Origin of the sequence: Clostridioides sp. ZZV14-6387 (assembly GCF_020657835.1) — a bacterium.
Lineage (GTDB): Bacteria > Bacillota > Clostridia > Peptostreptococcales > Peptostreptococcaceae > Clostridioides > Clostridioides difficile_A.
Genome location: NZ_JAGWCW010000004.1, coordinates 1 through 208,123, shown reverse-complemented (window position 1 = coordinate 208,123; position 208,123 = coordinate 1). Strand labels below are relative to the sequence as shown.

Here is a 208,123-nt window from a genome sequence, read left to right as displayed (position 1 = left end):
GTCGAAGGTGTAAGTGCAGCAATGTATTTAGCTTATCGATACTAATAGGTCGAGGACTTGACCAAATTATTTGATGTCCATTCAATAAAATATATGTGTAGTTTTTAGAGTGTTAACTCTAAAGAAACTAGTATTACTAGATTCTAAAAACTTAATAGAAATATTAAGCATAAAGATTATGTGGTTACAATAGCAGAGAGGATACACCTGTTCCCATTCCGAACACAGAAGTTAAGCTCTCTAGCGCTGATGGTACTTGGTGGGAAACTGCCTGGGAGAGTAGGACGTAGCCACGTAATCTTTTTTGAGTAAATTTATTAAAATTAAAAAAAGTTTTGTTTTTTATGTTTAGACCCTACAAATTTGGGACATAATATAATTGTAAAACTTAATATAGCAAAAATAAATTACTCAATCTCCCCCACTTAAAGGCCTCTATCCCCCATAGAGGTCTTTTTTATTTTCTTTTATTTTCAACTCTAATCTTATAAAAATAAAGAGTCTTATATATCATTCTGTAAATTAAAATTCTCTTGTTATACTAAATATTAAATATAGAAACTATAGAAAGTTATAAATAATATAAATAGCATATTCATTTAAGTTTAGTATATTTAACAAAAAATGTTTACAATTTAACCTTCATTTTAATAAGTTTACTATATATTCACTTTGTCTTAATATATCCTTTACAAATTAAGAGTATTATTAATCTATAAGCAAATCATAAAATGAAATCAAATATTTTAGGAGGATAAAAAATGGCAGATATAAGACTAGAAAATGTCACAAAATCTTATAATAAAAAAAATACCGTTATAGAAAACTTAAATCTTACTATAGAAGATGGTTCTTTTACAGTGTTGGTAGGCCCAAGTGGATGTGGTAAATCTACTACACTAAGAATGATTGCAGGTCTTGAAGATATAACTTCAGGTAAATTAAAAATTGAAGAAAATGATGTAACAAAAACGGATGCTAGTAAAAGAGATATAGCTATGGTATTTCAGAACTATGCATTATATCCACACATGACTGTCAAAGAAAATATAGAATTTGGTCTTAAGAATAAGAAAGTACCTAAAGAGGAGAGAGAACAACTTATAACAGAAGTTATTGATGTGGTAGGATTACAAGAATATTTAAATGTGAAACCAGGTAATTTATCTGGAGGTCAAAGACAAAGAGTAGCACTTGCTAGAGCTATGGTTAAAAATCCAAAGGTATTTTTAATGGATGAGCCATTATCAAATTTAGATGCTAAATTAAGAAACCAAATGAGAACAGAATTAATACAATTACATCAAAAACTAAAATCTACATTTGTTTATGTAACTCATGACCAAGTTGAGGCAATGTCGATGGCAGATAAGATAGTGATAATGAACAAAGGTAAGATAATGCAAATAGGTTCCCCAAAAAAAATATATCAAAATCCTAAAAACTTATTTGTAGCCCAGTTTATTGGAAATCCTTGCATGAATATACTAAATATCAAAAATGATGTTAAGCTTGGATTTAGACCAGAAAAAGCAACACTAGAGAGTATAAATATAGATGGAAAAAATGATGGTGTATTTAGCTTATTTGGAAAAGTAGTTACTAAAGAAGTCTTGGGAAATGAAACTATATATTGTCTATCTGTTCTTGATAGTGAGATAAGAGTTAAAACAGAAAATGATATATTTGATATTGGAAGAACCTTAAGAATAAGCGTGTTAGAAAAAGATTTATATTATTTTGATAAGTATGGAGAAAGAGTAGAAGATTTAAAAAAATGTAAAAATATGTATTCTAAAATCAAAGGAGATATTTATGAAAAAGCAATTTAACAAAGCATATTTATATATAACACCTGCTATTATAGGAACTCTTTTGTTTATAGTATATCCAATAATCAAGACAATATCTTTAAGTTTTAAATCAGGAAGTCTTCTTAGTTCGACTTTTGAAAATGTAGGTTTAAATAACTATACAGAACTCTTAAAGAATCCAGAATTCATACAAACTATAACTAATACAGCAATTTATACTTTCTTTATGGTAGTTATATCTATTTCATTAGCTATAGTACTTGCTGTTTGGTTAAATAAAAACTCTATAATACACAATTTAACGCAAAGTATAATCTTTACACCACATGTAATTTCACTAGTATCTGTAGCTGTATTGTGGCTTTGGATTATGGAGCCACAATATGGCTTTTTAAACTGGATACTGTCAACACTACATTTACCAACATCAAAATGGCTTTCAAGTGAAAGCTCAGCTTTAATGTCACTGATTCTAATAGGAATATGGAAAACTCTTGGATATAATATTTTAATAGTGTTGTCAGGTCTTAAATCCATACCAAACTATATATATGAGGCATCTAAATTAGATAACGCGAACAAGATAACTAATTTCTTTAAAGTGACATTGCCATTATTGTCACCAACAATATTTTTTCTTATGATAACAACAACAACTGCATCATTTCAAGTGTTTGATGAGATAAGTATAATGACACAAGGTGGGCCATTAGGTTCAACCAATATGTTGTCTTATTATATATATGAGTCTGGATTTATATATTATGATATAGGACAAGCAAGTGCAGCGAGTATGTTTTTACTAGCTATAGTTATGATTGCTACATATGCTAATTTCAGATTACTGTCAAAGAAAGTTCACTATCAATAAAAAAATAGACATAAGGCCTATCAAGAAGGAGGAGAAAATGGATATTATACAACCTATCAAAAAAGACAAAATTAATATAAAGAAAATAGCATCAAAATCAATAGAAGTATTAGTTTTATTACTTTTATCTGCAATATTTATATTTCCTTTTATATGGATGTTATCGACATCTTTTAAAAATCCACAAGAAATGATGCAATTACCACCTACTATAATACCAAATGATATAGTGTTAGAAAATTATAGCACAGCATGGAATTCAGGACCATTTTTTAGATATTTACTAAACAGTGTATTTGTAACAGGAAGTGTTTTAATCATACAGTTTTTAGTGATGGTTCCAGCAGCTTATGCATTTTCTAAAATTAGATTTAAAGGCGAAAAGGTATTATTTGGACTTTTACTTATAGGGCTTATGATTCCACCACAAGTAACTTTTTTACCAGTATATATGATGATGAGTAAGTTTGGATTTATAAATACATATGTTCCACTTATAATTCCATTTATGACATCTTCATTTGGTATATTTCTACTTAGACAAAATTTCATGCAGATTTCAGATGAGATTATTGAAGCAGCTAAACTAGATAATGCTTCTGATTTAAAGATAATGTTTAAAGTAATGGTTCCTATGGCAAAACCAGCAGTAATAACATTTATATTATTCAATTTTATATATCATTGGAACAATTACTTCTGGCCTCTAGTAATGACAAATACAGATGCCATAAGAACTTTACCAATAGGGGTGGCACTTCTTAAATCTTCAGAAGGTATTACTGCATGGAATGTAATAATGGCAGGAAATATAATTCTAATTTTACCAATAATTCTTGTATATATATTTGCAAATAAAAAGGTAAAAGAAGCTTTTATGTATTCAGGAATAAAATAAAAAATTAAAGACTAAATTTGGAGGATGAAAATGAAGCTTAAAAGAAAATTAGCAACAGGATTAGCAATAACATTATTATTAGGTTCTTTAGTTGGGTGTTCAAATTCTAATGATTCAAATACATCTAAAGGGGAAAAAACTGATAGCAATATTACAAAGATAGATTTCTGGGCTCCTTTGGGTGGAACTAATGGAGAAACTGCACAAAAAATGGTTGACCAGTTTAATAGTGAGCATAAAGATGTACAAGTAAATATGCTAAAACAGAAAGATTACTATGAAAATGCAACAAAATTACAGGCAGCCTTAACTTCTAAAGACCAACCAGATGTAACATTACTAGAAATAACTCAAACAGGTACATTTGCATCAGCAGGAGCTTTAGTAGATATGAGCAAGTATTTTGATAAAACATACCAAGAAAGATTTTTTTCTGGTCTTTTAACAAATTCATATTACGAAAACAAGTTTGTTGGGATGCCATTTAATAGAAGTACTCCAATATTATACATAAATAAAGATATGGCAACTAAAGCAGGTCTTGACCCTTCAGGTCCAAAGTCATGGGAAGAACTTAAAAATTATGCTAGTAAGATGACGAATAAATCAGAAGATACTTATGGTTTTGAAACACCAATAGATATTTGGTTCTATGAAGCTATGGTAATGCAAAGTGGTGGAGAAATAACTAATGGTAAAAAAGTAGCGTTTAATAATGAAGCAGGGCAAGCACCAGTTAAATTCTGGCAAGATATGATGAAAGATGGAATAATGAAAATGCCTCCTGGAGAAGATTATAATGCTTGGGATGTGGCAAAACAAGATTTTGTAAATGGTAAAGTAGGCATGATATTTACATCAACAGCTGATTTAGCAGGACTTATGCAACAAACAGAAGGTAAATTTGAAATATCAACAGCATTTTTACCAAAGAATCAAAAATACGCAACTCCTACAGGTGGAGCAAATCTAGTTATGCTTGAAGGTGGAACAGATAAAGAAAAAGAAGCAAGTGCAGAATTTATAAAATGGATGACTCAAACAGATAAGATAGTTCAATTCAGTTCATCAACAGGGTACTTACCAACAACTGAAGATGCAACTAAGTCTGAAAAATTACAAACACTATATAAAGAGAAACCTCAATATAAAGTTGCAACTGACCAGTTACAATATGCTGTAGCACTTCCAATGTTAAATGGATATAAAGAAGCAACTGATAAGCTAATGGATGAAATTAAAAAGGGACTTACTGACTTAAATGTATCTCCAAAAGATGCAGTAAGTAAAGGAACTTCTGCAATGCAAGCAGTAATAGATAAAACAAATAAATAATTATTTATAGCCATAAACTGATTAAAAGTATTTAATAATATATGAATGAAGAGGTAATGTAAATGACAAAAGTTATAGTATTATCAGTAGATTCTTTATTTGAAAAAGACTTGAAATTTGTAAAAAATCTCCCAAATTTTAAATCTATATTAGAGAATTGCTCTATAGTAAAAAATATAAATTGTGTATATCCTACTTTAACATATCCATGCCATACTAGCATGGTTACAGGAGTATATCCTAAAAAGCATGGTATATATCATAATGAAAAATTTGACCCAAATAAAGAAAATAAAGATTGGTATTGGTATTCAAAGGATATAAAAACAAAAACTATTTTAGATGTAGCAAAAGAAAATAATTTAACTACATCTAGTGTATTATGGCCTGTAATGGGAGCAAATCCAAATATAGACTTTAATATTGCAGAAATATGGGCACCTAATAGAGACGATGATCCAAGAGAGACTTTTGAAAAAAGTTCTAGTAAGATTATAATGGATAGTATTTATAATAAACATTGTCATTATATTGATTGGAAGCTAGAACCTAACATGGATTTGTTTGGAGTAAACTGTGCAGTAGATATTATAAAGGACTATAAGCCTGATTTAATGTTGATACATTTGGCGACATTGGACCATACAAGACATAATTATGGATTATTTAATGAGCAAGTGGATGAAGCATTGAAAATGAATGATGAATGGCTAGGAGATATAATTCAAGCTACAAGGGATGCAGGTACATATGAAGATACAAACTTTATAATACTTGGAGACCATGGTCATCTTAGAGTTGACAAAGTTATAAATCCAAATGTTTTACTTGAATCAAGAGGATTTATAACAGTAGAAGATGGAGAAGTTAAACATTTTGATGCCTATGTAAATTCTTCTGGTATATCAGCTCAGATAATAGTAAATAACTTAGATAGATTAACAGAGTTAAGAGAACTACTTGAGGAGTTTAAAGAAGAATTATTCATAGAAAATATTTTTAGCAAAGAGGAAGCATCTGAACTTGGTCTTGAAGGTGATTTTGAAATGGTAATTGAAGGAATTGAAGGAATTTCGTTTGGTAATGATGTAGAAGGAAATATTATAAAGGATTCTGATATAAAAGATTATAAATTTGCTGTTGCAACACATGGTCATTTACCTACTAAGGGTAATAGACCTCCATTTATAGCTTTTGGACCTAATATTAAAAGTGGTGTGGTTATAGAGAATGGAGATTTGAGGGCACATGCAGCAACTATATTAAAGTTATTTGGTTTAACGTTGGATGGAGCTGAAAAAGAGGCATTTGATTTTATCATATAAATTGGATGAAGTATTTATTTTCCATGTATTATAGACTTCTATTGTAAAGATAGAAGTCTTTTTTTATATTTTAGATTTAAGTAAAATTTAAATGGGTAAAATATTTAAAATAACTTAAACAATTTTATAAAGGTATGATATAATAATAAATGTTAGGAACTAATGTTCGAAAAAGGAGTGATACCGTGGATTTTAAAATAAAATCAGACTTCAAACCTACAGGTGACCAACCAGAAGCTATTAAATCAATAGTGGATTCTATAAATAGAAATGAGAAATTTTCAACATTATTAGGAGTAACGGGTTCAGGAAAAACATTCACAATGGCAAACATCATTCAGCAAGTTAAAAAACCTACCCTAATAATGGCTCACAATAAGACACTAGCAGCACAGCTTTACAGTGAGTTTAAAGAATTTTTCCCAGACAATGCAGTTGAATATTTTGTAAGTTACTATGATTACTATCAACCAGAAGCATATGTAGCTCACAGTGACACTTATATAGAAAAAGATGCAAGCATAAATGATGAAATAGATAAACTTCGACATTCTGCTACGGCATCTATTTTAGAAAGAAGAGATACTATAATAATATCATCTGTATCTTGTATATATGGACTGGGTGATCCAAAAGACTATAAAGAACTTATGCTATCTATAAGACCAGGTATGCAAAGAGACAGAGATGATGTAATAAAAAGGTTAATAGAGATACAATACGAAAGAAATGACATAAATTTTACAAGAGGTACCTTTAGAGTTAGAGGAGATATACTAGAGATATTCCCAGCAAGTAACGATGAGAAAGCAATAAGAATAGAGTTTTTTGGTGATGAGGTAGATAGAATAACAGAGATTGATTATGTAACAGGAAAGATTGTTGGTACTAGAAACCACATTGTTATATTCCCCGCATCTCACTATGTAACAACACCAGAAAGAATTGAAAAGGCAATTGTAGAAATAGAGGACGAACTTCAAGAGCAAATAAAATTTTTTAAGGAAAATGATAGACTTTTAGAAGCTCAAAGAATTGAACAAAGGACTAAGTACGATATAGAAATGCTAAAAGAAATAGGATTTTGTCAAGGTATAGAGAACTATTCAAGACATATTACAGGTAGAGAAGAAGGAGAAAAGCCATATACTTTAATGGATTTCTTTCCAGATGATTATTTAATAATTGTAGATGAGGCACATGTTACTATACCACAAGTAAGAGGTATGTATGCAGGAGATAGGTCTAGAAAAACATCTCTTATAGAGAATGGATTTAGATTACCTTCCGCACTTGACAATAGACCATTAAATTTTCAAGAATTTGAAGGAAATATAAATCAGATGTTGTTTGTAAGTGCTACACCAGGGCCTTATGAAATTCAACATTCAGAAACTATAGCAGAACAAATAATAAGACCAACTGGACTTTTAGACCCAATTGTAGAAGTAAGACCTATCAATAATCAGATAGACAATTTGGTAGGAGAAATAACTAAAACTATAGAAAAAAATGAAAGAGTACTTATAACCACTTTAACCAAAAAAATGAGTGAGGACTTGACTAATTATCTTAAAGAGATAGGGATAAAAGTTAAATATTTGCATTCAGATATAGTTACATTAGAAAGAACCGAAATAATAAGAGATTTAAGACTAGGAAAGTTTGATGTACTTGTAGGAATAAATCTACTTAGAGAAGGATTAGATATACCAGAAGTTTCACTTATAGCAATTTTGGATGCTGATAAAGAAGGTTTCTTACGTTCCGAAACAGCATTAATACAGACTATTGGACGTGCAGCTAGAAATGAAAATGGAAGAGTAATCATGTATGCAGACAGAATAACTGATTCAATGCAAAATGCTATTGATGAGACAAAGAGAAGAAGAGATATACAAAATCTATATAATGAAGAACATAATATTACTCCTAAGACTATACAAAAAAGTATAAGAGATAGTATAGAAGCTACTAAGGTAGCAGAGGAAGAAGTTGTATATGGAATCTCTGACACAGATGATAAAGATGAAATAAGAGATAATATAGAAAAATTAAAATCAGAGATGATGGAGGCTGCTCAAAACTTACAATTTGAGAGAGCAGCAGAACTTAGAGATAAAGTAAAACAATTAGAAGAAAAATTGGAAAAATAGAAAGGTAAAAACAACATTATGGAAGATAAAATTATAATAAGAGGAGCAAAAGAACATAATTTAAAAAATGTAGATTTAGAATTACCAAGAGATAAATTTATTGTTTTTACAGGGTTATCAGGTTCTGGAAAGTCTTCTTTGGCATTCGATACAATATATGCAGAAGGTCAAAGAAGATATGTAGAGAGTCTATCAGCATATGCTAGACAATTTTTAGGTCAAATGGAAAAGCCAAATGTAGAATATATTGAGGGGTTATCACCAGCTATATCAATCGACCAGAAGACTACTTCAAAAAACCCACGTTCTACTGTTGGAACAGTAACAGAAATATATGACTATTTAAGATTATTATTTGCAAGAGTAGGAGATGTATATTGTCCTACATGTGGTGAAAAAATAAGTCAAATGACTATCCAAGAAATAGTTGATAAAATGCTAGATTTTCCAGATAGAACGAAATTACAAATACTTTCACCAATTGTTAGAGGTCAAAAAGGTACACATAAAAAGGTTTTTGATAATATCAAAAAAGAAGGATTTGTAAGAGTTAGAGTCAATGGTGAAAATTATGAAGTTAGCGATGATATAGTTCTGAATAAAAATCAAAAACATAATATAGAAGTTGTGGTAGACAGAATAGTAATTAAAGATGGAATTGAATCTAGATTGGCAGATTCGATTGAGACTGCAGTTAAGTTATCAGATGGTCTTGTAATAGCTCAAATAATAGATGGAGAAGAAATTCTTTTTTCAACTAAATTTGCATGTCCAGAACACGGAATTGGTATAGAAGAATTATCTCCAAGAATGTTCTCATTTAATGCTCCTTTTGGTGCTTGTGATGTTTGTAATGGTCTTGGAGAAAGTAAAGAAGTTGACCCAGAGTTAGTCGTACCAAATAAAGATTTGTCAATAAAACAAGGTGCGGTTGCAGCATGGGGGTCAACAGGTGTTAATGATGATACTTACTATAGTAAAATGATAAAAAGTTTAGCAGAACATTTTAATGTATCTTTGACAACACCATTTAAAGATTTACCAGAGGATTTTGTTGAGGAATTACTTTATGGTAAGGACAATATAATTGTAGAGTTTACTTATGAATCAAAATTTGGAGGAACTAGAAATTATAAGTCGTACTTTGAAGGAGTAATAGTAAACTTAGAGAGAAGATACAACGAAACTAACTCGGAGTACATGAGAGATAAGATTGAAGAATATATGGCAGAAAGACCATGTCCAAAATGTAAAGGTATGAGACTTAAAAAAGAAGTCCTATCTGTTTTGGTTGATGGTAAAAACATAATGGAAGTTACAAACTTATCTGTAAATGAATTAATTGATTTTATGGAAAATATAACCCTTACAGAGAAACAGAGATTTATAGCTCATGAGATTATAAAAGAAATAAAAGGAAGAGCTATGTTCTTAAGAGATGTAGGTCTTGATTATTTGAATTTATCAAGAAAAGCTGGAACTCTATCAGGAGGGGAAGCACAACGTATAAGATTAGCAACTCAAATAGGTTCTGCACTTGTTGGGGTTTTATATGTACTTGATGAACCAAGTATAGGACTTCATCAAAGAGACAATGATAGGCTTATAGGTACACTTAGACACTTAACAGACCTAGGAAATACCTTAATTGTTGTAGAGCATGACGAAGACACAATGAGAGAGGCTGATTATGTTTTAGATATTGGACCAGGCGCAGGTATACATGGTGGTGAGATAGTTGCACAAGGAACTTTGGATGAAATAATTAAAAATGAAAACTCAATAACAGGTCAGTATCTAAGTGGTAAAAAACAAATATTACTTCCTGAGACTACTAGAGAAGGAAATGGAAATTTTATAGAAATAATTAAAGCATCAGAAAATAATCTGAAAAATATAGATATAAAATTCCCATTAGGTAAGTTTACTTGTATAACAGGTGTTTCAGGCTCTGGTAAAAGTACACTAATAAATGACATACTTTACAAAGGTGTAGCAAGTAAAGTAAATAGACTTAAACAAAGAGCTGGTAAACATAAAGAAATAAAAGGAATTGAAAATATAGATAAAGTTATAAATATAGACCAAAGTCCAATTGGAAGAACACCTCGTTCAAATCCTGCTACTTATACAGGTGTATTTGATTTTATAAGAGATATTTTTGCAGCAACTAATGAAGCTAAGGCAAGAGGTTATAAAAAAGGAAGATTTAGTTTCAATGTAAAAGGTGGGAGATGTGAAGCTTGTAAGGGTGATGGAATAATAAAAATAGAAATGCATTTCTTACCTGATGTATATGTTCCTTGTGAAATTTGTAAGGGTGAAAGATATAATAGAGAAACACTACAAGTAAAATACAAAGATAAAACTATATCTGATATATTGGATATGAATGTGGAAGAAGCTGTTGAGTTTTTCGAAAACATACCAAATATAAAAAGAAAATTAGAAACTTTAATGGATGTAGGTCTTTCATACATCAAATTAGGTCAGCCTTCAACTCAATTATCAGGAGGAGAAGCACAACGTATAAAATTAGCTGCTGAGCTTAGTAAAAGACCAACAGGAAAGACATTGTATATATTAGATGAGCCTACTACTGGACTTCATATGGCAGATGTAGACAAGCTAATCCAAGTGCTACAAAGATTAGCAGATACAGGAAATACAATTATAGTTATAGAACATAATTTAGATGTCATAAAGACTTGTGATTATGTAATAGACCTAGGACCAGAAGGTGGAGATAAAGGTGGAACTGTAGTTGCAACTGGAACACCAAAAGAAGTATCTAAAGTTGATGGGTCTTATACTGGTCAATTTTTAAAGAAATATTTTTCTTAAATCATCTAAAATGTGATAAGTTTTAAAATTAGAGATATAAACTGATTATATCTTTTAGAAGCTAATTAAATATAAGTTGTAAGCAGTCAATAAAAGTATAAAGTCCATATTGCTCTTCATAAGGTTTGTTTTTAAATCAATTATGGAAGGGGGATATGGACTTTAACTTGTTTAGAGTACTGGAAACTGTATAACTTTTTAAATTTCACATTTTAGGGTATAATTTTAATATAAAATTTAATGTTTTGGAGGGCTATATGTTTGATATACAAGAACATTTAAAAAAATTACCTTCTGAGCCCGGAGTATATTTAATGAAAGATAAATACGACCATATAATATATGTGGGAAAAGCCATATCTTTAAAAAATAGGGTAAGGCAGTATTTTCAATCTTCAAAAAACCATACATCTAAAGTAAAATCTATGGTTAAAAATATATATAAATTTGAGTATATTATAACGGATTCAGAGTTGGAGGCATTAATACTTGAATGTAATCTAATAAAAAGATACAGACCTAAGTATAATGTAGTACTTAGAGATGATAAAACTTATCCATATATCAAAGTAACTACAAATGAAGATTATCCGAGAATCTTAAAGGTTAGAAGAGTTCTTAAAGATAAGGCAAAGTATTTTGGACCATATACTAATATAACTGCTGTGAATGATACTTTGGAACTTATAAATAGTACCTATCCAATAAGAAGTTGTAAAATAGATATCGAAAAAGCGATAAAGAATAAAACAAGACCCTGTTTAAATCTGCATATAAATAAATGTCTAGGGCCTTGTACAGGAAATGTTTCTAAAGAAGAATATGGAAAGATGATAGAAGAAATTATAATGTGCTTATCTGGTAAAGAAGAGAAATTGATGGAGCTTTTAAAGGAAAAAATGAATGAGAGTTCTATGAATTTTAGATTTGAGGAAGCTGCGGTATATAGAGATAAAATAAAGAGTCTTGAAGAGATGATACAGAAACAGAAAATAGACACTAATGTAAGTGACTTAAATCAAGATGTGGTTGCAATGGCAAGAGCCCATAATGAAGCCTGTGTACAGGTATTTTTTATCAGAAATGGTAAGATTGTAGGTAGGGAACATTTTATATTAGAAGGTGTAATGGATAGCCCAAGAGCCTCTATATTAGGTTCATTTGTGAAACAATTTTACAATGAACAAGAGTATATACCAAAAGAATTAATTATAGAAGATGAGATAGAAGATAGTTCTATATTAGAGGAATGGTTGTCATCTAAAAAAGGTCAAAAAGTAACTATAAGAGTACCACAAAAAGGAGAAAAGAAAAGCTTAGTTGAAATGGTAAGAAAAAATGCTATAGAGTATCTTGAAAAGTTTTCTGATATGAATAAGAGAAAATATGAAAAGAGTATTGGAGCATTAGAAGAATTAAAACGACTATTAAATCTAGCAAAGTTACCAATAAGGATAGAGGCTTATGACATATCAAATATACAAGGCGTAGACTCGATTGGCTCTATGGTAGTATATACAAATGCTAAAAAAGATAAAAAAGAATATAGAAGATATAAAATAAAAACAGTCATTGGACCTAATGATTATGATTCTATGGCTGAAATTGTAGATAGACGATTAAAACATGGAAATTTACCTGACTTGATATTATTGGATGGTGGAAAGGGACAAGTTAGCGCAGTAAAAAAAGTATTAGAACTTAATGATGTAGATATACCTCTTTGGGGAATGTACAAGGATGATAAGCATAGAACCAAGGGATTGATATGTAAAGGAAAAGAAATAGAGCTAGATAAAACAACCAATTTATATAGATTTATTGCTAGTATACAAGAAGAGGTTCATAATTATGCAATAACATATCATCGAAGTTTAAGAAATAAAGCTTTGACAAAATCTATCTTAGATGATATACAAGGAATAGGTGAAAAAAGAAAGAAATCATTATTAAATCACTTCAAAGATGTAGATGCTATAAAAAAAGCTACTATGGAAGAACTTTTAGAAGTAGAGGGAATGAATAAAAGCATTGCAGATAATGTTTATAATTTTTTTAGGAAGGAAGAAAACTAATGGAAACTAGCAATAAGGTATCGATAAGAGAGATAATAAAAGACTTGAAGTTAAAAGTAGTGTACATGCCTGATGATGTAGATTATTATGTCTACTCTCAAGATATAAATAGACCAGGGTTACAGTTTGCAGGATATTTTGATTACTTTGCGTATGAAAGAATACAAATAGTTGGGAAGACAGAATATAATTTCTTTGGATTAATGGATAATACTATTAGAGAAGAAGTGTTGGATAGATTTTTCTCATATGAAATACCTGCTCTAATAATCTCTAGAGACTTGGAAATCAAGCCAGATGTAATTGAAAAAGCTAAAAAATATAAGAGAATACTTTTGAGTACAAATAGAAATACAACTAGACTTATAAATAGACTATCAAATTATTTGGATAATAAATTAGCACCACACACAACAATTCATGGTGTGTTAGTTGATATTTATGGAATAGGTGTACTGATAAAAGGTGAAAGTAGTATAGGAAAGTCAGAAACAGCGTTAGAACTGATTCAAAGAGGAAATAGACTAGTTGCAGATGATGCTGTGGAAATAAGAAAACTGGATGAAAGTATGCTGATGGGACAGTCACCTGAATTGATAAGACATTTTCTTGAGATAAGAGGAATAGGGATAATAGATGTTAGAAGTTTATATGGAGTAGGAGCAATTAAAAATTCTAAAATGATAGATTTAGTAGTTCATCTAGAAGCTTGGGATGAGACTAAGTATTATGACAGACTTGGGCTTGATAAAGAATATGAAGAGATACTTGGTGTCAATGTAGAGAAACTAGTTGTACCTGTTAAGCCTGGAAGAAATACTGCTATGATATTAGAAGTAGCAGCAATGAATTTTAGACAAAGAGGAATGGGATATGATGCAGCGCAAGAGTTTACTAAAAAACTATCAAAATTAATTGATACTAAGTAGTGCAGACTGATATTAAAATTAAGTTGTATCTAATATTTATTAATAATATATATTAGATAAGGATAATTTAAAGTAATAGATTAAAACTGCACTAGATTAATTTTATATTTGGATTTTATTATATAACAAGAAAGTTGGAATTTTTTATGGGAATAGACTATTTTAGTAAACTTTTAGAAAGTACTACTGAAAAAGAATTGCTCTTAAGTAAAAAGTCAAATAATATAAGTACAGCGAGATTAATCTCTTTTTTGATAGTGATAGTAGGATTTGCTATTGGACTTTACAATAAAAATATAGTGGGTGTTTTTGTTGGAGTTGTAGCGATTGTAGCGTTTATAGCACTCTTAGTTATTCATAATAAAGTAAAAGAAGAAGAAATGTATTTTAAAAGTAAGATTGATGTAATAGACAAGTATATAAAACGATTTGGAGATGGCTGGAAAGAATTTAAAATAGATGGTAAAGAATACTTAGAAGATGAAAATTCACAAGCAAAAGATTTAGATTTGTTTGGAAGAGCTTCATTGTATCAATATATCTGTGTGGCTAATACATCTTATGGTAAGAAGTCTTTGGCTAAGTCATTATGGAATGAAAATCCAGATGAGAAGATAATCTTAGAGAGACAAATAGCAATAAAAGAACTTTTATCAAAAGATGATTTTTCTATTCATATTCAAACACTGAGTAATATAATTGGTAAGGAGCAAAAAAATAATTCTGATGGTAGTATAGAAGCATTCATAGAGTATGGAGAAAATAAGGATGTATATATACCAAAATGGATGCATATTTTTACTTGGGGTCTACCTACTGCTACAATCCTATCTTTTATATTTTTTACATTAGGTTTTTTACCTATTTTGCCTGTTTTTCTACTTTTCATAATACAGTTGGGATTTAGTGGTTTTGGGCATACGAGACTTATGCAGACTCTTTCACCATTATTTTCATTTAGTAGAAATATACAAGTATATGAAAAGATGTTTGAGGTTTTAGAAAAAGAGACATTTGAGAGTGATTACTTAAAAGAATTACAAAAAAAACTTTCTAAGGGAAGTGGCGTTTCAAAAGGTATTAAACAACTAAATTCAATAGGAAATGCTGTAAATTTAAGATATAATCAGATATTATATATAATTGCTTGTGGTGTTCTTATGTGGAATTATCATTGTGCAGAATCACTGGAACGATGGAAAGGTGTGTATGGAAATCAAATTAGAGGCTGGCTAGAATCTATTGGAGAATTTGAAGCTCTAATAAGTTTAACAGTTATTGGTCATGTAAAGGAGAATACATGTTTTCCAGTAATAAAACATGAAGACATTCCAAGGCTAAAAGTTGAAGAAGTATATCATCCATTAATAGCAGAAAAAAGTGTTATAGCAAATTCAATACAATTAAATTCTCAGACATGTATTATTACAGGTTCAAATATGTCTGGAAAAACAACATTTTTAAGAAGTATAGGAGTGAATTTAGTATTAGCATATGCAGGAGGACCAGTATGTGCTAAGAATTTTGATGCAACTTGTATGGCTATATTTACATCTATGAGAATACAAGATGATGTAAGCCAAGGAATATCAACTTTTTATGCTGAGATTCTTAGAATAAAATCAATGATTCAATATAGCTTAAAAGAATTACCAATGTTGGTTTTAGTGGATGAGATTTTTAAGGGAACTAACTCTGCTGATAGAATTATTGGAGCAAGTGAGGCAGTAAAGAAATTATCAAGACCATGGGTTATAAGTATGGTTACAACACATGATTTTGAGTTATGTGACCTTTCAGGTAGTGGAGATGTTGAAGTTGTAAACTATCATTTCTCAGAGTACTATGTAGATGATAAAATTCATTTTGACTATATGATAAAAGATGGAAGATGTAAAACTACAAATGCAAAACAACTTATGAAAATGGCTGGAATTCTTTAATTAATATATAAGACTAGGAAGTTGTATTAAAGTAAACTAATAAGGATTGTCTTAAAGTACTTAAGAGTATTTTAAGACAATCCTTTTATTTAATAACACTTAATTTTTATAATTGTTAGAGCTTATTTAGATTCCTCACAAGCACATTCTTGTGGGCATTCTCCATAAATACAACTCTTATCGAAGTAATGAGTATGAAGGTATTTATGAGCTACATCACTATTTGGGTCTCCAAAGAAGTCTTTATAAATAGCCTGTAAATCAGGATTTTCATGAGATTTACGAATAGCTTTATTTCTATCTATTTCATATAATGCATTTGCACGTCTATCAACTATTTCAGTATTACCATGGTGATAAGGTTGACCAGCACCTCCAACACATCCACCAGGACATGCCATAACTTCTATAATGTGATATTTACATTCTCCACTTCTAACCTTATCCATAATCTTTCTAGCATTTTTAAGTGTATTTACAATACACACATTAACTGTAGTTCCATCAACATCTATGCTTGCTTCTCTGATTCCTTTAAGACCTCTAACATTAGTAAAGTTTACATTATCTAAAGTCTTATTAGTTATCTTTTCGTATGAAGTACGTAGAGCAGCTTCTAGAACTCCACCACTTGCTCCAAATATAGATGCAGCACCTGTAGATTTTCCTAAAGGATTATCAAAATCTTGGTCTTGAAGATTAGGTAAATCGATAGCAGCTTCTTTTATCATTTTAGCTAATTCTCTAGTAGTGATAGAAAGGTCAACATCTAGTATTCCAGACTCACTTAATTCTTCTCTTGAAGCTTCATATTTTTTAGCTACACAAGGCATTACAGATACAACATAAAGCTCTTCAGGATTGATTCCTAATATTTTAGGTGCATAGTAATTTTTAGCTATAGAACCAAACATACCTTGAGGAGACTTACAGCTAGATGCTAAATTTAACTTATCTGGATAATTATGCTCCAAGAAGTTTACCCATGCAGGACAACAACTAGTCAATATAGGAAGATTTTCACCACTTTGGATTCTTTCTATAAATTCAGTAGCCTCTTCCATGATAGTAAAGTCTGCACCAAAGTTCGTATCAAATACATGTTCAAATCCAAGTGCTTTTAAAGCAGCTACCATTTTTCCTGTAGAAATTGAACCTGGTTCTAATCCAAATTCTTCACCAATTGCAACTCTTACAGCAGGAGCAACTTGAACTACTATAGTTTTTTCTTTTTTATTTAAAACATCCCAAAGCTTAGGTACATTATCTACTTCTGTTAACGCTCCAGTTGGACAGACAGATATACATTGACCACAGAATGTACACTCTGTCTCAACCATATCAGAGTTGAAGAATGTACTAACTAAAGTATTAAATCCACGATTAACTCCAGATAATGCTCCTACTGTTTGTATATCATTACATACAGTTTCACATCTTCTACATAATATACACTTAGAGTGGTCTTTAACTAAAGACTTAGTAGAAGTGTCTTTACCTGCAAAAGATTTAGAACCTTGATATCTTATTTTTCTTACTCCTAAATCGGCAGCTATAGTCTGTAATTCACAATCTCCATTTTTTTCACATACAAAACAATCTTGTGGATGGTCTGATAACAATAATTCAACAATAGTTCTACGAGCATTTAATGCTTTTGCACTATTAGTTTGAACTCTCATACCTTCCTTTATAACTGTTCCACAAGCTGGAACTAAGCCTCTCTCTGTCTCAACCATACAAACACGACAAGAAGCACAAGTGTCAAGCTTATCTATTTCGTTCATATGTAAATGACAAAGGTTGTGTATTTTTATATTTATTAATTTCGCAGCATCTAAGATAGAAGTTCCACTAGGTGCTGAAACGTGTTTGCCATTAATAGTTAAATTAACTAAACTCATTGTTATTCCTCCTCCAAATAAGTTATTTCTTGATTATAGCGTTAAATGTACAATTATCTATACAAGCACCACATTTTAGACACTTAGAAGTATCTATTGTATGTTGTTCCTTAACAGAACCTGTTATACAACCAGCAGGACACACTCTAGAACATTTTGTACAACCCTTACAAGCATCTGTTATAAAGTAAGAAAGTAAGTTTTGACATTTGCCAGCAGGACATTTCTTATCTACAACATGAGCTATATACTCATCTTTGAAATATTGAAGAGTACTTAAAACAGGGTTTGGAGCAGCTTTACCAAGACCACATAATGAAGCAGTTTGTATAGTTTCAGCAAGGTTTTCTAGGTCATCTAAATCTTGTAGAGTACCATTACCTTCTGTAATTTTAGTTAATATCTCTAATAATCTTGTAGTACCTATACGACAAGGAGTACATTTACCACAAGATTCTTCAACAGTAAACTCAAGGAAGAACTTGGCTATATCTACCATACAGTCAGATTCATCAAGAACAAGCATACCACCAGAACCCATCATTGAACCTATAGAGCTTAATGAACCAAAGTCTATAGGGATGTCTAAATGCTCAGTTGGTATACATCCACCAGATGGACCACCTGTCTGAACTGCCTTGAATTGTTTACCTTCAGGGATTCCTCCACCAATTTCAAATACAATATCTCTTAAAGTAGTACCCATTGGAACTTCAACAAGCCCTACATTTTCCACTTTTCCACCAAGAGCAAAGACTTTAGTACCACTAGAATCTTCAGTACCTAAGTTAGCAAACCAGCTTCCGCCATTCAGTATGATTGCTGGTATATTGGCAAAAGTTTCAACATTGTTTAAGCAAGTAGGAGATTTCCATAAACCACTCTTAGAAGAACTATAAGTCTTCATTCTAGGTTCACCACGTCTACCTTCAATTGAATGCATTAAAGCTGTACCTTCACCACAAACGAAAGCTCCTGCACCGTATTTTAATTCTAGTTTAAAGTTAAATCCAGTACCTAATATATTTTCACCAAGTAAACCGTATTTTTCAGCTTGAGCTATAGCTACTTTTAATCTTTCTATAGATTTTGGATATTCTGCTCTTATGTATATGTAACCTGTATCAGAGCCTATAGCATATCCGCATATTGCCATAGCTTCTAGTACACTGTGAGGGTCACCTTCAAGTACTGATCTATCCATAAATGCACCTGGGTCACCTTCGTCAGCATTACAAACAACAAATTTTTTATCTGTTGGGCCAGCAGGATTTTTTGAAGCAGCTTCCCATTTAGAACCAGTAGGGAAACCAGCACCACCTCTACCACGAAGACCAGAAGTTTTTACTTCTGCAATAACTTCTTGAGGAGTAAGAGAAGTTAAACATTTGCCTAGAGCTAAATAACCATCATTGGCAATATATTCTTCTATGCTATCTGGGTCAATAAGTCCACAGTTTTTTAAAGCTATACGTAATTGTTTTTTGTAGAAAGACATTTCTTCTTGCTCTTCTACTTTTTTGCTTAAAGATTCTTCTTCATATAATAATTCCTCAACAACTGTATTTCTAATTAAGTGACTTTGAACTATCTTTTCAGCATCTGATGGTTCAACCTTCACGTAGAAAACGTTATCAGGATAAACTTTTACGATAGGACCTTGAGCACAGAAGCCAAAACAACCTGTCAAACGAACAGTAACTTTGTCTTGGATTCCTGATTTTTTTATTTCATTTTCTAATTCACTAACTATTTCCATACTGTTTGAAGATGTACATCCAGTATCACAACAAACAAGTAATTCTCTTCTTAATACATTTTCCTTAGAATAATTTTTTCTTAAGCTAAGATTAGGTTTCAGCTCATCAGCTAAAACTTTTAATTCATCAAATGAATTTACTTTACGCATTATTTATTCACCCCTCTTAACAATTCAATTCTAATTCTCTATAAGTATCTAATATTTCACTTACTTGGTCAGGTTTCACCTTACCATAAACTTTACCATTTACAGTAACAACTGGAGCTAAACCACATGCCCCCAAACATCTTAAACCTTCTAAAGAAAATTTAAAATCACTAGTAGTTTCTCCAACTTTTATACCAAGTTGTTTTTCAAAAGCACTTAATATTTTATCAGCACCTTTTACAAAACATACAGTACCTAGACAGACACTGATTTTATACTTACCTACAGGTTCTGTAGTAAAATAAGAATAGAATGTAACAACCCCATATACCTTTGCAGGAGCTACTCCAAGTTTTCTAGCAACATGAAGCTGAACTTCTTTTGGAAGATATCCAAATATACCTTGTGCTTCATGTAGAACTTGTATTAACGCACCTTCTTTTGTTGCAAGAGAGTCAATAAATATATCTAGTTCGTCAAATAATTGCTTGTTGTGTGAAATAAAATCGCACATAACAAATCCCCCTTTTCTTTTTAAAGTTATTATTTCTCAAAAAATAATTAACCATGAGTTGACCCCAACCTTATGTTGGTGAACAAAACCAAAACAATAAAGAAAGAACAATATACAACAATTTCTTTATTCATAAAAACAATGCAAAAAAGTTACCTATCAAAAATAAAAACTATACTAGTCTATTATAATATAAAATAATTCAGAATAGTTAAAAAAAATAAAAAAAATGAACTAAATTCAATAAAAAAAAAATAATATATATAAAAAACTTTAAAAAATAAACCGGAATGTAAAATTTTTATAAAATAAAAGATTTATAAAACTGCTGATAATAGTCTAGAAATTGATTCCTTGATTTTTATATAAGTAGACCTAGAATTATATATATCCAATGTTATTTCTTTTGAATTTAAAATATCATTTTCAAATATAATTCTTTGTTCCAGTGCTTTTTTTGAAGAATACATAAATGCATTTACTTCAAAATTAAGTTCGAAACTTCTTATATCCATATTGGCTGTTCCTATAGAGCAGATAGAGTCATCTATAACTATCGTCTTAGCATGTAAAAATGCATTTTGACCGTAAGTATAAATTTTAGCTCCAAAGTTTAAAAGTTCTCCAGCATATGAATATGATGCCCAGTATACAAAAGGATGGTCAGGTTTAGAAGGAATCATAATTCTTACATCAACACCAGATAAACAAGCTATTTTTAAAGTATCTATAAATGTTGCATCAAGTATTAAATAAGGACTCTGTATATATATATACTTTCTAGCTTTCTGAATCATTTTAAGGTAACCATATTTAATTTCGTCAAGCTCTGATATATCTGGACCACTTGATACTATCTGAATCCCAATATTTTCAGAAGGATGATTAGAGTTTGTTTCTTCTTCTATAAAGTACTTCTCTAAGTCTAAATCTTCTTTAGTTGTGTATCTCCAATCAAGGATAAATCTCATATTTAGGTCAATTACACAATCACCAGTAAGTTTGGTATGTGTATCTCTCCATAGACCAAATTTTGGATTTCTACCTAAATACTCATCACCAACATTATATCCACCTACAAATCCTACTTTACCATCAATGACAACAATTTTTCGGTGATTTCTATAGTTTAAGTTAAAGTTTACGATTTTTAAGAATGATGGAAAGAAACTTCCAACCTTAACACCACTTTCTTTAAGTCTAGAAAGTGTACTATTCTTTAGTGTTCTACCACCAACGGCGTCAAATAAAAGTCTTACCTCGACACCTTCTTTAGCTTTAGCTACTAGAATGTCGATTATTTCAGTTCCGATTTTGTCATCTTTGAAAATGTAAAATTGTATGTTTATATATTTTTTAGCCTTTTTAAGTTCTTCAAGAAGACTGTTAAAAAATTGACTAGACTCAGCATAAATCCACACATCGTTATTATTGGTATAATGAGCATTATTTGAGTTAGCTAATGCATAAATCATATCCTTATGTTGATGTATATCTGAATCAATTTCAGAAGTAGACTGTAACTTAACCTGAGTATCTAGTATGTTACTTTTGATTATCTTATCGTCCTTTTCTTTTAATCTAAACATATTGTTTTTTGAAATGTTTCTACCAAAAGCTATATAAAGTATGAATCCAAGTGCAGGGATTAACACTAATATAAGAAGCCATGTTAGAGTTGTATTTATGTTTCTTTTTTCCCTAAAGATAAGGTTCAGTATAACCATGAAATTAATTATATATATTGTAGTAACTGCTATTTCATATATTGACATTTCGAAAAATGATATATCAAACATAAAATTTCCTCCTTCAAATATTTATTAAAATAAGTAATTATATATAATAACACAAACATATATCTATTATATATAATACCTCAACAATAAAAAAGTAAAATAAATAATCGAGAGGTAAATTTTTCAAATTCAATATAAATTATTTCGAAATTAACAAAGTTGGTATATAATAAATAGTATAATTATATGAGACAGCTATATATATGCATATAGTATATTTTTTATGTTAATAAAATTTATTATATATCATATTGTTATTATATAATTATTGCCATAAAAAGACAAGGAAAAGTATAATTTTTAAGGGGGAAGGATTTATGAGTAAAGGATTCTTGACACCTGGGGAAACAGCACAAGCAACAATAAGTGCTGGCATCAAAAAAGCGAATATTTCAACACAAAATGCAATTTTATTAGGTTTATTTGGAGGAGCATTTATAGGGTTAGGGGCATTGGGAAGTATGATAGTTAGTCAGACTTTTGCTAAGATAGACCCAGGGGTAGCTAGTTTTTTAAGTGCTATGATATTTCCAGTAGGTCTTATGCTTGTAGTGGTAGCAGGAGCAGAGTTATTCACTGGAAATACTTTAATGCTTATTCCACTTATGGACAAAAAAATAACATTAGGAAAAATGTTAAGAAACTGGGGACTGGTTTATTTTGCAAATTTAGTAGGTTCAGTTTTGTTAGTAGCAATTTTATTTTATTCTTCTACATTGACAGGGGATGTAGCTACAAAAGCTATAGCTGTGGCAGAAGCTAAAGTTAATTCAACTATGGTTTCCATGTTTTTAAAAGGAATACTTTGTAATGTTCTAGTAGTTTTAGCTGTATGGATGGCTACAGCGTCACAAGATGTAATTTCAAAGTTAGGTTCATGCTGGACAGTAATAATGTTATTTGTGTTATGTGGATTCCAACATAGCGTTGCAAACATGTTTTTTATACCAATGGGGATGGTATTAGGAGCAAATATAACTATGGTTCAATTCATAACTAATTTAGTATTTGTAACACTTGGAAATATCGTTGGGGGCTCCATAATAGTTGGAGGAATTTATTATCTTTGCTATGTTAAAAATAGTTAGATAAATAATACGAATTAAATTGCCTTTTAAAGCATTGATATCAGTGATATTGATGCTTTTTTTAAATTATTTATATTCTTTTATATGTTGTTATTTTTTTTTTTTTAATTTATTATATATTTATTGAATATAGTTTGTAATTAAGAAACTAAAAATATAAAATCCATATGATAAGCAAAATCATATATTATTGAATATAGTTAATACTATATATTAATGTAATTTAAATAAGAATGACAGCTAAAGTTCAGTATAATTTGGGAGGAAATACAATGAATAATCAAGATATATATGAAAATTTATTAAATATATTAAGTAAAGATGATATAAAGGTTGATGAACCTATGAAAAAGCATATTTCATTTAGAGTAGGAGGACCAGCAGATATATTGGTTAGACCTAGAACAGAAGAGCAATTAAAAAATGTACTTCTTTTGGTGAAAAAGGAATCAATTCCATATTTAATAATTGGAAATGGCTCAAATATTTTAATTAAAGATGGTGGAATAAGAGGCGTTGTAATAGAATTGGCAGATAATTTCAATTCTTATGAGGTAAATGATACTAGGATGATTGCTCAGTCAGGAGTTTTATTATCAGTTTTAGGTAAAGCTCTTCAAAAGCAGGAATTAAAAGGATTTGAATTTGCATCAGGAATACCTGGAACATTGGGAGGAGCATTAGCCATGAATGCTGGAGCATATGGTGGTGAAATGAAGGATATAGTAAAGTCAGTAAAATTGATGGATATGGAAGGAAATATATTTGAACTATCAAATGAACAGATGGAATTTGGGTATAGAAAAAGCATAATATCAAAAAATGGCTATATAGCTTTATCCGCAGAATTAGAATTGCAAAAAGGCAATTATGATGAAATAAAAAGTTTAATGGACGATTTGGCAACAAGAAGAATAACTAAACAACCATTAAATTTTGCTAGTGCAGGAAGTACATTTAAAAGACCAACAGGATATTTTGCAGGTAAATTAATAGAAGAAACTGGATTAAGAGGTCTTACTTTGAGAGGAGCACAAGTGTCTGAGAAGCATTGCGGATTTGTAGTTAATAGAGGAGAAGCAAATGCTAAAGATATCTTAGATTTAATATATGTTATAAAAAGTGCTGTATATGCCAAGTTTGGGGTTATGTTGGAAGAAGAAGTCAAAATACTTGGAGAGGATTAACTGATGAAAATACTGGCTGATTATCATACACATACATTATATAGTCATGGAAAAGGGACTATTGAAGACAATGTAAAGGTGGCCATTTCTAAAGGAATAAAGACAATAGGGATATCAGACCATAGTTATAAGCATATTGCATATGGTGTAAAGAAAAAAGATATTCTTAAAATGAGAGAAGAAGTAAACTATTTGAATGATAAATATGGTGATATAAATATACTCTTGGGTATGGAATGTAACATATTAGATGATAAAGGCAATATAGATATGGAAGATAAATTTATTAAAGAATTTGATTATATTATGGCTGGATATCATTTTGGTTCTACTCCAACATCATTCAAAAGTCTATTAAATCATTGTAATAATTATGTATTCAAAACTGAAAAAGCAAAAGAATATAATACAAAAGCTGTAATAAATGCAATGAGTAATAATGATATTTTTATAATTACTCATCCTGGAGATAAAGGCGATGTTTATATAGAAGAAGTAGCAAAGATAGCAAAAAAGACAGATACTAGACTTGAAATAAATAGTAGCCATTCTTTTTTAAATGTAAATCAGTTAAACAAGATAAAAGAGTTAAAAAATACATTTGTAATAGGCTCAGATGCACATTGTCCACAAAGAGTTGGTGACTTTGAACTGGCTATAAAGACTATATTTGATTCTAATCTAGATGTATCATTAGTAGAAAACATTATAATAGAATAAACATAAGATAAAAGGGAGGAGTTAGCAATGAAATTTGTTATAGTTACAGGTCTTTCAGGATCTGGAAAAAGTGAGACAATGAGAGCTTTAGAGGATATGGGATTTTATTGTGTAGATAATCTACCTCCTGCTTTGATAACTAAATTTGCAGAATTATGTTATCAGCCGAATTCAAGTATTGATAAAGTTGCTCTAGGTATAGATATAAGAGGAAGAAAGTTTTTTGAAGCTCTTCATGAAAGCTTAAATTACTTGGAAAAAGAAAATTATGAATATGAAATGGTATATTTGGATTGTAATGATGATGTATTGTTAAAAAGATATAAAATGACAAGAAGAAATCATCCATTGGCAAAAGATATGCAGATTCCAGAAGGTATAAAAATGGAAAGAAAAATAATGGAGCCTTTAAAGGAATTATCCACTTGTATAATTGATACAACTAATATGAAGCCAAAAGACCTTAAAGAAGAAATAAAGAAAATATATTCTTCTGGTGAAGATAATCCAAACTTAACAATATCTGTAGTATCTTTTGGATTTAAACATGGTATACTTGCTGATGCAGATTTAGTGTTCGATGTAAGATTTCTTCCAAATCCCTATTATATTGAGGAATTAAGGTCTAAAACGGGTGATGATAAAGAAGTTAGAGACTATGTTATGAATTCTAAAATAAGTGAAGAATTTTATATAAAACTTTTAGATATGATTCATTTTTTAGTGCCTCAATATATAGAGGAAGGAAAACAACATTTAGTAATTGGTGTTGGATGTACAGGTGGAAGACATAGGTCAGTTACTATAACAAATCTTATAGCGGAGGATTTATCTAATAAAGGATATAGGGTTGTAAAGAAACACAGAGACTCTATGTTACGATAATGGAGGCAAACATGGCTAAATTACTTATTATTGTAGGAATTTTAGGTTGGATTGCATTAATTGTATCGTTATTTATATATAAGAAAGCAAAGAATGAAAAAGTAAAATTATTTCAAAGGTCTATTGTTGAAAATAGAGACCCAAATGTGGTTGTGATAGGTGGAGGTACTGGTCAGTCAGTATTTTTAAGAGGTCTTAAACATACTACACAGAATATAACTGCGATTGTTACTGTTGCTGATGATGGTGGAGGTTCAGGTGTACTGAGAGAAGACTTAGGGATGCTACCACCAGGAGATATAAGAAACTGTCTATTAGCACTTGCAAATATAGAACCAACAATGAATGAAGTCATGCAATATAGGTTTACAGAAGGACTTTTGAAAGGTCAGAGTTTTGGAAATCTATTTTTAGCTGCTATGAATGGATTATATGGAAACTTTGAAAAAGCTGTGTATAAATTAAGTGAGATTTTTGCTATAACAGGAAGAGTTTTGCCAGTAACTTTAGAAGATGTAAACTTGGTTGCGAAATTGGAGAATGGCAACATAATAAATGGAGAATCTAGCATACCTGAAGAGTCAAAAAGTCAGAAAAGCTCTATTGACAAAATTTTCTTAAGTCCAAAAGATGTAAAACCATTAAAGGATGTTATTGCTTCCATTTATGATGCTGATATTATAATCATGGGTCCTGGAAGCCTATATACAAGTATAATACCAAATTTGCTTGTAGATGGGATTGTAGATGCCATTAAATCGTCTTTAGCTCCAAAAGTATATATATCAAATATAATGACTCAACCAGGCGAGACAGAAGGTTATAATGTATTAGAACATGTTGAGGCTATAGTAAAGCATACTGATGAAAATTTGATAGATTATGTAATAGCAAATAATGAGATATTACCTGAGGAAATGCTCAACTTATATAGACAAGATGGAGCAGAACAAGTTTTGCTAGATAAAAAGCAAAAAGATAAATTAAAAGATATGGGTATAAGAACTGTAGAAAAGAATTTAATTGAAATAAAAAATAATTATATAAGACATGATGCAAAGTATATATCTAACATAGTTATTGAGTTAGCCCTAAATCATAATTACAACAAAAGTTAGTAAAAAAGGATTTTAAAAAATTGTGTAGAAATCCTTATCATTATGTTAGTTTTAAGGAGTGAACATCGATGAGAGAAGAGGTTAGTGCTGGTGGTGTAGTCCTGTTTGGCAATACGATTCTTTTACTAAGGAAGTTCAATGGAGATTGGGTGCTACCCAAAGGAAAAGTAGAAGAAGGGGAAAATAACCAAGAGGCAGCATTACGTGAAGTAAGTGAAGAAACTGGAGTAAAGGCAGATATATTGAAATATTTAGGTGAAATACATTATACATTCAAAGAAAACTGGGATGAAAACAGAGCAGTTCATAAAACAGTTTTTTGGTATTTGATGCAAGCAAAGAATATGGATACTATTCCACAAAAAGAGGAAGGCTTTATTGATGCCAAATTTATCCATCTAGATAGAGTAGTAGACCTAGCTAGGTACGATGATGAAAAGGAGATAATAAAGGTTGCTTTACAAGAAATAAAAAAAAGGTTAAAGAAAAATTAGTTAATAGGTGATAGAGATGTCTTTTTCAACTGAAACCAAAAATGAACTAGCGAGAATTGTATCTGAGAATGAATGTTGTAATATAGCTGAATTATCAGCTTTAGTCAAATCAGGGGGAAGTATACAAATCGTTGGATATAAAAAGCTAAATCTAAAGATAACAACTGAATTAAATTCGATAGCCCGAAAAGTATTTAAGTTATTAAAAAAGAATTTTAATATTAATACTACAATCTCTGTAAATAAGAATCAAATGTTGAAGAGAAATAACAGTTATGTATTAATGGTAACGAGTGAAATGGGTTCAGAAATATTATTAAAAAAATTAGGTATACTTGAAGATAAAGAAGGATTTTTTACTATAAACAAAATCCCAGATAACTTAATTAAACACGAAGGGTGTAAAAGAGCTTTCATAAGAGGTGCTTTTCTTGGCGGAGGTTCTATAAGTGACCCAGAAAAGAACTATCATATGGAATTTGTGACTAACAATGAGGAGTTTGCAGATTCTTTAAAAGAACTTATAAACTCTTTAGGTTTTAATAGTAAAATTGTGGCTAGAAAAAATAATCATGTTGTTTATATTAAAGAAAGTGAGCAAATATCTGATTTGCTGAGTATTATAGGAGGACACCACGCTCTTTTAAGTCTCCAAAATACTAAAATAGTAAAAGAAATGAGAAATAATGTAAACAGGATAGTAAATTGTGAGACAGCTAACCTTTCTAAAACAGTAAATGCAGCAGTAAGACAAGTGGAAAATATTAAGTTCATACAAGAAACTATAGGAATTAGCAGTTTACCAGAAAATCTACAAGAAATAGCTAAGATTAGAATTGAGTATGAGGACATGACTCTCAAAGAACTTGGAGAGATGTTAGAGCCACCAATAGGAAAATCTGGTGTAAATCATAGACTTAGAAAAATAGAGGAAATCGCGACAGATTTGAGAAAAAAATCGTTGTAATAAAATGAGGGGACAATCTCAGGATAAGTATTAATTTTTAACATATAATGGGATATGTTGAAGTTAATCCCTATTTTGAGATAAAAGTCTCTGTTTTTGTTTTAAGACATATATTTGTGGTAAAATTAAATTTATAAAACAGGAGGTGATTTAATGAACAAAGATTTTGCTCATCTTCATGTACATACTGAGTATAGTTTACTTGATGGATTTTCGAGGGTGAAAAAACTTATAAAAAGAGCTAAGGAGTTAAATATGAGCTCAATAGCTATCACTGACCATGGTTGTATGTTTGGTGTTATAGATTTCTACAAAACAGCTATAGAAGAAGGAATAAAGCCAATTATAGGGTGTGAAGTTTACACAGCTGCACGTGGGCTTAGAGATAAAGACCCAAACTATGATAAATATCAAGGACATTTAGTTCTATTAGCTAAAAATATAGAAGGTTATAAAAATTTAATAAAAATAGTTTCAACTTCATATGTAGAAGGCTTTTATTATAAGCCTAGAGTTGACATGGAAGAACTTAAAAGACACAATAAAGGGATTATAGCACTTTCTGCATGTCTTGCAGGAGATGTAGCACGTGCTTTAATGAATAGAAATTATGATAAGGCAAAACAATTTGCTATTGATTACAGAGATATATTTGGAGAAGAAAATTTCTTTTTGGAGATTCAAGACCATAATTTGCCTGAGCAAAAAGAAGTAAATTCTGGACTAGTGAAGTTATCAAAAGAGACTGGTATTCCACTGGTTGCAACTAATGATGTTCACTATGTAAATAAGGAAGATTCAAAGATACACGATGTACTTATGTGTATTCAAATGGGAAAAACATTAAATGACCCAAATAGAATGAGATTTGGTAGTGATGAGTTTTATTTGAAATCAAGAGAAGAAATGGAAGAACTATTTCCATATGCATTAGAAGCTATTGACAACACTACGAAAATAGCTGACATGTGTAATGTAGAGTTTGATTTTAATACTATACATCTTCCTAAGTATGATGTTCCAAAAGGATATACACCAGAAACTTACTTAAGGGAGCTATGTTTTAATGGACTAAAAGAGAGATATGATAGTCCTAGTGATGAGGTATTAGAGAGGTTAAATTATGAATTAGATGTAATTGAAAAAATGGGTTATGTGGAGTACTTCTTAATTGTATGGGATTTCATAAATTTCTCTAAAGAAAATAATATTATAGTAGGTCCAGGTAGAGGGAGTGCAGCAGGCTCAATCGTGGCTTATACACTTAAGATAACTGATATAGACCCAATAAAATATTCTCTCTTGTTTGAACGTTTTTTAAATCCAGAACGTATATCTATGCCAGATATAGATATAGACTTTTGTTATGAGAGAAGAGAAGAAGTTATAGATTATGTAAAGAGAAAATATGGTGATGACCATGTCGCACAAATAATAACTTTTGGGACAATGGGTGCAAAAGCTGCAATAAGAGATGTTGGAAGAGTGTTAGATATAGGCTACAATAAAGTTGACAAGATAGCTAAAGAAATTCCTTTTGCTTTAGGAATGACAATAGATAAAGCTCTAGATACAAATCCTAATCTTAAAGAATTGTATGACCAAGACCCTGAAACAAAAGAGATAATAAATATATCTAAACAGATAGAAGGAATGCTAAGACATGCTTCTACTCATGCAGCAGGAGTAGTTATATCAAAAAATCCTGTGGATGAGTATGTGCCTTTATATAAACATCAAGATGCAATAACAACACAATTTACTATGACGACACTTGAAGAACTTGGTCTTTTAAAGATGGACTTTCTTGGATTAAGAACGCTGACAGTTATAAGAGATACTCTTGACCTAATAGAAAAAAATAGAGTTATAAAAAATTATACAGAAAAAATAGACTTTTCAAAGATGGATTATGATGACCCAAAGGTATATGAGATGCTTTCATCTGGAAATACATTAGGAGTATTCCAGTTGGAGAGTGCTGGTATGAGAAGCTTTATTAAGCAACTAAGACCAGACAACTTTGAAGATATTGTAGCGGGAATATCTCTATTTAGACCAGGTCCAATGGACTCTATACCTGCATATATAAAAAATAAAAGTAATCCAAAAGATGTAACATATCTACATGAAAAACTAAAGCCTATAATGGAAGTAACCTATGGTTGTTTGGTGTATCAAGAGCAAGTTATGCAGGTTGTTAGAGATTTGGGCGGTTATAGTTATGGTCGAAGTGACTTAGTTAGAAGAGCCATGAGTAAGAAAAAGATGGATGTAATGGAAGAAGAAAGACAGTATTTTATTCATGGTAAGTTTGATGAGGATGGTAACATAGAAATTGCAGGCTGCATAAGAAATGGTGTAGAAGAAGAAATAGCTAATAAAATATTTGATGATATGATAGACTTTGCTCGTTATGCATTTAATAAATCACATGCAGCAGCATATGGAGTTTTAGCATATGAGACAGCTTATCTAAAAACATATTATCCAGTTGAATTTATGGCAGCATTAATAACAAGTGTTATGGGAAATACTGACAAGGTAGTTGAGTATATAAGAGAATGTAAAGCATTAGAAATAGATGTATTACCTCCAGATATAAATAAAAGTTTTTCAAAGTTTTCAGTTGAAGGGAATAATATAAGGTTTGGCCTAGCTGCTGTAAAGAATGTTGGTGTAAACATAATAAACAACATAATTGATGAAAGAGAATCTAATGGATTATTTGTAGATTTAGTAGATTTAGTTAAAAGATTAGACCAAAAAGATACAAATAAAAGAGTAATAGAAAGTCTAATAAAATGTGGAGCTTTTGATAATATAAGTGAAAATAGAGCTAGCTTAATGGTTGGTTATGAAAGCTTATTAGAAAGTGTATCTATGGATAGAAAGAAAAATGTTCAAGGTCAAATTTCTCTATTTGATGCTTTTGGAGATAGTGAAGAAGATAATGATTTTCAACAAATATATAGTTTACCTAAAAGGCAAGAGTATGAGGAAAGAGAGAAACTTAACCTTGAAAAGGAAGTGCTGGGAATGTATGTAAGTGGACATCCTTTATCACAATTTGAAAAAGAGTTGCAAGAAAAGACATCTATAGATAATGGAAAATTAAATTCATTAAAAGAGGACGAAGAAGCATATATACAAATGAATGAAACAGATGCCATAATGGGCGGAATGATTGTGAATAAAACTATAAAAACTACAAAGAGAAATGAAATTATGGCATTTATTGAATTAGAAGATTTGTATGGTGCTATAGAAATAGTAGTTTTTCCTCAATTGTTACAAAAATACAATGTCATTTTAAATGAAGATAATATAATCTATGTAAAAGGAACATTAAGTATAAAAGAAGGCGAAAATGCAAAACTTATAGCTAGAGAAATAAAAGATATAGACGATAGCACTGATTTTGCAACTAGAAACTACAATTCAGGAAGAACTAAAAGTATACAAAATATTAAACCAGAAAGTGGTAAAAAATTGTATTTGAAAATAGATAGTATGTCTGACACAGATACAACCAATAATATTGTAGAAATAGCTAAACAACATCCAGGCAATGATAGTATATACCTATATCCTATGGATGAAAATATAAATGGTAAGCGTAAAGCGTATAAAATGACAGGAGTATTGACCTGTATATGTGATGAATTTATAAATAACTTAGAAAAGTTACTTCCTAAAGATAACATAAAAATAAAAGCTTAGTTTTTTGGATAAAAATCTAAATATATTATAATAATATGAAAAATATTGTCCGTTTTGTGATATAATATCACAAAATGGACATTTAAGGACATTTAATTTTTTTAGTCTTGATGGGATTGAAAAATGATATAGGGACAAAAAAAGTCCATTAACATACAATAACAATGATTATAATAAAAAATTGACATAAAATCCAAGGAGGTAAAAAATGAAAACTATAGGATTACTAACAAGTGGAGGAGATGCTCCAGGAATGAATGCTGCGATTAGAGCGGTTGTAAGGTCAGCAATATATTATGGATGCAAAGTATATGGAATCAATAGAGGATATAAGGGATTACTAGAGGAAGATTTAACTGAAATGAACTTATCTTCTGTTGGAGATATCATACACAGAGGAGGAACTATATTAAAATCTTCTAGATGTGAAGAATTTAAAACAGAAGAAGGTAGACTAAAAGCAGTAAAAATTCTTAAAAAGTATAAAATTGATTGTTTAGTTGTAATTGGTGGAGATGGCTCATTTACAGGAGCTCAAAAACTTAGTGACTTAGGATTTCCAGCTATAGGTATACCAGGAACTATAGACAATGATTTAGCATATACAGATTATACTATAGGATTTGATACTGCAATGAATACTATTATAGATGCTATAGGTAAGATAAGAGATACATCATCTTCTCATGAAAGAGTTAATATAGTTGAAGTAATGGGAAGACACTGTGGAGACTTAGCTCTATATGCAGGTCTTGCAGGGGGAGCTGAAACTATAATAGTACCAGAAGTAGAAATTAAAGTGGATGAAGTCGCTTTAAGACTAAAGACTACTCAAAAAAGAGGTAAGAGACATAGTATAATCGTTCTAGCAGAAGGAGTCGGAAGTGCTAGCGATTTAGAAAAAGAACTTAAAAAAGAGTCAGGAGCAGATTTAAGAGTAACTGTATTGGGTCATGTCCAAAGAGGAGGAAGCCCAACTGTATTTGATAGAATACTAGCAAGTAGACTTGGTGTAAGAGCAGTAGAATTATTACTAGATGGAAAATCAGCTAGAGTTGTAGGAATAAAAGAAAATAAGATAATTGATTTAGAAATAAGTGAAGCTTTAGCTCAAAAGAAAGTATTTGATAAAGAAGCTTATGAGATGGCAAAAATATTATCTATATAAGTTTTAGTATTAAAAATAAATCTGTGGAATAATATCTCAGGAGGAGCAAATATGTTAAATAATGTAAAGAAGACAAAAATTGTTTGTACACTAGGTCCAGCATCACAAAGTGAAGAAGTTTTAACTCAACTTATGCAAAATGGTCTAAATGTGTGTAGATTTAACTTTTCTCATGGTTCACATGAAGAGCATAAGGAAAGAATAGATATGGCGAAAAAAGTTAGAGAAAAATTAAATAAGCCAGTTGCTATATTATTAGACACTAAAGGTCCAGAAATTAGAACAGGTAATTTTGAAGACCCAGAGGTACTTTTAGAAGAAGGACAAAAGTTTACTATAACTATGAAAGACGTTATGGGAACTAAAGAAATGTGTACAGTAAGCTATAAAGGACTTGCTGAAGACGTTAAAGCAGGAGATTCTATATTAATAGATGATGGTCTAGTTGGTTTAAGAGTAAAAGAAATAAATGGGGAAGATATAGTTTGTATTGTTGAAAACTCGGGAATAGTTAAAAATCATAAAGGAGTAAATGTACCTGGTGTTAAGATAAATTTACCAGCAATAACTCCTAAAGATATAAGCGATATAGAATTTGGGATAAGTCAAGGTATAGATTATATAGCAGCTTCTTTTGTAAGAAAGGCATCTGATGTACTAGCGATAAGAGAAATACTAGAGAATAATAATGCAACTGATATACAAATAATATCTAAGATAGAAAACCAAGAAGGTGTAGAGAACCTAGACGAAATATTAAAGGTTTCTGATGGTATAATGGTAGCTAGAGGTGACTTAGGTGTTGAAATACCTACTGAAGAGATGCCAATAGTTCAAAAAATGATGATAAAAAAATGTAATGAATTAGCAAAACCAGTTGTAACTGCGACTCAAATGCTTGATTCTATGATAAGAAATCCAAGACCAACAAGAGCAGAAGTTACAGATGTTGCTAATGCTATATATGATGGAACAGATGCGATAATGTTATCTGGAGAAACTGCTGCTGGAAAATATCCTGTAGAAGCAGTAAAAATGATGGCTACAATAGCAAAAAGAACAGAAGAAACTTTAGATTATGATAGATTACTAAAGGAAAATGGTACTAACAATGTTACTGTAACAGATGCAATAAGTCATGCAACTTGTACAACAGCAGTAGATTTAAATGCATCAGCTATAATAACATCTACTTCTTCAGGATACACTGCTAGAATGGTATCTAAGTTTAGACCAAAATCTCCAATAATAGCCACTACAAATAATGAAAAGACTATGAATAAATTAGCTCTTACATGGGGAGTTTATCCAGTTAAATCTTCTGTTGCAGGAAATACAGATGAAGTTATAGAAAAAGCAATAGAAGCAGCTAGACAAGCAGATTATATAGATAATGGAGAATTAGTAGTTATAACTGCTGGAGTACCAGTAGGAGTAAGTGGAACTACTAACTTAATAAAGGTACATGTAATAAGTGAAGAAATTGTTCAAGGTATAGGTGTAGGTAATCAAACAGTTGAAGGTAAAGTTCGTATAGTAAAGAATGGTGAGACTTGTATAGATTTCAATGAAGGAGACATACTTGTTTCTACTACTACTGATGCTGAAATGAACAATTATATAGAGAAAGCAGGAGCTGTAGTAACGGAAAATGGTGGAATGACATCACATACAGCTATTGTAGGTATAAACTTAGATATACCAGTTATCGTGTCTGCTACAGATATAACAAATCTAGTAAAAGATGGAGATGTTGTAACTGTGGATGCATCAAGAGGTGTGGTATATAGAGGTTCAACTAGAGTTTTATAGGAAAAATAATAAATTTATTTATCAAGGGGCTTTATAAGCTCCTTTTTTTTTGGTAAAATAAAATATTGTAGCTTAGTAAAAAATATAGTTTAGTTAATAGCAATATTTTAATATAAATTTAAAGCAAAAAGTTTGGAAAGGTTTAAATATAATAGATTGATTGGAGGGTGATTTATGCTTTCGAAAAACGAGGTGTATATTGTAGATATAGTAGACATTGGACAAGGCGGAGTAGGAGTAGGAAAGTACAATGGTATTACAGTTTTTGTAGAGGGCGGATTAATACAAGATAAGGTCAAAGTTAGGATTAATAAAGTAAAGAAAAATTATGCTGTAGGAGATATTGTTGAGATAATAGAAAAGTCTCCATTTAGAGTAAAAAGAGTGTGTAATGATAATCTTAGGGATTGTGGAGGATGTCAGATACAGGATTTAGATTATAATAAGCAGCTTGAAATGAAAACGAATGAAGTTAAGCAAGTACTTACTAGAATAGGTAAGTTAGAAGATGTAGAAGTTCATGACACTATAGGAATGGAGAATCCATATAGATATAGAAATAAAGCACAATTTCCAATACAAAAGAATGATGGTGTCCCAATTATTGGTTTTTATAAAAAGAAGACTCATGATGTAATATCGACAGAAAAATGCGTAATACAACATGAGATAAATGACAAAATTGTTAAGATAATAAAAACATATATAAGAGCTTATAAGGTGAGTATATATGATGAAAAGACTCATACAGGATTAATTAGACATTTGGTAACAAAAATAGGTTTTACAACTAAAGAAGTTATGGTTGTATTGGTGGCTAATGGAAATAAACTTCCATATCTTAAAGAATTAGCTTCTGTGCTTAAGGAAAATATACCTGGTTTTAAAACTTTGGTTGTAAATGTAAATCAGAAAGATACAAATGCTATTTTAGGAAGAGAAAATATAGTTATTTATGGTGATGGAAAAATAAATGATTATATAGGCGACTTAATGTTTGAGATTTCACCATTATCATTTTTCCAAGTAAATCCTGTCCAAACTAAAGTATTATACGATAAAGCTCTTGAGTATGCAAATCTAAAGGATACTGATACTGTTTTTGATATCTACTGTGGTATAGGTACAATATCTTTATTTTTGGCACAAAAGGCTAAAAAAGTTTATGGTATAGAAATTATAGAAGACGCTATAAAGGATGCTAAGATAAATGCTAGATTAAACAACATACATAATGCAGAATTCTATGTTGGCAAGGCAGAAGAGGTTGTGCCTAAGATGTATAGTGAGGGTAAAACTGCCAATGTCGTAGTTGTAGACCCACCTAGAAAGGGATGTGACGAAAAAGTCCTAGAAACTATTGTTTCAATGAATCCTGAGAGAATTGTTTATGTTTCTTGTAATCCTTCTACTTTAGCGAGAGATTTAGATTATCTAAATATGCATGGATTTAAATGTGTTGAGGTTCAGCCTGTAGATATGTTCCCTCATTCTACACATGTGGAAACTGTAGCTAAGATAATCAAGCAATAGCAACGTTTATATAGATTATATATTAATAATATATTGTATTTGCCACCGATTTGCCACCGTAAAGCGATTTCGGTGGCAAATTTAGTCTACAATGCTATCAAAAATTTCTACAGTTTCATTTTTCATTTTATCAGTCACATGTGAATAAGTGTCCATCGTAGTTGATATTCTATTATGTCCAAGTCTTTTTTGTATATCCTTTATATTAGCACCATTTTCTAATAACATTGTAGCATGTGTATGTCTTAAACTATGGAAATTAAAATCTATTTCAAGTTCATAATTTATAACTCTACTTAAATATTTTATACTATTAGCTGTTATATGTTCCCCATTATCTTTAGTACATACCCAATTTGAATCAATATACCATTCTCCTAATTTTAATTTCATTTCCTTATTAAATTTTTTACGTTCCTTTAGTATCTTAACTAATTTATCACCAATATGTATAATTCTTTGAGAACTTGTAGTTTTTGGAGTACCAAGTTCAAATTGCCCTTTTCCTTTATCTATTAGAGTATGTCTAACATTTATAGTTTTATTTTCTAAGTCTATATCATCCCATCTTAGTGCTGTAACTTCCCCAACTCTCATGCCAGTATAAAAGCCGATTTGTAAAGGGATATAAAAATTAGATTCTTTAGGAAATCTATTTAATATTTTATTGTAGTCTTCTATACTTATTATTTTTAAATTTTCTTTTTCTTTTATTTGTTTCATTTTTGGTACTTTAACATACTGCATAGGGTTTTCTTTTATATATTTATATGGATAGACAGCAGATTTTAAAGAAGTACTTAGTACAGTATAAAAATTATTAATTGAGTTTTTGCTAAAACCATCTCTATATTTGGTATTTATAAATTTTTGTAAAATTGTTGGAGTTATCGTTTTTAATTTGTAAACACCAAGATTAGGCTTTATATGATTTTCAATTGTTTGTTTATAATATTGTTGTGTATTATATTTACAATTTAATAAAACATATTCTTTGTACCAAAAGTCTAAGTAATCTGATAAACTTATGTTACTTTCATCAAAAACCATGCCAGCTTTTTCAAATTCATTTATTGCATCTCTTAAGGCTTTTTCAGCTTCTTTTTTAGTTTTACCGCCAACTCTTTCTATTTTTTTTCTTTTTCCATTAATGCTACCTAAGTCAAAGTAGTAATACCATTTTTCGCCACGTTTTCTTACTCCACCTTTCATGAAAATTTCTCCTCTCAAAATTAAATAATCAGAACTAAATGCTCTAACTATATTATAACAATTAAAGATACTTTAAGAGATACATATATTAAAAGGTACATGGAAAATAATAACATAAATTATAATTGATACAATTTTAAAATTATAGAGAATAAAATTATAAAAAAATGATTTATTCAAATGTTACTTAATGTCGTTAAATGAGTAGAAATAGTTTGTACTTTCGACAACATATAATATATTTTTGTTATACAATTTAATTGAGTGATATGAAAAAGGGGGAGATATTGTGAAATCAAAGAAATTATTAACAATAGGGTTATCTTTATCTATGTTTATTGCTAGTTGCCCTATATCTGCAAATGCTCTTGATAAAGTTGAATCAATCAAAGGCGCAGATAAATATGAAACTGCTGGTATCATAGCTGACAAACAAAGTTATACTACTGCAATACTTATAAATGCAGATAGTACAATGGCTGATGGGCTAAGTGCAAGTGGACTTGCAGGAGCAACAAATGCACCAATTCTTTTGACTAAGAAAAATAATATACCTAATGCAACTCTTAAAAGAGTAGAAAAAGCTAAAAAGGTATACATAATAGGAGGAGAAAGTTCTATTGATAAATCTACTGAAACTGTTCTAAAAGATAGAGGAATGGAGATTAAAAGACTTCAAGGTGGTGATAGAATTAAGACAAGCTATAGTGTTGCAAAAGAAATAAATTCAATTAACAAAGTAAATAAAGTGATATTGACTAATGCTTTTAAAGGAGAACCTGATGCTATGAGTGCTGCACCTGTAGCAGTTAGAGATAAAGCAGCTATAATATTAACTGATGGGAAAAGTGTGCCATTTAATACAACTGGTGTGGAAAGTTATGCAATAGGCGGGACTTCATCAATGAGCGAGAAATTAGTTAATGATACTAATTCAACTAGATTAGGTGGTACAGATAGATACGATACTAATAAGAAGATAGTAAATAAGTTCTATAATGGCGCAAAAGAATTTTATATAGCTAGTGGGACTGATTTAGCATATGCTCTTGTTGGTTCTACAATAGCTAAAAATACTCCAATTGTGCTAGTTAATTTAGGTAGTAATAAAGAAGTTTTAAAGGATGCAACCAAGATAACAGCAATAGGAAATATATCTGAAAATATAATACAAGAAATATTAAATCCTATTTCGAAAGAATTGAAAAATATTATTGGTAATTGGATTAATCAAGATGGGGAAGACTTTAATTGGCTTTATGTTAGGGAAGATAATATAAATAATATTCCTTTTGATATAGTAAAGACTTATAATTTAGAAGTAGGTCCTGGAGTAGAGTTAGAATTTCATTTTCCAGATAAAAGTATAAGAGAATTATTTGTATTTGCTGATGGACAATTATTAGAATATGGATATAATGAATATACAGGAAATTATTCAAATCCTGCTATTTATGAAAAAATAGGAGAGCCAGTTGAAAATAATTTCAAATATATAGATATAGATGCAAATAAAAATGTAGAGGCTCAATATGGTTGGAAAAAAATAAACGGTAAGTGGCGTTATTTTAATAAAGATGGTTCAGAAGTTAGTAATTATGACTTGGCATTAAAGAAGATGGAAAAACTTGAGGGTTTAAAAAAGAATGAGTTAATTAGTTTGGATAAGGAAGATGTTAATGAAAATTGGATAATGCCATATCATAATTACTATTGGTTTACTTATTCTGGAGAAGGTGATGGAACTGATTTTGTTTATCTTGTAAATAAAGATAACTTCTATACTTGTATTTTAAATGCGTATGGTAAAATAGAAAAATTAGAAAATTACAGTAATCCTAATTTTTAAACAACATAGAAATAGACTAGTATTTAACTAGTCTATTTTTTTCTTTTCTTTTTCTCAATTCTTCCATTATAAATATTGCTGCTACTATTAAATAATTAACTTCTAAACCGATTGCTAAATCAACTATTGTAGTAACAGTTACATTTTTATAATTACCTTTTTCTAATTTAGATATATAACTTTTGTTATAATTGATTTTTTCTGCTAACTCTAATTGTGTTAAATGTCTCATTTTTCTCAGTTGTCTTAACATAAAATTAAATCACCTTTTAATATATTTTTTAGTAAATTCAGATAATTATATTATGTGCATTTTTAAGGGGAAAAGTTTCCTATTAGTCGATTTTTTTGTTGGAAATTTGTGCTAAAATATAAGTAAGAAATAACTCTATCTAGCTAGAGAAAAAGTTAAAAGATTAAATTTTTTATAATACAAAAACTAAATATGTAAAAGTATTAGAAATTTATTTTTAAGAATAAGAGGGTGATTATGATTATTTTGGCGAACGTAAGTTTTATGATTAGGAATGAAATAGATAAGAATAATGCTACCAAGATTATAAGGGGATGATATATGTGGAAGAATTGGAAGCAAAAATAATTGAGAATGGGAAGATTTTAAATAAAATAAAGAATATTGATGAAAATAAATTTAAAAAATACATAGAGATATTAAAAGAATGTTATAAACAAAAGAATAAAAAAGAAGGGGAATAATTTCCTCTTCTTTTTTATTTCTTCTCACTTATTTCTTCTTCAAGAAAAACTTTTGCTATTTTCATCATTTTTTCTTGGTTAGCAGGGCTTAGTTCACTAAGCATTCTTAAAGCTTCTTTTATATCGTCAGAAAAATTCAACTTCTCAATTAATTCTAACTCAACAGAATGCTCTGTGTTTCTTATATTTGTTCTACCTAGTAAATAATCAACTGATACATTAAACACATCTGCTAGTTTTGATAAAATTTCTTTGTCAGGAAATCTTTCTTCTGATTCATAATAACCAATAATTCTTCCTGAGATATTTAGTTTTTCACCCAATTCTTTTTGAGTGAAGTTTAATTCTTTTCTAAGTAATTTCAATCTTTTTCCGAACATATCATTCAACCTCCGATAAAAACAAACAAATTGTTCTATTTAGATTTAATATATCACATATTTGTTATCAGCAGAAGAACTAAATAAAAAAAGAACAAATAAAACAAAAACTGTTGACAGAGAACAATTAGTTCGATATAATGAGAGTATAAAAAAGAACAGTTAGTTCGAAAAGGAGGTAACATGTTTAAGAGTAATTTAAAGTACTATAGAGAGCAAAATAAATTGACACAAAAACAACTAGCTTTACAAGTAGAAGTTAGCAAAGAGTATATATCTCAAATAGAGAGAGGTATAAAAAATCCAGGCTTTTTTACAGCACAAAAAATAGCGAATATTTTAGGAATTACAATAGATGAACTTTTTTTTAAAAATAAATCGAACTAAGTGTTCTTTTTGCTGAATTTAGCACCTTGAAAACTAAATATAAAATTTGTAAAAGGAGCAAGTATATGAGAAATAAAGAAAAAGAATTAATTATTAGAGGTATTTTAATTGGAATTTTCTATTTTTTAGGAATTGTATTTAGTGAGATTTTTTTAAAATAATAAAATTGGAGGATGGAAAGTATGAATAATCTACAAATATTTAAAAATTGCAATTTTGGCGAGATAAGAACTATTGAAATTGATGGTAAGCCGTATTTTGTAGCAACGGATATAGCAAAAGCTCTTGGCTACTCTAATACTAGAGATGCAGTTAAGAAACATTGTAAGTGGGTAGCGAAATGCGACATACCTCATCCACAAAGCAATTCTAAAGTTTTGAAGGTAAATATTATACCAGAAGGTGATATGTATAGGCTTATTTCTAATAGCAACTTGCCAAACGCAGAAAAATTTGAGAGTTGGGTATTCGATGAAGTACTTCCAAGTATAAGGGAAACAGGTCAATATCAGTTACAACAAAATGTAATAACAGAACTTACAGGAACTATAGGAGATTTAAAAGGAACAATAAAAGAATATAAAAAGTTGTGTAAGATAACTTGTTCTAAGAAACAACAGTATTCTAAATACATAAAGAATAGGCTAGATATAGACAAAGCTAATAAAGAATATAACCAAGTAAAAGCGAGACTATTTTTAATCCTTGGAGTGGAGAAATGGGAAGATATAGATTTTGATACATCTAACAATTTAATACAAATTATAGACGATTGTATAAGAGTAATAAAATCAGAAAGACCATATAAGCAATTGAGTTATTTTGAACTTTGAAAATTAAATACAGAATATTCTTGAAATGGTGGTGATTTAATATGGAAAATTTAAATCTTGGAGAACTTTTTAATGAAAGTATTAAAACAATAATACTACAAGAAGTAAAAAATGCAAAAAAAGAAATAGAGAAAGAAATCAGTCAAGAAAAAATAATTTTGTTGATGCAAAGAGGGTATCCAAATGAACTAATATCAAAAGAGAAAGTTAGAAAAAGATTAAATATAGGTAATGAAACATTGAAAGATTTAATTGATTTAAACTTAATTCCTGTAATACGAAACAGAAGAGTAACAAAAGTAGCAAGTTACGACTTAGATGATTTTATAGAGCGAAATAAAGGAAAAGATTTAAGTGAGGTAATAGAAGAAGCTAAGAGTAGAAAGGGGGTGATTTAATTATGAATAGTTCATTAGATAAATTTGATTTAGAGAGAATCAAAGCAGGAAGTGCAATAAAAGTGAATTGCAAAAGGTTTGGTTTTGAAATTGATTGCATTGTAGTAGTAGCAACTGAGGAGGAACTAAATCTAGCTTACTTTGATAAAGAAAGAGGTTGTATGGAGTATCAAGCATTAACAACAGAAGATATTAAAGATAATGATTATGAAGTTGAAAATTTAAACTAGGAGGTTTTATTATGGAAAGTTTAAAAAAAGTAAAACAAATGGTGCAAAAACAATTAGATTTAGCTGAATTAGAGATAAACAAAAATAGCAAACTTTATGAGGAACTTAGAAATAAGGATAGAGATTTAATAGATGATATATACATGGAAAGTTATTTAAGAGAAATAGTTGCATGGCAAAGAGTAAAGTATGCTGTTGAAAATATTCTAGGCGGTATAAATACAGAGGTTAAAACAATAGAATATGAGGAAAGTGAAGATTACAAGAGATTTGAATTATTTTTAGAAGAGATTGAAAGAGATAGACCTATAGATGTTCAGATATAGAAAAGAGCCATCGCGACTGGCTCAATTCAGAAGAAACAAAAATTTAATTAAGCTATATTATAGCATAAACGGAGGGAAATTATGAGTACTTTATACGAATTAACTACAGATTTATTAGAAATAGAAGAAGGTTTAACAGAAATAACAGGAAATGAAACTGAGAAACTAGAGGAAATAAAAGAAATAATAAAACAAGAGATACAAAATAAAAACACTAGGATAGTTTCAGTAATAATAGATATTGATAGCGATATAAACTCTTTAGACTTAGAGATTAAGAGATTACAGGAATTAAAGAAGGTTAAGAAAAATAGTCTTGATAGATTAAAAAGTAACATAAAGGAATGTATGGAACTACTTGGTACTAAAAAAGTAGAAACAGTTTTAGGAAATATAAGTATAAGAAAGTCAGCAGGTAGCTTAGTCATAGAAGATGAAGAAAAGATACCTGCTATATATAAAACAGTAGAGCAAGTTGTAAAAGTAGATAAGAATACTATTAAAGATTTTATTAAAAAAGGTCATGAAGTTGAAGGTTGCAGGATTGAATATGGAACTACATTAACAACTCCAAAAGTTAAAAAAGAGTAGGTGAGGACCATGGAAACTAATAATATTTACATTAAATTAATGAATGTAAGAGTTAAGTTAAGTAAATTGAATTTAAAGAAAAGCGGAGAGAATAAGTACTCTAACTTTAAATATTTTGAGTTAGCAGACTTTTTACCACAAGCAACCGAACTACTTGAAGAAGTTAAATTATGCCCTATAATAACCTTTACAAATGACTATGCAACACTAACATTAATAAATGGAGAAAACCCCACAGAACAGATTGTATTCACTTCTCCAATGCGAGACTTGCAACTTAAAGGTTCTAATGAATTACAAGCACTAGGAGGGATAGAAACCTATCAGACTAGATATTTGTACATTCAGTTACTTAACATAACTGAGAATGATAGTTTTGACGCAGTAAGTGGAAAAAATGAAGCTAAAAATAATTCTAATAATACTCAACAAAGTAACAGAATATTAACTGACAAACAATTAAGCAGGTTATATGCAATAGCAAGTAATGCAAATGTTGATAAAGAAAGTTTAAAAGAGAAAGTATTTAAGAGATTTGGAAAAGAGATAAAAGATTTAACAAAACAAGAATACGACATAATTTGTAATGCTTATGAAAATAAGCAATAAGGGCAGGTGATATTGTGGGGATTATAAGAGTAAGCAAAGACAAAGATAATCCATATGTGGTTTTAAATAAAACTTGTTTGGAAGATGTAAAATTAAGCTGGCAAGCAAAAGGCTTACATTCATATCTGATTAGTAAGCCCGACCATTGGAAAATCTATGTTAATGACCTATATAAAAGAAGTAAAAATGGAAGGGATGCTACAGCAAATATTTTAAAAGAACTTATAGAAAATGGATATGTAACAAGAAAACCTTGTAGAGATTCTAATACTAATAAGATGCTTGGAGGATATGATTATCAAGTATATGAGATACCACTTGAAAATCCTCAGAAGCTAAAATCCCGAAAAACTGATTTCCCGGAAACCGGATTTCCCGGAAACCGGGTTTCTCGGAAACCGGAAAACACGGAAGTAGTAAGTAATGACTTTAAAGTAAATAATGATATTACTACTATTGTTATTAATGAACAACCTCAACAAGATAAAACCACCTATATAAAAAAATACTTTGAAAAATATATAGGTCTAATTACACCTAATAATTTCATAGAACTAACAAGTTATTTAGATGATGGAATGGAAGCTGAGGTTATCATAAGAGCTGTTGATGAAGCAATAGCAAATGGAGTTAAGAATTATAAATACATTAAAACAATATTAAATAATTGGATAGAAGCAGGTGTAAAAACTAATTTAGAACTTACAGAGTATCAAAATGAGTTTGAGAGGAAGAAAAAGAGTAAACAGGAGAAGAAACAGTCTAATAATAAAACTGTGAATACTCATAATGTGAGTAAAAATAAGTTTGCTAACTTCAATCAAACTTTTACTCAATATGATGAAAAAGAGCTAGACGAGATTATTAAAAAGAGTCAGAAGGAAAAATTTAAATAAAAATTAAACTTCTAGGAAGTAAATATCAATATATTGTTTCCTAGAAAGGGGAGGTATAAAATGGCGAGAATATATGCACAAAGAAGTGGTTCTTTAAATGAGCAGGATAGATTGGAATTGTTAAGATTACTTGGGAAAGCTGGATATACAGTAAAGATTGGTAGAGAGAAGCAAAATAGCAAGACAACTTATACTTACTTTGTTGAGTACACAGAAGAGCAGGAAGAAAAATAAAAGGGGGCTAGTTAAATGAATACAATAACTTTAGTTGGAAGATTAGTTGCAGATGCAGAATTGAAGTACCTTCCAAATTCGGGTACTCCAAAAATAACCTTTTCAATGGCAGTAGATAGAAGGTTTAAAGATAAAAATGGAAATAAAATAACTGATTTTATTCAATGTGAGCAATTAGGAAAACATTTAGAGAATCTAGTGCAATATCTTGTTAAAGCTAAGCCTATATATGCTGTTGGAGAGTTAAATATATATAATTACAAAGATGAAAATGGTTGTTGGAAATCTATTACTAAGGTTAATGTAAATGCTTTAGAACTACTTTCTAGTAAAAATGATAATAGTGCTAAACAAGAATATGTACCACCAGGATTAGACCCACAAGGTTTTCAAGCAATAGATGATGACGATATACCTTTTTAATTAAGTTAAATAGTCTAGGGAGTGATTATACAATATTACTTCCTAGAAGTTAAAAAATATTGGAGGTTTAAGAGTGAAATATGAGTGTGAGAAAGTGTTCTTAGAATGCGATAAGGGAAGTTTTGAGATAAATGATACAAGAACTGAAGAAGTAACATTCGAGGGTACAGAAATAGACAATCTGTTTGAGAGAGTAAAATATGAAGGGACTTTTACAATAATATCTGGATGGGATTCTTTATTGAGAGATATATTGTGGCTTGAAATGCGGAAAGTCTTAAAAATTATAACAGGAAAAATGATGATGGGGGTATTAGGAATGATAATAATTAGAAGTCAAGATAGATTAGATTTAATGAGAGTTAACAGAGTTGAAATAAGTAATAAACAAGTATGTGCAGTGTTTGAAGAAGAATCAAATGTTAGAGAAATAGGTAGGTATAAATCAGAAGAAAGAGCTATTGAAGTATTAAACAGAATACAGGAGGCTATTATTGCAGGAACTAAGTTTGACATTATAAATAAAGACGGGGTTAGATGCAACAAAGAAAAAGTGTTTGAAATGCCAGTTGAATAAGGAGGGAGCTGAAATGTTAAAGGTTGAAAAATATTTTAATGGTTCTGTTGCAGATAACATATTTGAAGATGATTTGACTCTTAGAAACTACTTAGCACTATATTGTTGTGTTTATGGAGTAAGAAAAAATGGAGAGCTTGTATTTCCAACTTCTGAAAAAATGCTAATAGAGTTTAATGTTGATAAAAATAGAAAAAAGAAAAAGAAAGGTTCAAAGGTAAAGTTGATTAATACCAAAACTGGTGAAGAAAAAATATTTGATTCTATAGATAGTGCAGCGTGTTTTTTAAGACTACAGAGTCAGGCAGTTTACCAAACAATTAAAAAGAAAACTAAAACAAGAAGTGGCTGGAAAGCTGAATATATTAAGGAGGAATAATGGAAGTTTCAAGGACTGAATACACAATTAAAAGAGCAAAAGAGTTGTATGACAATGGAGAGGACATATTTATTGCTATAGATAAGGCTAGAGAAGAATATGAGGAGATGATTAAAAGTGAGTTTAATTAAGTATAGAGGTTATGATTTTGAGAATGAGAAGTGGATTTATTCTGAAACAATAAAGTGGAGTGATGCAGTAGATTGTTTATTTATGCTAAAAGAAGATTGTGAATGGCAAAGAGTATCTAATATTGGAGTATTCTCTAAATGTTGGTCTGGAAATAATGAAGAAATTTATGAGGGAGATATATTGAAAGAACCCTATAATACTAAAAATAAATATGAATATGGAATTGTAAGACAAGAAAATTATGCTCTTGAATTATATGTTGAATGGCATTATTTAAAGCAATTTGAAGGTAAATGGGAGGAAATTACAAGTAAAGCAACTATAATGAATAGCAAAAAATATGTAGTAGTTGGTAATGAATGCGAGAATTTGGAAGAAATTAAAAAAGAGTTCTTAGAACGTAAGGAGATGTTAGAAAATGAACATCTTGGCTAGTTTAATACTTATAGTAGGTAGTTTTATAGCTGGTAGAGTTTATGAGTATAGATTGAATCTAAAAGAGTGTGAAAATTATGATGATATGGGAGGATTTAAGAATGACTAACTTTGAAAAGATAAAAAATATGAGTAGAAAAGAGTTGGCTAAATTTATAGACTCGCTTGGTGGTGATGAATGTTTTTGTGATTATTGTGAGAATGGAGTTTGTGATTATTCTTGCTCTGTGGGATATGAAAACTGGCTTGAAATGGAGGTAGAGGAATAATGGATAAACTTTATATATGTAGTCCGCGAGGACTAGAAGAAGTTGAAATTTACAATATTACTGATAAGTTTATTGAACTATACAAAGACAATAGAATGCTTTTTAGAGATACAGAGTTCTTTAAGATAGATAAAGCTGAGTTAAGAAAAATATTAAACAAAGAGAATATTTTTAGAGCTTATATAATTTCAGATGATAAAGAACAAGCAATTAAAACATGGAATGATTATGTCAAAAAGGAAATTAAAAATCTAAATAAAAGATTAGAAATGTGTGTGGATTTTATTATAACAGAGTGATAGAAATATCTAACAAAAACAGTTTAGAGAGTTGCAAAATGTATTTTAATATAAAGTGTTGTTTAAGTGTTTTGTGACTCTTAAAAATGGAAATGGAGGTGGGAAATGAAAATTGGGTTAATTGATGTTGATGGGCATAACTTTCCTAATTTAGCACTTATGAAAATATCAGCATACCACAAAGAATTAGGTGATAAAGTGGAATTTGTAAATTTCTTTGAAGAATATGACAAAGTATATAAAACTAAAGTATTTACTTTCTCAGAGGATGATTACACAGTTATAAATGCTAAGGAAGTCATAAAGGGTGGCACAGGATATGATTTACAGAATAAATTGCCATCACAGATTGAATTTATGTATCCCGATTATGATTTATATGATATTAAAAATATTGCTTATGGCTACTTAACAAGAGGATGTCCTAGAGGTTGTGAGTTTTGTATTGTACAAGAAAAGGAAGGTAGCAAAAGCTATAAAGTAGCCGATTTAAACCAGTTTTGGAGGGGACAAAAAGAGATTAAGCTATTAGACCCTAATATTTTAGCTTGTAGTAAGTGGGAAGAACTCTTAAAGCAACTTATAAATAGCAAAGCTTGGGTTGATTTCACTCAAGGACTTGATATAAGGCTTATGACAGAGAAAAAAGCAGAAATGATTAACAGAATTAAAATAAAACGGATCCATTTTGCATGGGACAATTATGAGTTCAATACATATGACAAGCTGAAAGAATTTAGAAGTAAATTGAATTTTAAGAAGCAAAAATTAGGTGTCTATGTTCTTACTAATTTCAATACTACTTTTGAAGAAGATTTAGAGCGTGTTTATAAATTAAAAGAGTTAGATTATGACCCTTATATCATGATTTTTGAAAAATGGAAATGTAATCATAGATACAGAAGATTGCAAAGGTGGGTTAATAATAAGATTATTTTCAGAAGTGTAGATAAATTTGAAGATTATAAGGGGTGAGCATATGACTAATAAAGAAATGTGCAAGTCAAAGAATATCACAGAGAAAGAAAGTTATAAGCAATTTAGTAAAGAAATTTGTAAAAGCTGTAAAAATAATAAGAGAGATTGTGAAAGTAAAGATTGTGATATAACATACAAAAATTGGTTGGAGGATATTTACTATGTATAGTACTTATAAAGTCAAATTAAAGACTAAAAGAACATTGGAGCAAGTAAGAAATCAAAGTGTAGACTTTGAATATTCAGAAGAAGGATTAAAAAATACACTTAGATATTACAACTTGATTGATTATTTAGAAGTAATTGTAGTTAAATTTGGAGATGAATATTGTCTAGTTGATTGCGATGAAGAAGATGAAAAAACAATAATGGAAGCATATTATCTTTTAGAACAAGACGAATATACTGGATGTTATATAAATGAATATGAGTTATTTAAAAAAGATTGGGAAAATGGTAACTATTACGGGGAAGCCTGTATGGTGTTTTCGGATGATGAAATTGAGATAATTGAAAAATTAAGGGAGGGTTAAATATGAATAAAAGAATCAAATTAAAAAAAAGAATACTTCATAAAAAATGTGATGAAAGATGTGCCAATTATGACTTTGTAATTAGTAATAAGCTTATAACTTGTAATGTGTGTATAGGATGCAGATACAAAGAAAATATGGATAAAATATGTCAAGAAAACTATAAGGAATTAAGAAAATAAAATAAATAGTCAAGGTAAGTTTGTGAATGAAACTAGAATGTTATAGACTTACTTTGACTTATAAAAGGAGTCGTCGATATGGTTATTACAGAATTTAAAGTAACTTGGCAGACAACTAGAGAATGGGAAAAAGGGAACATATACAGCTCTATATTTAATGATTTAGAAGAAGCAAGAGCTTTTAAAAAAGATGAGGAAAATATAAAAGAAAATTATAATGTAAAGCTTTTAAGTAGAGCTATAGTAGAAATTGAAATAGACTAAAACTTTTAAAGGGTGTGAGCTTATGATACATGAATTGCAGATAGCTTCTAGTACTTTTAAAGATGTAATTAAGAATAAAAAACAAATTGAAGTAGAGCATACAGTAGATTTTAAAGCAGGAGATACAGTTATATTACAGTCATTTAAAGATAAAAAATTTACAGGAATTGAAGTAAACAAAGAAGTTGAGTATCTTATTAAATTGGGAAATGGTTATGTTGAGCTAGGAATAAAATAAAAATTTAAGGAGGAAGAGTAAATGTTAGAATTAATGAATTTGATGAAGAATTCAATGCTTGAAGAATTAAAAAAAACTAATAATAAATTTAAATGTGTAGATGAAGATTTATTGTATGATAAAGTACAGAATTTAGATTATTTGCAAATATTTGAAGTACATGACTGTATGATAAAGTTAATTTCTATGAAAGAAACAAATGAACAATTAAAAAAACTTAAGTTAGAAAACTTTTTAGATAGCCTTAATTTCAAGGGAGATAATTTTGAAAGTTAATTTTGTAATAGATGGAGAGCCAGTTGGTAAGGAAAGACCAAGAATGAATACTTATGCTAAAAGAACCTATACCCCTAATAAAACTAAAAATTATGAAGAATTAATAAAATGGCTATATCAATCTAAAGTTAAACATTACTTTGAAGGTTATATAAAAATGACTTTAAGGTGCTATTATTCTATAGCTAAAAGTAACAGTAAAAAAGTTAAAGAACAGAAAAGAAATAATGTGTTAAGACCTAGTAAGAAACCCGATATTGACAATGTTGTTAAGATTGTGGCTGATGCACTTAATGAGATAGCTTATAAGGATGATACACAGATAGTTGAGGTTGTAGCTAGTAAGTATTATAGTGATAAACCAAGAATTGAGATTGAATTAGAAGAAATTTTATAGGAGGAGTATAAATATGAACGATATTATGATAAATGAAAACTTAAGAGTTGTAGCAGATGATTTGGTTACAGTTTATGAAACTGATACAGGAGAGAAAATAGTTTTTGCTAGAGAACTACATAATAACTTAGAAGTTAAGAGACAGTTTATAGACTGGATTGAAGATAGGATTAAACAATATGGATTTAAGGAAAATGAGGATTATTCAGTTTTTCATAAAAATGTGAAAAACTCAAATGGTGGTAGACCATCTAAGGAATATGTATTAAAGCTTGATGTAGCAAAAGAACTTGCTATGGTACAAAACAATCATAAAGGAAGGGAAATAAGAAGATACTTTATAAGATTAGAGAAGTTACTCAATAGAACCTTATCAAATTCACAACTTAGTCAAATTAATACTATTGTTAATGAATCATTGCTTAAAATGGATGCTAAACATAATATACAAATGGAACAACTTAAAAAAGAGTGTTCAGAATACTATAGACCAACATCCAAAACCAAATATGATATATCTTCTTATATAAAAGAAAGATTAGGTATATCAAAAGTTAATGAAGAATTTGAACTTGTCAAGAAAAGAACTTTATTAGTATTAGGTGCTGATAAATGGGAGGATATACCAAAAGATGTGTTACTTAATTCATTAAATTTAATAGATGAATCAATTAGAATTATAAAGTCTGAAAGAAAAACAAATCAGATTAGTTTCTTTGAAAAAGATAATTTCTGTTAATTAAAGAAAAAAGGAGTGCTTTCACACTCCACTTGTCAAAAATATAAAACTTTTATATACAAGATTATTATAACATAAATAAATAATAGGAGTGTGAAAGTATGAATAAAAAGACACTATTCCAAGAAGTTGAGGGAAGATTATATAACTATAAAAAATTAGAAAGTCAAATAAGAATAAAAGATATATATATTAAAAAGTTAGAAAACGAGTTTTGTGGATGTAAGGCTCAAAGTTATGAAGAAAAAACAGGACCTACTTATAATATAAGTTCAAGCGTGGAAAATGAAGTTATTAAAAGAGAAGAAGATTTAAATAGACTAAAAGAAGATAAGAAAACACTAGAGATTGAAAAGGAAACTATAGAATGTGCATTAACAAGTCTAAATAGCTTTGAAACAGAGTTTTTCAATGAAATGTACATGAACAATGAAAAAATAAATATGGATTATATGTCTAATGCTATGCACATAGATAGAAGTCATTGCTTTAGAATAAGAAAAAGAATAGTTTGTAAGATTATGGATATGTTATATCCGAAGATAAAAGAGTTTGAATTACCCATTTTTTCATGGAAAGCTTAAAAATGAGACTATTTTGAGACTTTTTGGAGACTATCGTGAGACTTTTTATTGGCAAAAACATGAGATAATAATATTGTGGAAATAAAGATTTCCCTCTCAAAACTAAATATATATTAGGCTAGGGTTAAGGGATTGCCCTAGCCACTATTCAATAATAGAGAAAGTAATAATATATTTGCGAATATGTTATAGATAAAAAAGGATGCCAAAATTGCACGCTCTATTATTATAAAAGGCTTAGATGTCAGCGACAGAAAGTCTTTTATGTGAACAGACTAGGCAGGGCGTGAGGACGCTGTTAGTTCAATTCTAACTATGTTCAAAAGGTATTAATACACTATATGTAGATATGCTGGATTAAAACGGAATTTAATTCAAATGTCTAAAGGAGTGGGGCTTGGTAACCTCACTCAACATGCAGGTACTGGTGTTTAATCTAAGTTCGATTCTTAGAACTTGCAACATAATATATACCTCCCCCATAAAAAGGCTGAGTTAGGGTAAACTTAGCCTTTTATTTTTTAAAAGAAGGAAAATGAATTTAATTGTCGTATAAATTAATAAAAAAAGGATGTGAGGTAATATGGGGATATTAGAAGGTGCTCAATTAATTAGAGATATAGCGCAGAGAATTTCAAGAGAAAAAGGCGTAACAGAGCAAGAGGCATGGAATGAAGCTGTAAAAGAGTTTAAAGAAAAATATGAGTGTTTAGTTTAAAGAGTCATCTTTGTAGGTGGCTCTTTTATTATATTCAAAAATAAAAAAGGAGGTCTTAAATTGAACAAAAGAGAAGTTGTTTATCTTAATTTAGAAGATATAAAACCTTATGAAAATAATCCTCGAAACAATGATGAAGCAATAGAAAAGGTTATTAAATCAATTGATGAATTTGGATTTACGAACCCAATTTTAGTTGATGAAGATAACATAATAATAGCAGGTCATACGAGATATGAAGCGTCTAAACAATTAGAACTTAAACAAGTACCTTGCATAGTTCTAAAGAATCTAACAGAAGAGCAAATAAAAGCTTACAGGTTAATAGATAACAAGACTAATGAATATGCTAGTTGGGATTATAATAAATTAGTTGATGAATTATCTGACATAGTTAATATTGATATGAAAGAGTTCAATTTTAATATTAATGATTTTGAAGATTTAAGTATAAGTGATGAAGATTTTATATTAGATGAAGAATTAGAAGAAAAAGAGAAAAAAGGTAAAATGGTGAAATGTCCACACTGCAATGAGGAGTTTGAAATATAAAAATGAGGATATTTTTAGCAGCAACAAAAAGTGGAATGAATAAGGAGTTAAGATTAGAAACAATAGAGAAGTGTAAACCTTTATACATTTTAGAAACTTTTTTTAATAAAGAAAAAACGTGTTTGGAAGCTTTGCAAATAGTAGGAAATGAGAATTTTTTACTTGATAGTGGAGCTTTTTCTTTTATGAATGGTACAGAAATATCAAAAGAAGAAATGGAAAACTACATTAATAGATATATTAAATTTATTAATGACTACAATATAAAATATTTCTTTGAAGTTGATGTGGATGTGATATTTGGTTTAGAGCAAGTGGAGAAGTGGACTGAAAAAATAGAAAGTGAAGTAGGTAGACAATGTATACCAGTTTGGCATAAAACAAGAGGTGTGGAGTACTGGAAAAAACTATGTGCAACATATAAATATATTGCAGTTGGAGGATTTGCAATAAATGATATAAAAAAACAAGAGTATCCTTTAATACAAAAAATGGTTGAGTATGCTTATGCTAGAAATGTAAAAGTACATGGGCTAGGGTTTACTAAGACAAAGATATTAAAATCATTTAAATTTTATAGTGTTGATAGCAGTAGTTGGACTATAGGAGCAAGTATTGGACAACAATTATATACATTTAAAGATGAAGATATACATATAAGAAGGTTAGAAAAAGAAAGTAATAAGAAAACAGATTTAAAAAAATTAGTAGCTCATAGTATGTGCGAATGGGTTAAATATCAAAAATTCATGGATGGAGTGAGATGGTGAAAAGGACAGAAAGAAATTTAACATTATTAAATTGTGTATTTGTAACAAGTTTAGTGGTTTCTAATATTGTTGCAGGAAAGGTGATTGATATATTTGGGCTTATAGTTCCTGCCGCGGTTGTTGCATATCCGCTAACATTTTTATGCACTGATGTAATTGGAGAAATATGGGGTAAAGAAGAAGCTAACAGAACAGTCAAAAGAGGTATTTTAATGCAGTTATTCAGTCTTTTATTGATTGCAATAGCTATAGCCCTTCCAAGCGCAAGTTTCGCACAACAATATGGAAATAATTTAAAAGTAGTGTTAGGGCAGAATGTAAGATTTGTATTAGCTAGTTTAACCGCTTATATATTAGCTCAAAGTAATGATGTATTTATATTTCATAAGTTAAAAGATAAGTTTAATGGAAAGCATAAATGGTTAAGAAACAACGCTAGTACTATGTTAAGTCAACTAATAGACACAAGCATTTTTATTACGATTGGATTTTGGGGTACTGTACCAAGTCTAATAGTTATGATAATGAGTCAATATGTTGTTAAGTTCTTCTTAGCTTTATTAGATACACCATTCTTCTATTTACTGACAAGAGAAGAAACAAAAATAGATAAACAAGCTTCATAAATAAAAAAGTAAAAACGAATAACGAGGTGGTGATGTGGCAAAGGCTAGAAGTCCAAACAGAAATAAAGCTTTTGATATATTCAAAGAACATAATGGAAATATTGCAAATAGAGACATAGCAGAGCTATTAAATGAAAATGAAAAAACAATAAGCAACTGGAAATGCAGAGATAACTGGAATGTAGTACTACAAAAAGATAAATGTAGTACTACAAAGAAAAAAGGTGGTCAAAAGAATAATAAAAATGCTTTAAAAGATGGTATATATGAAAAAATATTCTTTAACACTTTAACAGATGAAGAAATTGAATTGATAAAAAGTGAAAATAAAGATGAAATACACAGACTTGAATTAGAAATAAGTTTACTTACAGTTAGAGAACATAGACATATGAAAAGAATAAAGCAGTATGAAGAAAAAGCTGATAAAATTACGCTAGAAAGCATAGACAAAAGAACTTTAAAGATAGAAGGTAATTTACTTAAAGACAATGAACAGACACAGACAGAGACTGTCACAAGGGCTGTTTCTATATTTGAAAGAGTGCAAAAGCTAGAAGCTGAATTAACTAAAATTCAAGATAAAAAAAGAAAGTGTATTGAGACATTAGAGAAAATGAAGATAGATAGAAAGAAATTTGAATTAGAAAATAATAATCTAGGTCAAAATGAAAGTGAAAATATGTTTAAAGAGCTGTCTTTAGAGGAGTTGAAAAAGTTGGCGAATTTAGATGATTGATAATAAGTTAATAGCACTAGAAGCTAAGAAGGAACTTGCAAGACGTGAGTTCTTTTATTTTTGCAATTTATTAGCTCCAAACTTTTATAAAAAAGATAGAAATTATTTAGTTGAAACCTGCAATAAGCTTCAAGACTTCTACTATTCAGATGATGAAGTTTTAATTATAAATATGCCACCTAGACATGGGAAAAGTCGAAGTGCAAGTTTATTCGTAGAATGGATTTTAGGTAAAAATAAAAATGAAAAAATAATGACTGGTAGTTATAATGAGACTCTTTCGACTATGTTTTCAAAGAATGTTAGAAATGCTATTCAAGAAGAAAAAGCTGATATAGACACTATCATTTACAACGATATATTTCCTAATACAAAAATCAAACATGGTGATGGAGCTATGAATTTATGGTCGTTGGAAGGTGGTTATAATAATTATTTGGCAACGTCTCCGAGTGGCACAGCAACAGGTTTTGGGTGTTCTCTTATGATTGTAGATGACTTAATTAAAAATGCAGAGGAAGCTTATAATGAGAATGTTTTAGAAAAACATTGGGATTGGTTTACTAATACTATGCTATCAAGGCTTGAAGAAGGTGGGAAAATAATAATTATAATGACTAGATGGTCTAGTAAGGACTTAGCTGGTAGAGCATTAGAACATTACAAAGAAGAAGGTAAGAAAGTAAGACATATTAATATGAAAGCATTACAGGAAGATGGAAATATGCTTTGTGAAGAAGTATTATCTTTAAAGAGTTATAAATCTAAAGTGAGAGCTATGGGCGAGGATATTGCGAGTGCTAACTACCAGCAAGAGCCTATTGACCTTAAAGGATGCTTGTACACTAGATTTAAGACATATGACAAGCTTCCTACTGATGATGAAGGCAATCTACTATTTACATCTATTAAAGCTTATGTAGATACAGCAGACGAGGGAGCAGATTACTTATGTTCTATAGTTTATGGAGTATACAACAAAGAAGCTTATATATTAGATGTTTTATATACTAAGGAAAGCATGGAAATAACAGAGTATAAGACAGCTAAGATGTTTCATGATAATGAAGTTAACAAAGCTGATATAGAAAGTAATAGTGGTGGTAGAGCTTTTGCAAGAAATGTACAAAGAATATTGAAAGAAAAGTTTAAAAGCAATAAAACGATTATTAAATGGTTTCATCAGTCGAAAAATAAAAATGCTAGAATTTTATCTAATAGTAGTTGGGTAATGGAACATATATATTTTCCAATTAATTGGAGAGATAAGTGGATAGAGTTTTATAAGGCTATGGTGAGTTATCAAAGAGAAGGTAAGAACAAACATGATGATGCACCAGACGCTTTGACAGGGGTTGCAGAAAAGGCACTGAAAGGTCAAGGATTATCAGTATTTAAGTAATAATTTAAGTAATATAGGTGGTGGTGATGTGGAGTTAGAAAAAATAAGAGCAATAATAAGTGCTGATATATCTAGAAGGCAAGAGATATTACAGGCTAAATCATATTATTATAATGAAAATGATATATTGAAAAAGGGTGTAGTTGTACAAAACAGAGATGAGAATCCTCTTAGGAACGCTGACAATAGAATCAGTCACAACTTTCATGAAATACTTGTAGATGAGAAAGCTTCTTATATGTTCACCTATCCAGTTCTTTTTGACATTGACAATGACAAAGAATTGAATGAGAAGGTAACAGATGTTTTAGGGAATGAGTTTACTAGAAAAGCTAAGAATTTAGCAATAGAAGCATCAAATTGTGGTACTGCATGGCTTCATTATTGGATAGATGAAGAATATAGCAGGGAACAGGTAATCAGCCAAAAATTTAAATATGGTGTAGTTAATACAGAAGAAATCATACCAATTTATAAAAATGGGATTGAAAGAGAGTTAGAGGCTGTAATAAGATATTATGTCCAGTTAGAAGATGTAGAAAATCAAATACAAAAGCAGGCATATACTTATGTTGAATTTTGGACAGATAAAATATTAGATAAATATAAATTTTTTGGAGTAACATGTTGTGGTTCTCAAATAGAGCATATAACAGTACAACATAGATTTAATTCAGTTCCTTTTATTGAATTTGCTAACAACATAAAAAAACAAAGTGACTTATCAAAATATAAATCAGTGTTGGATTTATATGATAAAATAATGAGTGGGTTTGCAAATGATTTAGAGGATATACAGCAAATAATATACATCTTAGAAAATTATGGTGGAGAGGATACAGCACAATTTTTAAATGAATTGAAGAGATATAAAGCAATAAAAACTGAAACAGATAGCGAAGGCGATAGTGGTGGTCTTAAAACTATGCAAATAGAGATACCTGTTGAAGCTCGAAAGGTGATATTAGAGATACTTAAAAAACAAATATATGAAAGTGGTCAAGGGCTACAACAGGATACTGAAAATTTTGGTAATGCAAGTGGTGTAGCACTTAAATTCTTTTATAGAAAGTTAGAATTAAAGTCTGGACTCCTTGAAACCGAGTTTAGAACCTCTTTTGATAAGCTAATTAAGGCTATACTATATTTTTTAGGAATTACAGACTATAAAAAAATACAACAGACTTATACAAGAAATATGATGTCTAATGACTTAGAGGATGCAGATATAGCGACTAAGTCAGTTGGAATAATACCAACTAAAATTATTTTAAGACATCACCCTTGGGTTGATGACCCCGAAGAAGCTGCTTTACTTTTAAGAGAAGAAAAGAAAATACAAGCTTCAAAAGTATCTGATGATTATAATAACTTTACTGAATAGAGGTGAAGTTATTTGAATAATAATATTGAGTACTGGAAAGAAAGAGAAAAGCAAAGATTAAATTCAAGATTGAAAGAAGAAAAAGAGGTATTAAAGGAACTAGATAAACAATATAAAATTGCAATGAAAAATATAGAGAAAGAAATTGCTAATTTATTTTATAAATATGCCGAACAGAATAAATTAACATATGCAGAAACACAAAAATATTTAACTAATAATGAATTTAACACATGGCGCATGGACATCAAACAATATATTAAATTAATAGAACAAACAAGTGATGAAAGATTACTGTTAGAGCTTAATACATTAGCTATGAAAAGCAGAATAAACAGGTTAGAAGAACTATTCTACCAAATATCTAAAGAGATAAATAATACATTCGACATTCAAAATAATAGAGTAGAAAAGCTATTAGAAGAATCTGTGAAAGATAGTTACTATAAGAGTATATATGAAACTCAAAAACACGTTGGTGTTGGGGTAAGCTTCACTAAGCTTGATAGAGAAGCTTTAAAGGATATAATTACATATCCTTGGAGTGGTAAAAACTTTTCTCAAAGGATATGGAAAAACAGAGATTTATTAAGTGAAGTTATCAAAGAAGAAATTACTCAAATGGTTATAAGAGGGGAAAGCTTGAAAAATATTGCTAATAGAGTGTCTCAGAGAATGGACTCTAGCTATGAAAATGCAATAAGATTAGTTCAAACTGAACATTCTCATTTTATGTCAGAAGCTGATAAAAGAGCATATGAAAGTCAAAGAGTAGATAAATATCAATTCTTAGCTACATTACAGGATAACACTTGTAAAAGATGTAGAAATGTAGATATGAAAGTATATTTAGTTAAAGAAGCTAAAGAAGGAGAAAATTATCCTCCGATACATCCAAGATGTCGCTGTACAACTATCCCTTATTTTAAACATGAAAAAGGAGAAATAAGAACAGCACGACTGCCAAAAGGTAAAACGTATGAAGTTCCTTCCGATTTATCATATAATGAATGGTATAAAAAACACGTTGAAGTTGCCATAAATAGAGAGAAGGAAAATAAAAATAATGTTATAATAAATAATATAAGGAAGGATATAAAAGATGGCAAATATAATCTAAATATTCATAATGGCAAACAAGGAAAGCATTTTAAGGACCACAATAATTATACAGAAGGTAGGAGCTACTTAACAATATCAAAAGAAGAATCTCAAGAACTCATTAACAAGTATGCAGGTACAGGAATATTAGAACTTGATAGAAATGGTAAGTTTAAAAATAAAGAATTAATAACATGTGAAAAAAATATAGGTGTAAATATAAGCAATCTAACAAGAGAAGAAACGAAAACTAATAAGTTTTATATACACTATAGTAAAAATGGTACTCATATAGTGCCAACAATGAAAGGAGTTGAAAAGGATGAGTAAAAATTTAATTAATTATATGAGTGAGAAGGTTAAAATTATAGATATAGACAATAAAGAATGGATTGGTTATGTAAAAACTTATACACCAGCTATAGACAGTGATAATGAAATAGATGAGATTGGCTTAAAACAAAATGATTGTTTAGTATCTTTCCAAGAGGATGAAATAAAAAGTATAGAAGTTATATAGAAAGCACTTGCTAAGTTTAAATAGTAAGTGCTTTTATTGTGTAAATTTGCTATTATTGAGGGTTTACAGTATCCAAGGGATATAGCGTATGAGGGGATAAAATTAAAAAAAGAAAATAAAGCTAATATAGATAAAGTTTCTGATGAAATTTTAAAGAAAGTAAAAGAAGAACTAAATAAATCATCAGATAAAAGTCTATAAAGGCTTTTTTATTTTGCTCTTTTTAAAAAAGTTGCAGAGCATAAAGAACAAAGTAACTCCTTTAGTTGGAGAACAACTATAAAAATCTATGGAGAAATAAGAAGGGATGATGATTAAATGGAATGGTTAAGAAAAATATTGGAAAGTATTAAAATCGAAGAAAATAAGATTGATGTTGAGGAAATATTAAAAAGTGTTAATACTGAATTTCCCAAATATGCAGTACCTAAAGAAACTTTTAATAAAACAAATGAACAATTGAAAGAAGCTAACAAAGCTATTGAAAGCTTTAATAGCAAAATGACTCAAGAAGATTTAGAAAAGATAAAAACAGAACATCAAGCACAAATAAAAAAGATAGAAGAAAATCATAAGATAGAAGTTGAGAAAATGCAAAATGAAAGCTTAAAGACAAGAAAATTAAGTGCTGTTGAGAAAGCTTTATTAACCAACAAAGCTAAACACACTGACTTACTAACAAATAAGTTTGACTTAGAAAAAATAAGTGTAGGTGAAGATGGAAAGGTAGTAGGTATAGAGGAACAGTTAAAAGAGTTACAAGAAAGCTACAAAGATTTGTTTGAATCTAATGCTACTGAAACTACTAAACAAACAAATGCACAGTCTTTTTATAAATATGTACCAGGTGGTACTAGTAATACTTCACAAGAGATTACAGCAGAACAAATAAAAGCAGCAGTAAATGGACAAATATAATTAAAATAAAGGAGATGTTAAAATGGCAAATACAATAGAATATGCACCAATTATACAACAAACACTTGATGAATCAGCAATACAAACACTTCTAACAGGGTGGATGGATGCTAATGCAGGAAAGGTAATATATAATGGAGGAAAAGAAATAAAAATACCTTCTCTAGAAGTCGATGGACTAGGGGATTATAACAGAGGTTCATCAGAAGGATATGCTGATGGAGATATAAAGTTTGGTTATGAAACTAAAACTATGACACAAGATAGAGGGAGAAAATTTACAATAGACCCAAATGATGTTGATGAAACTAATTTTACATTAACTGCAAGTAATATAATGGGTAAATTTCAAAGGACGAAAGTAGTTCCCGAAATAGATGCTTATAGACTTAGTAAGTTAGCTACAGTAGCTATAGGGGTTGAAAATGATACCAATGTAGAATATGGATATACACCAGATAAAGAGACTGTTATAAGCAAAATAAAAAGAGGAATAAAAATAATAAGAGAAACTGGATATATCGGAGAACTTGTAGTACATTTAACTTATGATACATTAGAAGCCATAGAAGAAAAAGTATTAGATAAATTAACAGCTATTGATTTTAGCAAAGGAGGAATAACTACAAAAGTACCAACGATAGACTTTTGTCCGTTGCTAGTCACACCTCAAAATCGTATGTATTCATCTATAACTTTATATGATGGGAAAACGGAAGGTCAAAGACAAGGTGGGTATGTAAAAGGTACAAAAGCTCTTGATTGTAATTTTATAATAGTAGGTAGAGACATTCCTATAGCTGTAACAAAACAAGACCAAATGAGAATTTTTGACCCTTTAACTAATCAAAAAGCTAATGCTTGGTCTATGGACTACAGAAGATATCATGAATTATGGGTTACTAAACTTAGCTCTAACTTAGTATATGCTAACTTCAAAGATGCTAAACCAGTAGCCTAAAGGAGATAAATTATGTATAGATTAATAAGAGATAACATAGAAAAAATAGTTAATGATACATCCGAAAAAGAAAAGTTAATATATGATGGATTTAAGTTATTAGAAGATAAGAAAAATATTAATATAGAAAAATTGGGCATTGAAGAACTAAAAAACTTAGCAAAAGAAAATGGTATAGAAGGTTATTCAAAGCTGAAAAAAGATGAATTAATAGAGAAATTAAATAATATTTAGTTTCTCTATTTTTATTCGAGGTGATTAAATGCTAGATAATATAAAATTAATTTTAAATTTAAAAGATGATACTTATGATAGTTTAATAGAGTTGTACATTAAAAAATATACTACTCTAGTTCTTGCATACTGCAATATAGAAACGCTTAATTCTACTCTTGAAGGTATTGTAGAGGATAAAGTTATTGTTAAGTTAAAAGAGACTGTATTAGTCAGTAGTGCTGATAATGGTAAAATTAGCTCAATTTCTCGTGGTGGTTATTCTGTAAATTATAATGTTGCAACAGCTAAAACAACAGATGAATTAATGGAAATAAAACTATCTCAAAAGGATAAGAATATTTTAAATAATTTTAGAAAAGTGAAGTGGTAACATGGCAGAAGCAGATATATTAGCATTAACTTATTTTTGCAAAATGACAATAAGAAGATGTGCAAGTATCAAAAATGAGGAGACAGGAGTTACAGATTTTAACGAGAATGTTGTAATTGCAGAAGGTGTACCTTGTGGCTTAAATGGAAATATACCTAATGTCATAGATACAGATATAACAAGTTCTATTTCAGCTTTTGAATTATATTGTAGACCTAAAATAGATTTGCAGGTTGGAGATATACTAGATATAACTTTAGAAAATGGGAATGTAGAAACTTTTATTGCATCTAAACCATTTCCTTATTCAAGCCACTTACAAGTCAATCTGACCCTAAAGGAAAGATATTAAATGATAGAATTTAACAGTCTAGACACATTAATAAGAGATTTAGAAAGAGAAGAAAGGGAAATGTCAAAGAACTTAAGAAGAGCTAAGAACAATATAGGTAATAAACTACTTAGAAAAGTAAAACCTAAAACACCAGTTGCTAAAGTTGATGGAGGAACAGCTAGAAAGAGCTGGAAATATAAAGAGCTTAATCTATTTGAGGGTGTAGTATCAAATAATATTGAATATATTTATCATTTAGAATATGGTCATAGAACTAGGCAAGGAACAGGAACTAGCGAAAACTATAGACCTAAACCTAATGGAATCAGTTTTGTACCAGGTGTATTTATGTTGGCAAGAAGCGTTGATGAAATGAGTAGTATAATTGATGATGAATTAAATCAGATAATAATAGATTTTTGGAACTAGAGGTGATATGTTGTTAAGCTACAAAGATATACTATACTCATTCACTAAAGAAATATCTAAAAATTTTAATGAAGATATATTTGTAGAAGGATATAACATACAAGACAATAAGAAGTCTTGTTTTTTTGTGCAGATATTGCCAGAAATGGCACAGACAGCGACTAAAAAGACTGATATAAAAAGTTTCTTAGTTGATATAAAGTATTTACCTAGCTGGAAAAAGAAAAAAACAGATTTATTTGACATTCTAAATAAATTAGAGAACATATTCACTAGAAATATAAAAGTAAAAGATAGATATTTAACTTTTAGCGAGAAAAATGTAAGTATAGAAAAAGATGAAATAGGAAATTATGTTCAATTTCTTATATCTATAAATTATCATGAACAAATTTATTTTGAAGAAGAAAAACATGAGTTGATGGAAGAATTAAATCTCATATTTAAAGGAAGGAGTGATTAAATGGCTGGATTAGTTAATATAAATATAGAATTTAAAGAACTGGCTACAAGCTTTATACAACGCTCCAAAGCTGGAATAGTAGCAATTATATTGAAAGATACAACAAAGATGTATAAAGAGCTTACAAGCGAAGAAGATATGCCAACTTCATTAAGTGATGATAATAAAAAATATGTTAAATACGCTTTTATAGGGGCTACTGATAATGAGAAGGTATTAAAACCAAGTAAAGTTATTATAAGTACTTTCTTAGAAGATGGAAAAGTTGAAGATACACTAGAAGAATTAGAATCTGTAGAATTTAATTATCTTTGTATGCCAGAAGCTATAGAAGCAGAAAAAACAAAAATTGTAACTTGGATTAAAAAGATAAGAGAAGAAGAAAGTACAGAAGCTAAAGCAGTACTAGCAAACATTAAAGCTGATAATGAAGCAGTTATAAACTTTACTGAAAACGTAACAATTAGTGGAGAGGAAATAACAGCAGAGAAATATACACCACGTATCGCGTCTCTTATAGCATCTACTCCAAGTACACAGTCAATTACTTATGCTCCTCTTAATGAAGTTGAATCTATTACAAAGATAGACAAAGCTAGTGCAGACGCTAAAGTACAATCGGGAGAATTAATACTAAGAAGACTGTCAGGAGCTATAAGGATTGCTAGAGGTGTAAATTCTCTTACAACTCTAACACAAGAAAAAGGAGAGATATTTCAGAAGATTAAGCTTGTTGATACTAAAGACTTAATAAGTAAAGATATAAAAAACATTTATGTAGAAAAGTATTTACGTAAATGTCCGAATACTTATGACAATAAATGTTTATTTATAGTTGCTGTACAATCTTATTTAACTGAATTAGCAAAACAAGAGTTAATTGACTCTAATTTTACTGTTGAAATTGATTTAGAGAAGCAAAAAGAATATTTAGAAAGTAAAAAAATAGATACAAGTAAAATGAATGATAATGAAATAAAGAATTGTAACACTGGTTCAAATGGATTTTATTTAATAAATTTAAAATTAGTAGATTCAATGGAAGATATAAATATAAGAGTTCAAATGTAGAAAGTAGGTGAAAAAATGGCTACAAGTTATGAATCAAATCAAGTAATGAATGGAACTTACGGAGAATGTTGGTTGGATGGTGTGCAAGTATCTGAATGTAAGGCTATGAAAGCTGAAATAAAACTAGATAAAGCTGAAATAGTAAAACCTAGAAAAATGATAAAAGGTCAAAAAGTAATAGGTGCTAGTGCAGAGGGGTCTTTAACTTTATATAAAGTAGATTCAAGGATGTTAAGATATATAACTCAAATTATAAAAGAAGGTAAAGAACCTAAATTTACTATTGTTAGTAAATTAGATGACCCTGACGCATTAGGAGCAGAAAGAATTTGCCTAACTGGTGTAAGTTTTGACGGACTTTCAATCATAGATTGGGAAAATGGAAAAGAAGGAGAGCAAGAAGCATCATTTACATTCGAGGATTTTGATTTGCTTGATGCAGTATAAAAATAATTAAGGATAAAAGGAGAATTACTATGAGTGAAAATAAATTAGAAAAAGAAATGATAGATAAAAAAGAAGTGACAGAGGTAAAAAATGTTGTAGATTTGTTATTAAGTTTAGATGCTGATAAGGTAAAAATGCCATCTATAACACATACAATGTTTTGTAAGAAATTAGGAATAGATGTAAACTTTGAATGTAAAGCAGTAGAGCCAGAGTTTTTTGACGAGCTTCAAACTAGTGGTTTAAAAATAGAAAAAGGTTCTTTAAAGGATTTAGATAATTTTAAGATGAAATCTAATGTAATACTAGCATCATGTAATTTATTTAAAGATGATAAATTATTAAAACATTTCAAATCTCCAACACCAAAAGAATTGTTAAGAAGAATGTTACTTGCAGGAGAAATAAACGAATTATATGATAAAATTTGTGAATTAAATGGGTATAGAGATGATAACAAAAGAGATAAGGAAATAGAAGAAAAAATAAAAAACTAATCAAATCGGATGGAGAAATCAATTTAATGTATCTAATGTTTAGATACCATGATATGATGCCAGCCGATTTTTTTAAGCTTAAATATGGTGAAAAGCATGTAATTAGAGCTTTTATGTATCAAGAAATAGATGAAAGAATAGAAGAAATAAAGAGTTTTGGAAAGGGGCTATAGAGTATGTCAGCAGGTAGTAGAGCTTTAGAAGCTGTTATAAGAATGCGAGATGAAGCGAGTAGAACACTAAGACAAATTAGAGATGCTACTAGAGCCCTTCAAAGTCAAACAGACTCAACATCTCAAGCACAAGAAAGATTGCAAGAACAATTTAGAAATGTTAGTAATGCAGCTAAAATAGCAGGAGTAGGCATTGTAACTGGGATAGGGGCAGGACTTGTTTCAGCATCTAAAGCAGGTGCAGAATTCGAAACTGCAATGACTAAAACTTCGACAATGTTTGGTGACACTAAAGTAGATACAGAAAACTTGAATAATAAAGTATTAGAGTTATCTAAAAATACGGGAATTGCCGCATCTTCTATTGGAGAAAGTTTATACAATGCTTTATCTTCGGGCATTCCTGTTACAGAAAACATGGGTTCAGCAATGGATTTCATGACTAAAAATGCTAAATTATCTAAAGCAGGATTTACAGATATAGATACAGCTTTAACTGCAACAGCAAAGGTATTAAATGCTTACAAAATGGATGTATCCGAAACTGATAGAGTCCATAAAGTTATGATGCAGACACAAAATAAAGGTATCACTACCGTAAATGAGTTAGGAAGCTCTCTAGCAGGTGTAACACCAACAGCATCTGCAATGGGTGTATCTTTTGAACAAGTAGGTGCATCACTTGCAAATTTAACAGCACAAGGAACACCAACAGCCGAAGCTGTCACACAACTAAATGGGTTAATTGCTGAACTTGGAAAGAGTGGCACAATTGGGAATAAAGCACTTTTAGAAGCAGCAAAAGGAACTAAATATGCTGGTAAATCTTTCAAAGATTTGATGCAAGCAGGAGTTCCACTTAACACAGTACTTGATTTAATGGATAATAGTGCTAAAAAGAACAAAAAATCTTTAATAGATATGTTTGGAAGCCTTGAAGCAGGAAAAGCAGCACTAGCACTTAGTGGTCAAAATTCAGAACAATATACGAACAATTTAAAAGCTATGTCCACTCAAGCTGATGTTGTTGGAAGTGCATATGCGAAGATGTCTAATACATTAGAATCAAAAGTAGGTATATTAAAAGAAAGTTTCAAGAATCTAGGAATAGAGATATATAGCAAACTAAAAGAACCTCTTAAAAATGCAGCTGAAACAGGAATAAAATGTTTAAGTGACTTAGATAAACAGTTTTCAAGTGGGTCACTTAAAGCAGGCATTTCGCAAATTGCACAATCTTTTGGAGATTTAACATCTACAATTATAAAGGTTGCAACAAAGGCATTGCCAACTATGATTAAGAGTCTTAGTTGGGTTCTTAAAAATGGACCTACTATCGCTAGTATTTTTGTAAGTATAAAAACTGCTTCTATTATGACTAGTGTAGTAAAGGGAATAGTAACTTTGGTCAATGCTTGGAAGGCGGCTAAACGAGCAGCTATTGCTTATAGTATAGCATTAGCTTTTAGTAGTAGTGCAGGAACAACAGCCGCACTAGGCATGACGACTTTTCAAATTATAGTATCCGTTTTAACGGGAAAAATGAAAATTTTAACCGCTGTAACAACGTTATTTGGAAAAGCCAGCTTATTATTGGGGGGTCCAATTGGAGTTGTAATAGTTGCAGTAACCGCTCTCGTAGCAGGATTCTTAGTGCTTTGGAATACAAACAAAGGCTTTAGAGATTTTGTTATAAACGCTTGGAATAATATAAAAGAGACAGCAACAAAAGTTTGGGGTGGTATATGCAATTTCTTTACACAAACTATTCCACAAGCTTGGGAAAGTCTATGTACCAGTTTTTCAAATGCAGGACAGTGGTTTGGAGAAATGTGGAATAATATAAAACAAGCATTTATAAATGGTTGGAATGCCATTGTAGCTTTCTTTACTCAAACAATTCCATCATGGATAAATAACATTGGAATATGGTTTGGACAATTACCTGCAAAAATTGGTTATGGATTAGGATTTGCATTAGGGAAAATAATATCTTGGGGTATTTCTGTTTGGACTTACCTAGTTACAAATGTTCCGATTTGGATAAACAATGTTGTTACATTTTTTGCACAATTACCTAGCCGTATATGGACTTGGTTAGTAAGCACAGTACAAAAAATTGGGCAATGGGGTATGGCTATGATAACATATGCTCAAATCTACACTAGAATGATTATTAACAATATAGTAGTATTTTTCCAAACTCTACCTAATCGCGTATGGACTTGGCTTACAAATACAATTCAAAAAGTAGTAAGTTGGGGAAGTCAAATGGCAACTAAAGGTAAAGAAGGTGCTAAAAAATTAATTACTACAGTGGTAGACACCTTAAAATCGTTACCACAAAAGGTAGTGGACATAGGAAAAAATGTTGTTAAAGGGTTATGGAATGGTATAACTGGAGCTGGTGACTGGTTAAAAGGAAAAGTAAATGATTTTGCAAAAGGTGTAATAGATGGATTTAAAAATGGTTTTGGAGTACATTCTCCATCTGTTATAATGGAAAAAATAATAGGAATAAATCTACCAAAAGGAATTTGGGTAGGTATAAAGAAAGAGTTACCAAACTTAAAGAATAATATTAATAATGTAATTAGTAACCTAACACAAAGAATGTATAAACCACAAGAACTCGAAGAAAGTGACTATACTAGTAAATATAAAGAAGCTATAGCCCAAAGAACTGAACAAAATACTATTAATAAAACTGATAGTAAAACTACAAATAATAAAGAAAGTAATAGTATCACTATAAACATAAACTTAGGTGGTGTTACAGTTAAAGAAGAAGCTGATATGACTAAATTAACTAAGATGTTAGTTAGAGAAATACAGTTAGGAATAGCAGGTGGTGTGTAGAAACATGTACCCCTAAAACATGCTAGTATATGCTATAATCGTAGTATATATTAGTATGTTTTAGGGGGATAAATATGGGATTATTTAGTAGGAAAGAAAAAACAAAAGCAAAAGAACCATGTATAATTTGTGGAACTGATACAGATACTTTAAAAGTTTTAGATGGATATTTGTGCAAAGACTGTCTTGGAAAATGTAGAACAGAGTTGAGTTCTTTAGGTAAAGACCCTAAAAAAATTTCTAAAGATGAAATTCTTGAATGTATGGAAAGCAGTAAAGATGAGAATGGAAATTTTGTTGAAAGCGAATTAGTTATGCTAGAATATTTAGGTGGTCATCCTAGTTTAAATAAAGAGGAATTTATTTTTGCTGTAATTAAAGATAATAAAATATTGTTTAAAGTAGCAGGTAAAAATTCTAATGAAAAAATGGTTGATGTATTTGAAATCTTATACTCAGATATGAAAACAGTTTCTATTGAAAAAGAAGAAGAAGTTATTAGAAGATATACAGCCACTAGGATAGCTTTGTTTGGACCATTCGCTCTTGCAATGAAAAAGAAGCAAGTTAAAACAGAAGAATACTTAATAATAGAATGTAAAGATTTTATACTGTCTTTTAAGAAAAATGCAAATGTTTGTGCAACTATATATGAAAAATTAGTTGAATACAGAAATAATAACAAAAGTGAAGATATAAATAAACCTGTAGTTGAGGGAAATAATACTATTGACCCATTGCAGCAAATAAAAACATTAAAAGAATTATTAGACATGCAGGCAATTACAGAAGAAGAATTTAATGCTAAGAAAAAAGAATTATTAAATTTATAATATACAGAAAGCACTTACAAATATGTAGGTGCTTTTATTATGGAGGTGATTGTGATGAATAAAGACATAGAGTTCATTGGCTCATTAAAACGGTTAAGTTTTCTAATACAAGCAAAGGACAATTTAATTGAAGATATACATGAGTATTCAAACAATAAAGAAGATATTGCTAGGTATGAAAATTTGGATAAAGCTTTTGAAAAAACTATAATTGATGAAGCTAAGTTTTTAATATCTTTAGAAAAGATATAGAGGTGATGCAATTGGAAATGTGGATTAGACAAGCAAATGACACTTTTAGATTTCCTGTTTTCCCAGCTTCTTTTGAAATAAACAGTAAAGCAATAGTAAATACCTCTAATGTCTTGAAGACAGGAGAAATTGCAGTATTTGGAGGTGCAGGTTTAAGAACTACAGAAATATCTAGTTTCTTTCCCAAAAATGATGAAGCTAGTTACTGTGATTATACAGGTTTTCCAACGCCATATGACTGTGTAAATAAAATTCAAAAATGGATGAATGAAGGTTTCATATTAAGGTTTACAGTTACAGAAACAAATATAAATATGGAAGTAATAATTGATAGTTTTAAATATGAAGAAAAAGACTGTACAGGGGATGTGTATTTTACATTAAGTTTAAAAGAGTATAAAAGAATACAGATACCTAAACTTAATTCAGTTAGTACAAATACAAATTTATCATCCTCAAAAGATGTGCCAATCACAAAAGGTTTTGAAACTAAAAAACAAAGAACTCACAAAGTCGTCAAAGGTGATAATCTTTGGAGTTTGTCACAAAAATATTATGGAAATGGAGATTTATATGAAAAAATTGTTGAAGCAAATAAGGAATTAATTAAAACAGCTGACATAATAAAAGAGGGCTGGGTGTTAACAATTCCTTAAGTGAGGTGATAAAGTTGCAGAAAGTAAGAATAATACCAGAAAACTATGGTCTAACGAAAGAGGATTTAACAGAAAAAGACTTATATTGTATGGCAAAACATATTCAAATAAACGTTATAAAGAGATGTTTTAGAGAAGAAAATGATATATTAGACCCTTGCCAAACTTGTAAGTATGAAAGAGAATGTTTTAAAAGCGGATATGGTTATGCACACTGGGACACATTCATAAAATTATCAAAAATTACAGGAGTAAGAATGTGTCCAGGTGCAGGTTTTATAGACTAATTAATAAGTTTCTCTTCCTAGATTAGCCAAAGGACAGGATTTACCATCATAAGTACATTTTTCTTGTGAACAATTATGTCCCATGAATTTTTTACCAGGATTAAGCTCTCTAGGTTTATGTACTAAGAGAAATTTACAAGTAACAGTAATATCCTTTTCTAAAAAAGGGCAATAACCTGTTACAGGTTTGAAGTCATACATAAAAACACCTCCTTTCATGATATATTTTATCATTTTTGGTGGTGTTTTTATATGTGTAGAGTAAGTGAGGTGATTTTAATTAATAATATAAAATTACAGGTCCATATAAAAGATGGAGCTATATATAACATAACGGATATAGTTGAGAAAGTGACATGGTCAGGTGATTATAAGTCCCCATCAAGGACATTAGAGTTTTCTATAGTCCAGTCAGCTTCTGATATTAATTTTAGGCAAATAGATATACCTATAGCCAGTACAATTTGTTTCTATGTAGATGAGAAAGAACTTTTTAGAGGAATAATAATTAACAGGTCTAAAGACTCTAGTAATAATAGTATTAGTTTTGTATCTAAAGATATGGGATTTTTACTTACTCAAAGTGAGGTGTCATATAACTTTAAAGATAAGTTGGTTGAAGATATAGCAAAACAAGTATTTAATGACAATAAACTTGCAATAGGAAATATACCTAAGACTGGAGTAAAACATACAAAAATGTATATAGGTACAACTGGTTATGATACTATAATGAGCGCATATACAGAAGCTAGTAAAACAACTAAAAAAAAGTATATGATAGAATCTAATGTAGATAAATTTAATATCATTGAAAAAGGAACTGTTACATTAAATGTTATGTTTGAAGAAGGCTCTAATCTTATAAACACGAGTTTTTCAGAGAGTATGGAGAATGTAAAGAATAAGGTATTAGTTGTAGACCAGTATGGTAATAAGATAAGCGAAAAGGTCAATGATGAAATTTTTAAAGATGTTGGAGTAATCATGCAAAAAGTTATACAACAACAAGAAAATAGTACTGTAGATATAGAAAGTGAGTTCAAAGGAATAGAGCAGACTTGCAGTTTAAAAGGGTATGGTGATGTGACTTGTATAACTGGCAGAGGTGTAAAGGTTAAGGATAGCTACACAGGACTTGTGGGGCTATTTTATATAGACACAGATAAGCATAATTGGGACAGTAACGGAAATTATGAGATAGATTTAGATTTAAATTTCCAAAATATTATGGATGAAAAGACGGCAGGGCAAGATGAACAGAAGGAAGAAAGTTCTGATTTGAGTAGTGGCGAAGGTACACTAAATGGGAAAGAAGTAAAAGCAGAATTTACAGCTTATTATCCATCTAATGACCCACTTCAAGGAGGTTATTACCAGGCAATGGACAATAAGAGACTTGTCCCAAGCAATAATACTTGTGCTGCACCTAGTAAACTTAAATTTAAAACAAAAATTCAAGCAAAATGTCCCGGAACTAAAATTGATGGTAAAACTTATACAGTAACGGATAGGGGTGGAGCGATTGACTTAAAAAATGGAGTGTATAGAGTAGATATATTAATGTCTAGTGAAAAAGAATGTTATGATTTTGGAAGAAGAAAAGGAAGCATAATAATTGGAGATGGCACAGGATATACAAATGCAATAGGAAAGGCAAGTACAGTAATAGCAGAAGCTAAAAAGCATCTAGGTAAACCATATAAGTGGGGTGGAAATGGACCTAATAATTTTGACTGTTCGGGTTTAATGGTATATTGTTTTAAAAAAGTTAATGTTAATCTGCCAAGAACATCAAGACAACAAGCTACATCAGGGAAGAAAGTAGATGAAAAAAAATTACAAGCAGGTGATTTAGTGTTTTTCCACAACCCAGTTAGCCATGTTGGTTTATATATAGGAAATGGAGAATTTCTACATGCACCACAAGCAGGCGATGTAGTTAAAATAACCAAAACAAACAGTAGTTATTACACTAAAAATTTTGCTACAGCTCGAAGGGTTTTATAAAAGAGAGGTGATATAGTGGCTAATCCAATCAATGAATTTATAGGAATAATAAGAGAAGAAGGGAAACATTACAATGAACCTTCTTTTTTTATTGGAAAAGTTAAAGATAAATTACCAAATTTAAAAATAGAGACAAATAACATTATATTAGAAAAAGAAGATATTTTAATAGATAGTTGGATTCTTGATAGACAGATAGAAACATTTAACACAGAAACAAGTCAAGAACACAAACATGAAGTAAAAAATCCATTTATTGATAAATTTGAACTTGATGACACAGTAATAATGTTTAAAATAGGCGAGAAATTTGCTGTTGTAAGTAAGTTGGTGAGTTTATAATGTCTAACACAATTTTTCCTTTTATAGGAGTACCGACAGATTATGAAATACCGAAAACAGAAAAATTAGAATTATTTAGAGAAGTGGCTTGGAACTTTGAAAAAGATGAGCCTATTTTGGAAAATGGAGATTTTAAGATTGTTGAAGGAAATGAAGCTATAAAGGTGTGGGTGTATAAGTGTACAAAAACTAATAGATATGAACATGAGGTATATTCGTGGGATTATGGAACAGAGCTATCTGAATTGATAGGTCAAAAATACAGTAAAGGTCTTACAGAAAGTGAAGCATCTAGGTATATAAAGGAGTCTTTACTAGTTAATCCATATATACTAGATATTAATGTTGCAAATACAAAATTTACAGATGATTTATTAAGTGTAGATATACAAATTTCAACGATTTATGGGGAGGTGGAAGTTAATGTATAGTAGTCAAACATATGATGTTGTTAAAAGCAGAACTCTATCCAATATAGATTTAAATATCTATAAAGGCGAGGGTTCTTTTTTAAGTGATATGGTATCTCCTGTTAATAGTGAATTAGCAAAATTCTATATAGAACTTTCATATCTCCATAAAAAAGCTTTTATAGAAGATAACTTCGATGATTTTTTAGATAAGCGAGTAAATGAGTTTGGAGTATATAGAAAACTTGGGACAGAAGCAACTGGAGAAGTGACATTCGAAGGAAAGGTTGGGACAGTTATTCCAAACGGAGCAATTATTTCTTACAATGAACTATTATTCGTAGTTATTAAAGACATAGTAATTAGTTCGAAAATAGAACAAAATACAAGCCCTGTACAAGCGCTAGAGATTGGAATTAGATATAATATACCTGCAAATACTGAATTTAAGCTACAAGACGAAATAAACAGTATAACAAGAATTTATAATAATTTAGATTTTAAGGGTGGTACAGAAATAGAAACAGACGAAGAATTAAAAGAAAGATTCTGTAAGATACAGAAAAATCAAGCTACAAGTGGAAATAAAGCTCACTATGAAGCATGGGCTTTAGAAGTTGAAGGAGTATATAACGCTAAAATTTATCCAAGATGGGATGGGCCAGGAACAATTAAAGTTTTAATCTTTGGAGAAAATAATCAAGCTGTTGACTCGGAGGTAATTGAAAGATGTAGAGAGCATATTGAGGAAGAAATGCCAATAGGTCCTACATTAATTGTTCTAACTCCAACCGTTTTAGATATAAGCATAAGTGCAACCATAAAGCTAGAAGCAGGATATACACTAGATTTTGTAAAAGAAAGCTTCTTAGAGAGTATTAATAGCTATTTAATAAATGTTAATAAAGAAATAATTTACACTAAAGTAAGTGCAATACTTGCGTCTATTGAGGGCATACATGACTTTAGTAATTTACTATTAAATAATAAAGCTGAAAATATAGTATTTGAAGAGGACAAAGTACCAAGTGTTACAAATTTAGAATTTAGTGAGGTGGTAGTTCAATGAAATTAATTGATAAGCTACCTTTTTTTTATAACAATGATATTACTAGAAAAATACAAGATGCTTATGACATAGAACTGAGCACACTTAGAGAAACATATGACGATACATTCGACCAGTTTTTTGTAGATACAGCCACTTGGGGATTGGATTATTGGGAAAATATTTTATCTATTAAAAATAGATTTGATTTAAGTATAGAAGATAGAAGAAGTAATATAAAAGCTAAAATGCGTGGCAAGGGTACAACTACAATAGAAGTTATAAAAGTTATATCAGAAGCTTATACAAAGACTAATGTTGATGTAGAAGTATTTAGCAATCTATTTAGTTTTACACTTAGTTTTATAACAAATAATTGCAGTTATAACACTATTTTAGAGTTAGATAAGAAAATAGAAGAAATAAAACCTGCACACCTTGAACACAAATTCGAGAGGATATTATTTAATAAAAACGAGCTTTATACAGGTGCAGCAATTAGTACAGGAGAAACAGTTACAATATATCCTTATGTACCTAGAAATTTAGAAAGTTTTGGAGAAATAGCTATTTGTAGTGGAAATGATAGAGCATTAGAAAAAGTAACATTGTATCCTAAAAAATAGAAATGAGGTGATAAAATTGACAGAACAACAATATTTTACTCTAGTAACTGACATTGGTAAGGCAGCAATAGCAAATGCAAGTATTACAGGTGAAAAAGTAGATTTTGCAAAGATAAAAGTTGGAGATGGAGGAGGGAGTTCTTATACTCCAAATGAGAGTCAAACAGCACTAAAAAATGTGGTTTGGGAAAGTACACTTGAACATGCACAAGGAGATAAAGATAATCCTAACTGGGTAGTAATACAAAAATTCATACCTGGTGATGTTGGAGGATTTGAAATAAGAGAAGTTGGTCTATTTGATTCTAAAGACCAACTATTAGCGGTTTCTAGTTACCCAACAACATATAAACCTAAAGCAGATTCAGGGACTGTAAAAGAACTATTAATAAAAGTAATATTAGTTGTATCTAATGTGGCTAATATTAATCTAAAGGTAGACCCTACTGTTATACTTGCCACATTAAAAGATTTGCAGGACCTAGACTCTAAAATTGATACAACTAAAACAGAATTAACAAGCAACATAGAAACTGCTAAAACAGAGTTAAACACTAGAATTGACACAGAAAATGAGAAACAAAATATTAAAATTGACCAATTAATTGCAGGTGGTTCAAATGTTGCATACACTCAAAGGGTCGCAATTGATGATTGGGTGGAGGATGCAGAAAATGGATTCAAAGCAACTGTAACACATAGTTTGTTAACACAGAGAATAGTTGTAAATATTATAGATGCTACTACAAAAGAAAATGTAGTTACAAACTTTAAAATTATAGATGATAATTCTATAGAAATTAGAAGTGAGGTAAAAGTTGAATTAAATGTCTATGTGATAAATGGAAATGCAGAAACTCATTTTATTAATGCAACTGTGGATGATAACAGAGTGTCTGAAATGACTACTTATTCGTCTAAGAAAATAGAGGATTCTATTAGCAGTATACAGCTTATAGATACCAGTATAAGTATTACAGATGCTAATGATAGATTTACAAGTGATAAGTTAGATGGAGTATTAGAGGAAATAATGGTAGAAATAAGTGGTCAAAGAACTAAAGGAATAACTATAGTGAATAATTTAATAGATATGATATAAGCGAGGTGAAAATATGACAGAAAAATTAACTGAAAATGCTAGTTTAGGGGAACTTATGGCAGCATTAGAAAATGTACAAACTGATTTTCAAACTGGTAAAAATAATATATCTAGTGCATTGGGTAGTCCTTTTATTGGAACAGATAAATTTGGTACAACTAAAACAAAAATAGAAACATTAAAAAATGTATTAGTGGAGACGATTAATTCTAAAAATGTTTCAGCAACATCATCTGAAACATTTACTAATTTGATTGAAAAAGTTAACTGGATTTTTCAATCAATAGAAATTTTTTCTTTAAAAAATAGAATTCAAGCTACAACTTTAAACACTCCTAGCATCGTTTACAATGAAGTATCTAGTATAAAAGGCACATTAAGATTCACAGGCGAACTTAAAGCGTCTAAAATGCGTGCTGATTATGCAACAGCAAAAATAGAGATACTATGTGGAAACCGAAAAGAATACTTTTATGTTACTGACGATACTCCTAGTGCATCTTCTTCTTTTGTAAGATTTACAAAAGATATTATTGTTGAGAATGGCATGGATATAAAAGTACAAATATTATTAACATCTGTAGGAGCAGGAAATTTAGATGGTTCATATGCAGCTCGTGCAGAAATAGAAGAATTAAAAATATTAAGGTAGGAATAAATTATGAAAAAACAAGTATATTATAATTCTTTAGATGAAAAAGAAAAAATAATTAGTGAAAACTCTAATTTATATATTATAGAAATATATGAAACTTTAAATGAAAATTATTTAGTGTTATCAAGTAGTCCAATAGAAGATGAAAAACTTAGTTATGAAGAATTAGAAAATGAATTATTAATTATGACTAATGAATTACAAGGAGGATTGTTATAATGAATATAAATAATGTTGTGGTAAGAATATTAGCAGAAAGAATATTAAATGGAGGGTTAAACCCTTTGAAAAATAGAGAGTTTCAACTTGATGATGTAACTAACACAGAATACAGAAAAGCAGTAGAGGATTATATTATAAAAAATAGTGGAGTAGTAGAAGGAATAGAACCAACAGCGTAGTAGGTTCTTTTTTTTATTGAAAGAAGGTGACTAAATGACTTTTAAAGAGTTAGTTAATAAAGTTAGAAATCTTGTATTAGAAGCAAAGAATGTAACTATAGAAGATACAGAGAATAATTTTACAAGTGATAATGTAGAAGGAGCATTAAAAGAGGTTTTTCAAAGTGGAGTTAATGCTAAAAATAATGTAGTAACAGCATTAAACTCCAAAGGTGCAGAGGTTACTACAAGCGATACATGGGAAGAAATAAAGAATAAAATTGATATAAAAGAGGGGCGATTAGATTTAAGAGAAACAACACTTTCAAATAACTATCCGTATTTAGTTACAAATGGAGCTATAAAATATATTGAAAGATGTAGTGGGAACTTCAAAACTTTTGAATATGAAGAACCATATTTTTATGTAATTAAAGAAACTCATCTAATTAAAATTAATGCTATTGATGAAACAGTAGTTTTTGACATTACTTTAGCTAATGCTAACTTCTCATGTATCTGTGTTACACAAGAGTATTTATTTATATCTGACAATACTAAATTATATAAAATAAATAAGACAACAGGAATTGAAGTGCAGTCAATAGAAGGTGCTTATTATAAGTTATGTACTTATGGGGAATTTATTTATGGAGTATATGGAGATGAGACTTCTTCTACACTTCATAAAATTAGAATATCTGATATGTATATAATGTTAACTAAAAATTTAGTTTCTAATGGTATTTACAATTTTAAAGGAGGTAAGTTTGTTTGCAATAAGAATGCTATTTATGCTACAACAGAACACTCAAATTCAAGTAGTATTACAACATGTCATTTATCTAAAATAAATTTTGATTTTGCCATTGCTAAAGATTTTAGAATTGGAGGATATTTGCATATGAAAAACATTAAGTTTTTAAATGATTTTGTTATTGCATCTGATGCAGAAAGAGGTATAGAAATTGATAGCAACAAAAAAAGTGCTTTAGTAAAATATGACGCAAATTTAAATTTAATTGTGTATTCAGACGATAGCAAATATGACAATTTTGATATATATAATGGATATATATATGCTATATATTCGCTTTCTAGTAGTCCTTTTGTAAAAATAAGTTTAAATACTCTTAAACATATCGACAGCTACCGAAAACTTACTGAAACATACCCAAGTGCTGGTATGTTTGTAATAAATGATATAGTTTTCTTTATTAGTAGTGGAATTTTTAGAAATATATTGTCAAAAAAGGTTTATTCGGATGAGAAAGGAGAATCATTATGATTTATTTAGGAAATTTAATGGATACAGAAGAACAAAATATAAAATATGTTGGTATGATACACTATGAACCAAATTTGTTATCGGAGGAAAACTTAAAACAAGGTATTTTGATAGAGGAATTACCAACACCAAAATACACAGAAAATAAAGAAACAAAGTTATTTATAAATATAGATACTAAAGAGGTTTTCTATAGATATACAGATATTAAAAGTAGCATAGAAGACAAAGTAAATTCTACAGAACAAACAATAGCAGATTTAACATTTCAATTAATGTCAAATGGGGTGATATAAATGAATTGGTACAAGATAATAACAGATTTCTATAATAATGGTAATTGGACTAAAGAGCAAGTTAAAACGGCAGTAGAAAAGAATAAGATAACAGCAAGTGAATATAAAGAAATTGTAGGAGAGGACTATATAGCATAGTCTTTTTTAATTCAAAAATTAGGAGGTTTTCATGAATGAAGAACTTTTCGAAGCAGATTTAAAAAGACATGAAACAAGAATAAATAAACATGGAGAAGAAATAGACGAATTAAAAATAGCAAATATAGAGTCTAAAGCAGAGTTAAAAGCATTGTGTGAGAATCTAAACTCACTTACAAGTATGCTCAAATGGCTAATTGGTACAATGATTACAACACTTGTAGGGTTCTTTATATTTGCAGTTCAAAGAGGAATATTTTAATTAATTAGGAGGATAAGAGATGGATAATTTAATAAGTTTTATACCAGAGCAGTTGCTAATTTTAGTAGCTGCTCTCTCTATTATAGGTAAGGGCTGTAAGAAGTATAAGCAACTAGATAACAAATATATTCCAGTAGTGTTATTAATACTTGGTATAGGATTTTCTATTTGGATGTTAGGACTAAGTCCTGTTGCAGTCTTACAAGGCGTGATTTGTTGGGGTATATCAATAGGTATAAACCAAACTTACAAACAGTTGAAGGAGGAAAATAAATAATGAAAATATGTATAACAGTAGGACACAGTATTTTAAAAAGTGGAGCATGTACTTCTGCTGATGGAGTAGTTAACGAGTATCAATACAACAAATCTCTTGCACCAGTATTAGCAGATACATTTAGAAAAGAAGGGCATAAGGTAGATGTAATAATATGCCCAGAAAAGCAGTTTAAAACTAAGAATGAAGAAAAGTCTTATAAAATACCTAGAGTTAATAGTGGAGGATATGATTTACTTATAGAGTTACATTTAAATGCAAGTAACGGTCAAGGTAAAGGTTCAGAAGTCCTATATTATAGTAATAAAGGCTTAGAGTATGCAACTAGAATATGTGATAAACTAGGTACAGTATTTAAAAATAGAGGTGCTAAATTAGATAAAAGTTTATATATTTTAAATAGTTCTAAACCTACTGCAATACTAATTGAAAGTTTCTTCTGTGATAATAAAGAAGATTATGAGAAAGCTAAGAAACTAGGTCATGAAGGTATTGCTAAGTTAATTGTAGAAGGTGTATTAAATAAAAATATAAATAATGAGGGAGTTAAACAGATGTACAAACATACAATTGTTTATGATGGAGAAGTTGACAAAATCCCTGCAACTGTAGTTGGTTGGGGTTATAATGATGGGAAAATACTGATATGTGATATAAAAGATTACGTACCAGGTCAGACGCAAAATCTTTATGTTGTAGGCGGTGGAGCATGTGAGAAGATAGGTTCTATGACTAAAGAAAAATTTACTATGATAAAGGGTAATGATAGGTTTGATACACTTTACAAAGCATTAGATTTTATTGATAGATAGAGTGAAGGTAGCAACTGGAGATAGTTGCTACCTTCTTTTTTTATACTTTCTTTCTTTAAGTTTTTTACTTTCCATATTATCTAATACTTGCAGCGAACTGATATAGAATTTTTGGCGACTATCCCATTTTTGCTGAGATTCACATATTAAACATAAATAAGTACCAAAAAAAAGCAGTATTATACAACAAGCAGTAGAAAAATCTTTTATAATATTGTTAGTAATTAGACTAAAGAAAATTGATATAAATGCAGCAATAATAGCAATTGCAAATGGAATTGATGGATTATTTTTAGAATCTAATACAGTTTTGATGCGTGTTTTTTCTGTTTTTATATTTTCTATTGAATCCATCTCCTTAAGAGAATTATAAAATCTGTAATTGCATCTATAATATTCCTCAGCTTCTTTTATATCTGGCTTTTCTTCTTCTTGAATAACATATAACTGTTCTATAGGGCTTTTTTTATTAAATTTAATAATATCAAATATATCATTTAGAAACATATTTTATACCTCCATAAATTAATGTCTAATATACTTTAATTTATAGCATATTTAAGAATTTATATCAGCAATTTGTCGAACGATTTTAGCTGAAAATAGAGTATAATGATAGATTTATTTTTTACAAGGTACTATTTTTTACAGAGTTATATATTTCTTTCTAATTAAATAGTAAAATACCCCTGTTATAATGGCTGATAATATTATTGCTAATATTGTAATATCTAATCTTCTTGTGAATAAACCTATTGCTATGTATTCAAGACCTGTTAAATACTGATAAAATATTTCTAGTTTAACAACTTTTTCTCTATCTATATTTCCATATTTTAATTCTAATTTATCTAAATATTTTTTCTTACAATAATTAGTTTTACCTTTAATTAAATATCTTATTGTAGTTACTATTATAACTGCTATTCCAATAAGTACAAGATAAAGATTACCAAAATCCATAGTAGATACCTCCTTTATAATATAACAACCAATTCATATATTAGATTTAATTTTCCTAATAAAAGTATATCAGCAACACAAGTATAAAGAGTATCTAAAATATTACAAATATTAAATAAAAAATAAGATGGTAGGTTAACCCCGCCATCTTATTTTTTATCTACTAATGAATGAGGCTACAAAAGTCAGTATAAAAAATGAAACAAATAATATAATGAACTTGTGTAATTTACTTAGTTGTAATGTTTTATTACAAAAGAATAAAATTAATGCTGAGACAATTGCAAAAAGTAGATATTTTATAATCATTTTATCACCTATTGATTTCTTACAGATTGTAAGTAGTATTTAGTTACATAAGCCCCACCTTTATTATAACGCATTTTTTTAAATTTAAAGATTTTTCCAGATGTTATATTTGAACCAAGATGCATTGTAATTGCTCCAACTATAGCAGCTGCAAGATACTGTCCTATACCCGGAATGGCACCAGCCAAAAGTCCTGCAACCCCTGTACCAGCACCAGCTAAAGTTAATACAACTCCTTTAGAAAGATATAAATCAAAGCCTGTCTTAGTCCAAACTATTTTATTTGTTCCAGCTTTTCTATAATATAATTCATTTTCAATAAGAGTAGTGTCGATACCGTTTTCCTTAAGGTTTTTAATTAGCTTATTTATATCTATGTATGTAACTGTACCTGGTTTAGGTAATTGAGAGTCATTGATTTCCAAGTCTTCTATTGTTGTTGGATTGTTTTCTATATAACTTGGGATGTCATTTGAAATTTCCATTGCATTGGCAGTTTGTCCAATAGGTATACCTATAAGAGCTGCTAATAATGCTACTGATAACAATTTCTTAATCTTTGGATTTCTTAGTTTCATAAAATACCTCCATTTTAAATTAGTTATATATCAAAGATATATATTATTATTGTAGAATATAATTCTTAAGAATTAACTATATTAAATATTAATAAAACATATAATAAAACTTAATATAAATTAAGTATATGAGATAAATTTCATGTATTATAAGTTTATATCTTATAATGAAATATAATACATATTGTAATAATAAAACGAACGAAAATTATCATACTAAAACATAAGACATGCTATAATTGTATTAGATAAATGTTTGAATATATACCAAAAGTACTCTTTTTATAAGAGTGCTTATTTTTTTTGAAATTCATCAACATATAAACTATCAAGAATCTTACTCAACATACCTTAAAATTGATTTAAATAGCTCTTTTTAACAACATAAATTATATGATATAATAAAAAAATAGAAGTGTATTCGCAGTACACTTCTATAGTTGCAATTAAGCATTCTCATGAGCGGGAGTGCTTTTTTCATTTCTCCAAACAACCTTGTTTACTTCATCAATAATTATCAAATCAATCTTATTATCTTTCAAAATTTCTTTTGCAGTACAAATTAGATTGTCTAAGTCAAAACTTCGAGTTATCTCTAGTTGCTTGTTATTTACCACTCTTTTCAGTATGTAAGTCTTAAAATTGTACAATTTATTCACCTACTTAGTTAATTTGCTCTAATCTTCTAAATTTATTTTATCTAGGAGTCTTTTTAATTCTTGCTTTCTAGGTTTTAGATATTTATCATTTTCCTTTAAAAACTTTTCTAATATTTTTTTATCAGATTCATTTAAGATAACTTCATCTAAATTAGTATTTGAGATGTTGCCATCTTCTGGAATATCTATTGATAATATTAGTATAGCTAAATCCAATACTCTATGTAGAGGTAATTCTTCACTCTGTCTAGACCATTTCCCTCCAGTATGTCTCCAAACTTTAGCTGAAATTTCAACATTGTCATCATCACTCCATTGTGCTTTTCCTAAAGATAAAGCTTTTGCATCAGAATTGTTTGCATACTTTCCATCAATCCTATCATAATTATCTACCGCCACTATAGGTTTGTGTGACAAATATTCAGGTACTCTCATTTTATCAATCTCCTTTTATTTAAAAATTTTGTTAAGTTTATTTTACTAAAGTATTTACTAAATGTCAATAAAATAAATAAATAAATTATCTAGTAAATTATTTAGTAATTATATTTAAATTACTAGGATATGTGAAGTATACCACTAGAAAAGATATGATTTATACAAGATAAAATGATATAAATTAATTAATCTTTTATAATAAGATTGTTTAGAGGTAGATAAAACTAAAAGGGTTTTCTAGAAAATAAAACATATCTAATTATATTTACTTATCAGTATCATTACTTTATGCAGACTATATTCTACTACATTTTCTCCATGCTTTAATATAAAATTATTCAACTGTGTATCTGTAAAATCACAATAACCATATGAATTATCAGTATCAGCAGTCAATATATGCGTATATCCATACAATTTATTTTTAAATGTATATATTATTACCTACCTAAAAAACTTTCATAAAAACAAAAATTGTATGTTTTTAATAACTTACCAATATAACTTATAATTCATTTTACAAGTCTCAGTTAATATATACTTATGCCACTAAATTTCTCTAGTTTTGCCGATTTAGTTTTATTCTACAAATAAAATAATACAATAGAACTACTTATTATTCAACATATGTGTTTGAAAATTGAATAAATTTGTAGATATGAATAATCTTTTTTATATATAAAAACAAACTAAATATGTAGAATGTATGGTAAAACTTACCTGTAGTTTTTGTGTTAAAAAGCTCCTATTATTAGTTTAAGTTAGACTGAATGAGGGAGCGACATAAGATGAAAGAAGAAATGTTAGTAGAAAAATTATTAAGAGCAGAATTAATAGTAATGGAGTATTTGTGGAAAAAAGATTCTCTAATGTCTAAAAAAGAAATTGTAAGCGAGATAAAACAGTTGTATGGATGGCATAAAAGTACAATAAAAACACTGTTAAAAAGATTGGTTGACAAAGGTTATTTGGCTAGAGATATTATAAAATTTAAATCTCATTATAAAATAATAATAGATAACAAAGAATATTATGCTTTCAAGAAAAAAGTTCTAAAATCTAGTAAAAGTAGAAAAATAATGCGTTCACTAACTACTACACATAAAAATGTAAGTAAAGAAAAGTTAGATTCATTAGAAGAGTATTATAAAAATTTAAAAGAATAATATGGTAAAATTTGGATGAGAGTATTTGGTTAAATTCTCTTGTTTGGAAAACTTTATTGAGATAGAATTTATTTATACATAAGTTGGTAATGGAGGGGTATATAACATGAAAATTAGTAAATTACCAGAGGCAGAATTAAAAGTTATGAGATATATTTGGGAATCAGATAGAATATTAACATCAAGAGAAATTGTTGAAGCAATGGAACAAAAATATGAATGGAAAGATACAACTACATTTACAGTATTAAAAAGATTGCAAAGAAGAGAATTTTTAGAAACAGAGAAAATAGATAAACATACACATTATAATGTGTTAGTAAAAGAAAAACAATATCAAAGATTTGAAACAAGAGAATTTATAAAAAATATACATAAAAATTCAGTTAAGAGTTTGATTTCAGCATTACATAGAGATGATGAGGAATTAGATTATGATAAATTAGATAAGTTAGAAGAAGAGTTTAGAAATTTGAAAGATGATGAATAAATTCGGTGGCAAATTTTATTTTGCCACCGATTTGCTACCGTTTTAAAAACTAACGTTTTTTACAACAAACTCTATAGAGGGTAGCACAGGAGAGTAGTTTCTTTTAGTGTAGTTATTTAGAATTTTTAAAAACGAGTGTAGGTTAATCTAGCATAGTAGTTTTTACACTCTACACATGTGGAAACTGTAGCTAAGATAGTCAAGAAATAGTAATATTTATATAGATGATATATTGTATTTGCCACTGTAATTTAATTTCGGTGGCAAATTTAGTTTATAAATTAAAATTTTAAAATGATAAATTAAGGAACAAAGCTCGTAATCTTATAAAATTTAAGAATGTAAGAGATGCACTTTTAAAAGGCAATATAGATTATTTTAATATAATATGGATAGGAGAGATTAAGAGACATGAAAGATGAGAACGTAAGTTATTTGGGATTGGGATTATGCTTTGGTGTTATTTTGGGTTTAATATTTAAAAATTTAGCTATTGGTCTATCTTTTGGGTTACTTATTGGAGTAGTATTAGATAGTAATAAAAACAAAACTAAATAGAGTTTTTATAGTAGAGTATAGCTAAAAATAAGAATTTGTTTTGACCTTTATAGTAAAAAAGAGATAAAGTTAAATGTCTGGGTATATTAAATTGTAATTGAATATAAAAATATTTTATGATAAAATAGCAATAATATTATTATAAAAGGAGAGTTTTGCCTGATGTCAGAGTTTTATATAATGGTAACCAACAAATAAATAGTTGGAGACATAGATATTCTGTATAATCAGAATTTTTAAGTGTATTTTTGATACATTTAATTGTTGTGTCTTACTCTGCCTTTATAGATAACTAACATATGACAACAAATAATAATATTATATATTACTTTGTTAAATTGTGGTGTAGTGGGCTTTAATCTGCTACACCTTTATTAATTTTACATAGTATTATTTTGAATATAATTATGTTGAAATAGAAAATATTAAATTTTTTAGTCCACAGGAGTTTTCTGTTTTTGTGTAGGTAAATATATACCACATAAAAAGGCAGATACAAATACCTGTGGACTTTTTTTGTATAAAATACAAGATATTCATGTAATAAAAGTGAATATTACTGAACTTAGTAAATTAGCTAAGTCTCATAAAAGATTTTAAAAAGAAATGAGATTTAGTGTAAAGCATAAGATGTTTATTTTTAGGAGGATTTAAAATGAATTATACAAATAGAAAACGAGCTTATTATCAGGATAATTTCTGTCTGGATAACTTTATTTGTAAACGATGTGGTCATCTTAGTTCTAAGGAAGTGGCAGCAGACGACAATCAAGTGAAATTGATATCTATTGCACTAAAACCGTTGGCACAACCACCTTTCCCACTTGAAAAAATTACTGAGAAGATAGAAAAGGAGGATGAAAAATGAATGATATAAAACAGATTGATTTACAGGAATATGGTCTAGATAGTAGCTTTATCACTCAGAGTATCGAATATAATGATTTGTATATTGCACGTATTATCTCACAGGAAAAAACCTTTATCAGGTAATATGGCTCTGCTTGGTTCATCAAGGGTTGCAAAATCTTCATTAATTAAATTGTATGCTGGGCGAAGAGCGTTTGAATACAAAGGAAATGCATATAGATGATGATAAAGGACGACATGCCACGACTAGATGAGAGTTGTTTTTATTCTGTGCATTCATTTTCTTAGTATATATACTATTAACATGTTAGATTTGCCACCAACTTATTACTTTAATGAGGCCTTGGTGGCAAAATTAATTTATTGTATTATTTAAATATGTTATTATAGTCATCATGTTGACAATATTCTGAGCCTGTGATAATCTATAATAGTCAATATGATGACTGTTATAGATTTATATAAGAATAGTTAATTTATATAACTGTATGTGGAGATATGTCGGTGTTTATGTTTGATAACCGAATGTAGAGTGAAAAGAAGTATCTATTAATTAAAACATGAGGAGATATTAGTATGAATAATAAAATTATTAATGTTCAAAATTTAACCAAAACTTTTGGTGAGAAAGAAGTTATTTGTAGATGTAATATGACAGTTCCACAGGGCGTAATTTATGGGTTTCTAGGAGCAAATGGTGCAGGAAAAACAACAATTTTTAAACTCATAACAGGATTATTAAATCCAACTTATGGACAAATAAATATTCTTGGTTTAGATATTGGTAAAAGCCATAACAAGATATTGAAACAACTTGGATGTATGATTGAATCTCCTATTTTTTATGACCATCTTTCTGCTACAGAAAATTTGGAAATACACCTTAAGTATATGGGTTGTATTGATGCTAATATTGAAAAAACATTAAATGATGTAGGGCTTGTTAACATAGGGAAACAGCCTGTATCTAAATTTTCTCTTGGAATGAGACAACGATTAGGGATAGCTAGAGCGATTATTCATAAACCACGTATTTTAATACTTGATGAGCCAATAAATGGTCTAGACCCAATGGGAATACGAGAAATGAGAGAACTTTTTATAAGACTTGTTCAAGAAGAACATATGACTATTCTAATATCTAGCCATATTCTCAGTGAAATTGAGTATATAGCAGATATTATTGGTGTGATTGTAAATGGTAGTATTGTGGAAGAAATTACTTTATTGTCTATTAAGGAAAAATTTCCAGAGGGGTTAGAAGAGTATTTCTTTAATATTATGAATGGGGGAAATACATATGAATAATTTGATGAGATTAGAATTAAGGCGTATCAATGTTAAAATTTATCTAATAGCTACAGGAATCATTACTATGTGTAGTTTTTGTATGCTATATATGTTTGCATATATGTCTATGATAGGTTCAGATGGGGAATTTTTTGATTATATAGGTATACTATCTATTACTAGTTCTATAAATATGGCATGTTTTTGTGTACTTGGATCTGTGATGCACTCACGATTTATTATTGATGAATATATCGGCAAACGAGCTATGTTACTATTTTCTTATCCAATTGAAAGAAAAAAGGTATTTTATTCTAAATTCTTATTAGTAACTTTATTTACTGTTGGAGGAATGATTTTGAGTAATTTACTCATGTTTGTTATTTTTTTCTTAAGTGAATCAGTTTTTCCAATTGTTAATGATAGCCTTTCAATTAGTATAATAAGTAAGTCTATTTTTATAACATTGATGATGGCCATTATAGCAGGAGGATTTTCAGCAATATCAATGTCAGTCGGGTTCAAGCGTAAATCTGTACCAACAGCAATTGTGGTAGCAGTAATACTTTGTGCTTTAGTTACTAATATTTTATCTCTTTCACCTCTTACAATGATACCAATAATTGCCACTACAATATTTTCAATAATAGTTTCGTTTCTTGGCGTTAAGTCACTAGCGAATAGAATCAATTATTTAGAAGGATAAATAGAAAGAAATATGAGTTATACTAAAGTCAAATTGAAAGACTATTCATTGCATTTGCTCATTAGTATATACATCATATGAAATTTTGTGAAGAGTATTTGTTTTAAAAGGTATGAGTTAGAATAGTAATAAATTTTATATAAGTGTCCAAAATGGCATATAATAAGAGTATACCATTTTGGATGTTACTTTATATTTGAATATATTTAGTGCTAAAACCAACTAAAACTTCCTTTATTATTTCTTTTTGAATAATACAAAGCATAATCTGACTGTTTATATAAAGACTGAAAGGTCTCTAAATTATTTTCTAATTTAGATATACCTATAGAGCAAGCGTTGCTACTAGAACACAATTCTAAAACCTTTTTTGCTTTATTTTCAACATCCTCTTTTGATTGATTGCCATATTCAAAAACAGCAAATTCATCTCCACCAAGTCTTCCGATAATAGCATCATTGATAAATACTTTAGTCAAAATTTCTGAAAAATGTATTAGTATCTCATCTCCTCGAATATGACCAAATATATCGTTTACCTGTTTGAAATTATCCAAATCAAAAATGTAAAAGTAGCCATGTGAAACAGTTTCAAGCATTTCTTTTATATGTACTTCAAAAAAATGTCGATTATATAGTCCAGTCATGAGGTCTTTTTCTGATTTTTGCTTAAACTCATGTGCCATCGCTAATGCTTCTTGTGCTTTTTCAGCTATAGTTTTAGGATAATATTCATCTTTCATTTGGTCAAAATTTGGAATAGAATGGTGTACATGTATAAGTCTAATTATATCACCTGTAACTTTATATACTATTGTAAAGCGAGTATCCATTTCTATATAAACATCTTTTTCTAAATAATCTTTTTCTATAACCCAAAGAGTTCCATATACGATAAAAGTTTCATCTGTGACTTTGACACATGAATACCATTCATCTATAATTTTAAAGTCTATCTGTTCTGATTCTTTTTGGTCTTTTTTAAGATTCATGATAAATTCTTCTAATGATTCATAAAATTCATGTTTTCCTGTTCCAATTAATGTAAGGTTATCATCTAATAAGGAAATAATAAATTTAATACCTTCTTCTTCTGGATTTAAAACATAAATATGCCAAATCTTTTTTGATAAATCATTTAATGTTTTTTGTATTGTATTATCTTCCATGGATTACCCCCTTAAGATTTGCGGTTTATAGTTTTAGTGTATTATAAATTAAACTATTATTACAATATTATAATATAGAACTAAATAAATTGCATCATGTGTAAAGAGAAGTATGTTTTTTATAATAAAATTATTATAGTAAAGTAATCAATTTAATAGAAGTATTACATTTTAAAACTATGAAGAAAAATGGTAAATTAGATTTGAATTTAACTATGAAGAAATAAAATAAATCTAAATGCATTAGTGTTTTAATCTATACTTGAACATAAATAATCTTTATGATATGATGTCAATAATGATACTATGAAAGGAGTGCCTTGATGTCGGAGTTATATAATGGTAACCAACAATTAAATAGTTGGAGACGCATATATTCTGTATAAGCAGAATTTTTAAGTGTATTTTTGATACATTTAATTTGTGTGTCTTATTCTGCCTTTATAGATAACTGACATATGACAACAGATAGTATTTGAAATATATATTACTTTGTTAAACTATGGTGTAGTAGGCTTTAATCTGCTACGCTTTTATTAATTTTGCATAGTATTATTTTGGTTATAATTATGTTGAAATAGAAAGTATTAACTTTTCTAGTCCACAGGAGTTTTCTGTTTTTGTGCTGGTCAATACATGCACAGAAAAAGGCAGATATACCTGTGGGCTTTTTTTATATAAATTATAAAATATGGAGGTAGTTGAAATGAGTATAATTGAACTTAGGCAGCTGACTAAATCTTATAAAAGATTTGAGAAAGAAGCAGGGCTTATGGGAAGTGTAAAATCTTTATTTAACAGGAAATACACAGAGAAAACAGCTATATCATCATTTGATTTAAAAGTGGAGGAAGGAGAATTTGTTGGATTAATAGGTCAAAATGGAGCTGGTAAAACCACTCTTGTTAAGATGCTAACTGGTATTATTTCACCATCTTCTGGAGATATATCTGTTATGGGTTATTATCCTAATAAATTGGAAAATAGCTTTAAAAGACAGTACGCTATTGTTATGGGACAGAAAAGTCAATTATTCTTTGAATTGACACCAGCAGATACATTTCTTTTATTTAAAGAGTTATATGATATATCTGATGAAGAGTATAAAAGAAACTTGGATTACTTTATCGAATTATTTGATGTATCAGAGTATTTAAACGTTCAAGTTAGGACGCTTTCTTTAGGGGAGAGAATGAAAATGGAATTAATAGTAGCCCTTCTGCATAATCCTAAAATATTGTTCTTAGACGAGCCAACAATAGGTCTAGATGCAGTAGCACAAAAACAAATTAGATATTTTCTAAAAGAAGTGAATGAAACAAAGGGGACTACTATTATACTTACTTCTCATTATATGGAGGATATTAAGAGCCTATGTAGTAGAAGTATCGTTGTAGAAAATAGTCATAAAATATATGATGGCTCTACAGAAGAATTGTTTAATCATTTCCAGAAATATAAAAAAATAACAGTTAGTTTCGCTGATGAAGCTGATATTAAATTTCCTAAAGATTGTAAAATCATTGAGCAAACGAAGCATAAGATATCAGTAGTTATGCCAAAAGAAAGAGGAAATGAAACTGTTAAATGGATTTTTGATAATTATGATGTCAAGGACGTGATAATTGAAGAAGAAGATATAGGTAATATTGTAGAGAGAATATATAAGAAAGGAAGTGAGGAGTATCGTGAGTAACTACAATCAGGTATATTCTAGTCATTCAATGTTTTATAAATTTAAACAAAATATCCGAAGATATTATGAAGTAGCCAAAATTAATTTTAAAGTACAACTTATCTGGAGATTTGATGTAGTAGTTAATATGATGTTTACTATTATAAAAATTTTATTTGCTTATATCTTATGGAAAGCAGTTTTTGGTGAAAATAAAATAGTTTCTGGTTTTACATTTAATTCAATGTTGTCTTATTACATAATAAGCTCATTTTTATCAGGTATTGATATGTCAAAGAGTACTAGTGAAGAGATCTGTAATCGTGTAAAACTAGGTACATTTTCAAAATATATGATTATTCCAATTAATGTTCAAAATTATTTTATTGCTAAAAATTTTGGAATGACATGTTTCTATTTTGTATTTAACATGATTTCTGCTTTTGTATGGATTTTCATATTTAAATTGGATTTTGCTTTTACATCTAATCCAGTTCAAATAGTAATTTCAATCTTAATGATTTTTTTAGGGCTTATTTTTATGATGCAACTCCATTTCTTTATTGGTATTTTGTCATTTAAATTTCTTGAGATTGGTTTTTTTAGAATGATAATTGAAAATATCTCTGAATTTGTTACAGGAACAATGATACCACTTATACTTTTACCAGAAGTTTTAGTAACAGTCATGAAGGTATTTCCATTTTATTATACAACATATTTACCATCTATGTTACTAATAGGAAGAAACAGCAATGAGGCAGTACAAGGCTTGATTATTATATCATTATGGGTTTTGTTCTTTTTTATAGTGAATAAAATCATGTATAAAAGAATGAGAACACTATTTGATGGGGTGGGTATATGATGAAAAAAAATTTTAAAATAATATTTATGTTATTAAGGATGAAATTATCAAAGATGATGGTATTTAGATTTGATTTTTTTGGAGCATTTTTTGTAGATAGTTCACTATTTATATTACAACTATTAATGTTTAATGGTATATATTCTCATATAGACTCAATAGGAGGTTGGCAACATGGAGAGATGTTAATATTTATAGGAACTTTTTCATTAATAAATGCAATAAATATGACAATTTTCTGTTTTGGTATTTATGATATTCCAAGGAAGATTCAAGAAGGAGAGTTAGATTATTATATTACAAAACCAATAGACCCACTATTTAGATTGACATTTGAAAACATTAATATTGGTTCATCTCCATTAATTTTGGCAAGTATACTTATAGTTTTATATGGGGTATCTGAATTAAATCCAAAAATAACTTATATCACAATAATAATGTATATCTGTATGGTATTATTGATGACATTGCTTTTCTATGATGTAGGTATTATACTTCGAACAGTTTCATTTTTTGTTATATCATCTTCTGCTATAATGAGACTAGAAGATAATTTATTACCAATGAACATGAAAATTCCTGGAGTAATATATGAAGGTGTTTTTAAATTATTATTCTATTTAATTTTACCATATGGAATTATGTCAACAATTCCAACTCAAATTTTGTCAGGAACAATAACAATGAATGGATTGATATATTCAATCTTAATTGTATTCTTGTTTACATTATTTATGTGGAGATTTTGGAAGTTAGGTATGAAGCATTATAAAAGTGCAAGTAGTTAATAACTTTACAGCTTTGAGGTGATGAGAATTAAAAATATAGCAAATATTATTACTATATTTAGAGTTATTTTATCAATAGTATTACTTAAAACAGAAGTATTCTCTAATTTATTTTTTATAATCTATATTGTTTGTGGCTTAAGTGACTTTTTAGATGGATATATAGCTAGAAGAATGAATCTAACAAGTGAATTTGGCTCAAGGCTTGATAGCATAGCAGATATATGTTTTGTAATTTCCACATCTGTTATTATATTTCCCATAATAAATATACCAAAGTATATAGTGTTATGGGTAGTAGTAATTGCTATCATTCGTATTACATCAATAATTATAGTAATTTATAAATACAATACATTTTTTATATTACACACATATGGAAATAAAATATCTGGATTTATGTTGTTCTGTTTACCTTTATTTTATAATCTGGTTAACATAAGTTTGTTTACTAGTATTATTTGTGTTGTAGCAAGTATCTCGGCTATTGAAGAAGTACTGATACATATATTTTCTAAAGAGTTGAAAAAAGATACTATATGAATGTTTATAAGTAAACAGGTTTCATGTGATACTAAACAATAAAAACAAGTATTAGTGATTAAAATCATAAAATGCTTGGAGTAAAGGATAAGGAGTTATTTTTAGATATTATGATAACGTATAATAGCAAGATTAATTAAAAATCTATCCAAGTAATTAGATATAATCTTTATGGAGAAAGGAGGTCCTTTAATGTCTAATAGGTTGGATATAATTTTAAATATAAGCAATGCACAAGAGAATGACCTGAATGAGTGATATATCTTATTCAGAAAATCGGAAACAAGATAATCTTCATGCGAAGGATAATTTACTTGCACAAAGATTTAATTTGTTTTCTCTATTAAAATTTGCATTTCCCACTATTTTTATGATGGTTTTTATGGGATTATATACAATTGTTGATACTATATTCGTATCAAGATTTGTTAATACAAATGCTTTATCAGCAATTAATATTGTTTGTCCTATTATTAATATTATAGTTGGACTTGGAACGATGCTTGCTACTGGGGGGAGTGCTATAGTAGCTCGTAAGATGGGAAGTGGTGAGACTGATGAAGCAAATAAGGTTTTTACTTTAATTGTATTATCTGGAGTTGTACTTGGGATGATAATTACTGGTATTGGATTTGTATTTATGGATTATATTATTATATGGTTAGGAGCAAGTGAGATTTTGATTAAATATTGTCGCTCATATCTTCTTATTATTTTGATTTTCGCTTTTGCCAACATATTACAAGTATTATTTCAAAGTCTATTTGTGACAGCTGGAAAACCAAAGTTTGGATTATGGTTAGTAATAGGTGCAGGGTGTACTAATATAATTTTAGATTATGTGTTTATTGTTCCATTACAAATGGGTCTTGGTGGGGCAGCGCTTGCAACTGGTATAGGATATTTGATTCCTACTATTGCAGGGTTAGTTTTCTTTTCAAAAAGTAATGGGGCACTTAGATTTTGTATACCTAAAATAGATAAGAAAGTGTTGTTTGAGACTTGTTTTAATGGCTCATCTGAAATGGTAAGTCAATTATCCACAGCAGTTACCACTTTTTTATTTAATATTATAATGATGAAGTTGATTGGTGAAGATGGAGTTGCAGCTATTACAATAATTATTTATTCTCAGTTTCTCTTAACCTCAATTTATATAGGTTTTTCAATGGGAGTTGCTCCAATAATAAGCTATAATTATGGAAGTAGAAATAATATACAATTAAAATACATTTTTAAAATTTGTATGTTATTTATCTCAATAGCTTCTTTATTGGTGTTTGTGTTTTCTATGATATGTTCACCAAGTTTAGTAGAGATTTTTTCTCAAAGAGGAAGTAATGTTTATAAGATTGCAAGGTCTGGATTTTATATATTTTCTTTTAGTTTCATTTTTTGTGGATTCAATATTTTTACATCATCTATGTTTACAGCACTATCAAATGGAAAAATATCTGCAATACTATCTTTTCTACGTACGTTTGGCTTTATAACTATAGGTTTGCTGATATTACCAAATATATTTGATATATATGGTATTTGGCTAGCAGTGCCAATTGCTGAGCTTTTAACCTTATTTTTAACAGTTAGTTTTATATATAAATATAAGAATAAGTATAACTATATATAAATATAAGAATAATCATAGTTAACATATATCTTTTTAACTGTATATCATTTAGTCTAACTACCATGGGAGCTCTAAAATAAAGAGATTCCTTAATACTATTTAAAGCACCATGAGTAATAAAAACATCTGCTTTTTCTAATATTTCAAGTTATGGTGTAAAGGGATAAATATAAATTTTCTACTAACCCAAGGTAGGTTAGACATGTCCAGAAAAAGGTGAATTTATAAATAAAATTTTCATATATAGTAGGATGATACAATATTTTACTCATTTATCCTATATTCTTTAATTTGACATATTTATGAAACATCGAATTATACTGTGAAATATGCATTGACATGCATATAGTAAATAGTTTTCATTAATCGATAGATATATATACTTGATTTTATTTAATTATTTGAATATACTTTAAGCAGAACATAGGGAGTGAGAGGGATGAAATAGACAAAAAAGAAGAACTCTTTATAGGAGCGATTTTAAAATGGAGACATACTTTAATAAAAAAATATTACTCGTGGATGATGAAAAAGATATAATAGATTTAATTGAAGAAGTACTTATAAATGATGGTTTTAAAAATATTGTTAAAGTCTACAATGGTTTAGATGCTATTTCTTTATGTAAGACAGAATGCCCAGATGTCATTATTCTTGACATAATGTTACCAGATGTGGATGGAATAGAAGTGTGTAAAAAAATTAGGGAGTTCTCATACTGTTCAATTCTTTTTCTTTCATCAAAAGATGATGATATTGACAAAATACTTGGTCTTAGTAGTGGTGGGGATGATTATATAACGAAGCCATTTAGCCCAAGAGAGGTTGTATTTCGAGTTAAAGCTCAATTACGTAGACAACAATACCAAAGCATTATACCATCAGACGATGTATTTATTAAGTTAGGGAATATTACTATAGATACAGAAGGAAGTCGTGTTTATAAAGATAGAAATGAAATTGAGTTAACTGGAAGAGAGTATCAACTTTTAAGTTATATGGCTCAAAATGTAAATAAAATTATAAGTAAAGAAAGATTATATGAACAAGTGTGGGGGGCATATAGTAGCATCTGTGATAATACAATTATGGTACATATACGTCATATAAGAGAAAAAATTGAAAATAATCCTTCAAATCCTAAAATACTTATAACAGTTAAAGGTCTAGGATATAAACTTGTAAATAGAGTTGATTAGAATGGATTTTAATATTAATAGGCACTTATTTATGAGTGCCTATTAATATTTGTATTCTAGTAATAGACTTTATAATCTAGTAGATTCTTATTTTTTAAGTTTCTTAGCAATGAAACTTCAGTCAAAAGATTAATACATGTATTGAAGTATTGATTAAACAATATTACAGATAGATTTATATTAATTGTTTTTCTATATTAAATACCTTATCAATCCAACCTTTATAAAATTTTTCTTCATGGGATACTAGTATGATACTTCCTTTAAACTGTTTCAAGGCATTTTGTAAAGCATCCTTTGTTTCTGCATCAAAATGGTTGGTTGGTTCATCTAGAATCAAAAAATTGCAAGGAGATAACATCATACAACATAATTTAACCTTAGATTGTTCACCACCACTTAGAGTAGATACACTTCTTGAAACATGCTCTTCTTTTACTCCACATTTAGCTAGGTGACGTCTAATTTCTTTTGTATTAAATTTTGGATACTTATCTGCCACTATTTGAAGTGGTGTTTTAGTAGGATTTTCCCATTTTAAATCTTGTTCATAATAACCAATTTTAACTTGTTCTGAAAACTTAAAACTTCCAGCGATACAAGGAATATCTTTAACTAATGTCTTTAACAAAGTTGATTTACCAATTCCATTAAATCCAGTTATAACTATTTTTTGACCTCCATCAACAGATAAATTTAGTTTTGGAAGCAAAGAATAGTAGTAGCCGACTTCAAGATTGGTAACTGTAAGAGCATTTTGAGCAGATATTTCAATCTCTGAAAATTGAACATTTGGTTTTCCTACAAAGCTAGGAGGAGCTATTCTTTCTATTTTATCCAATTGTTTTTGTCTTCCTCTTGCAATTTTTGAATTTACTCCAGCTTTATTTTTACGTATAAATGTTTCTTCTTTTTCTATTTTCTTTTGTTGTGCTTGATATCTTCTAATATAATCCTCTCTTAAATGCGATTTTTGTTTAAGAAACTCTGAGTATTTTCCATGATACTTCTTAATCATACCAAATTCTATATCAAGAATGCCTGTAGAGATTTTCTCTAAAAAGTCAAAATCATGGGAAACTACAATAAATGCTCCAGCAAATGTATTTAAATAACTTGAAAGCCACTCAACATGTTCTTTATCTAAAAAGTTTGTTGGCTCATCTAATAATAAAACTTCATGATTAGAAAGTAGTAGTTTCGCCAAGATTACTTTTGCTCTTTGCCCGCCACTAAGTTCTCCAACTACACGATTCATTCCTATTGAATCTAACCCAAGACCATTTGCTATTTTGTTAACTTCATTGTCTACAGAGTAGAAATTGTTTGCTATTAGTTGTTCTTGATATTCTGATGCCTTAATTAGTAGTTGTTCATTTCCAGACAGAGCACTCTCTTGATATAGCAAATTCATCTCTTTTTCTATTTTATAAAGCTCTTCAAATGCAGAGTGCAAATAGAGGGATATTGTTGTATCTCTATTAATTTCTGCATATTGGTCTAGATGACCAATTTTGATATTAGTTTGCCATTTAATTTCTCCTTCATCTGGAATAACTTCTCCTAATAAAATTTTGATTAAGGTACTTTTCCCTACACCATTTTGACCAACTATACCAATATGTTCACCTTTGAATAAATCAAAGTTAGCTTTCTCATACAGTGACTTATCCATAAAACCTTGTGATAAATTAGTTACTTTTAATAAACTCATAATCCAAACTCCTTTTCTTTTATTAAAAAATTTATGAAAATAAAAAAAGCAGAGGAAAGGCATTCTAAAATGCCGACCTCTGCTTTTGGAAAAACAAAAGGTCATAGACAAGCATTGTTGTCTATGACCAGAAAATCTATATATCTATCGGCAAATAGGCGATTTTAAATAAGCATAGCTAAAAAAACTATACTAACCTATATTTGCCGACGAAGATAGAAAGCTCTAAGCCTCCAGATTAACCTCTACACAACGCTTCATCGTATACATTTGTGTAGAGTTAAGTTTTCTAACAAGTTTAACTAATTCTATATAAATCATAATTATTCACATCCTAATCTTAATTCTAGTTTATTTATATTTAAACTGTACTTTGTACTTTTGGTATCATCTTATTTATTTAAAATATAATTTACTAATTATAACTTAAGTTATATTATCATAATACATAGTTATAGTCAACAAGAAAATTATTTTCATGTAGTCACTTTGATAACATAATAAATTAAAATTTATATTATTAAGATGAAGGATAGTATTAATTATAATAATTCTCCATATTTTTTTACAAATACCTTTTTTAATATAGTTACTAAAACCATATAAGATAAAATAGTAAAAATCAATCCAATAAAATATATACCTGGAAGTGGCATCATACCAATAGCATGACCAAGAGATGTATATGGTATAATAGTACCAATCACAATTCCCATTGTTGTAAAAAGAGTTAATTTCCATGAAGCTCGACTTTTAATAAATGGGATGTGTGGAGTTCTTATCATATGAATAACTAATGTCTGAGACCATAAAGATTCTACAAACCATCCAGCATGAAATAGAGATATAAACCCAAGCTGACCTATAGTATCTAAGCTATGAAAACTTCCACCAAATACATTTGGGCATACTACAAAATACATTAGTATATATGTTGTAATATCAAAGACTGAACTAGTTGGACCAATCCAAGTCATAAATTTACTTATAGATGATGAATCCCATTTTCTTGGAATTTTTAGATAATCATCGTCTACATTATCCCATGGAATAGTTATACATGAAATATCATAAATTAAGTTTAATATTAAGAGCTGAATTGGTAACATTGGTAAAAATGGCAAGAATGCACTTGCTATTAATACAGAGAACATATTACCAAAATTAGAACTTGCAGTCATCTTTATATATTTTATAATATTTGCATATGTTTTTCTTCCTTCAATAGCACCTTGCTCTAGTACCATAAGGTCTTTTTCAAGTAGTATAATATTTGCACATTCTTTAGCTATATCAACTGCGGTATCTACAGATATTCCAACATCAGATGCCTTCATAGCAGCAGCATCATTTATACCATCTCCCATAAATCCAACAATATGTCCATTTCTGCGAAGAGATTCAACTATACGAGATTTTTGTTCTGGAGAAAGCTTTGCAAATATACTTGTATGTTCTACCATTTTATCAAGATTTTTATCATCCAGGCCTTCTATATCTGAGCCAAGCAAGATATTTTCAATTTTGATGCCTACTTGTTTACAAATACACTTTGTTACTGCATCATTGTCGCCAGTTAGAACCTTTACATCAACTCCATTTTTAAGTAGAGCTTTTACTGCACTAGATGTACTTTCCTTTGGTGGGTCAAGGAATGCAAGATAACCTATTAAAACCATGTTACTTTCGTCAGAAACTGAAAATTCATCTATAGGTGAAGGATTGTTTTTCTGTGCAATTCCCAAAACTCTCATACCTTTATCATTGTATTTAGAAACTGTTGCAATAACTTCTTTACATATTTCATCTGTCATTAATTGAATCTCATCTTTATACTCAACATGAGTACAGATTGATAACATTTCTTCAATAGCACCTTTTGTGATAAGCTGAGTTTTTCCAAATTTATTTTTAACTACTACACTCATTCTTCTTCTATTAAAATCAAATGGAATTTCATCAATTTTTGTATAATCTCTCCAAAGTTCTTGCATACCATTATCATTTGCATGGTTAATAATAGCTATATCCATAAGATTTTTAAGTCCTGTTTGATGATAACTATTTAAAAATGCATGTCGAAGAATTCGTTTATCTTCTTTTCCATGAATATCAAGAGAATACTCTAAAACTACTTTGTCTTTAGTCAAAGTCCCAGTTTTATCAGTGCAAAGTATGTCCATAGCACCAAAGTTTTGTATAGAGCCTAAATCTTTAACAATAACTTTCTTCTTTGACATAGCAACTGCTCCTTTAGCAAGGTTAGCAGATACTAACATTGGTAACATCTCTGGTGTAAGTCCAACAGCTATTGAAAGTGCAAACAAAAAAGCTTCCATCCAACTACCTTTTGTAAAGCCATTTACAAAGAGAACTATTGGAACCATAATAAACATAAATCTTATAAGTAGCCATGAAACTGAGTTAACACCCTTTTCAAAACCTGTTACAGTTTTTTTGCTTGTTATTTGTTGAGCCATAGAAGCAAATATAGTACAATCACCTACTGAAATAACAATAGCTATGGCTGAGCCACTAATTATGTTACTACCCATAAATGCAATATTATCTAAATCAAGTATGTTATTGGTAGTTCCTTTGTAGACATCAGAAAATTTTTCTATTGGCTCACTTTCTCCTGTAAGAGAAGATTGACTAACAAATAAATCTTTGCATTGTAATATACGTACATCAGCTGGAATCATATCACCAGCAGCGATATGAATAATATCTCCTACAACAACTTCTCTTAGTGGTATTTCTATTAATCCTTTAGAATCACGCATAACTGATATAGTGGTATTTACCATATCACTTAGGGCTTGTGCCGCTTTGCCAGAACGAGATTCTTGAATAAATTGTAGCAATCCACTTATAGTTACCATTGTCAATACGATAATGACTGTAGTTGCGTTTTTATCAGTTGGATTTGCTAAAATAACATCTGTGATAAAAGAAATTATAGCTAAAATAAGAAGTACAATAGTGAATGGGTTTATAAAAGCTTTGACAAATTTTTTTATCATTGAGTTACTAGATTTTTGAGTGATTTCATTACTACCATACTTGTTTCTCATTATATTAACCATTTTTTCAGAGTAACCACTATAAGAATTTCTATATTCATTTAATAAAATAGAGTCGTTCATTATAGCTGAATCAAGTATATCTTCTTTTGAAGTTGAATTACATGTAGTTTGTGTAATAAACTTTTTATTTAATTTTTTTATCATGTCTGAGACCTCCTTAAATATTTATCTATTTTTAAAATAAGGAAGTAAAGACATAAGCCTGTGACGAAAAACATCACTAGTTTTAAATTTATTAAAAATAGGGAGAAGAAATAAGACGTACAAAATAGTACAATTCTTCAAATAAGTGACTACTTCGCTCAACAGAGCTTATGTTATTACTACTTCCTGCGTCCATTCTTCTCACCTCCAAAATTCAAAATATATAAATCTAAAATAAGCATTAAAAAATCCCTTATCAAAGCATAAACAATGACAAGGGAATTAAACCTATAATAAAAACAACCAAGGCATAGAAAACCTAAGTATATTTATAATACAGTAAAAATATTTAATCATCGTTCAAGCTTTAACTTCATAGGGCAATGAAATTGCATTAGATTATGCCTTGGAATCGACATAGACTGTTGACCTTCTCATAGTGTCTCCACTATTTTGCGGCAGCAACCCGTATCCCTATGGTAGCCTCACCTACCGAGATATTTAATTTATATGAGATTATAATATATAAAAAACTATTTGTCAATACATGAAAAACTACATACACAACCAATATATTATATTCTTTTGACAAAATTATTGTTCCAAATCTTGTATTTGTAGAATTACAAGTACCTTTAATATATGCCTTTTTTAAACAAAGTTATGTAAAAATTTATTTCTGATAAAATTGTATAATCTATGAATATAATTAAGGCTATTGGCTCCATAATTTTGATATAGTTTTACTATCTTTGTGAAATATTATAACCTGTAGAACTGGCTGAATACTATTGTTGAATTTTCAAGTATGTGCTAATATACATATATAATTGTTGGAAATAAAATAAATGTAAACTTTATATAGAAAGTATACATTTAAATTAATCATTAAGTATACTTGTTTATATATGATTATATAAACAAGTATACTTTGAATATAATATAATTAGTGAGAGAGTATAGATAGGTATTATTATGAAAATAATCACAAGCAATTTCAATAAAGACTTTTATAAAGGGGGGAATCAGGTTTGTGTCGATTAAAAGAATTGTTTTTATAATGTCTTTAATTAGCTGTATAGTATTTATGTATCTCCCAATACAAGCAATTGCTACATCAGAAAAACGCGTTGTAAAGGTAGGTTTTTTTGAGTTCGAAGGGTATCATGAGTATAATGAAACTGGAAATAGAAGTGGGTATGGATATGAGTATCTTCATGAGATTGCAAAGCATACTGGCTGGACATATGAATATGTATCTGGTACATGGGAAGAATGTCAAGCTATGTTAGAAAATGGTCAGATTGATTTGCTTACATCTGCACAGTATACAAAAGAGCGTGCAGAAAGATTTGACTTCTCAGAATTGCCTATGGGAAGTAGTTATGCACGCATTACAGTAAAACGTGGAAATTCAAAATATTTACCAAATGATTATAAAAATTTTAATGGAATAGTGATTGGGCTACTTGATAGTAATAGTAGAAATGAAAATTTAAAAAAATTTGCAAACGAAAAGAATTTTAATTATACATCTAAATATTTCAAGAACCAAGAAGAATTAGAAAGTGCATTGGAAAATGGAAAAGTAGATGCTATATTAACTAGTAGTTTAAGAAAGGCTAAAAATGAAAATGTAATTGCTCAATTTTCTCCTTCTTCATTTTATTGTATTGTAAAAAAAGGTAATACTCAACTATTACAAGAAGTTAATAACGCTCTAGAAGATATAGAAATGGATAATCCTGCATATAAGTTTAATTTGTATAGTAAGTATTATCAATCTAGTAATCAAAATGAGTTTATTCTTTCTAAAGAGGAACATAATTATCTAAAAAGAAATAATAGTATACGTGTAGTTAGCATGCCAGAATCATATCCACTATCGTATTTAGACAATGGAAAATTTAATGGTATAATATCAGACATGTTTAATTTAATTGTTAAAGACCTTGGTTTGAATATAAATTATATAGAAACCAACTCATATAAAGACTCAATTAATATGTTAAAAGAGGGAAAAGCAGATGTAATATGCTTTTTTAATTCTGATTATGGATGGGCAGAACAGAATGGAATAAAAATTACATCTCCTTATATGGAATTGAATTACAGTGCAATAACTAAGAATTATAGGAATACTGAATTTAATGATATTGCTGTTGTAGATAATGATAAATTTAATGATGAGTATATCAAAAAACGTTATGAGAAAGCAAAGATTAAAAGTTATAAATCTGAAAACTTAGCTATAAATGCAGTAGAAAGAGGCGATGCAGATGTAGCATTTATAAATACATATTCTGCTGAAAATTATATACAAAAAGATTATAATAATTTAAAAGCAATTTTAGTTACTGATTATAAAACCAATATATCTTTAGGTGTTAACCAAGATACAAATCAAGTATTATATTCTATTTTGGATAAAAGAATAAATTCACTTAATAAGGATGAGTGTTCTGAAATTATTGCAAAGCATACAATGTTTCAAAATTATGATACTAGTTTGTCTCAATTTGTACATCAGCATCCAGTTCAGACAGTTTTAGTTTCTTTTTGCTTTTTCTTAATTATAATAGCAGTGCTTTTTTATATAATTGCAATTAATAGAAGACACTCAGTACATATTTTTGATTTAGCATTTAAAGATACAATTAATGGAATTTGGAACTATAACGGATTTGAAAAAGAAACAACAAAAATTTTAGAGAAATATAAAGAGAAGTATTATGCATTGGTTGCTTTTGATATAAAGAAATTTGCTGTGATAAATGAGAATTATGGTAGAGATTCTGGAGATATAATCATAAAAGAAATAGTTTCAGTTTTAAAAAGAATTATAGGTGATACAGCCTTATTAGCTCATGTAAAAGCAGACCATTTCCTTTTTCTTTTACCATATGAGTTTAAAAAGGATTTGGAACTAGTTCTTAACAATATAAATGAAAATATATCATATTTTGAAGTGAAAGGTTTTAGTATTAAAGTCAAACCTAACTTTGGAGTATACAATATTGAAACTGAGAATATTCCTGTAACTAAGGCGATAGATTATGCCGAAATTGCTAGAAGAAAATCAAAGGAAAGTAAATATTCTATAGTCTATTTTGATGAGTCACTTAGAGAAAATCTTAGAAAAGAAAAAGAGATTGTTGATAGGATAGATTATGCATTAGAAAATGAGGAGTTCCAAGTTTATTATCAACCCAAATTTGATATGAGAACAAATAAAATTATTGGAGCAGAAGCACTTGTTAGGTGGAATCACAAAGAGCTTGGTTTTATGAATCCAGGAGAATTTATTCCTATACTTGAAAAGAGTGGTGGAATTATAGATGTTGATTTTTTTGTGTTGGATAAAGTATGTAGATTGACTCGTTTTTGGATGGATTCTGGAATTAAACCAATTTCAATTTCTGTAAATCAATCAAGAGCACATTTTCAAAGAAAAGATTATATAAATAGATTACAAAATCTACTTGTTAAATATAATATACCTAGAAATATAATTGAACTTGAGATAACTGAAAGTTTGTTTGAAAATGATAGTATATCAAATGATATGATAAAAAAGATTAAAGAGCTTGGATTTTTTATTTCTGTTGATGACTTTGGTTCAGGTTACTCTTCTTTGAATCTTCTAAATCAGGTTTCTGTAGACATTCTAAAAATAGATAAATCTCTATTAGATAATTCTAAAGGGGAAGGGAAGATTATAAGTAAAGTAGTTGAGATGGCAAATGACTTGGGCTTAGAGGTGATTTGTGAAGGTGTTGAAAATATAGAGCAAGCAGAATTTTTAATTAGTATTAATTGTTATTATGCACAAGGTTATTTATATGCTAAACCTATGCCAAAGGATATGTTTGTTCAGAAGGTGGAAAAATCTAAAGATATATAGAAATTGTATAAATATTTAAGTTGTTATAGTAGTATATTAAAGATTATAATAAATAAAATATTTGTGTATGACATATATAAATGAATGAAAAAGTTAAATGTATAGTAAAGGCACTTCATAAATTATGAAGTGCTTTTTATTATTGTAAAAATAAGTAATATATTATGAATAACAAAAATAATAACATTAATTAAATCTTAGATAATCTTAGGTATAATATATGATTTACTTTGAAAAAACTTAAATTTTAAGGTGAAATAATATAATTATATTAAATTTTATTGAAATAATCAAAATTATTTACTTAATATAACTTATTAGTTAGAATTATACTAAATAATTAAGGAGGTGAGTAGCGATAGATGAGATAGATTTAAAAATAATTAATTCTCTAAAGAAGAATAGTAGAGCCTCAACTTCTGAAATAAGCAGACAAGTCAATTTATCAATACCAGCAGTATCAGAACGCATAAAGAAAATTGAGCAGTCAAATATAATTCAAAAGTATACTATCCAAATCAATCGAGAAAAAACAAAATATAAACTTTTAGCTTTTATATTTATCAATACTGATTTATCTGAAAGTATGGAAGATTTTAAGCAAGCTATATTGAAACATGAGACTGTATTGGAATGTCATCATATTTCAGGAGAGTATGATTATTTGATAAAAGTATTAGCAGAAGATACAAGTGACCTTGAAGAATTTATATCTGTTACATTAAAAAGAATCAAGGGAATTCAGAAAGCTAATACAACTATTGTTCTATCTACAATTAAAGAAGAAATTAATACATGTAAAAATATTTTTTAAATATATTAGTAGCTAAATATTAAGTATATTACTTATCTTTATTTTAACTAAATTTTAGGAGGAAAATATAATATGAAAATTTTAGTTTTTTTAGCAAAAGGTTTTGAAACTATGGAATTTAGCGTATTTATAGATGTTATGGGATGGGCTCGTAATGATTATGGTTGTGATATCGATGTAGTAACTTGTGGCTTTAAAAAGAAGGTTATAAGTACGTTTAATATTCCAATACTTGTTGATAAGACCATAGAAGAAGTATGTGTTGATGATTATGATGCTCTTGCTATTCCTGGAGGCTTTGAAGAGTTTGGATTTTATGAAGAAGCATATGACATGTCTTTTTTAAACTTAATAAGAGAGTTTGATTCAAAAGAAAAGATAATTGCGTCTATTTGTGTGGCGGCATTACCAGTTGGTAAAAGTGGAGTTTTAAAAAATCGTAAAGCTACTACATATCATTTGAAAAATGGTCAAAGGCAAAGGCAGTTAAGCGAATTTGATGTAAATGTAATTAATGAACCAATTGTTGTAGATAAAAATATTATAACTTCATATTGTCCAGAAACTGCTCCACATGTAGCTTTTAAACTTTTGGAAATGTTGACATCCAGAGAACAAATGGAGACTGTTAAACTAGTTATGGGATTTAAACTATAATGAGCTATAGATGTTCTAAGTAATCAGAACCCCAATCACACATACAATCTAGAATTGGAATAATACTTTTTCCAAAATCCGATAGTGAATATTCTACTTTTGGAGGAACAATAGGATAAACAACTCTGATAATTAAACCATCTGCTTCTAATTCACGTAGCTGTTGAGTTAACATTTTAGGAGTTGCTTTAGGAATTAATTTTCTTAGTTCATTAAATCTCAATATAGTGTCTTTAAGATGCCAAAGTATAAGTGTCTTGTATTTACCACCAATCAATGCGAGTGTTGCTTCTATTGGACAACTGTATTCACTAGAACATTTTTTCATTTTTAAGCTCCTTTCATATATTTTAAAGTATCTTTTTAGGTACTATATTACAAAAAAGTGCATTATTGTAATATAAAACTATAGTGATAAAATTATAGCATAGGTTAAATGAATCATCAACTTTACCTAATAAAATGATGGGAGGTAATTAAATGAATTTTGTTGAACTTGCAAAAAAAAGATATTCTTGTCGTAATTATCAAAATAGAAAGGTCGAAAAAGAAAAACTTGAGAAAATTTTAGATGTTGCGAGAATAGCTCCAACTGGTGGTAATCGTCAACCTCAGAGATTAATTGTTATTCAAGAAAAGGAAGGGCTAAATAAACTTTCGAAGGCTGCTAATATATATGATGCACCATTAGCTATTATCGTGTGTGGAGATAAGGAAAAAGTTTGGACAAGACCTTTTGATGGGAAACAACTTACAGATATTGATACAAGCATAGTCACTGACCACATGATGTTACAGGCAACTGAACTTGGATTAGGAAGTGTTTGGGTGTGCTATTTTAATCCAGATGTAATTAGAGAAGAGTTTAGCATGCCAGATAATTTAGAACCAGTAAATATATTATTGATAGGATATGAGTCTAAGACACCAGAAAGCCCAGATAGACATGAAAAAACTCGTGTTTCTCTTAGTGAAATTGTTTCTTATGAAAATATTTAGTCAGAAAAGCAAGTTATATACATGATAAATGTCATAAAGTATTTACTATAAAGAAAGTTTAAAATAAGTAATATCTGCATGAAATTAATTTTGGTGAAGTATGTCTAGTTTTAATAAAAGATATACTTCACTAATTTATTTGTTTAAAATATTTATTAAACATGAGGGATTTATGAATTAACTAAAATATATCTATTGAATTAACTTTTAAATCTGAAAAAGCACTTGAGACATAATCTTTTATATCACTTAGATGCTCTTGAATTTGTTTTTCTGATATTCCATCAACTCCATATACAAAATACAAAATATTTTTAGTATCTTTTGTTATAGATGTTCGACTATCTGGTCCATTAAGAATGCTGGATAATATACCGATATTATCAGATAAAAATAAATCATGTTTTGTTAAAACCTGTTCTTTTCCGGTTATACCATAAAAATGTTCACCACCATTTGCTACATCTATTTTCAAAGGTAATTCTATCTTATCAAGGTTATGTCCTGCTGTTAGAAGAAGGTTTTTTAATTCTGCTAAAAACATTGATTCAACTGTTATGCCTACATCTGGGATACCTTTTGATTTTAACAAAAGAGATTCCAATTGAAGTAATACAGGGTAAGTTTTCTTGAATCTTTTATAATATTTTATGTAATTTGAAATGGGTTCTGTTTTAATTTTTTCTTGACGATTGTACTCTGGTCTTTGTTTAAGGATAGTTTCAGTTACAGAGTTTTTAAGAAATAGAAAATTTTCTTTATTAGGATTTGAATATGTAATATTTATAACCATAACTCCAAATTTAATATTAGGATACATTTCTTTTACTTTATTTGATATTTCTAGCATAATATAGACTCCTTTTTATTTTTTATTTTATGATATAATCTTAGCAAGATAAAAGTGGATTTTGTAGTTCCACTTTTATGTCAATTTTATAGAACCACTTTTGGAGGTATTAGAGTGTGGATTACGATTAATAGAAATAGCAATATATCATTATCAAGACAAATTTATTATAAGATAAAGGATATGATTTTGGACGGAACCTTAAAGTTTGAACAAAAATTGCCATCATCTAGAACGTTGTCAAAGGAATTATCTGTTTCTCGCAATACGGTTTTGGATGCATATAATCAATTAATTGCAGAAGGATATTTGGATACAAAAAATGGATATGGTACATTCGTATCTAAAGGAATATTAGAATATAAAGTTGACTTTAAGCTAAATTATACTTTTGAAAGTGTAGATAATTTGCACATCAATAAACAAAAGAATTGCATAGATTTTCGTTCTGGTATTCCAGAATTAAAACTATTTCCACGTAAAGAATTTTCAAAGCTATATAAACAAATACTATATGATTTATCAGATTCAGATTTTAGATATGGAAGTGTGGCTGGTGTATGGTGCTTGAGGGTAGAAATATCTGAGTACTTATTTCGAACTAGAGGGATTAGATGTAATCCAAAAAATGTTATGATTGTTTCTGGCTCAACACAGGGATTATCTCTAATTTCACAACTTTTATATAAGAACAATAAAAAAGTAGTTGTAGAAGACCCTATCCATAAAGGATTATTAAAGGTTATTTTGTCTGCTGGATATTCGGTTGTTGGAATTAAAGTAGATGATAAGGGTATTAATACTGATTTAATAAAATCAGTAAAAGATGTTTCTTTTGTTTATACTACACCTTCTCATCAATATCCCTTAGGAGGTATTTTACCTATTCAAAGAAGACTAGAACTTATTAGATGTGCGACAGAGAATAGTTACTATATAATTGAAGATGACTATGACAGTGAATTTAGATATGAGGGGCCACCAATTAGTTCCCTTTATGAACTTAATCCAAATAAAGTAATTTATATAGGTTCTTTTAGTAAAATATTATCTCCAGCTATTCGTGTTGGATTTATGTTACTACCAGACAATATTTTAGAGGATTATAAAGCTTTAAAAATGTACTCTGATGTTCATACAGAAACTATAGTTCAGTATGTACTAGCTGAGTTTATTAGAGATGGAAGTTTAGAAAAGTATATATTTAGAATGAAGAAACTATATAATAGAAAACGTAAACACCTCATTGAAGTATTAAACACTGAGTTTAAAAATGAATTTAAAATAAAAGGTGAGGCAGCAGGTCTTCACATAGTTGTGCATTTTTATAATATTAAGTTTACAGAAAGCTTAATTAATAAAGTTTTTGAAGCAAATATAAAAGTTTATCCTATACAACAGTATGCAATTAAGGATATATTAGAATATGACCATGAAATTATACTAGGTTATGCTCATCTTAGTCTCGATGAAATTGAAAAAGGTATAAAAATACTCAGTAAAATAATGCATATGAACCAAGATATATAGATAGAATCTATAGCAACTTATATAATAGATTCAATCGAGTTGACATTTTAATAATAGTTATTATATTAATGTATAATTATTATTTTTATATTGGAATGTTTAATATTATATTATAGATATTTTGTTACTATTAACTAAGTTAAGATAGCAATTTATATTAAGAAAAAAGTTTTTGCATAGGTTATAATACTTAAAAGGAGATGATGGAGTTGAAAACAAATACAGATGTGATTATGGAAATCATTGATTATATAGAAGAAAATCTTACAGAAAATCTAAATTTAGATAAAATAGCTGATATTGCTAATTATTCAAAATATCATTTACACAGAATGTTTACAAATATTGTAGGATGTACTATTCATCAATACATACAAAGAAGGAGACTTACTGAAGCAGCTAGACAACTTATATTTACAGATAAATATATTATAGACATAGCTATTACAGTAGGATATTCTACACATCAATCATTTACACTGGCATTTAGAAACTTATACAAAGAGTCTCCACAAGTATATAGAAATAAAGATGAGTTTTATCCTATACAACAGAGATTTGTTTTAAATCTAAATCATCAAATCCAAAATGCAAAATGTATGTCTTATACAAGTATTAACTATAAACAAAGAAGAGATGAAATCAATTCTTATCTTAACTTTAACATTAATTGTGAGGTGAAAGTAGCATGAGTTTAGTACCACATGTAATTGAACAAACTGGTCAAGGGGAAAGGTCTTATGATATATATTCGAGATTATTAAAAGATAGAATTATATTTATAGGAGAAGAAATTAATGATGATATTGCAAGTCTAGTAGTAGCTCAATTACTGTTTTTAGAATCAGAGGACCCAGATTCAGATATAATTATATATATAAATAGTCCTGGAGGCTCTGTTACAGCAGGATTCGCTATATATGATACGATGCATTATGTAAAATGTGATGTATCAACTATTTGTATTGGTATGGCTGCAAGTATGAGTGCTTTTTTACTTGCAGGAGGGACAAATGGAAAAAGATGTGCTTTACCCAATGCAGAGATTATGATTCATCAGCCAATGGGTGGAGCTAAAGGTCAAGCAACTGATGTAAAAATAGCAGTAGATCATATGTTGAAAACAAAAGAAAAATTGGATGGAATTCTTTCTAAAAATACAGGAAAATCAATAGAAGATATTAGAATAGATACAGACAGAGATAATTTTATGACTGCACTAGAGGCTAAAGAATATGGGCTAATTGATTATATAATGAATAAAGAAGAGTAGAAAATTTATTTCAGAATCCAATCTACAATATATAGATAATGAAAAATAACCATGTTTAGATAAACTTGGTTATTTTTTATTTCAAAAAGAAAAATTTCTTGGAATTATAACCATATTTTTTAATCAACCAACAATAGACCAAAATGGTTTTGAATTTCTCCTTTTTCTCTTAATGTACTTATTTCTAGCCCATTTGACCTTACTGTAGCAAATACATCAATGCCACAAGCTTCCATTGATGGAGCTGTTTTGTTAGGAAAATTACAAGTAGTAGGGTTACACTTAGCACACATTGTACAAGGTCCACTTCCAAAAGCAATTACTTTATAATATCCATCTAAAAACATTTCTCTTGCAAGTTTGACAGCTAAAGGAGTAACAATACTCATTTCATGACATCTAAATAGAATAGCCTTGTCATAACAATCTATTATTGCTTGTGTTTGCTGATAGGTTGGAACATTAGGTGGACAACAATGGCTATGACCAAATGTGTTACAACCAAATTGACACTTGTAAATTGTCCATGCTGCTGTAAGAATAGTTTTAGGGTCTATTGAAATAGCGATATCAGCTCCATTAGATTTTAATACCTCAAAGTATTTTTTCATAATTTGCCTCCCATAAAAATTAGTTTGATTTTTTATTATAAATGAATAAATAAATTTAACGATTTCTTATATTTATGATAGCTCAAAAATATATATCAAACAAATCAAAGTATTAGAATTCTGAATTAAATAAAAATGAACTATAGATATGCTGGATAAATAAAGTTATATATTATTTTTTTGTCGTTAAAAGTTTATGAAATTTCAATAACAAATTGATGATAAATACCATATATTACTTATGTCTGTAATATATAGAAGACAAAGGAGTTGTACATTATGATTACAATAAGTTTGTGCATGATTGTTAAGAATGAAGAAGAAGTTATAGGAAGATGTTTAGAGTGTGTAAAAGATATCGTAGATGAAATTATAGTTGTAGATACTGGTTCTACAGATTCCACAAAAGAAATAGTCTCAAAATATACAGACAAAGTATTCGATTTTGAATGGATAGATGATTTCTCTGCTGCAAGAAATTTTTCATTTTCTAAAGCTTCTAAAGACTATATAATGTGGCTTGATGCAGATGACATAATTTTAGAAGATGATAGAAAAAATTTATTAAAAATTAAGGAAAACTTAGATACTTCTATTGATATTGTAATGGCAAAATACAATGTTTCTTTTGATGAAAATGGCAAACCAACTTTATCATATTATAGAGAACGATTATTTAAGAGAAGTTCTAATTACAGATGGGTTGACCCTATTCATGAAGTAATACCTCTTGTTGGAAAACTATTTTATTCTGACATTGCAATATCTCATAAAAAACTACACAGACAGGACCCTCTAAGAAATCTTAGAATATTTGAAAAAATGATTTCAGAAGGTAAAGTATTAGAGCCAAGACATCAATTTTATTACTCAAGAGAACTTTATTATAATGCGAGGTATGAGGAAGCAATAGCAGGTTTTACTAAGTTTTTAGACTCAACTAGAGGTTGGATTGAGGATTGTATCAGTGCTTGCAGAGATTTAGCCACATGTTATTACTTAATTAATGATGAAAAAAATGCCTTATATTCTTTATTTAGAAGTTTTGAATTTGATGAACCAAGAGCAGAAGTTTGCTGTGATGTAGGAAAGCATATGTTTGATAGACAAAAATATAAAGAGTCTGCTTTTTGGTATAAGGTAGCATTAACAAGAGATAAAGATGACATTAATGGAGGATTTAAATCAAATGATTGTTATGGATATATACCATATATACAATTGAGTGTTTGTTATGACAGATTAGGAGAAGTAGATAAAGCTATTTATTATCATGAAAAAGCAAAAGAAATCAAACCTAATGATAGCGCTATTTTGCATAATGAAACCTATTTTAGTAAACTTAAAAAATAATTGATAAGTCACAATAATACTAATTTTGACATATTATATAAAGAGCTTAAAAGCTCAAATATATTAGGAGGTGCTTTTAATAATGAGTAGAAATAAATATTTTGGCCCATTTGATGACAATGATTGCGACAATAATAGCTATGATGATTGCAATGGTGGTCATGATAATTTTAATAGCTGTGATTGTCACCATGGATGTCCACCATCATGTGTAGGGCCAACCGGTCCGATGGGTCCAAGGGGTAGAACTGGAGCAACAGGTCCAACAGGTCCGACAGGTCCAAGAGGCCCAGGAGTAGGAGCAACAGGCCCAACAGGCCCAACAGGTCCAACAGGAAATACAGGAGCAACAGGAAATACAGGAGCAACAGGATTAAGAGGTCCAACAGGAGCAACAGGGTCACCAGGTCCAACAGGAGCAACAGGAGCAACAGGATTTGGAGTAACAGGTCCAACAGGAGTAACAGGAGCAACAGGAAATACAGGAGCAGATGGAGCAACAGGCCCAACAGGTCCAACAGGAGTAACAGGAGCAAATGGAATAACAGGTCCAACAGGAGCAACAGGAGCGACAGGATTTGGAATAACAGGTCCAACAGGTCCAACAGGAGCAACAGGAGCAAATGGAGCAGCTGGAGGGACAGGTGCAGCTGGAGCAACAGGAGCAACAGGAACACCTGGAGCAACAGGTCCAACAGGTCCAACAGGTCCAACAGGAGCAAACGGATTAGCAGGTCCAACAGGTCCAACAGGAGCAACAGGAACACCTGGAGCAACAGGGATAACAGGTCCAACAGGAGCAACAGGAGATACAGGAGCAGATGGAGTAACAGGTCCAACAGGAGCAACAGGAGCAACAGGATTTGGAATAACAGGTCCAACAGGTCCAACAGGGGCAACAGGAATAGGAGTAACAGGAGCAACAGGTCTAATTGGTCCAACAGGGGCAACAGGAGCACCTGGAGTAACAGGTCCAACAGGAGCGACAGGAGCAACAGGAATAGGAATAACAGGTCCAACAGGAGCAACAGGGGCAACAGGAGCAGATGGAGTAACAGGCCCAACAGGAGCGACAGGGGCAACAGGAGCAGATGGAGCAACTGGAGTAACAGGAGCGACAGGAGCAACAGGAATAGGAATAACAGGTCCAACAGGTCCAACAGGCCCAACAGGAGTAGGAGTAACAGGAGCAACAGGTCTAATTGGTCCAACAGGGGCAACAGGAGATACAGGAGCAACAGGTCCAACAGGCCCAACAGGAGCAACAGGAGCAGCAGGCCTAATTGGTCCAACAGGAGCAACAGGGGCAACAGGAGCAGATGGAGCAACAGGTCCAACAGGCCCAACAGGAGCAACAGGAAATACAGGAGCAGATGGATTAGTAGGTCCAACAGGAGCAACAGGAGCAACAGGAATAGGGATAACAGGTCCAACAGGGGCAACAGGAGCAACAGGCGTAGGAATAACAGGAGCAACAGGGGCAACAGGAGCGACAGGTCCAACAGGAGCAGATGGATTAGTAGGTCCAACAGGAGCAACAGGAAATACAGGAGCAGATGGAGTAGCAGGCCCAACAGGAGCAACAGGAGCAACAGGAAACACAGGAGCAGATGGAGCAACAGGTCCAACAGGAGCAACAGGAAACACAGGAGCAGATGGATTAGTAGGTCCAACAGGAGCAACAGGGGCAACAGGAGCAAATGGAGCAACAGGAGCAACAGGTCCAACAGGAGCAACAGGAAATACAGGAGCAGATGGAGCAACAGGCCCAACAGGAGCAACAGGGGCAACAGGAGCAGATGGATTAGTAGGTCCAACAGGAGCAACAGGGGCAACAGGAGCGACTGGAGCAACAGGTCCAACGGGTCCAACAGGCCCAACAGGTCCAACAGGAGCTAGTGCAATAATACCTTTTGCATCAGGTATACCACTATCACTTACAACTATAGCTGGCGGATTAGTAGGTACACCAGGATTTGTTGGTTTTGGTAGTTCAGCTCCAGGTTTAAGTATAGTTGGTGGAGTAATAGACCTTACAAACGCAGCAGGAACATTGACTAACTTTGCATTCTCAATGCCAAGAGCTGGAACAATAACATCTATTTCAGCTTTCTTTAGTACAACAGCAGCACTTTCAATTGTTGGTTCAACAGTTACAATTACAGCAACACTTTACCAATCAACTGCACCAAATAACTCATTTACAGCTGTGCCAGGAGCAACAGTTACACTGGCTCCTCCTCTTACAGGTATATTATCAATTGGTTCAATTTCTAGTGGAATTACAACTGGATTAAATATAGCAGTAACAGCAGAAACACGATTCTTACTAGTATTTACTGCAACAGCTTCAGGACTTTCATTAGTTAATACTGTAGCAGGATATGCAAGTGCAGGAATTTCAATAAATTAGATTAGACAATTAAAAAAAGGCTTCTAGTATCTTATGGATATTAGAAGCTTTCTTAATATTAATTGATAAGCATAATGGAAAGTACTATTATATAATATAAAATAATAACATTAAACTTGAAAGATAAAATTGTCTAGGGGGGATATTATGAAAAATAAAATTGAAATATTAATGAATAACTTTGTAAAAGATTATTGTAAATCAAATAATATAACTACAAAATGGCAAGAACTTTTATTTGCTTATGCATCTGCTGAAGATGATATGTTTCAGAAATTAAAAAGTGTTGTAGGAACATCTCATGCAATGCCAAAAGACTTTCTGAAAGATGGTAAAACTATAATTACATATTTTATACCTTTTGATGAAAGTGTAAATGATAGTAACATTGGGGGATTTGAATGTTCAGAAATTTGGGCAAAAGCATATATAGAAACTAATAGATTAATTTCAGATTTGAATAATTTTTTATGTGAAGAGCTAGAAAAGATAGGATTTAGTTCATATGCTATTCCTGGGTCATATAATTTTGATAATAACAAATTAGTTAGTGATTGGTCACAAAGACATATCGCATTCATAGCAGGTCTGGGAACCTTTGGATTAAATAATATGCTTATTACAGAAAAAGGGTGTTGTGGAAGGATAGGAAGTATAATCACAAGTTTAGAGTTAGAACCAACTAAAAGACCAGAACAAGAATACTGTTTATATAAAAAAAATAAAAGTTGCAAAAAGTGTGTAAGTAAATGTGTAAAAGGAGCCTTAAAAGAAGATGGGTTTGATAGAAATCAGTGTTATGAGATGTGCATGTTAAATGAAGCTAAGTATTCTTATATAGGTGGATGTGATATTTGTGGAAAATGTATAGTTGGAGTTCCTTGTTCAGTAATAAGTCCATCAAGATAAAGATTTAATATCGATTAAAGATTCTGATTATATGTGTAATGAGTCGTAAAGATAGAAAAAATATAAAATATAAATAAAGAATTTGTAATGATTGACAACCATTTATGCTATTGATAGACTTGTATGTATCGTTGTGACATGTAAGGAGGGGTGAGAATTTATGTTTGATTTAATCTTTATTTTTGCATAGCAAGGGCTATTGCAAATATAAAATTTAATATATAAATAGCCCTTTGCTATTCCTAATAAAAAATTAATATTTAATAGGAGAGCAAAAATGAGCTATAAAAAAGCAATACATATATTACCAGAGGAATTACTCAAATTGATACAAGAATATGTAGATGGAGAATATATATATATTCCTAGAAAATATAATAATAAAAAAGAATGGGGAAGTAATACATCTACTCGTGAGGAGTTATCAATTAGAAATATGCAAATTTACGAAGATTATCAAGTTGGATATGATTTGAAATATTTATCAGAAAAATATTATCTATCTTTGAAAAGCATTCAAAGAATTGTATTACAAGAGAAAAAGAAAAGATAGTTAAGAGTGAGTCAGTGTAATTTTATAATTATACTGACTCATTTTCTTTTGGTAAAAGTGTTTGAGGTATAGTTTCTTTTAGGTGGATGTTATAATTTAATTAATTTCAATAACTTATACAATTAGGTAACAAAGTTAGTTGTAAAGTACTTAATAAGAAGTAATAGTCTTTTGTATAAGCGAAATTAAAATTTATTAAAATTAGGAGGTCTTGTTTTGAGAAAAATACTTGATTATATTCCACCTTTTCATAACTTTCTATTAGATTAGTAATATTAATAGAAAGGAAATTTTGTTTATGCAAGAAATAATTTGGGAAGTAGAATATACTTCCCAGCTACCTGTAATTAGGTATTGTAAAAAATGTGGAAAAAAGACTGAATATATTTGTTCAGATTTATTTAGAGTTAATGCTCAACATAAATATTTAGATATATGGTTAATATATAAGTGTTCAAATTGTGATTCAACATGGAACTCAACTATATATTCTCGTGTTAATCCAAAAAGCTTGAATCCAGAAATACTAGAACAATTCCATACAAATGATAATAATCTTGTTAAGCAATATGCTATGAATGTAGAACTTTTACATAGAAATGGAGCAGAAGTTGGTATTCCAGAATATAAAATAGTAGGTCAAGAGATTAATATTAATGAACTTACACAAATTAGAGTTGTAAGTAAGTATCCGTCTCAACTAAAGGTATCAACATTATTACGTGAAAAACTAGGTCTATCCAGAAAGAAATTTGATGAAATGTTAGACTGTGGGATTATTAAAAGTATATCTGGAGTTGATTTAAAGAAAAGTAAATTAAATTATGAAATTATGTTAGAGATAGGTGAGGAGAAGCAGTAGTCTTCAAATTAGCTATAATAACTAACTTAATATATTTTCTATAACTAAATCAGTTTAAAAAATAGTGGCTATTAAAAATGAATAGCCACTATTTTTTATATAACTATTATCTCTCTAAATTTTTTAATATCTCATAGTAGTGTGCTATAGCCAATGTGTTTGAGTTGTCTTTTTTGACTCCATTTCATATTATATTCAGCATAAATCTATAAAAAATTTTATTATGATATTATTGATATTTATGTTTGCTTTATTTTATTCAGGATAGCATCTATAGCTGTATCAGGAACAACTGCCAAATCTTCTGCATTAAAATAATAGATTATATTAGAATCAAATAATATATTTGAATTTGGAGGAAACTCATCATCTCCAAACCAAAGTATAAATATCATAGAAGTATTACCTATATATGTAAACTTGTAGGCTAAATCACCCATGTCTACTTTCTCAGCTCCCATATTTTCCATAACTAACTTATATTTTTCTATTTGAGATGTAAAAACTTCTGAAAGCCTAGCTAGAGTTCTGTTTAAAAAGTTTGGATAATAAACATTGCCACCAGGTATTTCTTTAAAAGTTACATATTTATTAGTTCTAGGAATACCCTTAGCATTAATTAAGTATCTAATTATCAAAATTTTAAGTTCAAAGTTTTTACAGATACTACCATTATCATTCCAAACTTCTCCACTTGGATAATCTATGATATATCGTTTACCAAAAAAATTTAGTGTGAATCTGTTCAAATCATTGTTGAAAGATATATTACTTAAATTGCTAATTGTATGAGGGTCTAATTCTTTAAATTTTTCTCGAGCATAGTTAAATGGAACATTATAATTACTTTTTGTTAACTTTTCATCCATAATTTTTTCCTCCAATTTAAATAATTAAAGATGTGTCTAGAAGAAGTTCTCTTATTATTGATTTTATTACATATTTAAAATATTACAATAATAAGTTATTAAATAAATTTTGCTATTTAAGTAAATACATATAAAATAAATACAAAGTACTTGAAATGTAAAGTTTTTGTATCTAAAATATTTTATTTGTAAAATATTAAGTAGTTATTGTAAGCTATAATATGGGAGTATAATAGTAGATGTAAATTTGCAAAGAGATTTATTAAAAGTACGGATTAAAATGTTATTAAACATATAAATGGAGGAGTTAGTATGTCTAAGATATTAGTAATAGATGATGAGCTAGATATGTTAAAGCTGATTGAAAATGTATTAAAAAGAGATGGTTATGAAGTGAAGGTAATTAGTGATGTAGAGAATGCTATGGATATAAATTTTAACTCTTTTAATCTAATAATATTAGATGTAATGATGCCTAAGATTGATGGTTTTGAAGTATGTAAAGCTATAAGGAATAAGGTTGATTGTCCAATACTGTTTTTGACAGCTAAAAATATGGAAAGTGATATTATGTATGGTCTTGGTATAGGAGCAGACGACTATATAACAAAACCATTTGGTGTAGGAGAGTTAAGGGCTAGAATAACTGCTCATCTAAGAAGAGAAAATAGAGAGAAAAAAAATTTATTAACTATATCAAATGTTCAATTTAACTTTTTAGGTAAAGAAGTCTCAGTTGATGGCAAAAAAATTAATTTTACTAAGAGTGAGTATTTAATATGTGAATTTTTAGCTAAAAATAAGGGGCAAGTATTTTCAAAAGAAAGAATATATGAGTCAGTATATGGCTTTGATGGAGAAAGTGATATAAGTGCTATTACAGAACATATAAAAAATATACGAAGCAAATTAAAACAATGTGATGTTTATACTATAGAAACTGTATGGGGTATAGGATATAAATGGGTGTAATAAATAGAAGTGTAATTTAGTGAAAATATTATATATATCTACAAAATGTTTGTAAAATATTAATCTATATATTAAAATTTAATTTATAGATTAATATTTTTTGTGAATGACAAAATTGTAAGGTATTTTGTTATAAAATATTAATATTCGTAGTGTATACTAACAATAAGGTATTTGGTATTAAATCTTGAGAAAAGGATGGTTATCTCTAATGGATAAACTAAAGAATATTAGAAAGAGTTTACTACAGTATACATTTTTATTTCTACTAATAGGTATAACGATTTATCTAGTGTTTAAAACATTAGACATTAAAATGTTATCAAATGTTATAGTTATGGTAGATAAGAAATTTTTATTCATAGGTGCTTTGGCAATAATGTCTCATATAATGCTTGAAGGAGTAGTAATGAAGATAATTATAGAAAGTACTCACAAAGTTAATATTAGATTTATTGGTTTTAAGTTGGCCATTATGGGATTCTATTATAATTTAATAACTCCTTTTGCTTCAGGAAGTCAACCAGTGCAGATATATGTACTTAAAAAATGTAAAATGCCACTTAGTAAGGCAAGTGCAGTTATTACCAATAAGTCTATTATTTTTCAAATAGTAGTTACTTTTTATTGTACAATACTTGTGCTAATGAATTTTTCTATGTTAGAAAAACAGATGAAAATGATTATGCCTTTAGTTTTTTTAGGGATAGCTATTAACTCATTTGTCCTAATTATGATAATATTAGTTATTTTAAATCCTGAAAAAATAAAATATTTTATGAGAGTTTCTATCAAATATATATCAAAGATTAAATTTTTAAAATTTTTAGATAATAAGATTGACTCTATAGAAAGTTTTATAGATGATTATAGTAAAGCGATAAGTTTTTTTGCTAAGAATAAAAAAGTATTAATTTCAACTATAATAGTAACTTTTATTCAATTAAGTGCTTACTTTAGTGTTTCATTTTGGATATACAAAGCATTTAATTTACAAGGTTACAGTTACGTCTATATATTAACACTACAAGCATTTTTATATATGGCGATATCACCAATACCAACACCTGGGAATGTAGGAGCTAATGAATTGGCATTTTTCACTATATTCAAATCAGTATTCCCTCAATCTTTGATGGGATATGCAGTATTTTTATATGGTGGGTTTATGTACTACTTGATTCTTATTGGAAGTGGAATATTTACTGTAATCACTCACTACAGAATGAAAAATAGGATTGGAAGAAATGTAGCTTTAAGTGAAAATTAAATAGATTTAAATAAGCGTATATTAAAAAATATGTCATAAGAGCTAGAATATTTTAATTAGATAGTTGAAATATAAAGATTATTATGACATATTTTTTTTAAAAATATAAAAGGAATTGTGAGAAAATTGTTGAATTTAATAGATAGTATTGCAAAATATTTGTAATTTTGCATATTATAAAAACATTTCATTATCTTTAAGGTAAATTTTACTTATCAGGGGATAAATCTAAGGGGGGAAATGTATGGAGAAAAAAATTTTAACAGTTTGTCCATACTGTGGAGCTGGATGCCAACTATATCTAGTGGTAAAAGACAATAAGATATTAAGAGCTGAGCCAGCTAATGGTAGAACAAATCAAGAAAGTTTGTGCTTAAAAGGTCGTTATGGATGGGATTTTCTAAATGACCCTAAAATTTTAACACCTAGGCTAAAAAAGCCAATGATAAGAAAACAAGGTGTATTAGAAGAGGTTGAATGGGATGAAGCTATAAGTTACACAGCTTCAAGATTAAATGAAATTAAAGAAAAATATGGCCCTGATTCTATTATGGGAACAGGTTCTGCAAGAGGACCTGGTAATGAAGCAAACTATATAATGCAAAAATTTATGAGAGCTGCAGTAGGAACTAATAATGTTGACCATTGCGCTCGTGTCTGACATGCACCATCTGTAGCCGGTCTGGCTTACTCATTAGGTAGTGGTGCAATGTCAAATTCTATACCAGAGATAGAAAATGCAGATGTCTTATTTATATTTGGATATAATGGAGCAGATTCACATCCAATAGTAGCAAATAGAATAATAAAAGCTAAAAAAAATGGAGCTAAACTAATTGTTACTGACCCTAGACTAACTGAATCTGCAAGAATTGCGGATATACATCTACCTATAAAAGGTGGAACAAACATGGTTTTAGTAAATGCTTTTGGAAATGTCTTGATAGAAGAAGGTCTTTATAATAAAGATTTTGTTCAAAATCATACACAAGGTTTTGATGAATATAAAGAAATTGTTAAACCATATACAGCTAAATATGCTGAAAAGATTACAGGAATTCCAGAAGAGCTTATAAGAAAAGCTATGAGGGAATATGCAAAAGGTAAGAAAGCTATGATACTTTATGGAATGGGTGTCTGTCAATTTGGACAAGCTGTTGATGTAGTTAAAGGACTTGCATCAATTGCTTTACTTACAGGTAACTTTGGTAGAGAAAGCGTTGGAATAGGACCTGTACGTGGACAAAATAATGTTCAAGGGGCTTGCGATATGGGAGCTCTTCCTAATGTATATCCAGGGTATCAAAATGTAACTGATGATAAGATAAGAGCAAAGTTTGAAAACGCTTGGGGAGTAAAGTTATCTCCTAATAATGGTTATAGTTTAACTCAAGTTCCAAATTTAGTACTAAAAGAGAAAAAGCTTAAGGCTTATTATATATTTGGAGAAGACCCAGTACAAAGTGACCCAGATGCATCAGAAGTTAGAGAAGCTCTAGATGAGTTGGAGTTTGTAGTTGTTCAAGATATATTTATGAATAAGACAGCGCTTCATGCTGATGTTATACTTCCAGCTACTTCTTGGGGAGAACATGAAGGAGTATATACATGTGCAGATAGAGGATTCCAGTTGATGAGAAAGGCTATAGAGCCACAAGGAGATGTAAAACCAGATTGGCAAATTATAAGCGAAATTTCTACAGCAATGGGATACCCTATGAACTATAAAAACACTAAAGAAATATGGGATGAACTTAGACAATTATGTCCAAGCTTCTTAGGTGCCACTTATGAAAAAATAGAAGCTCAAGGGAGTGTTCAGTGGCCTTGTAAGAGTGAAAGTGTAGAAGATAAAGGAACTATGTATTTATATGAAGGTCAGAAGTTTTCTACTCCTAATGGAAAAGGTAATTTATTTGCTGCTGAGTGGAGACCTCCTATGGAAGTTGAAGATGATGAGTATCCATTTAGTTTATGTACTGTAAGAGAAGTTGGGCATTATTCAGTAAGAACTATGACTGGTAACTGTAGAACGCTTAGTTCATTAGAAGATGAACCAGGTCGTGTTCAAATAAATTGTAATGATGCAGAGAAACTAGGGATTGAAGATGATGAACTAGTTAGAATCAGTTCAAGAAGAGGAAGTGTAATAACAAGAGCAACAGTTACTGATAGAGTTAAGGAAGGTGCAACATATATGACTTATCAGTGGTGGGTTGGAGCTTGTAATGAACTTACAATAGCAAACTTGGACCCTATATCTAAAACACCAGAATATAAATATTGTGCTGTTAAACTGGAGAAACTTGAAGACCAAGAATTAGCAGAAAAATGTGTGAAAGAAGAGTATCAAAATCTTAAAGATAAAATGACTGCTACAAATATTTAGTAGTTAATTTTAATAAAGATTTATAAAAAGCGGAAAGGCTAATATTTTATGAATAATATATACTCAAAAACTAAATTACAAGAAAATAGCAAGGATGAAGTTTTTGAAAACAGTTATAGTCTAGTGGATTATGAATATTTAAATTCTTTTAATGTAGAAATAAACAAAGTAAATGAATATGAACTATCAACAGACAATGAAGAAATAATTGCAGAATATCCGCTTAGTTTTATTTTGAATGATAAATATGTAAATACATTTTTATGTACGCCATATAATTTAGAAGAACTTGTAGTTGGTTTTTTGAAAACAAAGGGATATATAGAAAACAAAAGAAGTTTATTGAGCTTGGAGATAAATGAGAAGGAACGTTTTGCAAAAGTAAATATTCAAAATAAACAGGAAAGCGAAGATGAGCAAATTATATTTTTGAATTCACTAGACTATATAAAATGTACTCCTGTAGAGAGTGATATAAAAATAAATTATGATACAGTTTATAGCATAATGGATAGAAATTTAAATTCGTCATACTTATTTAAAAACACGGGTGGGGTGCACAGTGTGTCCATATTTAATTACGATGAAAATATAGTAACCTGTGAAGATGTGGCTAGACATAATGCAATGGACAAGGCAATTGGATTTTGTGTCTTAAATGAGATATCCTTGAAAGATAAAATTATAGCAGTAAGTGGAAGAATATCATTAGAGATGATATTGAAAGCGGCTATGACCCAAATTCCTATTGTAGTATCAAAATCAGCACCAACTAATTTATCAATAGAGCTTTCTAAAAAATTAAATATAACTCTTATTGGGTTTGTGAGAGGAAGACGAATGAATATTTATGCAAACCCACAGAGAGTTATCAAAAAGTGAGACTGAGTATATGTGTGCTAAAAAAGAAGAACAAAAATATTCAAAGTGTGAAATCTGTGGAGCATTAATTGATGACACTGATAAAGTATATGAAAACACATACAATTTGTGTAAAAAATGTAAGCGAAATATAAGTACTGAGAAAATCTTAAAATATATAAATATATATAATGAAAAATAACTAGGGATTTAGAAATATACAAATTGAAAGGTGGGATAATATGAAAAATAAAATAGGCTCTTTTGTAATAGCAGACCCAGACAAATGTACAGGTTGTAGAGCTTGTGAAGTAGCTTGTTTTACAATGCATAATCAACATAACAATGTAGGTTATACAGTTGGAACGGTTGATATACCTGTTATACCTAGACTTTATTTGGTAAAAGGTGATACTTTCTGTATGCCGATACAATGTAGACACTGTGAAGATGCTCCTTGTCTAAACTCATGTCCACAAAAAGCTATAATCAAAGAAAATAACATTATGTCTGTAAATGAAGAAAAATGTATAGGATGTAAAACTTGTCTGCTAGCATGTCCTTTTGGAGCTATAGATTTACTTCCACAATATGAAGATGGTAAAGAAGTAGAACAAGTAATTTTAGAAGAAAATAAAAAAATAGCTTATAAATGTGACTTATGTAAAGACAATGAAAAGATAGCTTGTGTAAGTGCATGTCCTCAGGAAGCTTTAAAACTTGTTACTCCAATAGATGACAAAAAGGCTAAGAATAGACAGGCTGCACTTAGCTTATTGTTAACAAATAAATAAAGGATACAGGGGTAGGTGACGTTTATGATAATAAATATAGATAAAGATTTATGTACTGGATGTAGAGAATGTTCCAAAGTCTGTCCAGTAAATGCTATTGAAGGTGAAGAGGGGAAACCACAAGAAATAAATTTAGATAGATGTGTTATGTGTGGTCAATGTGTTCAAACTTGTAAATCATATGCCTCAGTTATAGATGAAGGATTCGAATTTTTGCAAAATAAAAAACAAGAAAGAGATATACCAGAATCTATAAATGAACCTATATTTGCGGCATATAATGTATGTGATGTAGATAAGGTTAAAAAGGCTTTAAATGACCCAAATGTATTTACTATGGTTCAATGTGCACCTGCAGTTAGAGTAGCTTTAGGTGAAGATTTTGGATATTATCTAGGACACCTAGGTGCTGGCAAAATGGCAGCAGCACTTAGAGCTTTAAATTTTGATAGAGTATATGATACTAACTTTGCAGCAGATTTGACTATTATGGAAGAAGGTAGCGAGTTGATTAAAAGGGTGACAGAAGGTGGAACTCTTCCAATGTTTACATCTTGTTGTCCAGCATGGGTAAAGTTTATGGAAAAAAATTATCCTAAATTAACTAATCATTTATCTTCTTGTAAATCACCTCAACAGATGGGTGGTGCAGTGTTTAAAACTTATGGTGCAGAAATAAATAATATAGATGCATCAAAAATATTTAGTGTTTCTATAATGCCATGTACATGTAAAAAATATGAATGTGATAGAGAAGAAATGGATTCTAGTGGATATAGAGATGTAGATGTAGTGTTAACTACAAGAGAATTAGCTTATCTAATAAAAGATATGGGAATTGATTTCAAAAACTTAAGAGAAGAAAAGTTTGATAGTCCTTTAGGTAGCTATAGTGGAGCTGGAACTATATTTGGTGTTACTGGTGGAGTTATGGAAGCGGCTATAAGAACTGGTTATGAGCTTATAACTGGAGAAAGTATTCCTAATGTAGAAGTAAAACAAGTAAGAGGAGAGAATGGTTTTAGAAAGTCAACTATTAAGATAGGAGATTTAGACCTAAGAGTTGGAGTAGTGAGTGGACTAAAAAATGTAATACCAGTACTTGAAGATTTAGAAAAAGGAAAATTAGATGTAGATTTTATTGAAGTTATGACTTGTCCTGTGGGATGTGTAAGTGGCGGAGGTCAACCAAAAATTTTACTAGAAGAATATAAAGAATTAGCCTATGAAAACAGAACAAAGGCAACATATGTGCATGATGAACATTTGGCAGTTAGAAAATCTCATGAGAACCCTGAGATTAAAAAATTGTATGATGAATATCTAGTAGAACCATTAGGAGAAAAATCTCATCATTTATTACACACTACATATTGTATAGGAAAGGAAGTGGCTAAGTAATGAACTATTTTGTTATAGCGGACCCTGATAAGTGTATAGGATGTAGAACTTGTATGATAGGATGTGTAGTTGCACATTCAGATGAGGATATTTTTTACAAAAACCCAGATGAGATAAATTTTAACCCAAAACTTTCTGTTATAAAGACAAAGGAAGTAAGTGCCCCAATACAATGTAGACATTGTGAAGATGCCCCTTGTGCAAAGGCATGTCCAAATGGTGGTATAGTTAGGATAGGGAACACAATAAAAATAAATGAAGAAAATTGTATAGGATGTAAGACTTGTATGTTAGCATGTCCTATAGGTGCAATAGATATAGTTACATTAAAAGACATAGACGAAGGAAAGCTTTGTTTTAGAGAAAGAATGACAGCAAATAAATGTGATTTTTGTATAGAATCTCCAGAAGGACCTGCATGTGTAAATGTCTGTCCAACTAAAGCATTTACTATAGTTAAGGATGAGGATATAGATAGCAAAGTTAAAAATAAAAGAAAGTTAGCTATATTGTAATATATAAAAAGATGGAGCTCTCCTTATTATTAAGAGTTCCATCTTTTTAATTATTGTTTATATATTAAAAAATCAATTATTGCATTAGTTTATCGAGCCTTTCTCTATTCATTTTTTTCATTCCTATAGAAGTTATAATAAGTAAAGTATAAGCAATTATAACTGATAAAATTATGATGTACCAAGAAAATCTATAACCAAAGTTATCAACTAGTAATCCAAATAATGTCGAACCTAATGCAAAGCCTACTGCAAAAATTAATTGTACGATTCCATATATACTACCAAACTCTTTTTGGCCAAAGAAAGTACCTGTTAAATAAGCGGGTCCAATCATATAAGCAAATACAGAAAGCCCTTTTAAGGTAGCAAACACAAATGCAAAAGTAGAAGATTTATCTACAAGTAGTAGTGATAAAGTAGCTACAAGGACTAATATAAAAGCTACAATAAGTGGCTTTACTTGACCAAATTTATCAAACAGCAATCCTCCAAATATATTACCAATGAGAGCGAATAAAGCAAAAACGGAGCCTACTGTTCCTACTAAAATTGGATTTAGATAATTTCTAAGGTAGGTTGGATATTGTACAGATAATGATGAAACATATATACCTACAAATATAAATCCAATTGCCATAATCCAAAAATATTTAATTTTTTTAGCTTCTTTCAACGTATAACCCCATACTGAAGAAGAAATTGCATCGGATGAGTTCTCTTTTTTTCCTTTAGACCTTACTATTTCACTGGCATCCTTAGGCATTCTAAGTATGAATAATATTATAGGTATACCAATTATCAATGCTGCAATCCCAAATATTAGATAAGAGCGACTATATCCTTGAGATGCTAATAAACGAACTACAAGTGGTTGTAGAAATATACTACCAATAGAACCACCAGCAAAAGCAAATCCTAGAGCCTTTCCTTTACTTTCTTCATCAAACCAAGCACTTATTAAAACAGGTATACCTATAGCAGATATAATTGTAGCACCAACTTGCACAATACATGATAAAGTATAAAATTGCCATAGCTTAGTACATATAGAAAAAGTAGCAAAAGCAATACTAGAAATTATACAGCCTAATAAATAGAGTGTCTTAAGATTGACTTTAGAAAACAATTTACCAATAAAAGGTGATACAATTGCTGAAGCAATCGTACCAATGGTGAATATTAGAGAAAAAGATGCCAAACTAAAGCCTTCCCCTTCAACAACATAACTTATAAACTGAGGTTGTATAGTAGCTACGAGATTAAATGGAATAGCTTGTATCAACATACAACCAAGTACTATAACCCAAGCGTTTGAAAAGTTTTTAATGCTAAATTTATTATTTAGTGTATTCATTGTATCTCTCCTTTAGATTAGGATTTGTAAATATTAATCTAATTATTCCAGTTTTACAGATTAGTTTTGGATAGTGTAGCTATTTAAATGTAATTTTGGGTATTAATATAAAAATTATCTATTAAAAATTGATTATTTTAAACGGATGGGGTAAATTAACATATATAGATAGATAAATGAAAGGATGGATGAAATGTCATTTGAAAAAATAAATAATAATAATCTAGATAAAATACACAATAGAAAGTGTATCCTGTTTGTAAATTTTAATAAAAAAGAATTATCACTAATTAAAAATGTTAGTAATTTTGCTGGAATAAGAGACCACATTATCTTAAGCGATAAAAATGGGGATGACATAATTAGAGATATTTTGGATGGAAATACATCAAATAAATGTGAAAATGGAATTAAGAGTAAGTCTGTGATATTTAATAACATTCCAAGTACACAAGTGAATGCATTTTTAGAAGGATTAAAAAAAGTGAGGATAAATAAGCCTTTTACAGCTATGGTGACTGAAACATCTATTGATTGGACATTAAATAATTTAATAGAAAATTTAGTTCAAGAACGTAATGCAATGGTCTTAGGAAAAACAATTGAGCATAAATAATTTTGAGACATCTTCTAGTGAGTTTAACTAATATACATTAAGTATCATATTGTACTGTAGGATATAAAAGTTTTAATGTGAGTAGATGGAGGAGATTAAGATGAAAGTTTTATTTACAATAAATTATGGAAAAGAGAAGTTCGAGAAAATAAGTGAATTAGGATATGATGTTATACACTACTCTGAAGATAGTATTGAAAATAATGAAGATGTAAATACTGCAGATGTACTAGTTACATATAATCCATTTAGCAGACTAGATATTTCTAAAATGAAAGATTTAAAGTATATACAGACAACTAGTGTAGGTATAGACCAACTTCCAAAAGAAGAAGTATTAAAGAGAGATATTAAAATAGCAAATAATAGAGGTGGATATAGTATACCTATTGGTGAAAGCATAGTTATGTATATTTTAGAAATCTATAAAAATAGTGCAAAGTTTTTTAAACAGCAACAAAACAAAGAATGGAAGATGGATTTTTCTGTATCAGAATTATATGGGCAAAGAGTTGGATTTCTCGGAACAGGTACTATATCATCAGAAGCAGCTAAAAGATTGAAGGCTTTTGGCTTAGAAATATGGGGAGTAAATACTGATGGAAGTAGTAAAAAATACTTTGATAAATGTTTTGCTACTGATGATATGAATGTTGTATTTGAAGAATGTGACATAGTTGTAGTAGCAATGCCTTCTACAAAAAGTACAGATGGAATAGTAAACAAAGACATGTTTAAACTTATGAAAGAGGGTTCTGTATTTATTAATGTTGGCAGAGGAAATACAGTTAATCAGAAAGATTTAGAAGAATGCGTAGAAAAATTCAGAGGGGTAGCATTAGATGTATTTGAAAGTGAACCTTTAAGCCAAGAGAATAAGTTATGGGAGTGCGAAAATGTCATAGTAACTCCTCATAATTCTTGGGTATCTGATAAGAATAAGGAAAGAACATTTAATATGGTTTATAATAATTTGAAACACTATATAATGGAGAATAAACCTATAGATAATGTTGTAGATATATCAAGAGGTTATTAAACATAAAAAAATTTAATAAAAATAAAAGGGGTTGTCTTAAAATTGATTTTTTCTAATCAAATTTTAAGTCTAAACCCTTTTTGAATTTTTATATTTTATTAATATCTTAAACCTAACTACACCTCCTAAATTTAGTAAAGACTTTGGAACATTTAATCCTTGTATATACCTAATATTGATGTAAGTATCTTCTCACGACGTTTTAATTTGATAAATTTTTCAATTATCCCTATAATAAATATACAGTTGTAGAATACTTGATTTTTTAGAAAGGATGAAATATACTAATGGGTATCTAATGTACAAATACGAATTACATTATACTAAAAAAAGCAAGTGAAAAATGAAGAATCAAATAAAAATGGGGTATAACTCCTTGTATGATAAATTACTATTGCGTTGTCTTAGTACTGTTATAGTAGGGATAATTCCCAAGGGCACAACAAAGCTTACTGATGGCTATAGAAAGGGGAGCTCAGATGAATAAAGTTTTAATTATAGATGATGATAAAGATCTTTGCATCTTGCTGAAAAAAAGCATTTCTGTTGAACAGCTTGAAGCTAACTATTGCAATTCTGGAGAAGATGGACTAACTGAACTTTCAAAACAAGATTATCAGCTAGTGGTTCTTGATGTCATGATGCCAGGTATGAATGGTTTCGAAACAATGGAACAAATACGAAAATATAGCAATATTCCCATTTTAATGCTGACATCGAAAAGTGATAATTATAGTAAAGTGAATGGCTTGAGGGCTGGTGCAGATGACTATCTGACTAAGCCATTTGAGATTGCCGAATTTACTGCTCGTGTCCTGTCTCTAATCCGACGTTATACTCGTTTTAATCCTAATAATGAAGAGCCACAACAACTTTCTTTTAAAGGTTTGTTGATTGATATTGACCAGCATACAGTGACTACTGAAAGTAAAACTATATTACTTCCGCCAAAGGAGTTTGGTGTGCTTCTTTTCTGTGCAAGGCATCAGGGGAAGATTTTGACGAAGCAGCAGATTTATGAAGCAGTGTGGGGTGAACCATATGTCTATGATGATAGCAATATTATGGCTATTATCAGTCGCTTGCGTAAAAAAATTGAACTAGACCCGTCATCCCCAAAGTATTTACAAACAATAAAAGGGATTGGGTATCAATTTAATATGGAGGTATGAAAATGGATGCGAAAACAATTATTCTCCTGTTACTCTTGTTGTCGATTGCTTTGCTTCTTTTTTCTATAGTAGCATTTTCTAAACTTGGTCATGTTAGACGCAGCCTAAAAGATATAGAAGAAACACTTGAAGATGTACAAAATGGAAACGGAAATCGCAAAATATTGGTTAAGCCACATGATGTGATGGCTCCATTGGTTTATAAGCTTAATGAGATTGTCTACGATTATGAAAGTAAGTTACTTTCTTTAAAAAAGGCGGATGAAACTAGCAAGCAACTTATGACTAATCTATCTCATGATGTTCGTACACCATTAACAACTCTGATTGGCTATATGGATGCTGCACATAGTGGTATCGTCATTGGACAAGAACGTGAGGAATACATTGAAATAGCAAGACTTAGAGCATATGATCTTAAGGATTATATTGATGTGCTTTTTGACTGGTTTAGGTTTAACTCTGATGAATTTACGCTATCAATAGAATCTGTGGAAATTTCAGAGTTGTCACGAAATATTCTGAAAGATTGGATTCCTATCTTCTGTGAGAAGAAGCTGGATTTTGAAATTGATATTCCAGAAAAGCGATTTATGGTCAATCTCGACCCAGATGGATATTCACGTGTGATTAATAATCTAGTTCAAAATGTTATTGCTCACAGTCAAGCAAGCCAAATCAAGATTACTATGAGTGAATATTCTAAAATGGTATTACTCAGTGTTGAGGATAATGGTGTGGGGATTGCCAAAGAAAATTTACAATACATATTTGAGCGACTGTATAAGTGTGACAAGGGTCGTTCAGCAAAAGGTAGTGGTTTGGGACTATCCATCGTAGCTCAGATGGTAGAGCGAATGGGTGGTAGCATTTCTGTACAAAGTGACATTGGAAAGTACACTGTATTTACAGTCAGCTTACCATTAATATAAAGCTATTTCTCCCTATGTGGTGTACATACACAGGGGGATTTTTTGTGAATTCTAAAATTGCAAGGTTAGTACAAGGTTGTTGTAAGGTTAATGCAAGATTGAAGTTGTATGATAATTTTAGATAAACAAAGGAGGCTTTTACTATCTATGAATAATTTAATTGTTGAAACGAAAAATCTAACGAAACAGTATGGCGCTCAAAAGAGCGTTTCTAATTTGAATATTCACGTTCAAAAAGGCCGTATTTATGGTTTACTAGGAAGAAATGGTGCAGGGAAAACAACCACAATGAAAATGTTATTGGGTTTAACAAAACCAACCACTGGGGAAATTAAGATATTCGGTCAAGATATTCAGAAGAATGAAAATAAACTTCTTCCTAGAATTGGATGTTTGATTGAATCACCAGGTTTTTATCCTAATCTGACAGGGACAGAAAATCTCAAAATATTTGCAAGACTTAGAGGGATACCAAAGAAAAATGCAGTGAAATCAGCATTGGAAGTAGTAGGTTTACAATACAATGATAAAAAGTTATTTTCTCAATATTCTCTTGGTATGAAACAAAGGCTGGCGATTGCTCTTGCCATTATGCATGACCCAGAGCTGCTTATTTTGGATGAGCCTATCAATGGGCTTGATCCAATTGGCATTGCAGAAGTAAGAACATTTATTCGTGATCTTTGTACAGAACGAGGTAAAACTATTTTGATATCCAGTCATATTCTTTCTGAAATTTCTTTACTGGCAGATGACATTGGCATTATTGACCAGGGCATTTTACTGGAAGAAGAAAGTCTTGCTAAACTGGAAGCAAAAAATAGTAAATACATACATTTTGGTGTGTCAGATGCAGCACAGGCGGCAAGGCTTTTGGAAACGCAACTTCACCTGAAAAATTTTAAAATAGCAGACGATCACAATATTATGCTTTATGATACAGATGTTTCAGTTGCTTCAATAAATCGCATTTTCATTCGAAACCAAATTGATGTATCAGAATCTCATTTGTGTGAGGATACCCTTGAAGACTACTTCAAGAAAGTAACAGGGGGTGAAGGAATTGCTTGATCTGGTTTCATGTGAATTTTCAAAACTCAAAAGGCTAAAATTTATCATGATCTCTATTTTAAGTGCTTGTTTATTTCCAATTCCTGCGACAATTTTGATTGCAAAGGACAACTTGCCTTTTGAGCAATTGTTCAAATTAGTTATCAATTTTGGATATTTTTTGCTACTACCAGTTGTATTGAGTATCGTTGCTAGCCAGCTGTTTTTTATAGAGAGGGATAATGATGTATTAAAAAATCTAGCAACAGTACCAGTACCAAAAGGGAAACTGGCTTTGGCAAAACTCGTTGTTTTATTGCTGGTTTCACTGCTTTATTCCGTTGTTGGATTGAGTGCTACCATTATTGGTGGACTCATTGTTGGAACAGTAGAGGGAATTGCTATAAAATTAGGGATGAGTATTACTTTTGGTATTATGTTTTTTGTTGTTTCACTTCCAATTGTAGTGTTCATTGTATATTTCAACCGTAGCTATATTTTTTCCATTATACTTTCTTTTGTATATGCTATTTTCAATTTTAGTATATCCTTAAATATTATTAATTTTGAACCAAATAACCCACTATTAAGCATATTGCCTTCTCCAATTATTATGCGTTGGTGGATGGCATCTTGGGGAGACCCCACTGGAAAATATACAACACTTAGACAACCATATTTACTTTCAACTTCTGCTTGTGTAAGTGTTTTATGCTTGATAGCAATTATGGCAGCCCTGCTGATATGCATAATTTATAAGAAACAGGAGAATTAGGAGGTATCTATGTTTGATATAATTACTACGGAATTTCAAAAAATAAAACGATATAATATTCTATGGGTGGGTATTGTTGCTATTATATTTTCGGCACTATTGGCAGTTTTTCAGATTATAAGCTCTCACGGAAACGAACCTCTAACGTATGAAAGTTTTGCTAACGGAGTCATCTGGAATAATTTCAGCCTTGCTTTTCCATTTGGTATTACTTTGATTGGAGGATATCTCATTAATCGTGAGTATACAGATCAAACCTTAAAGAACATACTGACTGTTCCTGTTTCATTTCGTAAATTGCTAGTGGGAAAACTAATTGTGATTGGAGGACTTACTGTCCTTCTAAGTTTTTTTAGCTTTTTATGCACAGTTATTTTAGGATTGATATTTTGTCATATCAATATATCTGTTACAATCGTTGTAAAATCCTTATTTCAGCTTTTGATTGTTAATCTGTGTTGTTATGTTGCTGTTTTACCAATTATTGTTTATTTTGGTTGTAAACAAAATACATTTCTTGCAGGTGTAGGAATTGCATTTGTCTATAGCTTCTGTGGTGTATTTGTTGCAGGAAGAAATCTAACAGACTTTTATCCAATCACAGCAGGGCTTGGTCTCGCTAGATATAACAATGGCGGGGGTATTGTTTATCAGCCACTTATTGGCGTAATGACTTTAATTGTGATTTTAATAGTGACAGCTATTTTACTTGCACTAACACCAAATTATGATAAAGTTATGACTATATCCAAGAAAAAAGTGGTAAAACGTAAAAAGTCTTCTCACAAATAACATCAATAGTACTTTTTCTGTATTTCTAATAAGCGACTACTTTGATTTTTCAGAGCTGTCGCTTTTTTATATTTAGCAAATTATGACTATTTTATGTTCCTTGACAACCTAATATCCCAATATATAGTATTTCTAATATGAAACTTATGTAGCTGAAAACAAAGTGGTACAATAATTATACTTTCTAACAATATCTACAGAATTGAGGAAGAGTTCCTACATTATGTGTAGATTTTTGGATAAGCACTTTTTTGTAATAAATTTAAAGTCAAAAAAGTGATATACTAAAAAATGTATAAATAGGAAATAATCAATTATAAGGAAATCTTAAAATAATTTAATTTAAAAAATATAAAGAGGTGTAAAAGTGAGCGTTAAAGATGAGATTAATAAACTTATAGAAAAAATAAACTACCATAATGAAAGGTATTATAATCAGGATAGCCCAGAAATATCAGACTATGAATATGATAAATTAATGAAAGAATTAATTTCTTTGGAAGAAGAAAATCCAGAACTAAAGAGAATTGATTCTCCAACAAATAGGGTAGGAGGTAAGCCATTAGATAAATTCAATCAAATTGTCCATAAAGCTCCTATGCTAAGTCTATCGAATGCTTTTTCAGAACAGGACTTAAAAGATTTTGACAAGAGGGTTCAAGAATATGTAGGAGACAATGTTGAATATGTTGTTGAGTTTAAAATAGATGGTCTTTCTGTAGGTCTTACTTATAATAATGGAGAGTTCGAAAAAGGTGCAACTAGAGGAGATGGGATTGTAGGAGAAGATATCTCTCACAATTTGATGACAGTAAAAAGTATACCTCTTAAAATAAATGACAAAAAAGAACTAATAGTTAGAGGAGAAGTATATATCTCGAAAGATAATTTTAGAAAAGTAAATGAACAACAAGAAGAACAAGAACAGCCTTTATTTGCTAATCCAAGAAACCTTGCAGCAGGCTCATTAAGACAATTAGACCCAAAATTAACTGCCAAAAGACCTTTAGATATATTTATATTTAATATGGAAAATATAGAAGAATATGATTTAAAAAGTCACAGTGAATCCCTAGAGTATTTAGAAGAATTAGGATTCTCAGTAAGCCAAAGTTATAAAGTTTGTAAAAATATCGATGAAGTTATTGAACATATTGAATACTGGACGGAGAATAGAGGTAATTTGGAATATGAGATAGATGGTATGGTAATAAAAGTAAACGATATAAAACAGAGGGAAGAAATGGGATATACAGCAAAAAGCCCTAGATGGGCAATTGCATATAAGTTTCCAGCAGAAAAGAAAAAAACTAAAATAATAGATATAATAGTAGAAGTTGGTAGAACAGGTACAATAACACCTTCAGCAATACTTGAACCAGTCAGACTTGCAGGTACTACTGTAAGTAGAGCTACACTTCATAATGAAGATTATATAAGAGAAAAAGATATAAAGATAAATGACACAGTATTAGTTCAAAAAGCAGGCGATATAATACCTCAAGTTTTAGAAGTTATAACAGAAGAACGTACTGGAGATGAAATAGATTTTAAGATGCCAGAAAAATGCCCTGTATGTTCAGAACCAACAGTAAGATTAGAAGGGGAGGCTGCTGTAAAGTGTATAAATATGTCTTGTCCAGCTCAAATAAGAAGGGGAATTATACACTTTGTATCAAGAGATGCAATGAATATAGATGGTCTAGGAGAATCTATAATTACGTTATTGTTAAATGAAAAAATAATCCAAGATGTATCTGATTTATACTATATAAAAAAGGAAGAAGTAGTCGACCTAGAGAGAATGGGTGAAAAGTCTGCTGATAATTTAATAAACTCAATTGAAAAGTCAAAAGAAAATGATTTATGGAGACTTATAAATGGATTAGGTATCAAATTTATAGGAGTTAAAGCAGCTAAAATACTTGCATCTAACTTTAAGGACTTAGATGATGTAATTTCTTCAACAAGTGAGCAACTGGAAGAATTAGAGGAATTCGGAAGTATAATGGCAAACAGCGTTGTCGAGTTTTTTAAGGAAGACAAAAATATAAATGTTATAAACAAGTTGAAAAGTGTAGGAGTAAACACAAAATCATTGAATAATACAGGAGAAAATGTAGAAAAGATATTTGAAGGAATGAAAATAGTATTGACTGGTACACTTCCTACATTAAAAAGAAATGATGCAAAAGATATGATAGAACAAAGAGGTGGAAAAGCTACATCTAGTGTAAGTAAATCGACAACATTTGTTTTGGCAGGGGAGGAAGCTGGCTCTAAACTTACTAAAGCAAATGATTTAGGAATTAAAGTTATAGATGAAGATAGTTTTTTAGAATTATTGAATTTATCATCGAAAGATGAAGTAAAAGCTATATTAGAGGGCTAAAAAGTCGTTTAATTTACTAGAAAACTACTATAATTAATGATAGAATAGTTCAGTAAGCTAATGAGATTATAAAAAAACAATATAATATTTGATTAAATTAAAAATTATAAAAAATAACTTTATAAAATATAAAAAATATAAGAAAGGATATTAAAAATGACCAGAAGTTATGATAGAAGTAATGACCAGATAAGACCTGTAAAGATAAGCAGAAATTATACAAAGTATGCAGAAGGCTCTGTTCTTATAGAAATGGGAGAGACAAAGGTTATATGTACTGCATCAGTAGAAGAGAAAGTACCTCCTTTTTTGAGAAATAGTGGTACTGGATGGATAAATGCTGAATATTCTATGTTGCCAAGAGCAACACAACAAAGAAAGATAAGGGATGCATCTAGGGGGAAAATCGACGGAAGAACACAAGAGATACAGAGATTGATAGGAAGAGCAATAAGGTCTGTTGTAGATTTGAATAAATTAGGTGAAAGAACTATTTGGGTAGATTGCGATGTTATACAAGCTGATGGAGGAACTAGAACAGCTTCTATAACAGGTGCATTTGTGGCAGTTGCAGAAGCAATATACAAATTATATAAAGCAAAGACAATAAAAGAAATGCCAATAACAAATTTTGTATCTGCAATCAGTGTTGGAATAGTAAATGAAACACATATGTTGGATTTATGTTATGAAGAAGATTCTAAAGCACAGGTAGATATGAATATAATAATGACTGATAAGTGTGAGTTTGTAGAAGTACAGGGGACTGGAGAAGAGAAACCTTTTTCGAGAAAAGATTTAAATTTATTGTTAGAGTTAGGAGAAAAAGGGAATAAAGAATTAATAAGGTTTCAAAGAGAAGCTTTAGGTGAAATAGCAGATGAGATATTAGGTATGGAGTATGGTAATGAAGTAGTAATTGCTACTAATAATGCTCATAAGCTAGAAGAAATAGGTGAAATCTTAAAAGACTTTGAATATACAGTGTATTCTTTAAAAGATGTTGACCTAGCAGGTATAGAAATAGTTGAGGATGGAAAAACATTTGAGCATAATGCATTAATAAAAGCTAGAACAATAGCTAAAAAAACTAAACTTATAGCAATATCAGACGATTCAGGTTTAGAAGTAGATGCTTTAGGCAAAAAACCTGGTGTTTATTCAGCTAGATATGCAGGAGAACATGCAACAGATGAAGAAAATAGAGAAAAGCTATTAAAATCTATGCAAAATATACCAATTAGTAAAAGAAATGCAAGATTCGTCTCTGCAATAGCAGTAGTTTTCCCAGATGGAAAAGAGTTTGTAGTAAGAGGAATCTGTGAAGGAACAATAGGTTTTGAAGAAAAGGGTAAAAATGGCTTTGGATATGATAGCTTATTTATAGTAAAAGGATATAATAAAACCTTTGGTGAGATACCTAGTGTTATAAAAAATTCAATCAGCCACAGAGCAAATGCACTAAAACTTATGAAACAAGAGTTTATAAAAAGGGTAGTGAAGTAATGAAGATAGGTATAGTAAGTGACACACATATGATAATTAAAAATATGGAAAAAGCAATACCATATTTGAAAGAATGTGACCTAATAATTCATGCAGGAGACAATTTTACAGACTCAAGATATATTTACAGCATGACTAATGTGGGAATCATTGCAGTTAAAGGTAATTGTGACTTTGATGCTGTTGAGGAAGAAGTTGTCTTTGAAGTAGCAAATAAAACTATATTTTTATGCCATGGAGATAAGTATGGTGTAAAATACGGAACACAGATGTTAGAAAACAAGGCAAGTGAAGTTGGAGCTGATATAGTTATATTTGGTCATACCCATACTCCGTTTAGAGAAATTAAAGATAATGTGCTTTACATAAATCCTGGAAGTACTTCACTTCCAAGAGGAGTATCGTATAAAAGTTTTGTTATTATGGACATAGAAGATGATGACATAAATATTGAAGAAATACGTATATAAGGGTGTATTTATCCAAAAAAACGGCAAAAAACACTCAAAAAATTAAATTTTATCAAATAAGTGCAACGATATTAATGGAACACTTGTAAATAAAAAAACTTATGTGATATAATTAAGTGGTTGAATTATAAATAGAATGAATTATGATACCATTATCGGGTATTACATAAATATCACTAGGAGGATTAGAAGGATGAAAGCAGAACTAATTAAAAAAGAGGGTAATAAAGTTACTTTAAAAATAACAGTAGATAACAATAAATTTGAAGCAGCAGTAAATAAGGCTTATAATAAAAGCAGAAATAAATACAATATACCTGGATTTAGAAAAGGTAAAGCTCCAAGAATTGTTATAGAGACTCAATACGGAAAAGGCATATTCTATAATGATGCTATAGAAATATTATTCCCAGAAGTTTATCCAGAAGCTATCAAGGAATTAGATATAGACCCAATAGACAATCCAGATTTAGATATAGAGGAAATAAGCAAAGATAATGGATTAGTTATGGTTCTTAATGTAGAAGTTAAACCAGAGTTTGAATTAGGAAACTACAAGGGTATAGAAATAGCTAAGGTTGAGAATACTGTAAGTGACGAAAATGTTGAAGCTAAACTACAAGAAATGGTTGAAAAAAATGCTAGATTAGTAAGTGTAGAAGATAAGGCTTTAGAAGATGGAGACACAGCTATAATAGACTTTGAAGGTTTTGAAAATGGTGTGGCTTTTGAAGGTGGTAAAGGTGAAAATTATAACTTAGTTATAGGTTCAAACACATTTATACCAGGATTTGAAGAACAATTAGTAGGTAAAAAAGCTGGTGAAGAAGTAGAAGTTAATGTTACTTTCCCAGAAGAATACCACTCACAAGATTTAGCTGGAAAACCAGTTGTATTTAATGTGAAAATAAATGATGTAAAAGTAAAAGAATTATCTGCATTAGATGATGAATTTGCTAAAGATACTAGCGAATTTGACACTTTAGATGAATTAAAAGCAGATGTAAGAGCTAAATTAGAAGAAGAAGCTAAAAATAGAGCAGATGCAGAAACTAGAAATTCAGTAGTAGAAAAAGTTGCTGAAAATACAGAAATAGAAATACCAGAAGTTATGGTACAACATCAAATAGATAATATGTTAAATGAACTTAACTACCAATTACAATATCAAGGATTTGGATTACAACAATTATTAGAGATGACTGGTAGAACTATGGAAGAATTAAGAGAAGAAAGAAAAGAAGATGCTAAAAAATTAGTTAAATCTTCTCTAGTATTAGAAGCAATAACTAAAGCTGAAGGAATTGAAGCAACAGAAGAAGAATTTAAAGCTGAGTTAGAAAAAATGGCTTCTGCTTACAATATGGAAATAGACAAAATAGAAGCTTCTTTAAGAGATGCTGATAAAGAAGATATAAAAGGACAAATAAAGATAAGAAAAACAATAGATTTATTAGTTGAGAATGCAACAATAGCTTAATAAAATAAACGCTAACTAATATAGTTGACGTTATAGAATGTTTAGTATATAATGATGTGCAAATATAATTTAGTTAAATGCGTATAATAATTTACAGTAGCTTAAAAAAAGCTACTGTAAATTATATAGAATAAAGGGGGTATGAAACCATGGCATTAGTACCTGTAGTTGTTGAACAAACAGGAAGAGGAGAAAGATCTTATGATATTTTTTCTAGACTATTAAAAGACAGAATAATCTTCTTAGGAGATCAAGTTAACGATGCCACAGCAGGGCTTATAGTAGCACAGCTATTATTTTTAGAAGCTGAAGACCCAGACAAAGATATACATTTATATATAAATTCTCCAGGAGGAAGTATAACTTCTGGAATGGCTATATATGATACTATGCAATACATCAAACCAGATGTAAGCACTATATGTATAGGTATGGCTGCTTCTATGGGAGCATTCTTGTTGGCAGCAGGAGCAAAAGGAAAAAGACTAGCACTACCAAATAGTGAAATAATGATACATCAACCATTAGGTGGAGCTCAAGGTCAAGCGACAGATATAGAAATTCATGCAAAAAGAATTTTAAAAATAAAAGAAACTCTAAATGAGATATTATCTGAAAGAACTGGTCAGCCATTAGAGAAAATAAAAATGGATACTGAACGTGATAACTTCATGAGTGCAATAGAAGCCAAAGAATATGGTTTAATAGATGAAGTATTTACAAAGAGACCGTAGATAGAGAGAGGTGTTAATATGTCTAAATATGAAGAAAAACGACAATTAAAGTGTTCATTCTGCGGTAAAAATCAAGATCAAGTAAGAAGATTAATTGCAGGTCCAAATGTATATATTTGTGACGAGTGTGTTGAACTTTGTGACGAAATTATTCAAGAAGAAATAGAAGATACTATAGATGAAGATACTACATCATTACCAAAGCCAAAGGAAATGATGGAGATTCTAAATGATTATGTAATAGGTCAAGAAAAAGCTAAAAAAGCTTTATCAGTTGCAGTTTATAATCATTACAAGAGAATATACAGTAAAAAATCTAGTAACAAGGATATAGAAATTCAAAAGAGTAATATACTTTTACTAGGACCTACTGGTTCTGGAAAGACATTACTTGCTCAAACTCTAGCAAGAACTCTTAATGTACCTTTTGCAATGGCTGATGCTACATCATTAACTGAAGCTGGATATGTTGGAGAAGACGTTGAAAACATACTTCTAAAACTTATTCAAGCTGCTGATTTTGATATAGAAAAAGCTGAAAGAGGTATAATATATATAGATGAGATAGACAAAATTGCAAGAAAATCTGAAAATCCATCTATAACTAGAGATGTAAGTGGTGAAGGTGTTCAACAAGCCCTTCTAAAAATATTAGAGGGTACTGTTGCAAATGTTCCACCACAAGGAGGAAGAAAACATCCTCATCAAGAATTCCTAAAGATAGATACTACTAATGTATTGTTTATACTAGGTGGAGCTTTTGATGGATTAGAAAAAATAATCCAAAAACGTGGTGGAGATAAAACACTAGGTTTTGGAGCTAAGATAGAAAGTAAGAAAGAATTAGATTTAGGAAAGCTATATGAAAAAGTACTTCCAGAGGATTTATTAAAATATGGTATAATACCTGAATTTATAGGAAGAATACCAGTTTTAGCTACTTTAGAATTACTGGATGAAGATGCATTGATGCAGATATTACAGGAACCTAAAAATGCTCTAGTAAAACAGTATAAAAAACTATTGGAGTTGGATGATGTTGAACTAGAATTTGAAGAAGGTGCTCTTCGTGCAATAGCTAAAAAAGCTATAGAAAGAAATACAGGAGCTAGAGGGCTTAGAAGTATAGTTGAAAGCGTAATGATGGAGACTATGTTTGAGGTACCATCTAGAGATAATATAAAGAAGGTTATAGTAACAGAGAAATCTGTGAACGAAGACTCAGTAAATCCTATCATAGTACTTAAGGATCAAGAGGAAAGTGCATAAGATGATGAAAAGGAGCTTTAAAGGCTCCTTTTTTTATGTTAATATGCTTAATATAAAACTAGATATTACATTATAAAAATGAGAGTAATATACCTAGAACACCAAAGACGAATACAATTGCAATAGAACCAATTTTTCCTTTATATAAAAGGTAAAAGGATACTATAAATGCAATTATTCCATATAAGTCCCAATTAACTTCTTTGGCAGATGAAAAAGCTGCCGATAATATGAATCCTAAAGTAATTGGTCTAAGAACCATCAATAAGTTTTCTACTTTTTTATTATTTTTGAACTTAGAAAATAACTTTGATATAATAGTTAGACCTACTAATGCAAAAATCGTTACACCAATAGTTGCAGACAGAGAACCAAAAAAACCTGCAGTCTTAAACCCTACAAATGTAGCACTATTTATTGCTACAGGGCCTGGTGTAGATTGTGATATAGCAAGTAAATCCAAGAATTCTTGATTAGTTATTAGGTGGTATTTAGATATAAATTCTTGTTGAATAAATGGCAGCATGGCATATCCACCACCAAAACTAAAGGCTCCTATTTTAAGGAATATTAAAAAGAGTAGTGTTATTTCTGACATAGACTATATACACCTCCTCCAATTATTAAATAAATAGGGCTTATATTGAATACACCAACAGATAAAACTGCTATAATTAATAGTAGTATGTTAGTTCTAGACTTTGGCAGTTTCTTAAACATGCTCGTAAAAGAATACAATATAAGAGCTATTACGACAGGGGCAACTCCTTTAAAAAATCCATCTAAAATTTTAGATGATGAATTTTTAAAATATAGATATGATAAGACTAATACTATACAAAATGATGGTAAAGCAGAGCCTAAGGTACATATAAGAACTCCTGGTATACCATAAAGTTTATATCCTAATAATACAGATATATTAACTGCCAGTACTCCAGGGTAACTTTGAGCTATGGATAGAAAATCAATAAATTCTTCCTGCTCTAAAAGCTTTTGTTTGTTTACAAGTTCATCTTGTATAAGAGGAACCATAGCGTATCCACCACCAAACGTAAACGCACCGATTTTTAAAAAAGTTAAAAACAATTTCAACATAATAGAAACCTCCAAAAGATAAATAACATCTAAGTATACTAACATTAATATTATATCATAATAAAATAGTAATATAATATGCTAAGAATTTATCATTAATGTTGAAAATTAACTTGTTCGAATATATAATATTAAAATCAAAATAATTAGACTAGAAAAGGAGTAATGTTGATGGAACAAAATTATACTAAAATAGATCATGAATTACCGCTAATTCCTTTAAGAGGATTAGCAATATTTCCATATATGATATTAAATTTTGATATAGGAAGAGAGATATCTCTTAAAGCTTTAGACCAAGCTATGATGGAGGAAGAACTTATATTTTTAACATCTCAAAAAGAAGCTGACGTTGATGAGCCAGGAGAAGACGATTTTTATCATGTAGGGACAATTTGTAAAGTTAAACAAATGATAAAATTACCAGGAGATACAGTTCGTGTTTTGGTTGAAGGTGTATCAAGAGGTAGGGTAAAACAAATAGAACAAGAAGAAGGGTATTTCAAAGCAGTAATAGAAGAAATAGTCTTTGATAGTGACAATTTAGATAGTGAGACAGAAGTTGAAATTGAAGCATTTGTAAGAAATGTATTTGATGCCTTTGAAGAGTATATAAATATCGGAAACAGAGTATCACCAGAAATATTAATATCTTTGGCTGATATAGAAGATGTTGATAGATTTATAGATACAATAGCTGCCAATATATATCTAAAGTCAAGCCAAAAACAAGAAATATTAGAAGAATTTGATATTAAGAAAAGACTTGAGCTTATTTATTCTATATTATTAGAAGAGATAGATATACTAAAAATAGAGAAGAAGATAACTTTAAGAGTTAAAAAACAGATGAATAAAGTTCAAAAAGAATATTACCTTAGAGAACAACTAAAAGCAATACAAAAAGAATTAGGTGAAGAAGAAGATATAAATTCTGAAGCTGATGAATACAGAGAAAAGCTTAAAAAAATAAAAGCACCTAAGACAACTAAGGAAAAAATAGAAAAAGAAATAGATAAATTTTCAAAGATATCTTCAATGTCTCCAGATGTATCTGTAAGTAGAAACTACTTGGATACTATATTTTCATTGCCATGGAATAAGGAAACAAAAGATAAGCTGGATATAAATAAGGCAAATGCTATACTAGATGAAGACCATTATGGATTAGAGAAAGTAAAAGAAAGAATACTAGAATACTTAGCTATAAGAACACTTGCTAAATCACTTAAAGGTCCTATAATATGTCTAGTTGGTCCTCCAGGAACAGGAAAGACATCTATAGTAAAATCAATAGCTAGAGCGTTGAATAGAAAGTTTGTAAGAATATCTTTAGGTGGAGTTAGAGATGAAGCAGAAATAAGAGGTCATAGAAGAACTTATGTAGGTTCAATTCCAGGAAGAATAATCAATGGAGTAAAAGAAGCACAAACAAAAAATCCTGTATTTTTATTTGATGAGATAGATAAAATGGCAGCAGATTATAAAGGTGACCCAGCTTCAGCAATGCTAGAAGTATTAGACCCAGAGCAAAATAAGGATTTTGTAGACCACTACTTAGAAATACCTTTTGATTTATCAAAAATACTATTTGTTACAACAGCAAACAGTCTAGGTAATATACCAAGACCATTATTAGATAGAATGGAAATAATAGAAGTATCTGGATATATAGAAGAGGAAAAATTAAATATAGCAAAAAAATATTTACTTCCAAAACAAATTAAAGAGCATGCTTTAAAAGAAAACTTCATAAAAATGGATGATGAGACTTTAAGAAGTATAATAAATCATTATACAAGAGAAGCAGGTGTAAGAACACTAGAAAGAACTATTGGTAAAATTTGTAGAAAAGTTGCAAAAAAATATGTTGAAGACCCAACTCTTGAAGAAGTTATTGTAAATAAGTCTGACTTAGAGACATATCTTGGAAAAGACATGTTTAAGTATCAACTTGCAGAAGTTAATCCTCAAATAGGATTAGTAAATGGTCTTGCATGGACAGCAGTTGGTGGAGTTACACTTGAAGTAGAAGTAAATGTACTTAAAGGTAAAGGCGAAATTGTATTGACTGGGAAGCTAGGAGATGTTATGAAGGAATCTGCTAAGACAGGTATATCTTATATAAGGTCAATAGTGGACAAGTTTGATATAGACCCAGATTTTTATAAGACAAATGATATTCATATACACATTCCAGAAGGTGCTGTTCCAAAAGATGGACCATCAGCTGGTATAACTATGGCTCTTGCAGTAATTTCAGCACTTACTAAAAGACCTGTTCCAGGCAATATAGCTATGACAGGAGAGATAACTTTAAGAGGTAGAGTATTAGCTGTAGGAGGAGTTAAAGAAAAATTATTAGCAGCTCATAGAGCTGGTATAACAAAAGTATTAATTCCTAAAGAATGTGAAGCTGATTTAGATGAGATACCAGAAAATGTAAAAGAAAAAATGGAGTTTGTACTTGTAGAACATATGGATGAAGTATTAGAACAAGCTTTGTTAAAGAGTGGTGAGAAGAATGAAAATTAGAAGTTCAGAGATAACTATGAGTGCTGTGAATAAATCACAGTATCCAGCAGAAGGTATTCCAGAGATAGCATTAGCTGGTAGGTCAAATGTTGGGAAATCATCAATAATAAATACATTGCTTAATAGAAGAAACTTTGCTAGAACTAGTCAAACACCAGGAAAAACTAGAACTATAAACTTTTATCTAATAAATAATGAATTTTATTTTGTGGACCTTCCAGGTTATGGATATGCAAAGATAGCTAAGTCTGAAAAAGAAAAATGGGGAGGCATAATGGAAAGATATCTAGAAAGTAGACAAGAATTATGTTCTATATTTCTACTTGTAGATATTAGACATGAGCCTACATCAGATGATAAGCTTATGTATGAATGGATAAAACACTTCGGATATAACTGTGTGATTATTGCAACTAAGGCAGATAAAATATCTAGAGGACAATATCAAAAACATATAAGCATAATAAGAAAAAAATTGCAAATGGAAAGTAGCGAAAAAGTAATCCCTGTTTCCTCATTAAAAAAGACTGGTGTTGAAGAACTATGGGAAGAAATTGTAAATCAATATAATCAACATGGATATGAGATAACAGTAGATTAGTTATAACTATATTAATATCAAAATAAAATATAGGATGCCTCAAAATAGTTCTAATGGATATTTTTTGGCATCCTTGTTGTTTATAAACAATAGATATTAGCAATTTATTGTTATAAATTAAAAAAACTGCAAGGTTTGATATAAATTGGTATATTTAAAAATTTAGTCACTGATGAAATCAGAAATAAATTTTATCTAAGAAATAGATTTCTCTGTTTTTCTCATAAAGAAAATAGTTAGTATAAGTCCTATAAAGCATACTGCTGCAGCAATCCAATAAGATTGATTACTAGCTATAACATAGGCTGCTGTATGGCTTTTGAAGTTTTGATTATATGTAAGGCTTTGTGCAAAGAAGCTACTAAAAAATGCTGTTCCAAGAGCAAATGATAAATTACGAACCGTTGCAAGAAAGCTACCTCCATATCCTTGTTTCTGAGGAGGAACATCTGCAAGAATGCTACTATTGTTTGGTGAACTAAAAGCACCTAGTCCTAGTCCAAAAATAACTAAACATACAATTAAAAGATATAATGGTGAATCTGCTTTTAAAAGTGCCATTCCAACGAGTGAAATAGTCATAAATGAAAAAGATGTTGTTAGAATATTCTTTGCACCATGTTTATCAGAAAGAGAACCTGCAATAGGTGCTATAAGTACCATAATAAGTGGATGGACAGTCATTACAGAACCAGCCATCATAGGAGATAGATTTTTTAATTGTTCTAAATAAAATGGAAGTAGGAAAGATACTGCCATTTGAGGGAAGTAACAAGCTATTCCAATAATATTGCCTACAGTGAAATTTCTATTTTTAAATAAAGGTAAATCAATAAAGCTCTGTTCAAATTTTACTTCTCTTAATGCCAATAATAAGAAGATGATAAGTGATGTTATACCTAGATACAATCTTGTGTTTCCTTTTCCATTCATCGCAAGTAATATAAGTGTAGTACAAGTTGCAAATAGCAGAAGACCTGGAATATCAAAGCTCTTATTTTGTTCATCTAAAGTAGGTCTAGGAAGAAATTTAATTCCAAGAAAAACTGCTACGATACCAATAGGTATATTGATAATAAAAATAGAAGGCCATCCAAAATGTTCTAAAAGTATACCTCCAATTACAGGACCACTCATATTTCCTATACCAACTACAGCGCCAGTGATTCCTATAGCCTTTCCTTTTTCATTTGCTGGAAATGCATTAGAAACTATACCAAGTCCAGTTGCCATTAAAATACTTGCCCCAACTGCTTGAAATATTCTTGAAGAAATTAATGTAGATAAGTTGTGTGATATACTACACAGAAAAGAACCTATTGTGAATACAAAAAATCCTAATGTGTATAGACGATTTGAACCTACTTTATCACCGAGTTTTCCAAAAAATAACATAGTTGCTGTAACGACAAGCATATAAGCTGTTACAACCCACTGAATCTGTGACATATTAATTTTAAAGTCAGTAGCAATTGTAGGATTTGCAATATTTAGTATACTTCCATCAAGAGTAGACATAAATACACCAATACAGATTATAATTAATACTATCCATTTTTGTTTCATGATAACACTCCAATCTTTTATATAATAGATTTTATAAGTACAGAATAGTTATAAAATAAACAACAAAAAAGCACCTACATCTTAGGTACCTCGAATGTGTTTAATTTCATGAATAAATACGGTAGTTGAAGGAGTTGTATAGATTACTCATGTAAAATTACATAAAGGTACTCATATACTATTTTCTTCTACCATCCAGATTTTACTGTCGGCTTTGGAATCTGACCAAATTATGCCATAAGGCTCGCGGGCTTTTACCGCCGATAGGGAATTTCACCCGTTTCTGAAGAAAAACAGATGTATTTTGTAATATTATTTTAACATAAAATCACAATGGAAACAATTGGATTTAAATAAGATACAACTATATTACTGTATAAAGAGTTAAATTAGACTTCCAGATAAAAGCATATAAAAGTTAAATCACATAGTATAGAATCTACTATAATTAGATAAAATTAATTTTTTATTGGTATTAAATGATAAGTTTTAGATTTATCAAAAGCATAAAGTTGTAACAAAACTCGTATAATATTAATATCTTAATTAAGAGATATTGTAAATTATGAGGAGGCGCTAATATGGAAGGAAAGGTAAAGAAGGCATTTCCAGGTGGAAACACATCACAAGGCTCATATTCTTTTTTTGAATATATAATTCCTGAAAATGTAAAAAGGGTTTTTTGTTTAAAAGGTGGTCCTGGAGTAGGAAAATCCTCACTTATGAAAAAAATTTATAAAGAATTTTTAAGTAGAGGATATGATATTGAATTATATAACTGTCCTTCTGACCCAAGTTCATTGGACGGTGTAGTTATAAAGGAATTAGGCGTGGTACTTATGGATGCAACTGCTCCACACACTATGGACCCAAAATTACCAGGAGCTTTGGACGAGATAATTAATTTAGGTGATTACTGGAACACAGAAGAGTTGGAAAAAAATAGACAAGAAATATCGGGATACGATAAGGATATTAGTAATGCATTTAAAAGAGCGTTTAAATTTTTAAAAGCATCAGAACCAATCTTTAGAGATATAGAGGAAAAATATTCTGATTGTATGGATTATGGTAAAGTGAATCTAGTTACAGAAGAATTTATTAAAAAATTGTTTGATGGAGTTGAAAGCACAGGAAATTTGAAAAGAGAGAAGCATTTATTTGGTTCAGCTATAACTCCTGTAGGATGTTTAGATTATACAGAAAACATATTAAAAGATGTAAATAAGGTTTATTATTTAGATGGTGAAATAGGCACTGGAAAAACTACATTATTAAACAAAGTGTATAAGAAAGCTATTGAAAAAGGTTTAAATGTAGAAGTTTATCATTATCCACTTATACCAGAAAAAGTTGAGACTGTACTATTGACTGACTTAGATATTGGTATAACTACAAGCGCAACTTTTAAAGAAGAGGAAACCATTAATTTAAATCAATTTTTAAATAGAGAAAAATTACTTAAATATGAAGAAGATATTAAATTTGATGAGAAAGTTTTGGATGATTTAATTTGTTGGGCTGTATTAAATCTTAAGAGAGCGAAGTCTAAACATGATATTATAGAAAGTTACTATATCCCTAATATGAGATTTGATGAAGTTGGAAAATTAAGAGATAAACTAGTTAATAGAATTTCAAAATATGAGAAGAATGTATAAGAATATATATCTTAAATCAGATGATAATTATAAAATATAACTTTTAGTAAATTGGTGTAGCTGTGAAGCTATGCCATTTTGCTTTTTTTGATGTATGATATTATATACTAAAGATGAATTTTAATATATAAGTTTGATATAATAAATATATATAAAGGCTCAAGGTTTAATTAAAGAAAATTATCATATAAAAATAAATTTGTAAGGAGCAATACAGTATGAAAAAACCATATGTGTTTATAATACTAGCGAGTACTATTTTAGGTATACTTGTTGGAACCATATTTAGAGATTATAGTAATGAAGAAACAGTTTATACAAGTAAAGATAAGTCAATAAGAAAAGAAATAAGATTGACAGGAAAGTCTATAAAGGAATTAAAAAAGGAAAAGGATAAATTAGATAAAGAAATTGATTCAATGAAAAGTAATCAAAAAAATTCTAAAGAAATATCAGAAATAGAAGCTCTTAGAGAAAATCTATCATATTCAGATGTAAAGGGCAGTGGAATAATAGTAAGTATAGATGCTATAGATGAAAAAACTGGGAATATAGCAAATAGTATAGACTATAATAAAATACTTGTAAAAGTTGTAAATGAACTAAAAGTAAATGGAGCAAAATACATAGAAATAAATGGTCAAAGAATCAATCAGTATTCAGAAGTTGTACTTGCAGGAAGCCATATAAATATAAATGGAGTTTCTGTAGCGCAACCTTATGAAATAAAATGCATTGGGGATAAGGATAAACTCTCTGATTATGTGGATAAAGGCAGTGAATATTTAGACAGTATACAAACTACTTATCCAATGAAAGTAAGTATAAAAACTGAAGAAAATATCTCTATGAAAAAAATGAATATACCTAATAAATTAAAGTATATAAAGGGTGATTAAGATTATATTAGAGGAAAGCAGTTTACCAATGTTAATACCAGAAAAGCTTGCAAAAAAATATAATGTATTTCCAGTAGAATTTCAAGATGATAATTTAGTAGTAGAAATAGAAGATGAAGATATATATGCCATACAGGATTTGAGATTGGCTACAGGTAAAGAAATTATATTGAAAAAAGAGAAAAAAGAACTTATAAGTGAGAAGATTGATAAATATTACAATAACTTTGAACTTGATGAAGATTATGCAAAAAAATTATTTGAAAATCTTTTAGAAAAAGCTATAAAAGAAAATGCAAGTGATATACATATAGAGCCATTTGAAAAGCATTTAATAGTGAGAATGAGGGTAGATGGAGAATTAAAAGAAGTATCAAAGTTTTTAATCGATATATATCCATCATTATCTACTGTAGTGAAATTAAAGGCCTCAATGGATATAACGGAAAAAAGACTTCCACAAGATGGTAGAGTAGATATAAAGTTGGGAGGTGACCTAATTGATATTAGAGTTTCATCAATACCAACTGTATATGGTGAAAAAATTGTTTTAAGAATACTTAATAGAGATACTTTCTTAAAAGATAAGCTAGAACTGGGCTTTTCAGAGGAAGCAATAAAGTCTATAAGTAATATAATAAGTAAAAGAGCAGGAATATTACTAGTGACAGGCCCTACAGGCAGCGGAAAGACTACAACAGTATATTCCTTATTAAATGATTTAAAAGGTATAAATAAAAATATAATGACTATAGAAAATCCAGTAGAGTATAAGATGGATGGAATAAGTCAGATACAAGTAAATTCAAAAATAGGATTAAGTTTTGAGGTGGGTCTTAGAGCAATATTAAGACAAGACCCAGATATAATAATGGTCGGAGAAATAAGAGATGCAGAAACAGCTAAAATAGCAGTAAGAGCAGCTATAACAGGTCATTTAGTTATAAGTACTTTGCACACTAATGATGCAGTGTCTTCTATAGCTAGATTATTAGAAATGCAAATACCACCATATCTTTTAAATGCGTCTCTTATAGGTGTTATCTCTCAAAAATTGGTTAGAAAAGTTTGTAATCATTGTAGTCATGAGATTATGATAAAAGACAATTTTAGTGGAGATGTAAATACTAAAGTAGCTGTAGGTTGTGAAAGATGTAATGACAAAGGGTATTTTGGAAGAACAGCAATTTATGAAATACTAGAAGTAAATGATGACATAAAAACATGTATAAGAAATATAGATGATTCTAGTAGTATTAAAGAAGTGGCACAAAAAAATGGAATGATAACATTTGAAGATAGTTGTAAAAGACTAATAAATGAAAAAATAACAACATTAGAAGAATGTTTAGTAGTAAATGAAATGATTTAATTGAATTATATAGTTAACTTCATTTAATTTACTTTAATTAAAATGTTTGAACATAACTTATATTTAAGTTAGACAAAATTAAATGTATTAAATTAAAAAATATTGTGTTTATTTAATTGCAACTAATATAATTTGGAAGGAATTATAGTACATGAGATTGTCTAAAAGTATATTTTATAATTTAGAGAAATTTTATTTAATATTAAATAGAATTAGTGATAAAGAAGTTAGAGTAATTTGCAAAGAGATAGGTATATTATTAGAATCTGGATGTGAAATTACAAAGATATTTGAAGTCATTGAGGGTCAGTCTAGTAAAAAAGTAAGAAATTTGCTTAATATAGTATCAAATCACATCCAAAAAGGTAACTCAATAGCAGATTCATTTCAGGTAACAGGTACATTTTCTAAATTCTTTATAAGCATGATAAGAGCAGGGGAAACTAGTGGAAGCCTAGATATAATAATGAATGATTTATCTAATTATTATGATAAAGAATACAAATTAAAAATGAAAATAATAAATATTTCAATCTATCCAATAATACTCATAGCATTATCTATCATGTCAATGATATTTATATTCATATTTGTAATACCTAATTTTCAGGTGGTTTTTGCAAGTAATGGAATTGAACCACCTTTGATAACAAGAGTTTTAATAGGAATATCCACAATAGTTACAAATAACATAGGTTATCTTATGCTTAGTTTTTTATTATTTTTAATAGCAACTGTTTATTTTTTTAGAACAAATGATAATGTAAAAAAATTGATTAATTCTCTGAAATTTAAAATGCCTTTTGTAAGAAAAATTAATCAGTTAGTAGTTACAACCAGATTTTCTAGAGCCTTATCTATTTTAATTAGTAGTGGAATACAAATAGTGGAAGCTATAGAAATGTCAGCAAGTGTTGTAGATAATGAATTTATTTGTGAAAGATTAAATATTTCCAATAACTATATAAAAAAGGGAAATAGTATAGGTAAGTCTTTGAATTTAGCAAATATCTTTCCTAAATTATTTATTTCAATGACAAATACAGGAGAAGAAAGTGGAAAACTAGATAAAAGCTTAGATGTAATAAATAAATTCTATGAAAGTGAATTAAATAATAAAATAGAGCAAATAATGAAATTTATAGAACCTATTTTAATTATATTTATGGGATTAATTATCGGAATTTTTATTTTATCTATGGTTATTCCCATGTTCGATGCAGTTACTAGTTTTTAAGAAAAAAATAAATTTTATCTAATAAAATTTTTAAAAGGAGAGAATATTTAATTGATAAATAAAAAACGAAAGGGATTTACACTTGTTGAAATGATTGTAGTAGTAACAATTTTAGGTGTTATATCTAGTATAGCATTAGTTAAGTACAGTAAGGTTCAAGAGAGTGCAAAACTAAATGCAGATTATACAAATGCTGCCAACATAGTAACAGCAGCGAGCATGGCTATTAATGATGATGAAAACATAACACAATCTTTAAGCGTAGAATCTCTAAAGGAAAAAGGGTATTTGAATACTGTTCCAGTTCCTCAAAGTACATCTGGCAAATTTGAACTTGTTATAAGTGATAGTGGTGCAGATATAAGTGTAAATGTAAACTCTAAACAATTTTATCCTAAGTAGTATTTTTATATATGCATTTTTATAGCTTAATTAAAGGAGATGGTTATAATTAAAAAAATTTTAAATTTAGAGATAAATGATGATTATATAAGGATTGTATTTTTAAGAAAAAATCACAAAAAAATTTTTATAGATAAATCAATTACAAAAGAAATAAATTTTAATATAAAAAACGATAGCAAAGATGTTATTAAGGTTAGATATATAGAAGATGTAGTTAGATTTGTAAAAGAGGAGATAGGTAAATTAAAAATATCATATAAAAATTTATACTTTAATATTCAAACTCAAGATATAGTAATTAGAAATATTGAAATTCTAGATACTAAGAAAAAAAGAGATATATTAAATATGATTGAATTTGAAATAACACAATACATTCCAATAAATATAAACGACTATTCAATAAAATATAAAGTTATAAATTCTAGTCATGATAAATTAAATATACAAGTAATTCTTTTTCCAAAGATTATTATTCAATTAATTAAGAGCATTTCAACAAATCTAAACTTGAACCCAAAAGCTATAAATATAAATTTTGATATATTACAAAAACTCATAAACCTAGACTTGATAGAGAATTTTTTAGAAGAAGGAGTTTTTATAGAGTGTAAAAAAAATCAGTTCATTATAAATATAACAAGAGGTAAAAAGATAGAAGAGACTTATTTACTATCAAAAGAAATAAAATCCTATGAATCAGTAAAGAAGCTATTAAGTAGTTTTAAGTGTGTTTATTACTATGGAATAGAAAATAATTTTATTGAAGAATACTTTGAAGATAAAGACAGGTATATAGAAATAAGTCCATTGAAATTAAAAGATAAAGTAAAGATAGAAAATAATTTTGATAGAAATTTAGAAAATAGTAGTATAAATTATATAAGTAATATAGGAATGATTGTTTAAATGAAATCTTGTAAAACTATAAACTTTCTCAATGGATTAAAAGAAATTAAACCTTATAATAAGGTATATAAAGCAGTAATAGTCTTAATTTTAACATGTGTTTTATTTAAATCGTTTATATATGTGAAATCTATAAACGAACTTAAAAGTTATATAAGTAAAAATAATTTAATAAATGAGCCAAAACAGACTATACCAGTTGCTGAAAAGACTAGAGAGAAATTTTCTAAAATAAGATTTAATGAAATAAAAAAAATATATGAAACTGTAGGAATAAATAATATTACTAAAATATCAATAGATAAAAATAAGCTAGAAATGGAAGGTGTATGTAATGATTTAGATGTTTTAAATAATCTAAGAAAAATAAAGTACATAAAAGGTTATTATATAGACAGTATTGTAAGAGATGGAGATAACTATAAGTTTAGAATAAAAAGTTAGATGGGTGATTATTTTTGAGGTTAAATAATAGAGAAAAAAATTTACTTAAAATATTGTTAATATTAATTATTGTATTAGCTACTAATATAATATTAAGTCCATTAGAACAAAACTTAACTAGTTTGAAGAAAGAAAAACAAAATCTAATAAATAAAATAAATAAGCAAGATAATTATCAAATAAAGGATAATAGTTATAAAGATGATAAATATATAGAAAATGTTGAATTAAATGGAAATGAAGAATTGAAAAGTAATTTTAATAATTCATTTTTAGATAAAAAAACAAATAAAGATATGGTGTTATTAGTAGAAAATAAATTGAAAGATGTAGTGAATATAGAATATATTAACCAAGAAAATAGTTTAGATAATAATAATAAAAAACAAGTTAATTTAGAAATAAAAGTTAATGGTGAACTTGAGAATGTATTGAAAATAGAAGGTTTAATGAAGAATTTAAATTTAAATGATAAATTTGAAAAAATAGAAATTAGCAAATTAAAAACGAGTAATTTAGATATTCAAAATATTTCTAATGAATATAAACAAGAAAAAGACAATATTGTTGAATGTAAAATGACAATTAGAGTCATATAACAAAAAAGAATAGACAAAGTAAAAAACTATTATCAATTAATAAAATTTTATAGAGGAATTAGTTTTACGATAATCCATTTCTACAAGAGGGATTGTTAGTGATTTTATCGAAATCCTAATTAAAGTTAATATATTATACCAAAATATAAGTGAATTTAAGAGAATATTTATTTATACTATAGATTGATTAATAAAAAAATGGTATAATAACAAATTGTACTTTAATTTAATAATAAGGGAGTGGAAGTCATATTGTTAGGGAGAAATGAGCTATGCCCTTGTGGAAGTGGCAAAAAATACAAGAAGTGTTGTTTAAATAAAGATATTGTTTCAGAAAGAGCATACAGAAGAACTGAACTTTCACAAAAACAATATACAGATTTATATTCAAAGTTATATGATTATTCAAGACAGGATAGATTCAAAGACGAATGTGAAAAAGCTAAAGAAATGTTTTATATAATGCCAAATGATAGTGTAAATGAAAAATTTGAAAGATTTTTTAATACTTATTTAATACAAGACCATATAATGGAAAATAAAAAGGTAATGACAGTTGGTTTTCTTGAAGAAAATGGTGCAAACCTAAGTCAATCAGAAGTATCGATATTAAAGAGTCTCTTTGAATCATATGTAAGTATTTATGAAGTAAAAGAAGTTTCTGTGGGAAGAATCGTCTTAAAAGATTGTCTAAGTGGGAATGAACTTTATACAGAAGATGTAAAACTTCTAAGAAGTTTTAAAAGCGGAAGTTGTATGATAGCTAGAATTGTTGATATTGAAGGAACTAACATACTGATAGATGTAACTATAAGTATATCAAATGAAGTAAAAGACATAATATTAAAAGATGTTATGAATTTATTTAATCAATATCAAGACTTATACAAGGATATGAAGACTTTCTTAATTTATCATACACATATACTATACAAGTATATACAACAGCTTTTAGACCCAAGTATAGCTGAATACTTAAAGAGAGAAAGAGATAAGAAAGGCACAAAAGTTAATTCAGAAAATGAATTAGCTGAAATAGAGTGCAAAGTTTTAGATACTCTTAAAGAAAATGTAGAAGAAGAAAATATAGATGCCTGTATAGAGTTTTGGAATGAGTATAAGAAAAAACATGAAAATATAAAAGGAGCTGAAAATGGTTGGGCAGCTGCTGTTGAATATTATGTTAAGAAAGAAGCAGGACAACCTATAACTCAAGTACAAATATCAAAAAAATATGATATAAGTTCTAGTACATTAGGAAAAAGATACAAAGATTTAAAAATATCTTAATTAATTATAAAAAGCTTTAAGTCATAGATAAAGAATATATAGTATAATATATGTATAATGTTGAGAAAGAGGTATTAATAATGAGTCTTAGTTTAGGAAATGCAATTGCTGTGTCAACGAACTTTATAAAATCTAATCCAGCAGTACCTGTGTACAATGGAGAAGAAATATATGCAGTTATTTATCATATAGAAATAGGATATAATAATGGTGTATCACCTGATACCAAACAATATATAATAATAGACTATAAAGAGTTTGATTTGTCTATGGATAAAAAAAATGAGCTAATAGAGATAGCAAAAGAATACTGTAAATCTAAAGATATTATAGAAAATGAGAATCTTGAAATAAATCTTTTAGATAATGAAGAAGCAGAAAACTTCTTAGAGAAGGTGTTTAATAACATGAAAGTTATAAGAGGTCTTATAACTAAAAGAGGATAAATAAATGGACTATGTAGGAATAGAAAATATAACACCTTATGAAAATGTATATGAATTTAGTGTGTATAAATATGATGATGAAATCACTTTAGGTAGTGAAGATTTATATGTGTGTGAATTAAGGGTTGTATTAATTAAAGTGAATTCTCTGTATGTTGAAAGATTGAATAAGTCAGTTGAAGCAATGGTTTTAGTAAAAAATTTGAAAAAAGATTTAGATAAAGCAATTGTTGTAAATAAAATAAAGAATTTTGTGTTAGACGAGATTTGGGTAGAAAATCTAGTAAAAGAGAATATAGAAGTTATATTTGTAGAAAGCTAGGAATAACCCTAGCTTTTTTATATTACAATCTAAGAGAGGAAAACAATATGTTAAGAGTATCTAATATAAAACTTGGAATCGATAAAGATATATCTTTATTAAAAGATATTGTACTTAAGAAGCTAAGAATAAAAGAAAAAAGCTTAGTTAAATATAGTATATATAAAGAATCTATAGATGCTAGAAAAAAAGGAAAAATGGAGTTTGTTTATTCTGTAGATGTAGAAGTCAAAGATGAAGATAAAATACTCAGTTCAAAAATAAAAGATGTAACGAAAATAAAGGAAATCAGATATGTAAATGTAACCATAGGTGATAAAAAATTAAAGAATAGCCCTTTAGTAATTGGCAGTGGACCAGCAGGTTTGTTTGCAGGTCTGATTTTGGCTCAAATGGGTTATGAACCAATCATACTTGAAAGAGGTCTTGATGTAGACAATAGAACTAAAGATATAAGTGATTTTTGGACAACTAGAAAGTTTAAAAATAATTCAAATGTTCAATTTGGTGAAGGCGGAGCAGGAACTTTTTCAGATGGCAAACTTACAACTAGAATAAAAGATATACGATGTAGAAAAGTACTAGAAGAGCTAGTTCAATTTGGGGCACCAGATGAAATATTGTACTCACATAAGCCACATGTAGGAACAGATATATTAAAAAATGTAGTTAAAAATATAAGAAATGAAATAATAAATCTAGGTGGTCAGGTTAGATTTAATTCAAAAGTGACAGATGTAGTCGTATCAAATGATTCTATACAATCTGTAATAATAAATGATACTGAAAAGATAGATACAGATACAGTTATATTAGCTGTTGGACATAGTGCAAGAGATACTTATGAAATGTTGTATTCGAGAGGTGTAAAAATAATTCAAAAGCCTTTTGCAATAGGAGCTAGGGTTGAGCACCCACAAGATTTAATAAATAAAGCACAATATAAGGAGTTTTACAATCATCCTAGACTAGGAGCAGCTGATTATAGACTTATAGAGCATGTTTCAAATGGAAGAACAGCATATACTTTTTGTATGTGTCCAGGTGGTAGTGTAATAGCATCTGCATCCAATGACTTTGAAATAGTTACGAATGGCATGAGTGAACATGCCAGGGATAAAGTAAATGCGAACAGTGCATTTTTAGTAAATATAACTCCAGAAGATTTTAAAAGTGATAATCCTCTAGCAGGTGTACATTTTCAACAAGAATATGAAAAATTAGCTTTTGAATTAGGTGGAAAAAATTACAATGCACCAGTTCAACTTGTTGGAGACTTTATCAATAATAAAACTTCTACAAATTTAGGTAGTGTTGAGCCATCATATAGACCTGGATATACACTTACAAACTTAAGTGAATGTCTACCTGACTTTGTAACAGAAACTATGAGAGAGGCATTCATATCTCTTGATAAAAAACTGAATGGATTTGCGATGTATGATGCTGTTTTAACTGGAGTAGAAACTAGGTCTTCATCTCCAATAAGAATAGTAAGGGATGAGGAGACTTTAGAGTCAATAAGTGTTAAGAATCTATATCCATGTGGAGAAGGTGCTGGATATGCAGGTGGGATAGTTACAGCGGCAGTTGATGGTATAAAATGTGCAGAAAAAATAATACAAAAATACAACAATAATACAAAAATTTAACATAAATTTAATGATTTTTTAATATTTAACATAAATTTAACATTACTACTCCTATAATTTGATAAAATACAATAGGTTATAAAATTTTTAGAAACATTAATCTCTTTACAAGGAGGAAATAATTTGAACATTATAATAAGTCTAATGGGTGGATTAGGTCTGTTCTTATATGGTATGAACCTTATGGGAGAAGGTCTACAAAAATCTGCTGGGACAAAGCTAAAAAAGATAATAAAATTACTTACTAGTAACCTATTTATGGGAGTTCTAGTAGGTACAGGAGTTACAGCAGTAATACAAAGTTCAAGTGCTACTACTGTAATGGTTGTTGGTTTCGTAAATGCAGGTATAATGACCTTAAAACAGGCAATAGGAGTTATAATGGGTGCCAATATAGGTACTACTGTTACAGCTCAATTGGTATCTTTTGATTTAACTGGTATGGCTCCAGTAGCATTAGGAATAGGTATCATACTTTATTTATTTGGAAATAAGCCTAGAATAAAAAATATAGCTGAAATACTTATAGGTTTTGGTATATTATTTACAGGTATGGATTTTATGAAAATGGCAGTTGAGCCACTAAGAGACTATCAAGGATTTACTGACTTATTAGTTACATTTGGTAGATATCCACTACTTGGATTATTATTGGGATTTGGGATTACAGCAATAATACAAAGTTCAAGTGCATCTATGGGGATGTTGGTTGCATTGGCAGCAGAAGGTCTAGTGCCATTATCAGCAGCATTGCCAATTCTTTATGGTCAAAATATTGGTACTTGTGTAACTTCACTGTTATCGAGTATTGGAGCCAATAAAAACGCACGAAGAGCAGCTATGATGCATCTAATCTTTAATGTTTTAGGGACGGTGATATTCCTAATATTATTAAATAAACCAGTAGTAAACCTGGTTACAAGTTGGGACCCAAGTAATGTCGCAAGACAAATAGCTAACACACATACACTGTTTAATATAATATCTGTCTTAATACTATTACCATTTACAAAGATTATCATAAAGTTAGCAATAAAACTTGTTCCTGATAAAGAAGGCGATATAGATGAAGATGAAGCTAAGACTATTAAATATATAGATGATAGAATGATAGAAACTCCTTCTATAGCCCTTGCAAATACGATAAAAGAAGCACTTCGTATGGGTGAAAAGGCTAAGGAAAGTTTAAATGCATCTATGGAAGCTTTAGTAGAGCATTCAACTGAAAAAATAGACAAGACATATAGACGAGAGAGATTAATCAATGATTTACAAAAAGCTATTTTGAATTACTTACTTAAACTTTCAAAAGCACCTTTAGATGATGATTCAAGAGAAGTTGTGGATACCTTGTTTAACACAGTTAATGATATAGAAAGAATTGGTGACCATGCTAAAAATATAGCTGAATTATCACAAGTTGCAATAGATTCAAATATTTCTTTCTCCGAAGAAGGACAATCTGAACTTGATGTTATGTACAATAAAGTTGTTTCAGCATATACTTATGCATTAGAATCAATGAGAACTGATAATGTAGATTTGGCTTGCAAGGTTATAAAAATTGAAGAGCAAGTTGATATAATGGAGAAATCTTGTAGAGCTAATCATATGTATAGATTGAATAATAATTTATGTAGTATAGAGAATGGAGTTATTTATTTAGATGTAATAAGTAATCTAGAGAGAATATCTGACCATGCTGTCAACATAGCACAACAAGTTATAGCTAAGAGATTAGGAAACGATTAAAAATAATATAAAAATTAAAATAGAAAATCAATAAAAAAAGAAACTCTAAATGATAAGTTTAGAGTTTCTTTTTGTTGAATTAGTTATTTATAATGTAGTTATCTTGAGTGTATAACTATTCACAATGAATATATTTTAGTATTTACTAAAAATTCAGACAAGTAATGATTTTTCATAATTTTATTTGATTAAAAATTTATAATTTATAGATAGTTATAGCATTTAGAAGAATCGATTTCCTGATAACAAATGGTGATATATGTACAATTTTGTGGCAAACTTTTAAAAAAAACACCTATATTTTGTGTTATAATCTCTTTAAAACGAATATGCTGAAAAGAGGGATTTAAATGGGAAAAATAAATTTTGATTATAGTAAAGCTACGGAGTTTTTTTGTCAAAACGAAATAGATGTTATGCAACCATATGTAGATGTTGCACATGACATGTTACATAATAAAACAGGTCTAGGAAATACTTTTTTAGGTTGGATAGACCTTCCTGAAAATTATGATAAGGAAGAGTTTGATAGAATAAAAAAATCAGCTGAAAAGATAAAATCTGACTCAGATGTTCTTTTGGTGATAGGTATAGGAGGCTCTTATTTAGGTTCAAGAGCTGCTATAGACATGGTAAGCCATTCTTTTAGAAATGGACTTAAAAAAGAGCAGAGAAAGGCTCCTGAAGTATATTTCGTAGGGCATAATATAAGCTCAACATACATTATGGATTTATTGGATGTAATTGAAGGTAAAGATATCTCTGTAAATGTAATATCTAAATCAGGAACTACTACAGAACCAGCTCTTGCTTTTAGAATATTTAAAGACTATTTAGAGAAAAAGTATGGTAAAGAAGAAGCGAAAAATAGAATTTATGCAACAACAGATTCAAGTAAAGGTGCACTTAGACAGTTAGCTACAGAAGAAGGATATGAGACTTTTGTAATACCAGATGATGTAGGTGGTCGTTTTTCTGTATTAACAGCAGTTGGATTACTTCCTATCGCTGCTGCAGGACTTGATATTGATGCTATGATGAAAGGTGCAAATGATGCTAGAGAAGCATTTCAAAATCCTGATTTAAAAAGTAATGATAGTTATAGATATGCTGTTGCTAGAACAATTTTACATAGAAAAGGAAAAGATGTAGAGCTATTGGTTAACTATGAGCCTCAATTACATTATGTAAGTGAGTGGTGGAAACAGCTTTATGGAGAAAGTGAAGGAAAAGAAAATAAAGGTTTATTCCCTGCTTCTGTAGATTTTTCAACAGATTTACATTCTATGGGTCAATATATCCAAGATGGAAAAAGACTTTTATTTGAGACAGTACTTAATGTTGAAAACTGTAAAAGAAATATAACTATAAATTCAGAAGAAGTAGATTTAGATGGTCTAAACTATCTAGCAGGTAAGACTGTAGATTTTGTCAATCATAAAGCTTTTGAAGGAACTCTATTAGCTCACACAGATGGAAAAGTACCTAATTTAGTAATAAATATACCTCAATTGGATGAATACAATTTTGGGTATTTAGTGTATTTCTTTGAAAAAGCTTGTGGAATAAGTGGATATTTATTGGGAGTTAATCCATTTGACCAACCAGGAGTAGAAGCTTACAAGAAAAATATGTTTGCTTTACTAGGAAAACCAGGTTATGAAAAAGAAAAAGAAGAATTAGAAAAAAGACTTAAATAATTTCAAATAGTTAAGGTTTAATTAAGATTAAAATAATATAATGAAATCATCGAAAAGGAGTTTACTCAAAATAGATGATTTCATTTTTTTATGAAAAATTGGGAAAAATATATTTTGATAATTTATATTATATTAGATAGGGAGTGGTATGAGATGTCAAGAAGAAAGAAAGGTATAAGTTTAGTAATATTAGTCGCTATAATAAGTTCAATACTTAGTAGTTTGCTAACAATAATTTTAGTTAAAGATAATTTAGGAAGTAAAAGTACAGGCAGCTCTACGCCAATAGTTGTAAATGATGATGGTAAGAGTCAAAATATTTATCAAGCAGTTGCAGAAAAAGCCACACCATCTGTTGTAGGTATTACGACAACTAGCGTTGATACTAATAATATGTTTGCAATTCCAACTGAAACACAAGGTGTAGGAACTGGAATCATAGTAGATTCAAATGGTTATATACTTACAAATTCTCATGTTATATCAGATGGTCAGGCTACAAGTGTAAATGTACTATTTAATGATGGTTCAACAACTTCAGGTAAAGTCGTATGGTTTGACCAGCAACTTGATTTAGCTATAGTTAAAGTCGATAAAACTGGATTAACACCAGCAGAATTTGCCGATAGTGATAAAGTAAAAGTTGGAGATATATCAATAGCAATAGGTAATCCACTTGGATTAGATTTCCAAAAAACAGTTACTCAAGGTATAATAAGTGGATTAGATAGAACTATACAAACAGAAAAAACTAATATGACTGGTTTATTACAAACTGATGCAAGTATAAATGCAGGAAATAGTGGAGGACCATTATTAAATCAAAAAGGTCAAGTAATTGGTATAAACACAGCGAAAGCTTCTCAAGCAGAAGGATTAGGATTTGCAATACCAATTAATACAGCTAAAAGCATAGTTGAAGAAGTAATAAAAACTGGAAAATATGAAAAAGTGACTTTAGGTATAAAAGGTACAGATGTATCAAACTATGAAGCAGCCACAGGTACAAAATTAAGTACTGATAAAGGAGTTTATGTTGCAGAAGTGATATCTGGTTCATCAGCAGAAAAAGCTGGAGTAAAAGTAGGAGATATTATAACTAAAGTAGGAGATGCAAATATAACAGGTATGAATGACCTAAATAAAAAACTATATACTTTCTCAAAAGGAGCTAGTACAAAAATTACAGTAAATAGAGGCGGAAAAGCAGTAACAATAAATGTGAATTTCTAAATATGACTATAAAGGTAGAGACTACATGATAAAGTGTAGTCTCTATTTTTATTTAATTTTTATAGCATATACATCTAAATTAACAAAAATAATATATTGTTTATGTGTTATAGCTATATTTACTTATAAAAATAAATTTAATAAATATTTAAATTTAATTTATAAAATCAATATAAATATCATAATAAAATAAAATTTTTTAATATCACTAAAAAAATATAGACAAAATAATAACAAATATAGTATTATGTAATTGTAGAAATGCTTTTCATAGATGTAGTATATGAAGATGAATTGCATAATAATGAAAAAATGGAATGGATATTATTTAGGGGTGAAAAATTATGAATCCATTAGTTATAAATTTACAAAAATGTAGTATACATGATGGACCAGGAATAAGAAGTACAGTTTTTTTAAAAGGATGTCCACTTGAATGTGTTTGGTGTCATAATCCAGAGAGTCAAACATATACAAAACAAGTTCTGTATAATGAAGAAAGATGTTCAAGATGTGAAGCATGTATAAACATATGTCCTCATAAAGCAATTTTCAAAGGTGAAACAAAAATATGTTTAGACCAAGATAAGTGTGAATTTTGTGAAACTTGCTTAGACTATTGTGTAAACAATGCAAGAGAGATTGTCGGTCAAGAGTATTCTGTAAAAAGCTTGGTTAAAGAGATAGAAAAAGATAGAATTTTCTATGAAGAATCAGGTGGAGGGGTAACTCTATCAGGTGGAGAAGTAATGGCTCAAGACATGGATTTTATTTGTGGAGTAATAAATATGTGCAAATCAAAGGGGATTCATGTAGCAATTGATACTTGTGGTTACGCAAAGTCAGAAAATTATGAAAGAGTCGCAAAATGTGCAGATTTATTTTTATATGATATTAAGCTTATTGATGAAGAAAAGCACATAAAATTTACAGGAAAATCAAATGACTTGATATTAAAAAATGTCAAACTTTTGAGTGAATTAGGAGCTAATATAAATATAAGAATACCACTAATTGTAGGGGTAAATGTAGATGATGAAAATTTAGAGGTTAAAAAAATGATAGAATTTTTAAAGCCTTTGAATATAAAAGCTGTAAGTCTTCTTCCATATCATAATATTGGAAAACACAAGTATGATAAAATTTATAAAAAGTATGAGGGAGAAGAGTTACAAAGACCAACTGAAGAAAAATTAGAAGAAATAAAAAGGCTGTTTGAAGCAAGTAATTTCAATACTAAGATTGGGGGGTAATAAAATGTCAAGAGGAACTTTTGAGAGAACTAAAAAATTAAGAGAAGAAAGTGTTAATGCAGAACCACACATATCTATTGAAAGAGCAGTACTTATGACAGAAGCTTATAAAAAATACGAGGGAAGTGTAGAGATTCCTGTACTTCGTGCTTTATCATTTAAGCATTATATTGAGAATAGAACTCTTAGCATAAATGATGGCGAATTAATAGTAGGTGAAAAAGGTGATTCTCCTAATGGAGCACCAACATACCCAGAAATTTGTTGTCATACATTAGAAGATTTAGATGTAATGCATAACAGAGATATAATAAATTTCAGTGTATCTGAAGAAGCTAGAAAAATACAACAAGAAGAAATAATACCTTTCTGGAAAAAGAGACAAACAAGAGAAAAAATAATAAATGCAATGACACCAGAATGGCTAGCAGCATATGAAGCAGGTATGTTTACAGAGTTTATGGAGCAAAGAGCTCCTGGGCACACAGTTTGTGGAGATACAATATATAAAAAAGGGTTTTTAGATTTAAAGAAAGATGTAGAAGCAAGACTAAAAGAATTAGATTTTCTTAATGATTTAGATGCATATAATAAAAAAGCTGATTTGGAAGCTATGGCAATAGCTTGTGATGCAATGGTGATATTAGGTAAGAGATATGCTGAGAAAGCAAGACAAATGGCAGAAGAAGAAACAGACGAAGCTAAGAAAAAAGATTTATTACTAATTGCTGAAACATGTGATGTTGTACCAGCTCATAAACCACAAACTTATCACCAAGCTATACAAATGTACTGGTTCGTTCATATAGGGGTTACTACTGAACTTAATATATGGGATGCTTTTACCCCAGGAAGACTTGACCAGCATTTAAATCCTTTCTATGAAAGAGATGTAGAAAGTGGGATACTAGATAGAGATAGAGCGCAGGAATTACTTGAATGTTTATGGGTTAAATTTAATAATCAACCAGCACCACCAAAAGTTGGTATAACATTAAAAGAAAGTAGCACATATACAGACTTCGCAAATATAAACACTGGTGGAATAAATCCAGATGGTCAAGATGGTGTTAATGAAGTTAGTTATATAATACTTGATGTTATGGATGAAATGAAGTTGATACAACCAAGTTCAAACGTTCAAATAAGTAAAAAAACTCCTCAGAAATTCTTAAAGAGAGCTTGTGAAATATCAAGAAAAGGATGGGGTCAACCAGCATTTTATAATACTGAGGCAATAGTGCAAGAACTTATGGAAGCTGGAAAGACTATAGAAGATGCAAGACTTGGTGGAACTAGTGGTTGTGTTGAAACTGGATGTTTTGGTAAAGAAGCATATGTTTTAACTGGATATATGAATATTCCAAAAATACTTGAATTAACATTAAATGATGGATATGACCCAATTAGCAAAAAGCAAATAGGTATAAAAACTGGAGACCCTAGAAGTTTTAAATCTTATGAGGAATTATTTGAGGCATTTAAAAAGCAATTACACTATATGATTGATATAAAAATAGAAGGAAATGCTGTAATAGAAAATATATGTGCAAAACACATGCCTTGCCCACTTATGTCTACAATAGTTGATGATTGTATAGAAAAAGGTAAAGACTATCAAAGAGGTGGAGCAAGATACAACACTAGATATATACAAGGTGTTGGTATAGGAACTATAACAGATAGTTTAACAGCAATAAAATACAACGTATTCGATAAGCAAAAATTTGATATGGATACATTACTTAAAGCACTTGATGCTAATTTTGAAGGATATGAAGCTATACTTAATTTAGTTTCAAATAAGACTCCTAAATATGGAAATGATGATGATTATGCTGATGAAATAATGCAAGATATATTCAACACATATTATAATGAGGTAACTGGTAGACCAACTGTTTGTGGTGGAGAATATAGAGTAGATATGTTACCAACAACTTGTCATGTATACTTTGGTGAAATTATGGGAGCAAGTCCAAATGGTAGACTTTGTGCAAAACCAGTTTCAGAGGGAATCTCACCTGAAAAAGGTGGAGATACTAATGGACCTACAGCAGTTATAAAATCTTGTGCTAAGATGGACCATATAAAAACTGGTGGAACATTATTAAATCAAAGATTTGCACCATCAGTAGTTCAAGGGGAAAAAGGATTGGATAATATGGCTAATCTAGTAAGAGCATACTTTAATATGGATGGGCATCATATACAATTCAATGTATTTGATAAAAATGTATTATTAGAGGCTCAAAAAAATCCTCAAGATTACAAAGACTTAATAGTTAGAGTTGCAGGATATAGTGACCATTTCAATAATCTAAGTAGAACACTACAAGATGAGATAATAGGAAGAACTGAGCAAACATTCTAGGATTGTTTGTAAACAAAATTTATTACTATGTAAAAACACAACTGGTATAATAGAGTATATACTATAGATACCATTTAAAAAATTTCAGATTAATTATGAGCTAACTTTCTAAATTGGAAGTTAGCTCGTTAAGTTTAATGAAAAAATCGTTAAATTTATATTTAATAAGCTTTATACAGAGCAATAATTTATATTAATAATATTAAGTTTTATGTGTATAAGACAATTTTAAGCAGTTAAAATATAGTTAATTTAGCTACTTTAAAATAAAAACTAATAGAAAAAAGGAGATTTGATATGAAAACTTTAGGATTTATTGGTTCAGGAAATATGGGAAGTGCAATGATAGGTGGTATAGTAAAATCAGGTCTAGTAAAAGCAGAAGATATAACTGTATCAGACTTAAGCCAAATCGCTTTAGATAAAGTAAAAGCAGAATTTTCAGTAAACACTACGACTGATTCAAAGGTAGCTGTTTCAAATTCTGATGTAATATTAGTGGCACTTAAGCCTAATATATGTGAAAAAGCTTTAGCTCCACTTAAAGAATTAATAGATGCAGATAAAATAATAGTGTCAATAGCAGCAGGAAAAACTATAGAAGCATTGGAAAATATTATAGGTTCAGATAAAAAAATAGTAAGAGTAATGCCAAATACTCCAGCTCTTGTTGGGGAAGGTATGTCAGCTCTTTGTAAAAATAATAATGTGACTGATGAAGAATTAAATATGATTAAGGCTTTATTTGAATCATTTGGAGAGGCAGAGATAGTATCAGAATATTTAATGGATACTGTTACAGGTGTTAGTGGGTCTTCTCCTGCTTATGTGTTTATGTTTATAGAAGCTATGGCAGATGCAGCAGTATTAGCTGGTATGCCAAGACAACAAGCTTATAAATTTGCATCACAAGCAGTTATGGGGTCAGCTAAGATGGTTCTTGAAACTGGTAAACATCCAGGTGAATTAAAGGATATGGTTTGTTCTCCAGCAGGGACTACTATAGAAGCAGTTAGAGTATTAGAAGAAGAAGGGTTTAGAGCAGCAGTTATAAAATCTATTGTTGCCGCTACAGATAAATCTAAAGATATGAGTAAATAGTAAATTAAGAATAATATAAAAATAAATGTCTCAAAATAAATTCTTTAGTTTGTTTTGAGACATTTTCTATAGATATTAGTAAATATATTTTATAAAAAGAAGGACTTCTTATATTTTTTCCTTTTAAATTATGTAAATAGATGCTAATTTATTTAGATACAAATTTATCTATAGAGTTGATATTTTTGATTTTATTCTATAATATAATCTTTCTATAAATAACTAGTAAAATCTATTCTTTTATTGTATTTTGTTATATAATATTATAAATATGTATTCATAATATTGATAAAGTAATAGATGTGAATGAAAGATTAAAATAGATATTGAGAAGATGTATATTTATTCATATTTCTAGTAAAAAGTTAATGACATTTTAAAATAATTACAATAATAAATCACCTATTTCTAGATACTATGTAATGTTTTTTATAGATATATTTTAATCAAGTCTTATGTTGGAGTGTTTCTTTAATGGGACCTATTGACATTAAAAAATAATATTAAGACAAATTTAAAAAATTTGAGCTTGAATTTAAGGAACTTATTTTATTTTTCAAAAATGAAGTAAGCTTTTTTATTTTATTACAATGAGCACATATTGATTTATGTAAAAAGTAAATTTAAAAGATAAAAAGAGGTGATTTGTATGTGTAATGAAAATCATAAAAAAAACCACCAGCTTGCTTCAGAAGAATTTTATAAAGAAGTAGGAAAAAAATTAAAGAAAATTAAAACTACTAAACAGGCATTAACACTAATTACATTAGATTTTGATAATTTTAATTATATAAATGACTTCTTTGGGTATAAGGCTGGAGATTCAACACTAGAAAAGATAAGTGAACATTTTAATACACATCTTCAAGGAGATGATATTTTCTGTAAAGTTCATGCGGACCATTTTTTATTCTGTTTGCATACAGACAATCAAGTAATTGCATCACAAATGTTTTTACAACTTACAGACTTAAAGAAGGCATTGGAAAATATTCTTCCACCACATTATAATTTAGTTGCAAGTGCAGGAATTATTGTGGTTAGAGATGATGCCATAACACTTTCTGCATTACTTGATAAAGCAAACTATGCTCGTAAAAAATCTAAGGGAAATACCTTGAATACATTTAGCTTTTATGATGATAAAATGAGTCAGGAAGTTGAATGGAAAAAACAAATTACATTTATGATGGACTTTGCATTGAAAAATCATGAGTTTGAAATGTATTTACAACCAAAATTGTTAATTAAAACGGGTGAAGTTGTTGGAGCAGAGGCACTTGTACGTTGGAATAGTCCTGAATTAGGTATGATTTATCCAGATAAGTTTATTTCAATCATGGAGCAAAACGGATTTATTAGACAACTTGACTTTTTTATGTTGGAGGAGGCCTGCCATTTCCTAAAATGTAGCAAAGAAAAGGGAATACCACAGCTTCCTATCTCAGTTAATTTCTCTAAAGCACATTTACAAACAGATAAATTAGTTGAAAAAATTTTTCAAACTGTAAATCGAATAGGTGTATCTACTCATATGATTGAAATTGAGTTTACTGAAAATTTATTTTCAGACAATATTAATAAATTAATTGAAATTGTTTCTGAACTTAAAATGCTTGGCTTTAAAGTATCTCTAGATGATTTTGGAAGTGCTTATTCTTCTCTTAATTATTTAAAAGATATTCCAATTGATATTGTCAAGATTGATAAAGCATTTTTAAATGCATCCACTAATACAGATAAGGGAAAGATTATTATTGCTAAAGTTATAGAACTGATTAAATCTCTACATATCTTATCAGTTATGGAAGGCGTAGAAAATGATGAACAAGTAAAATTTCTTCAAAAGCTAAACTGTGATTTAGGGCAAGGATATTTTTATGCTAAGCCAATGCCTGCTAGTAACTATATCGATTTTGTTAATAGTGGCTCTGTTATTGAAGATATACAGAAACATATTAGTGGAAAGACCGAAGAAAAACAGGATAAATCTCATATTTATGTAATTCCACAAGAATTTCAAATGGATAACTGGGAACTTTATACACTCGGTAAAAATATTGACATGGGTCTAATGAAAGGTTATCTCGATGGAGAAGCAACAGTTCAGTATGTCAATGACCGTGCATTAGAATATCTTGGTTACACTAGACAAGAATTTAGAGAAGTATTTAATAACAGTATAGTTGCATTTACACATCCAGATGATGCGCATATTGTTCAGAAGAATGCAGAGGAACTTATATCTAGTGGAAAGCCATTGAAATTTCAAACTCGTGCTATTCGTAAAGATGGAAAAATTATTGTGTTACAAGGGCGTTCTTCATGTATTATTGATAATCAAGGAAGACCTGTTGGTTTATATGCATTTCAAGATGTTACAGATGAATTGGATAAAACTGTACAATTAAAGCAATCTCTAGAAAATAAAATAAAAGAATTGGAAGAATCTATAGCATCTGAACAAGAAACCAAAGAAGCACTTCTTATTAGTGAAGAGAAATATCGTATTATTATAGAACAAAGTGATGATATTATGTTTGAATGGGATTTTAAATCAGATACAATTATATTTTCTGGAAGGTATGAAACCTTATTTGGATATTCGCCTTTTACAAGGCATATTACTGCTAATAGGGAAGTACGTAATAAGATTCATCCAGATGATTTAGAAGTTTTTGAAGAATGGATTGTAAATACATATAAAAAACCAGGATATTCAGTATCTAGTTATCGAATTAAGGATATTAAGGGGAATTACTTATGGATGAATTGTCGTTCAACTGCTATTTCTGATAGTAAAGGAAATATAATTAGAGCTGTAGGTGTATTTTCTAATATTAATGCACAAAAACAACAATTAGATGACTTAATTATAAAATCACAGTTAGACCCATTAACGAAATTATTAAATAAAGCTGAATTTAAAAATAGAATTGACCAATTTCTGAAATCATCCAATAATAAATTAGGTGCTTTCTTTATTATAGATATTGATAATTTTAAAGGATTGAATGACACTCTTGGTCATCAGTTGGGTGATAATATATTAATAGATGTAGCAAATAAAATAAGTGGTGTTTTTCCTGAAACAGATATGATTGGAAGAATAGGTGGTGACGAGATTGCAGTATATTTTCCTTATACAGATAGTAATATAATTAGAAGTAAAGCAGAGCATTTATCTCAATCACTTAGATTATCTTATTATGGTGCCATAAGTAAGTATGAAATTTCAGGAAGTGTTGGAATATCTTTCTATCCTGAACATGGTGATACTTTTAATATGCTTTATCGTTTTGCTGATATCGCTCTTTATAATTCCAAAAATAATGGAAAAGATAGATATACTTTATATGATAATAATATTACAAATTCTCTTTTGGATAATAGTAATCAAGTAGAATATACAACTAATTTTTTAAATACATATTTTCAAAATGATATAACTTTTCGTGTTTTTGAAATGCTTTATGAAACAAAAAATGTATCTAAAAGCATTCAAAATATATTAAAGTTATTAGGTGAAAGATATAACATGGATAGAGTATACATTTTTGAAATTGATGAAAAAAAACAACAGATTAGTAATACATATGAATGGTGTGCTCCAGGTATTTCATCTGAAATTGATTCTTTACAAAATATTCACTTAGGAGAGATTACTTCATATATAAGTCAATACAGTAATGAAGGTATTTTTTGTTGTAAAGACATTGAAAATACAACACCTGAGATTCGCAATATTTGTGCTCCACAAGGGATAAAATCCCTTCTTCATTGTGCCATATATAATGAAGGCGTTATGACTGGTTTTATTGGTTTTGACGTATGTAGAGATAATTATAGTTGGACAGGAGAGGAGATTGCTATTATTGGATACATTTCTCGAATTCTTTCTGTATTTTTAATTAAGAACACTACAACAACAAAATTACGAACTAGCTACAAGAATTATGAAGAGATGGTAGAAAACCTAAATGGACATGTTTATGTTATTGACCCTAATACTTATGAAGTACTTTATGTAAATCGTGCAATTCAAGAATTAGGGCTTAGTACTGGTGAATCTTGTTATAAAATGGCGTTTGGTTCAGAGGAACCTTGCAAAAATTGTCCTATAAATAACTTTAATGATGAAATTCATTATGCATCAGAAGAAATTTATTCTGAGGTATTAGATAGATGGGTAAATTCAGCAGCTTCAAAAATGAAATGGGAGGGTGAGAAAGACGCAGTTCTAGTTTGCTGTACTGATATTTCAAAATATAAACATAAGGCTACAATATAGACTACTAAAATTTAGTGATTCTGGTATTCTTAGTTAATGAAAAGAAAATATATTATGTTTAGCAATAAAATCAGAAAATTAGTGCTAGTTATTTTGTTTACTAGACAATCGACTACAAAAGGGAAATTAGATAAGATATTAGTTGATAGAAAATAACATGAACAAATTTATAAGCAATAGATTAAAATAGATTGACAATAATTAAAAATAAATCCCTATAATACTTTTAATAGTGATGTAGGGATTTTTAGATTATATTTTGTTTTTTAATCCATAGATTCCTTGAGAAATAAATGTACTGATAGTTTTTGCAGTTTTTTCTGGTGTTTTTGAATTGTTTACAACATATTCCATGGAAAGCATTTCTAGACAACTATCTACAATTCCTCCTACGATAAAAGCATCTAAAATATTTACGGTTTCTTTATCTTCTATTGTATGATTGCTTTCTTGAATCCCTTTTTTTAATATCTCTTTATACTTATAAAAAAAAGAAGCATTTTTACCATTACAAGATAAGTTTCTAATTGTATCAGCATGTTCTTGAAAAAATATAACTACCTTCAAAATCTGGGGATATGGGTTTTCAACAATATCATAGATATCATATTCTTTCATTGTACACAGGCATTTATTTAATAATTCTTCTTCTACTTGCTCCTGTACATCATAAATATCCTTAAAATGTGCATAGAATGTACCTCTACTTATATCAGCTAATTCTAAAATCTTGTTTACAGTAATTTTACTTACATCATTATGCATACTTAGTTTAATAAATGCTTGTTTTATTGATTCTCTTGATTTTCTTATATCTCTTCTTTCTTTTTTCATATTTTAACCATCTCCAATAGTCCTTAATAATTTTTTGCTATATGTATAAATTTATACAAATTTAATTTAATTTGTATATAATTATACAAAATATTTAGAATTTATACGTTGTGTATAATATTATATAATAGTATACTCTATTTAAAATAAAAATCAAGGATTTAGAAAGGTAGGACATATATGAATAGTGTAAAAAAAGAAATAGAGAATATTGTATCTTCTTCTAAAAGAATCGGAAATGCATATCGTGATACTGGTATTGAAGTTGGAAAAGCTTATGCAAAAGCAGGTAAAAAAACTGCAAGATTATTCAAAGAATTATATGATAGTAAAGAAACATTTGAGGTACAAACAAAAGAAAAGTAATTTATAGAAATATATTAGTTATTGAGTGAGAAAGTATTACTTTTTATTGTTATGAATGCAATGAAACTATATTACATAGATTCTATATCAAATTAGGTAACTAAATAAATATTTTGAATTTATGATAAAAACCTACAAAAAAGAAGCTATCACATAGCAATTTAAAATTGTTTGTGTGATGGCTTCTTTTATTGTTATAATAAGATTTTTGTAGAAACTATCTTTAAAGGATAGTCCCTTAAATTTATTTTTAAATTAAAATATTCATATATTAGTGTGTACTGCTTTTTTTATTATCTTTCTTATCTGAGCAAGAATTAGAACTTGGACATCCAGAACAACCAGAGCATCCACTACAGCCATCTCCATTCTTTGTAGACTTGAATTTATTAAATAAAATCACAAATGCAAGAACTATAATTATTCCACCTATCAAAGCTTCCATTATTGAATTACCCATAAATAATACTCCACCAATACTTTTAACTATAAATGCCATTACCCATGCTAATATAAACTGATATGCAAATGATGCAAACATCATTTTATTGCCGTATTCTTTTTTCATAGTTGCAAGTGCAGCTATACATGGAGTATATAAAGCAGTAAATATCAAGAAAGTATATGCAGTAACTCCATTAAATATTGTTGGCAATACAACAGTTAGATTACCATATAGTATGTTTAAAGAGTTTACCACGATTTCTTTTGCGCCAAGGCCACTTAAAATAGCAACTGAAGTTCTCCAATCATCAAAACCAAGAGGCTTGAATATAGGGGCTATAATATGACCTAAGGTAGCTAAAAAGCTTACATTTATATCTTCTGTATATCCAAAAACATTAAATGAAGAAAGTCCCCAAATTACAACTGACATTGCAAACATAACAGTAACAACTCTTATTAAGAAACCTTTTGATTTATTCCATGTATTTTTAATAAGTGCATCTATAGTAGGTATTCTATATTCTGGCAATTCTAATATAAATGGTTCAGACTCTGTTTTAAATGCTGTTTTATTTAAGAATAGTGCAATTACTATTGCCATAACTATACCAACTAAGTATAGTGATGTAGTTACTAAGGCAGCATTATGTGGGAAGAATATAGCTACAAATAGTGCATATATAGGCAGTTTTGCTCCACAAGTCATAAGTGGTGCAATAAGAGCTGTGACTCTTCTATCTTTTTCACTTTCCAATGTTCTAGTTGCCATTATAGCTGGAGAAGAACATCCCATACCCATAACAATAGGTATAAAAGCTTTACCAGATAGGCCAACTTTTCTCATAACTTTATCCATTAAAAATGCTGTTCTTGACATATATCCACTATCTTCAAACAATGATATACCAAAAAATAATGTGAATATTAAAGGGAAGAATGGTAAAGTCCCACCAACACCTCCAATTATACCATCAACTATAAGTGATTTAAACCAAGGGCTAGAGTTAGATAACATATCACTAGCAGGTGTAGAGATATAAGTTTCTATAAGACCAGCAAAGCCCTCTTGTAATGGTCCTCCAACCCAATCAAAGGTAAATTTAAATAAGAGGAACAATACACCAATAAATATTGGATAGGCTAATATAGGATTTAAAACTATATTGTCTATTTTATCACTGATAGATTTTTTTTCTGTATATGTAGTTTTTGTACATCTTGATAAAATGGATTCTAATTTTTTGTATGTTTCCGTTTCACTTCCAAAGTTTGTTTGATATATAAAAGATTTTTGAGTAGCTTCTTTAATTTCTTCTTCTATTTTTTCAACACCATTTTTCTTCTTTGCAATAATTGGAACAACAATTACTCCAAGTTCTTCACCTAATTTTTTAGCATCTATATTAATACCTTTAGATTCTGCTATATCTAACATATTAAGAAGTATGACTATAGGTTTGTTAAATTGCATAAGTTGAGTCGTTAAGTAGAGATTTCTCGATAAGTTAGATGCATCAACTACATTCACTATTACATCAACATCCTCATTTTCTAAATATGATTTAGAAACCTTTTCTTCATTTGAGAAAGTATCCATTGCATATATACCTGGTAAATCTACAACCTTTATTTCTTTCCCAATAAATCCTTCTTTTTTTTCTATAGTAACACCAGGCCAGTTACCTACATATTGATTTGAACCTGTAAGTAGGTTGAAAACAGTAGTTTTACCAACGTTTGGGTTTCCTAATAATGCTACATTAATCACAGGTAGCCCCTCCTCTATTATTGTAAAGAAATATTTTTAGCATCAGATTTTCTAATAGCAAGGTCAAAGCCTCTAAATCTGATTATAATTGGGTCTCCAAATGGAGCAACCTTTTTAACTTCTATTTCAGTACTATTTATACATCCAAGTGCAAGTAATCTTTTAGATAATTTAATATCTCCATCTATACTATTAATAAGTCCTTTTTCTCCTATTTTTAAATCGTAAACAGTCATTATTAGCACCTCCTAATGAAATTCATTATCATTAAAATTGTAACAAGTATGATACAAAAAGTCAAGAATTATAGAGGCAATTGAACACTGAGACCCCTAATATTTATTCTAAATAAATTGAAAAATATTTTAATCTAAATTAGGTGTTTTTATATCTTTTGTATTATAATGTAAGATGATAGATAAAATTTGGAGGAATTAACTTAATGAAAACTAGAAAAATGACATTTTTAGGTCTTATGATAGGGTATAGTTTAGCTTTATATGTATTAGAGACATATATACCAAATCCTCTTATAGTTATATTTCCAGGGGCAAAATTGGGTTTGAGCAATATTATAACTTTAATTTCATTAATGTTGTTAGGTGTCAAAGATACTGTTATAATTGTTACTATCAGGGTAATTTTGTCATCAATATTCGCAGGTCCTTTGTCCTATCTTCTATTTAGTATAGGAGGAGCTTATCTAAGTCTTTTATTTATGTATTTAGCAAGTAAAATAAAAGGTCTATCATTGATAGGGATAAGTATCATAGGTGCAATAGGACATAATATAGGTCAATTAATAGTTGCAAGTTTAATCATAGAAAATATACTTGCTATAGGATACTTACCATTTATGTTAATGGCATCATTAGTAACGGGTATGTTTGTAGGCTTAGTGTCTAGGTATACAGTACCCAAGCTGGAGCATTTTTATAGTAAGTTTTATTGACATAATATTGACAAAATATAATATTGTTTGATAAAATGTATATAAAAATATACAAATTTGTAATAGTGGTGATTATTATGGCGAACAGTGAATTAGAAGCGTTAAAAAATGAGATTGAAGCAGTTAGAGAAGAGATAAATACATACATAGAATATCCAGAAATATTTCAAGAAGAGTTAGTAGAATCAAGTAAGAAAATAGATATATTAATAAATAAATACATGTACTTAAGCAAATAGCCCACAGTTGTGGGTTTTTTTGTATCAAAAATTAACAGATAGCCATATTTTACATATATTAATAATAATATTAAGATATAAAATAGTATTTCTGGTGTGTAAATTATCTGTAGGACATAATTATGATTAAGTCAGGAGGGGTTTATATTATGGTTGATATAGGAAGTAAGGAAATAGCAATAAGATTATTTTTAGCCCTAATAATTGGAGGAATAATAGGTTTAGAGAGAGAAAAAATAAGGCAATTTGCAGGATTTAGGACACATATATTAATAGCAATAGGTTCTTGTATTGTTTCAATAACTTCAATTCAGTTGTTTTCTGATTATAATTTATATACAAATGCCGACCCAGCAAGAATGCCTGCTCAGGTATTATCTGGAATTGGTTTTTTAGGAGCAGGAGCAATTTTAAAAAATAAAGGTGGAGTAAAGGGGCTTACTACAGCTGCTGGGATGTGGGCAACTGCATGTATCGGAATAGCAGTAGGTTATGGTTATTATGAATTATCAATTTTAGGTGGGCTATTTGTAATGATAGCATTATTTGTACTTAGGATAATAAATACTTTTCTATTCAGTCAAGAAAAAAATGTTTTGATATTAAAATTAAGTAATTTGGATTCAATACCTTTTTTATATGATAAATTTGAAAAAAGTCAACTTATTGTAAGAAACATGGAAATAGAATGTCGTAATGAAGAATACTGGAAGGTTAATTTTTTTGTATCTTATGGCAAGAGAATACACTTACATGATGTTATGAAAGAAATAAATATGATAGAAGGAGTAATAAATGTAGATTATTTGGACTAAAATATATACAATATATTTTGTAAAGAGAATAAAATATAAATCAAATCAAAATAGAGGTGTATTATATGGAAACTGATAGAAGTAAAATAGAAGAAAAGTATAAGTGGAAGATAGATAAGATGTATTCTAGTAAAGAAGATATAGAAAAAGATATAAGCAAAGTAAAAAGTCTTATTCAAGAAGTAAAAGAATATAAAGGGAAAGTTTCTGAGAGTAAAGAGAATTTATATAAAGTATTAAATATTTCTGAAAATGCATCTAGAATTGTTCAAAATCTATATGTATATACTCATATGAAACAACATGAAGACACTAGAATTAATGACAATCAAGGTAGAGCTACTAAGACAGAGATGTTATCGACTGATTTGGGTGTAGCTACTTCTTATATAGTTCCAGAAATACTGGCTATAGAAGAGAATAAATTGAATGAATATTTAAAGGATGAGAAGTTATCTTTTTATACAAAGTATATCAAGGATATATTAAGGGATAAACCTCACACTTTGAGTGAGAAAGAAGAAGAAATACTTGCAGCTACATCAGAATTATCGACGGTTCCAGAAAATGTATATGATATGTTAACATATGCAGATATGGAATTTCCTGAGATTGAAGATGAAAAAGGCAATAAAGTTAAGCTTTCTCATTCTAATTACTCTTTATTTATAAAAAGTAAAAATGGTAGAGTTAGAAAAGACGCTTTTGAAGGCGTATTTTCAACTTATGGAAAATATAAAAATACATTTGCATCAACACTTTATGGTGGTGTAAAGTCAGAAATATTTTATGCAAAAACTAGAAAATATAATTCGGCAATAGAAGCTTCTTTATTTTCAGATGATGTAAGTTTGGATGTCTACAATAATCTTATATCAGCTATAGATGAAAGTCTCCCTACTTTGAATAAATATGTTGAACTTAAAAAGAAATTTTTAGGTCTAAATGAAATACACATGTATGATTTATATGTTCCTTTGACAGATAAGTTTGACATGGATATACCATATGATAAAGCACAAGATATCATATTAGAGGCACTTAAGCCTTTGGGAGAAGAGTACTTGAAAGTTATAAAAAGTGCATTTGAAGAAGGTTGGATTGATGTATATGATAATGAAGGTAAAAAAGGAGGAGCTTATTCTTGGGGAAGTTATGATTCGCATCCTTATATATTAATGAGTTATAAAAATGACCTTAATTCTCTATTTACTTTAATTCATGAGTTAGGGCATTCTGTTCATAGTCATTATTCAAGAACAAGTCAGCCATTTTTATATTCGGACTATAAAATATTCGTTGCAGAAGTTGCATCTACTTTAAATGAATTACTTCTTATAAATTATTTATTAGAAAATTCTAAGTCTAAAGATGAAACTATATATCTATTAAATTATTATTTAGAACAATTTAGGACTACAGTTCATAGACAAACTATGTTTGCTGAATTTGAGAAAATTGTACATGGAAGGGTAGAGAGTGGAGAGCCACTTACTGCTGATGAATTTACTGACATATACTATAAATTAAATGAAAAGTATTATGGAAAATCTGCAATAGTAGATAAACAAATAGGAATAGAGTGGGCTAGAATCCCTCATTTTTATTCAAACTTCTATGTATATAAGTATGCTACAGGATTTTCGGCTGCAAGTGCTTTAAGCCAACAGATACTTTCAGAAGGTAGTACTGCTGTAGATAGATATATAAACTTTTTAAAAAGTGGAGGGTCAGAGTATCCTTTAGAACAATTAAAATCTGCTGGTGTAGACATGACAAAAAAAGAATCTATAGAGGAAGCTTTGAATGTATTTGATGGTTTAGTTAATAAACTAGAAAAAGAGTTATAGAATATAATAAATCAATCAAAGATAACTTAAAAAAATTAAACTAATTTAGAATATACCCTATGAAATTAAATTTTTACATGCATTTAACAATATTTACACTTACTTAACCTCGCTCTAATATTCACTTAACAAAAAATATGTATTATTAAAATATAGAAAATATGAAAACAAAAAAATTAAAATATAAGCGGGGGTAAGTGAAATGTTTAAAAAGAAAATAGGAGTTCTTTTAGCTAGTACAATGTTAGTTGGAGTTTTAGCAGTAGGATGTGGCTCTGGTTCAGGAGGTTCAGGAGACTCAAATAAGGTTTCTGTTTCAGGTTCAACTTCAATAGGTCCTCTTATGGAAACTATAGGAGAAAAGTTTCAAGAAAAAAATGAAGGTGTTAGTGTAGAAGTACAACAGATTGGTTCTTCTGGAGGTATAAAAAATGCTATGGAAGGAACATCTGAGATAGGGATGAGTTCAAGAGATTTAAAAGATGAAGAAAAAAGTGCTGGATTAAAGGAAACTAAGATAGCAATAGATGGAATAGCATTAATAACTAATACTGCTAACCCAGTAAAAAATCTAACAATGGATGATGTTAAAGGTATTTATACAGGAAAGATAACTAACTGGAAAGACGTAGGAGGAAATGATGCACCAATAGTAATTGTATCAAGAGAAGAAGGTTCAGGAACTAGAGATGGGTTCCAAGAAATTGTAGGATTCAAGTCAGAAGAATTAACTAAAGATGCACAAATAAGTGATGGTTCAGGAAATATAAAAACTACAGTTGAAGGAAATGAAAATGCTATAGGATATATATCATTTGGATATGTTGATGAAAAAGTGAATAGTTTAAAAGTAAATGATGTTGAAGCAACTGATGCCAATGTAATAGCTAATAAATATCCAATATCAAGACCATTTATACTAGTTAATAAAGAAGATAACTTATCAGAAAAAGGCAAAGCTTTAATAGATTATATATTAAGTGATGAAGGACAAGCTCTTGTTTCAGAAAAAGGATTTATTAAAGTTAATCAATAAGATGAATATTTAATATAAAATAGATATAGTACCCTGCAAGATAAGCACCTAAAAATGTTGCTTATTTGCAGGGTATTGTCTATTATTGGTGGTATAAATATAAACATTTTAATTACATAATAGATATTTTAGTACATTATCTCTGAAGAATATTGGAATATTGACAAAATAATATTACAATGTTAGAATAAAAAGGAAATTTATTAAAATGTATTAAAATTTTTTAACAAAAATATTTTAGAAACTGAGAAGTATACCTTATTATTGGGCATCTAGAGGTATATGGAGTTAGTGGTGCAACCGGCTATGAATATAATCTTATATTGCATAGCCTTTTTTTGTTTTAAATTTAACAAAAATATTTAAAAATCTAAAAACTATTGCATTAGTAGTTAGATTTAATTTGATACGTGGAAATTTGGCTTTTAAAGTAGCCATTTGTTGGAAAAGGGGAATTTTTAAAAAAGTATAATGCAATTATAATAAAAAAATAAAGTCTTTATAAATATTAAGACATGAAATATAAACATTTTGTAACAATACATTTACCAAAATAATCCAATTTATTTTATATTATAACTATATAAACCATATAAATCAATACTCAAACTGGCTTATTGACAAGTTTCTAGAGAAATAATAAATTTATAATATAAAATTGCTTTAAGCTCCATTTTCCAACAATCGGAGACTTTGATTAGTATTTAATAATGAATCTTAATATTTAATACAATATTCAAGAATTATTCAAAAATACTTAAGTTTTATAGTCTAGTTTGTAAAGATATTATAAAATAATAATACCAGTTATATAAAAAATAAAACATCATAATTTGTAATAATTAAAATCTGAGACTATGATTGAAATATTTTTGAATGGAGTGGTGTAATGTATAACTTACTAGTTGTAGATGATGATGTTGATATTTTAAATATAAATCAAATTTATTTTTCAAATATAGGTTTTAATGTATATACATCTAAGACAGCTAAAAGTGCTATGAAGATAGTAGAAAGTGTGGTTTTAGATTGTATAATTCTAGATATTTCATTGCCAGACTTAGATGGATATAAAGTATGCAATGCTATAAAAGAAAAGGTTAACATACCTATAATATTTTTATCTAATTATGAACATGAGGAAGAAAGAGTTCAGGGATTTTTAGCTGGAGGGGATGATTATATAACAAAACCATATAGCTTAAAAGAACTTGAACTTAGAATATATGCGCGTATGAGGCAATATAAAAATATTACATCAGTTCCTAATGTGTTAAAGTTTTCATCTTTAGTAATAAATGTGAATTCAAGAAAAGTAACTTTTGACGAAAAAAGTATCGACTTAACCACCATGGAGTTTGAAATACTGCTGTTTCTAGCTGAAAATAAAGAACAAGTATTCTCAAAAATAGAAATATATAATCAAGTTTGGAAAATGCCTGATATTGGAGAACAACATACAGTACAGGTTCATATTGCACAGATGAGGAAAAAAATTAATTCTTTAAGCAGAGAACATCAGTACATTCAAACCGTATGGGGAAAAGGATATAAGTTTGTACCGTAAGTGAGATGCTGTAATCAATAAATAGTTCTTGTTTTATTTAGTACTACTATGAAAGAGATGTGGTTGATGCAATGAAAAAGTATAACATACTAAAAGGAACTCTCATTGTATTGATAGTCTCTCTGTTCGCAATAACAGGATTAAATCTTCTGTATAAATATGATAACAAATATACATATAAGTCTATTAGAGCAAGTAATGGAATCTTAACTATAAATAATGATACTTTTACTAAAAATAAACTTGTTTTCCTAATAGATGACTGGGAGTTTTATAATCATAAAATATTTAAACCGAATGATTTTATAAAGCAACATATAGAACCAGAATACATTTTTATAGGTCAATATCCAGATTTTTCTATGAGAAAAGAGAATCAGTCACCATATGGCAATGCAACTTATCGTATGAAGATAAAAAATGAAGGTAAGGATAAGGTGTTGAGTCTAGAGATTCCTGAAATTTTTTGCGCAAGTGAAGTATGGATAAATGGAGAAATAGTTTCTAAACTGGGAGAGGTAGGAACAGAAAAATATAAACCAAAAATTAAAAATTCAGTAGTGAGTTTTGTAGCAAAGAAAGATACAGAAATTATAATCAATGTTTCTAATTTCTCACATTATTATAGTGGTATGTATTATCCACCTGCATTAGGAGAAACAAAAGACATAAGTAATATGATATTTTATAGATTACTTTTTTATAGTATAATTTGTTTCACAACTTTTGCAATAGCTATATTTTCACTAGCTGTTTGGTTTTTATCAAAAAAAAGCAAACTCTACTTTTATTTTGGATGTATGTGTATTTTCTTTGCAATACATGTCTCATATCCTTTTGTACATTTACTGGGACTTCCCTTAGTAAACTTTACATATGCAGTTGAAGATGCATCATATTTTATAGCAGTCTTATGTATTATTTGTATAAATGGGAGTATATCAAAAATAGAAGAAAATAAAGGATATAGATTTTTAATTTTGCCATTAGGAATTACAATGTGTATCATATCTATTGTGATACCAGTTGTTCTTCTCCCATATGATATATATTTTGTTGACATGTATGGAAAATTAATAGATATATATAAATATATTGTATTTATTTATATCTTTGTGTCTTCACTAGTTTCAATCTACAAAAGGACATGCTCTAAACATATAAGTTCTTATATTTTAGTTTCAGTGAACATTGTGTTTGGTATTAGCATATTATTTGATGCAGTAACGAGTAATAGGTTTGAGCCTATATTTACTGGATGGCAAACAGAATACTGTGGATTTATAATTGTAATTTTATTTTCTATTATGATGATACATAGGAACAGGATGATAATAAAGGAAAATGAAAAACTCACAAAGAATCTTGAACATGAAGTTGAAGTAAGAACTAGTGAACTTACAACACTATTAAATGAACGTAAAAAGTTTTTGGCTGATGTAGCTCATGATTTAAAGGCACCTGTTTCAGCTATACAGGCATTTATAGATTTAATAAAGGTTGGTAATATTCATGTAGATGAAGAGACAAAATCTTATCTATATGCCATAAATCAAAAATCAAATGAGGTACAGAATAGAGTACGTAGTCTACAAGAATTTACATCACAAGATAAAGAGATTGGTATTAGTGAGAAGATATGTCTAAATGATTTTATCAAAGAGATATATGAAAATAACTTACCAGACACACAAGCATGTGGTGTAAATTTTGAATTGAGTATATTAGATAAAAAAATATATGCAAAGATAAATAAAGAAAGATTGGCTAGAGCATTTGAAAATTTAATTTATAATGCTTTAAGCTTTACTTCATATGATGGGAAGATAAGTTTGTCAATGAATAAAGAAGATGGATTTGCAGTTATTAAGGTTTCTGATAATGGGAAAGGAATACCACCAGAAAATATACCAAAGATATTTGAACGATTCTTTACAGCAAGAGATACTGATATTTCAACAGGTCAAGGGTTAGGGTTATATATTGTAAAGTCCATTATAAAAGAACATAATGGAGAAGTTTTTGTAGATTCGCAGTTAGGAAAAGGAACTGTTTTTACAATAAAATTAAGTCTATGTTTTTCATAATAATGGGTTATTTAATATAAAAGAATAATGATATTTAGGAGTGATTATAATGCAAACTAAGATATTAATAATAGATGGAGACAAGAATAATTGCCAGGAATTGAAAAACTTTTTAGAAGGAAAAGGGATAACTATAGATTTAGCATATAGCTGTGAAGAAGCTATTGGAAAAATATTTAGCAATAGATATGATTTAATATTTTTAGAGATAATCCTAACTGATGGTGATGGATGGACTCTTTGTAAGAAAATAAGAAATGTAACTACTTGTCCAATTGTTTATATGACTTACATAAATGAAGACCAAAGCATTTTAAATGCCTTAAATTCTGGAGGAGATGACTACTTAATTAAACCTCTAAATCTGGAAATTTTATATGCAAAAGTAAAAGCAATTTTAAGAAGAGTAAATTCATATGTAAATAGCAATGAAAGTAATTCGAAATTAGAGGAATATAATAGAACTAGTGGAGTAATAAAATTAGAAGACAAAATAATAAAATTAACTCCAACAGAAAATAAACTATTAAATTATTTTATAGAGAATCCCGAAAAGACATTAACTACTAAAGAGATATATGAACATGTGTGGTTAAATGAATATTTAGAAGATAATTATAGTGTAGTAGTTGCAGTGAACGGATTGAGAAAGAAAATAGAAAAAGATTATAAAAATCCTCAAAAAATTATAACAATAAGAGGAGCAGGATACTATTTTAATAAGGAATAATATGAATGTATAGGTTATAAAGGACTAAATTTAATTAATAAATATCAATAGCAGATATAAGTAATGAGTTACATGGAAAATGTATTATTACTTATATCTGCTATTTTAATATAATCAAATAACATCATAATGTAAACTAAATGTCAAGAATAGTTCTAAAAGTAAAATCGATGTTAAAAAAGTGAATATAATTTTACACTTGTTTAACTTAATCCTAATATAGATTTAACTTAAAAAAAGTAGAATAAAAGTATAGAAAATTTAATTGATACGAATTATAAAAATTTAAATTTTGAATACAGAATTAAAATCGATAAGTATATTTTAATGGGAGGATATTATGATAGTAAAATCTAGGTTAGTAGGTTTAGAAAAAAATGACAATAATGGCAACAAGACAAAATATATAGTTGAAAAAGTAGCAAAAAATATTTTTCTACTTAGTGCTTTGGTAGCAGTTGCAAGTTTACTTTTGATAATAGGATTTGTATTTTATAAAGGTCTAAGACCATTTATATTTGAGGGATACTCATTTATAGATTTTTTAACTGGTGCAGATTGGGTTCCTTCTGCTAATAAATTTGGAATATCATCTATGATAGTAGCTTCAATATTTGCAACACTTGGAGCACTTGTGATAGGAGTACCAGTAGGAATATTAACATCTATATTTATAGCAGAAGTAGCACCTAAGAGATTAGCAAAAATAATGTCACCAGCAGTTGAACTTCTAGCAGGTATACCTTCAGTATTATATGGTGTATTTGGTCTTGCGGTGATAGTTCCAATGATACAAAACATATTCAATCTTCCAAAAGGTCAAAGTTTATTAGCAATAGTAATAGTATTAGCAGTAATGATGTTACCAACAATAATATCTGTATCAGAAACAGCTATAAGAGCAGTACCAAAAGCATATAAAGAAGGTTCATTAGCACTTGGTGCATCAAAAATAGAAACAATATTTAAAGTTGTATTACCAGCTGCAAAATCTGGAGTATTAGCTGCAGTGGTATTAGGAGTAGGAAGAGCTTTAGGAGAAACAATGGCAGTAATACTTGTTGCAGGGAACTCACCAGTTATGCCAACTTCAATAACAGATAGTGTAAGACCACTTACAACTAATATAGCACTTGAAATGGGATATGCGTTTGGTACACATCAAGAAATGCTATTTGCAACTGGAGTAGTATTGTTCACATTTATATTAATTTTAAACTTAGTTTTAAATAAACTTTCAAATAAGGCGGTAAATTAGGATGAGAAAGTTCAGAGAAAATACATTAAAGTTATTAGTATACCTATCAGCACTATTTACAATAGTATCGTTAGTAGTCATAGTAGGATTTATATTTATAAAGGGAATTGGAAATATGAATTTTAATTTCTTATTTAGCAATTATTCAGCATCAGGTGATGGTGGTATACTTCCAATGATAATTACAACATTATACACAGTAGTAGTTTCTATAGTTGTAGCAACTCCTATAGGAATCTTAGCTGCTATATATTTGCAAGAGTATGCAAAAAAAGGAAAAGCAGTTACAGCAATAAGATTTGCAACTGAAAGTTTATCAGGAATACCATCTATAGTGTATGGATTATTTGGAGGAATTTTCTTTGTTGTTACATTAAAAATGGGATACTCAATAGTTGCAGGTTCTCTTACAGTAGCAATAATAATTTTACCAGTAATAATTCGTACAACAGAAGAAGCTTTAAAGACAGTTCCTCAAGCATATAGAGAATCATCATTAGCATTAGGGGCTACTAAATTTCAGACTTTATACAAGGTAGTACTTCCAAGTGCGATACCAGGAATCTTATCAGGAGTAATCTTGTCGGTTGGTCGTATAATTGGGGAATCAGCTGCAATCTTACTTACAGCAGGTACTGTAGCTAAGATGCCAGGTGGAATATTTGATAGTGCAAGAACACTAACTGTACACTCATACTTGCTAACTAAAGAGAGTGGAGATATAGCAACAGCAGCTAGTATAGGAATTGTTTTGATAGTAATTGTATTAGCACTAAACATGCTAGCAAGATTTGTCGCTAAGAAATTAAATAAGGCTAATTATTAAATTTAAGAGGTGTGAATAATGGAATTAATCGATAAGATAAAAATGAGTGTAAAAGATTTGGATTTATTTTATGGTGACAAGCAAGCATTAAATAAAATAAATATGGATATAAAAGAAAATAAAGTTACTGCTTTAATAGGACCATCTGGATGTGGAAAATCAACTTTTATAAGAACATTAAACAGAATGAATGACCTAATAGAAGATGTAACGATTAAAGGAAACATCTTTGTGGATGGAGAAGACATATATACTTCAGATGATGTAATAAATCTTCGTACTAAAGTAGGGATGGTATTTCAAAAACCAAATCCATTTCCTATGAGTATATATGATAATGTTGCATATGGTCCTCGTACACAGGGACTAAGAGATAAGAAACAATTAGATAAGATTGTAGAAGAGAGTTTGAAAGGGGCAGCTATTTGGGATGAGGTTAAAGATAGACTTAAATCATCTGCATTAGGACTGTCTGGTGGACAACAACAACGTATATGTATAGCAAGAGCAATTGCTATGAGACCAGAAGTTATTCTAATGGATGAACCTACATCTGCCTTAGACCCAATTTCAACATTAAAAGTTGAGGAACTTATAGAAGACTTAAAAAAAGACTACACAATAGTCATAGTTACTCATAATATGCAGCAAGCTGCTCGTATATCAGATGAAACAGCTTTTTTCTTAAATGGAGAGGTTATAGAATTTAGTGATACAAAAACTATGTTTACCACTCCTGTAGATAAAAGAACAGAAGACTATATAACAGGTAGATTTGGTTAAAATATATAACTATAAAGGAGTTAGACAATGGTCAATAATAGCTTAGATATAAGTATTGATACTTTAAAGGAACAAACAGTACTTATGATGGAAAAATGTGAAGAAGCAATAGAAAAGTCTGTGACTTGTATGATAGAGAAGGATTTAGAGGGTGCAAGAAAAGTAGTAGAAAATGATGAAGAGATAAATAAATTGAGAGAAGAGATAAGAGATAAAAGTATAGAACTAATAGTATTAAAGCAACCAATGGCAAGAGACTTAAGATTTATCTATTCATTAGGAAATATATCAATAGAGTTAGAAAGAATAGGAGATTATGCAGCCAACATAGCTAGAGAAATGTTGAAAATAGGTGGAGAAGCTTATATAAAAGAGCTGATAGATATTCCTAAGATGGCAAAAGAGTGTAAGGATATGATGTCTCAGACTAGAGAAGCTTTAATCTTATTTGATGCAAGTATAGCTTATGATGTAGGAACTAAAGATGATATTGTAGATGGTTTGTATGAACAAGTACAAATTGATTGTCTAAAAATAATGCATGAAAATACGAATACTATAGACCAAGGAGTAAAACTTTTACTTATAGGAAGATACCTTGAACGAATTGGAGACCACATAACAAATGTATGTGAAAAGATAATTTTTGCAATTGAAGGTAAAATGGTAGAGATAGGATAAAAAAACTGCTTTAAAGCAGTTTTTTTTATTGTCTAAATTAAGAAGTAATTGATAAAAAAATATGATTAATGGGTAAATTTAAAAAATTGTGATATACTAGGAACATATTAAATATGAGGATGCGTATTTTATATAAGGTGCTTTTTAGGAGGTGGAACTTTGAAACTTCAAAAGATGGGTATGAGAACCATAAAGACAGGAATTAGTGTAACTTTATGTATGCTCCTTGGTGACTATTTAGTTGAGAATATGTTTTATTCTTTGGTAGCATGTATAATTTCTGTTCAAGATACAGTAAAAGGTTCTTTAAAAACAGGAATCAATAGAGTGGAAGGTACTATTTTAGGTGGTATAATAGGATTCATATTTGCCATCACTAAAGCTGGAGACCCATTTTTATGTGGTCTAGGAGTAATGTGCTCAATATATTTATGTAATCTGTTTAAAATAAAGTCAGTAGTAGTTGCTTGTGTAACCTTTCTGGCTATACATTTAGGTGTAGGTAATAATGACCCTGTATATTATTCTTTACATAGAGTATTAGATACATCTGTAGGTGTTTTATTTGGGGTACTTGTTAATTATTATGTTGCTAGACCAAATTATCTAAATAGTGTTATAGATGAATTTAAAAAGATAGAAGAACTTTCAATGTTACTTATTGAAGATAAAATACTCAGAAAAAATAATTTAGATGTAGAGAGATTTGAAGAAGAAGTAGAAAAATTAGAAGAAATATACTCAAAACTTATTGATGAGTTGGATTATAGTTTGAGTGAAACTAATATAGAAAAAATTGAGAATGCCTTAAGGATATGTAGAGAGATACATTTTCACATGCAGTCTATAGAGTTACTAGAAAATAAACTTTATTTGAAGGAGCATACATATAAATACCTTAAGAAAATATATAATGTAGATGAATTAGACTGGAATATAGATGAAGAAAAAAGTCCTGTATTCAACTATCATTTAATGAAAATAATGCTTGAAATAGAGATGTTAAAGAAATTAAATAAATTATATCAATAATAGTAAGTAAATAATAAATAAAAAATAGTATCTTTGTAAATATTAAACATATATAAGTTTAATTTACGGAGGTACTATTTTTTATGGATACTAGAAATGATAATTCTAAAATATTAGAAATATATAAGATGAAGCTTTTTGGAGAACTTGTAAAGACAGTTTGGAATGATGATACAGAGGATATTGAAAACTTACCTGAAAAAATATTAAATGAAAACTTAAATGAAAATTTAAAAACTAATTTTGGTGAAAAATTTGATAAAGATACTATGGTAAATTTAATTAGGGTGACTATGGGATTAGATGTAACAGGAGACACAGACAAAAATTTAAAAGATACACTACATGAAGCTGTAAATTTAGATGAAGTCAAAAGACCAATAATATCTATAATATCAGATGCTTGCAAATATTGTGATGAAAATAATAAGGAAGATAAGTCATGTAAAATAAGAAGCAAGCATATTAATTGTAATGAGGAAGATGTATGTAGTGCTTGTGGTGATTGTGTATCAAGATGTAAGTTGGGTGCAATATCAGATAAGATAGAATTTATACCAATGATAAAATTGTTAAAAGACATAAAGAGTCCCGTATATGCAATAGTAGCACCAGCTTTTGTAGGTCAGTTTGGAAAAGATGTAAGCCCTGGTAAATTAAGAACTGCATTAAAAAAGATAGGCTTTGAAGATATGATAGAAGTTGCTTTGGCGGCGGATATGCTTACTGCAAAAGAAGCATATGACTATTACGAACATATGAAAAAAGATGAAGAAGGATGCTTTATAACTAGTTGTTGCTGTCCTATTTGGGTCAGCTTGATACAGAATAGTTTTCCTCAAATATTGGAGAATGTATCGCCATCTGTTTCTCCTATGATTGCTTGTGGTAGAGCTGTAAAAATTTTGAATCCAGATGCTAAAGTTGTATTCATAGGTCCTTGCATGGCGAAAAAGAAAGAAGCAATGTTAGAAGATATAAAGGATGCAGTTGATTTTGTGCTTACATTTAAAGAGTTACAAGAAATATTTGATGCATTAGAGTTAAATCCAGCGATAATGGATGAAAGTAATAGAGTAGAGGCATCCCTTTCAGGTAGAGTTTATGCTAGAACAGGAGGTGTAAGTAAAGCAGTTAAATTATCAGTTAGAAGAATTGACAAAAACATAAAATTTGAAGAAAAAGCATTTGAAGGAACAAAAGAATGTATGGACGGTTTAAAGAAAGTTTTAAATAATGAGATAGAAGCTACATTTATAGAAGGAATGGGGTGTGTAGGAGGCTGTGTGGGAGGTCCTAAGCGTATTCTAAGTGTAGAAGAAGGAACTAAAAATGTCGATGAATATAGTGAAAGTACAAATATGGAAACTCCGTTTGACAATTTAAATGTATTACAATTTTTAACTTCTTTGGGAATCAAAAGAGTAGACTCTTTAGGAGAAAAGGAAGAAGAAAAAGTTAAAAAAATATTTAGTAGAGATATAAAAAGCAATAAGAAAGAGAATAAGTATAAAAAATAATTTTTTTACTCTTAAACTTATGCTTTTATAAAAGGGAGATATGGGGGATGAAAATTAAAGATAATAAGACTGCTTTTCATGTAATTATAAGGATATTTCTTATAGCTGTTTTAATTTTAACTGGAACATTATTAGAAGAAAAAATTAATAATGTTCCAGTCCAAAATATAAGCACAAAAGATGAAAATACACTAGAATTACTTTCTCAAAATAATACTTTAGGAGAAATTATGTATAAAGCATCTCAAGAGGAAACAAAAGGGCCAGGAGCTACTTCTGAAAAAGTAGCATACATAACAATAGATGATGGACCATCAAAATATACAAATGCACTTCTTGATATTTTAAAAGAAAATGATGTCAAAGCGACATTTTTCATGCTTAATCAAAATATGAAAAACCATAAGGAAGAAGTAAAAAGAGTATTAGAAGAAAAAAATTCAATAGGTTTTCATAGTGTAAGTCATGATATACATAAGCTATATAAAAGCCCAGACGTAACAGTTGGTGAGTTTAATACATGTAATGATACTTTACAAGATATAACTGGTCAGAGCTCAAAATTAATAAGATTGCCATATGGAAGTAAGCCATATATGCCAGAAGGTTCATATAGTAAACTTATGGCAAATGATTACTTAATTTGGGATTGGAATTTGGATACACAAGATTGGAAATCTTCTACAAGTCAAATAGTTAGTAATATATTGTATTATGGAAGAAAAAGAGATGAATTGGTAGTGTTAATTCATGAGAAAGAACAAAGTTTAAATGCTCTAAATAACATTATAAGAATTTTAAAAGAGAGAGGATATACAATATTACCGATTACAGAGAATATCACACCTAAAAATTTCTGGCAAGAAAACTTATAATAAATTTAAATATAGTAAAAAATAAAGTAAATTATTTATGAAATAAAACATATAATTTATAAAATAGAATATAAAAAATATAGAATAATAAAGGAAATATAAAGAAAATATAATTTAAAATTAAGAAAATACTGTTAAGATTTAAACAAAATAATAGTATAATTTACTGTCATGATAAAATAAGTTGGAAAGATGGTATAGAAAATAACAATTATCATAAAATATAAAAAGATAATTGAGAAAATTCAGAAAAAATAAAATAAAAATAATTGACAAAAAGAATAATATTTGTATATAATAATATGTAACATTAAAGACTGAGAAGAAGAGGAGTAAGTAAATACTACTAAAAGAGAGGAAAATTCATTGGCTGTAAGATTTTCTAAGTATAAGGTTTACTGAATGTAGCTTTGGAGTTTCTAAACTGAACTGTTAGTAAGTTTAGACGGTTAGAACCGTTAAATTCTTTGAGAGTCAAAGTTGATAAAATAACATTAAGTAATATTTAGTTATATATTAATGTGTTTTAAGCTTTGGAATTAAGGTGGTAACGCGAGCTTTTCGTCCTTTTTAAAGAGGATGAAGGGCTCTTTTTTATTTCTAGAGATATTTTAAAAATTTATTTATAAAAATATAGGAGGCAAGACAATGGAAAATACGAACTTATCAAAAACTTATAATCCAAAAGATTTTGAGGCTAGGTTATATAAAAAATGGATGGACGAGGGGTATTTTAAATCTAAACCAAACCCAGATAAAAAGCCATTTACAATAATGATGCCACCACCAAACATAACAGGACAATTGCATATGGGACACGCTCTTGACCATACACTTCAAGATATATTAATTAGATGGAAGCGTATGGATGGGTATGAAGCTTTTTGGCTTCCAGGAACAGACCATGCTTCTATAGCAACTGAAGTTAAAGTTGTTGAAAGAATAAAAAAAGAAGAAGGTAAAACAAAGTATGAAATAGGTAGAGATGAATTTCTAAAGAGAGCTTGGGAATGGAAAGATGAATTTGGAGGAAAGATATCTAATCAGCTTAAGCAATTAGGAGATTCTTGCGATTGGGATAAAGAGAGATTTACTATGGATGAAGGGTGTAATGAAGCAGTTATAGAATTCTTTGTAAAATTGTATGAAAAAGGTCATATATACAGAGGAAATAGAATAATAAACTGGTGCCCAGATTGTAAAACTACTTTATCAGATGCAGAAGTTGAACATGAAGAACATGACGGAAACTTTTATCATATAAAATATCCACTAAAAGATAGTGAGGATTTCTTAGAAATAGCTACAACTAGACCTGAGACAATGATAGGAGATACTGGTATAGCAGTAAATCCAGAAGACGATAGATACAAACACTTAATAGGAAAAACAGCAATACTTCCATTAGTAGGAAGAGAACTTCCAATAGTTGCAGATAGTTATGTTGACTTAGAGTTTGGAACTGGTGCAGTTAAGATGACTCCAGCACATGACCCTAATGATTTTGAAGTAGGATTAAGACATAATCTTGAACAGTTAAATACTATGAATGAAGATGGAACTATGAATGAAGTTTGTGGAAAATATGAAGGTATGGATAGATTTGAGTGTAGAAAAGCTATCGTAGCAGACTTAAAAGAGCAAGGTTACCTAATTAACATAAAAGAGCATAATCATAATGTAGGAACTTGTTATAGATGCCATACAATAGTTGAGCCTAGATTATCAGAGCAATGGTTTGTTAAGATGGATGAACTTGCAAAACCAGCTATAGATATTCTTAAAAATGGAGAACTAGAATTTGTTCCAGAAAAATTTGATAAAACTTATTTACAATGGTTAGAAAATATAAGAGATTGGTGTATATCAAGACAATTATGGTGGGGTCATCAAATACCAGCTTATTATTGTCAAGAATGTGGAGAAATAGTAGTAGCAAAACAAATGCCTGATAAATGTCCTAAATGTGGAAGCACTCATTTTAAACAAGATGAAGATGCATTAGATACTTGGTTTAGTTCTGCACTATGGCCTTTCTCTACTCTAGGATGGCCAAATAAAACTGAAGCTTTAGACTACTATTACCCAACAAGTGTACTTGTTACAGGATATGATATAATATTCTTCTGGGTAGTTAGAATGGCTTTTGCAGGTATGTTCTGTATGAATGAGAAGCCATTTGACCATGTATTAGTTCATGGATTAGTAAGAGATTCTCAAGGTAGAAAGATGAGTAAATCTTTAGGAAATGGTATTGACCCATTAGAGATAATCGAGCAATATGGAGCTGATGCACTAAGATTTACATTAACAACTGGAAATTCCCCAGGAAATGATATGAGATTTTATATGGAAAGAGTAGAATTTGCTAGAAACTTTGCTAATAAATTGTGGAATGCATCAAGATTTGTATTTATGAATATTGATGAAGATATAATTAAAAACATAACTAGAGAAAGTGTTAAAGATAATTTAACTCTAGCAGATAAATGGATAATATCAAGAGCAAATAATATTGTAAAAGAAGCAACTAATAACATGGATAAGTTTGATTTAGGAATAGCACTTCAAAAGATATATGATTTCACTTGGTCAGAGTACTGTGACTGGTATATTGAAATGGTTAAACCTAGATTATATGGAGAAGATACAGATGCTAAGTCTGCAGCATTATACACATTGACTTATGTTCTTGAAAAGATATTAAAATTATTACATCCATATATGCCATTTATAACAGAGGAGATATACACTTACCTTCCTACTGTTGAAGGATGTATAATAGTATCTGAGTGGCCAAAATATAATGAAGAAGATAATATGGTTGAAGAAGAAGAAATGATGAATTTATTGATGGAAGGTATAAGAAGTATAAGAAATGTGAGAGCAGAAATGAATGTACCACCTTCTAAGAAAGCTAAGTTGATAATAGTACCAAGTGAAGAAAAGGTAGAAGCTATTGAACTTGGTAAAGATTATTTTATAACTTTAGCATCTGCTTCAAATGTTGAAATAGCAAAAGATAAATCTAATGTTCCAGAAGATGCAGTTGGAGTAGTTATTGATGGTGTTGAAATATTTATACCTCTTAATGAACTAGTTGACTTTGAAAAAGAAATTGAGAGATTATCTAAAGAAAAGAAAAAATTAGAGGGAGAAATAAAGAGAGTTAATGGAAAACTTGCAAACCAAGGATTCTTAGCAAAAGCTCCTGAAAGTTTAATTGAAGAAGAAAAAGCTAAAAAAGAAAAATTTGAAGAAATGATTAAATCTGTTGATGAAAGATTAACAAATTTAGAATCTAAAATAAAATAAATACTAGAGTTAATAAAAACATACAAAAAGTACGTAATCTGTACTTTTTGTATGTTTTTCTTTCTATATATACAAATATGATGTTATAATTCATTACAGATGTGTTATATTTTTATCTTATTTATGATGATATTAATCTTATATCTAAAAAATTTATGAGCAATAAAAATTTGCTATATTATGATATTTAATATAGGATGATAAAATACAGATTACGTTTGCCTTCATATATTTTTTGCACAATATATCTAGAAAAATAGATGAATTTATCATAATTTAAGTTTATGTATCAAAGATAATTACTAGAAGTAGTTTAATCGACAATTTAAGTTTGTAAAGAAATTTGAATATAAAAGTCAATGAGTACAGTTTGTAAATTGAAATAAAGTAAACTAAATGATATTTTAGATTTGGAGGTGATATTATGTTCAGGGTAGTTATATGTGATGACGAAAAAATACAAAGAAGCATACTTAAGGAATTTGCAGAAAAACTTTTGTCTGAAAGGTGTCTAAATTATCAAATACTGGAATTCTCTTGTGGAGAAGATTTAATATCTAAATACCCAGAAAAAATTGACATTATATTTTTAGATATCCAAATGAAAGATATCAATGGAATTGAGGTGGCTAAAAAGATAAGAAAGTTTGATGAAAAAGTAGAAATTATATTTACAACTGCTTTTTCAGAGTATGCCCCCCAGGGTTATGAAGTACGTGCTTATAGATATTTAGTAAAGCCTATAGAGTATAGTAACTTTGCAATGGGTGTAAATCTTTGTATTGATAACCTTCAAAGAAAGAAGGAGCGTTATATAGTTTTAAATAGTAAAAAAGGATTTAATAGAATACTTATAGATTCTATTTTATATGTTGAAACTGTAAAGAGAGATTTAGTTGTACATACATTAGGGAGAGATTATAAAGCCAATATGAGCATGAAACAAGCAGAAAAATTATTGTGTGAAAATGGATTTTTCAGATGTCATACAAGTTTTATTGTCAATTTGAGAAGGATAGAAGATCTTGGTGATAATATGATTACTATTAATGAGAAATTTATACCAATTAGTAAGTATAGACTCAAAGATTTAAAAGTAGCATTAACAAGCTTGTTATGTGATATAATGTATTAATTTTGAAAAAGGTAAATTAAAATATTTAAAAAATATTTAAAGTCATCACAGAGCTATTGATTTAAGACTGTCTTAATATAGAAAAAATTCTCTGTATTAAGACGGCCTTTATTATGATGTAAAATAGTAGCTTATAGATTCTAGGTATTGTTTCATTATGTGGAGTGCACAATTATAATAGATTAATTATTAGTGTATTATAGATAATTTCTATATGTAGTATTTTAGTTTTTTACTATGCATTAACATATATTAAATTTTACAATATGACTCCAAAAAAGCATATAGATATTGCACCTACAGCTATTGAGATAGCAATAGACTTGAATTTATAAGCTACTAATAGTACTATTATACCTGATATAATTTTGGGATTAGTTAATGACATATATAGATTATCTCCATTAAAAAAAATATCTTTTGCTATGAGTGAACTAAGTATAGCAATAGGTATAAACTTCATGATGTCTTTAATAGAATCAGGCATATCATTTTTTGAAAGTATTATCATAGGTAAAATTCTTGGAATATAAGTAACAATTGCCATACCTAAAATAACTACAAGTATGTAATTAGTATTCATGGATTTCCTCCTTCTTGCGAGTTAACTTTTGTATATAAAAGCCAAATAAAGCAGATAAAATAGATGCTATTATGATGACTAAACTACTTTTAAAGAAAGTATATAAAATTATTGATAATAGGATAGAAAGCGTTGAAACTAGTATGTATACTTTACTTTTAATTTGATTAACTACTAATGTTATGAACATTGCTATAAGTAGAAAGCTTGCTACAGAATCACTTATAGTGACAATTTCTCCAAGAAATGCTCCTAAGAAACAACTACCAGCCCATACTAGTATACAAAGATTGTTTAGGTATAATGCGTGTTTATCTGTCCAATTACTATAAGTATATTTTTCTAAGTTTATAGCAAATGTTTCATCTGTAACACCATGACAAAAATACATTAAAAACCTCATATTTTTATTTTTTATATGCATATGTAAGTTGGAGCTCATTAAAAAATTACGAAGATTCAATATAAATGTGGTTAGTACTATTGAAGTTATACTTCCATTTGAAGCTAGCATTGAAGCAGCCACAAACTGTGAACTACCTGCAAATACCATAAGTGACATCATTAGTATGTAAAAGGCAGATAAACCTGCTTTTTGAAGCATAATACCACAAATAAGTCCTAATGGGATATATCCTAGAAATATTGGGATTGATGTCAGAAAACTTTCCTTTAAAATTTCTTTTCTTGATATTTCTTCTTTCAAATATAATCACCTCTTTAAAATAATGAATATTTATAAAATTCTATAAATATTTGTTTCATTTTATTATATCTATTTTAATTAGTTATATCAATGTCTGAGGCAATACAGTATATATTAAAATAAGCATTTATAATTTGTAGAATTTATAGTAATGAATTTATAAATAGTTTAGTTCTATTAAAAGATTCCCTTTTATGCAATTTATTTATTGAAATATGATATAATATATAAGGGTTTAGGTATCAATCCTTAGGATAATGACTATATAAATTTTATGAGTGTGCAGAGTGCAAGTTTTTATGTGCTGATTTAAATATATATTTATTCGCTATCTTGAGTGTTTTTTTACATATTGATTCATACATTGTAGAATGTATTACAAGACAATTACATTTAAATTAATGTTCTTATAGTATATAAATAATTATTCCCATAAATAAAATTGAGGTTTATGATATTTAAGTAAAAAAGTAGAATGTGTAATTGGTGGTTAATTATAAATATATATGAATAAAGTATACAAGGGGATTGTCTAATAAGAAGGATAATCTCCTTTTTACAAATAATTCTAAATTGTGATATAAATCTAAAAATTTTATCTTATTATTTAACAATTTAATGATAATAATTGATATAATGAATATAAATTGAATATATAGTATACTTAATTTATGTTTTTAGAAGTAAATATGGCATTTAAAAGAGAAATTGTGCAACTTAAATTAAAATTTAAGATGAACTATTAACATAGATATATTAAAAACTTTTAGTAATGGAGAATATATGTGATATGAATAATAAAGTTAAGGTTGCAGTATTAGATACAGGAATAGATAAAGAACATGATTACTTAAAGGATAACTTAGTTGGAGGAATTGCTTTTGAATGTATACATGATTATATTTTTATATCAGATAAATTTGATGATGAAGATGGTCATGGAACTGCTTGTGCATCAATAATAAAGAAGGAGTATGAAGATGTAGAGCTATTTGTTATAAAAGTTTTAGGTAAAGATAGCATCGCAAATATAAAAGTTCTTGAAGAAGCATTAAAATATCTTTTAGACACAAACATAAGATTGATTAACTTAAGTTTATCAGTCATAGGAGTAGAAAGTGTCAAGGGATTATTTTAAGTTTGTTATGAATTGTTTAGAAAAGGGAAAATAATAGTATGTTCATTATCTAATGAATTTGACTTAAGTTATCCAGCAATGTTTAATAATGTTATAGGAGTGAGAGGATTTACCTTAGATGTAGATGATTCTTTTTGGTACAATAAAAAATATGATGTTCAATGTGTTATGGATAGTAATTCGTATATAAGTTGTGATATAAATAATTCTTATAGATTACCACCAAAGTGTAATAGCTATGTAGCAGCAAAATTTACTGGTAAAATAGCTAAGATATTGTCTGAAAATCCAGATATAACGATATCTGATTTAAATGATAAACTTGAACTATTAGCAATTAAAAATAATTGGGATAGTTTTGATTTAGATGAATATAGTAGAATTCCAAACTTTAAACTAGATTTGTATGACAAAGAAAATGTTCTTCTTATGAAAGTCGCTGATGTTATTAGAGATTGCTTAAATATTAAAGTTGATAATGAAAAATTATTTCAATGTAGTCTTTTTAATAAAGAGATAGGATTAGTTTATGATAATTGTTTTAGTTTGCTTCAAAAACTAGAACGGGTATTTAACATAAAATTTAATTATATGGATATATCAAAGTATGATTTAGTTTCGATATATACATTAACTGAGTTAGTAGAAATGTATAAAAACAAAAAATTATAAATAAGGAATTAGTAATTAGATTTAATGTATAAGGTATTAGATTATATGTATTCTTTGTCAGTAGATTAAAAGCAAAAAATATACTATAATTAGATAACATAAAAGAAAATGCCGATACAGGGGGAATTAGATAATGAAATATGAAGAAGCATTAGAGTACATATCACAAACCAATAAGTTTGGTATAAGATTAGGTCTAGAGAATATTGGAAAATTATTAGAATTATTGGGGAACCCACAAGAAACTTTAAATATAATACATGTAGCTGGAACTAATGGAAAAGGCTCAGTGTGTTCTTTTGTTTCTAATATACTAAGAGAGTGTGGATATAAAGTTGGTTTATATACATCTCCGTATTTAGAAACCTTTACTGAACGTATAAGAGTAAATGGAGAAAATATACCACAAGACGATGTTGCTAGGATAATTGAATTAATAAAAGAAAAAATAGATATTATGGTAGAACAAGGCTATGCATATCCAACGGAGTTCGAGGTGGTTACTGCAATGGCATTTTATTACTATTCAGAACAAAATGTGGATTTTGTTGCTTTAGAAGTTGGTTTAGGTGGAAGATATGATGCTACCAATATAATAACAAAATCACTTGTAAGTGTAATAGCATCTATAAGTTTAGACCATACAGGAATACTTGGAGACACAATAGAAAAAATAGCATATGAAAAGGCTGGGATAATAAAGGAAAATGGAGTAGTACTAGTATATGACCAAACTGATGAAGCAAAAAATGTCATAAAGTCAGTTTGTAATGAGAAAAAAGCACAATATACAGAAGTTAATTTTGATGATATAAATATAAAAAAATCAGATATAGACTCTCAAATATATGACTGTACTGTAATGAAAGAAATTTACAAAGACCTTGAAATAAAATTGATAGGTGAACATCAGATAAATAATTCTATATTGGCGATGAGTGTAATAAAATATTTAAAAGATATAAACAAATTAGAAAAGATAAGTGAAGAATCTATAAGAAAAGGACTTATAAATACTAAGTGGCCAGGAAGAATAGAAAAAATAAAAGAAAATCCAATTTTTATAATAGATGGTGCGCATAATGAAGATGGAGCAAAATCTTTAGCAAAAGCACTTAATAAGAATTTTAAAGATAGAAGTTTAACCCTATTAATAGGTATGCTAGAAGATAAAGACATTGATAGTGTTTTAAATATATTATTGCCACATTTTAATAAGGTAATAACAACAACTCCTAATAATCCAAGAGCCATAAATTCAGATATATTAAAAGAAAAAGTATTAAAATATGTAGATGATGTAACATCAAAGCATGAGATAGAAGATGCAGTAAATTACACATTGGAAACATCAAATAAAGATGATGTTATAATAAGTGCAGGTTCTTTATATATGATTGGGACAGTTAGAACTTTAGTAAATAAATTATAACTTTATAAAATAAAAATATAAATACATGAATATAAATAAAAATATAAAAAAAGCTATCTAACTTAGTAGATAGCTCTTTTTTATATAAAGTAAGCTTTTAATAATTTTTCTGATGTTTATATAGTGGTAATTATATAGATTGACGGATAGCTTTAGATAGCTGGTCAGGGCAAGAAGTACCTTTTCCACCACAATCAATACCATTTAATTTATCAGCAACTTCAAGAGCATTTTGACCAATTATTAAGCTTCTAAGTCCTGATAAATTACCATTACATCCTCCTATGAACTCAGCATCAACAATCACATTATTTTCATCAACTTCAAAAACCATTTCTCTACAACAAACACCACTTGGGTTAAATGTTACTTTCATTAAAAAGACCTCCATTAAATATATTTCATTTTTTTAACATTAATAATAATACCAAATATATGCGTAATAATGCAACTATAAAGCATAATACAAGCTAATGAAATAATATATTATTGTAGTATATGTATTGTGGAGAGGAGGGGTTATGTGAAAATCTATATTTCTAACTATCTATCAAAGAGTATTAGTATAGTTGATTATTCTACACTTGAGCTAGAAAAGGAAATAGTATTAGAAGATAATATATATCCACATCATTTTTGCATAGAAAAAGAAAAAAATTTAATATACATACCTAGTTCAAGTAATGGGATACTCTATGTCTTAGATTTAAGCAATGATAAAATAATTGATACTGTTTCCATAGGAGGAAGTCTTAGTCAAGTTGTACTTAGTGATAATGAATTATTTGTAGCAAATGAAGATTCTAATAGTATATACGTATTGGATAAAAACACATTAAATCCAATAGGAATTATTGGTGTTGATAACATGCCACATGGATTTGATTTTGACAGAGAAAGTAAAAAGTTATATGTACCATGTATAAATTCAATAGTATGTATAGATACAATAAATAAAAATATACAAAAGAAAATTAATATGGACTTTAGAGCATGGCATATAGAACTTGATAAACAAAAGAAAGAAATGTATATATCAACACTTGATGGAAAGCTTATAATAGTTGACGAAGTAAGTATGGATATAAAAAAGGTATTATATGAATTCTTATTACCAGTAGAAATAAGATTTAATTATAGTGGGAAAAAAGTTTATGTTGCTGATTTGGGTTATAATAATGTGAGAATTTTAGATTATACAACAAGTAGATACATTGGGAATATTGAGATAAATGGAATTCCACAGGGATTAGAAATATCTAAAGATGAAAGGTTATTATTTGTGTCAGATACACAAGAAAACTCAGTGAAAGTTTACGAAACTGCAAATAACAAATTAATAAAAGAAATCAAGGTAGGAAAAGAGCCTACAACTATAATTTGTTTGTAGGCTTTAATGTATGTCTCTTATAAGTAAGTCGATAACTTCGGCATACATATAAGATGCATTATTTTTCCAGTTGTTGCAAATAAGCTTTGCCTGTTTCTCTGATGAAACATTTAGATTTAAATCTATTAAGTTAGACTGATTTTCTATGACTCTAAGGTTGACAATAAATTCATTATCACTTTGTTTTACAAAACTAGACTTTACTTGAGTATCTGCTAGTAAATTTTCTTTATTAGAATCTATATACTTGTCTATTTTTTCTGTAACACTAGTAGGTATTCGATTAAAGAAGTATTCTAGACTTTCTACGCCTCTTTGAGTAAGAGCATAATATTCTCTGTCAGAGTCTTTATATGTAGTCAAAAACTTAGATTCCATAAGCTGAGATAAAAGCTGTTGTAATGAAAAATAATTCATCATCTCAGTCTCTAATACTACTTGAGTTATTTGAGAATTAGTTAAATCCATTTTAATTTTTTCTAATATATATAAAATTAAAAGTTTATGATACGCTAATTCTTCAGACGAGTTTTCAAACATAAATATCATCCTCCGTCAAACTATTTCTATATATAATATATTAAACTAATTCATACAAAATTAAAAGAACAATTTATATAGTATTATTAATCTTTAACAAATCATATAAAATTAATTTTACAAATAAATACAGAGAAACAGGGCTGCTAATTAGCAGCCCTGTTGATACCCAGGTGTCAAAATTTACTATCTATTTTCCAGCCATTTGTCTTTCAGCCATTTCAACTAATTTCTTAGTCATGTATCCACCAACATATCCATTTTCTCTAGCTGTTAAGTTTCCTTTGTCTATGTTTTCATAGTTAGATAAACCTATTTCGTTAGCTATTTCTAATTTCATTTGGTTTAAAGCAGCTTTTGCTTCTGGCACTACTGTTCTGTTTGAATTTGACATAGTAAATTTCCTCCTCAAATAATTAGTTTATGATGTCTAACAACACTTTTATTTATGTGATGTTAATACTAATTTCTCCAAAATAAAAATAATATATACAGAAAAATAAAGGTAAAAATGTAAAAAATATTAAAAAATTAAATAAACGGGTATTTTAGAGCGTTTAACTAGAACGATATAGATTTTGTTTTTTTACTTATTGTCTTATAAATTAAATATTACAGTACTTTTTTGAGCTAAAAAAAAATAAATTTTAAATATAGAAGAAATTATTTAAAAGGGGGAATAGTATGAAAAGAGAAGTCAAAAGAACTAAAGCTTTGATATATAGTGTTTTATTTTTTTCATTATTATTAGTATTAATATTTGCTCTTGTTTATGGAATAAAGTATATGTGTTCTAAGTCTGATAACTCAAAAATGCCTATATATAAAGTTGATACAAATGAGAAAAAAGTAGCTTTAAGTTTTGATGTTGCTTGGGGAACTAATAATATGGATGAAATTTTAAAGATTTTAGATAAACATAATGTAAAAGCTACTTTTTTTCTAGTTGGTAGCTGGGTAGATGATAATCAAGATATTGTGAAGGCTATAGATGAAAAGGGACATGAAATTGGCAATCATTCAAATACCCATGCGAATTTGAAAGAAATATCAAAAGAAGACATAACAAAAGAAATAGAAACTACATCAGGAAAGATATTTAATATAACAGGGAAAAAAACAAATTTGTTTAGACCACCTTTTGGAGATGTAAACAACAAAGCTATGGACATTTGCAGTGATTTAGGTTATAAAGTAATTAAGTGGGATGTGGATTCTATAGACTGGAAAGAGCTTGGTCCAAACCATGTAATTGAAAAAGTAATAAAAGAATCTCAACCTGGCTCAATAGTTTTATTTCATGCTAATATAAATGATGTAGATAACTATTTGGACACTATAATAAGTAAGCTTAAAAAAGATGGATACAGTTTAGTAAAAATATCAGACTTATTATATAAAGATAATTACATAATTGATTCTAATGGAGTGCAGAAACTTAAGAATTAACAAGTAGTAAATGTATATTTTAAGTAAAGTTGTGGTAAATTATATAGTATATGTTAGAAAAGTGTCGATAAAAAGACGGTGTCTATTTTTTGACACTTTTTATGCATGTATGCGATATCAATAATTATAGATTAAATTGGTTGAAAAAGTGTCTAATAATTGACTTTTATAAAATGAGTTTAAATATTTGAAAGAAGTTATGGATGCTGTAAGACAGTATTTTCAAAGGGTATAAGTTTGTTTAAAAGTTGGCATAGAAATTGCTTTGTTAATAAGCGATATGTTCTATAGAAATAAACAATATGTTAAGACATTGTAATAGAAAAACAACATTAACATTATTTGAACAGCTTATAAAAAAAATTAATATACTTAAGGGGGCGTACTAGTTGAACAAACTATATTCTATTTTATTAAAACAACACGTTGGTGGTCCAGATAAACCAGTAGTAAGTGTTGGAGATGTAGTAAAAAAAGGAACTCTAATCGCAGAACCAGCTGGATTAGGAGCAAATATTTATGCCAGTGTTAGTGGAAAAATAAGTGAAATAAATGACCAAGCTATAGTAATCGAAGCTGATGAAGTACAAGATGATACTTTTGAACCATTAAAAGGAGAAGGTATACTTGACTTAATTAAAGAAGCTGGAGTTGTAGGTATGGGTGGAGCAGGATTCCCTACTCATATAAAATTAAACATAGATTTAAAAGGTGGAACAATATTAGCAAATGCTGCTGAATGTGAACCTTTATTAGCTCATAACATAAAAGAAATAGAAGAAAGACCAGAGATAGTTTACCAAGGTATAAAATATGCTATGGAAGTTACTAATGCTGGAAAAGGTATGCTAGCAATAAAAAGCAAGCATCCAGAAGCAATAGCAGCATTTAAAAAAGTAATAAAGCCAGGAGATAATATAGAAGTTGCAGAACTAGTTGACATGTACCCAATGGGAGAAGAGAGAGCGATAGTAAGAGACGTTCTAGGTAAATTACTTGAGCCAACTCAATTACCTTCAGAAGCTAATGCAGTAGTAATAAATGTAGAAACATTAACTAGAATAGTAGAAGCTGTTGAGCAAAAAAGACCAGTTATATCTAAAAATGTAACTGTAGTTGGTCAATTAAACAGTGGAAAAGAATCTATAGTATTTGAAGATGTGCCAATTGGGACTACTGTTGGAGAATTAATTGAAAGAGCTGGTGGAATAAAAGGTGAATACGGTGAGATAATCTTAGGAGGACCTTTCACTGGTAAAGCTACTACTTTAGATACTCCAATAACTAAAACTAGTGGTGGTATAATAGTTACTATGCCATTTGTTAATGAAAAGAGAAAAATGGGTCTTTTAGTCTGTGCATGTGGACCTAATGAAGAAAGAATGAGAGACATAGCAGCTAAAATGGGAGTTACTGATATAGTATCAGTTCAAAAATGTAAACAAGCTCAAGAAATTAAAGGTGCATTAAAATGTGAAAATCCAGGACACTGTCCAGGACAAGCTCAAAAATGTATAGAATTTAAGAAAGCTGGAGCAGAAGTTATATTAATAGGAAACTGTACTGACTGTAGTAACACAGTAATGGGTTCTGCACCAAAATTAAAATTAGGTGTATATCATATTACTGACCATGTAATGAGAACAGTTAATCACCCATTAATAAGAAGAATAAAAGGTGACGTAAGATTAAAAATAAAATAATATAATATAAAAATATATAATAAAACATCCTTGGAAAAAATTGGAAAATTGTTTTCAGGGATGTTTTTTTGTTGTTATATGTCGATAACATTAACGAATAATATAAATAATATGGAAAAAATAGACAAAATATAATATCTAATATATAATAATGGCAATAGCTATTAAAATTATATTAGACAAAAACAAACTCAGATATGTGGTCATATTGACATATAAAAATTGAATTGAGTCAATTATCCAATAGAGTAAATAGTTTTGTATTATCTCAAGATACTCTACAGTATCTTTTTTAATGTAAGAATAAGTTTTTGTCTCTTACTAATAATTTTAGAATGTTCGTAAAGAGTGCACTTAAAAAATAAAAAATATTACAAAAATAAAAATTACTAAAAACCTATTTATAGAAACTGTGAAGTATATCTTAAATTTGGGCACTTAAAAGATATATGGAGTTAGTAGTGCAACCTGCTATAAATATAAATAGGAGGAAAATCTTGAAAATAAAAATTAAAAAATCAAGTATAATTAGTTTAGTAATTGCTTTTAGTATGGCATTTACTGCATTTGCACCAATAATATCTTATGCTGACGAAGTAAGTGGAAAAGATACAATACTTGGTGGAGAGAAGCCATCAGGAGGAGAAACACCAGATGGAGAGAAACCATCAGGAGGGGAAACACCAGATGGAGAGAAACCATCAGGAGGAGAAACACCAGACGGAGAGAAGCCATCAGGAGGAGAAACACCAGACGGAGAGAAACCATCAGGAGGAGAAACACCAGATGGAGAGAAGCC

The 208,123-nt window shown here is 29.1% G+C and carries 214 protein-coding genes, 1 rRNA gene, 3 pseudogenes, 4 riboswitches and 1 other annotated feature; of the genes and pseudogenes, 185 read left to right on the top strand and 33 right to left on the bottom strand.

The features are described from left to right. The first annotated feature begins 179 nt into the window (after window positions 1–179). From rrf to KGF38_RS04220, 11 genes are all read left to right on the top strand, one after another. Window positions 180–296 (top strand): 5S ribosomal RNA (gene rrf / locus KGF38_RS04270). Window positions 297–761: 465 nt separating this feature from the next. Next, entirely contained in the window at window positions 762–1,832 is a 1,071-nt protein-coding gene (locus tag KGF38_RS04265; RefSeq protein WP_054271861.1) for an ABC transporter ATP-binding protein, read from the top strand. Further along, window positions 1,816–2,685 (top strand): carbohydrate ABC transporter permease, encoded by an 870-nt coding sequence (locus KGF38_RS04260; RefSeq protein WP_074179237.1) that lies wholly within the window; start codon window positions 1,816–1,818, stop codon window positions 2,683–2,685. Before KGF38_RS04265 ends, KGF38_RS04260 begins: the two co-directional genes overlap by 17 nt. Before the next feature lie 37 nt (window positions 2,686–2,722). Beyond that, window positions 2,723–3,583, top strand: a complete 861-nt coding sequence (locus KGF38_RS04255; RefSeq protein WP_054271859.1) for a carbohydrate ABC transporter permease — start codon at window positions 2,723–2,725, stop codon at window positions 3,581–3,583. 30 nt (window positions 3,584–3,613) lie between these two features. Continuing rightward, window positions 3,614–4,918, top strand: a complete 1,305-nt coding sequence (locus KGF38_RS04250) for an ABC transporter substrate-binding protein (RefSeq protein WP_054271858.1) — start codon at window positions 3,614–3,616, stop codon at window positions 4,916–4,918. Window positions 4,919–4,980: 62 nt separating this feature from the next. Continuing rightward, window positions 4,981–6,243: an alkaline phosphatase family protein gene (locus tag KGF38_RS04245; protein ID WP_074179238.1), complete on the top strand. Its 1,263-nt coding sequence runs from the start codon at window positions 4,981–4,983 to the stop codon at window positions 6,241–6,243. Window positions 6,244–6,392: 149 nt separating this feature from the next. Next, the gene (uvrB, locus tag KGF38_RS04240; protein WP_054271856.1) at window positions 6,393–8,399 is read left to right on the top strand and encodes an excinuclease ABC subunit UvrB; all 2,007 of its coding nucleotides are present in this window, start codon (window positions 6,393–6,395) and stop codon (window positions 8,397–8,399) included. Between the two features lie 18 nt (window positions 8,400–8,417). Then, window positions 8,418–11,243: an excinuclease ABC subunit UvrA gene (gene uvrA / locus KGF38_RS04235; protein WP_054275755.1), complete on the top strand. Its 2,826-nt coding sequence runs from the start codon at window positions 8,418–8,420 to the stop codon at window positions 11,241–11,243. 257 nt (window positions 11,244–11,500) lie between these two features. After that, a complete protein-coding gene (gene uvrC, locus KGF38_RS04230; RefSeq protein WP_074179240.1) occupies window positions 11,501–13,318 on the top strand; it encodes an excinuclease ABC subunit UvrC in 1,818 nt (605 codons plus the stop codon). Beyond that, the gene (gene hprK / locus KGF38_RS04225) at window positions 13,318–14,247 is read left to right on the top strand and encodes an HPr(Ser) kinase/phosphatase (protein ID WP_054271853.1); all 930 of its coding nucleotides are present in this window, start codon (window positions 13,318–13,320) and stop codon (window positions 14,245–14,247) included. The genes uvrC and hprK overlap by 1 nt, the downstream gene beginning before the upstream one ends. Window positions 14,248–14,393: 146 nt before the next feature. Beyond that, window positions 14,394–16,190 (top strand): MutS-related protein, encoded by a 1,797-nt coding sequence (locus KGF38_RS04220; protein ID WP_074179241.1) that lies wholly within the window; start codon window positions 14,394–14,396, stop codon window positions 16,188–16,190. 122 nt (window positions 16,191–16,312) lie between these two features. Here the strand turns inward: KGF38_RS04220 and KGF38_RS04215 are convergent, their stop codons facing one another. From KGF38_RS04215 to cls, 4 genes are all read right to left on the bottom strand, one after another. Then, window positions 16,313–18,094 carry an NADH-dependent [FeFe] hydrogenase, group A6 gene (locus tag KGF38_RS04215; RefSeq protein ID WP_054271851.1) on the bottom strand — a complete coding sequence of 594 codons (1,782 nt, stop codon included), beginning with the start codon at window positions 18,092–18,094 and terminating at the stop codon, window positions 16,313–16,315. A 22-nt stretch (window positions 18,095–18,116) separates the two neighbouring features. Further along, entirely contained in the window at window positions 18,117–20,003 is a 1,887-nt protein-coding gene (locus tag KGF38_RS04210) for an NADH-quinone oxidoreductase subunit NuoF (RefSeq protein WP_054271850.1), read from the bottom strand. A gap of 16 nt (window positions 20,004–20,019) precedes the next feature. Next, a complete protein-coding gene (locus KGF38_RS04205; protein WP_003416946.1) occupies window positions 20,020–20,517 on the bottom strand; it encodes a complex I 24 kDa subunit family protein in 498 nt (165 codons plus the stop codon). Window positions 20,518–20,834: 317 nt separating this feature from the next. After that, a complete protein-coding gene (gene cls, locus KGF38_RS04200) occupies window positions 20,835–22,316 on the bottom strand; it encodes a cardiolipin synthase (protein ID WP_054271849.1) in 1,482 nt (493 codons plus the stop codon). A 317-nt stretch (window positions 22,317–22,633) separates the two neighbouring features. On the opposite strand from cls, the gene KGF38_RS04195 reads away from it, so the two are divergent. The 11 genes from KGF38_RS04195 to rlmD all read left to right on the top strand — a co-directional run bounded on the left by KGF38_RS04195 (window position 22,634) and on the right by rlmD (window position 37,011). Next, window positions 22,634–23,404: a formate/nitrite transporter family protein gene (locus KGF38_RS04195; RefSeq protein WP_054271848.1), complete on the top strand. Its 771-nt coding sequence runs from the start codon at window positions 22,634–22,636 to the stop codon at window positions 23,402–23,404. 272 nt (window positions 23,405–23,676) lie between these two features. Beyond that, complete coding sequence (gene murB, locus KGF38_RS04190; protein WP_074179242.1) at window positions 23,677–24,591, top strand: UDP-N-acetylmuramate dehydrogenase; 915 nt, start codon at window positions 23,677–23,679, stop codon at window positions 24,589–24,591. 3 nt (window positions 24,592–24,594) lie between these two features. Beyond that, a complete protein-coding gene (locus KGF38_RS04185; RefSeq protein ID WP_054275752.1) occupies window positions 24,595–25,311 on the top strand; it encodes a PHP domain-containing protein in 717 nt (238 codons plus the stop codon). Between the two features lie 27 nt (window positions 25,312–25,338). Beyond that, entirely contained in the window at window positions 25,339–26,196 is an 858-nt protein-coding gene (gene rapZ, locus KGF38_RS04180) for an RNase adapter RapZ (protein ID WP_054271845.1), read from the top strand. Window positions 26,197–26,207: 11 nt separating this feature from the next. Continuing rightward, window positions 26,208–27,314 (top strand): gluconeogenesis factor YvcK family protein, encoded by a 1,107-nt coding sequence (locus KGF38_RS04175; protein ID WP_176702492.1) that lies wholly within the window; start codon window positions 26,208–26,210, stop codon window positions 27,312–27,314. Window positions 27,315–27,382: 68 nt separating this feature from the next. Next, window positions 27,383–27,808 carry an NUDIX hydrolase gene (locus KGF38_RS04170; protein ID WP_003416968.1) on the top strand — a complete coding sequence of 142 codons (426 nt, stop codon included), beginning with the start codon at window positions 27,383–27,385 and terminating at the stop codon, window positions 27,806–27,808. A gap of 16 nt (window positions 27,809–27,824) precedes the next feature. Then, window positions 27,825–28,775, top strand: a complete 951-nt coding sequence (gene whiA, locus KGF38_RS04165) for a DNA-binding protein WhiA (protein WP_054271843.1) — start codon at window positions 27,825–27,827, stop codon at window positions 28,773–28,775. Between the two features lie 153 nt (window positions 28,776–28,928). Continuing rightward, entirely contained in the window at window positions 28,929–32,498 is a 3,570-nt protein-coding gene (locus KGF38_RS04160; RefSeq protein WP_074179245.1) for a DNA polymerase III subunit alpha, read from the top strand. 208 nt (window positions 32,499–32,706) lie between these two features. Next, entirely contained in the window at window positions 32,707–33,666 is a 960-nt protein-coding gene (gene pfkA / locus KGF38_RS04155) for a 6-phosphofructokinase (RefSeq protein ID WP_054271841.1), read from the top strand. 51 nt (window positions 33,667–33,717) lie between these two features. Beyond that, entirely contained in the window at window positions 33,718–35,478 is a 1,761-nt protein-coding gene (gene pyk, locus KGF38_RS04150; protein ID WP_054271840.1) for a pyruvate kinase, read from the top strand. Between the two features lie 174 nt (window positions 35,479–35,652). After that, window positions 35,653–37,011, top strand: coding sequence for a 23S rRNA (uracil(1939)-C(5))-methyltransferase RlmD (gene rlmD, locus KGF38_RS04145; RefSeq protein ID WP_227832222.1), 1,359 nt, complete (start codon window positions 35,653–35,655; stop codon window positions 37,009–37,011). Window positions 37,012–37,092: 81 nt separating this feature from the next. Here the strand turns inward: rlmD and KGF38_RS04140 are convergent, their stop codons facing one another. Then, on the bottom strand, window positions 37,093–38,223 hold the full coding sequence (locus KGF38_RS04140; RefSeq protein ID WP_227832221.1) for a site-specific integrase: 1,131 nt from the start codon (window positions 38,221–38,223) through the stop codon (window positions 37,093–37,095). A gap of 289 nt (window positions 38,224–38,512) precedes the next feature. On the opposite strand from KGF38_RS04140, the pseudogene KGF38_RS04135 reads away from it, so the two are divergent. Next, a pseudogene (locus tag KGF38_RS04135) lies at window positions 38,513–39,409 on the top strand (cell wall-binding repeat-containing protein); the annotation flags it as partial. Window positions 39,410–40,088: 679 nt separating this feature from the next. Here the strand turns inward: KGF38_RS04135 and KGF38_RS04130 are convergent. Next, on the bottom strand, window positions 40,089–40,325 hold the full coding sequence (locus KGF38_RS04130) for a helix-turn-helix domain-containing protein (protein ID WP_227832220.1): 237 nt from the start codon (window positions 40,323–40,325) through the stop codon (window positions 40,089–40,091). Between the two features lie 323 nt (window positions 40,326–40,648). Between KGF38_RS04130 and KGF38_RS04125 the strand changes: the two genes are divergently transcribed. Then, complete coding sequence (locus KGF38_RS04125; RefSeq protein ID WP_227832219.1) at window positions 40,649–40,789, top strand: hypothetical protein; 141 nt, start codon at window positions 40,649–40,651, stop codon at window positions 40,787–40,789. Between the two features lie 14 nt (window positions 40,790–40,803). Here KGF38_RS04125 and KGF38_RS04120 read toward each other — a convergent pair whose 3' ends face one another. Beyond that, entirely contained in the window at window positions 40,804–41,169 is a 366-nt protein-coding gene (locus KGF38_RS04120) for a helix-turn-helix domain-containing protein (protein ID WP_227832218.1), read from the bottom strand. A 183-nt stretch (window positions 41,170–41,352) separates the two neighbouring features. Between KGF38_RS04120 and KGF38_RS04115 the strand changes: the two genes are divergently transcribed. The 53 genes from KGF38_RS04115 to KGF38_RS03870 all read left to right on the top strand — a co-directional run bounded on the left by KGF38_RS04115 (window position 41,353) and on the right by KGF38_RS03870 (window position 70,977). Next, window positions 41,353–41,556: a helix-turn-helix domain-containing protein gene (locus KGF38_RS04115; RefSeq protein ID WP_227832217.1), complete on the top strand. Its 204-nt coding sequence runs from the start codon at window positions 41,353–41,355 to the stop codon at window positions 41,554–41,556. A 182-nt stretch (window positions 41,557–41,738) separates the two neighbouring features. Then, window positions 41,739–42,389 carry a BRO family protein gene (locus KGF38_RS04110; RefSeq protein ID WP_227832216.1) on the top strand — a complete coding sequence of 217 codons (651 nt, stop codon included), beginning with the start codon at window positions 41,739–41,741 and terminating at the stop codon, window positions 42,387–42,389. A gap of 41 nt (window positions 42,390–42,430) precedes the next feature. Next, on the top strand, window positions 42,431–42,787 hold the full coding sequence (locus KGF38_RS04105; RefSeq protein ID WP_227832215.1) for a hypothetical protein: 357 nt from the start codon (window positions 42,431–42,433) through the stop codon (window positions 42,785–42,787). A 2-nt stretch (window positions 42,788–42,789) separates the two neighbouring features. Then, a complete protein-coding gene (locus KGF38_RS04100; protein ID WP_227832214.1) occupies window positions 42,790–43,017 on the top strand; it encodes a hypothetical protein in 228 nt (75 codons plus the stop codon). Window positions 43,018–43,028: 11 nt separating this feature from the next. Continuing rightward, a complete protein-coding gene (locus KGF38_RS04095) occupies window positions 43,029–43,343 on the top strand; it encodes a hypothetical protein (protein WP_227832213.1) in 315 nt (104 codons plus the stop codon). Between the two features lie 81 nt (window positions 43,344–43,424). Beyond that, complete coding sequence (locus KGF38_RS04090) at window positions 43,425–43,934, top strand: siphovirus Gp157 family protein (protein WP_227832212.1); 510 nt, start codon at window positions 43,425–43,427, stop codon at window positions 43,932–43,934. A 9-nt stretch (window positions 43,935–43,943) separates the two neighbouring features. Further along, the gene (locus KGF38_RS04085) at window positions 43,944–44,543 is read left to right on the top strand and encodes an ERF family protein (RefSeq protein WP_227832211.1); all 600 of its coding nucleotides are present in this window, start codon (window positions 43,944–43,946) and stop codon (window positions 44,541–44,543) included. A 14-nt stretch (window positions 44,544–44,557) separates the two neighbouring features. Then, the gene (locus KGF38_RS04080) at window positions 44,558–45,439 is read left to right on the top strand and encodes a DnaD domain protein (RefSeq protein ID WP_227832210.1); all 882 of its coding nucleotides are present in this window, start codon (window positions 44,558–44,560) and stop codon (window positions 45,437–45,439) included. Between the two features lie 60 nt (window positions 45,440–45,499). Further along, the gene (locus KGF38_RS04075; protein ID WP_009901716.1) at window positions 45,500–45,673 is read left to right on the top strand and encodes a hypothetical protein; all 174 of its coding nucleotides are present in this window, start codon (window positions 45,500–45,502) and stop codon (window positions 45,671–45,673) included. A gap of 15 nt (window positions 45,674–45,688) precedes the next feature. Continuing rightward, complete coding sequence (locus KGF38_RS04070; RefSeq protein WP_227832209.1) at window positions 45,689–46,096, top strand: single-stranded DNA-binding protein; 408 nt, start codon at window positions 45,689–45,691, stop codon at window positions 46,094–46,096. Window positions 46,097–46,169: 73 nt separating this feature from the next. After that, window positions 46,170–46,673: a hypothetical protein gene (locus KGF38_RS04065; protein WP_022583057.1), complete on the top strand. Its 504-nt coding sequence runs from the start codon at window positions 46,170–46,172 to the stop codon at window positions 46,671–46,673. A gap of 13 nt (window positions 46,674–46,686) precedes the next feature. Beyond that, window positions 46,687–47,052 carry an NUMOD1 domain protein gene (locus KGF38_RS04060; RefSeq protein WP_021403295.1) on the top strand — a complete coding sequence of 122 codons (366 nt, stop codon included), beginning with the start codon at window positions 46,687–46,689 and terminating at the stop codon, window positions 47,050–47,052. Further along, window positions 47,052–47,183, top strand: coding sequence for a hypothetical protein (locus KGF38_RS20345; RefSeq protein WP_021372199.1), 132 nt, complete (start codon window positions 47,052–47,054; stop codon window positions 47,181–47,183). Before KGF38_RS04060 ends, KGF38_RS20345 begins: the two co-directional genes overlap by 1 nt. Next, window positions 47,170–47,619: a yopX family protein gene (locus KGF38_RS04055; RefSeq protein ID WP_021378786.1), complete on the top strand. Its 450-nt coding sequence runs from the start codon at window positions 47,170–47,172 to the stop codon at window positions 47,617–47,619. The genes KGF38_RS20345 and KGF38_RS04055 overlap by 14 nt, the downstream gene beginning before the upstream one ends. Further along, a complete protein-coding gene (locus KGF38_RS20340) occupies window positions 47,603–47,728 on the top strand; it encodes a hypothetical protein (RefSeq protein ID WP_255645937.1) in 126 nt (41 codons plus the stop codon). Before KGF38_RS04055 ends, KGF38_RS20340 begins: the two co-directional genes overlap by 17 nt. Then, window positions 47,721–47,888, top strand: a complete 168-nt coding sequence (locus tag KGF38_RS04050) for a hypothetical protein (RefSeq protein WP_227832208.1) — start codon at window positions 47,721–47,723, stop codon at window positions 47,886–47,888. The genes KGF38_RS20340 and KGF38_RS04050 overlap by 8 nt, the downstream gene beginning before the upstream one ends. Further along, window positions 47,888–48,187 (top strand): hypothetical protein, encoded by a 300-nt coding sequence (locus KGF38_RS04045; protein ID WP_227832207.1) that lies wholly within the window; start codon window positions 47,888–47,890, stop codon window positions 48,185–48,187. Before KGF38_RS04050 ends, KGF38_RS04045 begins: the two co-directional genes overlap by 1 nt. Before the next feature lie 105 nt (window positions 48,188–48,292). Then, window positions 48,293–49,162: a radical SAM protein gene (locus KGF38_RS04040; RefSeq protein ID WP_227832206.1), complete on the top strand. Its 870-nt coding sequence runs from the start codon at window positions 48,293–48,295 to the stop codon at window positions 49,160–49,162. 4 nt (window positions 49,163–49,166) lie between these two features. Beyond that, a complete protein-coding gene (locus KGF38_RS04035) occupies window positions 49,167–49,334 on the top strand; it encodes a hypothetical protein (protein WP_227832205.1) in 168 nt (55 codons plus the stop codon). Further along, window positions 49,327–49,698, top strand: a complete 372-nt coding sequence (locus KGF38_RS04030) for a hypothetical protein (protein WP_227832204.1) — start codon at window positions 49,327–49,329, stop codon at window positions 49,696–49,698. The genes KGF38_RS04035 and KGF38_RS04030 overlap by 8 nt, the downstream gene beginning before the upstream one ends. 2 nt (window positions 49,699–49,700) lie before the next feature. Continuing rightward, window positions 49,701–49,880: a hypothetical protein gene (locus KGF38_RS04025; RefSeq protein ID WP_054271819.1), complete on the top strand. Its 180-nt coding sequence runs from the start codon at window positions 49,701–49,703 to the stop codon at window positions 49,878–49,880. Between the two features lie 78 nt (window positions 49,881–49,958). Next, the gene (locus tag KGF38_RS04020; protein WP_074105478.1) at window positions 49,959–50,144 is read left to right on the top strand and encodes a hypothetical protein; all 186 of its coding nucleotides are present in this window, start codon (window positions 49,959–49,961) and stop codon (window positions 50,142–50,144) included. 22 nt (window positions 50,145–50,166) lie between these two features. Further along, window positions 50,167–50,382 carry a DUF3850 domain-containing protein gene (locus KGF38_RS04015; protein ID WP_227832203.1) on the top strand — a complete coding sequence of 72 codons (216 nt, stop codon included), beginning with the start codon at window positions 50,167–50,169 and terminating at the stop codon, window positions 50,380–50,382. Between the two features lie 21 nt (window positions 50,383–50,403). Beyond that, window positions 50,404–50,658, top strand: coding sequence for a hypothetical protein (locus tag KGF38_RS04010; RefSeq protein WP_223195876.1), 255 nt, complete (start codon window positions 50,404–50,406; stop codon window positions 50,656–50,658). Beyond that, complete coding sequence (locus KGF38_RS04005) at window positions 50,648–51,055, top strand: RusA family crossover junction endodeoxyribonuclease (protein WP_227832202.1); 408 nt, start codon at window positions 50,648–50,650, stop codon at window positions 51,053–51,055. Before KGF38_RS04010 ends, KGF38_RS04005 begins: the two co-directional genes overlap by 11 nt. 13 nt (window positions 51,056–51,068) lie before the next feature. Then, window positions 51,069–51,794 carry an antA/AntB antirepressor family protein gene (locus tag KGF38_RS04000; RefSeq protein WP_227832201.1) on the top strand — a complete coding sequence of 242 codons (726 nt, stop codon included), beginning with the start codon at window positions 51,069–51,071 and terminating at the stop codon, window positions 51,792–51,794. A 101-nt stretch (window positions 51,795–51,895) separates the two neighbouring features. Beyond that, on the top strand, window positions 51,896–52,378 hold the full coding sequence (locus tag KGF38_RS03995) for a hypothetical protein (RefSeq protein ID WP_021365848.1): 483 nt from the start codon (window positions 51,896–51,898) through the stop codon (window positions 52,376–52,378). A gap of 583 nt (window positions 52,379–52,961) precedes the next feature. Next, a complete protein-coding gene (locus KGF38_RS20335) occupies window positions 52,962–53,096 on the top strand; it encodes a hypothetical protein (RefSeq protein ID WP_255626206.1) in 135 nt (44 codons plus the stop codon). A 60-nt stretch (window positions 53,097–53,156) separates the two neighbouring features. After that, window positions 53,157–53,648 carry a ParB N-terminal domain-containing protein gene (locus KGF38_RS03990; RefSeq protein WP_227832200.1) on the top strand — a complete coding sequence of 164 codons (492 nt, stop codon included), beginning with the start codon at window positions 53,157–53,159 and terminating at the stop codon, window positions 53,646–53,648. Window positions 53,649–53,650: 2 nt separating this feature from the next. After that, a complete protein-coding gene (locus KGF38_RS03985; RefSeq protein WP_227832199.1) occupies window positions 53,651–54,418 on the top strand; it encodes a hypothetical protein in 768 nt (255 codons plus the stop codon). Next, a complete protein-coding gene (locus KGF38_RS03980; protein WP_227832198.1) occupies window positions 54,412–55,044 on the top strand; it encodes a queuosine precursor transporter in 633 nt (210 codons plus the stop codon). Before KGF38_RS03985 ends, KGF38_RS03980 begins: the two co-directional genes overlap by 7 nt. Window positions 55,045–55,078: 34 nt before the next feature. Then, window positions 55,079–55,783, top strand: a complete 705-nt coding sequence (gene terS / locus KGF38_RS03975; RefSeq protein WP_227832197.1) for a phage terminase small subunit — start codon at window positions 55,079–55,081, stop codon at window positions 55,781–55,783. Then, a complete protein-coding gene (gene terL / locus KGF38_RS03970) occupies window positions 55,776–57,185 on the top strand; it encodes a phage terminase large subunit (RefSeq protein WP_227832196.1) in 1,410 nt (469 codons plus the stop codon). Before terS ends, terL begins: the two co-directional genes overlap by 8 nt. 28 nt (window positions 57,186–57,213) lie before the next feature. Next, window positions 57,214–58,569: a phage portal protein gene (locus tag KGF38_RS03965; protein WP_074178755.1), complete on the top strand. Its 1,356-nt coding sequence runs from the start codon at window positions 57,214–57,216 to the stop codon at window positions 58,567–58,569. A 12-nt stretch (window positions 58,570–58,581) separates the two neighbouring features. Further along, window positions 58,582–60,000 carry a polymorphic toxin type 50 domain-containing protein gene (locus tag KGF38_RS03960; RefSeq protein WP_074178754.1) on the top strand — a complete coding sequence of 473 codons (1,419 nt, stop codon included), beginning with the start codon at window positions 58,582–58,584 and terminating at the stop codon, window positions 59,998–60,000. Further along, window positions 59,993–60,190, top strand: coding sequence for a hypothetical protein (locus KGF38_RS03955; RefSeq protein WP_167650410.1), 198 nt, complete (start codon window positions 59,993–59,995; stop codon window positions 60,188–60,190). The genes KGF38_RS03960 and KGF38_RS03955 overlap by 8 nt, the downstream gene beginning before the upstream one ends. Before the next feature lie 27 nt (window positions 60,191–60,217). Continuing rightward, a complete protein-coding gene (locus KGF38_RS03950; RefSeq protein WP_227832195.1) occupies window positions 60,218–60,391 on the top strand; it encodes a hypothetical protein in 174 nt (57 codons plus the stop codon). A gap of 117 nt (window positions 60,392–60,508) precedes the next feature. Beyond that, complete coding sequence (locus KGF38_RS03945) at window positions 60,509–61,108, top strand: phage scaffolding protein (protein ID WP_227832194.1); 600 nt, start codon at window positions 60,509–60,511, stop codon at window positions 61,106–61,108. Between the two features lie 22 nt (window positions 61,109–61,130). Beyond that, the gene (locus tag KGF38_RS03940; RefSeq protein ID WP_227832193.1) at window positions 61,131–62,069 is read left to right on the top strand and encodes a hypothetical protein; all 939 of its coding nucleotides are present in this window, start codon (window positions 61,131–61,133) and stop codon (window positions 62,067–62,069) included. Window positions 62,070–62,081: 12 nt separating this feature from the next. Further along, complete coding sequence (locus KGF38_RS03935; protein WP_227832192.1) at window positions 62,082–62,303, top strand: Rho termination factor N-terminal domain-containing protein; 222 nt, start codon at window positions 62,082–62,084, stop codon at window positions 62,301–62,303. A gap of 28 nt (window positions 62,304–62,331) precedes the next feature. Next, on the top strand, window positions 62,332–62,676 hold the full coding sequence (locus tag KGF38_RS03930) for a phage head-tail connector protein (RefSeq protein ID WP_227832191.1): 345 nt from the start codon (window positions 62,332–62,334) through the stop codon (window positions 62,674–62,676). 1 nt (window position 62,677) lies between these two features. Then, window positions 62,678–63,028, top strand: a complete 351-nt coding sequence (locus KGF38_RS03925) for a hypothetical protein (RefSeq protein ID WP_227832190.1) — start codon at window positions 62,678–62,680, stop codon at window positions 63,026–63,028. Then, on the top strand, window positions 63,029–63,439 hold the full coding sequence (locus KGF38_RS03920) for an HK97 gp10 family phage protein (RefSeq protein ID WP_227832189.1): 411 nt from the start codon (window positions 63,029–63,031) through the stop codon (window positions 63,437–63,439). Window positions 63,440–63,446: 7 nt separating this feature from the next. Beyond that, window positions 63,447–63,902 (top strand): DUF6838 family protein, encoded by a 456-nt coding sequence (locus KGF38_RS03915; protein ID WP_227832188.1) that lies wholly within the window; start codon window positions 63,447–63,449, stop codon window positions 63,900–63,902. After that, window positions 63,903–64,973, top strand: a complete 1,071-nt coding sequence (locus tag KGF38_RS03910) for a phage tail sheath subtilisin-like domain-containing protein (RefSeq protein WP_227832187.1) — start codon at window positions 63,903–63,905, stop codon at window positions 64,971–64,973. A gap of 15 nt (window positions 64,974–64,988) precedes the next feature. Then, window positions 64,989–65,420: a phage tail tube protein gene (locus tag KGF38_RS03905; RefSeq protein ID WP_227832186.1), complete on the top strand. Its 432-nt coding sequence runs from the start codon at window positions 64,989–64,991 to the stop codon at window positions 65,418–65,420. 29 nt (window positions 65,421–65,449) lie between these two features. Next, window positions 65,450–65,917: a phage tail assembly chaperone gene (locus KGF38_RS03900; RefSeq protein WP_227832185.1), complete on the top strand. Its 468-nt coding sequence runs from the start codon at window positions 65,450–65,452 to the stop codon at window positions 65,915–65,917. A gap of 35 nt (window positions 65,918–65,952) precedes the next feature. Next, window positions 65,953–66,090, top strand: coding sequence for a hypothetical protein (locus tag KGF38_RS03895; protein ID WP_162495475.1), 138 nt, complete (start codon window positions 65,953–65,955; stop codon window positions 66,088–66,090). Between the two features lie 3 nt (window positions 66,091–66,093). Beyond that, a complete protein-coding gene (locus KGF38_RS03890) occupies window positions 66,094–68,949 on the top strand; it encodes a phage tail tape measure protein (protein WP_227832184.1) in 2,856 nt (951 codons plus the stop codon). Between the two features lie 74 nt (window positions 68,950–69,023). Then, window positions 69,024–69,782, top strand: a complete 759-nt coding sequence (locus KGF38_RS03885) for an SHOCT domain-containing protein (RefSeq protein WP_227832183.1) — start codon at window positions 69,024–69,026, stop codon at window positions 69,780–69,782. 54 nt (window positions 69,783–69,836) lie between these two features. Continuing rightward, window positions 69,837–70,034 carry a hypothetical protein gene (locus tag KGF38_RS03880; RefSeq protein ID WP_227832182.1) on the top strand — a complete coding sequence of 66 codons (198 nt, stop codon included), beginning with the start codon at window positions 69,837–69,839 and terminating at the stop codon, window positions 70,032–70,034. 17 nt (window positions 70,035–70,051) lie between these two features. After that, window positions 70,052–70,690, top strand: coding sequence for a LysM peptidoglycan-binding domain-containing protein (locus KGF38_RS03875; RefSeq protein ID WP_227832223.1), 639 nt, complete (start codon window positions 70,052–70,054; stop codon window positions 70,688–70,690). Window positions 70,691–70,695: 5 nt separating this feature from the next. Then, window positions 70,696–70,977, top strand: coding sequence for a hypothetical protein (locus tag KGF38_RS03870; protein ID WP_227832181.1), 282 nt, complete (start codon window positions 70,696–70,698; stop codon window positions 70,975–70,977). Here the strand turns inward: KGF38_RS03870 and KGF38_RS03865 are convergent, their stop codons facing one another. Next, window positions 70,978–71,178, bottom strand: coding sequence for a hypothetical protein (locus KGF38_RS03865; RefSeq protein ID WP_074178739.1), 201 nt, complete (start codon window positions 71,176–71,178; stop codon window positions 70,978–70,980). A 300-nt stretch (window positions 71,179–71,478) separates the two neighbouring features. On the opposite strand from KGF38_RS03865, the gene KGF38_RS03860 reads away from it, so the two are divergent. The 15 genes from KGF38_RS03860 to KGF38_RS03790 are packed head-to-tail and all read left to right on the top strand — an operon-like array spanning window position 71,479 to window position 80,623. Further along, complete coding sequence (locus KGF38_RS03860) at window positions 71,479–72,987, top strand: NlpC/P60 family protein (protein ID WP_413926746.1); 1,509 nt, start codon at window positions 71,479–71,481, stop codon at window positions 72,985–72,987. A 15-nt stretch (window positions 72,988–73,002) separates the two neighbouring features. Continuing rightward, window positions 73,003–73,329, top strand: a complete 327-nt coding sequence (locus KGF38_RS03855; protein ID WP_227832179.1) for a DUF2577 family protein — start codon at window positions 73,003–73,005, stop codon at window positions 73,327–73,329. Further along, window positions 73,329–73,760: a DUF2634 domain-containing protein gene (locus KGF38_RS03850; protein ID WP_227832178.1), complete on the top strand. Its 432-nt coding sequence runs from the start codon at window positions 73,329–73,331 to the stop codon at window positions 73,758–73,760. Before KGF38_RS03855 ends, KGF38_RS03850 begins: the two co-directional genes overlap by 1 nt. Continuing rightward, window positions 73,753–74,808 (top strand): baseplate J/gp47 family protein, encoded by a 1,056-nt coding sequence (locus KGF38_RS03845; RefSeq protein WP_227832177.1) that lies wholly within the window; start codon window positions 73,753–73,755, stop codon window positions 74,806–74,808. Before KGF38_RS03850 ends, KGF38_RS03845 begins: the two co-directional genes overlap by 8 nt. Further along, on the top strand, window positions 74,805–75,413 hold the full coding sequence (locus KGF38_RS03840) for a putative phage tail protein (protein WP_227832176.1): 609 nt from the start codon (window positions 74,805–74,807) through the stop codon (window positions 75,411–75,413). The genes KGF38_RS03845 and KGF38_RS03840 overlap by 4 nt, the downstream gene beginning before the upstream one ends. 7 nt (window positions 75,414–75,420) lie before the next feature. After that, entirely contained in the window at window positions 75,421–76,515 is a 1,095-nt protein-coding gene (locus KGF38_RS03835) for a phage tail protein (protein WP_413926744.1), read from the top strand. A gap of 13 nt (window positions 76,516–76,528) precedes the next feature. Then, window positions 76,529–77,167, top strand: a complete 639-nt coding sequence (locus tag KGF38_RS03830; RefSeq protein WP_021404882.1) for a hypothetical protein — start codon at window positions 76,529–76,531, stop codon at window positions 77,165–77,167. 9 nt (window positions 77,168–77,176) lie between these two features. After that, window positions 77,177–77,389 (top strand): hypothetical protein, encoded by a 213-nt coding sequence (locus KGF38_RS03825; RefSeq protein WP_227832174.1) that lies wholly within the window; start codon window positions 77,177–77,179, stop codon window positions 77,387–77,389. Beyond that, entirely contained in the window at window positions 77,389–77,571 is a 183-nt protein-coding gene (locus tag KGF38_RS03820) for a hypothetical protein (protein ID WP_009898423.1), read from the top strand. Before KGF38_RS03825 ends, KGF38_RS03820 begins: the two co-directional genes overlap by 1 nt. A 34-nt stretch (window positions 77,572–77,605) precedes the next feature. Beyond that, the gene (locus KGF38_RS03815; protein ID WP_227832173.1) at window positions 77,606–78,838 is read left to right on the top strand and encodes a hypothetical protein; all 1,233 of its coding nucleotides are present in this window, start codon (window positions 77,606–77,608) and stop codon (window positions 78,836–78,838) included. Further along, window positions 78,835–79,134: a hypothetical protein gene (locus KGF38_RS03810; RefSeq protein WP_009898419.1), complete on the top strand. Its 300-nt coding sequence runs from the start codon at window positions 78,835–78,837 to the stop codon at window positions 79,132–79,134. Before KGF38_RS03815 ends, KGF38_RS03810 begins: the two co-directional genes overlap by 4 nt. After that, entirely contained in the window at window positions 79,135–79,272 is a 138-nt protein-coding gene (locus tag KGF38_RS03805) for an XkdX family protein (RefSeq protein WP_009898417.1), read from the top strand. It begins immediately after the preceding gene. A 31-nt stretch (window positions 79,273–79,303) separates the two neighbouring features. Beyond that, on the top strand, window positions 79,304–79,534 hold the full coding sequence (locus KGF38_RS03800; protein WP_009898415.1) for a hemolysin XhlA family protein: 231 nt from the start codon (window positions 79,304–79,306) through the stop codon (window positions 79,532–79,534). Between the two features lie 19 nt (window positions 79,535–79,553). Continuing rightward, on the top strand, window positions 79,554–79,811 hold the full coding sequence (locus tag KGF38_RS03795; RefSeq protein WP_009898413.1) for a phage holin family protein: 258 nt from the start codon (window positions 79,554–79,556) through the stop codon (window positions 79,809–79,811). Beyond that, a complete protein-coding gene (locus KGF38_RS03790; protein WP_227832172.1) occupies window positions 79,811–80,623 on the top strand; it encodes an N-acetylmuramoyl-L-alanine amidase in 813 nt (270 codons plus the stop codon). The genes KGF38_RS03795 and KGF38_RS03790 overlap by 1 nt, the downstream gene beginning before the upstream one ends. A gap of 27 nt (window positions 80,624–80,650) precedes the next feature. On the opposite strand, the gene KGF38_RS03785 is transcribed toward KGF38_RS03790, so the two are convergent. From KGF38_RS03785 to KGF38_RS03760, 6 genes are all read right to left on the bottom strand, one after another. Continuing rightward, entirely contained in the window at window positions 80,651–81,130 is a 480-nt protein-coding gene (locus KGF38_RS03785) for a hypothetical protein (RefSeq protein ID WP_227832171.1), read from the bottom strand. Window positions 81,131–81,268: 138 nt separating this feature from the next. Next, a complete protein-coding gene (locus KGF38_RS03780) occupies window positions 81,269–81,586 on the bottom strand; it encodes a hypothetical protein (RefSeq protein ID WP_227832170.1) in 318 nt (105 codons plus the stop codon). Between the two features lie 317 nt (window positions 81,587–81,903). Next, a complete protein-coding gene (locus KGF38_RS03775) occupies window positions 81,904–82,473 on the bottom strand; it encodes a hypothetical protein (protein ID WP_227832169.1) in 570 nt (189 codons plus the stop codon). A 446-nt stretch (window positions 82,474–82,919) separates the two neighbouring features. Next, window positions 82,920–83,123, bottom strand: coding sequence for a hypothetical protein (locus KGF38_RS03770; RefSeq protein WP_255645926.1), 204 nt, complete (start codon window positions 83,121–83,123; stop codon window positions 82,920–82,922). 27 nt (window positions 83,124–83,150) lie between these two features. Continuing rightward, a complete protein-coding gene (locus KGF38_RS03765) occupies window positions 83,151–83,567 on the bottom strand; it encodes a DUF6530 family protein (RefSeq protein ID WP_227832167.1) in 417 nt (138 codons plus the stop codon). A gap of 258 nt (window positions 83,568–83,825) precedes the next feature. Next, window positions 83,826–83,987 (bottom strand): hypothetical protein, encoded by a 162-nt coding sequence (locus tag KGF38_RS03760; RefSeq protein ID WP_227832166.1) that lies wholly within the window; start codon window positions 83,985–83,987, stop codon window positions 83,826–83,828. A gap of 371 nt (window positions 83,988–84,358) precedes the next feature. Between KGF38_RS03760 and KGF38_RS03755 the strand changes: the two genes are divergently transcribed. The 7 genes from KGF38_RS03755 (at window position 84,359) to KGF38_RS03730 (ending at window position 88,650) form a co-directional block, all read left to right on the top strand. Beyond that, window positions 84,359–84,736 (top strand): BlaI/MecI/CopY family transcriptional regulator, encoded by a 378-nt coding sequence (locus KGF38_RS03755; protein ID WP_227832165.1) that lies wholly within the window; start codon window positions 84,359–84,361, stop codon window positions 84,734–84,736. A 106-nt stretch (window positions 84,737–84,842) separates the two neighbouring features. Next, window positions 84,843–85,226: a BlaI/MecI/CopY family transcriptional regulator gene (locus KGF38_RS03750; RefSeq protein ID WP_077745274.1), complete on the top strand. Its 384-nt coding sequence runs from the start codon at window positions 84,843–84,845 to the stop codon at window positions 85,224–85,226. A 411-nt stretch (window positions 85,227–85,637) separates the two neighbouring features. After that, a complete protein-coding gene (locus KGF38_RS03745) occupies window positions 85,638–85,784 on the top strand; it encodes a hypothetical protein (RefSeq protein WP_176702493.1) in 147 nt (48 codons plus the stop codon). A 655-nt stretch (window positions 85,785–86,439) separates the two neighbouring features. Then, complete coding sequence (locus KGF38_RS03740; RefSeq protein WP_074179247.1) at window positions 86,440–86,652, top strand: hypothetical protein; 213 nt, start codon at window positions 86,440–86,442, stop codon at window positions 86,650–86,652. Further along, complete coding sequence (locus KGF38_RS20330; RefSeq protein WP_255645921.1) at window positions 86,649–86,777, top strand: hypothetical protein; 129 nt, start codon at window positions 86,649–86,651, stop codon at window positions 86,775–86,777. The genes KGF38_RS03740 and KGF38_RS20330 overlap by 4 nt, the downstream gene beginning before the upstream one ends. A 453-nt stretch (window positions 86,778–87,230) precedes the next feature. Next, complete coding sequence (locus KGF38_RS03735) at window positions 87,231–87,962, top strand: ABC transporter ATP-binding protein (RefSeq protein ID WP_074179248.1); 732 nt, start codon at window positions 87,231–87,233, stop codon at window positions 87,960–87,962. Further along, window positions 87,955–88,650, top strand: a complete 696-nt coding sequence (locus tag KGF38_RS03730; protein WP_074179249.1) for a hypothetical protein — start codon at window positions 87,955–87,957, stop codon at window positions 88,648–88,650. Before KGF38_RS03735 ends, KGF38_RS03730 begins: the two co-directional genes overlap by 8 nt. Window positions 88,651–88,862: 212 nt before the next feature. On the opposite strand, the gene KGF38_RS03725 is transcribed toward KGF38_RS03730, so the two are convergent. Beyond that, the gene (locus KGF38_RS03725; protein ID WP_074179250.1) at window positions 88,863–89,819 is read right to left on the bottom strand and encodes a GGDEF domain-containing protein; all 957 of its coding nucleotides are present in this window, start codon (window positions 89,817–89,819) and stop codon (window positions 88,863–88,865) included. A gap of 706 nt (window positions 89,820–90,525) precedes the next feature. Here KGF38_RS03725 and KGF38_RS03720 point away from each other — a divergent pair. The 6 genes from KGF38_RS03720 (at window position 90,526) to KGF38_RS03695 (ending at window position 96,525) form a co-directional block, all read left to right on the top strand. Continuing rightward, window positions 90,526–91,515 (top strand): ATP-binding cassette domain-containing protein, encoded by a 990-nt coding sequence (locus tag KGF38_RS03720; protein WP_074179251.1) that lies wholly within the window; start codon window positions 90,526–90,528, stop codon window positions 91,513–91,515. Then, window positions 91,508–92,362, top strand: a complete 855-nt coding sequence (locus KGF38_RS03715) for an ABC transporter permease (RefSeq protein WP_227832164.1) — start codon at window positions 91,508–91,510, stop codon at window positions 92,360–92,362. Before KGF38_RS03720 ends, KGF38_RS03715 begins: the two co-directional genes overlap by 8 nt. Further along, window positions 92,359–93,153 (top strand): ABC-2 family transporter protein, encoded by a 795-nt coding sequence (locus tag KGF38_RS03710; RefSeq protein ID WP_176702494.1) that lies wholly within the window; start codon window positions 92,359–92,361, stop codon window positions 93,151–93,153. Before KGF38_RS03715 ends, KGF38_RS03710 begins: the two co-directional genes overlap by 4 nt. 21 nt (window positions 93,154–93,174) lie before the next feature. After that, complete coding sequence (locus tag KGF38_RS03705; RefSeq protein WP_222153449.1) at window positions 93,175–93,696, top strand: CDP-alcohol phosphatidyltransferase family protein; 522 nt, start codon at window positions 93,175–93,177, stop codon at window positions 93,694–93,696. A gap of 250 nt (window positions 93,697–93,946) precedes the next feature. Next, the gene (locus KGF38_RS03700; protein WP_054277691.1) at window positions 93,947–95,326 is read left to right on the top strand and encodes an MATE family efflux transporter; all 1,380 of its coding nucleotides are present in this window, start codon (window positions 93,947–93,949) and stop codon (window positions 95,324–95,326) included. 485 nt (window positions 95,327–95,811) lie between these two features. After that, window positions 95,812–96,525: a response regulator transcription factor gene (locus tag KGF38_RS03695; RefSeq protein WP_054271776.1), complete on the top strand. Its 714-nt coding sequence runs from the start codon at window positions 95,812–95,814 to the stop codon at window positions 96,523–96,525. Between the two features lie 175 nt (window positions 96,526–96,700). Here KGF38_RS03695 and KGF38_RS03690 read toward each other — a convergent pair whose 3' ends face one another. Continuing rightward, on the bottom strand, window positions 96,701–98,239 hold the full coding sequence (locus KGF38_RS03690; protein WP_074179253.1) for an ABC-F family ATP-binding cassette domain-containing protein: 1,539 nt from the start codon (window positions 98,237–98,239) through the stop codon (window positions 96,701–96,703). Window positions 98,240–98,781: 542 nt separating this feature from the next. Then, the gene (gene mgtA / locus KGF38_RS03685) at window positions 98,782–101,472 is read right to left on the bottom strand and encodes a magnesium-translocating P-type ATPase (RefSeq protein ID WP_074179255.1); all 2,691 of its coding nucleotides are present in this window, start codon (window positions 101,470–101,472) and stop codon (window positions 98,782–98,784) included. A 345-nt stretch (window positions 101,473–101,817) separates the two neighbouring features. Next, window positions 101,818–101,976: riboswitch (M-box (ykoK) riboswitch) on the bottom strand. A gap of 529 nt (window positions 101,977–102,505) precedes the next feature. On the opposite strand from mgtA, the gene KGF38_RS03680 reads away from it, so the two are divergent. The 4 genes and pseudogenes from KGF38_RS03680 to KGF38_RS03670 all read left to right on the top strand — a co-directional run bounded on the left by KGF38_RS03680 (window position 102,506) and on the right by KGF38_RS03670 (window position 106,847). Then, a complete protein-coding gene (locus KGF38_RS03680; protein ID WP_074179256.1) occupies window positions 102,506–105,376 on the top strand; it encodes an EAL domain-containing protein in 2,871 nt (956 codons plus the stop codon). A gap of 358 nt (window positions 105,377–105,734) precedes the next feature. After that, window positions 105,735–105,869, top strand: a pseudogene (locus KGF38_RS20325) (Lrp/AsnC family transcriptional regulator); the annotation flags it as partial. Further along, window positions 105,870–106,190, top strand: coding sequence for an Lrp/AsnC family transcriptional regulator (locus KGF38_RS20320; protein ID WP_407815552.1), 321 nt, complete (start codon window positions 105,870–105,872; stop codon window positions 106,188–106,190). Window positions 106,191–106,262: 72 nt separating this feature from the next. Next, entirely contained in the window at window positions 106,263–106,847 is a 585-nt protein-coding gene (locus tag KGF38_RS03670; protein WP_074179258.1) for a DJ-1/PfpI family protein, read from the top strand. A 4-nt stretch (window positions 106,848–106,851) separates the two neighbouring features. Here the strand turns inward: KGF38_RS03670 and KGF38_RS03665 are convergent, their stop codons facing one another. Then, a complete protein-coding gene (locus tag KGF38_RS03665; RefSeq protein WP_054277684.1) occupies window positions 106,852–107,175 on the bottom strand; it encodes a winged helix-turn-helix transcriptional regulator in 324 nt (107 codons plus the stop codon). Window positions 107,176–107,327: 152 nt separating this feature from the next. Between KGF38_RS03665 and KGF38_RS03660 the strand changes: the two genes are divergently transcribed. Further along, window positions 107,328–107,846 (top strand): nitroreductase family protein, encoded by a 519-nt coding sequence (locus KGF38_RS03660; protein WP_074179259.1) that lies wholly within the window; start codon window positions 107,328–107,330, stop codon window positions 107,844–107,846. A gap of 181 nt (window positions 107,847–108,027) precedes the next feature. Here the strand turns inward: KGF38_RS03660 and KGF38_RS03655 are convergent, their stop codons facing one another. Beyond that, window positions 108,028–108,696 (bottom strand): phenylalanine--tRNA ligase beta subunit-related protein, encoded by a 669-nt coding sequence (locus KGF38_RS03655; RefSeq protein WP_074179260.1) that lies wholly within the window; start codon window positions 108,694–108,696, stop codon window positions 108,028–108,030. A 114-nt stretch (window positions 108,697–108,810) separates the two neighbouring features. On the opposite strand from KGF38_RS03655, the gene KGF38_RS03650 reads away from it, so the two are divergent. The 3 genes from KGF38_RS03650 (at window position 108,811) to clpP (KGF38_RS03640) (ending at window position 111,499) form a co-directional block, all read left to right on the top strand. After that, a complete protein-coding gene (locus KGF38_RS03650; RefSeq protein WP_074179261.1) occupies window positions 108,811–110,226 on the top strand; it encodes a PLP-dependent aminotransferase family protein in 1,416 nt (471 codons plus the stop codon). Window positions 110,227–110,435: 209 nt separating this feature from the next. After that, window positions 110,436–110,918: a helix-turn-helix transcriptional regulator gene (locus tag KGF38_RS03645; RefSeq protein WP_054271768.1), complete on the top strand. Its 483-nt coding sequence runs from the start codon at window positions 110,436–110,438 to the stop codon at window positions 110,916–110,918. After that, complete coding sequence (gene clpP, locus KGF38_RS03640; RefSeq protein WP_054271767.1) at window positions 110,915–111,499, top strand: ATP-dependent Clp endopeptidase proteolytic subunit ClpP; 585 nt, start codon at window positions 110,915–110,917, stop codon at window positions 111,497–111,499. Before KGF38_RS03645 ends, clpP (KGF38_RS03640) begins: the two co-directional genes overlap by 4 nt. Window positions 111,500–111,618: 119 nt before the next feature. Here clpP (KGF38_RS03640) and KGF38_RS03635 read toward each other — a convergent pair whose 3' ends face one another. Then, window positions 111,619–112,110, bottom strand: a complete 492-nt coding sequence (locus KGF38_RS03635) for a DUF2284 domain-containing protein (protein WP_074179262.1) — start codon at window positions 112,108–112,110, stop codon at window positions 111,619–111,621. A 279-nt stretch (window positions 112,111–112,389) separates the two neighbouring features. Here KGF38_RS03635 and KGF38_RS03630 point away from each other — a divergent pair, with 279 nt between their 5' ends. The 5 genes from KGF38_RS03630 to KGF38_RS03610 all read left to right on the top strand — a co-directional run bounded on the left by KGF38_RS03630 (window position 112,390) and on the right by KGF38_RS03610 (window position 118,200). Next, complete coding sequence (locus tag KGF38_RS03630) at window positions 112,390–113,463, top strand: glycosyltransferase (protein WP_074179263.1); 1,074 nt, start codon at window positions 112,390–112,392, stop codon at window positions 113,461–113,463. A gap of 541 nt (window positions 113,464–114,004) precedes the next feature. Beyond that, window positions 114,005–115,876, top strand: coding sequence for an exosporium glycoprotein BclB-related protein (locus tag KGF38_RS03625; protein ID WP_413926745.1), 1,872 nt, complete (start codon window positions 114,005–114,007; stop codon window positions 115,874–115,876). Window positions 115,877–116,023: 147 nt separating this feature from the next. Further along, window positions 116,024–116,785, top strand: coding sequence for an epoxyqueuosine reductase (locus KGF38_RS03620; RefSeq protein ID WP_223153358.1), 762 nt, complete (start codon window positions 116,024–116,026; stop codon window positions 116,783–116,785). Between the two features lie 277 nt (window positions 116,786–117,062). Next, complete coding sequence (locus KGF38_RS03615) at window positions 117,063–117,338, top strand: CD3324 family protein (RefSeq protein WP_054277675.1); 276 nt, start codon at window positions 117,063–117,065, stop codon at window positions 117,336–117,338. 298 nt (window positions 117,339–117,636) lie between these two features. Next, window positions 117,637–118,200: a DUF1062 domain-containing protein gene (locus KGF38_RS03610; protein ID WP_227832163.1), complete on the top strand. Its 564-nt coding sequence runs from the start codon at window positions 117,637–117,639 to the stop codon at window positions 118,198–118,200. Window positions 118,201–118,439: 239 nt separating this feature from the next. On the opposite strand, the gene KGF38_RS03605 is transcribed toward KGF38_RS03610, so the two are convergent. After that, complete coding sequence (locus KGF38_RS03605) at window positions 118,440–119,069, bottom strand: DUF3786 domain-containing protein (protein ID WP_227832162.1); 630 nt, start codon at window positions 119,067–119,069, stop codon at window positions 118,440–118,442. A gap of 312 nt (window positions 119,070–119,381) precedes the next feature. Here KGF38_RS03605 and KGF38_RS03600 point away from each other — a divergent pair, with 312 nt between their 5' ends. The 8 genes from KGF38_RS03600 to KGF38_RS03565 all read left to right on the top strand — a co-directional run bounded on the left by KGF38_RS03600 (window position 119,382) and on the right by KGF38_RS03565 (window position 127,271). Beyond that, window positions 119,382–120,041 (top strand): response regulator transcription factor, encoded by a 660-nt coding sequence (locus KGF38_RS03600; protein WP_227832161.1) that lies wholly within the window; start codon window positions 119,382–119,384, stop codon window positions 120,039–120,041. 211 nt (window positions 120,042–120,252) lie between these two features. Further along, window positions 120,253–121,311: a lysylphosphatidylglycerol synthase transmembrane domain-containing protein gene (locus tag KGF38_RS03595; RefSeq protein WP_227832160.1), complete on the top strand. Its 1,059-nt coding sequence runs from the start codon at window positions 120,253–120,255 to the stop codon at window positions 121,309–121,311. A gap of 244 nt (window positions 121,312–121,555) precedes the next feature. Then, complete coding sequence (gene fdhF, locus KGF38_RS03590) at window positions 121,556–123,700, top strand: formate dehydrogenase subunit alpha (RefSeq protein WP_227832159.1); 2,145 nt, start codon at window positions 121,556–121,558, stop codon at window positions 123,698–123,700. Window positions 123,701–123,748: 48 nt separating this feature from the next. After that, window positions 123,749–124,582: a formate dehydrogenase accessory sulfurtransferase FdhD gene (gene fdhD, locus KGF38_RS03585; protein ID WP_054271755.1), complete on the top strand. Its 834-nt coding sequence runs from the start codon at window positions 123,749–123,751 to the stop codon at window positions 124,580–124,582. Then, the gene (locus KGF38_RS03580; protein WP_167640292.1) at window positions 124,551–124,763 is read left to right on the top strand and encodes a hypothetical protein; all 213 of its coding nucleotides are present in this window, start codon (window positions 124,551–124,553) and stop codon (window positions 124,761–124,763) included. The genes fdhD and KGF38_RS03580 overlap by 32 nt, the downstream gene beginning before the upstream one ends. A gap of 40 nt (window positions 124,764–124,803) precedes the next feature. Further along, window positions 124,804–125,355, top strand: coding sequence for a 4Fe-4S dicluster domain-containing protein (locus tag KGF38_RS03575; protein ID WP_227832158.1), 552 nt, complete (start codon window positions 124,804–124,806; stop codon window positions 125,353–125,355). Window positions 125,356–125,379: 24 nt separating this feature from the next. Continuing rightward, window positions 125,380–126,756, top strand: a complete 1,377-nt coding sequence (locus tag KGF38_RS03570) for a [FeFe] hydrogenase, group A (RefSeq protein ID WP_227832157.1) — start codon at window positions 125,380–125,382, stop codon at window positions 126,754–126,756. Beyond that, window positions 126,756–127,271 carry a 4Fe-4S dicluster domain-containing protein gene (locus KGF38_RS03565; RefSeq protein WP_054271751.1) on the top strand — a complete coding sequence of 172 codons (516 nt, stop codon included), beginning with the start codon at window positions 126,756–126,758 and terminating at the stop codon, window positions 127,269–127,271. The genes KGF38_RS03570 and KGF38_RS03565 overlap by 1 nt, the downstream gene beginning before the upstream one ends. A gap of 76 nt (window positions 127,272–127,347) precedes the next feature. On the opposite strand, the gene KGF38_RS03560 is transcribed toward KGF38_RS03565, so the two are convergent. After that, window positions 127,348–128,628 (bottom strand): conjugated bile salt MFS transporter, encoded by a 1,281-nt coding sequence (locus tag KGF38_RS03560; RefSeq protein WP_054271750.1) that lies wholly within the window; start codon window positions 128,626–128,628, stop codon window positions 127,348–127,350. A gap of 184 nt (window positions 128,629–128,812) precedes the next feature. Here KGF38_RS03560 and KGF38_RS03555 point away from each other — a divergent pair, with 184 nt between their 5' ends. From KGF38_RS03555 to clpX, 13 genes are all read left to right on the top strand, one after another. After that, on the top strand, window positions 128,813–129,244 hold the full coding sequence (locus KGF38_RS03555) for a DUF3783 domain-containing protein (protein ID WP_227832156.1): 432 nt from the start codon (window positions 128,813–128,815) through the stop codon (window positions 129,242–129,244). A gap of 100 nt (window positions 129,245–129,344) precedes the next feature. After that, window positions 129,345–130,283 (top strand): phosphoglycerate dehydrogenase, encoded by a 939-nt coding sequence (locus tag KGF38_RS03550; protein ID WP_054271748.1) that lies wholly within the window; start codon window positions 129,345–129,347, stop codon window positions 130,281–130,283. A 479-nt stretch (window positions 130,284–130,762) separates the two neighbouring features. Next, complete coding sequence (locus KGF38_RS03545; protein ID WP_074179271.1) at window positions 130,763–131,455, top strand: response regulator transcription factor; 693 nt, start codon at window positions 130,763–130,765, stop codon at window positions 131,453–131,455. After that, window positions 131,452–132,387 (top strand): sensor histidine kinase, encoded by a 936-nt coding sequence (locus KGF38_RS03540; RefSeq protein WP_074179272.1) that lies wholly within the window; start codon window positions 131,452–131,454, stop codon window positions 132,385–132,387. The genes KGF38_RS03545 and KGF38_RS03540 overlap by 4 nt, the downstream gene beginning before the upstream one ends. 147 nt (window positions 132,388–132,534) lie before the next feature. Further along, window positions 132,535–133,458: an ABC transporter ATP-binding protein gene (locus KGF38_RS03535; protein ID WP_074179273.1), complete on the top strand. Its 924-nt coding sequence runs from the start codon at window positions 132,535–132,537 to the stop codon at window positions 133,456–133,458. Further along, window positions 133,442–134,212 carry an ABC transporter permease gene (locus KGF38_RS03530; RefSeq protein WP_227832155.1) on the top strand — a complete coding sequence of 257 codons (771 nt, stop codon included), beginning with the start codon at window positions 133,442–133,444 and terminating at the stop codon, window positions 134,210–134,212. The genes KGF38_RS03535 and KGF38_RS03530 overlap by 17 nt, the downstream gene beginning before the upstream one ends. 9 nt (window positions 134,213–134,221) lie before the next feature. Further along, complete coding sequence (locus KGF38_RS03525; protein WP_074179275.1) at window positions 134,222–135,004, top strand: ABC transporter permease; 783 nt, start codon at window positions 134,222–134,224, stop codon at window positions 135,002–135,004. Between the two features lie 367 nt (window positions 135,005–135,371). Continuing rightward, a complete protein-coding gene (gene ligA, locus KGF38_RS03520) occupies window positions 135,372–137,396 on the top strand; it encodes an NAD-dependent DNA ligase LigA (protein ID WP_074179276.1) in 2,025 nt (674 codons plus the stop codon). 156 nt (window positions 137,397–137,552) lie between these two features. Next, window positions 137,553–138,902 carry a ribonuclease PH gene (gene rph / locus KGF38_RS03515; RefSeq protein ID WP_054271746.1) on the top strand — a complete coding sequence of 450 codons (1,350 nt, stop codon included), beginning with the start codon at window positions 137,553–137,555 and terminating at the stop codon, window positions 138,900–138,902. After that, entirely contained in the window at window positions 138,902–139,372 is a 471-nt protein-coding gene (locus KGF38_RS03510) for a metallophosphoesterase family protein (RefSeq protein ID WP_074179277.1), read from the top strand. The genes rph and KGF38_RS03510 overlap by 1 nt, the downstream gene beginning before the upstream one ends. Window positions 139,373–139,565: 193 nt before the next feature. Then, window positions 139,566–140,852, top strand: a complete 1,287-nt coding sequence (gene tig, locus KGF38_RS03505; protein ID WP_054277661.1) for a trigger factor — start codon at window positions 139,566–139,568, stop codon at window positions 140,850–140,852. A gap of 149 nt (window positions 140,853–141,001) precedes the next feature. Continuing rightward, on the top strand, window positions 141,002–141,586 hold the full coding sequence (clpP, locus tag KGF38_RS03500) for an ATP-dependent Clp endopeptidase proteolytic subunit ClpP (RefSeq protein WP_021386274.1): 585 nt from the start codon (window positions 141,002–141,004) through the stop codon (window positions 141,584–141,586). An 18-nt stretch (window positions 141,587–141,604) separates the two neighbouring features. Further along, complete coding sequence (clpX, locus tag KGF38_RS03495; protein ID WP_054271743.1) at window positions 141,605–142,855, top strand: ATP-dependent Clp protease ATP-binding subunit ClpX; 1,251 nt, start codon at window positions 141,605–141,607, stop codon at window positions 142,853–142,855. 70 nt (window positions 142,856–142,925) lie between these two features. Here the strand turns inward: clpX and KGF38_RS03490 are convergent, their stop codons facing one another. Both KGF38_RS03490 and KGF38_RS03485 read right to left on the bottom strand, forming a co-directional pair. Further along, the gene (locus KGF38_RS03490) at window positions 142,926–143,453 is read right to left on the bottom strand and encodes a chromate transporter (protein ID WP_054271742.1); all 528 of its coding nucleotides are present in this window, start codon (window positions 143,451–143,453) and stop codon (window positions 142,926–142,928) included. Beyond that, on the bottom strand, window positions 143,441–143,953 hold the full coding sequence (locus tag KGF38_RS03485; protein ID WP_021386213.1) for a chromate transporter: 513 nt from the start codon (window positions 143,951–143,953) through the stop codon (window positions 143,441–143,443). Before KGF38_RS03485 ends, KGF38_RS03490 begins: the two co-directional genes overlap by 13 nt. Window positions 143,954–144,124: 171 nt before the next feature. Between KGF38_RS03485 and lon the strand changes: the two genes are divergently transcribed. Together lon and yihA are read left to right on the top strand one after the other, a co-directional pair. Then, a complete protein-coding gene (gene lon, locus KGF38_RS03480) occupies window positions 144,125–146,488 on the top strand; it encodes an endopeptidase La (RefSeq protein ID WP_074179278.1) in 2,364 nt (787 codons plus the stop codon). Next, a complete protein-coding gene (yihA, locus tag KGF38_RS03475) occupies window positions 146,478–147,089 on the top strand; it encodes a ribosome biogenesis GTP-binding protein YihA/YsxC (RefSeq protein WP_074179279.1) in 612 nt (203 codons plus the stop codon). Before lon ends, yihA begins: the two co-directional genes overlap by 11 nt. Before the next feature lie 195 nt (window positions 147,090–147,284). Here yihA and KGF38_RS03470 read toward each other — a convergent pair whose 3' ends face one another. Then, on the bottom strand, window positions 147,285–148,655 hold the full coding sequence (locus tag KGF38_RS03470; protein WP_074179280.1) for an MFS transporter: 1,371 nt from the start codon (window positions 148,653–148,655) through the stop codon (window positions 147,285–147,287). A 179-nt stretch (window positions 148,656–148,834) separates the two neighbouring features. Further along, window positions 148,835–148,950: riboswitch (FMN riboswitch) on the bottom strand. 286 nt (window positions 148,951–149,236) lie between these two features. Here KGF38_RS03470 and KGF38_RS03465 point away from each other — a divergent pair. From KGF38_RS03465 to KGF38_RS03375, 19 genes are all read left to right on the top strand, one after another. After that, entirely contained in the window at window positions 149,237–150,316 is a 1,080-nt protein-coding gene (locus tag KGF38_RS03465) for an ATP-binding protein (protein ID WP_054271738.1), read from the top strand. A gap of 218 nt (window positions 150,317–150,534) precedes the next feature. Beyond that, window positions 150,535–151,215 carry a DUF881 domain-containing protein gene (locus KGF38_RS03460; protein WP_054271737.1) on the top strand — a complete coding sequence of 227 codons (681 nt, stop codon included), beginning with the start codon at window positions 150,535–150,537 and terminating at the stop codon, window positions 151,213–151,215. A 28-nt stretch (window positions 151,216–151,243) separates the two neighbouring features. After that, entirely contained in the window at window positions 151,244–152,587 is a 1,344-nt protein-coding gene (locus tag KGF38_RS03455; protein WP_054271736.1) for a GspE/PulE family protein, read from the top strand. A 151-nt stretch (window positions 152,588–152,738) separates the two neighbouring features. Next, on the top strand, window positions 152,739–153,824 hold the full coding sequence (locus KGF38_RS03450) for a type II secretion system F family protein (RefSeq protein ID WP_074179281.1): 1,086 nt from the start codon (window positions 152,739–152,741) through the stop codon (window positions 153,822–153,824). 51 nt (window positions 153,825–153,875) lie between these two features. Then, a complete protein-coding gene (locus tag KGF38_RS03445) occupies window positions 153,876–154,226 on the top strand; it encodes a type II secretion system protein (protein ID WP_054271734.1) in 351 nt (116 codons plus the stop codon). Between the two features lie 39 nt (window positions 154,227–154,265). Then, window positions 154,266–155,138 (top strand): pilus assembly protein PilM, encoded by an 873-nt coding sequence (locus tag KGF38_RS03440; RefSeq protein ID WP_074179282.1) that lies wholly within the window; start codon window positions 154,266–154,268, stop codon window positions 155,136–155,138. Next, window positions 155,139–155,582, top strand: coding sequence for a hypothetical protein (locus KGF38_RS03435; RefSeq protein WP_054277654.1), 444 nt, complete (start codon window positions 155,139–155,141; stop codon window positions 155,580–155,582). It begins immediately after the preceding gene. Between the two features lie 53 nt (window positions 155,583–155,635). Next, window positions 155,636–156,181 carry a hypothetical protein gene (locus KGF38_RS03430; protein ID WP_227832154.1) on the top strand — a complete coding sequence of 182 codons (546 nt, stop codon included), beginning with the start codon at window positions 155,636–155,638 and terminating at the stop codon, window positions 156,179–156,181. A 252-nt stretch (window positions 156,182–156,433) separates the two neighbouring features. Continuing rightward, a complete protein-coding gene (locus KGF38_RS03425) occupies window positions 156,434–157,471 on the top strand; it encodes a YecA family protein (RefSeq protein ID WP_176702495.1) in 1,038 nt (345 codons plus the stop codon). 80 nt (window positions 157,472–157,551) lie between these two features. After that, the gene (locus KGF38_RS03420; RefSeq protein WP_054271729.1) at window positions 157,552–157,917 is read left to right on the top strand and encodes a hypothetical protein; all 366 of its coding nucleotides are present in this window, start codon (window positions 157,552–157,554) and stop codon (window positions 157,915–157,917) included. A gap of 4 nt (window positions 157,918–157,921) precedes the next feature. Then, window positions 157,922–158,239: a hypothetical protein gene (locus KGF38_RS03415; RefSeq protein ID WP_054271728.1), complete on the top strand. Its 318-nt coding sequence runs from the start codon at window positions 157,922–157,924 to the stop codon at window positions 158,237–158,239. A gap of 47 nt (window positions 158,240–158,286) precedes the next feature. Continuing rightward, window positions 158,287–159,891 (top strand): NAD(P)/FAD-dependent oxidoreductase, encoded by a 1,605-nt coding sequence (locus tag KGF38_RS03410; protein ID WP_074179284.1) that lies wholly within the window; start codon window positions 158,287–158,289, stop codon window positions 159,889–159,891. Window positions 159,892–160,014: 123 nt separating this feature from the next. Beyond that, window positions 160,015–161,643 (top strand): Na/Pi cotransporter family protein, encoded by a 1,629-nt coding sequence (locus tag KGF38_RS03405; RefSeq protein ID WP_054277650.1) that lies wholly within the window; start codon window positions 160,015–160,017, stop codon window positions 161,641–161,643. 350 nt (window positions 161,644–161,993) lie between these two features. After that, window positions 161,994–163,343, top strand: a complete 1,350-nt coding sequence (locus KGF38_RS03400) for a glucose-6-phosphate isomerase (protein ID WP_074179285.1) — start codon at window positions 161,994–161,996, stop codon at window positions 163,341–163,343. 153 nt (window positions 163,344–163,496) lie between these two features. Beyond that, window positions 163,497–164,576 (top strand): serine protease HtrA, encoded by a 1,080-nt coding sequence (htrA, locus tag KGF38_RS03395; protein WP_054271724.1) that lies wholly within the window; start codon window positions 163,497–163,499, stop codon window positions 164,574–164,576. 344 nt (window positions 164,577–164,920) lie between these two features. Beyond that, window positions 164,921–165,829 (top strand): trans-4-hydroxy-L-proline dehydratase activase, encoded by a 909-nt coding sequence (locus KGF38_RS03390; RefSeq protein WP_074179286.1) that lies wholly within the window; start codon window positions 164,921–164,923, stop codon window positions 165,827–165,829. A 4-nt stretch (window positions 165,830–165,833) separates the two neighbouring features. Next, window positions 165,834–168,203, top strand: coding sequence for a trans-4-hydroxy-L-proline dehydratase (gene hypD / locus KGF38_RS03385; RefSeq protein WP_054271722.1), 2,370 nt, complete (start codon window positions 165,834–165,836; stop codon window positions 168,201–168,203). Between the two features lie 297 nt (window positions 168,204–168,500). Beyond that, window positions 168,501–169,304, top strand: coding sequence for a pyrroline-5-carboxylate reductase (gene proC / locus KGF38_RS03380; RefSeq protein WP_054271721.1), 804 nt, complete (start codon window positions 168,501–168,503; stop codon window positions 169,302–169,304). 649 nt (window positions 169,305–169,953) lie between these two features. Further along, a complete protein-coding gene (locus KGF38_RS03375; RefSeq protein ID WP_074179287.1) occupies window positions 169,954–173,595 on the top strand; it encodes an EAL domain-containing protein in 3,642 nt (1,213 codons plus the stop codon). A 252-nt stretch (window positions 173,596–173,847) separates the two neighbouring features. On the opposite strand, the gene KGF38_RS03370 is transcribed toward KGF38_RS03375, so the two are convergent. After that, on the bottom strand, window positions 173,848–174,429 hold the full coding sequence (locus KGF38_RS03370; RefSeq protein WP_074179288.1) for a TetR/AcrR family transcriptional regulator: 582 nt from the start codon (window positions 174,427–174,429) through the stop codon (window positions 173,848–173,850). A 180-nt stretch (window positions 174,430–174,609) separates the two neighbouring features. Between KGF38_RS03370 and KGF38_RS03365 the strand changes: the two genes are divergently transcribed. Continuing rightward, on the top strand, window positions 174,610–174,795 hold the full coding sequence (locus KGF38_RS03365) for a hypothetical protein (RefSeq protein WP_074179289.1): 186 nt from the start codon (window positions 174,610–174,612) through the stop codon (window positions 174,793–174,795). Between the two features lie 271 nt (window positions 174,796–175,066). Here the strand turns inward: KGF38_RS03365 and feoB are convergent, their stop codons facing one another. Continuing rightward, window positions 175,067–177,010, bottom strand: a complete 1,944-nt coding sequence (feoB, locus tag KGF38_RS03360) for a ferrous iron transport protein B (protein WP_074179290.1) — start codon at window positions 177,008–177,010, stop codon at window positions 175,067–175,069. A gap of 17 nt (window positions 177,011–177,027) precedes the next feature. Next, entirely contained in the window at window positions 177,028–177,246 is a 219-nt protein-coding gene (locus KGF38_RS03355) for a FeoA family protein (protein ID WP_021386230.1), read from the bottom strand. A gap of 206 nt (window positions 177,247–177,452) precedes the next feature. Here KGF38_RS03355 and KGF38_RS03350 point away from each other — a divergent pair, with 206 nt between their 5' ends. The 17 genes from KGF38_RS03350 (at window position 177,453) to rgaR (ending at window position 197,711) form a co-directional block, all read left to right on the top strand. Beyond that, the gene (locus KGF38_RS03350) at window positions 177,453–177,962 is read left to right on the top strand and encodes a Gx transporter family protein (RefSeq protein ID WP_054271718.1); all 510 of its coding nucleotides are present in this window, start codon (window positions 177,453–177,455) and stop codon (window positions 177,960–177,962) included. Between the two features lie 77 nt (window positions 177,963–178,039). Further along, window positions 178,040–178,201: an aspartyl-phosphate phosphatase Spo0E family protein gene (locus KGF38_RS03345; protein ID WP_161803447.1), complete on the top strand. Its 162-nt coding sequence runs from the start codon at window positions 178,040–178,042 to the stop codon at window positions 178,199–178,201. 149 nt (window positions 178,202–178,350) lie between these two features. Continuing rightward, the gene (locus tag KGF38_RS03340) at window positions 178,351–179,016 is read left to right on the top strand and encodes an MgtC/SapB family protein (protein WP_054271717.1); all 666 of its coding nucleotides are present in this window, start codon (window positions 178,351–178,353) and stop codon (window positions 179,014–179,016) included. A gap of 65 nt (window positions 179,017–179,081) precedes the next feature. After that, entirely contained in the window at window positions 179,082–180,866 is a 1,785-nt protein-coding gene (pepF, locus tag KGF38_RS03335; protein WP_074179292.1) for an oligoendopeptidase F, read from the top strand. A 202-nt stretch (window positions 180,867–181,068) separates the two neighbouring features. Then, window positions 181,069–181,902, top strand: coding sequence for a phosphate ABC transporter substrate-binding protein (locus tag KGF38_RS03330; protein WP_054271715.1), 834 nt, complete (start codon window positions 181,069–181,071; stop codon window positions 181,900–181,902). 231 nt (window positions 181,903–182,133) lie between these two features. Then, window positions 182,134–182,217: riboswitch (cyclic di-GMP riboswitch) on the top strand. Between the two features lie 574 nt (window positions 182,218–182,791). Beyond that, window positions 182,792–183,469, top strand: coding sequence for a response regulator transcription factor (locus KGF38_RS03325; RefSeq protein WP_054271713.1), 678 nt, complete (start codon window positions 182,792–182,794; stop codon window positions 183,467–183,469). A 71-nt stretch (window positions 183,470–183,540) separates the two neighbouring features. Further along, window positions 183,541–185,556, top strand: a complete 2,016-nt coding sequence (locus tag KGF38_RS03320) for a sensor histidine kinase (RefSeq protein WP_176702496.1) — start codon at window positions 183,541–183,543, stop codon at window positions 185,554–185,556. Between the two features lie 49 nt (window positions 185,557–185,605). Next, a complete protein-coding gene (locus KGF38_RS03315; RefSeq protein WP_021386210.1) occupies window positions 185,606–186,286 on the top strand; it encodes a response regulator transcription factor in 681 nt (226 codons plus the stop codon). A gap of 340 nt (window positions 186,287–186,626) precedes the next feature. Beyond that, entirely contained in the window at window positions 186,627–187,544 is a 918-nt protein-coding gene (gene pstC, locus KGF38_RS03310) for a phosphate ABC transporter permease subunit PstC (protein ID WP_054271711.1), read from the top strand. A 1-nt stretch (window position 187,545) separates the two neighbouring features. Next, window positions 187,546–188,370, top strand: a complete 825-nt coding sequence (gene pstA, locus KGF38_RS03305) for a phosphate ABC transporter permease PstA (protein WP_054271710.1) — start codon at window positions 187,546–187,548, stop codon at window positions 188,368–188,370. Between the two features lie 18 nt (window positions 188,371–188,388). After that, window positions 188,389–189,153 (top strand): phosphate ABC transporter ATP-binding protein PstB, encoded by a 765-nt coding sequence (gene pstB, locus KGF38_RS03300; RefSeq protein ID WP_054271709.1) that lies wholly within the window; start codon window positions 188,389–188,391, stop codon window positions 189,151–189,153. 27 nt (window positions 189,154–189,180) lie between these two features. Continuing rightward, window positions 189,181–189,834, top strand: a complete 654-nt coding sequence (phoU, locus tag KGF38_RS03295; RefSeq protein WP_054271708.1) for a phosphate signaling complex protein PhoU — start codon at window positions 189,181–189,183, stop codon at window positions 189,832–189,834. Window positions 189,835–189,993: 159 nt separating this feature from the next. Next, on the top strand, window positions 189,994–190,866 hold the full coding sequence (locus tag KGF38_RS03290) for an FUSC family protein (protein ID WP_054271707.1): 873 nt from the start codon (window positions 189,994–189,996) through the stop codon (window positions 190,864–190,866). Window positions 190,867–190,949: 83 nt separating this feature from the next. Next, on the top strand, window positions 190,950–192,386 hold the full coding sequence (locus KGF38_RS03285; protein WP_054277638.1) for a [Fe-Fe] hydrogenase large subunit C-terminal domain-containing protein: 1,437 nt from the start codon (window positions 190,950–190,952) through the stop codon (window positions 192,384–192,386). Between the two features lie 47 nt (window positions 192,387–192,433). Further along, window positions 192,434–193,261: a polysaccharide deacetylase family protein gene (locus tag KGF38_RS03280; RefSeq protein ID WP_074179343.1), complete on the top strand. Its 828-nt coding sequence runs from the start codon at window positions 192,434–192,436 to the stop codon at window positions 193,259–193,261. A gap of 310 nt (window positions 193,262–193,571) precedes the next feature. Continuing rightward, window positions 193,572–193,833, top strand: a binding site (T-box leader). A 76-nt stretch (window positions 193,834–193,909) separates the two neighbouring features. Then, entirely contained in the window at window positions 193,910–196,576 is a 2,667-nt protein-coding gene (locus tag KGF38_RS03275; RefSeq protein ID WP_054271704.1) for a valine--tRNA ligase, read from the top strand. A 424-nt stretch (window positions 196,577–197,000) separates the two neighbouring features. Continuing rightward, on the top strand, window positions 197,001–197,711 hold the full coding sequence (gene rgaR / locus KGF38_RS03270) for a two-component system response regulator RgaR (protein WP_054271703.1): 711 nt from the start codon (window positions 197,001–197,003) through the stop codon (window positions 197,709–197,711). 259 nt (window positions 197,712–197,970) lie between these two features. On the opposite strand, the gene KGF38_RS03265 is transcribed toward rgaR, so the two are convergent. Next, on the bottom strand, window positions 197,971–198,294 hold the full coding sequence (locus tag KGF38_RS03265; RefSeq protein WP_054271702.1) for an AzlD domain-containing protein: 324 nt from the start codon (window positions 198,292–198,294) through the stop codon (window positions 197,971–197,973). After that, a complete protein-coding gene (locus KGF38_RS03260) occupies window positions 198,284–199,000 on the bottom strand; it encodes an AzlC family ABC transporter permease (RefSeq protein WP_227832153.1) in 717 nt (238 codons plus the stop codon). The genes KGF38_RS03265 and KGF38_RS03260 overlap by 11 nt, the downstream gene beginning before the upstream one ends. 790 nt (window positions 199,001–199,790) lie before the next feature. On the opposite strand from KGF38_RS03260, the gene KGF38_RS03255 reads away from it, so the two are divergent. From KGF38_RS03255 to KGF38_RS03245, 3 genes are all read left to right on the top strand, one after another. After that, window positions 199,791–200,138: a S8 family serine peptidase gene (locus KGF38_RS03255; protein ID WP_227832152.1), complete on the top strand. Its 348-nt coding sequence runs from the start codon at window positions 199,791–199,793 to the stop codon at window positions 200,136–200,138. A 12-nt stretch (window positions 200,139–200,150) separates the two neighbouring features. After that, window positions 200,151–200,810: a hypothetical protein gene (locus tag KGF38_RS03250; RefSeq protein ID WP_227832151.1), complete on the top strand. Its 660-nt coding sequence runs from the start codon at window positions 200,151–200,153 to the stop codon at window positions 200,808–200,810. 133 nt (window positions 200,811–200,943) lie between these two features. Next, window positions 200,944–202,242, top strand: coding sequence for a bifunctional folylpolyglutamate synthase/dihydrofolate synthase (locus tag KGF38_RS03245; protein ID WP_074179341.1), 1,299 nt, complete (start codon window positions 200,944–200,946; stop codon window positions 202,240–202,242). Window positions 202,243–202,372: 130 nt separating this feature from the next. Here KGF38_RS03245 and KGF38_RS03240 read toward each other — a convergent pair whose 3' ends face one another. Then, complete coding sequence (locus KGF38_RS03240; RefSeq protein WP_054271699.1) at window positions 202,373–202,618, bottom strand: TIGR03905 family TSCPD domain-containing protein; 246 nt, start codon at window positions 202,616–202,618, stop codon at window positions 202,373–202,375. Between the two features lie 147 nt (window positions 202,619–202,765). Between KGF38_RS03240 and KGF38_RS03235 the strand changes: the two genes are divergently transcribed. Continuing rightward, the gene (locus tag KGF38_RS03235) at window positions 202,766–203,632 is read left to right on the top strand and encodes a YncE family protein (protein ID WP_054271698.1); all 867 of its coding nucleotides are present in this window, start codon (window positions 202,766–202,768) and stop codon (window positions 203,630–203,632) included. 3 nt (window positions 203,633–203,635) lie between these two features. Here KGF38_RS03235 and KGF38_RS03230 read toward each other — a convergent pair whose 3' ends face one another. Together KGF38_RS03230 and KGF38_RS03225 are read right to left on the bottom strand one after the other, a co-directional pair. Continuing rightward, window positions 203,636–204,172, bottom strand: a complete 537-nt coding sequence (locus tag KGF38_RS03230) for a DUF4364 family protein (RefSeq protein ID WP_009891708.1) — start codon at window positions 204,170–204,172, stop codon at window positions 203,636–203,638. A 190-nt stretch (window positions 204,173–204,362) separates the two neighbouring features. Then, on the bottom strand, window positions 204,363–204,566 hold the full coding sequence (locus KGF38_RS03225) for an alpha/beta-type small acid-soluble spore protein (protein ID WP_003422115.1): 204 nt from the start codon (window positions 204,564–204,566) through the stop codon (window positions 204,363–204,365). Between the two features lie 290 nt (window positions 204,567–204,856). On the opposite strand from KGF38_RS03225, the gene KGF38_RS03220 reads away from it, so the two are divergent. From KGF38_RS03220 to KGF38_RS03210, 3 genes and pseudogenes are all read left to right on the top strand, one after another. Further along, window positions 204,857–205,621 (top strand): polysaccharide deacetylase family protein, encoded by a 765-nt coding sequence (locus KGF38_RS03220; RefSeq protein ID WP_074179786.1) that lies wholly within the window; start codon window positions 204,857–204,859, stop codon window positions 205,619–205,621. A 389-nt stretch (window positions 205,622–206,010) separates the two neighbouring features. Beyond that, a complete protein-coding gene (prdC, locus tag KGF38_RS03215; protein WP_054271696.1) occupies window positions 206,011–207,324 on the top strand; it encodes a proline reductase-associated electron transfer protein PrdC in 1,314 nt (437 codons plus the stop codon). A gap of 396 nt (window positions 207,325–207,720) precedes the next feature. Further along, window positions 207,721–207,806: riboswitch (cyclic di-GMP riboswitch) on the top strand. Window positions 207,807–207,821: 15 nt separating this feature from the next. Beyond that, window positions 207,822–208,123: pseudogene (locus KGF38_RS03210) on the top strand (cell surface protein); the annotation flags it as partial.

Bases quoted from the DNA above. Each gene is read 5' to 3' on its own strand.
- KGF38_RS04265 (WP_054271861.1), top strand. From the start codon at position 762: ATGGCAGATATAAGACTAGAAAATGTCACAAAATCTTATAATAAAAAA.
- KGF38_RS04260 (WP_074179237.1), top strand. From the start codon at position 1,816: ATGAAAAAGCAATTTAACAAAGCATATTTATATATAACACCTGCTATT.
- KGF38_RS04255 (WP_054271859.1), top strand. From the start codon at position 2,723: ATGGATATTATACAACCTATCAAAAAAGACAAAATTAATATAAAGAAA.
- KGF38_RS04250 (WP_054271858.1), top strand. From the start codon at position 3,614: ATGAAGCTTAAAAGAAAATTAGCAACAGGATTAGCAATAACATTATTA.
- KGF38_RS04245 (WP_074179238.1), top strand. From the start codon at position 4,981: ATGACAAAAGTTATAGTATTATCAGTAGATTCTTTATTTGAAAAAGAC.
- uvrB (WP_054271856.1), top strand. From the start codon at position 6,393: ATGTTAGGAACTAATGTTCGAAAAAGGAGTGATACCGTGGATTTTAAA.
- uvrA (WP_054275755.1), top strand. From the start codon at position 8,418: ATGGAAGATAAAATTATAATAAGAGGAGCAAAAGAACATAATTTAAAA.
- uvrC (WP_074179240.1), top strand. From the start codon at position 11,501: ATGTTTGATATACAAGAACATTTAAAAAAATTACCTTCTGAGCCCGGA.
- hprK (WP_054271853.1), top strand. From the start codon at position 13,318: ATGGAAACTAGCAATAAGGTATCGATAAGAGAGATAATAAAAGACTTG.
- KGF38_RS04220 (WP_074179241.1), top strand. From the start codon at position 14,394: ATGGGAATAGACTATTTTAGTAAACTTTTAGAAAGTACTACTGAAAAA.
- KGF38_RS04215 (WP_054271851.1), bottom strand. From the start codon at position 18,094: ATGAGTTTAGTTAATTTAACTATTAATGGCAAACACGTTTCAGCACCT.
- KGF38_RS04210 (WP_054271850.1), bottom strand. From the start codon at position 20,003: ATGCGTAAAGTAAATTCATTTGATGAATTAAAAGTTTTAGCTGATGAG.
- KGF38_RS04205 (WP_003416946.1), bottom strand. From the start codon at position 20,517: ATGTGCGATTTTATTTCACACAACAAGCAATTATTTGACGAACTAGAT.
- cls (WP_054271849.1), bottom strand. From the start codon at position 22,316: ATGTTTGATATATCATTTTTCGAAATGTCAATATATGAAATAGCAGTT.
- KGF38_RS04195 (WP_054271848.1), top strand. From the start codon at position 22,634: ATGAGTAAAGGATTCTTGACACCTGGGGAAACAGCACAAGCAACAATA.
- murB (WP_074179242.1), top strand. From the start codon at position 23,677: ATGAATAATCAAGATATATATGAAAATTTATTAAATATATTAAGTAAA.
- KGF38_RS04185 (WP_054275752.1), top strand. From the start codon at position 24,595: ATGAAAATACTGGCTGATTATCATACACATACATTATATAGTCATGGA.
- rapZ (WP_054271845.1), top strand. From the start codon at position 25,339: ATGAAATTTGTTATAGTTACAGGTCTTTCAGGATCTGGAAAAAGTGAG.
- KGF38_RS04175 (WP_176702492.1), top strand. From the start codon at position 26,208: ATGGCTAAATTACTTATTATTGTAGGAATTTTAGGTTGGATTGCATTA.
- KGF38_RS04170 (WP_003416968.1), top strand. From the start codon at position 27,383: ATGAGAGAAGAGGTTAGTGCTGGTGGTGTAGTCCTGTTTGGCAATACG.
- whiA (WP_054271843.1), top strand. From the start codon at position 27,825: ATGTCTTTTTCAACTGAAACCAAAAATGAACTAGCGAGAATTGTATCT.
- KGF38_RS04160 (WP_074179245.1), top strand. From the start codon at position 28,929: ATGAACAAAGATTTTGCTCATCTTCATGTACATACTGAGTATAGTTTA.
- pfkA (WP_054271841.1), top strand. From the start codon at position 32,707: ATGAAAACTATAGGATTACTAACAAGTGGAGGAGATGCTCCAGGAATG.
- pyk (WP_054271840.1), top strand. From the start codon at position 33,718: ATGTTAAATAATGTAAAGAAGACAAAAATTGTTTGTACACTAGGTCCA.
- rlmD (WP_227832222.1), top strand. From the start codon at position 35,653: ATGCTTTCGAAAAACGAGGTGTATATTGTAGATATAGTAGACATTGGA.
- KGF38_RS04140 (WP_227832221.1), bottom strand. From the start codon at position 38,223: ATGAAAGGTGGAGTAAGAAAACGTGGCGAAAAATGGTATTACTACTTT.
- KGF38_RS04130 (WP_227832220.1), bottom strand. From the start codon at position 40,325: ATGTTAAGACAACTGAGAAAAATGAGACATTTAACACAATTAGAGTTA.
- KGF38_RS04120 (WP_227832218.1), bottom strand. From the start codon at position 41,169: ATGTTCGGAAAAAGATTGAAATTACTTAGAAAAGAATTAAACTTCACT.
- KGF38_RS04115 (WP_227832217.1), top strand. From the start codon at position 41,353: ATGTTTAAGAGTAATTTAAAGTACTATAGAGAGCAAAATAAATTGACA.
- KGF38_RS04110 (WP_227832216.1), top strand. From the start codon at position 41,739: ATGAATAATCTACAAATATTTAAAAATTGCAATTTTGGCGAGATAAGA.
- KGF38_RS04105 (WP_227832215.1), top strand. From the start codon at position 42,431: ATGGAAAATTTAAATCTTGGAGAACTTTTTAATGAAAGTATTAAAACA.
- KGF38_RS04100 (WP_227832214.1), top strand. From the start codon at position 42,790: ATGAATAGTTCATTAGATAAATTTGATTTAGAGAGAATCAAAGCAGGA.
- KGF38_RS04095 (WP_227832213.1), top strand. From the start codon at position 43,029: ATGGAAAGTTTAAAAAAAGTAAAACAAATGGTGCAAAAACAATTAGAT.
- KGF38_RS04090 (WP_227832212.1), top strand. From the start codon at position 43,425: ATGAGTACTTTATACGAATTAACTACAGATTTATTAGAAATAGAAGAA.
- KGF38_RS04085 (WP_227832211.1), top strand. From the start codon at position 43,944: ATGGAAACTAATAATATTTACATTAAATTAATGAATGTAAGAGTTAAG.
- KGF38_RS04075 (WP_009901716.1), top strand. From the start codon at position 45,500: ATGGCGAGAATATATGCACAAAGAAGTGGTTCTTTAAATGAGCAGGAT.
- KGF38_RS04070 (WP_227832209.1), top strand. From the start codon at position 45,689: ATGAATACAATAACTTTAGTTGGAAGATTAGTTGCAGATGCAGAATTG.
- KGF38_RS04060 (WP_021403295.1), top strand. From the start codon at position 46,687: ATGTTAAAGGTTGAAAAATATTTTAATGGTTCTGTTGCAGATAACATA.
- KGF38_RS20345 (WP_021372199.1), top strand. From the start codon at position 47,052: ATGGAAGTTTCAAGGACTGAATACACAATTAAAAGAGCAAAAGAGTTG.
- KGF38_RS20340 (WP_255645937.1), top strand. From the start codon at position 47,603: ATGAACATCTTGGCTAGTTTAATACTTATAGTAGGTAGTTTTATAGCT.
- KGF38_RS04050 (WP_227832208.1), top strand. From the start codon at position 47,721: ATGACTAACTTTGAAAAGATAAAAAATATGAGTAGAAAAGAGTTGGCT.
- KGF38_RS04045 (WP_227832207.1), top strand. From the start codon at position 47,888: ATGGATAAACTTTATATATGTAGTCCGCGAGGACTAGAAGAAGTTGAA.
- KGF38_RS04040 (WP_227832206.1), top strand. From the start codon at position 48,293: ATGAAAATTGGGTTAATTGATGTTGATGGGCATAACTTTCCTAATTTA.
- KGF38_RS04035 (WP_227832205.1), top strand. From the start codon at position 49,167: ATGACTAATAAAGAAATGTGCAAGTCAAAGAATATCACAGAGAAAGAA.
- KGF38_RS04030 (WP_227832204.1), top strand. From the start codon at position 49,327: ATGTATAGTACTTATAAAGTCAAATTAAAGACTAAAAGAACATTGGAG.
- KGF38_RS04025 (WP_054271819.1), top strand. From the start codon at position 49,701: ATGAATAAAAGAATCAAATTAAAAAAAAGAATACTTCATAAAAAATGT.
- KGF38_RS04020 (WP_074105478.1), top strand. From the start codon at position 49,959: ATGGTTATTACAGAATTTAAAGTAACTTGGCAGACAACTAGAGAATGG.
- KGF38_RS04015 (WP_227832203.1), top strand. From the start codon at position 50,167: ATGATACATGAATTGCAGATAGCTTCTAGTACTTTTAAAGATGTAATT.
- KGF38_RS04010 (WP_223195876.1), top strand. From the start codon at position 50,404: ATGTTAGAATTAATGAATTTGATGAAGAATTCAATGCTTGAAGAATTA.
- KGF38_RS04000 (WP_227832201.1), top strand. From the start codon at position 51,069: ATGAACGATATTATGATAAATGAAAACTTAAGAGTTGTAGCAGATGAT.
- KGF38_RS03995 (WP_021365848.1), top strand. From the start codon at position 51,896: ATGAATAAAAAGACACTATTCCAAGAAGTTGAGGGAAGATTATATAAC.
- KGF38_RS20335 (WP_255626206.1), top strand. From the start codon at position 52,962: ATGGGGATATTAGAAGGTGCTCAATTAATTAGAGATATAGCGCAGAGA.
- KGF38_RS03985 (WP_227832199.1), top strand. From the start codon at position 53,651: ATGAGGATATTTTTAGCAGCAACAAAAAGTGGAATGAATAAGGAGTTA.
- KGF38_RS03980 (WP_227832198.1), top strand. From the start codon at position 54,412: ATGGTGAAAAGGACAGAAAGAAATTTAACATTATTAAATTGTGTATTT.
- terL (WP_227832196.1), top strand. From the start codon at position 55,776: ATGATTGATAATAAGTTAATAGCACTAGAAGCTAAGAAGGAACTTGCA.
- KGF38_RS03955 (WP_167650410.1), top strand. From the start codon at position 59,993: ATGAGTAAAAATTTAATTAATTATATGAGTGAGAAGGTTAAAATTATA.
- KGF38_RS03945 (WP_227832194.1), top strand. From the start codon at position 60,509: ATGGAATGGTTAAGAAAAATATTGGAAAGTATTAAAATCGAAGAAAAT.
- KGF38_RS03940 (WP_227832193.1), top strand. From the start codon at position 61,131: ATGGCAAATACAATAGAATATGCACCAATTATACAACAAACACTTGAT.
- KGF38_RS03935 (WP_227832192.1), top strand. From the start codon at position 62,082: ATGTATAGATTAATAAGAGATAACATAGAAAAAATAGTTAATGATACA.
- KGF38_RS03930 (WP_227832191.1), top strand. From the start codon at position 62,332: ATGCTAGATAATATAAAATTAATTTTAAATTTAAAAGATGATACTTAT.
- KGF38_RS03925 (WP_227832190.1), top strand. From the start codon at position 62,678: ATGGCAGAAGCAGATATATTAGCATTAACTTATTTTTGCAAAATGACA.
- KGF38_RS03920 (WP_227832189.1), top strand. From the start codon at position 63,029: ATGATAGAATTTAACAGTCTAGACACATTAATAAGAGATTTAGAAAGA.
- KGF38_RS03915 (WP_227832188.1), top strand. From the start codon at position 63,447: ATGTTGTTAAGCTACAAAGATATACTATACTCATTCACTAAAGAAATA.
- KGF38_RS03910 (WP_227832187.1), top strand. From the start codon at position 63,903: ATGGCTGGATTAGTTAATATAAATATAGAATTTAAAGAACTGGCTACA.
- KGF38_RS03905 (WP_227832186.1), top strand. From the start codon at position 64,989: ATGGCTACAAGTTATGAATCAAATCAAGTAATGAATGGAACTTACGGA.
- KGF38_RS03900 (WP_227832185.1), top strand. From the start codon at position 65,450: ATGAGTGAAAATAAATTAGAAAAAGAAATGATAGATAAAAAAGAAGTG.
- KGF38_RS03895 (WP_162495475.1), top strand. From the start codon at position 65,953: ATGTTTAGATACCATGATATGATGCCAGCCGATTTTTTTAAGCTTAAA.
- KGF38_RS03890 (WP_227832184.1), top strand. From the start codon at position 66,094: ATGTCAGCAGGTAGTAGAGCTTTAGAAGCTGTTATAAGAATGCGAGAT.
- KGF38_RS03885 (WP_227832183.1), top strand. From the start codon at position 69,024: ATGGGATTATTTAGTAGGAAAGAAAAAACAAAAGCAAAAGAACCATGT.
- KGF38_RS03880 (WP_227832182.1), top strand. From the start codon at position 69,837: ATGAATAAAGACATAGAGTTCATTGGCTCATTAAAACGGTTAAGTTTT.
- KGF38_RS03875 (WP_227832223.1), top strand. From the start codon at position 70,052: ATGTGGATTAGACAAGCAAATGACACTTTTAGATTTCCTGTTTTCCCA.
- KGF38_RS03865 (WP_074178739.1), bottom strand. From the start codon at position 71,178: ATGTATGACTTCAAACCTGTAACAGGTTATTGCCCTTTTTTAGAAAAG.
- KGF38_RS03850 (WP_227832178.1), top strand. From the start codon at position 73,329: ATGTCTAACACAATTTTTCCTTTTATAGGAGTACCGACAGATTATGAA.
- KGF38_RS03845 (WP_227832177.1), top strand. From the start codon at position 73,753: ATGTATAGTAGTCAAACATATGATGTTGTTAAAAGCAGAACTCTATCC.
- KGF38_RS03840 (WP_227832176.1), top strand. From the start codon at position 74,805: ATGAAATTAATTGATAAGCTACCTTTTTTTTATAACAATGATATTACT.
- KGF38_RS03830 (WP_021404882.1), top strand. From the start codon at position 76,529: ATGACAGAAAAATTAACTGAAAATGCTAGTTTAGGGGAACTTATGGCA.
- KGF38_RS03825 (WP_227832174.1), top strand. From the start codon at position 77,177: ATGAAAAAACAAGTATATTATAATTCTTTAGATGAAAAAGAAAAAATA.
- KGF38_RS03820 (WP_009898423.1), top strand. From the start codon at position 77,389: ATGAATATAAATAATGTTGTGGTAAGAATATTAGCAGAAAGAATATTA.
- KGF38_RS03815 (WP_227832173.1), top strand. From the start codon at position 77,606: ATGACTTTTAAAGAGTTAGTTAATAAAGTTAGAAATCTTGTATTAGAA.
- KGF38_RS03810 (WP_009898419.1), top strand. From the start codon at position 78,835: ATGATTTATTTAGGAAATTTAATGGATACAGAAGAACAAAATATAAAA.
- KGF38_RS03805 (WP_009898417.1), top strand. From the start codon at position 79,135: ATGAATTGGTACAAGATAATAACAGATTTCTATAATAATGGTAATTGG.
- KGF38_RS03800 (WP_009898415.1), top strand. From the start codon at position 79,304: ATGAATGAAGAACTTTTCGAAGCAGATTTAAAAAGACATGAAACAAGA.
- KGF38_RS03795 (WP_009898413.1), top strand. From the start codon at position 79,554: ATGGATAATTTAATAAGTTTTATACCAGAGCAGTTGCTAATTTTAGTA.
- KGF38_RS03790 (WP_227832172.1), top strand. From the start codon at position 79,811: ATGAAAATATGTATAACAGTAGGACACAGTATTTTAAAAAGTGGAGCA.
- KGF38_RS03785 (WP_227832171.1), bottom strand. From the start codon at position 81,130: ATGTTTCTAAATGATATATTTGATATTATTAAATTTAATAAAAAAAGC.
- KGF38_RS03780 (WP_227832170.1), bottom strand. From the start codon at position 81,586: ATGGATTTTGGTAATCTTTATCTTGTACTTATTGGAATAGCAGTTATA.
- KGF38_RS03775 (WP_227832169.1), bottom strand. From the start codon at position 82,473: ATGAAACTAAGAAATCCAAAGATTAAGAAATTGTTATCAGTAGCATTA.
- KGF38_RS03765 (WP_227832167.1), bottom strand. From the start codon at position 83,567: ATGAGAGTACCTGAATATTTGTCACACAAACCTATAGTGGCGGTAGAT.
- KGF38_RS03755 (WP_227832165.1), top strand. From the start codon at position 84,359: ATGAAAGAAGAAATGTTAGTAGAAAAATTATTAAGAGCAGAATTAATA.
- KGF38_RS03750 (WP_077745274.1), top strand. From the start codon at position 84,843: ATGAAAATTAGTAAATTACCAGAGGCAGAATTAAAAGTTATGAGATAT.
- KGF38_RS03745 (WP_176702493.1), top strand. From the start codon at position 85,638: ATGAAAGATGAGAACGTAAGTTATTTGGGATTGGGATTATGCTTTGGT.
- KGF38_RS03740 (WP_074179247.1), top strand. From the start codon at position 86,440: ATGAATTATACAAATAGAAAACGAGCTTATTATCAGGATAATTTCTGT.
- KGF38_RS20330 (WP_255645921.1), top strand. From the start codon at position 86,649: ATGAATGATATAAAACAGATTGATTTACAGGAATATGGTCTAGATAGT.
- KGF38_RS03735 (WP_074179248.1), top strand. From the start codon at position 87,231: ATGAATAATAAAATTATTAATGTTCAAAATTTAACCAAAACTTTTGGT.
- KGF38_RS03730 (WP_074179249.1), top strand. From the start codon at position 87,955: ATGAATAATTTGATGAGATTAGAATTAAGGCGTATCAATGTTAAAATT.
- KGF38_RS03725 (WP_074179250.1), bottom strand. From the start codon at position 89,819: ATGGAAGATAATACAATACAAAAAACATTAAATGATTTATCAAAAAAG.
- KGF38_RS03720 (WP_074179251.1), top strand. From the start codon at position 90,526: ATGAGTATAATTGAACTTAGGCAGCTGACTAAATCTTATAAAAGATTT.
- KGF38_RS03710 (WP_176702494.1), top strand. From the start codon at position 92,359: ATGATGAAAAAAAATTTTAAAATAATATTTATGTTATTAAGGATGAAA.
- KGF38_RS03705 (WP_222153449.1), top strand. From the start codon at position 93,175: ATGAGAATTAAAAATATAGCAAATATTATTACTATATTTAGAGTTATT.
- KGF38_RS03700 (WP_054277691.1), top strand. From the start codon at position 93,947: ATGAGTGATATATCTTATTCAGAAAATCGGAAACAAGATAATCTTCAT.
- KGF38_RS03695 (WP_054271776.1), top strand. From the start codon at position 95,812: ATGGAGACATACTTTAATAAAAAAATATTACTCGTGGATGATGAAAAA.
- KGF38_RS03690 (WP_074179253.1), bottom strand. From the start codon at position 98,239: ATGAGTTTATTAAAAGTAACTAATTTATCACAAGGTTTTATGGATAAG.
- mgtA (WP_074179255.1), bottom strand. From the start codon at position 101,472: ATGATAAAAAAATTAAATAAAAAGTTTATTACACAAACTACATGTAAT.
- KGF38_RS03670 (WP_074179258.1), top strand. From the start codon at position 106,263: ATGAAAATTTTAGTTTTTTTAGCAAAAGGTTTTGAAACTATGGAATTT.
- KGF38_RS03665 (WP_054277684.1), bottom strand. From the start codon at position 107,175: ATGAAAAAATGTTCTAGTGAATACAGTTGTCCAATAGAAGCAACACTC.
- KGF38_RS03660 (WP_074179259.1), top strand. From the start codon at position 107,328: ATGAATTTTGTTGAACTTGCAAAAAAAAGATATTCTTGTCGTAATTAT.
- KGF38_RS03655 (WP_074179260.1), bottom strand. From the start codon at position 108,696: ATGCTAGAAATATCAAATAAAGTAAAAGAAATGTATCCTAATATTAAA.
- clpP (WP_054271767.1), top strand. From the start codon at position 110,915: ATGAGTTTAGTACCACATGTAATTGAACAAACTGGTCAAGGGGAAAGG.
- KGF38_RS03635 (WP_074179262.1), bottom strand. From the start codon at position 112,110: ATGAAAAAATACTTTGAGGTATTAAAATCTAATGGAGCTGATATCGCT.
- KGF38_RS03630 (WP_074179263.1), top strand. From the start codon at position 112,390: ATGATTACAATAAGTTTGTGCATGATTGTTAAGAATGAAGAAGAAGTT.
- KGF38_RS03620 (WP_223153358.1), top strand. From the start codon at position 116,024: ATGAAAAATAAAATTGAAATATTAATGAATAACTTTGTAAAAGATTAT.
- KGF38_RS03615 (WP_054277675.1), top strand. From the start codon at position 117,063: ATGAGCTATAAAAAAGCAATACATATATTACCAGAGGAATTACTCAAA.
- KGF38_RS03610 (WP_227832163.1), top strand. From the start codon at position 117,637: ATGCAAGAAATAATTTGGGAAGTAGAATATACTTCCCAGCTACCTGTA.
- KGF38_RS03605 (WP_227832162.1), bottom strand. From the start codon at position 119,069: ATGGATGAAAAGTTAACAAAAAGTAATTATAATGTTCCATTTAACTAT.
- KGF38_RS03600 (WP_227832161.1), top strand. From the start codon at position 119,382: ATGTCTAAGATATTAGTAATAGATGATGAGCTAGATATGTTAAAGCTG.
- KGF38_RS03595 (WP_227832160.1), top strand. From the start codon at position 120,253: ATGGATAAACTAAAGAATATTAGAAAGAGTTTACTACAGTATACATTT.
- fdhD (WP_054271755.1), top strand. From the start codon at position 123,749: ATGAATAATATATACTCAAAAACTAAATTACAAGAAAATAGCAAGGAT.
- KGF38_RS03580 (WP_167640292.1), top strand. From the start codon at position 124,551: ATGCAAACCCACAGAGAGTTATCAAAAAGTGAGACTGAGTATATGTGT.
- KGF38_RS03575 (WP_227832158.1), top strand. From the start codon at position 124,804: ATGAAAAATAAAATAGGCTCTTTTGTAATAGCAGACCCAGACAAATGT.
- KGF38_RS03570 (WP_227832157.1), top strand. From the start codon at position 125,380: ATGATAATAAATATAGATAAAGATTTATGTACTGGATGTAGAGAATGT.
- KGF38_RS03565 (WP_054271751.1), top strand. From the start codon at position 126,756: ATGAACTATTTTGTTATAGCGGACCCTGATAAGTGTATAGGATGTAGA.
- KGF38_RS03560 (WP_054271750.1), bottom strand. From the start codon at position 128,628: ATGAATACACTAAATAATAAATTTAGCATTAAAAACTTTTCAAACGCT.
- KGF38_RS03555 (WP_227832156.1), top strand. From the start codon at position 128,813: ATGGATGAAATGTCATTTGAAAAAATAAATAATAATAATCTAGATAAA.
- KGF38_RS03550 (WP_054271748.1), top strand. From the start codon at position 129,345: ATGAAAGTTTTATTTACAATAAATTATGGAAAAGAGAAGTTCGAGAAA.
- KGF38_RS03545 (WP_074179271.1), top strand. From the start codon at position 130,763: ATGAATAAAGTTTTAATTATAGATGATGATAAAGATCTTTGCATCTTG.
- KGF38_RS03540 (WP_074179272.1), top strand. From the start codon at position 131,452: ATGAAAATGGATGCGAAAACAATTATTCTCCTGTTACTCTTGTTGTCG.
- KGF38_RS03535 (WP_074179273.1), top strand. From the start codon at position 132,535: ATGAATAATTTAATTGTTGAAACGAAAAATCTAACGAAACAGTATGGC.
- KGF38_RS03525 (WP_074179275.1), top strand. From the start codon at position 134,222: ATGTTTGATATAATTACTACGGAATTTCAAAAAATAAAACGATATAAT.
- rph (WP_054271746.1), top strand. From the start codon at position 137,553: ATGACCAGAAGTTATGATAGAAGTAATGACCAGATAAGACCTGTAAAG.
- KGF38_RS03510 (WP_074179277.1), top strand. From the start codon at position 138,902: ATGAAGATAGGTATAGTAAGTGACACACATATGATAATTAAAAATATG.
- tig (WP_054277661.1), top strand. From the start codon at position 139,566: ATGAAAGCAGAACTAATTAAAAAAGAGGGTAATAAAGTTACTTTAAAA.
- clpP (WP_021386274.1), top strand. From the start codon at position 141,002: ATGGCATTAGTACCTGTAGTTGTTGAACAAACAGGAAGAGGAGAAAGA.
- clpX (WP_054271743.1), top strand. From the start codon at position 141,605: ATGTCTAAATATGAAGAAAAACGACAATTAAAGTGTTCATTCTGCGGT.
- KGF38_RS03490 (WP_054271742.1), bottom strand. From the start codon at position 143,453: ATGTCAGAAATAACACTACTCTTTTTAATATTCCTTAAAATAGGAGCC.
- KGF38_RS03485 (WP_021386213.1), bottom strand. From the start codon at position 143,953: ATGTTGAAATTGTTTTTAACTTTTTTAAAAATCGGTGCGTTTACGTTT.
- lon (WP_074179278.1), top strand. From the start codon at position 144,125: ATGGAACAAAATTATACTAAAATAGATCATGAATTACCGCTAATTCCT.
- yihA (WP_074179279.1), top strand. From the start codon at position 146,478: ATGAAAATTAGAAGTTCAGAGATAACTATGAGTGCTGTGAATAAATCA.
- KGF38_RS03470 (WP_074179280.1), bottom strand. From the start codon at position 148,655: ATGAAACAAAAATGGATAGTATTAATTATAATCTGTATTGGTGTATTT.
- KGF38_RS03465 (WP_054271738.1), top strand. From the start codon at position 149,237: ATGGAAGGAAAGGTAAAGAAGGCATTTCCAGGTGGAAACACATCACAA.
- KGF38_RS03460 (WP_054271737.1), top strand. From the start codon at position 150,535: ATGAAAAAACCATATGTGTTTATAATACTAGCGAGTACTATTTTAGGT.
- KGF38_RS03455 (WP_054271736.1), top strand. From the start codon at position 151,244: ATGTTAATACCAGAAAAGCTTGCAAAAAAATATAATGTATTTCCAGTA.
- KGF38_RS03450 (WP_074179281.1), top strand. From the start codon at position 152,739: ATGAGATTGTCTAAAAGTATATTTTATAATTTAGAGAAATTTTATTTA.
- KGF38_RS03440 (WP_074179282.1), top strand. From the start codon at position 154,266: ATGGTTATAATTAAAAAAATTTTAAATTTAGAGATAAATGATGATTAT.
- KGF38_RS03435 (WP_054277654.1), top strand. From the start codon at position 155,139: ATGAAATCTTGTAAAACTATAAACTTTCTCAATGGATTAAAAGAAATT.
- KGF38_RS03420 (WP_054271729.1), top strand. From the start codon at position 157,552: ATGAGTCTTAGTTTAGGAAATGCAATTGCTGTGTCAACGAACTTTATA.
- KGF38_RS03415 (WP_054271728.1), top strand. From the start codon at position 157,922: ATGGACTATGTAGGAATAGAAAATATAACACCTTATGAAAATGTATAT.
- KGF38_RS03410 (WP_074179284.1), top strand. From the start codon at position 158,287: ATGTTAAGAGTATCTAATATAAAACTTGGAATCGATAAAGATATATCT.
- KGF38_RS03400 (WP_074179285.1), top strand. From the start codon at position 161,994: ATGGGAAAAATAAATTTTGATTATAGTAAAGCTACGGAGTTTTTTTGT.
- htrA (WP_054271724.1), top strand. From the start codon at position 163,497: ATGTCAAGAAGAAAGAAAGGTATAAGTTTAGTAATATTAGTCGCTATA.
- KGF38_RS03390 (WP_074179286.1), top strand. From the start codon at position 164,921: ATGAATCCATTAGTTATAAATTTACAAAAATGTAGTATACATGATGGA.
- hypD (WP_054271722.1), top strand. From the start codon at position 165,834: ATGTCAAGAGGAACTTTTGAGAGAACTAAAAAATTAAGAGAAGAAAGT.
- proC (WP_054271721.1), top strand. From the start codon at position 168,501: ATGAAAACTTTAGGATTTATTGGTTCAGGAAATATGGGAAGTGCAATG.
- KGF38_RS03375 (WP_074179287.1), top strand. From the start codon at position 169,954: ATGTGTAATGAAAATCATAAAAAAAACCACCAGCTTGCTTCAGAAGAA.
- KGF38_RS03370 (WP_074179288.1), bottom strand. From the start codon at position 174,429: ATGAAAAAAGAAAGAAGAGATATAAGAAAATCAAGAGAATCAATAAAA.
- KGF38_RS03365 (WP_074179289.1), top strand. From the start codon at position 174,610: ATGAATAGTGTAAAAAAAGAAATAGAGAATATTGTATCTTCTTCTAAA.
- KGF38_RS03355 (WP_021386230.1), bottom strand. From the start codon at position 177,246: ATGACTGTTTACGATTTAAAAATAGGAGAAAAAGGACTTATTAATAGT.
- KGF38_RS03350 (WP_054271718.1), top strand. From the start codon at position 177,453: ATGAAAACTAGAAAAATGACATTTTTAGGTCTTATGATAGGGTATAGT.
- KGF38_RS03345 (WP_161803447.1), top strand. From the start codon at position 178,040: ATGGCGAACAGTGAATTAGAAGCGTTAAAAAATGAGATTGAAGCAGTT.
- KGF38_RS03340 (WP_054271717.1), top strand. From the start codon at position 178,351: ATGGTTGATATAGGAAGTAAGGAAATAGCAATAAGATTATTTTTAGCC.
- pepF (WP_074179292.1), top strand. From the start codon at position 179,082: ATGGAAACTGATAGAAGTAAAATAGAAGAAAAGTATAAGTGGAAGATA.
- KGF38_RS03330 (WP_054271715.1), top strand. From the start codon at position 181,069: ATGTTTAAAAAGAAAATAGGAGTTCTTTTAGCTAGTACAATGTTAGTT.
- KGF38_RS03325 (WP_054271713.1), top strand. From the start codon at position 182,792: ATGTATAACTTACTAGTTGTAGATGATGATGTTGATATTTTAAATATA.
- KGF38_RS03320 (WP_176702496.1), top strand. From the start codon at position 183,541: ATGAAAAAGTATAACATACTAAAAGGAACTCTCATTGTATTGATAGTC.
- KGF38_RS03315 (WP_021386210.1), top strand. From the start codon at position 185,606: ATGCAAACTAAGATATTAATAATAGATGGAGACAAGAATAATTGCCAG.
- pstC (WP_054271711.1), top strand. From the start codon at position 186,627: ATGATAGTAAAATCTAGGTTAGTAGGTTTAGAAAAAAATGACAATAAT.
- pstA (WP_054271710.1), top strand. From the start codon at position 187,546: ATGAGAAAGTTCAGAGAAAATACATTAAAGTTATTAGTATACCTATCA.
- pstB (WP_054271709.1), top strand. From the start codon at position 188,389: ATGGAATTAATCGATAAGATAAAAATGAGTGTAAAAGATTTGGATTTA.
- phoU (WP_054271708.1), top strand. From the start codon at position 189,181: ATGGTCAATAATAGCTTAGATATAAGTATTGATACTTTAAAGGAACAA.
- KGF38_RS03285 (WP_054277638.1), top strand. From the start codon at position 190,950: ATGGATACTAGAAATGATAATTCTAAAATATTAGAAATATATAAGATG.
- KGF38_RS03280 (WP_074179343.1), top strand. From the start codon at position 192,434: ATGAAAATTAAAGATAATAAGACTGCTTTTCATGTAATTATAAGGATA.
- KGF38_RS03275 (WP_054271704.1), top strand. From the start codon at position 193,910: ATGGAAAATACGAACTTATCAAAAACTTATAATCCAAAAGATTTTGAG.
- rgaR (WP_054271703.1), top strand. From the start codon at position 197,001: ATGTTCAGGGTAGTTATATGTGATGACGAAAAAATACAAAGAAGCATA.
- KGF38_RS03265 (WP_054271702.1), bottom strand. From the start codon at position 198,294: ATGAATACTAATTACATACTTGTAGTTATTTTAGGTATGGCAATTGTT.
- KGF38_RS03255 (WP_227832152.1), top strand. From the start codon at position 199,791: ATGAATAATAAAGTTAAGGTTGCAGTATTAGATACAGGAATAGATAAA.
- KGF38_RS03245 (WP_074179341.1), top strand. From the start codon at position 200,944: ATGAAATATGAAGAAGCATTAGAGTACATATCACAAACCAATAAGTTT.
- KGF38_RS03240 (WP_054271699.1), bottom strand. From the start codon at position 202,618: ATGAAAGTAACATTTAACCCAAGTGGTGTTTGTTGTAGAGAAATGGTT.
- KGF38_RS03230 (WP_009891708.1), bottom strand. From the start codon at position 204,172: ATGTTTGAAAACTCGTCTGAAGAATTAGCGTATCATAAACTTTTAATT.
- KGF38_RS03225 (WP_003422115.1), bottom strand. From the start codon at position 204,566: ATGTCAAATTCAAACAGAACAGTAGTGCCAGAAGCAAAAGCTGCTTTA.
- KGF38_RS03220 (WP_074179786.1), top strand. From the start codon at position 204,857: ATGAAAAGAGAAGTCAAAAGAACTAAAGCTTTGATATATAGTGTTTTA.